We start from the raw sequence: 230,686 nt of genomic DNA on the forward strand, positions 1-230,686 counted from the left end.
ACCCTCCAGCAGATCGCCGAGCTCACCGCCGCCGGCTGCGACATCGTCCGGGTCGCCTGCCCCACGGACAAGGACGCCGAGGCGCTGCCGATCATCGCCAAGAAGTCCCAGATCCCGGTGATCGCGGACATCCACTTCCAGCCCAAGTACGTCTTCGCCGCCATCGAGGCGGGCTGCGGCGGCGTCCGGGTCAACCCGGGCAACATCCGCAAGTTCGACGACAAGGTCAAGGAGATCGCCCGCGCGGCCTCCGACGCCGGGGTCTCGCTGCGGATCGGCGTCAACGCCGGGTCGCTGGACCCGCGGCTGCTGCAGAAGCACGGCAAGGCCACCGCCGAGGCGCTGGTGGAGTCCGCGGTGTGGGAGGCCTCGCTGTTCGAGGAGCACGACTTCCACGACTTCAAGATTTCCGTCAAGCACCACGACCCAGTGGTGATGGTGCAGGCCTACCAGCAGCTCGCCGCCCGCGGGGACTGGCCGCTGCACCTGGGCGTGACCGAGGCCGGCCCCGCCTTCCAGGGCACCGTCAAGTCCGCGACCGCCTTCGGGGCGCTGCTGTCCCAGGGCATCGGGGACACCATCCGGGTCTCCCTCTCCGCCCCGCCGGTGGAGGAGGTCAAGGTCGGCAACCAGATCCTGGAGTCGCTGAACTTGCGCCCGCGCAAGCTCGAGATCGTCTCCTGCCCCTCCTGCGGGCGGGCCCAGGTGGACGTCTACGAGCTGGCCGACTCCGTCACCGCCGGCCTGGAGGGCCTCACCGTCCCGCTCCGGGTGGCGGTCATGGGCTGCGTCGTCAACGGCCCGGGGGAGGCCCGCGAGGCGGACCTCGGGGTGGCGTCCGGCAACGGCAAGGGCCAGATCTTCGTCCGCGGCGAGGTGATCAAGACCGTCCCGGAGGAGCAGATCGTCGAGACGCTGATCGCCGAGGCCAACCGGCTGGCCGGGGAGATGGGCCTTCCCGACGGCGACGCCGCCCGGGCCGGTGCCTCACCGGTCGTCACGGTCGGCTGAGCGAGCGTGGCGCTGTGGCGCCGGCAGGACCCGGCGGTGCGCAGCCTCGGCGGCGCGGACCGGGCGGCCGCCCTGGAGCTGTGCCGGCGTGACCCGGTCGGCGCGGTGCTCGCCGCCGTCCAGGTCGAGGCCCTCGGCCAGCCCGCCCCGCCCGGCACGGCCCTGCTCGGGGTGGTCGACGGCGACCGGCTCGACGCGCTGTGCTGGGCCGGGTCCAATCTCGTGCCCGTCGGGGTGCGCGGGGCCGCGGCGGACGTGCTGGCCGAGCACCTGCTCCGGCGCAGCCGCCGGTGCTCCTCCATCGTCGGCCCCGCCGACCAGGTGCTGGAGCTGTGGGACCTGCTCGCCGCCACCTGGAGCCGGCCCCGGGAGGTCCGCGCCGACCAGCCCTCGATGGTCCTCGACGGCGACCCGGCGGTGCCCGCCGACCCCGAGGTCCGGCTCGGCGCCCCCGCGGACCTGCCGCACGTGCTGCCGGCCTCGGTGGCCATGTTCACCGAGGAGGTGGGCTACGACCCGACGGTGACCGGCGGGGCGTACGCGGCGCGGGTGGCCGAGCTCCTCGCCGCCGGGCGCACCTACCTGCGGGTGGAGACCGCCGCGGACGGCACCCCCGAGGTGGTCTTCAAGGCCGACGTCGGCGCGCTCGCCGTCGGCGTGGCCCAGGTGCAGGGCGTGTGGGTGCATCCCGAGCGGCGTGGGGCCGGGCTCGGCGCGGCCGGCATGGCGGCCGTGGTCGCCGACGTCCGGCGCCGGCTCGCCCCCACGGTCTCCCTCTACGTCAACCGCTACAACACCCCCGCGCTCGCGGCGTACCGCCGGGTGGGGTTCCGCGAGGTCGGCAGCTACGCCACCGTGCTGTTCTGACGCCGGGCCGGGCCGGTGGCCGCTCGACGCCGCCCGGGCCGGGCCGCCGTCGCCGGCACGGAGCAAGCCCGGCCGCCTCGCCGGCACGGAACGAGCCCCGGCCGCCGTCGCCGGCACGGAACAAGCCCGGCCGCCGTCGCCGGTGCGGGCCGGCCGTGCCAGGGTGGCCGCATGGTGATCGAGGTGCGTCCGGCGACGGTGTTCGCGGACGTGCGCACGATGGTCGGGCCCAAGCGGCCGGACGCGAACGTCTGCTGGTGCCTGAGCTACCGCCTGCCGGCGAAGGAGAACCGCGAGCTGAGCGGGCCCGCGCGGGCCGAGCGCGTCCGGGAGCTGGTGGCGCAGGACCCGCCGCCCGGCGTGCTCGCCTACGACGGCGAGGAGGTCGTCGGCTGGGCGGCGGTGCACCCGCGCGCCGGCACGAGCTTCGCCCGGAACCGCAGGATCCCCCGGGTCGGGGACGTCGAGCCGTGGTCGGTGTGGTGCATCCGGGTACGGCCCGGGCACCGCAGCACGGGGATCTCGCACCACCTGCTCGACGGCGCCGTCGCCTTCGCCCGGGCGAACGGTGCGCTCGCCGTCGAGGGGTACCCGGTCGACAACCAGGGCCAGAAGGTCGACCTGACGATGGCCTACGTCGGGACCCGGCGGCTGTTCGAGCGGGCCGGGTTCACCAAGGCGGCCGACACCCAGTCCGTGCTGAACGGCTTCCCGCGCGTGCTGATGTGGCGCGACCTGCGCTGAGCGGGCGCACGCCGCGAGCGGCGGCTCAGCGCAGCAGCCTGGACATCCGCCGGTCGGCCAGGACCTTCCCCTCGGTCTGGCAGGTCGGGCAGTACTGCAGGGCCGAGTCGGCGAAGGACACCTCCCGCACCGTGTCCCCGCACACCGGGCACGGCTGCCCGGTGCGCCCGTGCACGCGCATGCCGCGCCGCTTGGCGTCCTTGAGATCCGCGGCCGGGCGGCCGGCCGCCGCCGCCACGGCGGCCCGGAGCACCTCGCCGATGGCCGTGTGCAGCCGCGCCGAGGCGTCGTCATCGAAGGTGCGGGTGAGGGCGAACGGGCTCATCCGGGCGGCGTGCAGGATCTCGTCGGAGTAGGCGTTGCCGATGCCGGCGATCACCGACTGGTCCCGCAGCAGCCCCTTGACCTGCTGGTTCCGGGCCGCCAGCAGCGCCCGCAGCCGCTCCAGGGTCAGGTCGGCCGGCTCGACGCCGAGCGTCGCCACCGCCGGAACGTCCGCCGGCCGGGCCACCACGTGGACGGCGAGGCGCTTGCGCGTCCCGGCCTCGGTGAGGTCGAAGCCGGCGCCGTCGTCCAGCCGGACCCGCAGGGCGATCGGGGAGCGGCCGGGCCGCAGGGCGGTGGCGGGGACGGCGTCGTACCACCGCAGCCAGCCGGCCTTGGCCAGGTGGACGAGCAGGTGCAGCTCTGCCGGCTCGGGCTCGTCGTCGCCGGGCGGCCCAGGCTCGTCGCCGGCCGGCCCAGGCTCGTCGCCGGCCGCCGCCCCGCCGGCTGGCTGCCCGGGCCCGGTCACCAGGTCGAGCCACTTGCCGTGCCGGGCCACGTCCGTCACCCGCCGCCCGGCCAGCGCGGTGGGCGCGGGGGAGAAGGTCTTCAGCGCGCTGACCGCGCCGACCTCCACGGCGCTGACGGCACGCCCCACGGCCCGCTCGCGCAGGAACTGGGCGAGCCCCTCGACCTCCGGCATCTCGGGCACGGGTCCATCCTGGCGCACCTCCCGGCACCGGCGCACCCACCGGGGCGGGGGTACCGGCGGGGCGGCCACTAGGCTGATCGCCGTGCTGCTGAAGATGTCGTCCCTGTTCGTGCGGACCCTCCGGGAGGACCCCGCCGAGGCCGAGGTCGCCTCCCACCGGCTCCTGGTCCGCGCCGGGTACATCCGCCGCGCCGCCCCGGGGATCTACACCTGGCTGCCGCTCGGGCTGAAGGTGCTGGCCAAGGTCGAGCGGATCGTCCGCGAGGAGATGGACGCCATCGGCGCGCAGGAGGTCCACTTCCCCGCGCTGCTGCCCAAGGAGCCCTACGAGGCCACCGGACGGTGGACGGAGTACGGGCCCAACATCTTCCGGCTGCGGGACCGCAAGGACGCCGAGTACCTCCTCGCCCCGACCCACGAGGAGATGTTCACCCTGCTGGTCAAGGACCTGTACTCCTCCTACAAGGACCTCCCGCTCGCCCTGTACCAGGTCCAGACCAAGTACCGGGACGAGGCCCGCCCCCGGGCCGGGCTGCTGCGCGGCCGGGAGTTCATCATGAAGGACGCCTACTCCTTCGACGTCGACGACGCCGGCCTGGAGCGCTCCTACGGCCTGCAGCGGCAGGCCTACCAGCGCATCTTCGAGCGGCTCGGGCTGGAGTACGTCATCGTCAGGGCGATGAGCGGGGCCATGGGCGGGTCCATGAGCGAGGAGTTCCTGCACCCCACCCCGGTCGGGGAGGACACCTTCGTCCGCTCCCCGGGCGGGTACGCCGCCAACGTCGAGGCCGTCGCCACCCCGGTGCCCGAGGCCGTCGACGCCGCCGGCCTGCCCCCGGCCGAGGTGCTCGACACCCCCGGCTCGACGACGATCGAGACCCTCGTCGCCCAGGCCAACCGGCTCCACCCCCGGCCGGACCGGCCGTGGACCGCCGCGGACACCCTGAAGAACGTCGTGCTCGCGCTCACCCACCCCGACGGCGCCCGGGAGATCGTCGTCGTCGGCCTCCCCGGGGACCGGGAGGTGGACCTCAAGCGGCTCCAGGCCGCCGTCGAGCCGGCCGAGGTCGAGCCCGCCACCGAGGCCGACCTGGCCGCCCGGCCCGAGCTGGTCAAGGGGTACATCGGCCCCGCCGTGCTCGGCCCGAACGGCGCCGCCCGGACCTACGACGACGACGGCCGGCTCACCGGCGGGGCGGTGCGCTACCTGCTGGACCCGCGCGTTGTGCCCGGCACCGCCTGGGTGACCGGCGCCGACGCGGAGGGCAAGCACGTCTTCGGCCTGGTCGCGGGCCGGGACTTCACCGCCGACGGCACCATCGAGGCCGCCGAGGTCCGCGCCGGCGACCCGGCCCCGGACGGCTCCGGCCCGCTGGAGCTCGCCCGCGGCATCGAGCTCGGCCACATCTTCGCCCTCGGCCGCAAGTACGCGAGCGCGCTGGACCTGAAGGTCCTGGACGCGGGCGGCAAGGCCGTCGTCGTCACCATGGGCTCCTACGGCTTCGGGGTCACCCGCGCGCTCGCGGCCCTGGCCGAGGCCAACCACGACGAGCGCGGCCTGGTCTGGCCGGTGCAGGTCGCCCCCGCGCACGTCCACGTCCTGGCCACCGGCAAGGACCCGGAGGTCTTCGCCACCGCCGAGCGGCTGGCCGGCGAGCTCGAGGCGGCCGGGCTGGAGGTCCTCTACGACGACCGGCCCAAGGTCTCCGCGGGGGTGAAGTTCGCCGACGCCGAGCTGCTGGGCGTCCCGCTGGCGGTGGTCGTCGGGCGGGGGCTGGCCGACGGGGTGGTCGAGGTGCGCCGGCGCGGCACCGGCGAGCGGGAGGAGCTCCCCCCGGCGCAGGCGGTCACCCGGCTGCGCGCCCTGGTCGCCGAGGCCCTGGGCCGGGAGCCGGCGGGCGCGCCGGCCTGAGCCACGCCACGCCGCCGGCGCGGGCCAGGCCGACCGCCGGCGGGTGCTGTTGGTCGGCGCTTCGATCGCGCTCCTGGGTACGACGACCGTCGCGGCCGCCGCTCACGGCAGGCTCGGCCGGTGCAGCTCTAGCCCGAGCTCCATGAAGACGCTGTTGGGGTCAGGCGTGTAGTCGGCGAACGGTCCGACCTCGTGAAATCCCGTCCTCGCGTAGAGGCGGCGGGCGGGGGCGAAGTAGTCCTGGGTTCCCGTCTCCAGCAGGAGGCGGTCGTACCCGCGTGCCATCGCCTCACCGACCGCGTGGCGCAGGAGCCGTGCGGCCACACCGGTGTTGCGCGCCGTGGTGACGGTGCGCATCGACTTCAGCTCGCCTGCACCTGCCGCGAGGTGCTTGAGCGCGGCGATGCCGAGAAGCATGTCCGCCTTGTCGCGGGCGGCCCAGAGGGTGATGCCGGGATGCGCCAGCTCGGTCAGCGCCAGAGCGTGAACACTCTCGGCGGGTGACGTGGCGTGCATGTCCCGAAGGTGCTCCTCGATGAGCCGGCGTACGTCGTCGTCGTACACGTCAGCCCGCTCCACGCGGACCGCGGGTCCCGCCGAGGGTCCCAGCCGCAACGATGCGAGGAAGGCGTTCAGCTCGGCCCTCCCCGAGTCCCACGCGCCCAGGCCGTTCGCGGCGTTGACGTGCCCAACCGCGCCCGCCTCGACGAACGCCGCACCCCACCGCTGAGCGAGGGTTCTTGCCTCCTCGAGCCCAACGAACGGGGCGTCGGATGGTGCGACCACGGTGACCGGGACCGGCAGCGCCGCGCGAGCAGGATGGAACGAGCGGGCTTGGGGCGGGAAGTCGGGTCCGCTGCGGTCCGGCGGCGCGACAAGGAAAGCCCCCACCGCCGCATCCCGGCCCCTGTTGGCGAGCCAGGCACTCACCGCGAGGCACCCGAGGCTGTGCGCGACCACGAACGTGTCCGCGCCCACCTGGCGATCGAGCGCGTCGAACCAGTCCGCCTGCTCGGGCGCGTCCCACGAGCGCGGCCGGAGGCGGCCGGCCGCAGAGCCCAGCTCGCGCTCCCGCACGCTCTGCCAGTGACCGTCATCAGACCCGCCGAGGCCAGGCACCATCAGGACTCGCATACGCTCCCTCGCCACCGATCTTGCCGCCGGGATGAGCTAGGCCACGCCGGGCAGCGCCGGGAGCGACCCGCCCCAGGCCCGGACCTGGGCCGCCGCGTCCTCGGCGGCCGCGACCAGCGCCGGGCGCTCCTCCGCGCCGACCAGGGTGAGGCTGAACACCCAGTGCTCCACCAGGCGCCGCTCGGCGCCCGCGGCCGCCGCCGCGAGCGGGTCCAGGCCGGTGCCCTCCGGCGGGGCGTCGAGCGCGTAGGCGGGCAGCCGGTCGTCGGGCGCGCCGGCGGCGAGCGCGGCGTCGACCAGGGCCTGCAGCTGCGCCACCCGGGCGATGGCGCGCTCGCGATCCGCCCCGCCGGTGCGGGCGGCCATCGTCTCCAGCGCGTACCGGGCCTGGTCCAGCACCCGCACGGTGGGGCCGTCGGCGCCGCGGCGCCGCAGCGCCTCCACGGTCAGCGGCTCCCCGGCCGGCACGCCCCCGGCCTCCGTGCCGAGCGCCGCCGCCAGGTCCACCGCGTCGTCCTGACGGGCGAGGGCGACGGCGGCCAGCACGGCGGCGACGTCGTCCCCGCCCACGCTCAGCGCTGCCTCCCGGGCCGTCTCGGCGCCGTCGAGGAGGAGGGTGAGCACGTCCGACGGCATGGGGTCGGCCACCGGCGGGGCGGTCCGCACCGGGGGAGTGGCCACCCCCTCGGGCGCCCCGTCCGGCCAGGCCACCCACACCCCGCCGAGCGCGGCCTCCTGCGCCCGGGCGTCGTCGGCGATCTCGAGCAGGGCCGCAGCCGGTGCGTCGTCGGCGCCGGCCGCGCCGGGGTTCTCGTCGGCCGCGCCGGCCTCGTCGGCGGCGCCGGTCGCCCCGTCGGCGCCGTCGGCACCCCGTGCCGCTGAAGAACGGCGAGGGGCGGCCAGGGTCGCCGCGGCTAGCGCCGCCTCCTGGCGCACCTGCTCGGCGGCGTCCGGGGTGGGCGGCTCGGGCGGCGGGGTGTCCAGCCGCACCCCGCACCCGGCGGTGGCGGCGACCAGCACGGCCGCGACCGCTGCCCGCCGGGGACGGGCACCGGCGCGGCGGGACCCGGGACGGGCGCCCGGGCGACGGGAGGCTGCCGGAGCCGGTCGGTCACGCACCGTGCGATCCTGCCACGGCCCGGGACCGCCGCCGGGCCGCCCCGCCGCCACCCCCGGCCCGGATGGGTAGGGTGGGAGGCTGTCCCGACCCCGCAAGGAGACCCACCGATGAGCCCCGCCCGTCCCCACGAGGCCCAGGGCCGGCTGCGCGCCGCCCTGGCCCCGGTCGTCGACGCCGCGGGCCTCCTGCTCGAGGACGTCACGGTCGCCCGCGCCGGGCGCCGCACCGTCGTCCGCGCCGTCGTGGACCTGCCCGACGGCCCCGGCGGCGTGGGCTCGGACCAGCTCAGCGAGGTCTCCAGGGAGGTCTCCCGGGTGCTGGACGACGTCGACGCCGTCGCCGGCAGCTACACCCTGGAGGTGACCACCCCCGGCACCGACCGCCCGCTGACCGAGCCGCGGCACTACCGCCGCGCCGTCGGCCGGCTGGTCACCCTCACCACGACCGACGGGCGCACCGTCACCGGCCGGCTGACCCAGACCGACGCCGGTGCTGACGCCCCCGCCGGCGCCGGCACCGAGACCGCCAGCGGCGGCGTCGTCCTCGACGTCGACGGCGCGGCGGACCGGCTGCCCTACGCCCAGCTCGCCGGCGGCCGGGTCCAGGTCGAGCTCCAGCGCCCCGAGCAGGCCTGAGGAGGACCGATGGACATCGACATGACAGCGCTGCGGCTCATCGAGAGCGAGCGCGGGATCAGCCTCGACGTCCTCGTCGAGGCCATCGAGGAGGCGCTGCTGCTGGCCTACCAGCGCACACCCGGCGCGATGCCGCAGGCCCGGGTCGAGCTCGACCGGCGCACCGGCCGGGTGACGGTGCTGGCCACCGAGCTCGACGAGGAGGGCAACGCCGTCGGCGAGTTCGACGACACCCCCTCCGGCTTCGGCCGCATCGCCACCGCCACCGCCCGCTCGGTCATCGTCCAGCGCCTGCGCAGCGCCGAGGACGAGCAGGTGATGGGCACCCTGCGCGACAAGACCGGCGAGCTGGTCTCCGGCGTCGTGCAGCAGGGCCGGGACCCGCGCACCGTGCTGGTCGACATCGGTGACGTCGAGGCGGTGCTGCCCGCGCACGAGCAGGTGCCCACCGAGCGCTACGTGCACGGGGACCGGCTGCGCTGCTACGTCCTGGACGTCGCCCGCGGCCCGAAGGGCCCCTCGGTCACCCTCTCGCGCACCCACCCCAACCTCGTCCGCAAGCTCTTCGCGCTGGAGGTGCCCGAGGTCGCCGACGGGTCGGTTGAGATCACCGCGCTGGCCCGCGAGGCCGGCCACCGCACCAAGATGGCGGTGCGGGCCACCGTGCCCGGGCTGAACGCCAAGGGCGCGTGCATCGGCCCGATGGGCCAGCGGGTCCGGGCGGTCATGGCCGAGCTGGGCGGGGAGAAGATCGACATCGTCGACCACTCCGACGACCCGGCCACCTTCGTCGCCAACGCCCTCTCCCCGGCCCGGGTGAGCAGCGTGGAGGTCGTCGACCCGGTCGCCAAGGCCGCGCGCGTCGTCGTCCCGGACTTCCAGCTCTCCCTCGCGATCGGCAAGGAGGGGCAGAACGCCCGGCTGGCCGCCCGGCTGACCGGCTGGCGCATCGACATCCACCCCGACATCGAGGACGCCGCGGTGGGCACGTCGGCCGTGCCGACGGCGGCCGGTGCCGCCCCGCGCGGCCAGCGCCTGGCCGCCGCAGACCAGGTCCCCGCGTCATCCACGTCACAGGAGGACGACGACGCGGACCGACGGGGGTAGAATTGTCTGTGGGCCAAGCCCGCCAGTCCATGACTCCACGCAGCGACACACCCACGCCCCCCGCTGGGCCGGTGCGGACCTGCACGGGCTGCCGCGGCCGGGCCCCGAGGTCCGAGCTGGTCCGTCTCGTCCTGGATGCCGCCACGCAGCGCGTGGTGGTCGACCCAGGCCGGTCGGCACCGGGTCGAGGCGCCTGGCTCCACCCGAGCCCGGACTGCCTGAACCTCGCCCTCCGACGCCGAGCGATCGGCCGGGCGCTGCGCGCAGCAGGCCCGGTGGACACCGACGCCGTGATGGCCTGGTTCGACTCCCACCACCCGGCGGACGCCCGACGCGTCCCCGGGCAGACACCGACGAAGAAGGCGGGTTCGAAGCCGATGGGCACCCGATGAGTACCCAGCGATGAGCTGCCAGCACTAAGAGCGGTCCACCCTGTCCCGGGGCGGGCCGAGACAGGAGAGTTGTGGCAAAGGTCCGCGTCCATGAGCTCGCGAAGGAGCTCGGCGTCGACAGCAAGACGGTGCTCGCGAAGCTGCGCGAGCAGGGAGAGTTCGTGAAGTCGGCGTCGTCGACGATCGAGGCCCCCGTCATCCGTCGGCTGCGTGAAGCATTCCCGGCCACGCCGGCCGGGGACAGTCCGGACGGGGCGACCCCCAACGGGGCCCCGACCAAGAAGGCCGCCCGAGCGGCCGCACCCAAGCCTGCCCCGGCACGGCCGGCCGAGGCCGCTGCCGCGGCCCCGGTGGCCCCCGCCGAGGCCCCCGCTCCCGCCGCGCCGCCGGCGCCGGCGCCCCAGACGCCGCCGGCCACCCCGGCCACCGGTATCCCCACCCCGCAGGCCCCGGCCCCGCAGGCCCCGGCCCCCCAGGCGCCGGTCACCCCGGCCGCACCCGCCCCGCAGGCACCCCAGGCCCCGGCCGCGCGCCAGGCCGACCGGCCCGCCGCCGAGGCCCCGCGCCCAGGCGCCCCCCGTCCCGGCGGCACCGCCCCGCGCCCCGGCGCACCGCGCCCGGGCAACAACCCGTTCGCCCCGTCCCAGGGCATGCCCCGGTCCGGCGGCTCCGGCGGTCCGCGCCCGGGCGGCCCGCGCCCGGGGAACAACCCGTTCGCGACCTCCCAGGGCATGCCCCGGCCCGGCGGGACCGGCGGTCCCCGTCCCGGTGCCCCGCGCCCCGGCGGCCCGCGCCCCGCGGCGCCCCGTCCCGGCGGCCCGCGCCCGAACCCCGGCATGATGCCGGGCACCACCTCCGTCGGCCGTCCCGGTGCACCCACCCGCGGCGGCGGTCGCGGCCGTCCCGGCGGCGCCCCCGGCGGGGGCGGCGGGTTCGGCGGTCGTCCCGGTGGCGGCCCCGGCGGCGGTCCCGGCTTCGGCGGCCGTCCCGGCGGCGGTGGCCGCGGCGGCCGGGGCGGCACCCAGGGCGCCTTCGGGCGCGCCGGTGGCCGGCCGGTCCGCGGGCGGAAGTCCAAGCGCGCCAAGCGCCAGGAGTTCGAGCAGCAGTCCGCGCCGTCGCTCGGCGGTGTCCAGGTCCCCCGCGGCGACGGCAGCACCGTCGTGCGGATCCGCGCCGGGGCCTCCCTGGCCGACTTCGCGGACCGCATCGACGCCAACCCGGCGTCGCTGGTGACCGTCCTGTTCCACCTGGGCGAGATGGCCACCGCGACGCAGTCGCTGGACGAGGACACCTTCAAGGCCCTCGGCGCCGAGCTCGGGTACGTCGTGGAGATCGTGTCCCCGGAGGACGAGGACCGCGAGCTCCTGGGGAGCTTCGACATCGACCTCGCGGCGGAGGAGGCGGGGGAGTCCGACGAGGACCTCCTGCCCCGCCCGCCGGTGGTCACCGTCATGGGTCACGTCGACCACGGCAAGACCCGGCTCCTCGACGCCATCCGGTCCACCGACGTGGTGGCCAGCGAGGCGGGCGGCATCACCCAGCACATCGGCGCCTACCAGGTCCGCACGGACCTGGACGGCACCGAGCGGGCGATCACCTTCCTCGACACCCCCGGTCACGAGGCCTTCACGGCCATGCGCGCCCGGGGCGCGGAGGTCACCGACATCGCGATCCTGGTGGTCGCCGCCGACGACGGCGTCATGCCGCAGACGGTGGAGGCGCTCAACCACGCCCAGGCGGCCGGGGTGCCGATCGTCGTCGCCGTGAACAAGGTCGACGTCGAGGGCGCGAACCCGGCCAAGATCCGCCAGCAGCTGACCGAGTACAACCTGGTGGCCGAGGAGTACGGCGGCGACACCATGTTCGTCGACGTCTCGGCCAAGCAGCGGACCGGGATCGACGACCTCCTCGAGGCCGTCCTGCTCACCGCCGACGCGGCGCTGGACCTGCGGGCCAACCCCAACAAGGACGCCCGCGGCGTCGCGATCGAGGCCAACCTCGACCGTGGCCGCGGGGCCGTGGCCACCGTGCTGGTCCAGTCCGGGACGCTGCGGGTCGGCGACGCGATCGTCGCCGGCACCGCCCACGGCCGGGTCCGGGCCATGTTCGACGAGCACGGCAGCACGGTCCCCGAGGCCGGTCCGGCCCGGCCGGTGCAGGTCCTGGGGCTGCAGTCGGTGCCCCGCGCCGGGGACAGCTTCCTGGTCGCCCCCGACGACCGCACCGCCCGGCAGATCGCCGACAAGCGGGCAGCCGCCGAGCGGGCCGCCACCCTGGCCAAGCGCCGCAAGCGCGTCAGCCTGGAGGACTTCACCAAGGCCCTGGAGGAGGGGAAGGTCGAGACCCTCAACCTCATCCTCAAGGGCGACGTGTCCGGCGCCGTGGAGGCGCTGGAGGACGCCCTGCTCAAGATCGACGTGGGTGAGCAGGTCCAGCTGCGGATCATCCACCGCGGGGTGGGTGCCATCACGCAGAACGACGTCAACCTGGCCACCGTGGACAACGCGGTGATCATCGGCTTCAACGTCCGGCCCGCCGAGCGGGTCGCCGAGCTGGCCGACCGCGAGGGCGTGGACCTGAAGTTCTACTCGGTCATCTACGACGCCATCAACGACGTCGAGGACGCGCTCCGGGGCATGCTCAAGCCGGAGTTCGAGGAGGTCCAGCTCGGCTCCGCCGAGATCCGGCAGGTCTTCCGGTCCTCCAAGTTCGGCAACATCGCCGGGTCGATCGTCCGCTCGGGGACTATCCGCCGCGGCAGCGCCGCGCGGGTCATCCGCGACGGCGTCGTGGTGGGCGACAGGCTCACCATCGCCTCGCTGCGCCGGGAGAAGGATGACGTCACGGAGGTCCGCGAGGGCTTCGAGTGCGGCATCGGGCTCGGCGCGCGCGACATCCAGGAGGGTGACGTCATCGAGACGTTCGAGATGCGCGAGAAGCCGCGCGCCTGACCCGACCACGGGTCCGGTCCTACCCTGGACCGGGCCGGGCCGCGACGGCCCCGCACGCCTGCCGGCGCTGCGGGGCCGCCGCGGTTCCCACCAGACGAGGAGACCCCCATGGCCGACGCCCCGCGCGCCCGCAGGCTCGCCGAGCGCATCCAGCAGATCGTCGCCCAGATGCTCGACACCCGGGTCAAGGACCCGCGCCTGGGCTTCGTGACCGTCACCGACGTCAAGGTGACCGGTGACCTGCAGAACGCCACCGTCTTCTACACCGTCCTCGGCTCGGAGGAGGACCGCGCGGGCACGGCGGCGGCCCTGGCCTCCGCCAAGGGCCTGATCCGCTCCGAGGTGGGCCGGCAGACCGGGGTCCGGCTGACCCCGACGCTGGAGTTCGTCCCCGACGCCGTCCCCGAGACGGCCGCGAGCATCGAGGAGGCGCTGCGGGCGGCCCGGGAGCGGGACGCCGAGCTCGCCCGGCAGGCCGCCCGGGCGAGCTACGCCGGCGACGCCGACCCCTACCGTCACCGGGAGGAGGACGCCGCGGACGGCGGCCCCGACGCCCCCGCGGACGGCGGCCCGGCCGGCACGGGGCCCGCCGACGGCGGCCGGGTCGGCACGGAGCCCGGCGACGGCGCTCCGGCCCCCCTCGGGGAGGCCGTCCCCGCCCACGGCGACCCCACCGCCACGTCGCCCGCCCCCCGGTCCGCCGAGGCGTGAGTGCCCCGGCGCCCCGCCCGCCCCGGCCCTCCCGGGACGGGGACCTCCCCCGGGGCGCGACGACCGCCGCGGACGGCCTGCTCGTCGTCGACAAGCCCGCCGGCCTGAGCAGCCACGACGTGGTCGCCCGCGTCCGGCGCCTGGCCGCGACGAAGAAGGTCGGGCACGCCGGCACGCTGGACCCGATGGCCACCGGCGTGCTCGTGCTCGGGATCGGCCGGGCCACCCGGCTGCTCACCTACCTGGTGGGGGCGGACAAGGAGTACACGGCCACCGTCCGCCTGGGTCAGGCCACCAGCACCGACGACGCCGCGGGCGAGGTCACGGCCGCCGTCGGCGCCCACCGGATCCTCGGCGGCGCCGGCCGGGTGGACACCGGCGCCCTCGAGCGCGCCCTGGCCGCGCTCCGCGGGCCCATCGCGCAGGTGCCCAGCGCGGTCTCGGCCATCAAGGTCGACGGCCGCCGCGCCTACGCCCGCGCGCGGCAGGGGGAGGAGGTGGTCCTGCCGGCCCGGCCGGTCACCGTCCACCGCCTCGAGCGCACCGCGCCGCCCCGCCCGGCGGTGGCCGACGGCGTCCCCGTCGTCGACCTGGACATCTGGGTCGCCTGCTCCTCGGGGACGTACGTCCGGGCCCTGGCCCGGGACCTCGGGCGGGCCCTGGGCACCGGCGGGCACCTGACCGCGCTGCGGCGCACCCGGGTGGGCCCGTTCACGCTCGCCGGGGCGCGCACCCTGCCCGAACTGGCCGCCGCCGTCGCCGCCGACGCCGCCAGCCCCGCCCCCAGGGGCCTGGCCGTCATGGACCTTACGACGGCGGCCCGCGCCTGCTTCCCGGTCCGCCAGCTGACCGAGGCGGAGACCCGGGCGGTGCGGGTGGGCCAGTCCCTCCGTACCGGCTCGCCCGCCGCGGAACCGCCGTCCGGTCCTGGCCCCGGCGCTTCGCCCGGCGCCGACGAGGCTGGCACCGTCCCCGACGGGTCGACCACCGTCCCCGACGGGTCGACCACCGTCCCCGACGCGCCGACCACCGTCCCGCCCGGGCCGACCGCCGCGCCGCCCCGGCCGACCGAGCAGGTCACGGCCGCCCTCGCCCCGGACGGCCACGTCGTCGCCCTGCTCGCCCGCCGGGCCGACGGAGCCCGGCCGGTCCTCGTCCTGGACCCGGCATAGAGTGACAGCACAGTGGCCGCCGACGGGTGGGCCACCACGGACGGAAGGACCACGATGACCGACACGAGCACGGCCGGCACGGCCACGAGCAGCACGACGCCGACCAGCACCGCCAGCACCGCCAGCACAGGCGGCTGCGGCTGCGGGGGCGAGTGCGTCTGCGGGGGCCACGGCCACCGGCACACGGGCGCCGCGGCTCCGCAGGACGTCTCCGGCGGCCGCCGCGAGCTCGGTCTCACGTCGGCCCGACCGGGAGCGGGAACCCGACCCGCCGCGCCCGCCACTCAGGACGCTCACGCCGGCGGCGGCTGCTCCTGCGGGCGGCACTGACCCACGGCCGCACCGGCCGCCGGCGCCGGTAGCCGGGACCGACCAGCACCGCCCCGACGCCGGCGCCGGCCGCCTGGACGGACCAAGCGCCGTCCCCGCGCCGGCACCGGCCGACCGGGACCTCCCCGCCAGGGGATATACAGTCGTCGCCGGCGGAGCGAACGAGGAGGACCTGGGTGCAGGTGTGGGACGGGGCCGCGCAGGTCCCCGCGGACCTCGGCACGACCGTCGCCACCCTCGGCGTCTTCGACGGGGTGCACCGGGGCCACCAGCACGTGCTCGGCATCACCGTCGCCGAGGCGGAGGCGCGGGACCTGACCTCGGTGGCGATTACGTTCCACCCCCACCCCGCCCACGTCCACCGGCCCGCGCAGGAGCTGCCGCTGATCAGCTCCCTGCCCGACCGGCTCGAGCGGCTCGCGGGGACCGGCCTGGACGCGGTGCTCGTGGTGGCCTACACCCACGACTTCGCCCAGGCCACCGCCGAGGAGTTCGTCCGCCGCTACCTCCTCGAGATCCTCCACGCCCGCATCGTGGTGATCGGGGAGGACGCGCGGTTCGGCCGGGGCAACACCGGGGACGCCGCCACGATGACCGAGCTCGGCCGCCGGCTCGGCTTCGAGGTCCGCGTCGTGCCCGACCGAGCCGACCCGGCCACCGGCCGGCGCTGGTCCTCCACCTGGGTCCGCCAGCTGCTCGCCGGCGGTGACGTCGCCGCTGCCGCCCACGTGCTGGGCCGGCCGCACCGGGTGCGCGGCCTCGTCGTCCACGGCGCCAAGCGTGGCCGGGCCCTGGGCTACCCCACCGCCAACCTGCACGCCGCCGACGCCGGGGTCGTCCCGGCCGACGGCGTCTACGCGGGCTGGCTGCTCCGCCCCAGCCACCCGCCGGACGCCGGCGCCCCGGCCCGGCTGCCCGCCGCGATCTCGGTGGGCACCAACCCCACCTTCGACGGGACCGAGCGCACCGTCGAGGCGTACGTGCTGGGCCGCACCGACCTGGACCTCTACGACGAGGAGGTCGTCGTAGAGCTGGTCGAACGGCTGCGGCCGATGATCGGCTTCGCCGACGTCACCGCGCTCCTGGACCAGATGGCCGACGACGTCGCGCGCGCCGCCGACCTGCTCGGCGTCCCGGCCCCGGCCCGCCCCGACGTCTACGCCCCGGAGAGCGGCTGATCCGTGGCCCGGAACGGGCCGGCCTCGGGCCGCGGGTCTGGTGGGCTGACGCGGGCCCGGTGACGGGACGCGGGCCGGCGGGGGGAGGCGGGCTCCCGGACACCCGGCGTGACGTGGGCCGCTCGCGGCCCCTCCCGCCCGGCTGATACCCTGGCGGAGCCGTCATGCCGGCCACGGATGTGTCATGCCCGGGTGGACCTGCCCCGGAGCTCCGTGCAACGACCGAAACTGGAGAACCTATGGCCCTCGCTGCCGACGTCAAGCAGTCCATCATCAACGAGTACGCCACCCACGAGGGCGACACCGGTTCGCCGGAGGTCCAGATCGCGCTGCTGAGCCAGCGGATCAAGGACCTCACCGAGCACTTCAAGACCCACAAGCACGACCACCACTCCCGTCGCGGGCTGATGCTCCTCATCGGCCAGCGCCGCCGCCTGCTCGCCTACGTGGCCGACCAGGACGTCGAGCGCTACCGCAGCCTCATCGCCCGCCTCGGCCTGCGCCGCTGACCCGCCGGGCCGCCCGGTCCGGGCCGGCAGCGCAGTGCTCGCACCGCCGCGCCGGTCCGCCCCGGGAGCGGCCCGGATGGTCTCGGGCCCTGTGCCCGGCCGCCCGGCACCGGTCCTCGCTGCCGGCTGAGCCGGTCCGGCGCAGGACCGGAGCGGTCCGACCGGACCGGCGCCGACCGAAGCGGCCCGCACCGGACGGCGCCAGCCGCACCCGGGCCTCCCGCCCAGACCGGCGCCGGGCCCACCGGGCCGCCGGCCCCCTCCCCGGGGCCGCCGCCGGCCCCGCACCGCACCGCACCGCACAACTCCATACCAACCCCTGCCGCACCGGTCCTGGACGGACGGTCCTCGGTGGTGGTCCCCGGACCGGCAGGTCCGTGGGCCTCGATCGATGACCACCCGTGAGGCCGGGCGGCCGCACCGGAAGGAGGGCACCCTCATGGAGGGTCCCGAGATCACGTTCGCCGAGGCCGTCATCGACAACGGCAAGCACGGCACCCGCACCGTCCGCTTCGAGACCGGACGCCTGGCACGCCAGGCCGCCGGCTCCGCCGTCGCCTACCTCGACGAGGAGACGATGGTGCTGTCGGCCACCACCGTCGGCAAGCACCCCAAGGACCAGTTCGACTTCTTCCCGCTGACCGTCGACGTCGAGGAGCGGCAGTACGCCGCCGGGAAGATCCCCGGCTCGTTCTTCCGCCGCGAGGGCCGCCCCTCAACCGAGGCGATCCTGGCCTGCCGTCTCATCGACCGCCCGCTGCGCCCGACCTTCGCCAAGGGGCTGCGCAACGAGGTCCAGATCGTCGAGACGGTCCTGGCCATCCACCCCGAGGACGCCTACGACGTCCTCGCCATCAACGCCGCCTCGATGTCCACCCAGATCTCCGGGCTGCCCTTCTCCGGGCCGATCGGCGCCACCCGCGTCGCCCTGGTGGACGACCAGTGGGTCGCCTTCCCCCGGCACAGCGAGGTCGAGCAGGCCGTCTTCGCGATGGTCGTGGCCGGCCGGGTGGTCGGCGACGACGTCGCGATCATGATGGTCGAGGCCGAGGCCACCGACAACGCCTGGACCCTGATCAAGGACCACGGCGCCACCGCCCCCACCGAGGAGGTCGTCGCCGCGGGCCTGGAGGCCGCCAAGCCGTTCATCCGGGCGCTGTGCGAGGCGCAGGCCGACCTGGCCGCCCGGACCGCCAAGCCCACCGCCGAGTTCCCCCGCTTCCTGGACTACGAGGACGACGCCTACGCCGCCGTCGCCGAGCAGGTCTCCGACGACCTCGGTCAGGCCATCACCATCCCCGGCAAGCAGGACCGGGAGAGCCGCCAGGAGGAGATTCGGGCCGCCATGCTCGAGACCCTCGCCCCGCGGTTCGCCGGCCGGGAGAAGGAGCTCTCCGCCGCGTTCCGGGCGGTGACCAAGCGCCTGGTGCGCCAGCGCGTCCTCACCGAGGGCGTCCGGATGGACGGGCGCGGCCTGAAGGACATCCGCACCCTCTCCGCCGAGGTCGAGGTGCTGCCCCGGGTGCACGGCTCCGCGCTGTTCGAGCGCGGCGAGACCCAGATCCTCGGCGTGACCACGCTGAACATGCTCCGGATGGAGCAGCAGCTGGACACCCTGAGCCCGGTCACCCGCAAGCGGTACATGCACAACTACAACTTCCCGCCCTACTCCACCGGCGAGACCGGCCGGGTGGGCTCGCCCAAGCGCCGCGAGATCGGCCACGGGGCCCTCGCCGAGCGGGCCCTGGTGCCCGTGTTGCCCGCCCGCGAGGAGTTCCCCTACGCCATCCGGCAGGTCTCCGAGGCCCTCGGCTCCAACGGGTCGACCTCCATGGGCTCGGTCTGCGCCTCCACCCTGTCCCTGCTCAACGCCGGGGTGCCGCTGCGCGCGCCGGTGGCCGGCATCGCCATGGGCCTGATGTCCGACACGGTGGACGGGGACACCCGGTACGCCGCGCTGACCGACATCCTGGGCGCCGAGGACGCCTTCGGCGACATGGACTTCAAGGTCGCCGGCACCCGGGAGTTCGTCACCGCCATCCAGCTCGACACCAAGCTCGACGGCATCCCCGCCTCGGTGCTGGCCGCCGCTCTGACCCAGGCCCGGGACGCCCGCCTGTACATCCTCGACGTCATGCACGAGGCGATCGACGTCCCCGACGAGATGGCCCCGACCGCCCCCCGGGTGATCACCGTCAAGGTGCCGGTGGACAAGATCGGGGAGGTCATCGGCCCCAAGGGCAAGATGATCAACCAGATCCAGGAGGACACCGGCGCGGACATCTCCATCGAGGACGACGGCACGGTCTACATCGGCGCCGTCGACGGGCCCTCCGCCGACGCCGCCCGGCAGGCCGTCAACGCCATCGCCAACCCGCAGATGCCCGAGGTGGGCGAGCGGTTCGTCGGCACCGTGGTCAAGACCACGTCCTTCGGGGCCTTCGTCTCCCTGACCCCGGGCAAGGACGGGCTGCTGCACATCTCCCAGATCCGCCGCCTGGTCGGCGGCCGGCGGGTGGAGAACGTCGAGGACGTCCTCTCCGTCGGGCAGAAGGTCCAGGTCGAGCTGGCCGAGATCGACCCGCGCGGCAAGCTCTCCCTGCACGCCGTCGTCGACGACGAGGGGGAGGCCGGCGACGGCGAGCCCGCCCGGGACGCCCAGCCCGACGGCGGCCGGCCCCGGTCCGAGGACGGCCAGCCCGACGGCGGCCAGCGGGACGGCGGGGCCCGCGACGGCGGCCGGCGCCGCGAGCGGACCCGCACCCGCCGGCACGAGGGCGAGGACCAGTCGGCCGTCCAGGGCGCCGACGCCTGAGGATGCCCCAGCCGCTGACCCTCGGCCCGGCCGGCGCGCCGGGCACGGAGACCCGCACCGAGCAGGACGGCAGCGTCATCCGGCGCTCCGTCCTGCCCGGCGGGATCCGGGTGCTGACCGAGGAGATGCCCGGCCAGCGCTCCACCGCCGTCGGCGCGTGGGTGGCCGTCGGCTCGCGGGACGAGACCGACGGCCACCACGGCTCGACCCACTTCCTCGAGCACCTGCTGTTCAAGGGCACCGCCCGCCGCTCCGCGCTGGACATCGCCGAGGCGTTCGACGCCGTCGGCGGGGAGGCCAACGCGGCCACCGGCAAGGAGCACACCTGCTACTACGCCCGGGTGCTCGACGCCGACCTGCCGATGGCCGTGGACGTCATCACCGACATGGTCACCTCCTCCGTGCTCGACCCCGCCGAGCTGGAGACCGAGCGCGGGGTCATCCTCGAAGAGCTCGCCATGAACGAGGACGACCCCACCGACGTCGCCCATGAGCGCTTCACCACCGCCGTGCTCGGCGACCACCCCCTCGGCCGGCCCATCGGCGGCACCCCCGACACGATCCGGGCGGTGCCCCGGGACGCGGTGCTCGAGCACTACCGGTCCACCTACACACCCCGCGAGCTCGTCGTCACCGCCGCGGGCAGCGTCGACCACGACGCGCTGTGCGCCCAGGTGCTCGCCGCCGTGCGGGCCGGCGGCTGGCACCTCGACCCGGCCGCCGTCCCGGCCGAGCGGCGCCTCGGCGCCGTCGACGCCCACCGCCGCGGGGTGATGCCCGGCTCGGGCGCCGTCGTGCTGCCCGGGCCGGAGTCCGCGCTGCTGCCCGAGCGGGGCACGACGACGACCGTCCGGCGCCCCACCGAGCAGGCCAACGTCCTGCTCGGCGGGCGCGGCATCCCCGCCGGGGACGAGCGCCGCTACGTCCTCTCGGTGCTGACCACCGTCCTCGGCGGCGGGATGAGCTCACGGCTGTTCCAGGAGGTGCGGGAGAAGCGCGGCCTGGCCTACTCCACCTACGCCTTCGCCTCCTCCTACGCCGAGGCCGGCACCTTCGGGCTGTACGCCGGCTGCGCGCCCGGAAACGCCGCCGAGGTCACCCGGCTGCTGGCCGCGGAGTGGGACCGGCTCGCCACGGACGGCATCACCGACGTCGAGCTCGCCCGCGGCGTGGGCCAGCTGCGCGGGAACCTGGTGCTGGGTCTGGAGGACAACGGCTCGCGGATGTCCCGGCTGGGCCGGGCGGAGATCGTGCACGGCGAGCTGACCAGCCTGGACGAGATGATCGAGCGGGTCTCCGCGGTGACCGCCGAGCAGGTCCGCGACCTCGCCGCCGAGCTGGCCGCCCAGCCCCGCTCGCTGGTCCTGGTCGGCCCGTTCGAGGACGACGCCGCCGCCGGCCTGCTCGCGAGCTGACCGGCCGGCCGCGGCGCATCGCCGGGCCCCAGTCAGCGCTCCGCGCCGCTGGACCCCGGTCAGCGCTCCGCGCCGCTGGGCCCCGGTCAGCGCCCCGGCCGCCGGCCCGGTCACGCCCCGTGCCGCCGGGCCCCGCTCAGCGCAGCAGCCCGGCCAGCCACTCCTCGACGGCGGCCGCGACCCCGGCCGTGTCCTGCCGCAGGCTGTGGTCCCCGGCCAGCACCACCACCGCCCGGCCCGGCGCGTCCGGCGGCCGGCCGAACGGGTCCCGCGCGCCCTGCACCACCAGCGTGGGCACGGTGACGGCGTCGAGCTCGGGCAGCCGGCTGGGCCGGTCGGCCCGGCCCGGCGGCTGGAGGGGGAAGGCCAGGCAGAGCACGCTGGCCGCGCCGACCGCCGCCGCGGTGCGGCAGGCGACCCGCGCCCCGGAGGACCGGCCGCCCACGAGGAGCGGCAGGCCGGCCGGCAGCAGGGCGCGCAGGTGCGCCGCCACGGCCGTCCAGGCGGCGTCGAGCTGGCGCGCCGGCGCCGGCGCGCGCCGGCCGGCCACCCGGTAGGGCTGCTCGACCAGGGCCACCGCGCAGCCGCTGGCCAGCGCCGCGGCGGACGCCGCGGCCAGGTCCGGCGCCTGCACCCCGCCCCCGGCCCCGTGCCCGAGCACCAGCAGGCCACGGGGCCGCGCGGGCCGGGCCAGGTGCACCCGCGCCGGCCCGTGTGCGGTCGCCACCTCCATCGGCGGGGCGTCGGCGGCGGCACGGGTCATCCGCCGATTGTCCTGCATCCGGCCCCGCCTCCCGCCCCGGCCGGGCACCGACGTACCCTCGCCGCCATGGAGCCCGCCGCCACCGACCCCGCCACCGACCGCCTCGCCGTCGCCGTCGTGGGCGCCCACGGCCGGATGGGCAGCACCGTCTGCGCCGCCGTCGAGCAGGCCGCCGACCTCGAGCTCGTCGCCCGGGTGGGGGCCGAGGACGACGTCGCCACCGTCGCCGCGACCGGGGCGCGGGTGGCCGTGGACTTCACCGTCCCGGCCGTCACCGAGACCAACGTGCACGCGCTGGTTGACGCCGGCCTGCACGTCGTCGTCGGCACCACCGGGTGGACCGCGGCCGCCCTGACCCGGGTGCGCGAGCACCTCGCCGAGGTCAACGCCGCCCGCCCCGACCCGCTCGGCGTGCTCGTGGCGCCGAACTTCGCCCTCTCCGCGGTCCTGGCGATGCGCTTCGCCGCCCAGGCCGCCCGGTTCTTCGACTCGGCGGAGGTCGTCGAGCTGCACCACCCGGGCAAGGTCGACGCCCCCTCCGGGACGGCGGTGGCCACCGCCCAGCACATCGCCGCGGCCCGGCAGGACGCCGGCCGCGGCCCGGTCCCGGACGCCACCCACACCCAGCTCGACGGCGCCCGCGGGGCGGTCGTCGACGGGGTGCACGTCCATGCCGTGCGGCTGCAGGGGCTGGTCGCCCACGAGGAGATCCTCTTCGGCAATCCCGGGGAGCAGTTGACCATCCGCACCGATTCCTTCGACCGGGTCAGCTTCATGCCCGGGGTGCTGCTGGCGGTGCGGCGGGTGCCCGACCGGCCCGGCCTGACCGTCGGCCTGGACCAGGTCCTCGACCTCTGACGGCGGCACCCGCCCGCCGGGCGTGTCTTGCGAGTGCCAGGCCCCGCCCCGGCACCTCGCCGGGCTCGGTCACGACGAGCTGCTCACGGCGTCACGAGGCCCGGCCGTGAACCATCGCCCGGCGGGTCAGAGGTGGGCGAACCAGCAGACCTCGACGACCTCGCCGCCCGCGACGTCGACGACCCGGCGCACCCCGGCGGGCGCGAACCCGGCCTGGGCGAGGAAGCGGCTCCGGGACTCGTCGCCCTGCACCGCCCACGCCTGCACCCGGGTGACGCCCTGCTCGCGGAGCAGGTCGGCGCAGGCGGCGAGCAGGCGGGAGCCGTGGCCGCGGCGGCCGTGCGCGGCCGGGACCTCGAGGGCGAGGATCTCCCCGACGGCGCCCGCGGACGTCGGCTCTTCGGCCTCGGCCTGGCCGCGGTCAGCCCCGGCCTGGCCGCGCCCAGCGTCGGCCTGGCCCTGCCCGTCCTCGGCCCGGCCGTCGGCCTCTGGCGTCCCGCGGTCGGCCCTGGCTGGCTCGGCCGGCCGCTCCACCGGGTCGAGCTCGGGCGGTGCCGGCGCGACCTCCACCTCCTCCTCGGCGGGAGCGATGGCGGCGAAGCCGACCACCTCGGCGCCGGCGAGCGCGGTCAGGACCCGGTACCCGGGCCCGGGCGGGTCGGTGATCGCCTGTCCCCAGGCCGCGGCCAGCACGGCCGGGTCGAGCGCGGACCGGACGGTGGCCGGCAGCTCGGTGCCCAGCCCGGCCGCGAGGCTGGCCCGCATCGTGCGGGCGTGCACGTCCCCCAGGGCGGCGGCGTCCTCCGGCAGGGCCGGGCGCACGGAGACGTCGGCGGCCGGCCGGTGGGCGTCGTCGGCGTGGGCGTGCCCGGCATGGGCGCCGGGGGGCTCGTCGGGGACCGGCTCGCCGGCCAGCAGCCGGCCCAGGACGTCGTCGGCCGGCAGGTCCCGGGCGCCGTCGGCCGTCGGGTCCTGGTCGGGGGTCACCCAGCCAGGCTAGCGGGGCCACCGGGTGGGACGGGCCGGCGGCGGAGCGCTGGGCGCGGGCGGCGGGGGCGGCGGGGGCGACGGGGCGCGGTGCGGCGGGGCGCGGTGCGGCGGGGCGTGATGCCGGCACGGTGCGGCGAGGCGCGGTGCGGTGGGACGCGGTGCGGCGCTACGGTCGGGTCATGAGCGCGCCCGACCCACGCCTGCCCTCTCGGACCTTCGGCTCGGTGTCGGTCGCGATGGTCACCCCGTTCCGGGCGGACGGCTCGGTGGACATCGACGCCGCGGTGGCGGTCGCGGCCGGCCTGGTCGAGGACGGGTGCGACGCGCTCGTCCTCAACGGCACCACCGGGGAGTCCCCGACCACCCACCAGCCCGAGAAGGACGACCTGGTCCGCGCCGTCGTCGGCGCGGTGGGGGAGCGGGCGATGATCATCGCCGGCGCCGGCTCCAACGACACCGCCCACGCCGTCCGGATCGCCCAGGGCGCGCAGCACTCCGGCGCGGCCGGCCTGCTCGTGGTCTCCCCGTACTACAACCGCCCCTCCCAGGAGGGCGTCTACCAGCACATCCGCGCGGTGGCCGACGCCACCGACCTGCCCGTCATGGTCTACGACATCCCCGGCCGGACCGGCGTCGCCGTCGGCGACGAGTGCCTGGACCGGCTCGCCGCCCACCCGCGCATCCTCGCGGTGAAGGACGCGACGGGGGACGTGCCCGCCGGGTTCGAGCGGATGGCCCGCACCGGGCTGGAGTTCTACTCCGGCGACGACGGCCTCAACTTCGACTGGCTCGCGCACGGCGCCTCGGGGGTGGTGTCCGTGGTGGGGCACGTCGCGGCCGGCGCCTACGCCGAGATGGTCCGGGAGGTCGACGCCGGGGACCTGCCCGGCGCCCGCGACGTCGCCGCCCGGCTGCGCCCGCTGGTGGCCGGGCTGATGGGCGGCGGGCAGGGGGCCGTCATGGCCAAGCACGCCCTGCACCTCCTCGGCCGCATCCCGTCCCCGGCCGTGCGGCTGCCGCTGGTGCCGGCGACGGCGGCCGAGGTCGACGCGCTCGCGGACCTGCTGCGGGCGGAGGGCCTGCTGGCGGCCTAGCGACCCGGGGCGCGGGCGTCCGCCGACCGGACGTGCGCCCGCTCCCGGGCGGGCGGGACGGTGGGCCCGTGCGGGGACGCCAGGGCTATCCCCGCCAGCCCGCGCAGGTGGCGGGCGAGACACGGCGCACGGCCGGACGCACGGCCGGCCCCCGCCGTCGGGCTGGCAAGATGTCTCCGTGAGTCATCCCCACCCTGACCTGACGACGCCCGGCCCGATCCCGCAGAACGGCCTGCGGGTGGTCCCGCTCGGCGGGCTCGGCGAGGTCGGTCGCAACATGACCGTCTTCGAGCACGCCGGCCGGCTCCTCATCGTCGACTGCGGCGTCCTGTTCCCCGAGGACCACCAGCCCGGCGTCGACCTCATCCTCCCCGACTTCGACTACCTCACCGGCCGGCTGCAGGACGTCGAGGCCGTCGTCCTGACCCACGGCCACGAGGACCACATCGGCGCCGTGCCCTACCTGCTGCGGCTGCGGCCCGACATCCCCATCCTCGGCTCCCAGCTCACCCTCGCCTTCGTCGAGGCCAAGCTCAAGGAGCACCGGCTCAACCCCGTCACCCGGGTGGTCCGCGAGGGCCAGACCGCGCAGGTCGGCCCGTTCGGGCTGGAGTTCGTGGCCGTTAACCACTCCATCCCCGACGCCCTCGCCGTGATGATCCGCACCCCGGCCGGCAACGTGCTGCACACCGGCGACTTCAAGATGGACCAGCTCCCGCTGGACCACCGCATCACCGACCTGCGCGCCTTCGCCCGCCTCGGCGAGGAGGGTGTGGACCTGTTCCTGGTCGACTCCACCAACGCCGAGGTGCCCGGCTTCACCGCCCCCGAGCGGGACATCGGCCCGGTCCTGGACTCGGTGTTCGCCCAGGCCACCGGCAAGATCGTGGTGGCCTCCTTCGCCTCCCACGTCCACCGCGTCCAGCAGGTGCTCGACGCCGCCGCGCTGCACGAGCGCAAGGTCGCCCTCGTCGGACGGTCGATGGTGCGGAACATGGGCCTCGCCGCCGACCTCGGCTACCTCCGGGTGCCCCCGGGCACCCTGGTGGACGTCCGGCAGGTCGACGACCTGCCGCCGTCGGAGACCGTGCTGATGGCCACCGGCTCCCAGGGCGAGCCGATGGCGGCGCTGAGCCGCATCGCCAACCGGGACCACCGGGTCTCCGTCGGCCCGGGCGACACGGTGATCTTCGCCTCCTCCCTCATCCCCGGCAACGAGAACTCCGTCTACCGGGTGATCAACGGGCTGATGCGGCTCGGCGCCAAGGTGGTCCACCAGGGCAACGCCCGGGTGCACGTCTCCGGGCATGCCAGCGCCGGGGAGCTGCTCTACTGCTACAACGTCGTCCGGCCCCGCAACGTCATGCCGGTGCACGGCGAGGTGCGCCACCTGGTCGCCAACGGCGCCCTGGCGGTGGCCACCGGCGTGCCGGCCGAGCGGGTGGTGCTCGCCGAGGACGGCGTCGTCGTCGACCTGGTCGGCGGCCGGGCCCGGATCGCCGGCGCGGTGCCCTGCGGGTACGTCTACGTCGACGGCTCCTCGGTCGGGGAGATCACCGACGCCGAGCTGAAGGACCGCCGGATCCTGGGCGAGGAGGGCTTCATCTCCATCTTCGCCGTGGTGGACAGCGCCACCGGGAAGGTGATCACCGGCCCGCACATCCAGGCCCGCGGCATGGCCGAGGACGACTCGGTCTTCGACGCGATCCTGCCCGAGGTGACGTCCGCGCTGACCGAGGTGGTCGGCCGCGGCAACGCCGACACCCACCAGATGCAGCAGGCCATGCGCCGCGTCGTGGGCCGGTGGACGGCCAAGCGGCTGCGGCGCAGCCCGATGATCATCCCTACGGTCATCGAGGCCTGACCCAGGCGCCGCCGAGTTCGGCGGCGAGGAACGAGCGCCGCCGAGGCCGGGTCGCGGACGGCCGGCCGTCAGGCGCGCGGCCCGAGCCTCGGCTCGCCGCGCAGCGCAGCGACGTAGGCCCGGGCCCGCTCCTCGGGCGAGCCGGGCAGCAGCCCGGCGAGCTCGAGGCTGACGAGGCCGTGCGCCAGGGCCCACAGCCGCACCGCCACCGCGTCGGCCTCGCCGCCCTCGGCGGCCGTTGCCCGGACGACAGCGTCGCGCAGCACCGCGAAGGTCGGCGCGGCGACGCCCCGGCGCGGGTCGTCCCGGGCACCCGCCCCGGCCCGGCCGCCGGCCGGGGCGAACATCACCCGGTAGAAGTGCGGGTTCTCGACGGCGTTGGCCCGGTAGGCCACCCCCAGGGCGAGCAGGTCGGCCCACGGGTCGTCCGAGCGCGGCGCGGCGTCGAGGTAGGCGGCGAACCGCCGGAACCCCTCCTCGACGACGGCCTCGACGAGGGCCTCCCGCCCGCCGAACAGCGTGTAGACGGCGGCCGTCGTCGTGCCCGCGGCCGTCGCCACCGACCGCAGCGACAGCGCCGCCGGCCCACCCGCCGCCAGCGCGGCGGACGCCGCCTCTAGGAGCCGGACGCGCAGCGCGTCGTCGTGGGTGCGGGGACGGGGCACCTCCGCATCGTAGGGCCTTGCCACGAGTTCTGTGACGCTGTTAGATAACAGTGTCACAAAACAGGCTCCGTCCTCTCACCCCTGGAGGCCCGCCGTGCTCGAGCTCTCCGAAGCGGCGACCTCGACGGCAGGCGCCGCCGTCCTCGCCGGCACCGCGGTCACCAGCGGCGGCTACTTCCTCACCCGGGTCGTGCGCGGGGAGGTTGCGGTCACCGCCTTCCAGATGTCCTTCTACCGGGCCGGGCACGCGCACGCGGGCGTCCTGATCGTCCTCGGGCTGGTCTGCCTGCTGCTGACCGAGGCGACCGCCCTGGCCGGGGCCTGGCAGTGGCTGGCCCGCACCGGCGTGCTCGTCGCGGCGATCCTCATGCCGGCCGGCTTCTTCCTGTCGGCGACCGGCCGGGAGCGCACCCGGCCGAACCGGCTCGTGGTGCTCCTGTGGCTCGGTGCCGCGTTCCTGATCGCCGGGCTCGCCACCCTCGGCGTCGGCCTGCTGACGGCCTAACCGCCGGGTTGCCGGCTCCCCGGGAGCCGGAAGGCCCGGGCTGGGGGCGGCCGAGCGGGGACGGTCCGCGCCGGACGACGGCCGCGCGCCGCCGGGGCAGATCGGGCCGCGGGCGCTACGGTGGGGACACCATGGCTACCCGTACGACTTCCCCCGGACGGTCGGCCTCGACGGCACGTGGCGCCACCGCCCGCGGCTCCCGCGGCGGACCCCCGCGTGGTGGCGGGCGCCCACCTGCTCAGCCGCGCCCCAGGCGCCGGGCGCTGCCGGTGCGCCTGGCCCGCGGCCTGTGGCTGGGCGCCGCGCACGTCGTCGGCGGCACGGCCCGCAGCGTCGGCTCCGGCGCCCGGGGCCTCGACCCCGCGCTGCGCCGCGACGGGCTGGCCTTCCTCCTCCTCGCCCTCGCCGTCGTCGTCGCGCTGCGCGAGTGGTTCGGCCTGTCCGGCGCCGCCGGCGACGTCATCCACCACGTCTCGGCCGGCGGCGTCGGCGTGCTCGGCGTGCTGCTCCCGCTGGTCCTGGTCGCCCTGGCGGTCCGGCTCATGCGCCACCCCGAGCGGACGCAGACCAACGCGCGTGTCACCGTCGGGCTGGTCGGCCTGGCCGCCGCGGTCTGCGGCCTGGTCCACCTCGCCGCCGGGACCCCCGACCCGCGCGTCAGCCTCGCGGCGGTGGAGGCCGCCGGCGGCCTGCTCGGCTGGCTCGTCGGCACCCCGCTGGCCGTCCTGCTCTCCCCCTGGGGGGCGGTCCCCCTCCTGGTCCTGCTCGGTGTCTTCGCCGTGCTCGTGCTCACCGCGACGCCGGTCGCGGCCGTGCCGGCCCGGCTGCGCGCGGCAGGGGCGTGGCTCCTCGGCCGGCCGCCGGCCGCCGCGGAGGACGGTGCCGAGGCGCCCACCGAGGTCGTGGCCGCCGACGGCGCCCACCGTCCCCCGCCGCCGCGCCGGCGCCGCCGCACGCCGCGCGCCACCGGCGCGACCGCCGTCGTCCCCGGCGAGTACGCCGCGGACGAGGCCTTCGCCTCCCCGCACGAGCGGGCGGCCGCCGAGGCTGGCGCCGCGACCGGCGGACCGGCCGGGGCGGGCGGGACCGGCCCGGCCGACGGCGCGGCGTCCGACGGCGGCCCGGGCGACGGCCCTGCCGGGCTCCGCGCGGGCGCGGCCGACGGCCACGGGCCGGCCGACGGCCCCGCCGGCGCCGACCTCGCCGCGCCGCCCACCCAGCCGCTGCCGGCCCGCGCCGAGCAGCTCGAGCTCGCGCCGGACGTCATCTACACCCTCCCCGCCGACGACGTGCTCATCAAGGGCGCCCCGCACAAGGTCCGCTCGGCCGTCAACGACCGCGTCGTCGACGCCCTCACCCAGGTCCTCACCGAGTTCGCGGTGGACGCCAAGGTCACCGGCTTCTCCCGGGGCCCGACGGTGACCCGTTACGAGCTCGAGCTCGGCCCGGGGGTGAAGGTCGAGCGGATCACCGCGCTGAGCAAGAACATCGCCTACGCCGTCGCCAGCGCCGACGTGCGGATCCTCTCGCCCATTCCGGGCAAGTCCGCGATCGGGGTGGAGATCCCCAACGCCGACCGGGAGACCGTGGCCCTGGGCGACGTGCTGCGCTCCGCCGTCGCCCGCCGCACCGAGCACCCGCTGGTGGTGGGCGTGGGCAAGGACGTCGAGGGCGGCTACGTCGTGGCCAACCTCGCGCGGATGCCGCACCTGCTGGTGGCCGGCGCCACCGGAGCGGGCAAGTCCAGCTTCGTCAACTCCATGATCACCTCGATCATGATGCGGGCCACCCCCGAGGAGGTCCGGATGATCCTGGTGGACCCCAAGCGGGTGGAGCTGACCATCTACCAGGGCATCCCGCACCTGATCACGCCCATCATCACCAGCCCCAAGAAGGCCGCCGAGGCCCTGGAGTGGGTGGTGCGGGAGATGGACGCCCGCTACGACGACCTGTCCACCTTCGGCTTCAAGCACATCGACGACTTCAACGCCGCCGTGCGGTCCGGGAAGGTCAAGCCGCTGCCCGGCAGCGAGCGGACCCTGGCGCCCTACCCCTACCTGCTGGTCATCGTCGACGAGCTCGCCGACCTGATGATGGTCGCCCCCCGTGACGTCGAGGCCTCCATCCAGCGCATCACCCAGCTCGCCCGCGCCGCCGGCATCCACCTCGTGCTCGCCACCCAGCGGCCCTCGGTGGACGTGGTCACCGGCCTGATCAAGGCGAACGTGCCCTCCCGGCTGGCGTTCGCGACGTCGTCCCTGGCCGATTCCCGGGTCGTGCTGGACCAGCCCGGCGCGGAGAAGCTTATCGGCCAGGGCGACGCCCTCTTCCTGCCGATGGGCTCGGCCAAGCCGATGCGCGTGCAGGGCGCCTGGGTCACCGAGTCCGAGATCCACGCCGTCGTCGACCACGTCAAGGCCCAGCTCCAGCCCACCTACCGCGAGGACGTCACCGCCCCGACCGCCAAGAAGCAGATCGACGAGGACATCGGGGACGACCTCGACCTGCTGCTGCAGGCCGCCGAGCTCGTCGTGACCACCCAGTTCGGCTCCACCTCGATGCTCCAGCGCAAGCTCCGGGTCGGCTTCGCCAAGGCCGGCCGGCTGATGGACCTGCTGGAGTCCCGCGAGATCGTCGGCCCCTCGGAGGGGTCCAAGGCCCGCGACGTCCTCGTCCAGCCCGACGACCTGCCCGCCACCCTGGCCGTGCTCCGCGGCGAGGACCCGCCGGCCGGCGACGGCGACGGCCCCTACGACGTCGAGCAGGAGCCCGCCGAGGTCCGGCCCCCCGCGGCCGACCCCTACGCCGACGGCGTCGCCGGGCACCTGCCGGCGGTCGCCGAGGAGGCCGAGGACGACGACGAGGACGCCTGGCACCTCACCGGTCGCTGACCGGGACGCTCGGGGGACGCCGCCGGTATCACCCGCCGGTGGCCGCCGGCATCACCCAGGCGGGGAGACCGCCAGTGCCGGCGACCGCATCACCCGCCGGCGCGCGGGACCGGCACCGGCTCCGGACCGGTGGGTTCGGGCGCCGTCGTCCGCTCGGGGGTGCCCATCACCTCCGCGACCCGCGCCGCCCGGGCGGCGAGCGTCTCCTCGTCCAGGGTCAGCGGCGCCGGTCGGGGTCCGGCGAGGAGCTCGTGGAGCGGGTAGACCCGCAGCCCCCCGGCGCGGTCGACGGTCACGGCGGTCCAGCCCGCCTCGCTGACCCGGGCCGGGCCGTCGGCCGGGACGACGACGGTGGCGGTGGTCATGGTGCCCGTCGCGGTCTCCATCGTGCAGCACTCCGCGTCCTGGTTGGACAGGAAGTTCCCCATCGACCACGCCACCCACATGCCTTCCCCGCCGGGCCCGCCCGGCAGCTCCTCGACGGGCTGGGGGACGTGGGAGTGGTTGCCGAGGACGAGGTCCACCTGCCCGGACGCGGCGAGCCGGTCGGCGATGGCCGTCTGCTCCGCGGTCGGGGCGTGGACGTACTCGGTGCCCCAGTGCAGGCTCGCGACCACCAGGTCCGCACCGGCCGCGCGCGCCGCGCGGGCCTGGTCGACCAGGGCCGCCGGGTCGGTGCTGACCGCCCAGGGTGCCGACGGCGGCGCCGGGCCCCCGTTGATCAGCGTCGTCGCCGCGAGGTGCGCGACGACGACGCTCCGCCCGCCCCGCTCCAGCGTGTACAGCTGCGGCGCGGCCGCCTCCGCGGGCGACCGGGCCGTCCCGACGTGCCCCAGGCCCGCGGCGTCCAGCACGTCGAGGGTGTGCGTCACGCCGGCCAGCCCCCGGTCCAGGGCGTGGTTGGTCGCGGTGGTGCACCCGTCCCAGCCGAGGTCGGCCAGGCCGGTGACCAACTCGGCCGGCGCCCCGAAGCTGGGGTAGGCGGTGACCGGCTCCCCGGGCGGGGCGAGCGGGGCCTCCAGCGAGCACAGCGCCAGGTCGGCCCCGCCGCTCCACTCAGCGGTGCCGGCCATCAGCGGGGCGAAGTCGTAGGAGCCGTCCGGCCGGGCGGCGGCGCCGTTCACGGCGCCGTGCGGGAGGACGTCGCCGGCGGACAGGATCGTCAGCTCCACCGGTCCGTCGTCGCCGGGCGGTGCCGGGGTGGGCGGGTCGGTCTCCGGGCGGTCGGTCGGCGCCGACGGCGGCTGCCCGCCGGCGCCCCCGGGCTCCGCCGGGCCGCAGCCCAGTGCCGTGCCGCCCGCTGCCAGGAGCGCGAGCGCCGCGACGGTGCGGCGGCCGGCCGGGAAGTGGCCGTCCCGGCGTCGGGGCCGGCTGGTGGCTGCCATGCCCGGAGGGTAGACGGTCGGACGGGCCGGGCCTGCGGGACGGCGGGCCGCGGCGGGAGCCGGCCGCCCGGTGAACGCCGTCGGCGGGAGCCGCGCCCGCACGCGCCCGCGGGAGCTTTTCGCCGTACGCGCCTGCCCCGCGGGAGCCTCCCGCCGTGCGCGCCCGGCCCGGCGGGCGGTGCATCGCCGGGGCCGCACCAGGGCCCCGGCCGTAAGGTGACCCTGTGACGCCCGACCCCGCCGCGACGCCGGCCACCGGCCGGCCCGCCGTGCCCCTGTGGAACATCGCCAACGCCCTGACGATGGTCCGCATCGTGCTCGTGCCGGTCTTCGTCGTCCTCTTCCTCCAGGACACCGACACCGCCCGGCTGTGGGCAGCGGTGGTCTTCGCCGTCGCCGCCGCCACCGACAAGCTCGACGGCTACCTCGCCCGCAGCCGGGGGCTGGTCACCGACTTCGGCAAGCTGGCCGACCCGGTGGCCGACAAGGCGCTCGTCATCGCCGCCCTCCTCGTCCTGTCCGCGGCCGGGCTGCTGTGGTGGTGGGTGACGGTGGTCATCATCGTCCGCGAGCTGGCCATCACCGCGCTGCGGTCCTACCTCCGGCGCCGCGGCTACGTCATGGCCGCCAGCCGCGGCGGCAAGCTCAAGACCTCCCTCCAGGTCCTCTTCATCCTCCTGCTGCTGGTCCCGTGGTCCGGGTTCGTCCCCAGCGGGGTGGCCGACGCCATCTCGGCGGTGGCGCTCGTCGTCGTGCTCCTCGCGCTCGCGGTCACCGTCCTGACCGCCGCGGACTACGCCGCCAAGGCCGCCCGGATCGTCCGCGCCCAGCAGGCCGACGGCGCCGGCCCGCGGCGTGGCCCCGGCGGCCGGGCCCGATGAGCCCGGACCGGTGACCCGGCCGTCCGCGGTGACTCCCGCCCCGTCCGGCCGCCCCGCCCCGTCCGGCCGCCCCGCCGCGGTCCGGCCGGCCCGACCGGGCCGTCCCGCCGGCGGGGACCTCGCCGGCCGGCTGCTCGCCCGGCTCCGCGCCGACGGCGCCACCCTGGCCGTGGCGGAGTCCCTCACCGGCGGGCAGCTGTGCGCCGCGCTGGTGGCCGTGCCCGGCGCCTCCGCCGTCCTGCGCGGGGCCGTCGTCGCCTACGCCACCGACGTCAAGGCGGACGTCCTGGGGGTCGACGCCGGCCTGCTGGCCCGGCACGGCCCGGTCCACCCCGAGGTCGCGGCCCAGCTCGCCGACGGCGTCGCCCGCCTCCTCGGCGCCAGCCACGCGCTCGCCACGACCGGGGTGGCCGGCCCCGGCCCGGCCGACGGCCAGCCCGCCGGCACCGTGCACGTGGCCGCCCGCGGCCCGGGCGCCCACCGCACCCGCAGCCTCCGGCTGGCCGGCACCCGCCCGGCCGTCCGGTCCGCCGCCACCGCCGCCGCGCTGGCGCTCCTGGGCGCCCTGCTCGGGGAACAGGCCGGGCCGGCGCGGCGTTGACCTCACTGACGGCCCCGACCCCATGGGGCCACGACCGCCCCGGTCCCCGGGGCCACCGACGAGGCGAGGACCACCATCGCGTACCAGTACCGCGGCACGCCTGCCGCACGTGAACGCACCCTGCGGCCCGTGGGCGGCCAGCACACCCGTCCCGGCCGTCCCGACAACCGTTCCAGCCGTCCCGACACCCGTCCCAGCCACACCCCCGCCCGCGCGGCAGGGTACGGTGGTAAGGCATCGTCCAGAAGCGCAGCGTCCAGCCGGTCAGGGGAGGAGGGCACCGAGATGATCCTGCTTCGCCGCGAGCTCGGCGACGTGCTCCGTGACGCTCGTCAGCGTCAGGGTCGCACGCTGCGCGAGGTGTCCTCCGCGGCCCGGGTGTCCCTGGGCTACCTCAGCGAGGTCGAGCGCGGGCAGAAGGAGGCCTCCTCCGAGCTGCTCGCCGCCATCTGCGAGGCCCTGAACGTCCCGCTCAGCTTCGTCCTGCGGGCCGCCTCGGACCGCATCGCCGTCGCCGAGGGCGTGCTCGTCCCCGACACCGTCCCGGACGACCTGGTGCGCCGCGAGCGTGCCCTGGCCGAGGTCAGCTGACCGCGTTCCACCCTGCCACCACGAGGCCCGGACCGTACGGTCCGGGCCTCGTTCCGTCTCCCGGGGCGTCACCGGGTCAGCGGCGCCGGCTCCTGCCCGGGGCGTCAGGGTCCGGACGCACCCGTTCTCGCCGGGGCCGTCGCGGTCCGGACTTACCCGCTCTCGCAGGGGCCGTCACGGTTCCGGCCGCGCCGGTCTCCCCGGCCGCTGACAGGCGGGGCAGTAGAAGACCTGCCGCGGCCGGGGTGGTCCGGTCGTCCCGCGGACGACCGGGGTGCCGCACCGCGGGCACGGCCGGCGCTCCCGGCCGTGCACCTGACTCGTCCGCCGCAGGTCCCCGGTCGCCGTCGGCGTGCGGGCCGCCACCGAGCGGAGCATGAGGCGGCGGGCGGTGCGCAGCAGGTCCGCCGCCTGCCCGCCGAGCTCCCCGGCGGGCGTCCAGGGCCAGAGCCGGTGCGCCCAGAGCGTCTCGGCGGTGTAGATGGTGCCCAGCCCCGCCACCACCCGCTGGTCCAGCAGCGCCTCGGCGACCGGCCGGGCCCCCTGGCCGCGGAGCCGCTCGGCGGCGGCGTCGGCGTCGAAGCCGGGGGCGAGCACGTCCGGGCCGAGGTGGCCGAGGAGCCGGTCCTCCTCGCTGGTCCGGACCAGGTCCATGAGCCCCAGGTCGATCCCGAGGCAGGTCCACGCCGGCGTCGCGAGGACCGCCCGGACCTGCGGGGACCGGTCGGCCCGGCACCGCCCGGCGGGCGCGAGGTCACCGGTGCGCAGCACCTGCCAGCGGCCCTCCATCCGCAGGTGGGTGTGCAGGGTGCGGCCGTCGGTGAGCCGGGTCAGCAGGTGCTTGCCGTGGGTCCCGTGCCCGCGCACGCCGACCCCGGCCAGGTCCGTGCCGCCGAGGTCGGGCCAGCGCAGCTCGCCGCGGACCAGGCGCTGGCCGGCCAGGGCCGCGTCCAGCCGGCGGGCCACCCGCAGCACGATGTCCCCCTCAGGCACCGGCCGGCTCCGGGCGCCGGGCCTGCCGCCAGGCCGGCAGGTACAGCGGCGCGCCGAGGGCGAGGACGACGGCGGCGAGCGCCATCGCGACCGGGACCGAGGCGCCGTCGGCCACCGCCGTCAGGACGACCAGCCCGAGCGAGCCGGCCGGCTGGCTGACCATCGAGTTCAGCGACAGCACGGTCGCCCGCTGCCCGGCCCCAACCTGCCGGTGCAGCAGCGTCATGTGCGCCGGGTTCGCCGCCCCGTGCACCACGTAGCACGCCAGGTAGGCGGTCACCACACCCACCACCCCGCCGAGCAGCCCGATGCCCAGCACGGTCACCCCCTGCACGACCCGCAGCAGCGCGGCGGCCGGGGCCAGCCCCAGCCGGCGGCCCAGCCAGGGCAGCACCGTCGCCCCGGCCGCCGACGCCAGCCAGGCCGCCGAGCTCGCCGGGCCGGTGACCGCCGCGGCGGCCTGCGCCCCGTCGAGGACCTCGGCGAGCCGGACCGGGGTGAGGCTCTCGAAGGCGACCATCCCGAAGCCCCAGGTGAGCTCGACCGCGACCAGGGCGAGCAGCACCCGGTTGTGCCGCAGCAGCTTCACGCCGTCCAGGACCGCCCGGGGCGTCTGGCCGGCCGAGCGCCACACGGCCCGCAGCCCGGTGCTCGGCGGGGTCTCGGTCATGAGCGCAACGATGCCGACCAGGCCGAGCACCTGCAGGGCGAGGGCGGCCGCCACCGGCGCGGCGAGCGCGTCCACCGCTGGGAGCGGGTCCAGCGCGACGGCCCCGCCGCCGGCCAGCGCCCCGGCGGCGATGGCGACGCCGAGCACGACGCCCTGCAGGCTCAGCCCCTTCTCGATCGGTGCCGCCGGGTCGGCCGCGTGCACGGCGTCGACGTACCAGGCCTCCAGCGGGCCGCTGTCCAGCGCGCGGTGCACCCCCTTCAGCACCCCGACGGCGGCGAAGCCGGCGACGGTGTCGGCGGTGAGCAGGAGCGCGCAGGCGCCGGTGCCCACCGCGGCCGCCAGGAGCAGGACCCGGCGCCGGCCGACGGAGTCCGCCAGGCCGCCGGTCGGCAGCTCGAGGAGCAGGACGACGACGCCCTGCAGCGAGGCCGTCAGGCCGACCTCGGTCAGGCTCAGCCCGCGGTCCAGCGGCAGCAGGACCATGACCGGGATGAGCAGGCCGACCGGCAGCCAGCGCAGCGCGGTCAGGACGAGGAACCGGCGGGTCGCCGCGGCGGCGGTCACGGCGCGCCGCCGGCGGTGTCGGGATAGGTGTGCAGGTAGACGAAGACCCGCCGGGCGCCGGGGGCAGCGGGGTCCTCGGCGCGGTACCGCTCGACCAGGGCGACGACCTCGGCCTGCAGGGCGGCCAGCCGGTCCGGGGGCAGGGTCACCGCGAGGTCGGACACGCCGGCCACGTCCCGCCACGGCAGCGGCCACTCGTGCGCGACGGCGTGCCAGGCGGCGGCCCGCTCGGTGAACTGCCGGAAGTACTCGTCCTTCAGCCACTCGGTGGCGGCCTCGGCGTCGGGGTCCCCGGCGACGTCGGTGAGGTGGAAGGAGTGCATCTCGTGCACCGCGCGCCACCACCGCTCCCGCCCGGTGCCGCCGCCGGTCTCCACCACCAGCCCGACGGCGGCGAGCTGGCGCAGGTGGTAGCTCGTCGCCCCGGTGTTGGTGCCCAGCCGCCGGGCCAGCGCCGTCGCCGTCGCCGGCCCGTCCAGCCGCAGCGCGCCGAGCAGCCGGGTGCGCAGCGGGTGGGCGAGCACCCGCAGGGCCTTGGCGTCCAGCCGGGTCCGGGCGAGGGCGTGGCTGGCGGCGGTGTCGCCGCCGCCGGCCGGGGCGGTGGGCTCGGCCGGCGTCCCGCCCGCGCTCGTGCGCCCGGCGGGTCCGGCGGGGGTGTCGTCGGGGACGGCCATGGCATGCACAGTAGTTGTGCACAGAAGTTGTGTAAAGAGTCTGCCGGGGGACCAGGTTGCGGCCGCCGGGCCAGTCAGGTCGTCAGGTCTCCTGGTCGTGGTCGCCGCGGACCCAGGCGATGTGCCGGTCGGCGGACCGGCGGACGGCGGCGCGGGCGCCGGCCGGGACGGTGCCGCCGAAGTTGCCGTAGAGCCGGTCGAAGGCGAGCGCCGTCACGGCGCCGGCCACCCGGTCCACCACGGCGGCGGAGAGCGGGATCTTGTTGGGGTAGCTGCGCATGAAGCCCACGGTCGCCCGGTCCGGGTTGGGCGCCACGGTGTCCCCGGAGAGCAGCACCCCGCGCCCGTCCGCCCCGGCCGGCCACAGGGCGACGGCGCTGCCCGGGAAGTGCCCGCCGACCTGGTGCAGGGTGACGCCGGGCAGCGGACGGGCCACCGTGGCCCAGGTCCGCACGGCCCGGTCCGGGCGGGCGAGCCACCCGGCGTCGGCCTCGTTGACGAGGACCTCCGCCCCGCCCAGCGCGCGGCTCCACTCCACCTGCACGCCAAACATGTGTGGGTGGCTCACCGCGACCGCGACAACCGGGCCGAGCGCGGTCACCGCCGCCACGACGTCGTCGTCGAGGTAGCCGGTGGGGTCCCACAGCAGGTTCCCGGCCGGGGTGCGCACGAGCAGGGCCTGCTGCCCGATGCCGACCTCGGGGGCGACGGTGATCCCGAACAGGTCCGGCTCGAGCTCGTGCACCTCGGCCCGGTGCCCGCCGGCCAGCTCGGCCAGGGTGGTCCACGCCTGGCCCGACGCCGGCACCCACTGGCGCTCGTCGGCGCAGATGCGGCATACCTCCGGGGGCTCCGAAGTGTCCGCGTGCTCGACGGCGCAGGTGCGGCAGATCCAGACGGTCATGGGGCGATGCTGCCACGGGCGCCGACCGGCGCGGCGCGCAGCCGCAGCCCGCGCGGCGTCGGTCCGAAGCCGGCCGCCCGCAGCACCCCGCCGAGCGGGTCGGCACTGTCCAGCGCCGGGGCACCGTCGATCCGGCGCACCGTCAACGGCCCGAGCGCCCCGCTGGCGGCCACCGTGGCCAGCGCCGCGGCCGCCGGGGCGAGCAGGGACTCGGCCCGGGTGAAGGACAGCAGCGTCCGGCCGCCCCGCTCCACGTACAGCACCAGGGCGCCGTCGACCAGGACGACGACGGCGCCGGCCTTGCGGCCGGGCCGGTGGCCCTCCCCGGCCACTGCGGGCGGCCAGCCCAGGGCCGCCCCATAGGCGTTGGCCGGGTCGGTCGCCGCCAGCAGGTCCACCCGGGGACCGCCGGGGGAGTGGGGGGCCGCACCGGGGGCGGGGTAGCGGGCGCCGCCGGGCCCGGCGGGTCCGGGTGACGGCCCGGCCCCGTCGGGCCAGCCGTCCGGGCTCCACGTCCCGTCGTCCAGGTCGGCACTGCCGCCGGCCGGGCCGGCCGCACCGATCTCGGCGCCGTCGTCAACCGGCCCCCGGGCGCTCAGCGCCGCCGCGTCCGCCCGCAGCCGGTCGACCACCTCGGGGAGGGCGAACTGGGCCCCGCCGAGGCCCTCGACCAGGTACCCGCGGCGGACCTGGCCGGACTCCTCCAGCCGGCGCAGCACCTGGTAGGCGGCCCCGAACCCGCCGGGCAGGTCCTCCAGCCCGGCGGCGCCGCGGACCAGCACCCCGTGCCGCTCGAGCAGGGCCGCCGTCGCCGCCGTCACCCGCTGCGTCCGGGCTTCGGTGTCGGCGGCCAGCGCCGCGGCCGCCGCCGGGTCCAGGCCGGGGCGGACGAGGGACCACCGGCCCACGGCCGCGGGCAGGTTCACCGCGGCACGCGGCCGGGCCCCGGCGAGGGCCGGCCGGGACAGGGCGGCCCGGCGCAGCCCGGCGCCGGGGCGGGTGGAGCGCGGCCGCGCCGCCGCGGGGCGGGTGGCGTGGGTGGGCCGCCCCCCGCCCAGGCGGGCCCGGACCGGGGCGAGGGTGTCGTTGGTGACCCAGCCGGCCCAGACCAGGTCCCACAGCGCCTGCAGCACCTGCTCGACGTCGGCCGGCCCGGCGGGGGCGTCACCGGCATCGCCCGGGGCGGGGGGCGTGCCGCCCCCAACATCCCCCGGGCCGCCGTCGGGCACGAGCTCGCGGAAGAACCGGCCGCCGCCGGCCAGCGCGCCGAGCAGGTGGCGGTGCAGCCCGGAGCGCACCGCGGCGGCGTCGGGCAGCGGGGCCAGCTCGGCCACCGCGTCGGCCGGCAGCAGGGTGAGGACCCCGTCCACCCCGGGCAGGGCGCCGCCGCCGACCCAGACCACCTCCCCCGAGCTGGTGAGCTCGTCGAGCAGCCCCGGCTGGTACCCGGCCACCCGGGCCGGCAGCAGCAGCGACTCCAGCGCGGAGGCGGGCACGAGCGCGCCGGCGAGCTGGTCCACCACGGTGAGCACCCCGTCCGGGCCGCGCAGGTCCGGCCGGGCGCCCACAGGGGCGACGTGCTGCCAGCGCGGGGTGAAGACCCCGAGGGTGCGGGCCGGGACCGGCTCGACCTCCCGGCGCAGGTGCGCCAGGGACCGGCGCCGGACCCGGCGCAGCACCTCGGCGTCGCAGAGCTGGGGGCCGCCGTCGTCCGGGGTGAGCCGGCCCTGGACCAGCGCCCCGGCGTGGACCAGCGCGGCCAGCACCGCCTGCACCGCGCCGGGCGCCAGCCCGAACCGGGCGGCGACGTCGGCCGGGCGGAACGGGCCGTGCGTGCGGGCGTGCCGGCGGACCAGGTCGGCCAGCGGGTCGGGCACCGGCGCCAGGACGGCCTCGGGCAGCCCGACCGGCAGGGCGGTGCCCAGGGCGTCGCGCAGCCGGGCGGCGTCCTCCACCACCGCCCACTGCTCCGTCCCGGCCACCCGGACCGCCATCACCCGGCGCTGGGCGGCGAGGTCCGCCAGCCAGCTGCCCACCGCTGCCGGGTCGCTCGCCCGCGCGGCCAGGTCGGCCGCCGGCAGCGGGCCGAGCCGGCGGACCAGGTCGACCAGACCCTCGGCGTCCCGGGCGCGGCTGGCGGGGGTACGCAGCCCCACCTCCTCGGCCACCTCGGCGACGGCGGCCGGGTCCAGCAGGTCGGCCAGGTCCCCCAGGTCGGTGCCGACGAGCTCGGCGAGCATCGCCGGGTCCAGGGTCAGGGCGGCGGCGCGCCGCTCGGCCAGCGGGGCGTCGCCGTCGTAGAGGAACTGGGCGACGTACCCCATCAGCAGGGAGCGGGCGAACGGCGACGGCGCCTGGGTGGCGACCTCCACCACCGCCACCTCCCGGGCGGCCACCCGGCGCATGAGGTCGGTCAGGGCCGGGACGTCGAAGTCGTCCTGCAGGCACTCGCGCACCGCCTCCAGCACGATCGGGAAGTCCTGGTGCTGGGCGGCGACGCCGAGGAGCTGGGCGGCCCGGTGGCGCTGCTGCCACAGCGGCTGGCGCCGGTCCGGGCGCCGCCGGGGCAGCAGCAGCGCCCGGGCCGCCGCCTCCCGGAACCGGGCCGCGAAGTGCGCGGACCCGGTCAGGGCCGCGGCGACGGCGCCGGTCACGTCCCCGGGGTCCAGGAGCAGGTCGGCGGCCTCGACCGGCGCCCCCTCGGTGTCGGTGCCGGGCAGCCGCAGCACGATGCCGTCGTCGCTCGGGGCGGCGTTGACGTCCATCCCGGTGGCCTCGCCCAGCCGGGCGGCGAGGACCATCGCCCACGGGGCGTGCACCCGGGCGCCGTAGGGGGAGTGCAGGACGAGGCGCCAGTCGCCCAGCTCGTCCCGGAAGCGCTCCACCACCAGGGTGTTGTCGTCCGGGAGGTAGCCGGTGGCGGCGCGCTGCTCGGTGAGGTAGGCGACGGCGTTGTCGGTGGCCCAGCCGTCCAGCCCGGCGCCGGCCAGGCGGGCCGCGGCGCCGCCGTCGTCCAGATGCGCGGCGAGCTCGCGGGTGGTGGCGCCCAGCGCCCGGCCCAGCTCGGCGGGCCGGCCGGGGCTGTCCCCCTTCCAGAACGGCAGCCGCCCGGGCTGGCCCGGGGCGGGGGAGACGAGCACCCGGTCCGGGGTGATCTCCTCGATCCGCCAGGTGCTGGTGCCCAGGGTGAAGGTGTCCCCGACCCGGGACTCGTAGACCATCTCCTCGTCCAGCTCCCCGACCCGCCGGCCGGCGCCGCGGGCCCCGGCGGTGACCGCGGCGTCCTCGCCGCCCGCGAGGTAGACCCCGTACAGCCCCCGGTCCGGGATGGTGCCGCCGGAGGTCACCGCCAGGCGCAGCGCGCCGGGCCGGGCGCGCAGGGTCCCGGCGCCCCGGTCCCACACGATCCGCGGGCGCAGCTCGGCGAAGTCCTCGCTCGGGTAGCGCCCGGCGAGCATGTCCAGCACGGCGGTCAGCGACCGCTCGCCCAGCCCGGCGAACGGCGTCGCCCGGCGGACCAGCGCGGCCAGGTCCGCCACCGCCAGGTCCTCCATCGCGAGCATCGCGACGACCTGCTGGGCCAGGACGTCCAGCGGGTTGGCCGGGACCCGGACCTCCTCGATCAGCCCGGCGCGGGAGCGCTCGGCGGTGACCGTGGCCGGCAGCAGCTCCCCGCGGTAGGTCGGCAGCACCACCCCGTGCGAGCGGGCGCCCACCTGGTGCCCGGCACGGCCGACCCGCTGCAGCGTCGAGGCCACCGACGGCGGCGCCCCGACCTGGACCACGAGGTCGACGGCGCCCATGTCGATCCCCAGCTCGAGGGAGGAGGTGGCGACGACGGCCCGCAGCTGCCCGCTCTTGAGGGCGGACTCGGTGCGCACCCGCTCCTCCCGGCTCATCGAGCCGTGGTGGGCGCGGGCGACCGCCTCGGCGGGCAGCGCGGTGCCGGACTGCCCGGGGGCCTGCGCCGGCCACGCCGCGCCGTCGTCGAGGACGGCGACGGCGCCGCCCTGCCGGGCCGCGAAGGCCTCGTTGATCCGGGCGGTCAGCCGCTCGGCGGCGCGCCGGGAGTTGGTGAAGACCAGGGTGGAGCGGTGCGCGGCGAGCAGGTCGACCACCCGCTCGGTCACGTGCGGCCACACCGACGGGCCGCGCTGGTCCGGCGGCGCCCCGGCGGCGTCGCCGGACAGGTCGGGGCTGGCCGCGAGGTCCGGCCCGGCGGCGCCGTCCGGCCCGGCACCGGCACCGTCTCCGGCGCCGTCCGCTCCGACGCCGTCCGGCCCGGCGCCGTTTGCCCCGGCGTCGTCGGCGGGCAGGTCCGGCCCGGCCGCCGGGCCCCGGCGCGGCAGCGGGGTGGCGGCCGGGTCGGTCAGGTCCGCCACCGGGACGACGACGTCGATCGCGAGGTCCTTGGCCGCCGCCGGCTCCACCACCCGGACCGGCCGGCCGCCGTCGGCAACCGGCCGCTGCCCGGCGAGGTAGGACGCCACCGCCGGCACCGGCCGGACGGTGGCGGACAGCCCGACCCGCTGGGCCGGGGCGGGCAGCAGGGCGTCGAGCCGCTCGAGGGACAGGGCGAGGTGCGCCCCGCGCTTGGTGCCGGCCAGGGCGTGGATCTCGTCGACGATGACGGTGCCCACCCCGCGCAGGCCGGCCCGGGCGGCCGAGGTGAGGACGAGGTAGAGGGACTCGGGGGTGGTGATCAGGATGTCCGGCGGGTGCGCGGCCAGCCGGCGCCGCTCGCTCGCCGGGGTGTCCCCGGTGCGCACCCCCACTCGCAGGCCGGGCACCGGCGTGCCGAGCCGGTCCGCGGCGCGGGTGATGCCCACGAGCGGGGAGCGGAGGTTGCGCTCGACGTCCGCGGCGAGGGCCTTGAGCGGGGAGACGTAGAGCACCCGGCACCGCTCGGCGTCCGGCGGCAGCGGGGCGGTGAGCATCTGGTCCACGGCCCACAGGAACGCCGCGAGGGTCTTGCCCGACCCGGTCGGGGCGACGACCAGGGCGTGCTCGCCGGAGGCGATCGCGTCCCACGCGCCCTCCTGGGCCGGCGTCGGCGCGGCGAAGGCGCCGGCGAACCACGCGCGGGTGGGCTCGGAGAACTGCACCCGGCCATTGTGCCGCCGGGGACCGACGCGCCGCGGCCGGCCGACGGCGGGCTGCGCGGGGCCGACGGAGCGGGGCTGGCCGCGGGGAGCACGGGCCCCGCCGCGGCCGCCTGGGTGGCACGCTGGTGGGGTGAAGCACTCGGAGTTCTGGCGGGTCGTGGAGGAGACGTTCGGCCCCGGCTACGGCAGGTCCCTCGCCGAGGACCTCGTGCTGCCCGGCGTCGGCGGCCGGAGCGCGACGGCCGCGCTGGACGCCGGGGTGCCGCCGCGGCAGGTGTGGGACGCCCTGTGCGACGAGATGGACCTCGACGAGCAGGTCCGGTGGCGCTACCGGCAGGACCCCAAGGACCGGCGGCGCAGGTAGGGCACAGGTAGCACGAGGCCTGCCGGGCCGGCGCCGGGGTCCCGCGCCGCCGCCGGATCGGGTCGGTGGCGACGGCGGCCCCGGGCGCCGGCGTGTCGGCCCGGCCGTCGAACGTCCGTTCCCGTAGGCTCATCCACAGGCGACGACGGCGCCGGGGTGTCCACCGCCCCGGCCCCGGATGTCAGTGGTCGGGCATAGCGTCGCCAGCAGGTAGCCGTCCGGGGAGGGCGGGCCCTGCCGAAGACCAGCCCTGACCGAAGGGCCGCCCCCCGCGGCCCCCTGCCGAGAGGTGAGAGACATGTCCGCTCCCGTAGCCGACCGCAGCAAGGCCCTGGAGGCCGCGCTCAGCCAGATCGACCGCCAGTTCGGCAAGGGCTCGATCATGCGCCTGGGGGACGACACCCGGCCCAAGGTCCAGGTCATCCCCACCGGGTCCGTCGCGCTCGACGTCGCGCTTGGCATCGGCGGGCTGCCCCGCGGCCGGGTCATCGAGGTCTACGGCCCGGAGTCCTCGGGCAAGACGACGGTGGCCCTGCACGCCGTCGCCAACGCCCAGCGGGCCGGCGGCATCGCCGGGTTCATCGACGCCGAACACGCGCTGGACCCCGAGTACGCCAAGAAGCTCGGGGTGGACACCGACAACCTGCTCGTCTCCCAGCCCGACACCGGCGAGCAGGCCCTGGAGATCGCGGACATGCTGATCCGCTCCGGGGCGCTGGACATCATCGTCATCGACTCCGTCGCCGCGCTCGTGCCCAAGGCCGAGATCGAGGGGGAGATGGGCGACTCCCACGTGGGCCTGCAGGCGCGCCTGATGTCCCAGGCGCTGCGCAAGATCACCGGCGCCCTGTCCGCCTCGGGCACCACGGCGATCTTCATCAACCAGCTGCGCGAGAAGATCGGGGTGTTCTTCGGCTCCCCGGAGACCACCACCGGCGGCAAGGCGCTGAAGTTCTACGCCTCGGTGCGCCTGGACGTGCGCCGCATCGAGACCCTCAAGGAGGGCTCGGAGCCGGTGGGCAACCGCACCCGGGTCAAGGTGGTCAAGAACAAGATGGCCCCGCCGTTCAAGCAGGCCGAGTTCGACATCCTCTACGGCCAGGGCATCTCCCGGGAGGGCGGGCTCATCGACCTCGGGGTCGAGCACGGCCTGGTGCGCAAGTCCGGCGCCTGGTTCACCTACGGCGGGGACCAGCTCGGGCAGGGCAAGGAGAACGCCCGCCGGTTCCTGCGGGACAACCCCGAGCTCGCCGAGGAGATCGAGACCCGGATCCTCGCCACGATGGGCATCGGCCCGGCCGCCGCGGAGGCGGCCGAGGAGGCCGGCGGGCCGGCGGTGCCCGACGGCGAGGTCCCGGTCGAGTTCTGATGGCGGGCCCGCGCGGGGGCCGGCGCCGCCTGCCCGCCCCGGAGCCGCCCGCCGACGGCGCGGCGGCCCACGACGCCGAGCCCGACGCCGAGCAGGTCGCCCGGACCATCGCCCTGCGCCAGCTCACCGCGGCCCCCCGCAGCCGGGCCCAGCTGGCCGAGGCGATGGCCCGCCGGGACGTCCCGGCGGACGTCGCCACCCGGGTGCTCGACCGGTTCACCGAGGTCGGGCTGGTCGACGACGCCGCCTACGCCGAGATGCTCGTGCGCACCCGGCACGCCGAGCGCGGCCTGGCCCGCCGTGCCCTGGCCGAGGAGCTGCGCCGCCGGGGCATCGACCCCGAGGTGGCCGAGGGCGCCCTGGCGCAGGTCGGCGAGGACGACGAGCTCGCCGCCGCCCGCCGCCTGGCAGAGAAGAAGGCCCGGGCCACCCGCGGGCTGGACGTCCAGGTCCGCCGCCGCCGGCTCGCCGGCGCCCTCGGCCGCAAGGGGTTCGGCGCCGGGGTGGCGATGCGGGTGGTCGAGGAGGTCCTGGCCGCCGAGGCGGCCGACGCGGACGACAGCGCGGCGGACCCGGCGGGGTGAGCCGCCGGCGCGGCCGGTAGCGGGCGGCGGTCGAGCCGCCGGAGAGGGGTAGCGGCCGGCGGCGGGGCCGGGGCGGCCCGGCCGGCGCCTGAGCGGGGGCGGCCGGCGGCCGAGCCGCCCGGGCTCAGTCGCCCTCGACCATCAGGCCCGGGTCGGCCGGCAGGGCCTGGCCGGCGGTGCGCTTGTCCAGCCGCCGCGCCACCCGCTCCGCCGCCCAGGTGAGCGTGTAGTTGATGAGGATGAACACCACCGCCGCCACGATGAGCGCCGGGACGTAGTTCGCGAACGTCGAGCCGACCAGCCGGGCCGAGCGGAGCAGCTCGCTGTAGGTGATGATCGAGCCGAGCGCGGTGTCCTTCAGGATGACCACGAGCTGGCTGATCATCGAGGGCATCATCGCGATGAGGGCCTGGGGCACCTCGACCAGCCGCAGGCTCTGGCCCGGCGTCAGGCCGACGGCGAGGGCGGCCTCCCGCTGCCCGCGCGGCAGGTTCTGCACCCCGGACCGCACCAGCTCGGCGATGACCGAGCCGTTGTACAGCGTCAGCCCGACGACCACGCCGAGGAACGGGGCCTGGCCGGTGGGCACCGCGTCGGTGTAGGCGAAGAACATCCAGAAGAAGATCATCATGATCAGCACCGGCACGGCGCGGAAGAACTCCACGACCACGGTGCTCACCGCCCGGACCGGCGCCAGCCCGGACAGCCGGCCGATGCCGAAGACGAGGCCGAAGACGTTCGCGGCGACGATCGCCACCGCGGCCGCCCGTAGGGTGTTCCACAGGCCGACGAGCAGGTAGTCCACCCACACCGAGCTGGTCAGGAAGACGTCCCACTTGGCCGCGGTGAGCTGGCCCTTGCCGGCCAGCCCCCAGACGACCCAGCCGAGCACGCCGAGCACGACGAGCGCGCCGAGGACGTTGACGACGGCGATCCGCCGGCGGGTGCGCGGGCCGGGGGCGTCGAACAGTGGCGAGCTCATCGGGCGACCCCCAGCCGGCGGGACAGGAACGTGGCGAGCAGCCCGATCGGCAGCACGATGACCACCCAGCCGAGGGCGATCACCAGGAAGATGACGATCCGCAGGTCCGGGCGGAGCTCGAGCATGGTGAGCATCACCCCGGCGGCCTGGGTCACCCCCGCCGCCTGCGCCACGGTGGAGTTCTTGGCCAGCGCGATGAGGGTGTTGCCGAGGGGGGCGATGGCCCCGCGGAGCGCCTGCGGCAGGATGACCAGCCGCATGGACTGGCCGAAGCCCAGGCCGAGCGCGCGGGCCGCCTCCACCTGGCCGGCCGGGACGGTGTTGACGCCCGAGCGCAGCGCCTCGCAGACGAACGCGGCGGTGTAGACCGACAGGCCCAGCACCGCGAGGCGAAAGCTGTTCGCGGTGATGAAGCCGCCGGGCGCGTCCCGCCCGGCGAGGACGACGCCGAGCTGGCCCCACAGCCCGAGCGAGCAGGCCAGGATAATCAGGGTCAGCGGGGTGTTCCGGACGACGTTGACGTAGGCCGCGCCGGCCCACTGCAGGCTCGGTGCGGGGGAGACCCGCATGATCGCCAGCACGGTGCCGATGAGGAACGCGAACACTGCCGAGTACAGCGTCAGGCGGATGTTGACGATGAACGCACCCAGCACGTCGAAGCTGCCGAGCAGCTCGGCGACGTCACCGACGATGCCTCCCATCGGGCCTCCTGGGTCTGGTCCGGCCGACCGCCGCGGGCGGGCGGTCTGCTAGGTCGCCGTCGCGACGGCGGGCGGTCTGGTCAGGCGCCTACGCCGGGCGGCGCGGCCGCACGGACGACGGCGGTGGGCCGGCCGGGTCGGGCCGGTCCACCGCCGTCACGGCTGGGCGGGCGGTCAGGCGCAGGGCTCGACCTCGGGCGGGTTGAGGTCGGCGTTCCACTCGAAGGTGTCCCCGACGTTCTCGGTGAGCAGCTGCTCCCAGGTCCCGTCGTCGATCATCTCGGTGATGGCGGTGTTGACGTCCTCGCAGATGTCGTTGTCCGGCGGCAGGCCGACGCCGTAGTTCTCCTCGGAGAACGGGTTGCCGACCACCTTGAACTGGCCCTCGTACTCGGGCTGGGCGGCGTAGCCGGCGAGGATGACGTCGTCGGTGGTGACCGCGTCGACGGTGCCGGCGCTGAGCAGCTCCACGCACTCGGAGTAGGTCTGGGCCGGGTAGAGCTCGACGCCCTCGGAGTACTCGTCGCGGATCCGCTCGGCCGACGTCGAGCCCTCCACCGAGCACAGCACCTTCCCGTCCAGGGTGTCCGGGCCGGTGATGTCCGTGTTGTCCTGGGCGACCAGCAGGTCCTGGCCGGCGACGAAGTACGGCCCGGCGAACGCCACCTGCTCCTTGCGCTCGTCGGTGATGGAGTAGGTGGCGACGATCATGTCCACCGAGCCGTTCTCCAGCAGCGTCTCGCGCTGGGAGGAGACCGATTCCACGAACTCCACGTCCTCCTCGGCGTACCCGAGCTTCTCCGCGACGTACCGGGCGACGTCGACGTCGAACCCGGTGTACTCCGAGCCCTCCTGCAGGCCCAGGCCGGGCTGGTCGAACTTGATCCCGACGGTCAGGCCGCCCTCGGCGCCCCCGCCGCCGCCCGCCTCGGTGGTCTCGGTGCCGCCGCCGTCGTCCTCGCCGCCGTCGCTCCCGCCGGGCTCGCCGGCCGAGCAGGCGGCCAGCGCCAGGGCGGCGGCCAGGGTCAGGCTTGCACCGGCTGTGCGCATGCCTCGCATGTGTCTCCTTCGGTCGGTCCCCAGCGGGGATCAGTGGCTGAGCAGCTTGGACAGGAAGTCCTTGGCCCGGTCGGACCGGGGGTTGGTGAAGAACTCGTCGGGCGTGGCAGCCTCGACGATCTGGCCGGCGTCCATGAAGATCACCCGGTCGCCGGCCTTGCGCGCGAAGCCCATCTCGTGGGTGACGACCACCATCGTCATCCCGTCCCGGGCCAGGGCGGTCATGACGTCGAGGACCTCGTTGATCATCTCTGGGTCCAGCGCCGAGGTCGGCTCGTCGAAGAGCATGACCTTGGGCTGCATGGCCAGCGCCCGGGCGATGGCGACGCGCTGCTGCTGGCCGCCGGAGAGCTGGGCGGGGTGCTTGGTGGCCTGGTTCGCCACGCCGACCCGCTCCAGCAGCGCCATCGCGCGCTCCCTCGCCTCGGCCGGCTTGACGCCCTTGGCCTTGATCGGGCCGAGGGTGACGTTGTCCAGGATCGTCTTGTGCGCGAAGAGGTTGAAGGACTGGAACACCATCCCGACGTCGGCCCGCAGCCGCGCCAGCTCCTTGCCCTCCGCGGGCAGGTCCTGCCCGTCGATGGTGATCCGGCCGGAGTCGATCGGCTCCAGCCGGTTGATCGCCCGGCACAGGGTGGACTTGCCCGAGCCGGACGGGCCGATCACGACGACGACCTCGCCCCGGCGCACGGTGAGGTTGATGTCCTTGAGCACGTGCAGGTCGCCGAAGTGCTTGTTGACGTCGGCGAGGACGACGAGGTCGCCCCGCTCGTCGGCGCGCTGCCGTGTGGCGGCGCCCACATCGGGTGAGGTCATGGGGGTCAACATAGCCGCACCGTGTTTCCGGCAGGGAACCCGGGCAGGTAACAGTGTGGACACGGCCGACGGCGGGACCCTGGCCGGCGGCCCGGCGCCGCGGGGCCCGGGCGCCGGCGCCTACACTGCTGACCTCATGAGCGCACCCGCCACCGCGCCCGCCGGCGCCGCGGTCGCCGCCGCGGTCGGCGCGGTTGGCCCCGCCCAGAGCGGCGGGCCCGCACCCACCGCCGACCCCGCCGGAACCGCGCACCCTGCCGGTGCCCCGCCCCGCACCTATCTGGTCCGCACCCTCGGCTGCCAGATGAACGTCCACGACTCCGAGCGGCTCGCCGGCCTGCTGCAGGCCCGCGGGTACGTCCCGGTCGCCGACATCCCGGAAGCGGCCGCCCGGGCGACGGACGCCGGCGACGGCGGGGCCGACGTCGTCGTCCTCAACACCTGCTCCGTGCGCGAGAACGCGGCCACCCGGCTGTTCGGCAACCTCGGCCAGCTCGCCGCCGTCAAGCGCTCCCGGCCCGGCATGCAGATCGCCGTCGGCGGGTGCCTGGCCCAGCAGATGCGCGAGGGGATCGTCGCCCAGGCGCCGTGGGTCGACGTCGTGCTCGGCACCCACAACCTCGACGTGCTGCCGGCGCTGCTCGAGCGGGCCCGGCACAACGCCGAGGCGCAGGTGGAGATCGAGGAGTCGCTGAAGGTCTTCCCCTCCACCCTGCCCAGCCGCCGCGAGTCCGCCTACGCCGCGTTCGTGTCCATCTCGGTGGGCTGCAACAACACCTGCACCTTCTGCATCGTCCCGCACCTGCGCGGCAAGGAGCGGGACCGCCGGCCGGGGGACGTGCTCGCCGAGGTCGAGGCGGTGGTCGCGCAGGGCGCCGTCGAGGTGACCCTGCTCGGGCAGAACGTCAACAGCTACGGCGTGGGCTTCGGCGACCGGGGCGCGTTCGCCAAGCTGCTGCGCGCGTGCGGGCGGGTCGAGGGCCTGGAGCGGGTCCGGTTCACCTCTCCGCACCCGGCGGCCTTCACCGACGACGTCATCGCGGCCATGGCCGAGACCCCGACCGTCATGCCGTCCCTGCACATGCCGCTGCAGTCCGGCTCCGACGCCGTGCTGCGGGCCATGCGCCGGTCCTACCGGTCGGCCCGCTTCCTCGGCATCCTGGAGCGGGTGCGCGCGGCCATCCCGGACGCCGCGATCACCACCGACATCATCGTCGGCTTCCCCGGCGAGACCGAGGCCGACTTCCAGGACACCCTCGACGTCGTCGCCGCCAGCCGGTTCGCCTCCGCCTTCACCTTCCAGTACTCCCCGCGCCCGGGCACCCCGGCCGCGGACCGCACCGACCAGGTCCCTGCCGAGGTGGTCGCCGAGCGCTACCAGCGCCTGGTCGCGCTCCAGCAGCGGATCTCCACCGAGGAGAACGAGCGGCTGGTCGGCAGCACCGTGGAGGTGCTGGTGGCCCAGGACGGCCGCAAGGACGAGGCCACCCGCCGGATCACCGGCCGGGCGGCCGACAACCGGCTGGTGCACGTGGCCCTGCCGCCGGGGCTCGCCGACGGCGACCGGCCCCGACCCGGGGACATGGTCACCGCGACCGTCACCCGCGGCGCGCCGCACCACCTCGTCGCCGACTCCGCGCTGACCGGCGGGACGTTCGCCGTGCGGCGCACCCGGGCGGGGGACGCGTGGGCGGGCCACGGCGACGCCGACGGCGGTGGGCACGGCCACGGCGCGGCGGCCGCTGCCGGCCCGGTCAGCCTCGGGCTGCCGACCGTGCGCCGCTGACCGGTCCGCCGGTCGAGCCGGCGCCGGCCGGAACCGCACCCTGCGGCGTCGCGTCACCCTTCAGCGGTGGCCACCGGCGCCCCGTCCGGACGCCGCCGCCTCACTCCGCCGTCGGCTCGACCGGCACCGAGCGGTCGAGGGCCTGGAAGAACTGCACGCCGGCGGCCAGCCCGCCCTCGATGAGCTCGAGCAGCTGCCGGTCGGTCGCGCCGGCCCCGACGTCGGTCAGCACCTCCGTGCGCACCCCGATCCCGTCCCCGGACGGCACGGTGAAGACGGTGGGCCAGACCTTGTCCCGGTTCCAGTCGTTGACCGCCTGGGCCAGTGCGCCGGCCATCGCGGCCGGCAGGGTCCGCCCCCAGGACCCGCGCACGGACAAGAACTCCGTCGCCGGGCCGGTCAGCCGGACCTGAAACCGGAAGCCCTCCCACAGCCCGGTCACCGAGCCGTCCGCCTCGCTGCGGACGTGGTAGCCGCGGGCCCGCACCACCGCCGCGACCCGGTCGGCCGTCAGCGGGGTGGCCCGCTCCACCGGCGTCGGCAGCGGGTGGCTCGGGGCCGGGGCGGGCCGGGTGGTCACCGGCCGGCCGAAGAGCGCCCGCCACCAGCTCACGGGGTCTCCTCGGGCGGCAGACCCGCCGGGTCGGGGTAGGCCGCCTCCAAGTCCCGCACCACCCGCATGCCCTGCCCGACCCCGCGGCGCAGCAGGGCGCTGAGCTGGTGGTCGCTGACGCCGGTGCCGAGTGGGGTGGAGGCCTCGGCGACGACACTGAGCCGGCCGTCGTCGAGGACGCGGACGTAGCACTTGGGCCCGATGAACTCCCGGTTCCACCGGTCCAGCAGCCCGAGGACCTCGCCCAGCCGCTCCAGCGCCAGGCGGCGGTGCCAGGAGGTGCGGACCTGCAGCACCGTCTCCTCCTCGCCGAGGAGGTAGATGTGGAAGACCGACTGCGCCCACAGCAGGCCGAGGTTGCCGGCGGCGTCCCGGAACAGCGGGTAGCCGAGCGCGGTGAGCGTCTCCGCCACCCGGGTGCGGGTCAGCGGCACGACGACGTCCCGGGTGTCCAGGCCGGTCGGGCCGGTCCGGGCCCGGCCCTCCTCGAACCCTGCGGCCGCCATGGCACGAGGGTAGTCCGGGGCGACGGCGTCCGGTGCGGTGCGGCGGAGGCCGAGCGGGCCGCTGGCGCTTGTCCACAGGTGTCGCCGAACCTCTGGTGCGAGCGGCGGTCGGATACTACCGTCGCCGCATGACCGTGGGGGGCAGGCGACGGGGCACCGTCGCGGCAGCGTGCACCGCGCTGGTCCTGGGAGCAATGCTTGGCTGCTCCCGGGAGCCTGCCGCTGCCCCGGCGCCGACACAGACGAGCAGCTCGCAGACGTCGGCAGCCACGGAGTCGCCGGGTCCGGAACCGACGGAGCCGACGGTCACCCCGCCCGAGGTGGAGAAGCCGGAGCGACCCGAGGCGATGGAGCGCGACGACCTCGAGGGCGCAAAGGCGGCCGCGGAGTACGTGCTCCGCCTCTACCCGTACGTGTACGCCAGCGGAGACATCACCGAGTGGAACGCGATGTCAAAGGATGGTTGCAAGTTCTGCAAGAGCGTGGCAGATAATGTCACAAAACTTCACCAGGAGGGTGGGTACTCGACCGGTTCTGAGGTCGTCATTGAGTCGATCGAGGGACGCCCTCCGTATGGTGGGCACGACTACTTCGAGATCCTAATCCAAGGTACCGCGACACCATCGAAGCGGATGAATCCAGACGGGTCAACGCTGGATGAGTTCGAGGGAGGCCGAGCACTGTTCTACATTGCGGTCACTCGTGTCAATGACTCGTGGCTCATCCACGGAGTGGCCACGGAGCCGGTCGATGGGTAAGGGCACCTTTCGCCAGCGCCGTAGGCTTACAGCTGTCGCGATCGCAACGATCGCCTGGGTGGCCGGCCCACTAACTGTTGCAGCAACTGCGGCCCCCGGACCTCCTGACCAGGTTGGACCGCACGTGGAGCACGAATCTGAGGCGGAGGACGATTCGATCATTGTCGAGGGGTACGCGTCAAACAACGGGCCTCCTTCCGCAGAGTCAGTACGAAACCGAGAGCAGCCTCGGGTCGTCGGTCGAGGGGAGGTCAAATCAACTGGGTCGGGCAGTGGCCCACGTTCAAGCGGTGGTGGCGGCAATGGCGACGGCAACGGCGATGGTGGGGGTGGTGGGGACTGCTACGAGTATGTCCCGCTGCCCTCGGGGGACAAGCGGGTGGATTTCTCCCGGTGCGGTGGTGAGCAGGCGGGGCAACGGACGGTGATCAGCCCCACGGCGCCGGCCCCGCCCGGTGCGCCGGCCCCCGCCGCGCCAGGCGCGCCGGCGGCCCCGGCCCCGGCCCCGCCAGCGCCGCCACCGGTCGTGGTCACCGCGCAGGACCTCCAGCGCCTGCCGATCGCCCCGGGCACGGTTTCGGTCCAGCCGGACCGGGGCTGGGTGCTGGTCAACATCGACACCATCGTCTTCACCGATGCGGCCCCGCAGGTGCTGGACACGGTCGTGCTGGGCACCCCGGTGCGGGTCGGGGTCAGCCCGGTGGACTACACCTGGGACTTCGGCGACGCCAGCGCCCCGGTGACCACCACCGTGCCCGGGGCGCCGTACCCGAACCACACGGTGGCGCACACCTACACCCGGGCGGCGGAGGGGGTGAGCGTGGGCCTGACGGTCCGGTGGAGCGGGCAGTTCGAGGTGAACGGCTCGGGGGTCTGGCAGCCGGTCCAGGGGACCGCCGTGACCTCCGCCGTCTCCGCGCCGTTCGACGTGCGCACGGTCACCGTCAGCCTCACCAACGGCAGCCTCCCCGACCACTGACGCAATGGAGGGCGCTGCACGGGGACGGACCAGCCACCGCCGGGCCCGCCACCGGTGCTCGCGGGCGCCGGCGAGGGCACGAGGGGATCGCGGGCGTAGGCGTTTGCACGAGCGGCCAGCAGACGCCCCACCCCGGCCGGCGCCCGGGCCAGCAGCCCGTGCCCGGGTAGGTTGGCCGCCGTGGAGGAGCCCCCGCTGATCGCCATCGTCGGCGTGACGGCCTCGGGCAAGTCCGACCTCGCCCTCGACCTGGCCGAAGCGCTCGGCGGACCCGGCGCGGTGGAGATCGTCAACGCCGACGCCATGCAGCTCTACCGCGGCATGGACATCGGCACCGCGAAGGTGCCAGCGGACCAGCGCCGCGGTGTCGCCCACCACCAGCTCGACGTCCTGCACGTGCGGCAGGAGGCGTCCGTGGCGGCCTACCAGGCCCACGCCCGCGCCGACATCGCCGCGATCCGGGCCCGCGGCCGCCTGCCCGTCCTGGTCGGCGGCTCCGGGCTGTATGTCCGGGCGGTCCTGGACCAGCTGGAGTTCCCCGGCACGGACCCGGCGGTGCGGGCCGGCCTGGAGGTGCGGGCCGCCGAGGAGGGACCCGACGCGCTGCACGTGGCGCTCGCCGAGCTGGACCCGCCGGCCGCCGCCGCCATCGACCCGCGCAACACCCGCCGGCTGGTCCGCGCCCTGGAGGTCATCACCCTGACCGGGCGACCGTTCTCCGCCCGCCTGCCCGAGCACGTCTACGCCCTGCCCGCGGTGCAGCTCGCCGTCGATGTGCCGCGCCTCGACCTCGACGGACGCATCGCCGCCCGGGCGGCGTGGATGATGGCCGGCGGGCTGCTGGAGGAGACCGCGCGGCTCCTTGATGAGGGCCTGGCCGAGAGCCCGACGGCGGCCCGCGCGGTCGGCTACGCCCAGGCCATGGACGTCCTGGCCGGCCGGTCCACCCCGGCCGAGGCGGTCGACGCCGTCGCCCTGGCCACCCGCCAGCTCGCCCGCCGGCAGGAGAAGTGGTTCCGGCGCGACCCGCGGATCCGTTGGCTACCGAGGGGAGACCCGGACACGGTGCTGGCCGCCGCGCTGCGTACCCTGGGACGATGACCTCCCCGTTCGGTGCCCTGGCCGGCCGCGGCCTCACCACCGGGCACGGCACGGAGAACGACTTCCTGCTCGTCCCCGACCCCGACGGCGAGCTCGACCTGACCGCCGCGGAGGTCGCCGCCGCCTGCGACCGGCACGCCGGTGTCGGCGCGGACGGCCTCATCCGCGTCGTGCGGACGGCAGCCCTGACTGGTGCGGACCAGGCTGCGTCCGCCCCCGCCGACCCAGCCGCGCCGGCCCCCGTGGACCCGGCCGGGGCCGCGCCCGCCCCTGCGGACGCCCCCGCCCCCGCCGCCGTGGCCGGTGCCGAGTGGTTCATGGACTACCGCAATGCCGACGGCTCGGTGGCGGAGATGTGCGGCAACGGCATTCGGGTGTTCGTGCACTACCTGCGCGAGCAGGGGCTGGTCGACCTCCCGCCGGGGGCGAGCATCGCCGTCGGCACCCGCGGCGGGATCCGCCAGGTGGCCTTCGACGGCGAGCGGTACACGGTGGCGATGGGCCGGTGGGCGATGCCCGGCGGGCTCGCCGCCGTCCAGGCCGGCTACGACGTGATCGTCCAGGTGCCCGGGCTGCCCGGCCCCCGGGCGGGGTTGCGGGTGACGCTGCCCAACCCGCACACCGTGGTGGCGCTGCCGGACGAGGCGGCGCTCGCGGCGGCCGACCTCACCGGCGCCGTGGCGTACGACCCTGTCCCGCCGGCGGGGACCAACCTCGAGCTCGTCGTCCCGCTCGGCGACGACGACGCCGGGCTGGGCACCGTCCGCATGCGCGTCCTGGAGCGGGGGGTGGGGGAGACCCGGTCCTGCGGGACGGGCACCTGCGCCGCCGCGCTGGCCGTGCGCGCCTGGGGCGGCCCGGGGGCGCCGGACACCTGGCGCGTCCTCGTCCCCGGCGGGGAGGTCCTGGTCCACGTCGACGGCGACCAGGTCACCCTCACCGGCCCGGCCGTGCTCACCGCTGACGTGACCCTGCGCTGACGGCGCCCCCCGATCCTCCCGGAGCGCGCCCCACCGCCCCTCGACCGCCTTACCCACGCCCGACCCTCACCCCTCGACCCTTGACCCCCCGACCACCCGCCCGCGTCCCCCACGGAGGCCCCAGGTGCCGAAGAAGAAGCGCAAGGCCCGCCAGCCCACCCCGACCGGGGCGCAGGTGCGCCCCCTGCGCCCGCACACGGGCCCCGGCGGCCTGGACGGGCTGCTGGCGGAGTTCGACACCTGGTCCCAGCGGCTCGGCCTGGCCATGCCCGACACGGTCGACCTCGTCCGGATCGCCGTCGAGCTCAAGCGCGACCGGCTGGACCGGCCGGACCCGACCCGGTGGAGCCGGCAGGACCTGACCGTGGTGCTCACCGAGCTCTTCCCCGCGCACGTGCTCATCGGCCCGGACAAGCAGCACCAGCTCGCCCCCGCCCTCGCGCTGTACCTCGCCTTCCTGGGTGCCACCGGCCGCTGGCCGGCCGACGCCGAGCCGCTCGACGACATCGCTGCCCTGGTCGAGGAGCTCAGCTACCAGGTGCCCGTCGCCTACGGAACCGGCCCCCGCTCGACCACCGCCAACATCGTCCGGTACGCCATCGAGCAGGGCGTCGACATCAGCGACCGGGACGCGCTCGCCGCGTTCATGACCGCCTTCGTCGACCTGCCCGACGCCCACCGGGCGGCGATCGCCGACGGCGCGGGTCCCGCCGCACCCCGGGCGTCCGGCGATCTGCTCGGTGCTGGTCCGGGGGCTTGGGCCGAGGACGACGACGGGTCCAGCCTGCTCGCGCCGTTCTGGCCGGCCGCGCTCGGCCCGGCGCCCGACCTGGAGGTTCTCACCGGCTACGAGCTGCCGGACCCGGAGGCCGCCGCGTGGCTCCGGGCCGCCCCGCTGTGGGGCCGGGCCCGCGCCCTGCTCGACTGGCTCGGCGAGGGCCGGCCGGTTACCGCCAGCGGGGCCCTGCGCCGGGCCGAGACCGCCGCCGTCATCGGGCTGCTCGGGCTGCCCGGGCCGTCGCGCCCCGCGTCGATGTGGGACTCGGCACCGCTGGCCCTGCTGTGGGCCGGGCTCGCCCAGGCCGGCATGATCGCCATCGCCCGCACCCGCGCCTACCCCCGGCGGGCGCTGCCGGGCCCGGACTCATCCGCGCGGGAGGTCGTCGTCACCGGCACCGAGATCTACAGCGGCGCGCTGTGGGCCTTCCTGTTCGAGTGGCACCGGGGCCGCTACGCCCAGGTCCCGGGGCTCACCGTCGGGCTGCTGCTCGCCGCCGCACGGTCGGGAGGACTGGCCGTGCCGGCCGACACGCTCGCGGCGCCCGCGGACATCCCCGGCTTCCCGCCGGGCCGCGATCTCACCCCCGCCCTGGCCGCGGATCTCGACACGCTCACCCACCTGGGGCTGCTCCGCCGCAGCCCGGCCGGGGCGTACGTCCTGCCTCGGGCGCTCACCCCGGTCGTCCCGGTCGCCCTGGCCATGCTGGCGGAGGACGATGACGACGAGGACTTCGACCCCGTCTGATGCGCTACCGCGGACGTGCCCCCGCCGCGGCCGATGCGCCGCCCCGCCGGCCCGCCGCTACTGCCCGGGCCGCACCGTGAGCACCCGGAAGCCCTTCGCGCTGGCCGCGCGGGCGACGTCCATGCCCAGCTCCTCGGCCAGCCAGCGGTGCAGGGAGTCGGCGCCGAGGTTGCGCTGGACGACCAGCTGCGCCCGCCCGGTCGGGGCGAGCAGCCCGAGCCAGCGGCGCAGCAGCTCGTGCAGCGCGGCCTTGCCGATCCGCACCGGCGGGTTGGACCAGATCTCGGCCAGCCGCACCCCCGCCGTCGTGAGGTGCTCCAGCGCCGCATCGGCCGCCGTCGCCCGCACCCCGGTCAGGCCGAGCGCGGCCGCGTTGCGCGCCGTCAGGTCCACCGCTCGGGCGTTGCTGTCCACCGCCCACACCGTCGCCGCGGGGGAGGCCTGCGCCATGGCCAGGGCGATCGGCCCCCAGCCGCAGCCGACGTCGGCGAGGTCACCGGCCGGCGGCGGGTCCTCGACGGCGTCGAGCAGCACCCGGGTCCCGAGGTCCAGGCGCCCGGCGGAGAACACCCCGGACGCGGTCTGCACCCGCACCGGCCGCCCGCGCAGCACCACGTCCACCGGCCGCAGCTGAGCGGGGGAGGCGGGCTGGGCGGAGAAGTAGTGGTCCGGCTCGGGCACGCCGGCCAACCTATCCGCCAGCGCCGGCCACCGCCCGCACCGGCCACCCTGCCGGCCGCACCGGCCGGCCTGGCCACCGGAGCCGGCCACCCTGCCCACCGGCGTCGGCGGGCCTTGTCCGCCGACGGCGGAGCCTGGGGAAAACCCTCGCCCGTCACGCCCCGCCGTGGGACCCTGGAGGGGTGGCGCGGCAAGGGCGCCACCGCCGTGAAAGGACACCATGACCACCAGCCGCCCCGACCCCCGCACCCCGGAGCATCCAGGCGCGCAGGCGGCGGCGGAGGATGTCGTCGCCCGCATCCTGGCCCGTGCCGGCAACGTCCGGTCCACCGCCGGCACCGCCCTGCAGGACGAGGCCGACGCCGACGACGGGGACCTCGGCTACGACGGCGAGCAGCTCGACCGCGAGGAGCGCGCCGCGCTCCGCCGGGTCGGCGGGCTGTCCACCGAGCTCGAGGACGTCAGCGAGGTCGAGTACCGCCAGCTCCGGCTCGAGCGGGTCGTCCTGGTCGGGCTGTGGTCGACCGGGACCGCGGAGTCCGCCGAGGTCTCCCTGCGCGAGCTCGCCGCGCTGGCCGAGACCGCCGGCTCGGAGGTCCTCGACGGGCTCCTCCAGCGCCGCGCCGCCCCCGACCCGGGCACCTACCTCGGCTCGGGCAAGGCCGCCGAGCTGGCCGAGCTGGTCCGGGCCGCCGGCGCGGACACGGTCATCGTCGACGGCGAGCTCAGCCCCTCCCAGCGCCGCGGTCTGGAGGACATCGTCCAGGTCAAGGTGATCGACCGCACCGCCCTCATCCTGGACATCTTCGCCCAGCACGCGAAGTCCCGGGAGGGCAAGGCCCAGGTCGAGCTCGCCCAGCTGGAGTACCTGCTGCCGCGCCTGCGCGGCTGGGGCGAGTCGATGTCCCGGCAGGCCGGCGGCCGGGTCGCCGGCGGCGCGGGCATCGGCTCCCGCGGCCCGGGCGAGACGAAGATCGAGCTCGACCGGCGCCGCATCCGCACCCGGATGGCCCGGCTGCGCCGCCAGATCAAGGAGATGGCGCCGGCCCGCTCGACCAAGCGCGGCGCCCGCCGCCGCGGCCGGGTCCCCGCCGTCGCCATCGTCGGCTACACCAACGCCGGGAAGTCCTCGCTGCTCAACCGGCTCACCGGGGCCGGCGTGCTGGTGCAGAACCAGCTCTTCGCCACCCTCGACCCCACCGTCCGCCGGGCCACCACCCCCGACGGGCGCGCGTACACCCTGACCGACACCGTCGGCTTCGTCCGGTCCCTGCCCACCGAGCTCGTCGAGGCCTTCCGCTCCACCCTGGAGGAGGTCGCCGACGCGGACCTGCTGCTGCACGTCGTCGACGCCGCCCATCCCGACCCCGAGGGCCAGGTCCGCACCGTGCGCAGGGTCGTCGCGGACGTCGGCGCCGGGGACGTGCCCGAGCTGGTCGTGCTGAACAAGGCCGACCTCGCCGCCCCGGAGGACCTCGCCGCGCTGCGCACCCGCTACCCCGGCGCGGTGGCCGTCTCCGCCCGCACCGGGCAGGGCCTGGCGGAGCTCACGGAGCGGATCGCCGCCCTGCTGCCCCGGCCGGCCGAGGAGGTCGACGTCGTGGTGCCCTACGGCCGCGGCGACCTGGTCTCCCGCGCCCACACCGAGGGCGAGGTGCTCGCCGAAGACTACGCCGAGGTCGGCACCCAGCTCCGCGCCCGGGTCGAGCCCGCGCTCGCCGCCGAGCTCCGCGCGGCCGGCGCCCCGCCGGCCCGGCCCGCGCCGGCGAGGTGACCGCCGGGCACGTGACCGGCCCGCCGGCTGATCGGCAGGTGGCCGACGGCGGGGCGCCCGGTGCGGCGGGGCCGAGCGACGGCGGGCCCGCGGACGAGGCGGCCGACGGCGAGGCCGACGTGGCCGGCCTGCTCGACGCCGCGGTCGCCCGGGTCGGCGGCGAGCGCCGCGACGGGCAGCACCGGATGGCCGGGGCGGTGACCCAGGCCCTGCGGGCGCACGAGCGGCTCCTGGTCCAGGCCGGCACCGGCACCGGGAAGTCCCTGGCCTACCTCGTCCCCGTCCTGACCCACGTCGCGATGACCGAGGAGCGGGCCGTGGTGTCCACCGCGACCCTGGCCCTCCAGCGCCAGATCCTGAGCCACGACGCCCCGCTGGTGGCCGACGTGGTCGCGGCCCGCACCGGCCGCCGGCCCGACGTCGCCCTGCTGAAGGGCTGGCACAACTACCTGTGCCGGCACAAGCTGGCCGGCGGGTACCCGGCGGAGGATGAGCCGGGGCTGTTCGCGGCCGCCGCGGTGACCCGCGCGGACCCCGGTGCGCCGCCCGCCGCGGGCGCCGACGGCGCCGCCGAAGGTGCGGCGCCCGGCCCGGGTACCGACGCCGCCGCCGAAGGTGCGCCGCCTCGCCCGGGCGGCGCCGCCGGTCTCGGCCCGGCCGGCCCCGGCACCCGGTTGGGCGAGCAGGTCGCTCGCCTGCGCGCGTGGGCCGAGGAGACGGTCACCGGCGACCGGGACTACCTCGACCCCGGGGTGAGCGACCGGGCCTGGCGGCAGGTGTCGGTGACCAAGATGGAGTGCCTGGGCACCGCCTGCCCGCTGCTGGCCGAGTGCTTCCCCGAGGCGGCGCGGCAGGCCGCCCGGGCCGCCGACGTCGTCATCACCAACCACGCCATGCTCGGCATCGCGGCCGCCGGCTCCGGCGGCGTGCTGCCCGAGCACGACCTCCTGGTGGTCGACGAGGCCCACGAGCTGCCCGAGCGGGTCACCGCGCAGGCCACCGTCGACCTCAGCGCCGCCGCCGTCGAGCGCACCGCCCGCCTCGCCCGGCGCCACGGCGGCGGCGCCGTCCCCGCCCTGGACACCGCGGCATCGGCGCTGCGCGCGGCGCTGGAGCAGGTCCCGGACGGCCGGCTGGCCACCGGCCTGCCGTCCGCGCTGCACGACGCCGTGGTCCTGCTCGGCGCCGGCGCCCGGGAGGCCCTCGGCGGGCTGAGCCCGCGGGCCGAGTCGGCGGAGGCCGGCGGCCGCGCGATGGCCCGCTCCGCCCTGGTCAGCCTGGTGGAGATCGTCGACCGGCTGCTCGGCGACGGCGTCGCCCGGCACCGGGACGTGCTGTGGTGCGAACGGCCCCGCGGCACCGAGCCGCCCCGGCTGCGGGTGGCCCCGCTCGACGTCGCCGGCCCGATCGCCGAGGACCTGCTCGCCGACCGCGCCGCCGTCCTCACCTCGGCCACCCTCGCCCTCGGCGGGACCTTCGAGCCGATGGCCCGCACCCTCGGGCTGGCGCTGACGGGCCGCTACCGCAGCCTCGACGTCGGCTCCCCGTTCGACTACCGGCGCCAGGGCATCCTCTACGTGGCCCGGCACCTGCCCCCGCCGGGCCGGGACGGCCCCAGCGAGCAGGCCCTGGCCGAGCTGGTCGAGCTGGTGCGGGCCGCCGGCGGGGCGACCCTGGGGCTGTTCTCCTCCCGCCGGGGCGCCGAGGCCGCCGCCGCCCGGCTGCGCGCCGCCGTCGGCACGCCGGTGCTGTGCCAGGGCGAGGACCAGCTCCCCACCCTCGTGCGCCGCTTCTCCGCCGACGAGGCCACCTCCCTGATGGGCACGCTGTCCCTGTGGCAGGGCGTGGACGTGCCCGGCCCGACCTGCCGCCTGGTGGTCATCGACCGCATCCCCTTCCCGCGGCCGGACGACCCGGTCAAGCAGGCCCGGTCCGACGTCGTCCGGCGGGCCGGCGGCAACGCCTTCATGTCCGTCGCCGCCACGCACGCCGCGCTGCTGCTCGCCCAGGGGACGGGCCGGCTGGTCCGCTCGGCCGGGGACCGGGGCGTCGTCGCCGTCCTCGACCCGCGCCTGGCCACCGCCCGGTACGGCACCTTCCTCACCCGCTCGCTGCCGCCGCTGTGGCGCACCGACGACGGCAACCTCGCCCGGGCGGCGCTCCGGCGGCTCAGCGGGCAGGCCGAGGCGGACCGAGACGGCCGCGGGTAGCCGGCCGGGGCTGAGCGGACCGAGCAGGCGGGACGAGCCGGCGGCCCGGCCCGGCCGGGCGCGCCGCGGCTGAGCGGGCCGGGCCGAGCCGGCGGTCCAGCCGCGCAGGCGGTCCGGCCGCGCCGGCGGCGCCGGCCGAGCCAGCGGGAGCGAGCGGCCCGGCCCGGGCGAGCGGCGCCGTCGGCGGCACGGCCTGCCACGGCACGACGGTGGGGGAGCCCTAGGCTGGGGCGGGACCACGCCGAGAGGAGACGTCATGGACCAGGCCGGTGGCCGGAACGAGCTGCTGGGGGAGGGCCGCCTCCCGGAGCGGCGCTCCACCAAGGTCGCGATCGTCGGGGCGGGGGCGGTCGGCTCCACCCTCGCCTACGCGTGCCTGCTGCGCGGCGCCGCCCGCGAGGTGGTCCTCTACGACCTGAACAAGGCCAAGGTCCAGGCCGAGGCGATGGACATCGCGCACGGCATCCAGTTCACCCCGATGGGCACCGTCGCGGGCTCGGACGAGGTGGATATCTGCGCCGGCGCCGACGTCGTCGTGATCACCGCCGGCGCCAAGCAGCACCCCGGCCAGTCCCGGCTCGACCTCGCCGGCGCCACCATCGACATCATGCACCGGCTCGTGCCGAGCCTGGTCGACGTGGCCCCGGACGCCGTCTACGTCATGGTCGCCAACCCGGTCGACGTCGTCACCTACGCCAGCCTGAAGATCTCCGGCCTGCCCGACAACCAGTTCTTCGGCTCCGGCACCGTGCTGGACACCAGCCGGCTGCGCTACCTCGTCGCCCAGGAGTGCGGCGTCGCCGTGCAGAACGTGCACGCCTACGTGGCCGGGGAGCACGGGGACAGCGAGCTGCCGCTGTGGAGCTCGGCGATGATCGGGGCGGTCCCGCTGCTCCAGTGGGGCCCCACGGTGTCCGGCCGGCTGCTCGACGAGGGGGTCCGGGCGCGGATCGCGGAGGAGGTCGTGCGCTCGGCGTACCAGATCATCGAGGGCAAGGGCGCGACCAACTACGCCATCAGCCTCGCCACCGTCCGCATCATCGAGGCGGTGCTCCGCAACGAGCAGCGGGTGCTCTCGGTCTCCTCGCTGCTGGAGGACTACCTGGAGATCTCCGACGTGTGCCTGTCGGTGCCCACCGTCGTCGGCCAGCAGGGGGTGGGCCGCCGGCTCGTCCCGGTGGTCACCGAGCGGGAGCGCGGCGACCTGCTGCGCAGCGCCGAGTCGATCCGCGCGGTGGCCCGCCAGTTCGGGTTCTGACGCCCGGGCGCCGGCCGGTGCCGGCCGGTGCCGTCCGGCCGCCGCGCACCGGCTGACCGCCGTCAGAGGCTGCGCAGCACCGTCACGACCCGGCCGAGGATCTGCGCCTCGTCCCCCGGGATCGGCTCGAAGGACGGGTTCTGCGGGAGCAGCCAGACGTGGCCGTCCCGGCGCTGGAAGGTCTTGACCGTGGCCTCGCCGTCGATCATCGCGGCGACCACCTCACCGTTCTCCGCCACCGGCTGACGGCGGACCACCACCCAGTCGCCGTCGCAGATCGCGGCGTCGATCATCGACTCCCCGACCACGCGCAGGAGGAACAGCTCGCCGTCGCCGACCAGCTGGCGCGGCAGCGGGAAGACGTCCTCGACCGCCTGCTCGGCCAGGATCGGGCCGCCCGCCGCGATGCGGCCGACGACGGGCACCAGGGTCGGCGCCGGCGCGCGGAGCCCCTCCCCGTCCAGCGGCACCACCTCGGCGAGGGAGGCGCGGTCCTCGACCACCTCCATCGCCCGGGGCCGGTGCGGGTCGCGCCGCACGTACCCCTTGCGCTCGAGCGCCCCGAGCTGGTGCTTGACCGAGGACGGGCTGGTCAGCCCGACCGCGGCGCCGATCTCACGCATGGTGGGCGGGTAGCCGCGCTCGCGCACCCCCGCCCGGATGACGTCCAGGATCAGCCGCTGCCGGTCCGTGAGGGACGGCAGGCGGGGGGTGGTGCCCTCGTTGGTGGTCACAGCGGCGGTCCTTCCTGGTCCTGGCGGCGCCGCCGGCCGGCGCCGATGTCAGTGGTCGGTGATGGGCTGACACCACCAGCGTAGAAGGGACCGGGCCAGATGGGAAACATCTGTTCGACGGCGTGTCGACAGCCGCGCACGGTGCCGCTACTGTTGCGAACAGCAGTTCGACATACACCAGTTCTACCGAGCTTCAGGAGGCAACCATGAGTGCCCTGCTCGCCCCGCCGCCGGCCACCGCCCGCACCACCGTGCCGTCCCGTCGCCGGGGCAGCGGCCGGGCGGCGCCCACCGGGCGGCCGCGGCTGCAGCTCGTCGGCCCGGGCTTCGTGCCGCAGCCCGCGCTACCCGCCGTCGCCCCGGCCCCGGCCCGCCCGGCCCCGCTCACCCTCACCCGCCGGGGCCGGCGGGTGGCCGCCACCCTGGTCCTGCTCCTCGCCGCGGCCGCCGCCGCGGCCCTGGGCACCTGGGCGGGCCTCGCGGTCCGGGAGGCTCCCGCCGGACCGGTGAGCAGCGTCACCGTCGAGCCGGGCCAGACGCTCTGGGCGCTCGCCGCCGCCACCGCCGACCCCGGGGAGGACGTGCGCGACGTCCTCGCCGGCATCACCGACCTGAACCAGCTGGACTCCGACGTCCTCCGCGCCGGCCAGGTCCTGCTCGTCCCGGCGGGCTGAGCCATGGCCGCCGCCACCGCCAGTTGCGCCGCGATCGGCCCGCGACCTACGGTTCCTGCGGCGTCCGCACCGGCCTGGACGGGCGCCGCCGCGGCGCGGCCCGGCGCGCCGCCGCCGGACCGCCGGGGCCCAGGGAGGGTTGACGAGGTGCACTGCCCGTTCTGCCGGCACGCCGACTCCCGGGTCATCGACTCGCGCACGGCCGAGGACGGCACGTCGATCCGTCGGCGCCGGCAGTGCCCGAACTGCGGGCGCCGGTTCACCACCCTGGAGACCTCCAGCCTCACCGTGGTGAAGCGGTCCGGGGCCACCGAGCCGTTCAGCCGGGACAAGGTGATCGCCGGGGTCCGCAAGGCCTGCCAGGGCCGGCCCGTCTCCGACGACGACCTCGCCCTCCTCGCCCAGCAGGTGGAGGAGACGGTGCGGGCCAGCGGCGCCGCCCAGATCGAGGCCCACGAGATCGGGCTGGCCATCATCGGCCCGCTGCGGCGCCTGGACGAGGTGGCCTACCTCCGCTTCGCCAGCGTCTACTCCGCGTTCAGCTCCCTGGACGACTTCGAGGCGGCGATCCGCACGCTGCGGGCCGAGCACGCCGAGCGCGCCGCGGCCGGGGAGGTGCGTGACGGCGAGGGGCAGCAGTCGGTCGACGGCGCGGGGCCGGCCCGGCCGGACGGCGCCGCGGACGCTCTGCAGCCGGGCGCGGACGCGGTGCAGCCGGACGCGGATGCGGCGCAGCCGGACGCAGACCGGGATGCCACGCCGACGGGCGCCGGCGCCCCGCAGCCCGGCGCGGGCGCCGGACCGGCCACGTCCGCTACCCTGGCCCCAGCCGCGGCGCCCGAGGAGGCCCCGGCCCACTGACCGCCGTCGGCGGTGGCGGAGGGGAAGCCGCCACCGCCGACGGCTTCCACGTCCGTGGGGGCCGGCTCCCCGGGACCGGTGAGCCCTGCGGCCGGTCAGCCTTCCGACCGGCGAGCCCCCGCGGGCGGCCGGGCCCCCGCGGCCGGCCGCAAGACCCGCGGCTCAGAGGTCGGAGGAGCGCGGCCCCCAGATGTTGACCCCGGCCTCGATCGCGTGCTCGTCGATCGCGGCGAGCTCCTCGGGGCTGAAGTCCAGGTTGTCCAGCGCCGCGACCGAGTCCTCGAGCTGGGCCACGCTTGAAGCGCCCACGAGGGCGGTGGTCACACGCGGGTCGCGCAGCACCCAGGCGATCGCCATCTGCGCCAGCGTCTGGCCCCGCCGCTGGGCGATCTCGTCCAGGGCGCGCACCCGCTCCAGGACCTCCGGGGCGAGGAACTCCTGCCGGAAGGAGCCCCCGCGCGCGGCCCGGGAGCCCTCCGGCACGCCGCGGAGGTACTTGTTCGTCAGCAGGCCCTGGGCGAGGGGGGAGAAGACGACCGTGCCCGTGCCGGACTCGCCCAGGACGTCCAGGACGCTGGGGGAGCCCTCCTCGATCCAGCGGTTCACCATCGAGTAGGACGGCTGGTGGACGAGGATGTCCAGGCCGATCTCGGCGGCGATGTCCAGCGCCTCCCGGGTCCGCTCGGCCGAGTAGGAGGAGATGCCGGCGTACAGCGCCCGCCCGGAGTCCACCGCTGACTTCAGCGCCCCGAGGGTCTCGCGCAGCGGCGTCGTCGCGTCGTAGCGGTGGGAGTAGAAGATGTCGACGTAGTCGACCCCGAGCCGGGCGAGGGACTGGTCCAGGGAGGCGAGCAGGTACTTGCGCGAGCCGCCTTCGCCGTACGGGCCGGGCCACATGTCGTACCCGGCCTTGGTGGAGATGACGAGCTCGTCGCGCAGGCCGGCGAGGTCGGTGGCGAGCAGCTGGCCGAAGTTGCGCTCGGCCGAGCCCGGCGGCGGGCCGTAGTTGTTGGCCAGGTCGATGTGGGTGATGCCCAGGTCGACCGCCCGCAGGACGATGTCGCGCTGGCGGGCCAGCGGGACGTCGTCGCCGAAGTTCTGCCACAGGCCCAGGGCGACGGCCGGCAGGTCCAGGCCGCTGCGCCCGCAGCGGCGGTAGGTCATGGAGTCGTAGCGATCAGGTGCGGGAAGGTGCATGCCCTGACCGTAGCGCCCGCCGGGCCCGGGTCACTCCGGCCGTCTGGCCCAGGGCCCGGTCACTGCCCGTCGTCGGGCCGCTGCATCACCCGCAGCCGGATCGTGTCCTCCAGCCCGGCCACGGCCGCCACGGCCTCGCGCGGCAGCTCGGAGCCGATGTCGGTGACGGCGTAGCCGATCTCCCCGACGGTGCCCAGGATCTGGCCGTCGATGTTGGCGCCGTGCTCGGCGAAGGTCTGGTTGACCAGGGCCAGCACGCCGGGGGTGTTGCGGTGCACCAGGGTGACCCGGTAGCGCGCCGCCGGGGAGGGCTCCAGGCTGAGGCGGGGGAGGTTGACGGAGAGGTCGGTGACGCCGGTCCGGGCGTACCGGGCGAGCTTGCCGGCGACGAAGTGGCCGATGTTCTCCTGCGCCTCCTGCGTCGAGCCGCCCACGTGCGGGGTGAGGATGACGTTGGGCAGGCCGCGCAGGACGGACTCGAACGCGTCGCCGTTCTTGCGGGGCTCCTCGGGGAAGACGTCGACGGCGGCGCCGGAGATGGACCCGTCCAGGACGTGCGCGCGCAGCGCGTCGTAGTCCACCAGGAAGCCGCGGGAGAGGTTCAGGAAGCTCGCCCCGTGCTTCATCTGGTCGAACTGCTCGGCGCCGAACATCCCGGCGTTGCCCGGCCGGCCGTCCACGTGCAGGGTGACGACGTCGGCGACGGCGAGCACCTCACTGAGCGAGCCCATCCGCTGGGCGTTGCCCAGGGCCAGCTTCTCCGCAGTGTCGTAGAACACCACCCGCATGCCCAGCGCCTCGGCGACGACGGAGAGCTGGGTGCCGATGTTGCCGTACCCGACGATGCCCAGCGTGCGGCCCCGCACCTCGTGCGAGCCGGCGGCCGACTTGTCCCACACGCCGGCGTGCAGGGCCTTGTCCCGGACCGTGAGCCGGCGGGTGAGCGCGATGATCTCCGCGACCGCGAGCTCGACCACGGAGCGGGTGTTGGAGAACGGGGCGTTGAAGACGGCGATCCCGCGCCGGGCGGCGGCGCGCAGGTCGATCTGGTTGGTGCCGATGCAGAACGCCCCGACGGCGAGCAGGTCGGGCCGGGCGGCGAGGACCTGCTCGGTTACCTGGGTGCCGGACCTGATCCCGAGCAGGTCCACCCCGTCGAGGGCGTCGATCAGGTCCTCCTCCGCCAGGGCGGCGGGGTGGCGGACCACCTCGTAGCCGGCGGCGGCGAGGATCGGGTCGGCGTCGGGGTGGGGGTTCTCCAGGAGCAGTGCCGTTGCCACGCCCTCATGGTCCGCCGTCTCGCGATGCGGGAGCAAACCCGTCCGCGTTCCGGACGAGCGTTCCGCGGCGGCGCCAGTCAGGTCAGCCACGGGTCGAGGAGCTCGACGCCGGTGCCCTCGAAGTCCTTCGTGTTTCGGGTGGCCAAGCGGGCCCGGTGGGACCGCGTGATCGCTGCGATCTGCGCGTCGAGTGCGTCGATGGGGCGACCGACGCGCTCCCGTGCTGCGGCGATCACGCCGTAGAGCCGTGCAGCCGCATTGTCGAACGGCAGCACCTGACGCGGAAAGGCGTCCAAGATCTCCTCGGCGGTCTCTTGCAGCCGACTGGTGCGCCGACCCGCCGGCAGGCGCGCGAGGCCATACCGGATCTCGGCGACGGTGATCGCCGTCGTCGCCACGACGTCGCGCCGCTGCTGCCGGAGCCAGGAGGTGACCGCCGGAGACGGCGACGGCCGCATCAGTTCCGACACGACGTTCGTGTCGACGATGATCATTCGGCGAAGCCGGCGGCCCGGGCCGGAGTCGATCGTGCAGGGATGGCGAGGTCAACGCCGCCGAGGTCACTGAAGCGGTCGAGCAGGGTGGTGAAGAGATCGGCGTCGGGCTCCGGCTCGCGCACCGCGGCAGTCAGGATGTGGCGGATCTCGGCCTCCATCGACCGGCCGTTGCGGGCCGCGCGCACGCGCAGCCGCTCACGCACGTCGTCATCCAGGTCACGGACGCTGATGGCCGCCATGCCCCACCTCCCTCCTGCTAGCGACGCTAGCACTCGCTGGTCCCGAGGCGGACCGGCGTGCGGATCAGCGCTCGGTGCTTCGGACTCCGCCGTCAGCGGGCCGGCGAGGCCACCCTGGCACCTCCGGCGCTCCGCGGCTACGCCCCCGCCGGCACCTCGGGCATCCCGGCCGGCAGCGGCGCGGCGTGCACGACGTGCAGCCGCCGGGTGGGCCGGGTCATCGCGACGTACAGGTCGCCCGGGCCGCCCGAGAGGATCTCGGCCGGCTCCAGCAGGACCACCGTGTCGAACTCCAGGCCCTTGACGCCCACCGCGTCGAGCACCACCAGGCGCGCGCCCAGCGGGTCGTCGTCGGCGCCGGCGAGGGCCGCGCGCAGCGCCGGGTCCGCGGCCAGGTCCGCGGCCACCCCCGCGGCAGCCCCGGCCGGCACGACGACCGCCGCCCGGCCCAGCCCGGCGCCGTCGGTCTGGTCCAGCCGGGCGAGCTCGTCGGCCACCACGGCGGCGGTGACGGCCGGCAGGGTCGCCGGGGTCGCCCGGGTGGTCGCCAGCGCATCCGGCAGGTCCCGGGCGGACCGGACGGGGTAGGCGGGCGGGGACCCGGCGGCGGCGAGCACCGCCGTCGCGGCGGCCATGACCGTGGCCGGGGTGCGGTAGCTGATGGTCAGCACGGCCTCGCGGACGTGCTCGCGCCCGGCGTCCCCGAGCACGCCCGCCCAGGACCGGGCCGGCACCCGCCCGCTGCGCTGGGCCAGGTCGCCCACCACCGTCATCGACCGGGACGGGCACCGGCGCAGCAGGGCCCGCCACGCCATCGGCGAGAGCTCCTGCGCCTCGTCGACGACGACGTGCCCGTAGGTCCAGGTGCGGTCCGCGGCCGCCCGCTCGGCGGTGCTCAGCACCGGCCCGGTCGCGGCGAACCGCTCGGCGAGCATCTGCGCGTCCACCAGGCCCCCGCCCAGGCCCTGGGCGGCGATCGCCTCCTGGGCGTAGCGCACCTCCTCGGCGGCCTGCTGGCGCTGCGCGGCCCGGGCCCGGGCGCTCTCGGCCTGCTCGTGCGGGCCGAGCAGCTCGGCCAGCTCGTCCAGCAGCGGCACGTCGGCCACCGTCCACGGCGCGCCTGGCTCCCGGTGCAGCAGCGCCCGGTCCGCGGCGGGCAGCCGCGGGGCGTACCGGGCCAGCAGGTCCGGCCGGGCGTAGAGCCGCTCGAGCAGGCCGTGCGCGGTGGTCGGCATCCAGCACAGGTTCACCGCCACCCGCACGTCCCGGGCGCTGCGCACGTCCTCGTAGAGGTAGGGCCGCTCCTCCGGGTCGTCCACGCCCCGCGCGGCGGCGTACTCCCGGACCAGGACGTCCAGCACCGCCCGGGCGAACGTCTCCCGGGCCTGGTTGTGCGGCTGGCCGGTGCGCCGGGCCCGGGTCATCGCCGCCCGCACGTCCTCCGGGCGCAGGTGGATCGTGGTGCCCTCGACGTCGAGCTCGCGGGCCTCGGCCGGCACCCGCTGCAGGCCGCGCACCGCCCGGGCGAGGACGTCGGCGAGCTCGACCCGGCCCTTGACCGCGGCGACCTCCGGGGCCTCCGTGCCGGTCGCCGTCGTCCCGGGCAGCAGGTCCGCCATGGTGGTGGCGACGACGTCGGTCTCGCCGAGCGAGGGCAGGACCTGCTCGATGTAGGACAGGAACACCCGGGAGGGGCCGACGAGCAGCACCCCCGAGCGCTCCAGCCGCTCCCGGTGGGCGTAGAGGAGGTAGGCGGCCCGGTGCAGCGCGACGGCGGTCTTGCCCGTCCCCGGCCCGCCCTGGACCACCAGGATGCCGGCGAGGTCGGACCGGATCACGGCGTCCTGCTCGCCCTGGATGGTGGCGACGATGTCGCTCATCCGGCCCTCCCGGGCGGCGGACATGGCGGCGAAGAGCGCGCCCTCCCCGGTCAGCCCGGAGGCGGTGGCCTCGTCGAGGTGGTCGGCGTCGAGCAGCTCGTCCTCCACGCCGAGGACCGTGCGGGCCCGGGTCAGCAGGTGGCGCCGGCGCACCACGTCGCCCGGGTGGGCGGCGGTGGCCTGGTAGAACGGCCGGGCCGACGGCGCCCGCCAGTCCACCAGCAGCTGGTCCCGGGCGGCGTCGGACAGCCCGATCCGGCCCACGTACCGCGGCTCGCTCGCCCCGCGCAGGTCCAGCCGGCCGAAGACCAGCCGGTTCTCCACGTGGTCCAGCCGGGCGACGGCGTCGGCGTAGTGGGCGGCGAAGGCGTCCCGCTCCGAGCGGTTCTGCGGGGAGCCGGACGGGCCGGTGCGGCGCACCTCGGCCAGCCGGGCGCGGTAGGCCTCGCGCAGCTCGTCGAGGCGGGCGTAGACGACGTCGACGTAGCCCTGCTCCTCGGCGGCCGCCTGGCGGGCCGCCGGCGTGCCGGACTGGTCGGCCTGCGTCTGCTGCAACGCGTGCTCCTGGGGGTGAGACGGGGTGCCGAGCGGCACGGCCTACCATTATCTGCCACGACGGCGGCGCGTGCAGGCGGCGCGGACGGCGCGGGCGGCGCGCGTGCCGGGGGGCGGCGGGGGCACGCGAGGCCGGCGCGTCGCCCGCGCGCCAAGGCGCCGGCCGCGGAATGCTGGGCCCGGCAGGGACGTTGTCCCCGGCAGAGACCTGAGAAGGAAGGAGCGTGCCCATGCGCGACCCTCTGTTCACCCTGAGCCCCGGCGCGCAGGACGCCGCGCCGGTCCCCGTGCTCGTCCACGCGCTGCGCGGCGGGCTGGACGCCGGCAACGCCGGCGCGCTGGCGGCCCAGCACCTGCTGGAGTCCCTGCCCGCCGAGCGGGTGGCGACCTTCGACAGCGACGCGCTGGTGGACTACCGCTCCCGGCGCCCGCCGCTGACCTTCGCGGACGGGCAGTTCAGCGACTACGAGGACCCGGTCATCGCCCTGGACCTGCTCCGTGACGACGAGGGCAACCCCCTGCTGCTGCTGCACGGGCCCGAGCCGGACCTGCGCTGGGACGGCTTCGTCGACGCCGTCACCACCCTCGTGGAGACCCTGGGCGTGCAGCGCACCATCGGCGTGCACGGGATCCCGATGGCCGTCCCGCACACCCGGCCCACCACCGTCACCGCCCACGCCACCCGCGCCGGGCTGGTGCGCAACGCCGCGCAGATGCTCGGCACCATCCAGGTCCCCGGGTCCGTCGCCGGCCTGCTGGAGCTGCGGCTGGGCCGGGCCGGGCACGACGCCGTCGGCTTCTCCGCCAACGTCCCGCACTACCTGGCCCAGTCCGAGTACCCGCAGGCCGCCGCCGAGCTCGTCCGCCAGGTCGCCCGCAACGCCGACCTGGCCCTGCCGGTCGGGGAGCTCGAGGCCGCCGCGGCCGACGTCGCCCAGCAGATCGCGACGCAGGTCGCCGCCTCGGCCGAGGTGGGCGCCGTCGTCAGCGCCCTCGAGCGGCAGTACGACGCCTACGTCGCCTCCGCCGCCCAGCCCGGGCAGACCACCCTGCTGGCCGACCCCGGCTCCCTGCCGACCGGGGACCAGATCGGCGCCGAGCTCGAGGCGTTCCTCGCCGAGCAGGCCGGCGGGGACGAGCCCCGTCCCGGCCAGCCCGGGCCGGACCAGCACCGCACGGACCAGGCCGGGGCGGACCAGCCCGGCACGGACCAGGCCGGGGCGGACCAGCCCGGCACGGACCAGGCCGACGGCGACGGCGGGCGCTGACCCGACCGAAACCGCCTGACCGCCGCGAGCGCGCCGCCCCTGCGGGCGGCGCGCTCTCGCCTGTGCACCGCCCCCCGCGGGCGGCGCGCTCTCGCCTGTGCACCGCCCCCCGCGGGCGGCACGCTCGCCTCGGTCCGAGCAGCACCCAGAGCGCCGAGACGCCCGACGGCGGCCGGCCCGCCCGGGGCACAATGGCCGGCGTGTCGCCCCTCCTCGCCCCCGCACCGCGGGGCCGGGCGGCGGCGGTGTGGGGTGCGGCGCTGGCGGCCTACGTCGTCGCCGTCACCGGCCGCACCTCCTTCGGCGTGGCCGGGCTGCAGGCCGCGGACCGGTTCCAGGTCGGCGCCTCCAGCCTCGCCCTCTTCGTCGTCGTCCAGCTCGCCGTCTACGCCGCCGCGCAGCTGCCGGTGGGCATCCTCCTGGACCGCTTCGGCAGCCGGCGGCTGCTCGCCGTCGGCGCCGCGGTCCTCGCCGCCGGCCAGCTCATCCTGGCCCTCGCCGACACCCTGCCCCTCGCCCTGGTCGCCCGGGTGCTCGTCGGCACCGGGGACGCCACCGCGTTCGTCTCGGTGCTCCGGCTCGTCCCGGCCTGGTTCCCCGCCCGACGGGTGCCGCTGCTGACCCAGCTCACCGGCATCATCGGGCAGACCGGGCAGATCGTCTCCGCCGTGCCCTTCCTCGCCCTCCTCCTCGGCGCCGGCTGGACGCCGGCCTTCCTCTCCCTCGCCGCGGTCGGGGTCCTTGTCGGCCTGCTCGTGGTCATCGTCGTCCGCGACCGGCCCACCCCGCTGGCCAAGCCGGCGCCGCGGGACAGGGTCCAGCCGGTCCCGTCCGGCGGGGAGCCGGTCGCCGCGCCGGTGCCCACCCCCGAGGGCGTCCGGGCCGGGCTGCGCGCCGTGCTGGCCGAGCCCGGCGCCTGGCTCGGCTTCTGCACGCACTTCGTCTGCCTGTTCCCGACGAACACGTTCATGCTGCTGTGGGGCGTGCCGTTCCTCACCGCCGGGCAGGGCGTCAGCCCGGCCACGGCCAGCGGCCTGCTCTCCACCGCCGCCGTCGCCGGCATCGTCACCGGCCCGCTCTTCGGCGAGCTCGCCGCCCGCCACCCGCTGCGCCGGTCCTGGCTGGTCATCGGCTCGGTCGCCGTCGTCATCCTGATGTGGGCCCTCGTGCTCCTCCCCGCCACCCCGCGCCCGACCTGGCAGCTCGTCGGCCTCGTCCTGGCCCTGACCCTGTCCTCGACGGCGTCCAACGTCGGCTTCGACTTCGCCCGCACCTCCGTCCCGCCCGCCCGGCTCGGCACCGCCACCGGCTTCGTCAACGTGGGCGGGTTCGCGGCCTCCCTGCTGGCCATCTACCTGGTCGGGCTCGTGCTCGACCTGCGCGCCGGGGGCGCCGGGTACACCCTCGACGACTTCCGCGCCGCCCTGGCCACCCAGGCCCTGCTGTGGGCGGTGGGCCTGCTCGGCGTGCTGCTCTCGCGGCGGGCCGCCCGCCGGCAGCTGGCCCGCCGCGGCGTCGTCGTCCCGGCGCTGCGGGACGTCCTGGCCCGCCGGCGGGCCGAGGGCCGCGGCTGACGCCGGGCCGGGTGAGCGGGGGGCGGTGGCGAGCGTCGGCCGCCCGGGCCGGCGACGCGCGGCCGGCGCGCCGACCGTCGGCGAGAAGCTGCGGGGGCGAGGCCGGGCGGGCACGGCCCGGCCGCCGTCGGGAGAGTGCTAGCCGGCACGCCCCGGATCTGTCATGCTGGGGCCGTTGCATCTGCGTTTCCCTGACGTGCGGGACCGGCTCGACCGGCTCCACCGGTGCCCCCCGGTGCCTGGGCAAGGAAGTGGGACGAAGGAAGTGCGGCACGACCCGGGTCGGCACCAGTCCGGCCCACCGACGTCCCGGAAGGACACAGCAAGATGGCACAGGGAACCGTGAAGTGGTTCAACGCCGAGAAGGGCTACGGCTTCATCGAGCAGGACGGTGGCAACGCCCCCGACGTGTTCGTGCACTACTCGGCGATCGCTACCCAGGGCTACCGGAGCCTGGAGGACGCCCAGCGCGTGGAGTTCGAGATCACCCAGGGCCCCAAAGGCCCGCAGGCGGAGAACGTCCACCCGCTCTGAGCTGAGCAACCCCAGTCACGCCAGGGGCCCGCACCGGTTCGGTGCGGGCCCTTCGTGCTGCCCGGCCGGCGCCGGCGGGGCGCGGCGCGCGGCGACGGCGGCGCTCAGGCCGGGGCGGCGTCGTCGGCCGGGTCCAGCAGCACCGGCGTCGTGCCGCAGAAGGCCGCCAGCGCCTCCCCGTGCAGCGCCCGCGCCGGCAGCGGCAGCGCGCGCAGGTCCCGCTCGACCCGGCCCATCGGCAACGGGGCCGACGACGCCGCCAGCACCACGTTGCCGAACCGGCGCCCGCGCAGCACCGCCGGCTCGGCGATGACCGCGACGTCGGCGAAGACCGCCGCCAGCGTGGCCGCCTCCGCCCGCGCCTGGCGCAGCGGCGGCTCGTCGGTGAGGTTGACCAGGTACAGCCCGTCCGGGGCGAGCACCCGGCGCACCTGCTCCGCCGCGGCCAGGGTCCGCACGTGCGGGGGGACCTCGGCGTGGTCGAAGACGTCCCGCACCACCACGTCCCACGCCCCCTCGGCCAGCGTGGCGACCACCGCGCGGGCGTCCCCGACCCGGATCCGCAGCCGGGGCGCGCGGGGCAGGTCGAACCACTCCCGCACCAGGGCGGCCAGCCGCTCGTCCAGCTCGACGGCGAGCTGGGTGGACCCGGGCCGCCGGGCCGCCCAGGCCCGCGCCAGCGCGCAGCCGGCCGCCCCCAGGTGCACCGCGCGGACCGGGCCGGCCGGCCGGGCCGCGTCCAGGACCACGCTCATCTGCTGCATGTACTCGAACTCCAGGTGCGCCGGGTCGGCCAGGTCCAGGTGCGAGCTCTCCATGCCGTCCAGGAACAGGGTCACCCGGTGCGGCTCCCCGGGCTCCCGGCGCAGGCGGGCCACCCCGAGCGACGTCGGCACCGGGGACCGGGGCAGCGCGGCGGCGGTGCCGGCGGCGGCGGCGGGGCGGGCGGGTCGGTGGCGCGGACGATCGGGCACCCCGCCACGTTAGCCTTGCCGGGAGGAGGTGGCGCCGATGAGCCGCGGCCCGCGCAGCGCGACCGCCCGCCGGTCCTGGGGCGAGGACGACACCGGCTGCACCGTGCTGCACGTGGACATGGACGCCTTCTTCGCCTCCGTCGAGCTCCTCGACCACCCCGAGCTGCGCGGCCGCCCGCTCATCGTCGGCGGGGAGCACCGCGGCGTCGTCGCCGCGGCCAGCTACGAGGCCCGCGCCTTCGGGGTGCACTCCGCCATGCCCACCGCCCGGGCCCGGGCGCTGTGCCCGCAGGCGGTCGTGCTGCCCGGCCGGCACCACCGGTACGCCGAGGTCTCCCGGCAGGTGATGGCTGTCCTGGCCGAGGTGACGCCGGTGCTGGAGCAGGTCAGCGTGGACGAGGCCTTCCTCGACGTCGCCGGCGCGGTCCGCCGGATGGGGCCGCCGGTGACGATCGCGCGGTGGATCCGCGCCCAGGTGCGCGAGCGCACCGGCGTGCCGGCGTCGGTCGGGGTGGCCACCACCAAGCACGTGGCCAAGCTGGCCTCCACCCACGCCAAGCCCGACGGGCTGCTGCTCGTCCCCGCCGCGCAGACCGTGCCGTTCCTGCACTCCCTGCCGGTAGGGGCGCTGTGGGGGGTGGGGGAGAAGACCCGCGAGGTGCTCGAGCGCCGCGGTTGGGACACGGTGGCGGACATCGCCGCCACCCCGCTGCCGGTCCTGCACCGGGCCGTCGGGGTCGCCGCCGGCCAGCGGCTGCACGAGCTCGCCTGGGGCATCGACCCCCGCCCGGTCCGGCCCGGCCGGGCGGAGAAGTCGGTCGGCACGGAGACCACCTTCGCCGTCGACGTCATCGACCGCGCCGCCCTGGAGACGGTCCTGCTGGACCAGGCCCACCAGTGCGCCGCCCGGCTCCGCCAGGGCGGGCTGCGCGCCGGCGGGGTGGCGATCAAGGTCCGCCGGCCCGACTTCACCACCCTCACCCGGTCCCGGGCCCTGCCCGCCCCCACCGACCTCGCCCACGACCTGCACGTCGCGGCCCGGGCGCTGCTCGCGGCGGTGGAGATCCCGGCCGCCGGCGTCCGGCTCCTCGGGCTGCGGGCCGAGCGGCTCGTCGGCGCCGACGACGGCGTCCAAGCCACCCTCGACGAGGACCCGCACCGCGCCCGCGCGGAGCGGGCGATGGACGGGGTCCGGGCCCGGTTCGGGCCCCAGCTGCTGCGCCCGGCCTCGCTCCTGGGTGCCGGCCGGACCGACCCCGTCGGCGGCCGCCGGCCGGGCCCTGCACAGTGGCCCGCCCCGGCTTCCGAACCCGCCTCTCCCGACCTATCCTGAGGGGTATCCGTCGACGCCCGACGACGGGACGACTGACCCCACGCCGTCGGCGCCGGATGACGGGGACGACGGGACGGGACGACTGGAGGACGCCATGCCTCTCTCCGAGTACGAGCAGCGCATGCTCCAGCAGATGGAGCAGCAGCTCCGGTCCGACGACCCGAAGCTCGCCGACACCCTGGCCGAGCGCCCCCGCACCGACGTCCGCCGCCTCAGTCTCGGCGCGCTGCTCTTCCTGCTCGGGCTCGCCGGGCTCGTCGGCGGGGTGGCCACCGGGTGGGTCTGGCTCGGTGTGCTCGGGTTCGTCGTGATGCTCGGCGGCGTGCTGCTCGCCATCTCCGGCCCCCGCGGCTCCAGCCGCCGGGCCGGCGGCGTCCGGCGCCCCGGCGGCCCGGGCACGACCTCCAGGGGCAGCTTCATGCAGCGCCAGGAAGACCGGTGGGACCGGCGTAACGAGGACCGCGGCCGGTAGCCCGGTCGCCGGGACGCCGCCGAGCGGGCGGCGCCCCGAGCACGTGAGCCCGCGGCCGGTGCCGCGGGCTCTTGCGGCGGTCCGGTAGTTCCTCTGCGTCAGGCGGCCGACGGCGGCCGCCCCGGGTGGTCACGTCGGATGAGTGGCCCTCGCCCCGCGGCGCCGTGACCGACGGCGACGCTCACCTCGGCAGCGCGGCTCGACGGCGGCCCTTCGTGGCACCGCTGCCGACGGCGACCCCTCGCCTCGGTGGCACGGCTGCGGGCGCTGGCCTCGCCTCGGGGCACCGCTGCCGGCGGACGCTCGCCGCCGCACCCATCGTCGGGCTGCCGCACCGGTCGCCCCGCCGCCCGGTGCGACGCACCAGTCGCCGATATCCGCCGCACCGGGAGTCGCCGCCAGCGTCGCCTACCCGCCCCCACTTCCCTCCACCGGTGCTCCCGGCCCGCCGGTGGCCCCCGCCGGTCGTCGCCCACGCGGCGCCGAAACTTGCGGCGCGACGCCGGCGCCGCTCCGGTTTCCCGTCCACCTGGCCCCAGACACGCCCGCCGACGCGCCGCGGCCGCTCAATCTTCCTCCACTCCTCTCCCGGCCCCTGACCTGCGCCGACGCCGGCCTGGCGGTCACCACGCCGGCTCATGAGCGTTGACCGGGGAGGGAAGTGGAGTAATGTGGGGTGTGCTGGTGGAGCCGAGGCGGAAGGGGGTGCGTCCCAGGTGTTCCTCGGCACGCACGCCCCCCGGCTCGACGACAAGGGCCGCCTGATCCTGCCGGCCAAGTTCCGCGAGGAGCTGGCCGGCGGTGTCGTGCTCACCCGGGGCCAGGAGCGCTGCCTCTACGCCTTCCCGATGCGGGAGTTCGAGGAGATGCACACCCGGCTCCGTCAGGCCCCGGTCACCAGCAAGCAGGCCCGGGACTACCTGCGCGTGTTCCTCTCCGGCGCCGCCGACGAGGTCCCGGACAAGCAGGGGCGGATCACCATCCCTGGCCCGCTGCGCCAGTACGCCGGTCTGGACCGCGACCTCGCGGTCATCGGCGCCGGCACCCGGATCGAGATCTGGGACGCCGGGGCCTGGGACCGGTACCTGACCGCGCAGGAGGAGGCCTTCGCCGAGACCGCCGAGGAGGTGATCCCCGGACTGTTCTGACCGGCACCGGTCCGACGCCCGCCCGGCCCCCGGCCACCACGACCACCACGACCACCGTGACCAGCACGACCCGGACCACCAGCACCCGCACCGCCAGCCCCCGCACCACCAAGCACCACAGCACCAGCAGCCACGACCCCCGCACGACGAGGTCTCTCACCGCGACTCTGACGCACTTCCCCGGCGCCAGAGCAGGCGGAGGGAGTCCTGGTCGGGCGGTGGAGGGCCCCCGACCAGCTACCCCGCACGCACCCGCTGCCAGACACCGCCGCCAGGGCGCCAGGAGGACCCGCATGAGCCAGGACCCGGCCGCGCTGCACCTGCCGGTGCTCGTGGAGCGGTGCCTGGACCTGCTCGCCCCCGCCGTGGACCGGCCCGGCGCCGTCCTGGTGGACGCCACCCTCGGCCTCGGCGGCCACACCGAGGGCGCGCTGCGGCGCTTCCCCGGGCTGCGCGTGGTCGGGATCGACCGCGACCCCCACGCCGTCGCCCTGGCCACCGACCGGCTCGCGCCGTTCGGCGAGCGGTTCACCGCCGTGCGCACCACCTACGACCACGTCGACGACGTCGCCGCCGAGCACGGCACGGACGGTCAGGTCCAGGGCGTCCTGATGGACCTGGGCGTCTCCTCGCTCCAGCTGGACGACGCCGGGCGCGGGTTCGCCTACGCGCAGGACGCGCCGCTGGACATGCGGATGGACCCCACCACCGGGCGCTCCGCCGCCCAGCTCCTCGCCGAGGCGCCCGAGGCCGAGCTGCGCCGCATCCTGCACCTCTACGGCGAGGAGCGCTTCGCCGGCCGCATCGCCGCCGCCGTCGTCCGCCGCCGCGAGCGGGCCCCGCTCACCCGCACCACCGAGCTGGTCGACCTGATCCGCGGCGCCATCCCCGCCGCGGCCCGGCGCACCGGCGGCCACCCGGCGAAGCGGACCTTCCAGGCCCTGCGCATCGCGGTCAACGGCGAGCTGGAGGTCCTCGACCGGGCCCTGCCGCGCGCGGTGGAGGCGCTCGCCGTCGGCGGCCGGATCGTCGTGGAGTCCTACCACTCCCTGGAGGACCGGGCGGTCAAGGCCGCCCTCGCCCGCGGCGCGACGTCCTCCGCGCCGCCGGACCTGCCGGTCGAGCCGGAGACCCACCGGCCCTACCTCCGGCTGCTCACCCGCGGGGCGGAGGAGGCCGACGAGGCCGAGCTCGCCCGCAACCCCCGCGCCGCGTCGGTGCGCCTGCGGGCCGCCGAGCGGCTCCGCCCGACCCCCGCCCACCTGGCCCCCGCCCGCCCGAGGAGGAACGCATGAGTGCCGCCGCCGCCCCGGCCCGCGCCCCACGCCCAACCACCCACCAGCCCACGACGGCGGCGGGGGCCCGCCCGGCCCCCGGCGCCCGCCCCGGCGGCGGGTGGCGCCCCCGGCTGGCCGTGGTGCCCAACCCGGCCCCGTCCCGCGGCGTCGTGCCCTACCTGCTGCTGTGCGCGGCGGTCCTGGCCGCCGCGCTGCTCGGGGCGCTGCTGCTCAACACCCAGATGGCCGCCACCGCCTACGAGATCCACGACCAGCAGGTCGCGCTGAACCGGCTGGAGGAGGCCGAGGCCTCGCTGGTGGCCCAGGTGGAGGAGGCCGGCTCGCCCGCCGCCCTGGAGCGGCGCGCCGAGGAGCTCGGCATGGTCCCCGCCGAGACGGTCCGCCATCTCCGCCTCGCCGACGGCACCATCCTCGGCGGTGAGGCCGAGTGAGCCCCCGCGCCGCGCGGCTGCGCCACCGGGTCCCGCTCGTCCTGGTCCTGACCGTCCTGCTCGTCTTCGGCGGCCGGCTGGTCTACGTCCAGGCGGTCCAGGGCGCCGACCTCGCCGCGGCCGCCCGCGAGGACCGCACCCGGACCAGCACCATCCGCGCCCCCCGGGGGGACATCGTCGACGCCGACGGGGAGATCCTCGCCACCTCGGTGGAGCGGTTCAACGTCGGGGTGAACCAGCGCCTGGTGCGCCAGTACGAGGCCAAGGACGACGACGGCGAGGTCACCGGCACCGGCCCCGCCGCGGCCGCCGAGGCCCTCGCCCCGGTGCTCGGCAAGGACAAGGCCGAGCTCGGCGCCGCGATGGTCGGGGACTCCACCTTCGTCTACCTCGCCAAGGGCCTGACCCCCGAGCAGTGGCGCAAGGTCGACGCCCTGGGCATCCCCGGCATCGAGCCGGAGGAGACCACCGCCCGGGTCTACCCCAACGGCACCACCGCCGGGAACGTCATCGGCTTCGTCGGCCGCGACGGCGAGGGCCTGGCCGGCCTGGAGCTGAGCTACCAGGACCAGCTCACCGGCACCGACGGCAGCCTGACCGTGGAGATCGGCGCCACCGGCCAGGTCATCCCCACCGGCCGGCACGAGGAGGTGCCCGCCGAGGCCGGGCAGACCGTGCACACCACCCTGGACCGGGACCTGCAGCACGTCGCCCAGCGCAGCATCGACCAGGCCGTGGCCGACCACGGGGCCGAGTGGGGCGCCGTCGTCGTCGAGGAGATCGGCACCGGCCGGATCCTGGCCCTGGCCGACTCCGCCACCGTCGACCCCGGCAAGTACCAGGAGGCCGACCCCGAGGACCGCGGCTCGCGCGCCGTCTCCACCCCCTACGAGCCCGGCTCCACCGGCAAGCTGCCGACCTTCGCCGCCGCCCTGGAGGAGGGGACCGCCGACCCCGGCACGGTCTTCACCGTCCCGGACACCCTGACCATGCCCAACGGGCAGACCTTCCACGACAACAGCCCGCACGCCACCCACGTCCTGACCACCACCGGCGCGCTGCAGATGTCCTCCAACACCGCCACCGTCCAGATCGGGGACACCGTCTCCGACCGCACCCGCTACGACCTCATGCGCCGCTTCGGGTTCGGGCAGCGCACCGGCATCGAGCTGCCCGGGGAGAGCACCGGGGTGCTGCGCGAGCCGGACGGGTGGGACCCGCGCACCCGGTACACCACCATGTTCGGCCAGGGCATGTCGGTCACCCTGCTGCAGAACACCTCCATGGTCGCCACCCTGGGCAACGGCGGGGTCCGGGTGGACCCGCGCATCGTCGAGGGCACCACCGACGGCACGGGCACCTTCACCGAGACCGAGACCACCCCCGGGGAGCAGGTGCTCAGCCCGGAGACCGCCGGCACCATGCTGGCCATGATGGAGTCCGTCGTGGCCGACGGCGGCACCGGCACCCGCGGCGCCGTGCCCGGCTACCGGGTGGCCGCCAAGACCGGCACCGCCGAGATCCCCGACGCCGCCGGCGGGCTGAGCAACCGGCTCGGGTCCTACGTCGGCGTCGCCCCGGCCGAGGACCCCCGGGTCGCCGTCGGGGTGGTGGTCTACCGCGGCGCCGGCACCTCCTACGGCGGCACCGTCGCCGCCCCCACCTTCAGCGAGGTGATGGGCGCGGCGCTGCGCGACCTCGGCGTGCCGCCCAGCTCCGAGCCGGCCCCGCACCTGCCGCTGGCGCCGGGGGAGGGATGAGGACCCTCGCCCCGGGGGACAATGACCGGGTGACCGCACCCCGGCTCCGCCCGGCCACGCCCCCCCGGCGGCGCCTGGGCGACCTCGCCGACGCCTTCGCCCTGACCGCCACCACCCCCGGCCCGTGGCGCGCCGTGACCGTCGCCGGCGTCGCCGCCGACCACCGCACCGTGGCGCCCGGGGCCCTGTTCGCCGGGCACGCCGGCGGGCACGTCCACGGCGCCGCCTTCGCCGCGGAGGCGGTGGCCCGCGGCGCGGCCGCCGTGCTCACCGACCCCGCCGGCGCCGACCGGCTGGCCGGGGAGCCCCTCGGCGTGCCGGTGCTGCTCGCCCCGGACGTCCCGGCGATCCTCGGCGCCCTGGCGGCCGAGCTCTACGGCCACCCCGGCACCGCGCTGCGGACCTTCGCCGTCACCGGCACCAACGGCAAGACCACCACCACCTACATGCTCGACCACGCCCTGCGGGCGCTGGGCCGGCGCACCGGCCTGGTCGGCACCGTCGAGCTGCGGGTGGGCGCGCAGGTCGCGCCGGCCACCCTCACCACCCCCCAGCCCGCCGACCTGCAGGCAATGCTCGCGGCCATGGTGGAGGCCGGCGTGCAGGACGTCGTCCTGGAGGTCTCCTCCCACGCCCTCGCCCTGGGCCGGGTCGAGCCCCTGGTCGCCGACGTCGCCGGGTTCACCAACCTGACCCAGGACCACCTCGACTTCCACGCCGACCTGGAGGACTACTTCGCCGCCAAGGCGAGCCTGTTCACCCCCGCCCGGTCCCGCGCCGGGGTCACCCTCGTCGACGACGCCTGGGGCGCGCGGCTGGCCGCGCGCGGCGCCACCGGCGTCTCGCTCACCGGCGCCCCGGCCCCCTGGCAGGTCACCGACCGCGCCGCGGCCGGCCCCGGGACCGCCTTCACCCTCCGCGGCCCCGGCGGCACCGCCCTGCGCACCAGCACCGCGCTGCCCGGGGAGTTCAACGTCGCCAACGCCGCGCTGGCCGCCGTGATGCTGCTCACCGCCGGCGTGCCGGCGGCCGACCTCACCGCCGCCCTGGACGGCGCCGGCGGGCTCAGCCCCCGGGTGCCCGGCCGGATGGAGCTGCTCGCCGACCGGCCCCGGGTGGTGGTGGACTTCGCGCACAACCCGGACGCCCTGGCCAAGGCCCTGACCGCGCTGCGCCCGACCACCGCCGGCCGGCTGCACGTCCTCGTCGGCGCCGCCGGGGAGCGGGACCGCGGCAAGCGCCCGGCGATGGGCCGGCTCGCCGCCGAGCTCGCCGACACCGTGGTGATCACCGACGACGACCCGCACGACGAGCCCGCCGCCCAGATCCGCGCCGAGGTCCGCGCCGGCGCCGAGACGGTGAGCGGCGCCACCGTCGTCGAGGTTGCCGACCGGGCCCAGGCCATCCGTACCGTTGTCCGCGGCGCCGCCGCCACCGACACCGTGCTGGTGGCCGGCCGCGGGCACGAGACCGTCCAGGAGGTCGGCGGCGTCGCGCACCACCTGGACGACCGGGAGGAGGTGCGCGCCGCCCTGGCGGAGCGCACCGGAGGACACCGATGATCACCATGCCCCTGGCCGAGGTCGCCGCCGTCACCGGCGGGCACCTGGCCGGCCCCGACGCGGGCGCCGTCGTCGACGGCGACGTCGTCGCCGACTCCCGGGCCGCCGGGCCGGGCAGCCTGTTCGCCGCCTTCGCCGGCGCCCGCGCCGACGGGCACGACCACGTCCCCGCCGCGCTGGCCGCCGGGGCCGCCGGCGCCCTGGTCAGCGCACCGGGGGCGGTCCTGGCCGCCGGCGCCGAGCCGGGCCGGCTCGTCGTCGTCCCGGACGTCGCCGCCGCCCTCGGCGCCCTGGCCCGGCACGTCCTGGCCGCGCTGCGCGCCGCCCGGCCCACCGACCCGCCGCGGGTGGTCGCGGTGACCGGCTCGGTCGGCAAGACCACCACCAAGGACCTGCTCGCCCGCCTGCTCGCCCCGCTCGGCCCGCTGATCGCCCCGCCCGGGTCCTTCAACAACGAGATCGGGCTGCCGCTCACCGTGCTCCGGGCCGACCATGCCACCACCACCCTGGTGCTGGAGATGGGCGCCGACCACGTCGGCAACCTGGCCTACCTGACCTCGGTCGCCCCGCCCGACGTCGCCGTCGTCCTGGTCGTCGGGCGGGCGCACCTGGGGGAGTTCGGCGGCATCGAGAACGTCGCCCGGGCCAAGGGCGAGCTGGTGAGCGGGCTGCTGCCCGGCGGGACCGCCGTGCTCAACGCCGACGACCCGCGGGTGGCCGTGATGGGAGCGCTCGCCCCCGCCCGGGTGGTCACCTTCGGCCGCGGCGAGCGCCCGGCCGACGTGCGCGCCACCGGGGTCCGGCTGGACGACGCCGGGCACCCCACCTTCACCCTGACCGCCCCGGCCGGCAGCGCCGAGGTCACCCTCGCCCTGGTCGGGGAGCACCACGTCACCAACGCCCTGGCCGCCGCCGCGGCGGCGCTCGACCTCGGCGTCCGGCTGCCCGCGGTGGCCGCCGCCCTCGCCGGCGCCGGCCCGGCCAGCCCGCACCGGATGGCGGTGACCGACCGGGACGACGGCGTGCGGGTGGTGGACGACGCCTACAACGCCAACCCCGACTCCGTGCGCGCCGCGCTGGCCGCGCTGACCACCCTCGGCGCCGGGCGGCGGCGGGTCGCCGTGCTCGGCGAGATGCTCGAGCTCGGCGACGCCGCGGACGCCGAGCACCGGGCCGCCGGTGCCGCGGCGGCCCGGGCCGCCGACGTCGTCCTCGCCGTCGCCGCCGCCCCGCTGGCCGCCGGCGCCCGCGCGGCCGCCGCGCACGGCACCGAGGTGCGCGAGGCCGGCGACGTCGACGACGCCGCCGACCAGCTGGCCGGGCTCCTGCGGGCCGGGGACGTCGTCCTGGTCAAGGGCTCCAACGGCACCGGCCTGTGGCGGCTCGCCGACCGGCTCACCGCCCCCCGGCCGGCGGTGCCCCGGTGATCGCCGTCCTCATCTCCGCCGCGGTGGCCCTGGTGCTGGCGATGGCCGGCACCCCGCTGCTCATCAAGGTCCTCGTCGCCAAGAACTACGGCCAGTTCATCCGCCAGGACGGCCCGACCGCGCACTACACCAAGCGCGGCACGCCCACCATGGGCGGGGTCATCATCATCGCCGCCACGGTGGCCGGCTACGCCGTCGCGAACCTGGCCACCGGCCGGCTGCCGAAGGCCTCCGGCCTGCTGCTGCTCTTCCTCATGGTCGGGCTCGGCGTGATCGGCTTCCTCGACGACTACATCAAGATCTCCCGCCAGCGCTCCCTCGGCCTGGACCCCAAGGGCAAGATCGTCGGGCAGGCGGCGGTCGGGATCACCTTCGCGGTGCTGGCCCTGCAGTTCCCCAACGAGAACTTCCGCACCCCGGCCTCCACCCAGGTCTCGGTCATCCGGGATACCCCGCTGGACCTGGCCTGGCTAGGCGCCGGGGTGGGCCTGGTGCTGTTCGTGGTCTGGGCGAACTTCCTCATCACCGCCTGGTCCAACGCCGTCAACCTCACCGACGGGCTGGACGGGCTGGCCAGCGGCGCCTCGATCTTCGTCTTCGGGGCCTACGCCACCATCACCAGCTGGCAGCTGAACCAGTCCTGCCAGTTCCTCTCAGCCCCGGGCCCGGGCTGCTACGAGGTCCGCGACCCCCGCGACCTGGCCATCATCAGCGCCGCCATCGTCGGCGCCTGCCTGGGGTTCCTGTGGTGGAACACCTCCCCGGCCCAGATCTTCATGGGGGACACCGGCTCCCTCGCCCTCGGCGGGGCGCTGGCCGGGCTGTCGATCCTCACCCGCACCGAGGTCCTCGCCGCGGTCCTCGGCGGGCTGTTCGTCATCATCGTGCTCTCCGACGTCATCCAGATCGGGTTCTTCAAGGCCACCGGCCGCCGGGTCTTCCGGATGGCCCCGCTGCACCACCACTTCGAGCTCAAGGGCTGGGGCGAGGTGACCATCGTCGTGCGGTTCTGGATCATCGGCGCGCTGTTCGCAGCCGCCGGGCTGGGCCTGTTCTACGCCGAGTGGGTGGCCAGCCAGTGACCGCCGACCCCGCCGGCACGCCGCCCACCGGTCCGGCCGGCCCCGCCGACGGCGCCCGGCCCGCCGACGGCGCCCGGCCTGCCGACGGCGCCCGGCCTGCCGACCCCGCCGACGGCGCCCCGCCCACCGACCTGGCCGGCGCCCGGGTCGCCGTCGTCGGCCTGGGCGCCTCCGGCCGGGCCGCGCTGGCCGCCTGGCCCCCACCGGCGCCCGCCTGCACGGCTACGACGCCGCCGCGGACGCCGTCGACGCCGCCCGGGACAGCGCCGAGGTGCCGGCCGGGGCCGCGCTGCGCGCCGTGGCCGACCCCGCCGCGCTGGCCGAGCAGGTGCTGGCCGACCGGCCCGACGTGCTCGTCGTCTCCCCGGGGCTGCCCGCCGTCGGCCCGCTGCACCGCCGCGCCGCCGCCGCCGGGCTGCCGGTGTGGAGCGAGGTCGAGCTCGCCTGGCGGCTGCAGGCCCCCCGGCCGGGCGGCGGCCGGGCCCCCTGGCTCACCCTCACCGGCACCAACGGCAAGACGACGACGGTCGGCATGCTCGCCGCCATCCTCACCGCGGCGGGGGAGCGGGCCGAGGCGGTCGGCAACGTCGGCACCCCGATCGTCACCGTCGCCACCCGCCGCGGCCCCGACGCCCCGGACGTGCTGGCGGTGGAGCTGTCCAGCTTCCAGCTGCACGCCACCGAGACCGTCAGCCCGCAGGCGGCGGCGTGCCTGAACGTCGCCCCCGACCACCTGGACTGGCACGGCTCCTACGAGGCGTACTGGCGGGCCAAGGCCAAGGTCTACGAGCGCGCCGCGGTGGCCTGCGTGTACAACGCCGCCGACCCCCTCACCCGGACCATGGTCGAGGAGGCCGAGGTCCGCCCGGGCGCCCGGGCGGTCGGGTTCACCCTGGGCGTGCCGGCCGTCGGGGAGGTCGGGGTGGTGGAGGACTACCTCGTCGACCGCGCCTTCACCCCGGACAGGTACACCCACGCCGCCGAGCTCGGCACGCTGGCCGACCTCGCCCACCTCGCCCCCGCCGGCGGGCAGGTACCCGGCCACGTGGTGGCCGACGCGCTCGCCGCGGCCGCGCTGGCCCGGGCGCACGGGGTGCCCCCGGCGGCCGTGCGGGACGGGCTGCGGGCCTACCGCGGGGGGCACCACCGGATCGAGCGGGTGGCCGTGGTGGACCAGGTGGCCTACGTGGACGACTCCAAGGCCACCAACGCCCACGCCGCCGCCGCCGCCCTGGCCGGGCAGCGGCCCGGCTCGGTGGTCTGGGTCGCCGGCGGGCTGGCCAAGGGGGCGACCTTCGACGACCTCGTCATCGCCCGCGCGGACCGGCTCCGCGCGGTGGTGCTCATCGGCACCGACCGGGAGCCGCTCCGGGGGGCGCTGGCGCGACACGCCCCGCAGGTGCCCGTGATCGAGGTCGTCCCCGGCGAGGATGGGGACGTGATGCCCCGTGCCGTCGCCGAGGCCGCCCGGCTCGCCCGGGCGGGCGACACCGTGCTGCTGGCGCCGGCCTGCGCGTCGATGGACCAGTTCACCAGCTACGCCGAGCGGGGGGCGGAGTTCGCGCGCGCGGTCCGCGCGCTGGCGGGGAGGAGCGGGCAGTGACGATGACCGACGGCGCCCGCCGCGCCGACCGGGCCCGGCGGCCGGCTCCCGCCCGGGGGCAGGCGCGCGGCCGGCGGCAGGCGCGCGGCCGGCCGCCCCGGCCGCCGGCCCGGCCACGACCGCCCGCGGCGCCGGGCGGGCCACGACCGCCCGCGGCGCCGGGCGGGCCACGGCTGCCCGGACCGGGCGGGCCACGGCTGCCCCGGCCACCGCCCGGGCCACGTCCGCGCCCGCCGGCCGGCGCACGGCCGCCGCCCCGGACGGGGCCGCCGCCCCGGCCCGTGCCGCACGCACCCGGACCACCGCCGGCCGGCTTGGCCGCGGCGGCACGGCCACCCGCGCGCCGCGCCGCACCGGCCGCCGTCGTCCGGGCGACGGCGGCGCACCAGAGATCGCGGCGCTCAGCTACTACCTGGTGGCCGGCGCCGCGCTGCTGCTGCTCACCATCGGCGTCGTCATGGTGCTCTCGGCCTCCACCATCGACTCCATCCGCGCCAACGACGGCAACCCCTACGCCGAGTTCCTCGGCCAGGCGAAGTTCGTCCTGCTCGGGCTGCCGCTCGCGGTGGTCGCCTCCCGGGTGCCGGTGGCCTGGTACAAACGGCTGGCCTGGCCGGCGTTCGGCGCCGGGCTGGCCCTGCAGCTGCTCATCTTCTCCCCCCTCGCGCTGGGCAAGAACGGCAACGTCAACTGGATCTACCTGCCCGGGCTGGGCCAGTCCGTCCAGCCCTCGGAGTTCCTCAAGCTGGGCCTGGCGTTGTGGCTCGGGCTCGTCCTGGCGCGCAAGGGCCCGCTGCTCGGCGACTGGCGCCACGCCCTCGTCCCGGTCGGCGGCGCCGGCCTGGCCGTGCTGCTCGTCCTCGCCGGGCACGACATGGGCACCGTGCTCATCATCCTGGCCCTGTCGGTCGGGGCCTTCTTCGTCGCCGGCCTGCCGCTGCGCTGGTTCGCCGCCGGTGGGGTGCTGGGCGTCGCGGCCGCGGCCTTCCTGGTGATCGGCTCGCAGAGCCGCAGCGCCCGGGTGCTGTCCTTCCTCGGCGCCGCCGAGGACGACCCCACCGGGGTCGGCTTCCAGACCCGGCACGGCCTGTGGGGCCTGGGCACGGGCGGCGTCTCCGGGGTGGGCCTGGGCGCCTCCCGGGAGAAGTGGTCCTACCTGCCCGAGGCCCAGAACGACTTCATCTTCGCGATCATCGGCGAGGAGCTCGGCCTGGTCGGCACCCTGGTGGTGCTCGCCCTGTTCGCCGTGCTCGCCGTCGGCATGTTCCGCATCGTCCGGCGCCACCGGGACCCGTTCGTCCAGATCACCACCGCCGCGATCGCCACCTGGATCCTCGCCCAGGCGCTGGTGAACATCGGCGTCGTGATCGGGGTGCTGCCGGTCATCGGCGTGCCCCTGCCGCTGGTCTCGGCCGGCGGGTCGGCGATGATCTCCACCCTGGTGGCCATCGGGGTGCTGCTCGCCTTCGCCCGCGCCGAGCCCGGCGCCGCGCAGGCGCTGGCCACCCGCACCGGTGTGGTCCGCCGCTCCCTGGCCGTGCTGGGCCGGCGCCGTGGCTGAGCGGCCGTCCGGCCCCGCGCCGGGCGCCGCCCGCACCGGCCCCGCAGCGGTTGCCGCCCGCACCGGCCCTGCAGCGGGTGCCGCCCGCACCGGCCCTGCAGCGGGTGCCGACGGCGGCCGGCCGCTGCGGGTGCTGCTCGCCGGCGGCGGCACCGCCGGGCACGTCAACCCGCTGCTGGCCACCGCCGCCGCCCTCGCCGCCCGGCCCGGCGGCGCCGAGCTCACCGCCCTGGGCACCGCCGACGGGCTGGAGCACACCCTCGTACCGGCCGCCGGCTACCCGCTGCGGACCGTGCCGCGCGTCCCGCTGCCGCGCCGACCCACCCCGGACCTGCTCCGGCTGCCCGGCCGGCTGCGCACCGCCGTCCGCGCCGCCGAGGCGGCCCTGGCCGAGACCGGCGCGACGGTCGTCGTCGGCTTCGGCGGCTACGTCGCCACCCCCGCCTACCTCGCCGCCCGCCGCCGCGGCGTGCCGGTGGTGATCCACGAGCAGAACGCCCGCCCCGGCCTGGCCAACCGGCTCGGCGCCCGGTGGGCGGCCGCCGTCGCCGTCACCTTCCCCGGCACGCCGCTGCGCGCCGCCCGCGGCCGCACCGAGGTGACCGGGCTGCCGCTGCGCCCGGCCGTCGCCGCGCTCGCCGCCGCGCGGGCCGGCGCAGCCGGAGCCGCCCCGCCCTCCGCCGTCCCGACCGACGACGACGCATCCGCCGCGGCCGCGGCCGCCACGGCCGCCGTCGTCCCGCCCGCTACCGACGACGCCGCCACCGACCCCGCCGCCGACCTCCGCGCCCGCGCCGCCCGCGAGCTCGGCCTGGACCCCGGCCGGCCCACCCTCGTCGTCACCGGTGGGTCCCTCGGCGCCCAGCGGCTCAACACGGCGGTCCCGCCCGCCGCCGGTGACCTCCTCGCCGCCGGCGCGCAGGTGCTCCACCTGACCGGCCGGGGCAAGGACGGGCCGGTCCGCGCCGCGCTCGCCGGGGTGCCCGGCGCCGCCGAGCGCTACCACGTGCGGGACTACCTCGGCCGGATGGAGCTCGCCTACGCCGTCGCCGACCTGGTCCTGTGCCGGGCCGGGGCGGGCACCGTCAGCGAGCTCGCCGCCCTCGGCCTGCCCGCGGTGTACGTCCCGCTGCCGGTGGGCAACGGCGAGCAGCGCCGCAACGCCGCCGACGTCGTCCGCGCCGGCGGGGGCCTGCTGGTCGACGACGCCGCGCTGGACCCGGCCTGGGTCCGCGGGCACGTCGTGCCGCTGCTGGCCGACCCGGCCCGCCTCGCCGCCATGGGCGCCGCCGCGGCCGGCGCCGGCCCGCGCGACGGCGCCGCCCGGCTGGCCGCGCTGGTCGCCGACGTCGCGCACGCCGCCGCGCACGGGGGCGGGCGTGGCTGAGCGGTACCACCTGATCGGGGTGGGCGGGGCCGGCATGTCCGCGCTCGCCGAGCTCCTCCGCGCCCGCGGCCACGACGTCTCCGGCTCCGACCAGCGCGACTCCGCCGCGCTGGCCCGGCTCCGGGACCTGGGGGTGCGGGTCTACCTCGGCCACGACCCCGCGCAGGTGCCCGCCACCGGCTCGGTGGTCGTCTCCACCGCGGTGCGCCCGGACAACCCCGAACTGGTCCGCGCCCACGAGCTCGGCCGGCCGGTGCTGCACCGGTCGGTGGCCCTGGCCCGCGCGGCCGCCGGGCAGGACTTCGTGGCCGTCGCCGGCGCCCACGGCAAGACCACCACCTCGGCGATGCTCGCCGTCGCGCTGCGCGCGGCCGGGCAGGACCCGTCCTACGCCATCGGCGGCACGGTCCTGGCCCTGGGCACCGGGGCCCACCTGGGCACCGGCCGGGCCTTCGTGGCCGAGGCCGACGAGTCCGACGGTTCCTTCCTCGCCTACCGCCCCCGGGTCGCGGTGGTCACCAACGTCGAGCCGGACCACCTGGACCACTACGGCTCCGCGGCCGCGCTCGCCCGTGCCTTCGAGGACTTCGCCGGCCGGGTGGTGCCCGGCGGGCTGCTCGTGGCCGGCGCGGACGACCCCGGCGCGCTGGCCCTGGCCCGGCACGCGGCCGCCGCCGGCACCCGGGTGCGCACCTACGGCACCGGACCGGCCCCGGCCGACCTGCCCCACCTGGCCGTCCGCGACGTCGTCCTCACCGGCGCCGGCGCCACCGCCCGCCTGGGCCCGGACGGCGTGCCGCTGGCGCTGCGGGTCGGCGGGGAGCACATGGTCCGCAACGCGGCCGCCGCCTGGTGTGCCGGGGTCGAGCTCGGCGTCGCCCCGGCGGCGATGGCGACGGCGCTGGGCAGCTTCACCGGCACCGGCCGGCGGTTCGAGACCCGCGGCACGGCCGCCGGGGTGCGGGTGGTGGACGACTACGCCCACCACCCGACCGAGATCGCCGCCACGCTGGCCGCCGCGCGGCTGGTCGCCGGGCCCGGGCGGGTGCTGGTGCTGTTCCAGCCGCACCTGTACTCCCGGACCCAGGCCTTCGCCGCCGAGTTCGCCGCCGCGCTGAGCGCCGCCGACGCCGCGGTGGTCACCGACGTCTACGCCGCCCGCGAGGACCCGGTGCCCGGGGTGGACGGCTCCCTCGTCACCGCCGCGATGGAGCCCGGCCGGGGCCGGTACGTGGCCGACAAGGTGGCCGCCGCCCGGGCCGTGGCCGACGACGCCCGGCCCGGTGACCTGGTGCTCACCGTCGGCGCCGGCGACGTCACCGAGCTCGGCGCCGTGATCCTGGACCGGCTCCGGGAGCGGGCATGAGGCCGCCGGTCACCCCGCGCCGGCCCCGCCGCGGCGCTGCCGAGCCTGCCCGGCCGGGCGTGGGCGGGACCGGCGGGACCGGGGACCCGGCGCGCGGTGGTGCCGGCCGGGCGCGGTCGCACGCCGAGAGGTCCGGCGCCGAGACGTCCGGGGCCACCGCCGCCGACCGCGGGGGCAGGCGCGGGGCCACGCCCCGCTCGGCGACCGCCGGCACGGCTCCGACCGACCGCCGCGCCCCCGCTGGCGGCGGCGCCGCCCCGGCGAGCCGCGCCGCTAGCGCCAGCGGCGGCGCCAGCAAGGTCCGTGGCCGCGGCGCCTCGGCGGCGCCGGCGCGAGCCAGCACCGACGTCGTCCCGGTGCACCGCCCGGCGGCGCCGCTCGCCGCACCCCGCACCCCCACCGCGGGCGAGGTCCCGGTGGTCAGCACCGGGCTCGCCGCCCGGGCGGCCGAGCGCGAGGCCGCAGCCCGGCACCTTCGGCGCCGCCGGATCCTCCTCGCCCTCGCCGGCCTCGCCGCCGTCGCGGCGCTGGCCTGGGTGCTGCTGCTGTCCCCGCTGCTCGCCGTCCGCCCCGACCAGGTCGAGGTGACCGGCGCGGCGGGGCCGGTCGACCCGGCCGACGTGCACGCCGTCGCCGAGCCGGCCGTCGGGGTCCCCCTGCTGCGGGTGGACACCGGCGCGCTCGCCGACCAGGTGGCGAGCATCACCGGGGTGAAGGAGGCCCGGGTGGCCCGGTCCTGGCCGAACGGGCTCACGGTCGCCGTCGTCTCCCGGATACCCGTGGCAGCCGTCCAGTCCGACGGCGGGTGGGTGCTCGTCGACGGCGACGGCGTCCAGGTCGCCGAGTCCGCCGAGCAGCCGGCCGACCTGCCGGTGGTGTCCGTGCCGCTGACCTCCAGCGAGGAGACCGCGCCGGCCGTCACCGCGGTGCTCAAGGTCCTCGACGTCCTGCCGGCCGAGCTGCTCGCCGACGTCGCCGAGGCAGGCGCGACGTCCGCCGACCAGGTTGTGCTGACCCTCCAGGACGGCGCAACGGTGCGGTGGGGGAGCGCGGAGGAGGGGGAGTTCAAGGCCGCCGTGCTCCAGGTGCTCCGGCAGGAGCCGGCCAAGGTCTACGACGTCTCCATCCCGCGCAGCCCGACGACGTCGCAAGGGACGAGCGGTGTGCCCAATGCCTCCGCTGGGAACTGATGCGGGCTGCGCACGTGGGCCAGGCGGGAGCTTCGTCACCTGCCCCGCGGCGGTAGCGAGCTCGACGCGGTACGTCAGGACGCTACGTCGCGCAGCACCTCGTCGAGAATGACCCGTTCGCCGTCGGCTGCCGCCTTCGCCTCACGCTAGGCGGCCACGTCCCGGCGCATCTCGAACTCTTCGAGGGCTTCGACGTCGCCGACGCTCACGACCACCGCGACCAGCTTGCCGTTACGAGTCACGCCGATGCGCTCGCCCGCGTACATGGTGCGCCCCAGCACGTCCGAGAGCCGGTCGCGTAACTCCCGAGTCGTAACCGTGCTCGTCACCGTGTCCACGAGGGAAACCGTAGGCCGTCGGGCGACCGTGGTACACCCATGCGCCACGGTCTGCTGCTCGTGCTGACGGTGGAGGCAGCCGGACGCCGGGCCTCGTGGTCGGTGGCCCGCCTCGGCCGGGCTCGCCCGGTCGCCGCCGACACGACGCGCGCGACACACCGGCGGCGGTCGTTGCCCCGGGGTGGGCTGCCCACCTAGCGTCACGGGTGGCAGGAAATGACATAAGTCTAGCCCTCAAGTAGAGACTTAGGGTTGGGCCCGCAGGACGACGAGAGGGACCGACGTGGCGGCACCGCAGAACTACCTGGCGGTCATCAAGGTGATTGGCATCGGCGGTGGCGGCGTGAACGCCGTCAACCGCATGATCGAGGTCGGGTTGAAGGGCGTGGAGTTCATCGCCATCAACACCGACGCCCAGGCCCTGCTCATGAGCGACGCGGACGTCAAGCTCGACGTCGGCCGCGAGCTCACCCGCGGACTGGGCGCGGGCGCGGACCCCGAGGTGGGCAAGAAGGCCGCCGAGGACCACGCCGAGGAGATCGAGGAGGTCCTGCGCGGGGCCGACATGGTCTTCGTCACCGCCGGCGAGGGCGGCGGCACCGGGACCGGCGGCGCCCCGGTGGTGGCCCGGATCGCCCGCTCGCTCGGGGCGCTGACCATCGGCGTGGTCACCCGGCCCTTCACCTTCGAGGGCCGGCGCCGCGGGGTGCAGGCCGAGTCCGGCATCGACGCGCTGCGCAGCGAGGTCGACACCCTCATCGTGATCCCCAACGACCGCCTGCTGTCGATCAGCGACCGCGGGGTGTCGGTCCTGGACGCCTTCAAGTCCGCCGACCAGGTGCTCCTCTCCGGCGTCCAGGGCATCACCGACCTGATCACCACCCCGGGCCTGATCAACCTGGACTTCGCGGACGTGAAGTCCGTCATGCAGGGCGCCGGCAGCGCGCTGATGGGGATCGGCTCCGCCCGGGGGGAGGACCGGGCGGTCCAGGCCTCCGAGCTGGCCATCTCCTCCCCGCTGCTCGAGGCGAGCATCGACGGCGCCCACGGGGTGCTGCTGTCCATCCAGGGTGGTTCCGACCTCGGCCTGTTCGAGATCCACGAGGCCGCCCGGCTGGTCCAGGAGGCCGCGCACCCGGAGGCGAACATCATCTTCGGCGCGGTCATCGACGACGCCCTCGGCGACGAGGTGCGCGTGACGGTCATCGCGGCCGGCTTCGACGAGGGCACCGGCCCGTCCGGGGCGGAGAGCCGGATGCGCGGCCGGCCGGTGGGCCAGGTCGCTGCCCGGCCCGAGCCGGTGCAGCCGGCGGCCGAGCCGGGCGACGCCGGCTCGCACCGGGCCCCGCTGCCCACCCCGGGCGCCTCGGCACCCTCGCCGGCCCGGGCGCCCGAGCCCGCGCCGGTCGGCGCCGGCGCGCAGCAGGTCCCGGCCTTCCTCGGGGAGAACGGGCAGGCGCCGCAGCGGTCGCTGGAGGTGCCCCGGGTCTTCGACGAGGAGCCGGTGCGGCCCCGACGCGAGGACGACCTCGACATCCCCGACTTCCTCAAGTGAGCCGGGCCGCCGCCGCCTACCCGTCGGCGCGTCCGCGCCGGTGAGTGCGGCCGGGGCGGCGGGCGCCGCACCGGGAGGCACGGCGGACGACCCCGCCGGCAGGGGCGGGCGGCCGAGCGTTCCGGTGCCCGTCCCGCTGCTGCCCGTTGACCTCGGCCCCGGCGTCCGTGCCTGGTACACCACCTCCGCGGGCGGCGTGTCGAGCGGGCCGTACGCGCCGCTCGCCGGCCAGCACGACGGCCACAACCTTCGCCAGCACGACGGCGGCCTCAACCTCGGCGACCACGTCGGGGACGACCCGGCGGCGGTCGCCGCGAACCGGGCCCGGCTCGACCGGGCCGTCGGCGCGCCGGTGGCCTGGATGCGCCAGGTGCACGGCGCCGTCGTGCAGGCGCTCGCCCCCGGCACGCCGCTGCGGGAGTGCGACGCGCTGGTCGCCGTCGCCGTCGCCGGCCCGGCGCCGGTCGCCGTCGGCGTGCTGGTGGCGGACTGCGTGCCGGTCCTGCTCGCCGCGCCCGACGGCGCCCTGGTCTCCGCGGTGCACGTGGGCCGGGCGGGCCTGGTGCGCGGCGTGCTCCAGGCGGCGCTGCGCGCCCTGGACGAGCGTGGCGCGCCGCCGGCGGTGGTGCGCGCCGCCGTCGGGCCGAGCATCTGCGGCCGCTGCTACGAGGTCCCGGCCGCGCTGGCCGCCCAGGTCGCCGGCCAGGTCCCGGCGGCCGCCGCCCGCACCTCCTGGGGCACCCCCGCCCTGGACCTGCCCGCCGGGGTGCTCGCCGTCCTCGCCGCGGCCGGTGTCCGGGAGGTAGCGCACGTGGCGGCGTGCACCCGGGAGGACGCCCGGTTCTACTCCTACCGTCGGGCCGGCGGCGGCCGTACCGGCCGCTTCGCCGGCGTCGTCCTGCCGGCCTGATCCCCGGCGACGCCGGCCCGGCCCAGCCGACCCACACCCCGCGGACGTCGGCCCGGCCCAGCCGACCCCCCTCCGCCAACGCCGGCCCGCCCGGCCCACCCCGCCGACGCCCGCACGGCCGGCCCACCCCGCCGACGCCGGCCCGCCCGGCCCGGCCCGCCCGCGCGACACGCCGCCGCCCTGCCCGCCACGGCCCCCGCCTGTGGACTAGCGTCTGAGATGCACGAGCGTGGTTCTCCGCGCGCGACAGCACCACACGAGGAGCAGCCATGGCCGGGACGATGCGCAAGATGATGGAGTACCTCTCCCTCGCCGAGCCCCAGGAGGAGCTCTACGACGACGAGGCCGACGGGGCGCTCGAGGAGCCGCCGGCCGAGGAGCACGGCGACCGGCGCGACCGCCCGGAGCGGCACGAGCGGCACGCCGAGGTCACCCCGATCTCGCGCGCCGCCGCCCTGCGTCAGGAGGAGGCCGCCGTGGGAGAGGACCTGCGCCGCATCGTCACCGTCCACCCCAGCACCTACAACGAGGCCCGGGTCATCGGCGAGGCGTTCCGCGACGGCACCCCGGTGATCATGAACCTCACCGGCATGAGCGAGGCCGACGCCAAGCGGATGGTCGACTTCGCCGCTGGGCTCGTCTTCGGCCTGCACGGGGTCATCGAGCGGGTGACCAACCGGGTGTTCCTGCTCTCCCCGGCCACCGTGGAGGTGGCCAGCGACCGCGACGAGGCCGAGCGCGTCGGCCGCTTCTTCAACCAGAGCTGACGCGTGGCCCTGCTCTTCCAGCTCGTCGACCTGCTCCTGCTCCTGTACCTGCTCGTCCTCCTCGTGCGGCTGGTGCTGGACTGGGTGCAGGTCTTCGCCCGGTCCTGGCGGCCCACCGGCGTGGTGCTGGTGCTGGCCAACGTCGTGTACGGGCTGACCGACCCGCCGCTGCGGTTCCTCCGGCGGTTCATCCCGCCGCTACGGCTGGGCCCGGTCCAGCTGGACCTGGGCTTCCTGGTCCTCTTCCTCGCGGTGTCCTTCGGCCGCACCCTCGTGCGGTATCTCGCGTTTCTCGCGCTTGGCTGAGGCGGCTAAGGTCAGCCCAGGCACCCCGCGCTGGCGGTCCGCTACGGTTGAGGCCGTGAGTTGCGGTACCGACAGCGCTCATGACCGAACGACACGACACTGAGGTGACGACCATGGCGCTGCTCACGGCAGACGACGTCCTCAACAAGAAGTTCCAGCCCACCAAGTTCCGTGAGGGCTACGACCAGGACGAGGTCGACGACTTCCTCGACGAGGTGGTCAACACGCTGCGGGTGGTGCAGGGAGAGAACGAAGAGCTCAAGGCCAAGCTGGCCGCCGCGGAGCGGCGCGTCGCCGAGCTCACCCGCGACGGGGTCCAGCCCGACGGCGAGGAGGCCGCCGCGCCGGCGGAGGAGCGGGCCGAGGAGGCCCAGCCCGCCGAGGAGGCGCCGGCCCAGATCACCGAGACCCAGCCGGCGCCCGCCCAGGCCGCCCCCGCCCAGGCCGCCCCGGCCCAGCCCACCGCGCAGCAGCCGCCGGCGGGGAACGAGCCCGAGTCCGCCACCGGCATGCTCGCCCTGGCCCAGCGCCTGCACGACGAGTACGTGCGCAACGGCAAGGAGGAGGGCGAGCGGATCATCACCGAGGCGCAGGCCGAGGCCACGCGGATCGTCAAGGAGGCGGAGGACCAGCACAACCGCACCCTGACCCAGCTCGAGCAGCAGCGCTCGCTCCTGGAGCGGCGCATCGACGAGCTGCGCACCTTCGAGCGGGACTACCGCACCCGGCTGAAGAGCTACCTGGAGTCCCTCCTGCAGAACGTCGAGGGCGGCCGTCCGCAGGTCGAGGCCGTCTGAGCCTCCCGCCCGCACCGCTCGCGGCGGCGGCCCCCGACGGGGGTCGCCACCGTCGGCGTCTCGGCCGGGAGTATCGCGCCGCTGCCACCGCTGCCGCCGAGCTTGGACCGGGGCTTCCGACGGCGTCCGGCCCGACGGCGTGGCCGGCCGCCCCTGGCACGTGCCTGCCCAGGAGACCAGCCGTGGGAGACTGGCCGGCGATGGACACCCCACCCGCGCCCGGCGCCGCCGACAGACCGCCGGCCGACCGGGCCGGCGACGCGGCACCGGCCCACCCGGGCGGCGCGGCTCCGGCCCGCCCGGACGGTCCGGCTCCGGTGCGCGAGGCCGAGGCCGACCATCAGGCGCCCCCGGCCGCTCCGACCCCCGCCCGCCGGCGCCGCCTCCTGCTGCTGCTGCTCGCCCTGGCCGGCGCCGTCGCCGTCGTGGACCAGCTGACGAAGCACCTGGCCGAGGCGCGGCTGGAGCCGGGGGAGATCGTCCCCGTCCTGGGCGACCTGCTCGGCCTGCAGCTCATCTACAACTCCGGCGCCGCCTTCTCCCTCGCCACCGGGATGACGTGGGTGTTCACCCTGCTGTCGGCGGTGGTGGCCGTGGTCGTCGTCCGCTACGGCCGCCGGCTGGGCTCGGCCGGCTGGGCCGTCGCGCTCGGCCTGCTGCTCGGCGGTTGCCTGGGCAACCTCTACGACCGGCTCTTCCGCGAGCCCGGCTTCCCGGAGGGCCACGTCGTCGACTTCATCAGCTACGGCGGCCTCTTCGTCGGCAACGTCGCCGACATCGCCATCGTCGCCGCCGCGGCGCTCGTGGCGGTCCTGGCGCTGCGCGGCCGCGAGCTCGACGGCACCCGCGCCGGCACAGAACAACGCGACCGCAACCGCGCCCCCACCGCCCCGGAGCGCCCGGCCGATGCCTGAGGTCCGGGCCCTGCCGGTGCCCGACGGGCTGGTCGGGGAACGGGTCGACGCCGGCCTCGCCCGGCTCCTCGGGCTCTCCCGCACCCGCGCCGCGGAGCTGGCCGGCGCCGGGCACGTCACCCTCGACGGGCAGCCGCTGGCCAAGTCGGACCGGCTCACCGCCGACGGCTGGCTCGAGGTCACCCTGCCCGACGCGCCCGCCGCCCCCGCGCCGGCGCCGGTGGCCGGCATGGCCGTGCGGTACGAGGACGCGGACGTCGTCGTCGTCGACAAGCCCGTCGGGGTGGCCGCCCACCCCAGCCCCGGCTGGGACGGGCCGACCGTGGTCGGCGCGCTGGCCGCCGCCGGGCACCGGGTCGCCACCTCCGGCGCCGCCGAGCGGCAGGGCGTGGTGCACCGCCTCGACGTGGGCACCTCCGGCCTGATGGTCGTGGCCAAGTCCGAGGCCGCCTACACCGTGCTCAAGCGGGCGTTCAAGGAGCGCACCGTCGAGAAGGTCTACCACGCGCTGGTCCAGGGCCACCCCGACCCCACCAGCGGCACCATCGAGGCGCCCATCGGCCGGCACCCCACCGCCCCGTACAAGATGGCCGTCACCGCCGCCGGCAAGGACGCCGTCACGCACTACGCCACGCTCGAGGCGATGGCCGGGGCGTCCCTGCTGGAGGTGCACCTGGAGACCGGGCGGACCCACCAGATCCGGGTGCACCTGGCCGCCGTGCGCCACCCGTGCGTGGGCGACATCACCTATGGCGCCGACCCCCGCCTGGCCGAGCGGCTCGGCCTGACCCGGCAGTGGCTGCACGCCGTCCGGCTCGGGTTCCAGCACCCGGTCACCGGCCGGTGGGTCGAGGTGCGCAGCGACTACCCGGCGGACCTCGCCCAGGCCCTGGAGCGGATGCGGGCGGGGGACCGGTGAGCCGCGCTGTCCCGGCCCACGGGGTGGACGACGGCGCCGCGCGGGCCCTGGCGGACGACGGCGCCACGCGGGCCTTGGCGGATGACGGCGCCCGGAGCCACGGAGCGGACGACGGGGCCGCTGCCACCGCCGTCGGGGACCGGACCGGCGAGGTGCTCGACGGCGGAGGGCCGGGCGGGGTCGACGTCGTCCGGGTCACCTCCCGGGCCCAGCTCGAGCAGTGCTGGGAGGTCCGCACCGAGGTCTTCGTGGTCGAGCAGCACGTGCCCCTCGCCGAGGAGATCGACGACCTCGACACCGCCGCCACCACCACCCATGTGCTCGCCGTCGAGCGGACCACCGGCCGGGCCCTGGGCACCGGCCGGCTGCTGAGCGACCCGGCCCACGCCGGCGAGGTGCACCTGGGCCGGCTCGCGGTGCGCGCCGCGGCCCGCCGCACCGGCCTCGGCGCGCGGCTGGTCGTCGCCATCGAGGCCCTGGCCCTGGCCGGGCACGCCGAGCCGGCGGGGGCGGCGCTGGAGGTGACCGTGGTGCTGTCCGCGCAGGAGTCGGCGATGGGGTTCTACCGGCGGCTCGGCTACGAGGTGGTCGACGGCGAGCGCTACCTCGACGCGGGGATCTGGCACCAGGACATGCGCCGCCGGGTCCGCGCCTGACGCCCCCGGAACACCCGGGCCGGACCATGGCGCTCCGTCCGGCGGCCCTGAGGGTGTCCGATTCGGCGAACCGGCCGCAGTCGTTTCGCGTCGTCCGCGTAGCCCGCATCCACCCCGCGCCCGACGCGCCCGACACCCTGGGGGCCGCCTCCCGGACCCGGCCCGCGGTCGACCTAGACTGACGCCCATGCCACCTGGAGGACCCGAAGACTTCGTCCACCTCCACGTCCACACCGAGTACTCGATGCTCGACGGCGCCGCCAAGCTCGACCCGCTCTTCGCCGAGGTGAACCGGATCGGCCAGCGGGCGATCGCGATGACCGACCACGGCTACATGTTCGGCGCCTACGACTTCTGGTCCAGGGCGCGGGCGGCCGGGGTCAAGCCGATCATCGGCGTCGAGGCGTACCTCACCCCGGGCACGGCCCGGGCGGACAAGACCCGGGTGCGGTGGGGCGAGGACTCCCAGGCCGAGGACGACGTCTCGGCCCGCGGCTCCTACACCCACATGACGCTGCTCGCGCGCAGCACCGCCGGCATGCACAACCTCTTCCGGATGGCCTCCCTCGCCTCCCTGGACGGGCAGATGGGCAAGGCCCCCCGGATGGACCGCGAGCTGCTCACCACCTACGGCGAGGGGCTGATCGCCACCACCGGGTGCCCCTCCGGGGAGGTCCAGACCCGGCTGCGGCTGGGCCAGTACGACGAGGCCGTCCGCGCCGCCGGGGAGCTGCAGGAGATCTTCGGCCGGGAGAACTACTACGTCGAGCTGATGAACCACGGCCTGGACCTGGAGACCCGGGTGACCGGGGACCTGCTGCGCCTGGCCCGCCACCTCGGCGCCCCGCTGCTGGCCACCAACGACTCCCACTACGTCAAGGCCGAGGACGCCACCACCCACGACGCGCTGCTGTGCATCAACTCCGGCTCCACCCTGGCCGACCCGGACCGGTTCGCCTTCACCGGGGACACCTACTACGTGCGCACCGCCGCCGAGATGCGCGACCTGTTCCGGGACCTGCCCGAGGCCTGCGACAACACCCTGCTCGTCGCCGAGCAGTGCGACGTGGACTTCCGCACCACCGACCAGGGCGCCAACTACATGCCCCGCTTCGACGTCCCGCCCGGGGAGGACGAGCACTCCTGGTTCGTCAAGGAGGTCGAGCGCGGCCTGCACTACCGCTTCCCCGGCGGCGTGCCGGACCACGTGCGCAAGCAGGCCGAGTACGAGGTCGGCGTCATCACCCAGATGGGCTTCCCCGGCTACTTCCTCGTCGTCGCCGACTTCATCAACTGGGCCAAGTCCCGCGGCATCCGGGTGGGCCCGGGCCGCGGCTCCGGCGCCGGGTCGATGGTGGCCTACGCGATGCGCATCACCGACCTCAACCCGCTGGCCCACGGGCTGATCTTCGAGCGGTTCCTCAACCCGGACCGGGTCTCCATGCCGGACTTCGACGTCGACTTCGACGAGCGCCGGCGCGGGGAGGTCATCGACTACGTCACCCGCAAGTACGGCGACGACCGGGTCGCCCAGGTGGTCACCTACGGCACCATCAAGGCCAAGCAGGCCCTGAAGGACTCCTCCCGGGTGCTCGGCTACCCCTTCGCCATGGGCGAGCGGCTGAGCAAGGCCATGCCGCCCGCCGTCGGCGGCAAGGACATCACCCTGGCCGGCATCTTCGACCCCGCCGACAAGCGCTACGCCGAGGCGGAGGAGTTCCGCCAGCTCCACGCCGGCGACCCCGAGGCGCAGAAGGTCGTCACCACCGCCCGCGGGCTGGAGGGCATCAAGCGGCAGTGGGGCGTGCACGCGTGCGCGGTCATCATGTCCTCCGACCCGCTGGTCGACATCATCCCGATCATGCGGCGCCCGCAGGACGGGGCGATCATCACCCAGTTCGACTACCCGACCTGCGAGCGGCTCGGGCTGCTGAAGATGGACTTCCTCGGCCTGCGCAACCTCACCGTCATCGACGACGCGCTGAAGAACCTGGTCGTCAACGGCAAGGAGCCGGTGGACCTGGAGCGGCTCACCCTGGACGACCCCAGGGCGTACGAGCTGCTCGGCCGCGGGGACACCCTGGGGGTCTTCCAGCTCGACGGCGCCGGCATGCGCACGCTGCTGCGGCTCATGCGGCCGGACAACTTCGAGGACATCTCCGCCGTCCAGGCGCTGTACCGGCCCGGCCCGATGGGGGCGAACTCCCACACCAACTACGCGCTGCGGAAGAACGGCCAGCAGCGGATCGAGCCGATCCACCCCGAGCTCGAGGAGCCGCTCAAGGAGATCCTCGGCACCACCTACGGCCTGATCGTCTACCAGGAGCAGGTCATGGCGATCGCGCAGAAGGTCGCCGGGTTCACGCTCGGCCAGGCCGACCTGCTGCGCCGGGCGATGGGCAAGAAGAAGAAGGCGGAGCTGGACAAGCAGTACGCCGCCTTCGAGGCCGGGATGCGCGAGCGGGGCTACTCCGCGGCGGCCGTGAAGACCCTGTGGGACATCCTGGTCCCGTTCTCCGACTACGCCTTCAACAAGGCGCACTCGGCGGCGTACGGCGTGGTGTCCTACTGGACGGCGTACCTCAAGGCCAACTACCCGACCGAGTACATGGCCGCCCTGCTGACCTCCACCCAGGACAACAAGGACCGGCTCGGCCTGTACCTCGGCGAGTGCCGCCACATGGGCATCACCGTGCTGCCGCCGGACGTGAACACCTCCGCGGCGGACTTCACCCCGGTGGGCCAGGACATCCGGTTCGGCCTGGCCGCGATCCGCAACGTCGGGGCACACGTGGTCCGGGCCATCATCGAGACCCGGGAGCAGAAGGGGGAGTTCACCTCCTTCACCGACTTCCTGGACAAGGTCCCGGCCGTCGTGTGCAACAAGCGCACGGTGGAGTCCCTGATCAAGGCCGGCGCGTTCGACTCCCTCGGGCACACCCGCCGGGCGCTGCTCGCCCGCCACGAGGAGGCCATCGACGCCGTCGTGGACGTCAAGCGGAACGAGGCGGTGGGCCAGTTCGACCTCTTCGCCGGCCTGGGCTCCGCCGACGGCGCCCCCTCCTTCACCGTGGAGGTCCCGGCCCTGCCCGAGTGGGACAAGAAGCAGAAGCTCACCTTCGAGCGGCAGATGCTCGGCCTGTACGTCTCCGACCACCCCCTCGCCGGGCTGGAGCACGTGCTCCAGCGCGCCGCGGACACCCAGATCGCCGCGCTGCTCGGGGACGAGGCCCGCCCGGACGGGGCGAGCGTGCACGTCGCCGGGCTGGTGACGTCCCTGCAGCGGAAGATGACCAAGAACGGCAACCCGTGGGCGATCGCCACCGTGGAGGACCTGACCGGGTCCATCGAGGTGCTGTTCTTCCCGCAGACCTTCGCCACCGTCTCCACGGCCCTGGTCGAGGACACCATCATCACCGTCCGGGGCCGGCTCAACCGCCGCGACGACGTCCCCGCCATCGCCGCCCAGGAGATGACCCTGCCGGACGTCTCCGACGCCGCCGGCGGGCCGGTGAGCCTGACCATGCACGAGACGCGGTGCACCGGCCCGGTGGTGGAGCAGCTGCGCTCGGTGCTCAGCAACCACCCCGGCACCTCCGAGGTCCGGTTGCGGCTGACCCGGGGCAACAAGGCCCAGGTGGTCCAGCTGGCCGACCGGTACCGGGTGGAGCCCAGCTCGGCGCTCTTCGGCGACCTCAAGGCCCTGCTCGGGCCGAGCTGCCTGGTGCACTGACGGGGGTCCCTCACGACGGCGACGGCGCCAAACGCGCTGGGCATGGCGCGAGCGGGCCGTGTCCTCGGTCCGCCCCGGCGAGGCGGGGCCTGCTACCTCGATAGAGCGGCCGCGGCGACGACGTGCCTGACCCCTCGCCGCCTGGTCGGAAGCCGTCCATGGATGCCTCGCTACTCCTGTCCCTCGCAGCCGTCCTCCTCGGCCTGATCGGCTCGTGGGCGGCAGTCCCTACCGCACCGCGCATCATCTGGCGCAGGCTCGGGCAGTGGTTGCGAACAAGGGTGTTGCCCAAGCGCACGCAGTACCTGACCGTCGCCGATCCCCTGATACTAAGGCGGTCGTAAGTAGGTCGACTCCGGCGGCCTTTTCTGCCATAATGGTTCTATGCGCGACAACGACGGCCGGAAGCTGGACCACGCCACCTTGGAGCAGATGCGGTTCCGCGCGGTGGACGCGGTAGAGGCCGGGGCCCACCCGGAAGATGTCGCGAAGATGCTGGGGATGCACGCGAAAACGGTGTACGGGTGGTTGGCCAGAGCGCGTGAGGGTGGCCGGGATGCGTTGAAGGCCAAACCGGTCCCGGGTCGGCCACCAAAGCTGGACGGAAGCCAGCTGCGCCGGCTTTACACACTGATCGTCGGGACCAACCCGCGCCAGCTCCAGTTCGACTTCGAGCTGTGGACCCGGGCGATGGTGCGTGAGGTGATCCGGCGCGAGTTCGGGGTGCACCTGTCGGAGGTGTCCGTGGGCCGGTTGCTCAGGAAGCTCGGCCTGTCGCCCCAGCGCCCGCTGTGGCGGGCCTGGCAGGCCGACCCCGAGGCGGTGGAGCGGTGGAAGGCGGAGGAGTTCCCCGCGATCCGGGCGGCGGCCAAGGCCGAGGGCGCGACGGTGTACTTCGCGGACGAGGCCGGCATCCGCTCGGACTACCACGCCGGGACCACCTGGGCCCCGGTCGGGCGCACCCCGGTGGTCAAGGCCACCGGGGCCCGGCACTCCCTGAACATGATCTCCGCGCTCACCCCCGCCGGAAAGCTGCGGTTCGCCACCTACACCGGCTCCTTCACCGCCGACCAGTTCATCAGCTTCTGCAAGAAGCTGCTCGCCGACACCGGCCGCGACGGCGGCGGCGGGGTGTACCTGGTCGTCGACGGTCACTCCACCCACAAGGCCAAGAAGGTCAAGGAGTTCATCGCCTCCACCGACGGCCGGCTGAAGGTGTTCATCCTGCCCGCCTACTCACCACAGCTCAACCCCGACGAGTGGGTCTGGAAGAACGTCAAGCACGACCGCGTCGGGCGCACCGCCCCACGCACCGCCGAGGAGTTCAAGAGCAACGTCATCGCCGCGCTCCACCGCCTCCAGAAACTACCGCACCTGGTACGCGGGTTCTTCGCCGATCCAGATCTCCGCTACATCACCGCATAACGGACCGGAGTCGACTTACTTACGTTCTCCTTAGTAGTGGAGTTTCGCCCGGGCGGCCCCGCGTCGATCTGCGAAGAGCCCAACCCCTCGACGATGGAGGAGCAGGTGGACTACCTCTGGCGAGAGCGGTGGGAGATCCGTGACCGCATCCGTCAGCTGGAGGACAAGGCGTACGCGCTAGGGCAGCAGATTGGCCAGGTTGATCAGGCAATGGAAGCCAACATCGACGCCCTGCGCCAGCATCTGCATGGCGAGATGGCCGACGACGTCCGAGTGAACGCGCTCGCCCTGCCCGCCCTCGCACTCGCCCTGGTCATTGACAGCGTCGCGTCATGGATCGTGCTCAACCCCGTCGCCGTGTGGGGCACCCTCGCGCTCGCCGTGGTCGTGCTGATACCGACTCTGCACATGGCGGTGACTAGGTTCAGGCGAAGCAAGTGAGTGGGTCTCGGGAGAAGTTGGTCAGATCAACCTCTGGCGGAGGATCTTCTCGTCACCGTCGACAGTCAGTTCCGCCAACGCGCCGTTGACGAGCGCCAGGTGCGGGGGCACGTGGCCGCAGTCGACATCGACCACAACAGGGACGTCGACGCCATCGAGGGCGCTACGGACGGCGTCAAGCTGGGTGAAGCCGTAGCCGTCGGGAGCCCGGGTCCGTCCGACAAGGACGGCGTTGGCGTGGTCGAACCAGCCGGCCAGCCGCATTCGCCACAGATGCCGCGCGACGTCGGTGGCCACGTCGCCGGAGGCCTCCAGGTAGAGAATGACGCCCTCCGGTGCATAGTCCTCGACGAAGCTCGGCAGGTCACCGTAGGGGGTGCCAGCGAGAATCGACACTGTCTCGATGCAGCCGCCGATGAGGCGTCCGGTGACGTTGAGCTGCTCGTGCGGGTCGAGGAGCTTCCATGTCCCGGGCGTGTCGAGAGTGAATTCGGTGACGGTGGGGTCGTCCTGCCAGCGGTCGAAGCCGTCAGCGCGGTGGTACGTCGACGGCCCTTGGGCGAATCCCTCCCCGGGAGGTAGCGAGACGACGTCGATCCACGACCGGAGCGGCTCGGGCACGCGGTACGGCGTCTCCAGCAGGTTCTGCCCGTGGACCGTGGCGGTACCGGTCAGCGTGGTCAGCGGCAGCAGGAGCGTGGAGATGTCGGAGTAGCCCACCACCCAGGTGGGGTCGGCAGCGCGGACGGCCGCCCAGTCCACATGCGGCAGCACCTCGACCGCCAGCTCGCCGCCCCACGGCGGCACAACGGCGCGGATGCCGGGGTCTGTAAGCATGGCGGTCAGCTCCGCCCCTCGGTCTCGTGCCAGGGCGCTGACCACACCCTCACCGTCGATGCAGCCGCCGACGACGACGTCGAACCCTCTGTCGCGCAGGTGCTGGACGGAGAAGTTCAGGCGGGGCCGCAGGTCGGCCGGCACCCCGCTCGAGGGCGACGTGATGCCTATGCAGTCACCAGGGCGCAAAGCGGCGGGATAACGGAGCGTCATGGCCTCATCCTGTCGGACTAGCTCGCCGAGCGTCCGACAACAGGATTGGGCTGAGGCGAGCACCTCCGCGCCGGCGCCCGTGCCTGAGGTACCTCAGTCCCGGGCGCCCGGGGCAGAACTGGGCAGATGCCCGATGTCCGCGCGGGCCCCGCGGAGCAGGCTCGTCTGCATGAGCACTACCGATCCCACCACCGTCCTGCTCTTCCACGGCTACCGCGAGCAGGAGCTCGCCGCGCGGGCCACGGAGCTGCGCGACCTCGCGGAGCTGCGCCACCGCGCGGAGCTCCAGGCCCCGGGGCGGCAGGCCCGCCGGCGCGCCCGCTCCCTCCTCCGCGGCTGGTTCACCGCCTCTCCTCGACAGGACGCGCGCGTGGCACGATGACAGGCGTGCGCCCCCGCCCCGACGTCCCGGTCGTGGGCCGCTCCGCCCCGCTCGCCGAGCTGGCCGCGACCTGGCACGACGCCGTCGCGACCGGCGGGCGCGTCATGCTCGTCGCCGGCGAGGCCGGCATGGGCAAGACGACGCTCGTCGGCGCCTTCGCCGACTCCCTGGGCGACGGCGCCGACGTCGTGACCGGCCAGTGCGTCGCGTTCGCCGGCGAGGGCATGCCGTACGCGGCGGTCGTCCAGGTCCTGCGGGAGGTCATCCGGCTGCACGGCGTGGACGACGTCCTCGGGTGGGCGGGGGTCGGCGGCTCCTCGCTCGGCGCCGTGCTGCCCGAGCTGGGGCCCGACCCGGGCGCCGCCGACACCCAGCAGCTGCGGCTGTACGAGGCGATCACCCTCGTCCTCGAGGGCGCGGCGCGGCGCCGGCCCCTCCTCGTCGTCATCGAGGACCTGCACTGGGGCGACCCCGCCACCTGGCACCTGCTGCGCTTCCTCAGCGGGGCGGTCACCGACGCCCCGCTGATGATCCTGGCCACCTACCGAGACGACGAGCTGCACCGGCGGCACCCGCTGCGCCCGGTCCTCGCCGAGCTGGCGCGCCAGCGCCGCGTCGGCCGGCTCGACCTGGGCCCGCTCGACCCCGACGCGGTGGCCGACCTCGTCACCGCAATCGCCGGACGGTCCACCGCGCGGGCGGTCACCGCGGCGATCGTCCGCCGCGGCGACGGCGTGCCGTACCTCGTCGCCGAGCTCGCGCGCTCCGCCGCCGAGGGCGTGGCCATGCCGGGTACCCTGCGTGACGCGCTGCTGGCCCGGGTGCGCGGGCTGAGCGAGGGGACCCAGGGCGTCCTGCGCCTCGCCTCGGCGGCCGGCACCCAGTTCGAGCACGAGCTCCTCGCCGAGGTCGCCGACGTGCCCGCGGCGGAGCTCGACGTCGCGCTGCGCGAGGCGGTCGACGCCGTCATCCTGGTCCCGGACGAGACCGGCTACCGGTTCCGGCACGCCCTGCTCCACGAGGTCGTCCACGACGAGCTGCTGCCCGGCGAGCAGGCGCGGATCCACGGCCGCCTCGCAGACGTCGTCGCGGAGCGTCCCGAGCTCTCCGGCGCCCGCGGTCACGACCTCGTCCACCACCTCTTCGCCGCCCACCGGTTCGAGGATGCGTTCGCCGCCGCCCTGCAGCGCGCCACCGACCGGGCCACGCCGCACCACGAGGCGCTCGCCCTCTACACGCGCGCCCTCGAGGTCTGGGACCTCGTCGGGGAGCCCGCCAAGGTCTGGGGCAGCCACGCCGACATCCTCCAGGGCGCGGCCGCCACCGCGGTCTGGGCGGGGCAGCCGGATCGTGCCCTCACCCTCATCGATGCGGCGCTGCACGAGACCGGGCCGGGCCAGGATCCCGAGGCCCGCGCCCGTCGCCTCGTCATCAAGGCTCAGGCCCTCAGCGCGCTGGTGCGGCCCGGCGCCCTCGAGGCGCTCGAGGAGGCGGTCGCGCTCACCTCCGCCGAGCGTCCCACCGCCGTGCGCGCCAAGACCCTGGAGTTCCACGCGGCCCAGCTCATGCTCATCGGTCGGTACGCCGAGGCGCGGGACGTCGCCGACGAGGCAATCGCCGTCGCGACGGCGATCGAGGCGCCCGCCTACCGGGGCAGCGCGCGGACCACCCGTGCCATCGCGGTCTGCGCGCTCGGCGATGAGGAGCGCGGCCTGGCCGAGATGCAGGCCGCCCGCGCCGACTCCGAGGTGCGACCCCGCACGGCGCTGCGCCTGTGGATCAACTGGTCGGACCAGCTCACGCTCGCGGGGCGGTTCGCCGAGGCGCGGGACGCGGCGCTGGCCGGGGTGGAGCAGGCCCGGGCGAAGGGCCTCGAGCGCTCCCACGGCACCATGCTCCTCGGCAACGCGGCGGAGCCGATGCTCGCCCTGGGCGAGCTCGCCGAGGCCTCCCGGCTGGTCGCTCGCGGCCTCGAGCTGAGTCCGCCGCACAACCACCTCCTCCAGCTGCGCGGGCTGCAGGCCTGGATCGCCGTCTGGGAGGACCGGGCGGCCGAGGCCGAGGAGATCCTCGTCGAGTTCTGCCCGACCATCGAGGGCCGCACGGAGCAGGTCCAGTTCGAGATCGCGCTGTCGATGGTCGACGCCTGGCTGCGCCTGCTCAGCCCTGAGCCGGACCCCGAGCGGGCTTGGCGCACCACGCAGCGGATCCTGCGCAGCCCCGGCCGGCAGTCACCCGCCCGGCTGTGGCAGACCGCCTACCTGTCGGCGGCCGCCTGGCGGGCCCGGGCCGGCCGGACAGCTGCCGAGCGCGACCTCCTGAGCGCGCAGACCGCCGCCATCCCGGCCGCCCTCGTCGCGCCGACGTGGCGGCCGCTGGTGGCGGCCGAGCTCACCGACGACGCGACCACGTGGCGAGCGGCGCTCGACGACCCCGCCGTGGCGGCCGGGCCTGCCCAGCTCCGGCCCCTCGCGGCGATCCGGCTCGCCGAGAGCCTCTTGCGCGACGGCGACCGCGCCGCGGCGGCGGAGCTGCTCGCGGAGGCGGCCGGGAGTGCTGGGCGGATGGGCTTCCGGGTCTTCGTCCGGCGGGCCGAGGACGTGCTGGACCGTGCCGGCCTGGCCGGGCCGCGCCGTCGCTCGAGCGACCCCACCGAGCTGACCGCGCGGGAGCGCGAGGTCCTCGCTCGCCTCGCCGAGGGTCGCTCCAACGGCGAGATCGCCGCGGAGCTGTTCATCAGCACGAAGACGGCGAGCGTCCACGTCTCCAACATCCTCGCCAAGCTCCAGGTCTCCACGCGGGGCGAGGCGGCGGCGCTGGCGCACACCCGGCCTGAGCTGCTCCGCCGCGCCAACCGCCGGCAATCGAGCCTCAGCTCTGTCGGCCGGAACGGGCAGAGCTAGGGCGTCAGAGTCAGTCAGGGAGCACGAAGATTCCGTCGGGGGAGGCGAAGGGCAGGGCGCCGCTCGGGTTCTGGTACACGGACACCGACCAGGGCGAGTCGTGATGCGGCGTGAGGTGCCAGTCCGCGAAGCGGTGCCGGAGAACCAGGCTGGCGTCCTGCGTGGCCCGGTCAAGATCGTTGATGGTGACTCCGCCGCTCGCCGTGGTGGTGGTGCCGACGACGAGGACCCCTCCCGGCCGGAGCATGGACGCGACTCGGGTCGCGAGGTCCTCCGCTGACCCGGAGGGCAGGAAGGCCACGACGTTGCCGAGGAGCGTCACCGCGTCGTAGGTGGCCGGGAGCCGGTGTGCCGACAACCATGGTTCAGTGAGGTCCGCGGCGCTGCCCCGTCGATACCAGACGCCCTCAAAGTTCTCGAGTGCAACGGTCAGGACCGATCGGTCGGGGTCGATACCGAACGCACGGTGGCCGGCCGCGCGCAGGTGCGCCACTGTGCTGCCGGTCCCGCAGCCGACATCCAGGATCGTGCTGGCTCTGGGCAGCAGCATGTCGATGAAGCGCGCTTCCGTCCCGAGGTCTACGCCCTCGCGAATTAGGCGTCGGAACTTCTCCGCATAGCGTCCCCACACGACGTGCCACGCTACGTGAGAGAGGTGACGGTCATAGGATGTTCACCCGTCCATGTTGACTCTGCTTGGGCCGGCGCGATATGACCGGCGGTGTTCGATACCGATAACAGACGTGGCCGCGGTACTTGCTTTACGAGATGGCTCTCGTTCTGTCAGGAGCGCTCGCCGTGGACGGCTCCGACACCAGCCTGCTCCCGTCCGGGACCTCCCTCTGGTGCGCTCCCACACGGTCCCCGGGACGGCTTGAACGGGCGCGGACCTGGACTCAGCGGCGATTGGTCAGCGTGACTCCGAGGACGGCGAACGCAAGCGTGCTTGCGGCCGAGCAGGACACTTCGTCGGAGTGGAGCCCGAAGAGGACGGCGAAGGGTCGGTAGGCACCGTGGTACCGGCATATTGATTGGGTGGTGTAAGAGTGGGTGGTGGGTGCCGTGCGTGGCCGTTGCACGGTACCTAGCCCACTCGGGCGGAGAGCGGGCCGGCGGGTAGGTCCACGGTGACAACCGCGCCGCGGTCGAGCTGACGGCCCCGCCGGGTCTCGACCTCCCCGTCCACGCTCACCTCGCCGCCCGCCACCAGCTCGCGGGCCTGCGCGCCGGACTCCGCCAGGTTCGCGAGCTTGAGGAACTGGCCCAGCCGGATGGTGCCCTGGGTGGGCACGGTGGGGACGTCGTCGGCGCGCATGCCCCGATGGTGCCAGGCGAGACGGCCCGGGAGGGTGCGGCGCCGCGGACCTAGACTCGGCGCCGTGCTCAAGCGGATCGACCTGCGCGGACAGACCCTCAGCCCGGTGCAGCTCGCGGCCACCCTGCCGCGCGCCGCGCTCGACGTCGAGAGCGCGCTCGAGCAGATCCGGCCCGTCCTCGCCGACGTGCGCGAGCGGGGCGCTGCCGCGCTGCGCGACCTCGGCGGCCGGTTCGACGGCGTCCGCCCCGAGCACCTGCGCGTCCCCGCCGAGGCGCTGGCCGACGCCCTCGACCGGCTGAACCCGGAGGTGCGCGCGGCCCTGGAGATCGCGATCGCCCACAACCGGGCCGGGCACGCCGCCCAGCTGCCCCGTGAGAGGAGCACCGAGATCACCGGCGGCGGGGTGGTGCACCAGCGGTGGGTCCCCGTGCGCCGGGTGGGCCTGTACGTGCCGGGCGGGCTCGCCGTGTACCCCTCGAGCGTGGTGATGAACGTCGTGGCCGCACAGGTCGCCGGCGTCGAGCAGCTCGCGGTGGCCTCCCCGCCGCAGCGGGAGCTTGGCGGGCTGCCCCACCCGGTCATCCTCGCCGCGTGCGCCCTGCTCGGCGTCGCGGAGATCTACGCCGTCGGCGGGGCCCAGGCCGTGGCGATGTTCGCCTACGGGGCGCACGTCGAGAACGAGACCGACCGGGCCGACGCCGCCGCGGCCGGGGGCACCGGCGACGTCCTGTGCGAGCCGGTCGACGTCGTCACCGGGCCGGGCAACGTCTACGTCGCCGCCGCCAAGCGGGCCGTCATGGGCACCGTGGGCATCGACGCCGAGGCGGGCACCACCGAGATCGCCGTGCTGGCCGACGCCACCGCGGACCCGGTGCACGTGGCCGTGGACCTCATGTCGCAGGCCGAGCACGACCCGGCCGCGGCCTCCGTGCTCATCACCGACTCCGCCGAGCTGGCCGACGCCGTCGACGCCGAGATCGCCGCCCGCGTGCCGACGACGAAGCACGCCGAGCGGATGCGCACCGCCCTGACCGGCCCGCAGTCCGGGACCGTCCTGGTCACCGACCTCAACCAGGCGGTCGCCGTCGCCGACGCCTACGGCGCCGAGCACCTCGAGGTCCAGACGGCGGACGCCGCCGCCGTCGCCGACCGGATCCGCAACGCCGGCGCCATCTTCGTCGGCCCGTACTCCCCGGTCCCGCTCGGGGACTACCTCGCCGGCTCCAACCACGTCCTGCCCACCGGCGGGACCGCGCGGTTCGCCAGCGGGCTCAACGTCACAGCCTTCATCAGGTCCGTCCAGGTCATCGAGTACGACGAGGCGGCCCTGAAGTCCCTGGCCGACCCGCTGCGGGCGCTCGCCACGTCCGAGGACCTGCCGGCCCACGCCGAGGCGGTCGACGCGCGGTTCCAGTGATGGTCCAGTGATGGTCCGCCGGATCCCCCGGAGGCTGGCCCGGACGCCCGTCGCGGTGTTCCGGGCCGGGTTCGGCTGGGTCTTCGGCGGCGTCTTCGTCATGGTCGAGCACCGCGGCCGCCGGAGCGGGCATTTGCGGTACGTCGTCCTGGAGTCGCTCGACGCCGACGCGACGTCGGTCCTCGTGGCAGCCGGGTACGGCCGGCGCGCGCAGTGGTTCCGCAACATCGAGGCCGACCCGCGCGTGCGGGTCTGGCGCGGCATGACCGCCGGCCGGCGGGCGATCGCGCAGATCCTGCCCGCGGAGCAGGTCGCCGACTACCTCACCCGCTACCGCGACGCGCACCCGCTGCGCGCCCGGTTCCTCGCCCCGGTGCTCGGCCTGGGCGACCTCGTGGGTGCCGAGGCTGGGCCGGAGGTCGGGGAGCGGCTGCCGCTCGTGCGGCTGACGTACGTGCCGCGCGCCTGAGCCGGCACGTCCCGGACGACGGCGGCCGGTCCCACGGCCCGGGCCGGGACGGCGGGTGTCAGACCAGGTCCGCCAGCGCCGCGTCGGCCTCGGCGAGGGCCGCCCGGTCGTAGGTCGAGGTCGAGGCGAGCACCTCCGCGGCGCCGGTGCGGGCGACGAGGTCGCCGAGCTCGGCGCGGACCTGCCCGGCCGTGCCGTGCGCGGCGAGGTCCAGCTGCCGCTCGACCGCGCGTCGCTGCCGGTCGGTGAGCCGGTCGGGCGGCTCGGCTCGCAGCGGCCCGAACGCCCCCGTGGTGCGGGACTCCGCCGTCGCCCACGCCTCGGGCAGCAGCAGGTCGCGGGCGCGCTCGGCGGTCGCGGCCACCATGACGTCCAGGCTGATGACCACGTACGGCTCCGGCTGCGCGGTCGTGGGCCGGAAGCGGGCCCGGTAGTCGGCCAGCGCGGCGAGGTCCCCGCGCAGGGCCGGGCCGCCGACGACGACGGGCAGCCCCAGCTCCGCGGCCACGGCCAGCCCGGCCCCGGTGGCCAGGACGAACAGGGGCGGCCGGGGCGTCCCGCTGGGCTGGGCGGTCACGGGGCCCCGGTCGTCGAGGAGGTCGCGCAGCGCGGCGAGGTCCCGGCCGAACCGGTCGGGCGGGTAGCTGCTCACGCCGAGCGCCGCGCGCACCGGCGCGGTAAACCCCAGCGAGCGGCCGATACCGAGGTCGATCCGGCCCGGGTGCAGGGCGGCGAGCATCCGCGCCTGCTCCGCGACGACCAGCGGACGGTGGTTGGGCAGCATCACCCCGCCCGACCCGACCCGGATCCGACTGGTGCGGGCCGCGACGGCGGCCATCAGCACGGGCGGGCTGCCGCTGGCGATACCGGGCACTGCATGGTGCTCGGCCACCCAGAACCGGTGCAGCCCGAGCGCCTCGGCCCGCTGCGCGCGCTCCACAGTCGCCCGGAGCGCCGCCGCAGGTTCCTCTCCGGCCCGGGTGCGGGACCGGTCGAGGAGGGAGATGCGCACCGTCATCGGGCCACTCACCGCTGCGCCAGGACGAACGGGTAGACCGACGCCGCCCCGGCCTGCCGGAGCAGCCGGGCGGCCACGGCCAGCGTCCAGCCGGAGTCGGTGAAGTCGTCTACCAGCACCACCGTCCGGCCGGGCAGGCCGGCCAGGGCGGCCTCGCCGAGCTCGAGCCGCAGCCGGCGGTGCACCGCGGCCAGCCGCTGGGCGGAGTTGACGTCGTGCCGGCGGGGCGGGAGCTGCGGGTCCGGCGCGACGGCGCCCACGACGGGGACGCCGAGGATGGTGCCCACCCCCTGGGCCAGGTGGCGCACGAGCCGCGGCCGGGTGGCGGAGCCGACGGCGACGACGCCGTCGACCTGCCCGCCGCCGGCGCCGATCTCCCGGGCCCAGTCGGTGAGCACCTCCTGGACCGGGCGGCGCAGCGCCATCGGGAGCAGCCCGTCCGCGCCGTGGACCGCCTCCGCGCCGGGGCCCTGGGCGGCCCGCCGCTGTGCAGCGTCCGGCGGGGCCGGTTCCGGCGGCGACGGTTCCGCGATCGGGTCGTGCTTGCCCGGGCCAGAGCCGGGTCCGGGGTCGGGGGCCGCGCCGCGGGCCGGCTCGAAGAGGGCGCGCAGCGGCACCGACCAGCCCAGGCCGTCCAGCCGGCCGACCGCGCGGCCCTCCTCGGCCCGCTCGTCCTCGGTGATCTTCCCGCGCAGCGGCACGCCGAGGGCGTCCATGCCGGTGGGCCACTGCCGCCGCGCGGCCACCGCCACACCCGGCCGGTCGAGCGCGGCCCGGGCCCGGGCGAGGGCGGCGGCGTCCACGCCGGCGTCCAGGGCGAGCCCGCCGCACAGGTCGCACCGCCCGCACCGCCAGCCCGGCGTGAGCTCGGGGTCGTCGAGCTGGTCGCGCAGGTAGGCCATCCGGCAGGCCCCCGTGGGCAGCCGGGCGTAGGCCAGCATCGCGCGCTGCTCCGCCTCCCGGGCCGCCGCGACCCGGGCGTACCGCTCGCCGTCGTAGGTCCACGGCGCCCCGGTCGCCTCCCACCCGCCGCGGACCCGCCGGACCGCGCCGTCGACGTCGAGGACCTTGAGCATCGTCTCCAGCCGGTTGCGGCGCAGGTCCACCTGGGTCTCCAGCCGGGCGGTGGACAGCGGGCCGCCGTCGGCGAGCGCGGCGAGCGTGGCCCGCACGGCCGCCTCGCCCGGGAAGGCGAGGGAGCCGAAGTAGGCCCAGATGTCCTGGTCCTCCCGGCCGGGCAGGAGCACGACGTCGGCCCGGTCCACCGCCCGCCCGGCCCGGCCGACCTGCTGGTAGTAGGCGATCGGCGAGGAGGGCGCGCCGAGGTGGATGACGAAGGCCAGGTCGGGCTTGTCGAAGCCCATGCCGAGCGCGGAGGTGGCGACCAGCGCCTTGACCCGGTTCTCCTTCAGGTCGGCCTCGAGCTGCTCACGCTCGGCCGGGTCGCTCTGCCCGGTGTAGGCGCGGACCTCGTGGCCCGCGGCGCGCAGCTGCTCGGCGACCTCCTGCGCCGCGGCGACGGTGAGGGTGTAGACGATCCCGGAGCCGGCGTACCGGCCGAGCTGCTCGCCCAGCCAGGCGACCCGGCTCGGCTGGTCGGGCAGGCCCAGCACCGCCAGGTGCAGCGAGGGCCGGTCCAGGGACCCGCGCAGCACGAGCACCTCGCTGCCGGACTGGCCGACGCCGAGCTGCTCGGCGACGTCGGCGCTCACCCGGGCGTTCGCCGTCGCCGTCGTGGCCAGCACCGGGATGCCGGGCGGCAGCTCCCCGAGCAGGGTGCGGATCCGGCGGTAGTCCGGGCGGAAGTCGTGGCCCCAGTCCGAGATGCAGTGCGCCTCGTCCACCACCACCAGGCCCGCCGTCGCGGCCAGCCGGGGGAGGACCTCGTCCCGGAAGGCGGGGTTGTTCAGCCGCTCGGGCGAGCAGAGCAGGACGTCGACGGCGCCGGCCGCGATCGCGGCGTGGATCTCCTCCCACTCGGTTACGTTCGCCGAGTTGATCGTCACCGCGCGGATGCCGGCCCGTCCGGCGGCGGCCACCTGGTCCCGCATGAGCGCCAGCAGCGGGGAGATGATCACCGTCGGGCCGGCCGGCGGCCGGCCGGCCCCGCCCTCGCGCAGCAGCGCGGTGGCGACGAAGTAGACGGCCGACTTCCCCCAGCCGGTGCGCTCGACGACGAGGGCCCGGCGCCGGCCGGCGACCAGGGCCTCGACGGCGGTCCACTGGTCCTCCCGCAGGACGGCGTCGTCGCGGCCCACCAGGGCGCGCAGCGCCGCCTCGGCCCGGTCCCGCAGGGCGGCTTGCTGCTGCTCGTCCGGGGTGGCTTGCTGCTGCTGCTCGTCGGTCCGGCTCACGCCACGCTCCTCGTCGCTCCGCTGGTGCTGCCCTGGTGCTCGGTCGAGCCTGCCGCACGTCGCCCACATCTGCCCACGGCCGGCGGCGCCTGTGGACGGTCCTGATGACGCGAGCGGCGCTGTCGGCCCTGGCGCGCGGAGCCCGCGCGGCACCACGTCTGACCCGGCCCGGCCGTGGCACCCTTGGCGCCGAGTCGCTTTCCGGACGATGGGGCACGGGCATGACGATCACCTGGGACGCCGCCGCCTACGAGCAGTTCGCCGAAGCCCGGGCGCGGCCGGTGACGGACCTGCTCGCCCGCGTCCGGGCCGAGGAACCCGCCCTCGTGGTCGACCTCGGCTGCGGCACCGGCGGGTCCACCCGTCCGCTCGCCGAGCGCTGGCCGAGGGCCCGGGTCGTCGGCGTGGACTCCTCGCCGCAGATGCTCGAGCGGGCCCGCCGGGCCGACGGCGAGAGCCGGGTGGAGTGGGTCGAGGCCGACATCACCGACTGGGAGCCGCCCGGCCGGCCGGACGTCGTCGTCAGCAACGCCGTCCTGCAGTGGGTGCCCGGCCACCTCGACCTGATCCCGCGCTGGGTCGACGCCCTGGCGCCCGGCGGCTGGTTCGGGCTGCACGTGCCCGGCAACGCCGACGCGCCCAACCACACGATTCTGCGCGACCTGGTCGCCGAGCTCCCCGAGGGGCCGGAGCTGACGGTCCGGCTGCTCGGCGGCCGCGTCCCTGGGGACCCCGTCGACTACGCGGCGGCGCTGCACGCGGCCGGCTGCGACATCGACGCCTGGGAGACCACCTACCTGCACCTCCTCGACCCCGCCGGGGAGCTGGCGCACCCCGTGCTCGAGTGGATGCGCGGCACCGGCCTGCGGCCGGTCCTCGGCCGGCTGCCCGCCGAGCGGGAGGCAGAGCTGCTGGCGCGCTACGCGACCGCGCTGGCCGCCGCCTACCCCCGCACCCCGATGGGGGTCCCGCTGCCCTTCCGCCGGGTCTTCGCCGTCGGCCACCGGCGCGGCTGAGGCCGGGGCCACCGGTGCCACTGACCCCGGTGTGGGCAGCCGGCACCGGACTCCTTGCGCACAGGAGGGCCGGGGTCACCGGCGCCGCCGGAGGACGCGGTGGCCCGTGTCACGGAACGTGATCCCCCGGCGGCCGGCGGGGGCGGGAGCGGCGGCGCCTAGACTTCCGGTGTGGCCACCCCCGCCCAGACCCCCGTCGCGGCCGTCCGCCTGCCGCTGCGCCCCGACCTGGCAGGCCTGACGCCCTACGGCGCCCCCCAGCTCGACGTCCCGGTGCTGCTCAACGTCAACGAGAACCCCTACCCGCCTTCCGAGGCCGTCGTCGCGGACATCACCGCCGCCGTCGCCGACGCCGCCCGCGGCCTCAACCGCTACCCGGACCGCGACTTCCCCCGGCTGCGCAGCGAGCTGGCCGAGTACCTGCAGGTGGAGTCCGGGGTGTCCCTGGCCCCCGAGCAGGTCTGGGCCGCCAACGGCTCCAACGAGGTCATGCTCCACCTGCTCCAGGCGTTCGGCGGGCCCGGGCGCACGGTGCTGTCCTTCGCGCCCACCTACTCGATGTACCCCGAGTACGCCCGGGACACCCTCACCGGCTGGGTCGCCGGCCGCCGGGAGCCGGACTTCACCGTCGACGTCGACCACGCCCGGGAGCAGATCGCCGCCCACCGGCCGGCCGTGATCCTGCTGGCCAGCCCGAACAACCCCACCGGCACCGCGCTGCCGCTGCAGACGGTGGAGGCGATCTGCGCCGCCGCGGCCACCGGCGGGCCGGCCGCCGAGGACGGCGCGGCCACGGCCGCCGTCGTGGTGGTGGACGAGGCCTACGGCGAGTTCCGCCGCGCCGGCACCCCCAGCGCGCTGGCCCTGCTGGACCGCCACCCGCACCTCGCCGTCGCCCGGACCATGTCCAAGGCCTTCGGGATGGCCGGGCTGCGGCTGGGCTACCTGGCCGCCGCGCCGGCGCTGGTGGACCACCTGCGCGTGGTCCGCCTGCCCTACCACCTCTCCGCCCTCACCCAGGCCGCCGCGCTGGCCGCCCTGAGCCACCGGGACGAGCTCATGGCGCAGGTGGCGTCGCTGCGCGCGGAGCGGGACGCCCTGGTGACCTGGCTGCGCGAGCACGGCCTGCGGGTCGCCGACTCCGACGCCAACTTCGTCCTGTTCGGCGTGTTCGACGACCGGCGGGCGGTGTGGGATGGTCTGCTCGCGCGCGGGGTCCTCATCCGTGAGGTGGGTCCCGAGGGATGGCTGCGGGTGTCGGTCGGCACCCCGGCGGAGACGGCCGCCTTCCGGGCGGCCCTGGAGGAGGTGCTCTGCTGGTGACGCTGCAGGCAGCGGGCGGGCGGACCGCCCGGGTCACGCGCAAGACCGCCGAGTCCGACGTGCTGGTCGAGCTCGACCTGGACGGCACCGGCCGCACCGACGTCGCCACCACCGTCCCGTTCTACGACCACATGCTCACCGCGCTGGGCAAGCACTCCCTGATCGACCTGACCGTGCAGGCCACCGGCGACACCGACGTCGACGTGCACCACACCGTGGAGGACGTCGCCATCTGCCTGGGGCAGGCGCTGCGGCAGGCGCTGGGGGACAAGCGCGGCATCTCCCGGTTCGGCGACGCCCTCGTCCCGCTGGACGAGGCCCTCGCCCAGGCGGTGGTGGACGTCTCCGGCCGGCCCTACCTGGTCCACTCTGGGGAGCCGGCGGGGCAGGAGTACCACCTCATCGGCGGGCACTTCACCGGCTCCCTGACCCGGCACGTGCTCGAGTCCCTCGCCCACCACGCCGCCATCTGCCTGCACGTGCGGGTGCTGGCCGGCCGCGACCCGCACCACATCGTCGAGGCCCAGTTCAAGGCGCTGGCCCGGGCGCTGCGCGCCGCGGTGGCGCCGGACCCGCGGGTCGAGGGCGTGCCCTCCACCAAGGGGGCGCTGTGAGCGGCGGGCCCGGGCTGCCGGGCGGGCCCGAGGAGCCCGGCCCCGCCGACCGCCCGGACGACGCCCCGCTGACCGAGGCCGACGTCGAGCGGATGCTCCAGGCCCTGGACGGGGACGCCGGCGCCGCGCCCGCCCCGGCGGCGGACGCCCCGGACGCGCCCGGCCGGCTCGCCCTCGTGCTCACCCCGGTCGCCTCCGCCCCCGCCCTGGCCGGCCTGTGCGCCATGTCCGGCATCGACGTCGGGGTGCTGCCGAGCGCCTCGGGCGCCGTCGCCACCCTGGAGGTCCCCGCCCCGGCGGCCGCCGCGGACTGGGACGTCAGCGAGCTGCTCGGCGGGGACGAGGGCGGCTTCCCGCCGCAGGCCGAGGAGCTCGCGGCCACCCTGTCCCGGCTGGCCCGGGCCGGGGTCGTCCTCGTCGTCGCCGACCTGGCCACCGACGTCGGCATCGAGTCCGGCCTGTCCGGGCACGTCAGCGCCCGCCGCTACGTCGCCGGCGAGCCGGCCGGCGACGTGCCCGCCGGCCTCCTCGTCGCCAGCGCCGACCAGGTGGTGGAGGACCTCATCCTGGGCCGGACCCGGCCCGCCGACGTGCGCGGCTTCCAGCGCGCGGCCGACCTGCCCCGGTGGAAGGCCGCGCGGATGTTCGGCCGCGGCCTGCGCCGCCGCAAGCCGTGACGGCCGGCCGCCGTCGCCGCGCGGTACCGGGGGAGGGGCCGTGACCCGCGTCGTCGTCCTCGACTACGGCTCGGGCAACGTCCGCTCCGCCGTCCGCGCCCTGGAGCGCGTCGGCGCCGACGTCGCGCTCACCGCCGACCCCCGCGCCGTCGACGCCGCCGACGGGCTGGTGGTGCCCGGCGTCGGTGCCTTCGCCGCCGTCATGGACCAGCTCCGGGCGGTGGGCGGGGACGCCCTGGTCGAGCGGCGCCTCGCCGCCGGCCGCCCGGTCCTCGGCATCTGCGTGGGCATGCAGGTCATGTTCAGCACCGGCCAGGAGCACGGCACCCAGACCCCGGGCCTGGCCCGCTGGCCCGGCGACGTCGTCCGGCTCCCCGCCCCCGTCGTGCCGCACATGGGCTGGTCGCCGGTGCGGGCGCCGGCCGGCAGCGTGCTGTTCGCCGGCCTCGCCGACGAACGGTTCTACTTCGTCCACTCCTACGGCGTCCTCACCGACCCCGCCGGCGGCGCCGCTCGTGCCGCCGACGGCGACCGAGCCCCGGCCGACGGCGGCCGCGAGGCCGGTGCCCTCGCCGACGGTGACCGTGCCCCGGCCGACCGCGCCCCGGCGGACGGCGGCCGCCCCACCGAGGCCACCGCCCCCCTGGCCACCTGGGCCGAGCACGGCGCCCCGTTCGTCGCGGCCGTGGAGGACGGCCCGCTCGCTGCCACCCAGTTCCACCCCGAGAAGTCCGGCGACGCCGGCGCCCAGCTGCTGCACAACTGGCTGACCAGCCTGTGACCGGAGGACCGATGACCACCCCCCGCCTGACGCTGCTGCCGGCCGTCGACGTCGTGGGCGGCCAGGCCGTGCGCCTGTTCCAGGGCGCGGCCGGCACCGCGACCACCTACGGCAGCCCGGCCGACGCCGCCCGCGCCTTCGTCGGCGAGGGCGCCGAGTGGATCCACCTCGTCGACCTCGACGCCGCCTTCGGCCGCGGGTCCAACCACGAGCTGCTGGCCGGCATCGTCGCCGACCTCGACGTCGACGTCGAGCTCTCCGGCGGCATCCGCGACGACGAGAGCCTCGCCCGCGCCCTGGGCACCGGCGCCGCCCGGGTCAACCTCGGCACCGCCGCGCTGGAGGACCCGGCGTGGACCGCCCGGGCCATCGCCCGCCACGGCGAGCGGATCGCCGTCGGCCTGGACGTGCGCGGCACCACCCTGGCCGCCCGCGGCTGGACCCGGGAGGGCGGGGACCTGTGGGAGGTCCTGGCCCGGCTCGACGCCGACGGCTGCGCGCGGTACGTGCTGACCGACGTCACCAAGGACGGCACCCTGCGCGGACCCAACGTCGACCTGCTCCAGGAGGTCTGCGCGCGCACCGACGCCCCCGTCGTCGCCTCCGGCGGGGTCGCGAACCTCGGCGACATCCAGGCGCTGCGCGAGCTCACCGGCATCGGCGTGGAGGGCGTCATCGTCGGCAAGGCGCTGTACTCCGGCGCGTTCACCCTCGCCGAGGCCCTCGACGTGGCCGGGCGGCCGTGACCGCCACCGACTCCGCCGGGCAGCCGTGGGCCGGCCGTACCCTGCGCGCCAACCCCTTCGCCGGGGACGACGGCGCCTGCCAGCCCGCCATGGCCGCGGCGCTGGCGCTGGCCGAGCCCGAGCGGCTGCCCGCCGTCGTCGAGGCGCTGCGCACCACCCGGGTCCTGGTCCCGGTCCTCGCCCACGAGCACCCCGGCACCGACGACGGCGGCCGGGTCCGCGAGCACGACCCGCACCGGTTCCGGAGCGGGGACCGGTCCGGGGACGCGATGGCCTCGGCCGCCCTGGTGTCCGTCCGCACCCCGGACGGCCGCAGCGCGGTGCCGGTCTTCTCCTCGGTGCCCGCCCTGCAGCGCTGGGACGACGGCGCCCGGCCGGTGCCCGTGGAGGGCACGCGGGCCGCGCTCGCCGCGGTCGGGGAGTCCGACTCCCTCCTCGTCCTGGACCCCGGGGACCCCGCACCGGTCCTCGTCCCGCGCCCGGCCGTCTGGGCCGTCGCGAAGCAGCAGCCGTGGACCCCGTCCTGGGCCGACCCCGACCTGCCCGGGGTGGTGGCCGCCGCGCTGCGCGGGGTGACCGAGCTGGTGGGCGTCCGGCTCGAGCGCGGCACCGGCGCCGAGCTGCGCGTGGTCCTCGCCGTCCGCGCCGCGGTGACCCGGCCGGCCGCGCAGGCGGCCGTGGCGCGGGCCAGCCAGGCCCTCGCCGCCGACCCGGTGGTGCGCGAGCGGGTGGACTCCGTGGAGATCGTGCCCGCCGCCGTCGCCGGCGGCTGACCCACGCCGCCGCCGGCCGCGCCGCCGTCGGGACGCCGCCGCCGGCCCGATGGTGGTATCCTTGAGGATTGACCGGCCTGGTTTGTGGCTGCCCGCAGCGGCGAGCCGGGTGCGCAAGTGGAGATCCTCCCACCCGGGTCGCGTCCCACCCTCGGGCTGGACGTGGCCGGGTCCTGGTCGACGAGGGGCTGCCCCTCGTCCGTACCCGTACGGCGGCACCGCCGTCCCGGGTCGACCGCCGAGGCCTCCTACGTGCGCTCGCACGACGGAGGCCTCTCTTCGTTCCCGCGGCCGGTCCCCCGAAGACAGAGAGACGAAGGAGCACAGCATCAGCGAGCCTCGCATCAACGACCGGATCCGCGTCCCCGAGGTCCGGCTTGTCGGACCCGGCGGGGAGCAGGTCGGCGTCGTCCGCGTCGAGGACGCCCTGCGGCTGGCGCAGGAGGCCGACCTCGACCTGGTCGAGGTGGCGCCGGACGCCCGTCCGCCGGTCGCCAAGCTCATGGACTACGGCAAGTACAAGTACGAGTCGGCCATGAAGGCGCGGGACGCCCGACGCAACCAGACCAACACGGTCCTGAAGGAGATCCGGTTCCGGCTCAAGATCGACGCGCACGACTACGCCACGAAGAAGGGTCACGTCGAGCGCTTCCTCAAGGGCGGGGACAAGGTCAAGGTCATGATCATGTTCCGCGGCCGCGAGCAGTCGCGCCCCGAGATGGGCATGCGGCTGCTGCAGCGCCTGGCCGAGGACGTGGCCGACCTCGGCTCGGTGGAGTCCGCCCCGCGCCTGGACGGGCGCAACATGACCATGGTCATCGGCCCGCACCGCAAGAAGTCCGAGGCCAAGAGCGAGCAGCGCCGCAAGCGCGAGGAGCGCACCGCCCACCGCGGTGACGGCGACGCCGCCCCCGCGCCGGCCACGCCCGCCCAGGCCGCACCCGAGCAGGCGGCACCCGCGCAGGCCGCGCCTGCGCAGGCGGCTCCCGCTCGGCCCGCGGCGCCTGCGCAGGCGGCTCCGGCTCGGCCCGCGGCGCCTGCGCAGGCGGCGCCTGCTCGGCCCGCAAGGCGACGATGGCGGACGGGCTGCCGCAGGGGCCCGGGGTGTACCCCCGGCCGGCGCCTGACCCACCGACCACCAGACGTCCTGGCCCCCACGGGCCAGGGCAGGACAGGCTGCGCCCGCCGCGGGCGCAGGTACACCGAGGGACGAACATGCCGAAGAACAAGACGCACTCCGGTGCGAAGAAGCGCTTCCGGACCACCGGCAGCGGCAAGCTGATGCGGGAGCAGGCCAACCGCCGCCACCTGTTCGAGCACAAGTCCAGCCGGCGCACCCGCCGCCTCGCCATGGACCAGACCGTGGCGTCGGCGGACACGAAGAAGATTAAGAAGCTGCTCGGCAAGTAAGCCGCCCCGAACCAGAAGGAGAACGACGTGGCACGCGTCAAGCGGGCGGTCAACGCCCAGAAGAAGCGCCGCACTACCCTCGAGCGCGCCAGCGGCTACCGCGGCCAGCGCTCCCGCCTGTACCGCAAGGCGAAGGAGCAGGTCACTCACTCGATGACCTACGCCTACCGCGACCGGCGCGCCCGCAAGGGTGATTTCCGCCGGCTGTGGATCCAGCGGATCAACGCCGCGGTGCGGGCCGAGGGCATGACCTACAACCGCTTTATCCAGGGCCTGAAGGCCGCCGGGGTGGAGGTCGACCGCCGCATGCTCGCCGAGCTGGCCGTGAGCGACCCCGCGGCCTTCGCCGCGCTGGTCACCACCGCCCGGGAGGCCCTGCCGGCGGACGTCAACGCCCCGGCCGCCTGAGCGCGCCACGCACCGGGGCCGGTCACCGGCCGGCCCCAGCGAGCGAGATGACCGAGCGCCCGGACACCCCCCAGCTGACCAACCCCCGCGCCGAGCGGGTGCGGAAGGTCCGGGGGCTGTCCGGGCGCTCGGCGCGCCAGCGGCACCGGCTGTTCCTCGTCGAGGGGCCCCAGGCCGTCCGTGAGCTCCTCCGGCACGCCCCGGACCAGGTCCGCGACCTCTACCTCACCCCCGCCGCCGCCGACCGCCACCGCGAGATCCCCGACGCCGCCCGGGCCGCCCGCCGCCACGTCCACCTCGGCACCGCCGACGTGCTCGCCGCGATGAGCCCGGACGCCCAGGGCGTCCTCGCCGTCGCCCACCTCCCCGCCCCGGTGACCCTGGCGGAGCTGCCCGCCCCACGGCTCGTCGCCGTGCTGGCCCAGGTCAGCGACCCGGGCAACGCCGGCACCGTCATCCGGGCCGCGGACGCCGCCGGCGCCGACGCCGTGGTCCTCACCGCCGGCAGCGTCGAGCCGACCAACCCCAAGGTGGTGCGCGCCACCGCCGGCTCCCTGTTCCACCTGCCCGTGGTCACCGGCGTGGACCTCGCCACGGCCGCGTCCCAGCTCCGCGCGGCCGGCCTCACCCTCCTCGCCGCCGACGCCGGCGGGGAGTGGGACCTCGACGAGCTCGCCGACCGGGCCGCCGCCCGCGCGGCCGGCTACCCGCCGCAGGTGCCCGGGGAGCTGGCCGCCACGGCCGCGCTCGCCCCGGACCTCACCGCCCCCACCGGGTGGGTCTTCGGCAACGAGGCCCACGGCCTGGCCGACGCCGAGCGCGACCTGGCCGACGCCGTCGTCGCCGTCCCCCTGCACGGCCGCGCGGAGTCCCTGAACCTGGCCGCCGCGGCCACCGTCTGCCTGTACGCCTCGGCCCGGGCCCAGCGGCGGGCGGGCTGAGTGCCCGCGCCGCTGACGGCCACCCCGGCCGACCTCACCGCCCTGCTCGCCCGCATCGCCGACCTGCGCGGCGGCCCGGGCACCCCCGGCCGCGCCCTCGTCGGGATCGCCGGCGCCCCCGGCGCGGGGAAGTCCACCCTGGCGGCGGTCCTGGCCACCGCGCTGGCGGCGACCGGCACCACCTGCACGGTCGTCGGCATGGACGGCTTCCACCTCGCCCAGGCCGAGCTCGTCCGGCTGGGCCGCGCGGCCCGCAAGGGCGCCCCGGACACGTTCGACGCCGAGGGGTACGTCGCGCTGCTGCGCCGGGTCCGGGCCCAGCGGCCCGGCGACCCGGTGGTCTACGCCCCGCGGTTCGACCGGGACCTGGAGGAGCCGGTCGGCTCGGCGGTCCCGGTGCCCGCCGACGCCGCGGTGGTCCTCACCGAGGGCAACTACCTCCTGCTCGACGCCGAGCCCTGGCGGCGCGTGCCGGACCTGCTCGACGAGACCTGGTTCGTCGCCGCTGACGACGGCGACCGGCGGGCCCGGCTGCTCGCCCGCCACCTCGCCCACGGCAAGGAACTGGCCGCCGCCCGGGCGTTCGCGCTCGGCTCCGACCAGCGCAACGCCGACCTCGTGGCCGCCACCGCCGACCGGGCCGACGTCGTCGTCCGCTGGGCCTGACCGCGCCCGCGCGGCGGCCGCGCGCGTCCTCGGGACGTGGCGGTGCATCCTGTGTAGTCGTTGAAGCGCTTTCCCGGGCCCGGGAAAGCGCTTCAACGACTACACAGGATGCGGGGCGCCGGGTGGGCTGGTCCTGACTGGATGCGGAGCGCCGGGTGGGCTGGTCCCGACTGGATGCGGGTCGCCCGGTCGACTGGTCCTGACCGGGCCTGGTCTGCGCGGGCGCGGCGGTCCTACCCTGGGCGGGACGTCGCCGAGCCGCGGCGGCGCACCGGCACGGCGAGGTGGTGGCGATGAGCGGTCGCGTGGTGCACTTCGAGATCCCGTTCGACGACGGCGAGCGCGCCCGCGCCTTCTACCGCGCGGCGTTCGGCTGGGACATCCAGGAGATGCCCGAGCTCGGCTACACCTCGGTCCGGACCGGCCCGGCCAACGAGGACGGGTTCCCGGCCGAGCCGGGGTACATCGGCGGCGGCATGATGGCCCGGGAGGCCTCGCTCCCGGCGCCGGTCGTCACCGTCGACACCGACGACATGGACGACGCCCTGGCAAGGGTCGTCGAGCTCGGCGGCGAGGTGGTCATCGGCCGCACCGCCGTCGCGGACATGGGCTACGCCGCCTACTTCCGGGACACCGAGGGCAACGTCATGGGCCTCTGGCAGGACGCCCCGAGCGGCTGACGGCGGACCGGTTCGGCCGCCCGCCGACCTGCTCCGACCGGCCGCCGAGCGGCCGGGACCGGCCACGGACCTGGTCAGCCGGCCGCCGTCCCGCACGACCGGCCGCCGACCGGCTGACCGCGCAACCCCAGCGCCGGGCGACCCAGGCCGGACGGCCTTTACGGCACGCCCTCCTAGCGTTATATGGTTAGGCAATGCTTACCTCACCGGTGCGCCCGGCGGCCGGCGACGTCGTCGTCAAGGACGACCGCCCCGCCTACCGGCCGTTCCCGGCACGCGTGGCCCGGCTGCGCCCGCTCAGCCCGCACTTCGTCCGGGTGACGTTCGCCGGCGAGGAGCTGCGGTGGTTCGGCACCGACCGGCTGGACCAGCGGGTCAAGCTCGTCCTCCCCGGCCCCGACGGCCGGCCGTGCGACGTCGGCGCCGACGACCCCGAGGTGCTCCGGGCGGGCACCTGGTACGCCCGCTGGCGGGCGCTGCCGGCGGCGGAGCGCACCCCCTTCCGCACCTACACCGTCCGGGACGTGCGGCCCGAGGCCGGCGAGGTCGACGTCGACCTGGTCCGCCACGACCACCACGACGACGACGCCGGCCCCGCCGCCCGCTGGCTCGCCGCCGCCCGGCCCGGGGACCCGGTGCTCCTCGTCGGCCCGGACGCCCGCTCCGCGGAGTCCGCGACCGGCATCGACTGGGCGCCGGGCACCGCCACCGAGCTCCTGCTCGCCGGCGACGAGACGGCGGTGCCGGCGATCTGCTCGATCCTGGAGACCCTGCCCCCCGGGCGCCGGGCCCGGGCCTTCGCCGAGGTGCCGGACGCCGCGGACATCCTGCCGGTGGACCTGCCGGCCAACGCCCAGCTCACCTGGCTGCCGCGCGGGGACGCCCCGCACGGCCACCACCTGGTGCCCGCCGTGCAGGAGTGGATCGGCGCCAACGCCACCGTGGTCGACGGCGCCCGCGCCGGCGCCGTCCAGCCGCTGCAGGACGTCGACGTCGACGCCGAGCTCCTCTGGGACTCCCCGGTCGTCCAGGTGCTGCCGGTGGACACCTGCGGGCGCGGCGGGGAGCGCTGCGGCAGCGACTTCTACGCCTGGTTCGCCGGCGAGGCCGGCACCATCAAGACCCTGCGCCGGATCCTGGTCACCGACACCGGGGTGTGCCGCCGCCGGGTCGCGTTCATGGGGTACTGGCGGCGCGGGCGCGCCGAGGCGCAGTGACGCGCGCCCGCCGATGACCGCCACCCTCACCCCGGCCCCGCCCGTGCGGCCGGCCGCCCGGCCGAGCCGGCGCGGCCTCGGCCTGCTCGCCGTCGCCGTCGTCCTGGCGGTCGTCGTGCTGGCCTCCCTCGCCCTCGGCGCCCGGGACATTGCCCCCGCCGACGTGGTCCGCGCCCTCCTCGCCCCCGTGCCCGGCGACGCCGACCACGCGGTGGTGCGCGACCAGCGCGTCCCGCGCACCGCCGTCGGGCTGGTGGCCGGCGCCGCCCTCGGGCTGGCCGGCACCCTCATGCAGGGCATCACCCGCAACCCGCTGGCCGACCCCGGCCTGCTCGGGGTCAACGCCGGCTCCGCCCTCTTCGTGGTCCTCGCGATCACCCTGCTGGGCGTGACCAGCCCGGCCGGCTTCGTCTGGTTCGCGCTGGCCGGCGCGGCGCTGGCCGCCGCCCTGGTCTACGGCATCGGGTCGATCGGCCGGGAGGGCGCCACCCCGGTCAAGCTGGCCCTGGCCGGCACGGCGCTGACCGCCGGGGCCACCTCGCTCATCACCCTCGTGCTGATCACCGACGAGGGCACCCTCAGCGTCTACCGCCGCTGGTCGGTGGGCTCCCTCGCCGGCCGCGGCACCGACCAGCTGCTGGCGCTGGCGCCCTTCCTCCTGCTCGGCGCCCTCCTCGCCCTGGCCACCGGGCGGACCCTGAACCTGCTCGCGATGGGCGACGACGTCGCCCGGGGCCTGGGGCAGAACCTGCCGCTGGCCCGGGCGGCCGCCGCCACTGCGATCGTCCTGCTCGCCGGGTCGGCGACGGCGCTGGCCGGGCCGGTGGTCTTCGTCGGCCTGGTCGTCCCGCACCTCGCCCGGCCGGTCACCGGCCCGGACTACCGCTGGATCCTGCCCTACGCCCTCCTCCTCGGGCCGGTCGTGCTGGTCGCCGCCGACGTCCTCGGCCGCCTGGTGGTCCGGCCCGGGGAGCTCGAGGCCGGGATCGTCGTCGCCGTCGTCGGGGCGCCGGCCCTGATCGCGATCGTCCGGCGGACCAAGCTGGCCGGGCTGTGATGACCACCACCACCACCGCCCCCGCCCCCGCCCGCGGGGCCGCCCCCGCGCCGGCCCGGCCCGCCGCGGTGCGGACCCGGGCCGTCACCGCCGTCCTTCTGGTCGTGGTCCTGGTGCTGGCGGTGGCCACCCTCACCGTCGGCACCGGCCGGTCCGCCGCCGAGCTGGGCCGGGTGCTGGCCGGGCAGGGCGAGGCCGCCGACGCGTTCGTCCTGCTGCGGCTGCGGCTGCCCCGGCTGCTCCTCGCGGTGGGCGTCGGGGTCGCCCTCGCCCTCGCCGGCGCGCTCTTCCAGACCGTCCTGCACAACCCGCTAGCCAGCCCGGACATCCTCGGGATCAGCGGCGGCGCCTCGCTCGCCGCCGCGACGGCGATCCTGCTCGGCGGCCTGTCCGGGGCCGCCGTCTCCCTCGCCGCCCTCGGCGGGGCGGTGCTGGCCGCCGCCGCGATCTACCTGCTCGCCTGGCGCTCCGGGGTCAGCGGGTACCGCTTCGTCCTCGTCGGCGTGGGCGTCGCGTTCCTCGTCAACGCCGGCATCGGCTACCTGATCACCCGCGCGGACGTCAACGACGTCCCCTCCGCCCTGGTCTGGATGGTCGGCAGCCTGGGCACCCCGGCCTGGCGGGAGGTCCTCGTCCTGGCCGTGGCGCTCGCGGTGCTGGTCCCGCTGGTGGCGCTGCTGGCCCCGGCCCTGCGGGCGCTCGAGCTCGGCGACGACACCGCCGGCGGCCTCGGCGTGCCGGTGGAGCGCACCCGGCTGACCGTGCTCGGCGTCGCCGTCGCCCTCGCCGCGGCGGCCACCGCCGTCGCCGGGCCGGTCGCCTTCGTCGCGTTCGTCTCGGCGCCCCTCGCCCGGCGGCTGGTTCCGACGGCGGGGCTCGCCCTGGTCCCCAGCGCCCTGGTCGGCACGGCGCTGGTGCTCGGCGCCGACCTCGCCGGGCAGCACCTGCTCGGCCTGAAGGTGCCGGTCGGGATCGTCACCGGCGTCATCGGCGCCCCGTACCTGCTGTGGCTGCTGGCCACCACCAACCGAGAGGGGCGGGGCGCATGAGCGACCGCACGAGCGACCGGCCGCCGGACGGGCGCCAGAGCGGACGGCCGGACCAGCGGGCGGGCCGGCACCCGGGCCACGAGCTGCGGGCCGAGCGGCTGAGCCTGGCCTACGACGGCGACCTCGTGGTCCGCGACCTCGACCTGGACCTGCCCGCCGGCCGGGTCACCGCCGTCGTCGGCGCCAACGGCTGCGGGAAGTCCACCCTGCTGCGCGGCCTGGCCCGGCTGCTCCGCCCCCGCGGCGGCGCCGTCCTGCTCGACGGGCGCCCGGTCCACACCCTGCCCGCCAAGGAGGTCGCCCGGACCATCGGGATCCTGCCGCAGAGCGCCACCGCCCCGGACGGGATCACCGTGGCCGACCTCGTCGGCCGGGGCCGCTACCCCCACCAGGGCTGGTTCCGGCAGTGGACCGCCGCCGACGACGACGCGGTCCGCTCGGCGCTGGCCGCCACCGGGACCGCGGACCTGGCGGCCCGGCGCGTCGAGGAGCTCTCCGGCGGGCAGCGCCAGCGGGTGTGGCTGGCGATGGCCCTCGCCCAGGACCCCGACGTGCTGCTCCTGGACGAGCCGACCACCTTCCTCGACGTCACCCACCAGGTGGACGTCCTGGACCTGCTGCACGAGCAGAACCGGGACCGCGGCACCACGGTGGTCATGGTGCTGCACGACCTCAACCTCGCCGCCCGGTACGCCGACCAGCTGGTCGTCATGGCCGCCGGGCAGGTCGTCACCGCCGGGCCGCCGTCGGCGGTGCTGACCACCGACCTGCTGCGGGACGCGTTCGGGCTCGCCGCCGAGATCCTCCCCGACCCGGTGTGCGGATCGCCGATGGTCGTGCCGATCGGCCGGTTCCACGGCCGGGCACCCGCCCCCGCCGGGGCCGTGCCCTGACCGCCGGCCCTGACCGCCGGCCCCGCCCGACCGACATCCGTCGCTGACCGTCGGCCCCGCCCGCCCGACCGACATCCGTCATCAACCAACCCAGGAGCTCCTGTGACCTTCCCCCGCCCCGCCGCGGCCGCGACCGCGGCCGCCGCCGTCCTCGCGCTCGCCGCCTGCGCCGGCTCGCCCGCGTCGCCCGACGAGGAGACCGACCCGGCCGGCACCGACTTCGCCCCGGTGACCATCGAGCACGCCTTCGGCAGCACCGAGATCAACGACCAGCCCCAGGACGTCGTCACCCTCGGCTGGGGGAGCGCGGAGGCGGCGATCGCCCTCGACGTCGTCCCGGTGGGCATCGAGGCCCAGACCTACGCCGCTGACGAGAACGGGCAGCTGCCCTGGGTGACCGAGGCGCTGAGCACCGCCGACGCCGAGCCGACCATGATCTCCGCGACGGTGGACGAGCCCGCCTACGAGGAGATCAGCGCGCTGGAGCCGGACCTCATCCTCGCCCCGTACTCCGGCCTGACCGCCGAGCAGTACGAGGTCCTCAGCGAGATCGCGCCCACCGTCGCCTACCCGGAGGAGCCGTGGACGACGCCGTGGCGGGAGGTGATCACGACCGTGGGCACCGCGCTGGGCAAGGCGGACGAGGCCGACCGCCTGGTCACCGACCTGGACACCGAGATCAGCGAGGCGGCCGACGCCCACCCCGAGCTCGCCGGCAAGACCGTCGCCGCGGTCTGGGACGTCGGGGGCACGTTCTGGGTGTACAAGCCGGCCGACGCCCGGGTGGACTTCCTGCTCGACCTGGGCCTGGAGAGCGCCCCGGCCGTCGAGGAGCTCGCCACCGACGAGGAGACCTTCACCTACTCGCTGAGCTATGAGGAGACCGACCGCCTGGTCTCCGACGTCCTCGTGGTGTACGCCTCCACCGAGGAGGAGGTCGAGACCTTCCGCGGCCAGTCCTACGCCCAGGCCATCCCCGCCGTGCAGCGCGACGCCGTCGCCGCCGTCGTCGGCGACGAGCTGATCGCCGCCATGTCCCCGCCCACCGCGCTGTCCGTGTCCTGGGGGCTGGACCGGTACGTCGAGCTGCTCGCCGGGGCGGCTGCCGCCGAGTAGCGGGCGCCACCCGGGCGGCCCCGGCGCCCGCGCCGCCGGCGGCGACGCCGGCGCCGGCTTCCCCGGGCTGCCCGCGCCGACTAACGCCGGCTTCCCCGGGCTGCCCGCGCCACCGGCGCCGGTGCTACCGTCGCCCGGGGTCGGCCCGCCACCACCGGGGCGGCCAGCGGTGCCCACCGCCGCGGCGGGCCCTTGACCGGGCCGGGCGCCCGGGTCATCCTCGGTCCGTGAGCGTCGTCGCTGTGCCGGAGCTGTCCCGCTGGGTCGGCGACGTGCGCGGCCACGGACGCGGGCTGCGGGTGACGACGCACGCGGAGGCCGGGCTGGTCGTGCTGAGCGCGTGGCGCGGGGACCGGTGCGCGGCAACCGTCCGGCTCCTGCCCGCGCAGGCCGCCGCGCTCGTCGCCGGGCTGACCGAGGGCCTCGCCGCGCTCCAGCCGGAGGTCGCCGGACGCCGGCCCGAGCTTCCGTTCCGGCCCGAGCCTGCCGAACGCCGGCCGCTCCGCACCCGCTGACGTGCGGCTCTTCCTCGCTCTCCCGCTGCCCCCGGCCGTCGCGGACCACCTCGATCTGGCCCTGGGCGCCCTCACCGCCGCGCGCCCGGCCCGCGGCGGCGGTCCCGGCCCGCTGCGGTGGGTCGAGCCAGACCAGCGGCACATCACCCTGCTCTTCCTCGGCGAGGTCCCCGGCGGGGCGGTGCCCGAGCTCAGCGCCGACCTCGGCCGGGTGCTGGCCGCCGCGGCGCCCGCCCGCCTGCAGCTGCGCGGCGCCGGCACCTTCTCCCGACGCACCCTGTGGGTGGGCGTGCACCAGGTGGCCGAGGACGACGACGGTGCCCAGCCCGACGGCGGCGCCCGGGCCGACGGCGGTGGCCGGGCCGACGGCGGTGCCCGACCCGACGGCGAGACGCTCCCGGCGCTGATGAGCGCGCTGGAGGACGTGGCCGAGCAGCACACCACCATCGCCCGGCGCAACCGCCACCGCGCCCACGTCACCCTCGCCCGGGCCCGCGACCGGCGCGCCGACGAGGCCGACCTCGCCGCCCTGGCCCACGCACTGTCCGTCTACGCCGGGCCGTCCTGGCGCGCCGAGGCGGCCTACCTCTACTCCTCCGAGCTCGGCGCCGGCAAGGGCGGCACCCCCGTGCACGAGGTCGTGGAGACCTTCTCCCTCGGCCCGGCCGACGACGGCTGACTGCCGCCGCTCGGGCGGCCACCGACGGGCGGCGCACCGCCTGAGCGGAGCCAGAAGCAACCTGCGTGGGCCGGTGCTCTCGCACCGGCACCGCCGGTTGCGCGTGGCTCGGACGCGAGCGGACGATTGGGCTGTGCAGACCATCAGCGCGAGCACCGCACGCCGGACCCTTCCGGCCCAGCTCGACCGGGTGGAGGCGGGCGAGGAGGTCGCGATCACGCGGCACGGCCGCGTCGTCGCCGTGCTCGTGCGCCCGGACGCGCTCGGGGCGCGCCGCGCCGCCGAGGCGTGGGGCCAGGCCAACCGGATCGCTGTCCGGCTCGCGACTGCTCGCCGCGAACCCCTGCGGCACCCGGTGCTCGGCCCCGAGCGGGCCGAGGAGCTGGTCGAGGCCGTCCGCGCCGACCGGTCGGCACGGTGAGCGGGCGGACCGTGTCGACGCCGATGTCCTGAGTCTCTGGTCTGGCCGAGGGCCATCCGACGGGCGCGGGGGTCGCTGAGCCGAGGGGGCGCTCGATCACGCTCGCCGACGCGCAAAAGACGGCAGGATGGATCGACCAGACGCCACCGGAGGGACGATAACGAGCGCGACCGATCTGTACCGCCGCTGGATCGCAGAGCTGTGGAACGGTCCGAGCGATGCTGAGCTCCTGGTCGAGGCCGCCCGGCGGCTGCTCACGGAGGACTTCGTCGGCCACTGGCCCCGGCAGGAGGTCCGGGGCCGAACGAGCCCGGCGCGCTGATCGCGCAGACCAAGGCCATGGTCGCCGACCTCTCGTTCCACATCGAGGTGCAGCCGTTCGCGGCCGACGGACTCGTCGCCGCCCGCTGGACCGGGCGCGGAACGACGACCGACGGCACCGAGTCCGGGTTCTTCGGCAACGACATCCTCACGGTCAGGGCGGACCGCCTCGCCGAGTACCGGGTCGCCTCCGGTGAGAGGTAGGCGGCACCAACGACACGGCCACACGGCTTGCTGCCCCTGCGGGTGGTCGCCGCCGCCTTGGCCGCCGCCCGGCAGCGCCGAGCGGGGCTGCCGCCACCCGCTGTGGCACCATGGGGCCCATGCGCAGCGCGACCCTCGTCGGTGGGAGCCGATTTACCGGGCCCGTCCGGGTCCTGGTCGGCTGAGCGCTGCCGCGGAACCAACCTGCCCGGACGGGCGCGGAAGACCCAGCGACCGCGACGCCGCGTCTGCGCGCCGCCCCCGACCCGCCCGGAAGGCACCGCATGTCCACGCCCACCCCGCCGCCCCGCCGCGACCCGGCCACCGACGACCCGTCGTCCGCCGGAGCACCCTCGCCCGCCGGCGCCCCCGCCTCCGCCATCGACCCCCTGGACGAGGCAGCCGTCGGCGCCGTCGTCGAGGCCGCGCTGGCCGCCGTCGCCGCCGCCGGCTCCCTGGCGGACCTCAAGGCCGCCCGCCTCGCCCACACCGGGGACCGCAGCCCGCTCGCCCTGGCGAACCGGGCCATCGGGGCCCTGCCCGGTGCGGACAAGGCCCGCGCCGGCCGGCTCGTCGGCCAGGCCCGCGGCCGGGTGAGCCGCGCCGTCGCCGACCGGCAGGCCGAGCTCGAGGCCGAGCGCGACGCCCGGGTCCTGCGCGAGGAGGCCGTCGACGTCACCCTGCCCACCGACCGCGCCCCGCGCGGCGCCCGCCACCCGCTGCAGACCCTGCAGGAGGAGATCGCCGACTTCTTCGTCGCGATGGGCTGGGAGATCGCCGAGGGCCCCGAGGTCGAGCACGAGTGGTTCAACTTCGACGCGCTCAACTTCGGCCCGGACCACCCGGCCCGGCAGATGCAGGACACCTTCTACGTCGCCCCGCCCACCGACGTCGACGGCAACCCGGTGGACGGGCTGGTGCTGCGCACCCACACCTCCCCGGTGCAGGCCCGCGAGCTCCTCGCCCGGGACCTGCCGGTCTACCTCGCCTGCCCGGGCAAGGTCTTCCGCACCGACGCCCTGGACGCCACCCACACCCCGGTCTTCCACCAGGTCGAGGGCCTGGCGGTGGACAAGGGGCTGACCATGGCGCACCTGAAGGGGGTGCTGGACCACTTCGCCAGGGCCATGTTCGGCCCCGGCAGCCGCACCCGGCTGCGGCCGAGCTTCTTCCCCTTCACCGAGCCCAGCGCCGAGATGGACCTGTGGTTCCCGCAGAAGAAGGGCGGCCCGGGCTGGATCGAGTGGGGCGGCTGCGGCATGGTCAACCCCGCGGTCCTGGTCGCCAACGGCGTCGACCCCGACGTGTACACCGGCTTCGCCTTCGGCATGGGCGTGGACCGCACGCTCATGCTGCGCCACGGCATCGCCGACATGCACGACATCGTCGAGGGCGACGTCCGCTTCTCCCAGCAGTTCGGCACCACCGGAAGGGGCCGCTGACATGCCCTACGTCCCCCTCGGCTGGCTCGCCGAGCACGTCGCCGTCCCGCCCGGGACCACCGCCGCCCAGCTCGCCGCCAACCTCGTCCGCGTCGGGCTGGAGGAGGAGCGCATCGTCCCGCCCGCCGTCACCGGCCCGCTCGTCGTCGGCCAGGTGCTCACCGCCGTCGCCGAGGAGCACAGCAACGGCAAGACGATCCGCTACTGCCGGGTCGACGTCGGCCCCGAGCACAACCGCCCCCCGGGCACCGGCAAGGAGCCCGCCGAGGTGCCCAGCCGCGGCATCGTCTGCGGCGCGGACAACTTCGCCCCCGGCGACCACGTCGTCGTCGCGCTGCCCGGCAGCGTGCTGCCCGGCCCGTTCCCGATCACCGCCCGCCGCACCTACGGGCACGTCTCGGACGGGATGATCTGCTCCGCCCGCGAGCTCGGCCTGGGCGAGGACCACAGCGGCATCATCGTCCTCGAGCAGCTCCTCGGCCCCGGCGCCGTGCCCGCGCCGGGCACCGACGCCGTCGCCCTCCTCGGCCTGGGGGAGGAGGTCCTGGAGATCAACGTCACCCCGGACCGCGGGTACTGCTTCGCGATGCGCGGGGTGGCCCGGGAGTACTCCCACGCCACCGGCGCGGCCTTCACCGACCCCGGCCTGCCGGAGAACCTGCCCGCCCCGCCGCCCGCCGCCACCGCCGGCGGGTTCGCCGTCGCCGTCGACGACGACGCCGCCCCCGTGGGCTGCGACCGGTTCGTCACCCGGATTGTCCGCGGCCTGGACCCGACCGCCCGCACCCCCCGCTGGATGGCCCAGCGCCTCACCCAGGCCGGCATGCGGCCGATCTCCCTGGCCGTGGACGTGACCAACTACGTCATGCTCGACCTCGGCCAGCCCCTGCACGCCTACGACCTGGCCACCCTCGCCGCGCCGGTCGTGGTCCGCCGCGCCGCCGCCGGGGAGCGGCTGACCACCCTGGACGACGTCGACCGGGCGCTGGACCCGGCGGACCTGCTGATCACCGACTCGCCCGACGGCGCCCGCGGCGCCCGGGTCCTCGGCCTCGCCGGGGTGATGGGCGGGGCGGGGACCGAGGTCTCCGCGGGGACCACCGACGTCCTGGTCGAGGCGGCGCACTTCGACCCCGTCTCGGTCGCCCGCACCGCCCGCCGGCACCGGCTGCCCACCGAGGCCGCCAAGCGGTTCGAGCGCGGCGTGGACCCCCGGCTGCCGGCCGTCGCCGCCCAGCGGGTGGTCGACCTGCTCGTCGAGCACGGCGGCGGCACGGCCGACCCGGGCGTCACCGACCTGGACGCCACCACCGACCCGGCCCCGGTCACCCTCGACCCGGCGCTGCCCGGGCGGCTGGTCGGGGTGGACTACCCCCGCGCACAGGTCCTGGACCTGCTCCGGCAGGTCGGGTGCACCGAGTTGCCGGCCGGCGCCGGGCCCGCGGCCGGCGGGCCGCCCGACGGCGGCCTGGCCGCCGTCGGCCTCGGCGAGGGCGACCGGGCCGACGACGCCGCCGCCACCGTCCGGCTCCGCCCGCCCAGCTGGCGCCCGGACCTGACCGGCCCGGCGGACCTGGCCGAGGAGGTCGCCCGCCTCGCCGGCTACGACCAGATCCCCGCCGTGCTGCCCGCCGCCCCGGCCGGCCGGGGCCTGACCCCCGAGCAGCGCGGCCGCCGGGACGTGGCCCGGGCGCTGGCCGAGCACGGGCTCACCGAGGTGCTCTCCTACCCCTTCGTCGGCGACGTGCACGACCGCCTCGGCCTGCCCGCCGAGGACCCGCGGCGCGCGGTGCTGCGCCTGGTCAACCCGCTCGCCGAGGACGCCGGGGCGCTGCGCACCTCGGTGCTCGACACCCTGCTGGAGACCGCCCGGCGCAACACCGGCCGGGGCACCACCGACCTCGCCGTCTTCGAGATCGGCCTGGTCACCCGCCCCGCCGGGCTCCGCGCCGCGGCCGCCCCCGGGGTGGACCGGCGGCCCACCGACGCCGAGCTGGCCGCGCTGCACGCCGCCGTCCCGGCCCAGCCGCGGCACCTCGCCGGGGTGCTGGCCGGCCAGCGCGTCCCGGCCGGGGTGTGGGGCCCGGGCCGGGCCGCGGACTGGGCCGACGCCGTCGACGCCGTGCGCACCGCTGCCGCCGCCGCCGGCACCGAGGTCCGGGTGCGCCGCGGCGACCTCGCCCCGTGGCACCCGGGCCGGTGCGCGGAGGTCCTCGGCCCGGCCGGGCAGGTCCTCGGCCACGCCGGGGAGCTCCACCCCAAGGTCACCGCCGCCCTGGAGCTGCCGCCGCGCACGGTCGCCTTCGAGGTGGACCTCGACGCCCTGCTCGCCGCCGCCCCCGCCGAGCCGGTGCAGGTCGCGCCGGTCTCGACCTTCCCGCTGGCCAAGGAGGACGTGGCCCTGGTCGTCGACGACGGCGTCCCGGCCGCCGATGTCGAGGCGGCGGTGCGCGCCGGCGCCGGGGACCTGGCCGAGGAGGTCCACCTCTTCGACGTCTACACCGGCGACCAGCTGCCCGCCGGGAAGAAGTCCCTGGCCTTCGCCCTCCGGCTGCGCGCCGGGGACCGGACGCTGACCGCCGCGGAGACCGCCGAGGTGCGGGCCCGGGTCGTCCAGGTCGCCGGCGAGCGGGTCGGGGCGGTGCTGCGGGGCTGACCGCCGGGGGCGGGGCGGGAGCGGGACGAAGGGGACAAAGGTCCCGCCCGCCCCCGGCGCCCGATGGTCACAGTGGGGGCATGCGCATCCTCGTCGTCATCGCCTCCAAGCACCAGGCCACCGCCGAGGTCGGGGACGTCATCGTGGAAGAGCTACGCGCGGCCGGGCACCAGGCCCGCCGGGTCACGCCCGGGGAGGTGCGCTCCCTCGACGGGGTCGACGCGGTGGTCCTCGGCTCCGCCGTCTACATGACCCAGTGGATGGAGTCCATGCGCGACCTGGTCGCCCGGCGGGCCGCCGAGCTCCGGGCCCGGCCGCTGTGGGCGTTCTCCGTGGGCCTGGCCGGCGTGCCCGCCGGCGAGGTGCAGGACCCGGCCCGGGCCGCCGGGGTGGTGCGCCAGCTCGACCCGCTGGGGTACGTGACCTTCAAGGGCCGCCTCGACCCGTCGGCGCTCGGCCTGCGCGAGCGGTCGGTGGCCCGGATGGGAAGCGCCGCGGAGGGCGACTACCGCGAGTGGGACAAGATCCGGGCATGGGCGCGGGGCATCGCCGCCGAGCTCGCCGAGCACGCCGGCGACGGCCAGCCGGCCAGCGCCGAGCCCGCGCCCGACGGTGCCGCACCCGACGGTGACGCCGCGGCCGCCGGTGACGCCGAGCCCGCCGCGGCCGGCCGGGACCCCGGCGCCGCTCCCGCCCCGTCTGCCGGCGGATGACGGTCCTCGTCGGGCGATGACGGTCAGGGGATGAGCAGCACCTTGCCGGTGGTGCCCCGGCCCTCGAGCGCCTCGTGCGCCGCGCGGGCCCCGGCCAGCGGGAAGTGGGCTCCCACCCGCACGCGCAGCGACCCGTCCGCGGCGGCGGCGAAAACCTCCTCGGCCCGCCACAGCAGCTCAGACCGCTCGGCGGTGTAGTCGCCCAGCTTCGGCCGGGTGACGAACAGCGAGCCGGCCTGGTTGAGCCGCTGCAGGTCGAACGGGGGCACCTGGCCGCTGGCCCCGCCGAACAGCACGAGCATGCCGCGGCGGCGCACCGAGGCCAGCGAGGCGTCGAAGGTGGCCTTGCCCACGCCGTCGTACGCCACGTCCACCCCGGTCCCGTCGGTCAGGTCCCGGACCAGGCGGGGGAGCTCGGCGGTGAGGTCGTCGAGCTCGGTGTACCGGATCACCTCGGCCGCCCCGGCCTCGCGGGCCAGGGCCTCCTTCTCCGCCGAGCCGACCAGGCCGACCACCCGCGCCCCGCGGGCGACGGCGAGCTGGGTGAGCAGCAGGCCCACCCCGCCGGCCGCGGCGGTGAGCAGCACCGTCTGACCAGTCCGCACCGGGAACGTGGAGGTCACCAGGTAGTGCGCGGTCATCCCCTGCAGCGGCAGCGCCGCGGCGGTGTGCAGGTCTAGGCCGGCCGGCACCGGCAGCGCCACCTCGGCCGGGACCAGCACCTGCTCGGCGTAGGAGCCGGGTGCGGCGGCCCAGGCCACCGCGTCCCCGACGGCGAAGCCGGTGACGCCCTCGCCCACCGCGGTCACCGTCCCGGCCCCCTCCGAGCCGGGGACGTGCGGGAAGTCCATCGCGTAGACGCCGCTGCGCTGGTAGGTGTCGATGAAGTTCACCCCGGCGGCGGCGACCTGGACGGCCAAGTCCCCCGGGCCCGGCTCGGGGTCGGGCAGGTCGACGGCGGACAGGACCTCGGGGCCACCGGCGCGGGTGGCGTGGACGGCGCGCATGGCCCCAGGATGCTCGGCCGGCCGTCGTCCGCAAGCTCGGCCGGGCGTCGTCCGCAAGCGCGCCGGGCGTAGTCCGCAGGGTGGGACGACCCGGCGTGTCATGCAGCATGCCGTATGGTTATGCAAGTGACGTTCTCAGCTGCCGTGGCCGGGGCCTCCGGCTACGCCGGCGGCGAGGTGCTGCGCCTCCTCCTCGGCCACCCCGAGGTCGAGATCGGTGCGCTGACCGCGCACGCCAGCGCCGGCCAGCCCCTGTCCGCCCACCACCCGCACCTGCTGCCGCTCGCGGACCGCGTCCTGCAGCCCACCGCGGCGGAGGTCCTGGCCGGCCACGACGTCGTCGTCCTCGCCCTGCCGCACGGCGCCTCCGGCGAGCTCGCCGCCGCGCTGGACGCCGCCGGCTCCACCGCCCTGGTGCTGGACTGCGGCGCCGACCACCGGCTGACCGACCCAGCCGCCTGGGCCCAGTTCTACGGCGGCGAGCACGCCGGGGCCTGGCCCTACGGCCTGCCCGAGCTGGTCCGCGCCGGCACCGCCGGCCGCCAGCGCGCGGAGCTCCGCGGCGCCCGCCGGGTCGCGGTGCCCGGGTGCAACGTCACCGCCGTCACCCTCGCCCTGCAGCCCGGCGTCGCCGCCGGCGTCGTCGACCCGGCCGACGTCGTCGCGGTCCTCGCCGTCGGCTACTCCGGCGCCGGCCGGGCCGCCAAGGCGCACCTGCTCGCCGCCGAGGGGATCGGCGCGCTCGCCCCGTACGCCGTCGGCGGCGGCCACCGGCACGTGCCGGAGATCGAGCAGAACCTGCGCGCCGCCGGCGCCGCCGACGTGCGGATGTCCTTCACCCCGGTGCTCGCCCCGGTCGCCCGCGGCATCCTCGCCACCGTCACCGCCCCGCTGGCCGGCGCCGCCACCCCGGCCGACGTGCGCGCCGCCTGGGCCGAGCACTACGCCGACGAGCCGTTCGTGCACCTGCTGCCCGCGGGCACCTGGCCGACCACCGCGATGGTCACCGGCGCCAACACCGCGGCCGTGCAGGTGACCGTGGACGAGCGGGCCGGCCGGGTGGTGGCCGTCTGCGCGCTGGACAACCTCGGCAAGGGCACCGCCGGCGCCGCCGTGCAGGCGATGAACCTCGCCCTCGGCCTGCCGGAGACCACCGGCCTGACCACCGCGGGGGTGGCCCCGTGAGCGTGACCGCCCCGGCCGGCTTCCGCGCCGCCGGCGTCACCGCCGGGCTCAAGCCCTCCGGCCGCCCCGACCTCGCCCTGGTCGTCAACGACGGCCCCGAGCACGTCGCCGCCGGCGTCTTCACCACCAACCGGGTCACCGCCGCCCCGGTGCGGTGGTCCCGGGCCGCGGTCGGCGACGGCGTGGCCCGCGCCGTCGTGCTGAACTCCGGCGGCGCCAACGCCTGCACCGGCCCGGCCGGCTTCGCCGACACCCACCGCACCGCCGAGCACGCCGCCGCGGCGCTCGACGTCTCCGCCGGGGACGTCCTGGTCTGCTCCACCGGCCTGATCGGGGAGCGGCTGGACCTGCCCGCCCTGCTCGGCGGGGTCGACGCAGCCGCCGCCGCGCTGTCCGCCGACGGCGGCCCGGCCGCCGCCACCGCGATCATGACCACCGACACCGTCAGCAAGCAGACCCACGTCACCGGCCCCGGGGGCGCCTGGTCGGTCGGCGGGATGGCCAAGGGCGCCGGCATGCTCGCCCCCGGCCTGGCCACCCTGCTGTGCGTGCTGACCACCGACGCCGTGGTGGACGCCGCCACCGCCGACGCCGCCCTGCGCGCGGCCACCGCCGTCACCCTCGACCGGGTGGACTCCGACGGGTGCATGTCCACCAACGACACCGTCCTGCTGCTCGCCTCCGGCGCCACGGGCGTGCCGGCCGGCCGGGCCGAGCTGACCGCGGCCCTCACCGCCGCCTGCGCGGACCTGGCCCGACAGCTCCTCGCCGACGCCGAGGGCGCCAGCCACGACGTCGCCGTCACCGTCCGCGGCGCCACCAGCGAGCCGGCCGCCGTCGCCGTCGCCCGGGCGGTGACCCGGTCCAACCTGGTCAAGACGGCCGTCTTCGGCAACGACCCCAACTGGGGCCGGATCCTGGCCGCCGTCGGCACGGTGCCGGTCGGCGTCGCCCCGTTCGACGCCGACGACGTCGACGTCGCCATCAACGGGGTGCAGGTGTGCCGCGGCGGAGCGGTGGGGGAGGACCGCGCCCTGGTCGACCTCGCCGCCGCCCGCGAGGTGCGCATCGACGTCGACCTGCACGCCGGCCCGGCCGCAGCCACCGTCTGGACCAACGACCTCACCCACGACTACGTCCACGAGAACAGCGCGTACGCGACATGACCGAGGCAGACCTGACCACCCCCGCCGCCCTCGCGGGCCAGGCCGGCCCGAAGTCCGACGGCCGGGACGGCCGCGCGGGCCCGGACGGTGCCGGCACCGCCGACCCGGCCGGCATCGCCGACCTGTACCCGCGGGCCAAGGCCGAGGTGCTGATCCAGGCCCTGCCCTGGCTGCGCCGCTTCGCCGGCGCCCGGGTGGTGATCAAGTACGGCGGGCACGCGATGGTGGCCGACCACCTCCGGGCCAGCTTCGCCGCCGACGTCCTCTTCCTCCACCAGGTCGGGCTGCGCCCCGTCGTCGTGCACGGCGGCGGCCCGCAGATCTCGGCGATGCTGGACCGGGTGGGCCTGGGCACCGAGTTCCGCGGCGGGCTGCGGGTGACCACCCCGGACGTGATGGACGTGGTGCGGATGGTGCTGACCGGCAAGGTCCAGCGCGAGCTGGTCAGCCTGCTCAACGCCGACGTCGCCCACGCCGTGGGCCTGTCCGGGGAGGACGGGCGGCTGCTGCGGGCCCGGCGCCGCCCGGCCACGGTCGCCGGGGAGCACGTCGACGTCGGCCGGGTCGGCGACGTCGTCGAGGTCGACCCCCAGGCGGTGGAGGACCTGCTCGCCGCCGGCCGGATCCCGGTGGTGTCCACCGTGGCCCTCGACATGGACGAGCCCAGCCAGGTCCTCAATGTCAACGCGGACACCGCCGCCGCCGCGCTCGCCGTCGCGCTCGGGGCGACCAAGCTGGTCATCCTCACCGACGTGGAGGGCCTCTACGCCGCCTGGCCGGACCGCTCCTCCCTGCTCAGCACCGTCACCGCCGGCCAGCTCCGCGGCCTGTTGCCCCAGCTGGTGACCGGGATGGTCCCGAAGATGGAGGCCTGCCTGCGGGCCGTCGACGGCGGGGTGCCCCAGGCGCACGTCATCGACGGGCGGCAGGAGCACTCGATGCTGCTGGAGATCTTCACCGACGCCGGGGTAGGCACCCTGGTCGAGCCGGACGGGGCGCCGTGAGCGGGCCGGGCACCGTGAGCGGCCCGGGCTGGGCCGAGCGGTACGGCGCGGCGCTGATGAACACCTTCGGCCCGCCCCAGCGGGTCCTCGTCCGCGGCGCGGGCAGCCACGTCTGGGACGCCGACGGCCGGCGCTACCTCGACCTGCTCGGCGGCCTCGCCGTCAACGCCCTGGGCCACGCCCACCCCGCCGTCGTGCGGGCCGTCACCGACCAGCTGCAGACGCTGGGACACGTGTCCAACTTCTTCGCCACCCCCGCCCAGGTCACCCTCGCCGAGCAGCTGCTGCGCATCGTCACCCCCGGCGGCGCGCCGGCCGGCTCGCGGGTGTTCCTGGCCAACTCCGGCACCGAGGCCAACGAGGCCGCCGTCAAGCTGATCCGCCGGCACGGCGGCCCGGCCCGGCGCCGGGTCCTCGCCCTCGAGGGCGCCTTCCACGGCCGGACCCTGGGCGCGCTCGCCCTGACCCACAAGGCCGCCTACCGCGAGCCGTTCGAGCCGCTGCCCGGGGAGGTGGATTTCCTCCCGTTCGGGGACGTCGCCGCGCTGCGCGAGGCGCTGGACGAGGATGTCGCCGCGCTCGTCGTCGAGCCGATCCAGGGCGAGGCAGGTGTGCGGGTCCTGCCGCCGGGGTACCTGCCGGCCGCCCGCGAGCTCACCCGCGCCGCCGGCGCGCTGCTCGTGCTGGACGAGGTGCAGTCCGGGATGGGCCGCACCGGCACCTGGATGGCCCACCACCTGCCCCACCTCGGCGGCGGGGTGGTCCCCGACGTCGTCACCCTCGCCAAGGGGCTCGGCGGCGGGCTGCCGGTGGGCGCCGTCGTCGCCCTCGGCGCGGACATCGCCACCCTGCTCGGCCCCGGCCAGCACGGCACCACCTTCGGCGGCAACCCGGTCGTCGCCGCCGCGGCGCTCGCGGTGGTCGCGGCGCTCGACGACGGCCTGCTCGGCCACGTCACCGAGGTCGGGGACCTGCTGCGGCACAAGCTCGCCGGCCTCGGCCACCACGGCGTGGCCGAGGTGCGCGGGGAGGGGCTGCTCCTCGCCGTCGGGCTGACCGCACCGGTGGCCCAGGCGGCGGCCGGGCACCTGCTGGAGGCCGGGTTCATCGTCAACCCGGTCCGCCCCGACGCCCTGCGCCTGGCCCCGCCGCTCGTCCTGACCGCCGCCGAGGCGACCAGCTTCGTCGACGCCCTGCCCGCCGCGCTCGACGCCGCCCTGGCCGACGCCGGGGGGCAGGGATGACCGACACCGAGACCGGCGGGGTCGCCGCCACCCGGGCCGGGCGGCACGCCGTCATCGAGCAGATCCTCACCGCCGGCCCGGTGCGCTCGCAGACCGAGCTGCGGGCGGCCCTCGCCGCCCGCGGGATCCGCACCACCCAGGCCACCCTGTCCCGGGACCTGGAGGAGCTGGGCGCCACCAAGGTCCGCGGGCCCGGCGGGCAGGTCTACGCCCTCCCCGGGGAGGGCGCCGGCGGCGTGGCCCGCGCCGCCGAGGCCGAGGAGGACACCCAGATCGCCGCCCGGCTGCAGCGCTGGTGCGCCGAGGTCCTCCTCACCGCCGACACCGCCTTCCACCAGGTGGTGCTGCGCACCCCGCCCGGCGCGGCCCAGCTGCTCGCCTCCGCCATCGACCACTCGGTGCTCCCGCACGTCCTGGGCTGCATCGCCGGGGACGACACCGTGCTGGTGATCACCCGCTCCACCGAGGCCGCCGAGTCCCTCGCCCGCCGCCTGCTGGCGCTGGCCGGCCGCAGCCGGCAGGCCGACGGCGGCCCCCGCCCCACGGCCGACCCCGCCGGCGGCCCCCGCCCCACGTCCGACCCCGCCGGGGACCGCCCGGCGGACCCGCCCCGCACAGGAGAGACCCCCGATGACTGACACCCCCACCGCCGTCGCCCCCGTCCCCGCCGGCTCCGGCCGCGCCGACCGGGTCGTGCTGGCCTACTCCGGCGGGCTGGACACCTCCGTGGCGATCGGCTGGATCGGCGAGCGCACCGGCGCCGAGGTGATCGCCGTCGCCGTCGACGTCGGCCAGGGCGGGGAGGACCTGGAGGTCATCCGCCAGCGGGCGCTGGACTGCGGCGCCGTGGAGGCCTACGTCGCCGACGCTAGGGAGGAGTTCGCCACCGAGTACTGCATGCCGGCGCTGCGCGCCAACGCCCTGTACATGGACGCCTACCCGCTGGTCTCGGCGCTGTCCCGCCCGGTCATCGTCAAGCACCTGGTCCGCGCCGCCCGCCAGTTCGGCGCGACCACGGTCGCCCACGGCTGCACCGGCAAGGGCAACGACCAGGTCCGCTTCGAGGTCGGCATCACCTCCCTCGCCCCCGACCTGCGCTGCCTCGCCCCGGTCCGGGACCTGGCGCTGACCCGCGACGTCGCCATCGACTACGCCAACAAGCACGCCCTGCCGATCGAGACGACCAAGCACAACCCGTTCTCCATCGACCAGAACGTCTGGGGCCGCGCCATCGAGACCGGGTTCCTGGAGGACATCTGGAACGGCCCGACCAAGGACGTCTACGCCTACACCGACGACCCCACCTACCCGCCGCTGCCCGACGAGGTCGTGCTCACCTTCGACCGCGGCGTCCCGGTCGCCGTCGACGGCCGCGCCGTCACCCCGCTCGGCGCCGTGCAGGAGATGAACCGCCGCGCCGGCGCGCAGGGGATCGGCCGGATCGACGTCGTCGAGGACCGGCTGGTCGGGATCAAGTCCCGGGAGGTCTACGAGGCCCCGGGGGCGATGGCGCTGATCGCCGCGCACAAGGAGCTGGAGAACGTCACGATCGAGCGGGAGCAGGCCCGGTTCAAGCGGACCGTGGGGCAGCGGTGGACCGAGCTGGTCTACGACGGCCAGTGGTTCTCCCCGCTCAAGCGCTCCCTGGACGCGTTCCTGGCGGACACCCAGCGCTACGTCTCCGGGGACATCCGGATGGTCCTGCACGGCGGCCGCGCCACCGTCACCGGCCGGCGCAGCGAGCAGAGCCTGTACGACTTCGACCTGGCCACCTACGACACCGGCGACGCCTACGACCAGTCCCAGGCCAAGGGCTTCATCGAGGTCTACGGGATGACCTCCAAGCTGGCCGCGGCCCGCGACGTCACCTTCGGCAACCAGGTGGACATCGGCGCGGTCCCGGCCGTGGAGGGCTGAGGCCGGGGCCGACGGCGGCCGGCCCCCGCCGGGGCGGGCGACGTCGGTCGCACGGCTGGGCCGACGGCGGCCGGCGCGGCCGGGACCCCACGTCGGCGTCGCGGCCGGGCCGCCGTCGTGCGCCGCCCCCGGCTCAGGCCAGGGTGGCGACGAGCACCGCCTTGATGGTGTGCATCCGGTTCTCCGCCTGGTCGAAGATCACCTCGGCGTGCGCCTCGAACACCTCGTCGGTGACCTCCAGGGCGTCCATCCCGGTCTGCGCGTGGACCTCCCGGCCCACCGCGGTGCCCAGGTCGTGGTAGGCGGGCAGGCAGTGCAGGAGCTTCGCGGCCGGGTTCCCGGTGGCCGCCATCAGGCCGGCGTTGACCTGGTAGTCGCGCAGCAGCGCGATCCGCTCGGCCCAGACCGCCGGCGGCTCGCCCATGGAGACCCAGACGTCGGTGTAGACGAAGTCCGCGCCGGCCACGCCGGCGGCGACGTCGTCGGTCACGGCCAGCCGGGCCCCGGTCCGGGCGGCGACCTGGCGGGCCGCGGCCACGACGTCGGCGGCGGGCTGCAGCGGGACCGGGGCGACCACCCGCACGTCCAGGCCGAGCAGGGCGCCGGCGACCAGCACCGAGCGGGCGGTGTTGTTCCGGCCGTCCCCGACGTAGGCCAGCACCAGCTCGGCGTCGGCCTTGCGGCGCCCGTCGACGACGGGCGCGTGCTCCCGCATGGTGAGGTGGTCGGCGAGCATCTGGGTGGGGTGCCAGTCGTCGGTCAGCCCGTTCAGCACCGGCACCCCGGCGTGCGCGGCGAGGGTCTCGACGTCGGCCTGCGCCTCGCCGCGGAACTCGATGGCGTCGTACATCCGGCCGAGCACCCGGGCGGTGTCCTTGACCGACTCCTTGTGCCCGAGCTGGGAGGCGGTGGGGTCCAGGAAGGTCACGTGCGCGCCCTGGTCGTAGGCGGCGACCTCGAACGCGGCCCGGGTGCGGGTGGAGGTCTTGGCGAAGACCAGCGCGATGTTCTTGCCCCGCAGCCGCTGCGTCTCGGTGCCGGCCCGCTTGGCGGCCTTGAGCTCGGCGGCGAGGTCGAGCAGGCCGGTCCACTCCGCCGGGGCGAGGTCGAGCTCCTTGAGGAAGCTGCGTCCGTGCAGGCCTGTCATCCCTCACCCTTCGTCGTGCCGGCGGTCTGCCGGCGTCCACCGTCTGCCGTCCGGCGTCCGTCCACCGGCTGTCCGTCCCCCGGCCGTCCCGGCTCCGCCGGCCGGCCGGCAGCCGGGTCGGACCGGCCGGTCTAGCCGTCGTCCCGCAGGGTAGGGCAGGTCAGGCACCGCGGGCCGCCCCGTCCGCGGCCGAGCTCGGCGCCCGGCATGGTGCGCACCTCCACCCCGTTCTCCCGCAGGTAGGCGTTGGAGGTGACGTTGCGGTCGTAGGTGATGACGACGCCGGGCGCCACCGCGAGCGCGTTGCACCCGTCGTCCCACTGCTCCCGGGCGGCCGAGCGGGCGTCCTGCTCCGGGGTGAGCACCCGCAGCCCGTCGACGCCGATCGCCTCGGCGAGCGCGGCGTGCATCCGCTCCGGCGGGTGGTCGGCGATGCGCAGCCCGCCGGACCCGTCCGGGGTGATGGTGTAGGAGGGCAGCTGGCCCAGCCCGGCGTAGGTGATCAGGCTGCGCCGGTCCACCATCGTCATCACCGTGTCCAGGTGCATGGCCGACCGGGCCCGCGGCATCGCCAGGGCCAGCACCCGGTCCGCGGCGCCGGCCGCGAACATCCGGGTGGCCAGCCGCTCCACCCCCTGCGGGGTGGAGCGCTCGCTCATCCCGACGACGACGGCGCCGCCCCCCGCGACCAGGACGTCACCGCCCTCCACGGTCGCCTCGCCGTCGGACAGCCCGTCGGACCAGCGGGGGACCGCCAGGCCGGCGAACCGGGGGTGCCAGCGGTAGATCGCCTCGTAGTTGACGGTTTCGCGGACCCGGGCCGGCTTGCGCATGGACCCGACGGCGACGCCGTCGTAGACCCAGGCCGAGGCGTCCCGGGTGAAGATGTGGTTGGTCAGCGGCCAGATCACCAGGTCGTCGAGGCCGAGGGTGTGCAGCACGACGGAGTCGGGCACCGGGCCCTGCTCGACCAGCTCGCGCTTGGTCAGGCCGCCGACCGCCAGGGTGGTCAGGGCCGCGGCGTCCAGGCCGGCGGCCATGGCGCGCAGGGCCGGGGTGGCGGCCGGGCCCAGGACGCGCTCGTCGAGCAGGTGGTCCAGGACGAAGTCCCGGGCCGCGGGCACGGCGAGGGTCTCGGTGAGCAGGTCGGTGAGCTGGAGGACCTCGGCGCCGGCGTCGGTGAGCAGCTCGACGAGGACGTCGTGCTCCTCCTGCGCCCGACCGACCCATAGCAGGTCGTCGAAGAGGAGGTCCTTCATGTTCTGCGGGGTCAGCCGCAGCAGCTCCAGCCCGGGCCGGTGCACGATCACCTGCCGCAGCGGGCCTACCTCCGAGCCCACGTAGGGCCGTCCCGGCTCCGTCATCGTCGTCCTCCTCGCGCTCGCCCCCGGACCGGCGCCCACGGTCTCACGGCCGCCCCGCCGGTGCGTACCGGCGCGCCCGGCGGGGGCCGGGCCAGGACGGGTTCGCGCGCCCCGCCCTGCGTACCGGGGCGCCCGGCGGGGGCCGGGCCAGGACGGGTTCGCGCGCCCCGCCGCGCGGGCGGCAAGATCGGTGCCATGGTCACCAGCGAACCCGCCCCGGCCGGCGACGGTCCCGCCCCCGACGACGGCCCCGCCCGCGACGACGCTCGCGCCACGACCGACGGCCCCACCCCCGACGCCGCCGCCACGACCGACGGCCCCGGCCCGGACGCCGGCAGCGCGACCGGCGGTCCCACCGCCGACGCCGGCGCCACGACGGACGGCCCCGGCCCCGACGCCGGCAGCGCGACCGGCGGTCCCACCGCCGACGCCGGTTCCCCCGGTCGCGCCGGCGCCGTCAGCCTGTGGGGCGGCCGGTTCGCCAGCGGGCCGGCCGACGCCCTGGCGGCCCTGAGCCGCTCCACCCACGTCGACTGGCGCCTCGCGCGCTACGACATCGCCGGCTCCCGGGCGCACAGCCGCGCCCTGCACGCCGCCGGGCTGCTCGACGACGACGAGCTGGCCCGGATGCTCGACGCCCTCGACCGGCTCGACGCCGACGTGGCCGCCGGGACGTTCGCCCCCGGGCCGGCCGACGAGGACGTCCACACCGCCCTCGAGCGCGGCCTGCTCGAGCGGGCCGGGGACCACCTGGGCGGCAAGCTGCGCGCCGGCCGGTCCCGCAACGACCAGATCGCCACCCTGATCCGCCTCTACCTGCGCGACGCCGCCCGCCGGGTGGCCGCCGGCGTCCTCGACGTCGTCGACGCCCTCGTCGGCCAGGCCGCCGCCCACCCCACGGCGGTGATGCCCGGGCGCACCCACCTCCAGCACGCCCAGCCGGTGCTCCTCGCCCACCACCTGCTCGCCCACGCCTGGCCGCTGCTGCGCGACGTCCGCCGGCTGGCGGACTGGGACGCGCGCGCCGCGGTGTCCCCCTACGGCTCCGGCGCCCTGGCCGGGTCCTCCCTGGGCCTGGACCCGGACGCCGTCGCCGCGGACCTCGGCTTCGCCGCGCCGGTGGAGAACTCCATCGACGGCACCGCCAGCCGGGACGTCGTCGCCGAGCTCTCCTTCGTCCTCGCCATGACCGGGGTCGACCTGTCCCGGCTGAGCGAGGAGATCGTGCTGTGGGCGACCCAGGAGTTCGGGTTCGTCCGCCTCGACGACGCCTTCGCCACCGGGTCCTCGATCATGCCGCAGAAGAAGAACCCCGACGTCGCCGAGCTCGCCCGGGGCAAGGCCGGCCGGCTGATCGGGGACCTCGCCGGCCTGCTCGCCACCCTCAAGGGTCTGCCGCTGGCCTACAACCGGGACCTGCAGGAGGACAAGGAGCCCGTCTTCGACGGCGTGGACACCCTCGAGCTGCTGCTGCCCGCGGTCGCCGGGATGGTGGCCACCCTCACCTTCGACGTCGACCGGATGGCCGCCCTGGCCCCCCAGGGCTTCTCCCTGGCCACCGACGTCGCCGAGTGGCTGGTGCGCCGGGGGGTGCCGTTCCGGGTGGCGCACGAGGTCGCCGGGGCGTGCGTGCGGGTCTGCGAGGAGCAGGGCAAGGAGCTGGCGGACCTGACCGACGCCGAGCTGGCCGCCATCAGCCCGGACCTGACCCCCCAGGTCCGGGAGGTGCTCACGGTCACCGGCTCCGTCGCCGCCCGGGACGGCCGCGGGGGCACCGCGCCGGTGCGGGTGGCCGAGCAGCGGGCCCGGGCCGCGGAGCTGTCCGCCCGGCTGCGGGGCTGGGCGACGGCGCCCCCCGGGCCCGCCGATGCCGGCAGCGCCGGCGAGCCGGTCGGGCGCGCGGTGGTGCGCGAGCCTGCGCGCCGACCCCGGGGTGGGCGGGGTGTCTGGCGTTAGCGTGCCCGGCGCCAGCGCCGACGGGTCGGCCGGGGCGCGCACGGGCGCGGGGGCCGAGGCGGAGCCCGGTGACGGCGCGGGGACGGACGGCGCGGGGACGGACGGCGCGGGGACGCCCGCGCCGGGGCAGCCGTGGTCGGCGCTGCTCGCCCGGCCGGCCCTGGAGGTGGCTCCGGCGCTCCTCGGGGCGGTCCTCACCGTCCGCGGCACGCCCGGCGAGGCCGGCAGCGGCGGGGCCGGCGTCGCAGTCCGCCTGACCGAGGTCGAGGCCTACAGCGGCACCGCCGACCCCGGCTCGCACGCCTACCGCGGCCGGACGGCCCGCACCGCCCCGATGTTCGGCCCCGCCGGGCACCTGTACGTCTACTTCACCTACGGCATGCACTGGTGCGCCAACCTCGTCTGCGGCCCGGCCGGGACGGCGTCCGCGGTGCTGCTGCGCGCCGCGGAGGTCGTCGCCGGCCACGACCTCGCCCGCCACCGCCGGCCCGCCGCCCGCACCGACCGCGACCTGGCCCGCGGCCCGGCCCGCCTGGCGCAGGCGCTGGGCCTCACCGGCGCCGACAGCGGTCTGCCGCTGCAGGTGGGCGGGCGGGCCGAGCTCGCGCTCGCCCCGGCCCCCGGCCCCGCGCAGGTCTCGACCGGCCCGCGCGTCGGCGTCGCTGGGCCCGGCGGTGATGCCACCGACTACCCCTGGCGGTTCTGGCTCACCGGCGAGCCGACCGTCTCCGCCTACCGCCCCGGCACGGCCCGCCGCCGTCGTCCGGGCTGAGGCAGCCGGCGGTGCCCGGCCCGGCCGGTCGTCGTCGGCGGCACCGCCTGCGGGCGGACGGCTGCCGGACCAGGCCCGCCCGCACGGCACACTGGTACCGGCGTCCGGGAGCGGGCACCTGCACAGGAAGGCAAGAGAAGCGTGACCGACATCATCGATGAGCTCCAGTGGCGTGGCCTGGTCGCCCAGACCACCGACGAGGCCGCGCTGCGCGCTGCGCTCGCGGCCGGGCCCGTCACGCTCTACTGCGGCTTCGACCCGACCGCGCCGAGCCTGCACATCGGGAACCTCGTGCAGGTCCTGACCGTCCGCCGGCTGCAGGACGCCGGGCACCGCCCGCTCGCGCTGGTCGGCGGTGCCACCGGCCTGATCGGGGACCCGAAGATGGCGGGGGAGCGCACCCTCAACGCGCCGGACGTCGTCGCGGGCTGGGTCGAGCGCATCCGCCGCCAGATCGAGCCGCTGCTGCGGTTCGACGGGCCGTCCGCCGCCCGGATGGTCAACAACCTCGACTGGACCGCGCCCCTGTCGGCCATCGACTTCCTGCGCGACATCGGCAAGCACTACCGGCTCGGCACGATGCTCGCCAAGGACACCGTCGCCCGGCGCCTCCACAGCGAGCAGGGCATCAGCTTCACCGAGTTCAGCTACCAGATCCTGCAGGGGATGGACTACCTCGAGCTGCACCGCCGGCACGGGGTGACGCTGCAGACCGGGGGCAACGACCAGTGGGGCAACCTGCTGTCCGGCGTCGAGCTGATCCGCAAGGTCGAGGGCACGGAGGTGCACGCCCTGACCACGCCGCTGATCACCAAGGCGGACGGCACCAAGTTCGGCAAGACGGAGTCCGGGACGGTCTGGCTCGACCCGGAGATGACCAGCCCGTACGCCTTCTACCAGTTCTGGCTCAACACCGACGACGCCGACGTGGTGCGCTACCTCAAGGTGTTCACCTTCCGCAGCCGGGCCGAGACCGAGGACCTGGCGACGGCGGTGCGCGAGCGGCCGCAGGCGCGCCAGGCGCAGCGGGCGCTGGCGGCGGACGTCACGACCCTCGTGCACGGGGCGGCCGCCGCCGAGCGGGTCCAGCGCGCCTCCCGGGCGCTGTTCGGCGGGGAGGACCTGCGCGCGCTGGACGGGCAGACCCTCCGCGACGCCGTCGCCGAGCTCCCCCGCGGCCAGGTCCGGCTCGGCGAAGCCACCATGGTGGACCTGCTCCTGGCCAGCGGGCTGGAACGAGGCCGCTCCGCAGCCCGGCGCACGATCGCCAGCGGCGGCGCGTACGTCAACAACGCCAAGGTCCAGGACGAGGACCGGCTGCTCGAGCCGGGCGACCTGCTGAACGGGGGCGTCGTCCTCGTCCGCAAGGGCCGCCGCTCGCTGGCCGTGGTGGACGCCGACGGCGCGGCCTGAGACCACCGCTGCCGCCCCGGCCGCGGCCGTCGGCCGGGCGCCTGCGGGCGACGCCACCGCGCAACCGGGCGACGCACCGCGCAACCGGGTGACGGCCACCGCGGGACGCCGGCCGGGCGGCAGCGGCACCAGCACCGGCACGCACCAGCACCGGCACCGGCCCCGAGGACGCCCGGGCCGGCCCGCTGTGCGGCACGTCTCAGCCGGCCCCACGCCCGCCCAGGCCCCTGCGCACCACTCCTCGCACGGTAGAACCGCAGGTCACGGCGCTGCTCGGACCCTCGGCGGCGCCGGGCGGCCCGGGTTGACGACCCTGCCCCGCCCACGTAATGTTCCTCTTGCTGCGCGGCACGGGAGGCACGGACACCACGAGGTGGCCGGTCCCGCGAGCAGCTCCCAGACAGCCTGCCGGACCCGGTGACACGATCACCGGCGAACGGACGACCGTCGGGACGGCCACCAGGCCCCGCGACGAGCGGGTTGCCGACGGCGGGCCGAGCAGGTAGAGTACAACGTCGCCCCGGTCGGGTTGCCACCTAGTGGTGGGGCCCCATGGTGTGTGTCTGTTTCTTGAGAACTCAACAGCGTGCCAAGTTTTTGATGCCATGTGATCGTCGTGCGTGGCTGCTGGTCCTTCGCCGTTCGTGGTGGGGGGTGGTGGTCGGGTGCGGGGGTCGAAGTTTTTGTTCTTGGTTGGTGCCTGCCTCGGTGCCCCTGGTTTCGGGGTGGGTGCTTGCTTGGATTGTTTTCTTCGTATCGATGGTTGTGGCCGCCCGGCTGGGTGGTCGCGAACGTTGGGTTTTTAACGGAGAGTTTGATCCTGGCTCAGGACGAACGCTGGCGGCGTGCTTAACACATGCAAGTCGAACGATGATGGTCCAGCTTGCTGGGCCTGATTAGTGGCGAACGGGTGAGTAACACGTGAGCAACCTGCCCCTGACTTCGGGATAACCTCGGGAAACCGGGGCTAATACCGGATATGAGGCCGCCTCGCATGGGGTGGTCTGGAAAGACTGTGTCGGTTGGGGATGGGCTCGCGGCCTATCAGCTTGTTGGTGGGGTGATGGCCTACCAAGGCGACGACGGGTAGCCGGCCTGAGAGGGTGACCGGCCACACTGGGACTGAGACACGGCCCAGACTCCTACGGGAGGCAGCAGTGGGGAATATTGCACAATGGGCGCAAGCCTGATGCAGCGACGCCGCGTGAGGGATGACGGCCTTCGGGTTGTAAACCTCTTTCAGCAGGGAAGAAGCCTCCGGGTGACGGTACCTGCAGAAGAAGCGCCGGCTAACTACGTGCCAGCAGCCGCGGTAATACGTAGGGCGCAAGCGTTGTCCGGAATTATTGGGCGTAAAGAGCTCGTAGGCGGTCTGTCGCGTCTGCTGTGAAAACGCGGGGCTCAACCCCGCGCCTGCAGTGGGTACGGGCAGGCTCGAGTGCGGTAGGGGAGACTGGAATTCCTGGTGTAGCGGTGGAATGCGCAGATATCAGGAGGAACACCGATGGCGAAGGCAGGTCTCTGGGCCGTTACTGACGCTGAGGAGCGAAAGCATGGGGAGCGAACAGGATTAGATACCCTGGTAGTCCATGCCGTAAACGTTGGGCACTAGGTGTGGGGCCCATTCCACGGGTTCCGCGCCGCAGCTAACGCATTAAGTGCCCCGCCTGGGGAGTACGGCCGCAAGGCTAAAACTCAAAGGAATTGACGGGGGCCCGCACAAGCGGCGGAGCATGCGGATTAATTCGATGCAACGCGAAGAACCTTACCAAGGCTTGACATACACCGGAAACGCCCAGAGATGGGTGCCCCGCAAGGTCGGTGTACAGGTGGTGCATGGTTGTCGTCAGCTCGTGTCGTGAGATGTTGGGTTAAGTCCCGCAACGAGCGCAACCCTTGTCCTGTGTTGCCAGCGGGTTATGCCGGGGACTCATGGGAGACTGCCGGGGTCAACTCGGAGGAAGGTGGGGATGACGTCAAATCATCATGCCCCTTATGTCTTGGGCTTCACGCATGCTACAATGGCCGGTACAAAGGGCTGCTAAGCCGTGAGGTGGAGCGAATCCCAAAAAGCCGGTCTCAGTTCGGATTGGGGTCTGCAACTCGACCCCATGAAGTCGGAGTCGCTAGTAATCGCAGATCAGCAACGCTGCGGTGAATACGTTCTCGGGCCTTGTACACACCGCCCGTCACGTCATGAAAGTCGGTAACACCCGAAGCCGGTGGCCCAACCCCTTGTGGGGGGGAGCCGTCGAAGGTGGGACTGGCGATTGGGACGAAGTCGTAACAAGGTAGCCGTACCGGAAGGTGCGGCTGGATCACCTCCTTTCTAAGGAGCACTGTCGCCGCGCCCCCCTTGGGGGTGTGGTGGTGGCCCCTGGCGCACGGCGAGTGTCCGTGCGGGGGGTTGCTCAGCTGGGTGGAACGTCGAGGGCTTGTGCACGCTGTTGGGTCCTGAGGGAGCAGGCCCGCCACCATCCGTCCCGCCGCGTGCGGGGCGGGTGTGGGGGGGTTGGTTCGCTCGAGAGGGCCGCCCGGGCCGGGCCCCACCGACTGTGGTGGGGCGTGGGCTGGTGTCGGTGGGTAGCTTGAGAACTGTACAGTGGACGCGAGCATCTTGTAGTTTTTTTGTTGTAGTGCTTGTGGTCAAGTTTTTAAGAGCATACGGTGGATGCCTTGGCACCAGGAGCCGAAGAAGGACGTCGTAGCCTGCGATAAGCCTCGGGGAGCTGGCAAACGAGCTGTGATCCGAGGGTGTCCGAATGGGGGAACCCGGCCGCAGTCATGTGCGGTCGCCCGCGCCTGAATATATAGGGCGTGCGGCGGGAACGCGGGGAAGTGAAACATCTCAGTACCCGCAGGAGAAGATATTCCGTGAGTAGTGGCGAGCGAAAGCGGATGAGGCTAAACCGTGGGTGTGTGACAGCCGGCAGGCGTTGCACCCGCGGGGTCGTGGGACCTGCTTGCCGCCTCTGCCGGGGCGGTGCGGAGTGAGCAAGCCGTGGTGTAGCCGAACGGTCTGGGAAGGCCGGGCGTAGCGGGTGAGACCCCCGTAGGCGAAACACCGCGGCCTCCGTGCAGGGATCCCGAGTAGCACGGGGCCCGTGAAATCCCGTGCGAATCTGCCAAGACCACTTGGTAAGCCTAAATACTCCCTGGTGACCGATAGCGGACAAGTACCGTGAGGGAAAGGTGAAAAGTACCCCGGGAGGGGAGTGAAAGAGTACCTGAAACCGTGTGCTTACAACCCGTCGGAGCCTCCTTGGTGGGGGTGACGGCGTGCCTTTTGAAGAATGAGCCTGCGAGTTAGCGGTGCGTGGCGAGGTTAACCCGTCGTGGGGGAGCCGTAGCGAAAGCGAGTCCGAACAGGGCGACACAGTCGCGTGCTCTAGACCCGAAGCGGAGTGATCTACCCATGGGCAGGTTGAAGCGCGGGTAAGACCGCGTGGAGGACCGCACCCACTTAGGTTGAAAACTGAGGGGATGACCTGTGGGTAGGGGTGAAAGGCCAATCAAACTCCGTGATAGCTGGTTCTCCCCGAAATGCATTTAGGTGCAGCGTCGTGTGCTGCTTGCCGGAGGTAGAGCTACTGGATGGCCGATGGGCCCTACCAGGTTACTGACGTCAACCAAACTCCGAATGCCGGTAAGTGTGAGCACGGCAGTGAGACGGCGGGGGATAAGCTTCGTCGTCGAGAGGGAAACAGCCCAGACCACCGGCTAAGGCCCCCAAGCGTGTGCTAAGTGGGAAAGGATGTGGAGTTGCACAGACAACCAGGAGGTTGGCTTAGAAGCAGCCACCCTTGAAAGAGTGCGTAATAGCTCACTGGTCAAGTGATTCTGCGCCGACAATTTAGCGGGGCTCAAGCACACCGCCGAAGCCGTGGCACCTGCGCATGACCCCAGCCACGCGGCACTGCTGCGTGGTTCAGGGGCGCGGGTGGGTAGGGGAGCGTCGTGCGGGAGGCGAAGCCGCGGGGTGACCCAGCGGTGGATCCCGCACGAGTGAGAATGCAGGCATGAGTAGCGAAAGACGGGTGAGAAACCCGTCCGCCGATTGACCAAGGGTTCCAGGGCCAGGCTAATCCGCCCTGGGTAAGTCGGGACCTAAGGCGAGGCCGACAGGCGTAGTCGATGGACAACGGGTTGATATTCCCGTACCGGCGAAGGACCGACCATACCGAGCCCGGTGATGCTGACCACCCGAACCCGCTCGTCTTCCTTCGGGGAGGTGGGTGGGGGAGCGTGGGACCCGATCCGGCAGTAGGTAAGCGTGTTAACAGGGGTGACGCAGACAGGTAGCCACCGCGTGCTTAGTGGCAACGCACGTCCAAGGATGCAGGGCGGGGTGCAGGCAAATCCGCACCCCACGAGCCTGAGGTCCGAGGGTGACCCCGTAGGGGGGAAGCAGGGTGATCCTATGCTGCCAAGAAAAGCCTCGACGCGAGGGACTAGCCGCCCGTACCCTAAACCGACCCAGGTGGTCAGGTAGAGTATACCGAGGCGATCGAGAGAATCGTGGTCAAGGAACTCGGCAAAATGCCCCCGTAACTTCGGGAGAAGGGGGGCCCGCGGGGTGAGGCCACATTGCTGGCTGGCTCTTGCGGGCCGCAGAGACCAGAGAGAAGCGACTGTTTACTAAAAACACAGGTCCGTGCGAAGTCGCAAGACGATGTATACGGACTGACGCCTGCCCGGTGCTGGAAGGTTAAGAGGACGGGTCAGCCACGCGAGTGGCGAAGCTCAGAATTTAAGCCCCAGTAAACGGCGGTGGTAACTATAACCATCCTAAGGTAGCGAAATTCCTTGTCGGGTAAGTTCCGACCTGCACGAATGGCGTAACGACTTCTCTGCTGTCTCGACCACGAGCTCGGCGAAATTGCACTACGAGTAAAGATGCTCGTTTCGCGCAGCAGGACGGAAAGACCCCGGGACCTTTACTATAGCTTGGTATTGGTGTTCGGTGCGGCTTGTGTAGGATAGGTGGGAGACTGTGAAGCGGCCACGCCAGTGGTCGTGGAGTCGCCGTTGAAATACCACTCTGGTCGTACTGCACATCTAACCTCGGTCCGTGATCCGGACCAGGGACAGTGCCTGGTGGGTAGTTTAACTGGGGCGGTTGCCTCCTAAAACGTAACGGAGGCGCTCAAAGGTTCCCTCAGCCTGGTTGGCAATCAGGTGGCGAGTGCAAGTGCACAAGGGAGCTTGACTGCGAGACTGACAGGTCGAGCAGGGACGAAAGTCGGAACTAGTGATCCGGCGGTGGCTTGTGGAAGCGCCGTCGCTCAACGGATAAAAGGTACCCCGGGGATAACAGGCTGATCTTGCCCAAGAGTCCATATCGACGGCATGGTTTGGCACCTCGATGTCGGCTCGTCGCATCCTGGGGCTGGAGCTGGTCCCAAGGGTTGGGCTGTTCGCCCATTAAAGCGGTACGCGAGCTGGGTTTAGAACGTCGTGAGACAGTTCGGTCCCTATCCGCTGCGCGCGCAGGAAACTTGAGAAGGCCTGTCCCTAGTACGAGAGGACCGGGACGGACGAACCTCTGGTGTGCCAGTTGTTCCGCCAGGAGCACGGCTGGTTGGCTACGTTCGGGAGGGATAACCGCTGAAAGCATCTAAGCGGGAAGCCTGCTTCAAGATGAGGTTTCCGCCACCCTTGTGGTGGGAAGGCCCCCAGCAGACTACTGGGTTGATAGGCCGGACGTGGAAGCGGGGCAACCCGTGAAGCTGACCGGTACTAATTGGCCGACAACTTAACCACGAACCAGCACCACAACGTTGGCTGCTGGGTGCGAGCGTCCACTGTACGGTTCCCGAGATACCCACCCCCGCCGGTGGTTGATATCTCCATAGAGTTACGGCGGTCATAGCGAGGGGGAAACGCCCGGTCCCATTCCGAACCCGGAAGCTAAGCCCCTCAGCGCCGATGGTACTGCACGGGCGACCGTGTGGGAGAGTAGGACACCGCCGAACACCCATTGATCGAGGAGGCCGCAACCCACGTTGCGGCCTCCTCGGCATTTATGCTGGTGCTTACGGCGCTGCCGACCCAGGCGCTACCACCCCTGATCTTGGAGAATCTGCCCAGCCATGGCGAACGACGACGAGGACCTTCCCCGCAACCGACGCGGACCTGACCGCCCTCGCCGCGGCCCTGGCACCGAAGGGGCCCCTGGCCGCGCGAGCGACCGGGCCTCCGATGCCCGGCGCGCAGGCGGGTGGCGCGACGGGGCCGGCGCCCAGCGCGGCGCCGACCGAGCAAACGGACCGTCCAAGGGAGCTGGACGCCGCCGGGCGGGTGATGAGCGCGGCAGGCCCGGGCGCGCCGGAGGCACGGCTGCGGAGCGGCGCCCGGGTCGCCAGGACGACGACCGTGCAGCCCGTCGCTACGGCGACCGCAACGGGTTCGGTGGACGCCCCGACCGGAGCGTGGGGCGCGCGGGATACGCCGATGACCGGCGCCAGGGTGGAGGCTTCCGGGGCGAGGGCCCGGGCTACCGGCGCGAGGACCGGCGGTACGGCGCGCCGGCCCGGGGCGACGACGGGGGCTACGGGCGCGACGACCGCCGGCGAGGGACACCTGGCCGGGGCGATGGTGGGAGCGACGATCGTGGCCGCCGCACCACCGAGGATCGGCGCGACCGGCGCAGCGACGGCGCCGGGCGTCGCGACGGGGGCCGTTACCGACCGGGCGGTGATGAGCGGCGCGGCAACGACCCTGGCGGTCGACGTGATGACCGGCGGCAGGGCGAGGGCCGGCGACCGGACCGCCCGCGGCACGGCGCCGACGGCGCGGACCGGACCGGCGGCAGCCGGCCGGCCTGGCGCGATCGCGACGACCGGCGCCGCGGCGGCGACGGCTACCGCAGCGGTGGCGGCTACCGCGACGGTGACCGCTACCGCGGCGACGACGGCTACCGCGGCGGGCGGGAGGGCTACGCCGCCGGCCCGCGCCGTGGGCCCGGGGATTCCCCGGGTGAGCGGGGCTACCGGCGCCCCGAGGAGCGAGACGCTGACCGGGGCGACGGACGCGGCCCGCGGCGCGGTGACGGTCCCTATCGTGACCGCCGGCCGGAGCGCGGCCCCCGGGACGAGGGCAACCGCTACCGCGGCGACGACGGGCCCGGGTACCGCCGTCGCGAGGCCGACCGGTCCGGCCGTGAGGGGTGGCAGCCCGCGGCCCGCCGCCCAGACCGGGGCCAGCGGGACGACGGCGAGCGCCGCCGCACGACCGGCGGCTACCGCCCGTCCGGCACGTACCGGCCCAACGGCCGGCCGCCCCGGGAGGACCGGCCCCGGCCGCGCGACGAGCGTCCGGCCGAGCCCGCGCTGCCCGATGACGTCACCCCGCAGATGCTCGACCGCGGCGCGCGGGCCCCGCTGCGCACGCTCAGCAAGACGAACGCGGACACCGTCGCCCGGCACCTGGTGATGGCCGGCCGGCTGCTGGACACCGACCCGGAGACCTCGTACGCGCACGCCCAGGCGGCCATGCGGCGGGCCGGACGGGTAGACGTCGTCCGCGAGGCCCTGGCCGTGACCGCCTACGCCACCGGCCGGTACGCGGAGGCGCTCCGCGAGCTCCGCACGGTGCGCCGGCTGTCCGGGATCGACGCCCACCGGGCGATGGAGGCCGACTGCGAGCGGGGCCTCGGCCGCCCGGAGCGGGCCCTGGCCATCGTGGCGGGGACCGACCCGACCACGCTGACCGAGGAGGACCGGGTGGAGCTGGCGATCGTGGCCAGCGGCGCCCGCGCCGACCTCGGCGAGCCGGAGGCCGGTCTGCTGGCGCTGGACGCCGTCCCGGTCGACCCGGTGCGGTCCCCGGACCTCGCGGCCCGCCTGGCCCGGGTGCGGGCCGACCGGCTCACCGAGCTCGGCCGGTCGGACGAGGCCGCCGAGCTCCTCCGCGAGCTGGGTCCAGACACCGAGCCCGAGGAGGCGGTGGTCGTGGTCGACCTGGCCGAGGAGCTCGTCGACCCGACGGACGAGCCCGCCAGCGACCCGACGGACGAGACCGTTGACGAGCCGGCGGACGAGGCCGCCGACGACCGGGCGGACGAGGCCGCCGACGACCGGGCAAACGACGGCGCCGAAGCGCCGGACGAGGCCGCCCCCGGTCGCATGGACGACGGCGAGCCGACCGTAGCTTCCGGGGCGGCGGTGGACGACGGCGAGCAGGCCGCAGCGCCCGGGCCGGCGGGGGACGACGGCGAGCCGACGGTAGCCCCCGGGCCGGCGGGGGACGACGGCGGGGCCGTCGCAGCCCCGGCTCCGAGCATGGGCCGGGCCACCGTCTCCAGCCCCGCACCGGCGCAGGAAGACCCCGCCGGGGCTCAGCCCGTCCCGCCCGAGCCCGAGGAGCAGGAGCGATGACCACCCAGCCCCGCACCGGCACCGCGCCGGCGGCAGTGGCGCCGACGCTGCTCGGCACCGCCGAGCCGCTCGCCACCGCCTACGACCTCGCCCTGATGGACCTCGACGGGGTGTGCTACCGCGGCGCCGAGCCGGTGGAGCACGCCGACGAGGGCGTCGCCGCGGCGCGGACGCTCGGCATGCGCACCGTCTTCGTGACCAACAACGCCAACCGGCCCCCGGCCACCGTGGCCGACCAGCTCACCGGCCTGGGCATCCCCACCCGCGCCGAGGAGGTCATGACCTCCTCCCAGGCCGCCGCCGCGGTGCTGGCCGAGACGCTGCCCGCCGGCACCCTCGTGCTCGCCGTCGGCGGCGCCGGCCTGCGCGAGGCGCTGACCGAGGCCGGGTTCCGGATCACCGCCTCCGCCGCGGACCGGCCGGCCGCCGTCGTCCAGGGCTTCGCACCCGAGGTGGGCTGGGCGCAGCTGACCGAGGCGGCGTACGCGATCGGCGCCGGCGCCCGGTACGTCGCCACCAACCTCGACGCCACGCTGCCCACCGAACGGGGCATGGCCGTGGGCAACGGGTCCCTGGTGGCCGCCGTCGTCAGCGCCACCGGGGTCCGCCCGGTCTCGGCCGGCAAGCCCCAGCCGGAGATCTTCCGCCAGGCCGCCGCCCGCGGCGCCGGCACGCGGCCGCTGGCCGTGGGGGACCGGCTGGACACCGACCTCGCCGGCGCCCGGGCCGCCGGGATCCCCGGGCTGCACGTCCTCACCGGGGTCAGCGACGCCCGCGACGTCCTGCTCGCCGCCCCCGCCGAGCGGCCCAGCTACCTCGCCGTGGACCTGCGCGGCCTCGCCGAGCCCCACCCGGCGCCCGTCCCGGCCGGCGGGGGCTGGTGGTCCTGCGGGGCCGCCGCGGCCCGCGTCGCCGACCCACCGCACCTCGCGCTGCGGCTCGGCACGGCCGTGACCGAGCTCGAGCCGGAGACGCCCGTGACGGTGTCGCTGGACGCCTGGCGCTGCCTCACCGCCGCCGCCTGGGCGGCCGCCGACGCCGGTACCCCGATGGCCCGTCAACAGGTGCCCGCGCTCGAGGTGGTAGCCCCGCGATAGCCTGGCGCGGTGGCCGAGACGCACCTGAGCCCCACCCCCGCGGACCTCCCGGCCGCGCGCCCGGACCAAGGCCTGGACGCGGACCTGGCCCGGCTCGACGACCTCGACCACCTGCCGCTCGCCGAGCACGTCGCCGTCTTCGACGCCATCCACGCCCGCCTCTCGGCCCGGCTGGCCGGCGCCGAGCGCTGATGGCCCGCCGGCTGCGCGTCGACACCGAGCTGGTCCGCCGCGGGCTGGCCCGGTCCCGCCAGCACGCCGCCGAGCTCCTCGACGGCGGGCAGGTCCGCCTCGACGGCGCCGTCGTCACCAAGCCCGCCCGGCAGGTCAACCCCGCCCAGGCGCTCGTCGTGGACACCACCGCCGACGCCGGGTACGTCTCCCGCGGCGCGCACAAGCTGGCCGGCGCCCTGGACGCCCTCGGCCCGCGCGCGCCGGTGGTCGCCGGCCGCCGGGCCCTGGACGCCGGCGCCTCCACCGGCGGGTTCACCGACGTCCTCCTGCGCCGGGGCGCCGCGCACGTCCTCGCCGTCGACGTCGGCTACGGCCAGCTCGCCTGGGCGCTGCGCACCGACCCGCGGGTGCGGGTCCTGGACCGCACCAACGTGCGCGACCTGACCCGCGAGCTGGTGGGCCCGCCGCCCGACCTGGTCGTGGGCGACCTGTCCTTCATCTCCCTCACCGTGGTGCTGCCCGCGCTCGCCGGGGTCGCCGCCCCGGACGCCGACCTGCTGCTGATGGTCAAGCCGCAGTTCGAGGTCGGCAAGGACCGCCTGGGCAAGGGCGGGGTGGTGCGCGACCCGGCCCTGCACGCCGAGGCCGTGCTGGCCGTCGCCGGCGCCGCCGCCGAGCAGGGCCTGGACACCTGGGCGGTCGTGCCCAGCCCGTTGCCGGGCCCGGCCGGGAACGTGGAGTACTTCCTCGCCCTGCGCCGCGACCACCCGGCCGCGCTCGCCGGACCGGACCTGGTGGCCGCGGCGGCCGAGGCGGTCCGCACCGGGCCCGCGGGCAGCGCGGGTGCCGTCGCCGCCGACGGCGTCCCCGCCGTCCCTGCCGACGGCGCCCCCGCCGGTCCTGCCGACGGCGCCACCGGCGGCATCCCCGCCGCCCCCGCCACCGGCGCCCCGGCCGCCCCCGCACCCATCTCCCCCACCTCCGCCCGGGAGCCCCGGTGAGCCGCCGCGTCCTCCTCGTCACCCACGAGGGCCGACCGGCGGCCGTCCGCGCCGCCGACCACGTCAGCGAGCACCTGCACCAGGCCGGGATCGAGACGGTCCGCGACGCCGCGATCACCGCCACCGCCGCCGACCACGCCGAGCTCGTCGTCGTCCTCGGCGGGGACGGCACCATCCTGCGGGCGGCCGAGGTGGCCCGGGCCCACCACGTGCCGATGCTCGGCGTGAACCTCGGGCACGTCGGCTTCCTCGCCGAGGCCGAGCCGGAGGCCCTGCCGGACGTCGTCGCCCGCGTCGTGGCCCGGGACTACGCCGTGGAGGAACGGATGACCCTGGACGTCACCGTCACCGCCCCGGACGGGTCAGTGAGCCGCGGCTGGGCGCTGAACGAGGCGGCCGTGGAGAAGGGCCCGCGGGCCCGGATGGTCGAGGCCACCATCGGCGTGGACGGCCGGGGCCTGTCCACCTTCGGCTGCGACGGCATCGTGCTGGCCACCCCCACCGGCTCCACCGCCTACGCCTTCTCCGCCGGCGGGCCGGTGGTCTGGCCCGACGTCGAGGCGCTCCTCCTCGTGCCGGTCGCCGCGCACGCCCTGTTCACCCGGCCGCTGGTGGTCGACCCCCGCTCGGTGCTGGAGGTGGAGGTCCTGCCCTACGCCGAGGACCAGGCCACCGTCTGGTGCGACGGGCACCGGGTCCTCGACGCCCCGCCGGGCTCCCGGATCGCGGTGCGCCGCGGCGCCGAGCCGGTGCGCCTCGCCCGGCTCACCGCGGCACCGTTCTCCGGGCGGCTGGTCGCCAAGTTCCACCTGCCGGTCCAGGGCTGGCGCAGCCGCCGGGAGCAGCCGTGATCGAGCAGCTCCGGATCGAGGGCCTCGGCGTCATCGCCGCCGCCGAGCTCGACCTGGACCCCGCGCTGACCGTCATCACCGGGGAGACCGGCGCCGGCAAGACCATGGTGCTGACCAGCCTGGCCCTGCTGCTCGGCGGCAAGGCCGAGCCGGTCCTGGTCCGGGCCGGGGCGGACCGGGCGGTGGTGGAGGGCACCTTCCTCGTCCCGCCGGACGGGGAGGTCGCCGCCCGGGCCGCCGAGGCCGGCGCGGACCTGGACGACGGCGCCCTGCTCGTCGCGCGCACCGTGCCGGCGGCCGGCCGGTCCCGGGCCCACCTGGGTGGGCGCACCGTCCCGCAGGCGGTCCTGGCCGAGATCGGCGAGCGGCTGGTGACCGTGCACGGGCAGTCCCAGCAGCTCCGGCTCCGGGCCCCGGCCCAGCAGCGGGCGGCCCTGGACGCCGTCGGCGGCCCCGAGCACGCCGCGCTGGTGGCCGGCTACCGGCAGGCCTACGCCGAGCTGCTCGCCGCCCGCGCCGAGCTCGACGAGTGGCGGCGCGGCGCGGCCGCCCGCGCCGAGGAGGTCGCCCGGCTGCGCGCGGACCTGGACCTCCTCGACGCCCTGGACCCCCAGCCGGGGGAGGACCACGCGCTGCGCGAGGAGTCCCTGCGGCTGGAGCACGTGGCCGAGCTGCGCGAGGCCGCCGGCCGGGCCCACCAGGCCCTCACCGGCGCCGAGGACGTCCCCGGCCCGGCGGACGCCACCGCCCTGGTCGGGGAGGCGCGGCAGAGCCTGGACCGGGCCGCCGGGCACGACCCGGCGCTGGCCGCGCTCGCCCAGCGGCTCACCGAGGCCGCCTACCTCCTCACCGACGTCGCCACCGACCTGGCCTCCTACCTCACCGGCCTGGACGACGACCCGGCCCGCCTGGCGCAGGTGCACGAGCGCCGCGCCGCGCTGGCCGACCTGGTCCGCCGGCACGGGCCGGACGTCGACGCCGCCCTGGCCTGGGCCGCCACCGCCCGGGACCGGCTGGCCTACCTGGACGGCCCCACGGACACCGGCGCCCGGCTGAGCGCCCGGCTGGCCACCGCGACCGAGGCCGCCACCGCCGCGGCCGCCGCGCTGACCGCCGCCCGGCAGCGGGCCGCCGGCCGGCTGGCCGCCGCCGTCGACGCCGAGAACGCCGGCCTGGCGATGCGCGGCGCCCACCTCACCGCCCGCCTCCGGCCGCTGCCCGAGCCCGGCCCGCACGGCGCCGAGGACGTCGAGCCTGCTGCTCGCCGCCCACCCCGGCGCCCCGGCCCGCCCGCTGGGCCAGGGCGCCTCCGGCGGGGAGCCTCTCCCGGGTGATGCTCGCCATCGAGGTCGCCCTCGCCGGCGCGGGCGGCGGCGCGCCGGTGCCCACCTTCGTCTTCGACGAGGTCGACGCCGGGGTCGGCGGGCGGGCCGCCGTCGAGGTCGGCCGGCGCCTGGCCCGGCTGGCCCGCGGCGCCCAGGTCGTCGTCGTCACCCACCTCGCCCAGGTGGCCGCGTTCGCCGACCGGCACCTCGTGGTGACCAAGCGCACACCCGGGGACGGCCCGGTCACCGCCACCGACGTCACCGCCGTCAGCGGCGAGGACCGGGTGCGGGAGCCTGGCCCGGATGCTCTCCGGGCAGGAGGACTCCCCGGCCGCCCTCCGGCACGCCGCTGAGCCTCCTCGAGCAGTCGGCCGTGCAACCATGACCCGGTGAGCCCTCGTTTCCGTCGTGCGCCAGCCGCGCCCGCGGTCGGCGCCACCGGACCGGCCCGGGTGGACGCCCGCACCAAGAACCTGACCAAGCGGCTGCGGCCGGGCGACGTCGCCGTCATCGACCACGAGGACCTCGACCGCGTCTCCGCCGAGGCGCTGGTCGCCTGCCGGCCCGCGGCGGTCCTCAACGCCGCCCGGTCCACCTCCGGGCGCTACCCCAACCTCGGCCCCGGCATCCTGGTCGAGGCCGGCGTCCCGCTGGTGGACGACCTCGGCCCCGCCGTGATGGCCGTCCCGGAGGGGCAGCCGCTCACCGTCGACGGCGGCCAGGTCCGCTCCGGGGAGACCCTGGTCGCCGAGGGCGCCGCGCAGGACGCCGCGAGCGTGGAGGCCGCGATGGCCGCCGCCCGCGAGGGCCTGTCGGTGCGCCTGGAGGCGTTCGCCGCCAACACGATGGACTACGTCCAGCGCGAGCGGGACCTCCTCCTCGACGGCGTCGGGGTGCCCAAGGTCCGCACCAAGTTCGAGGGCCGGCACGTCCTGGTGGTGGTGCGCGGGTACCACTACAAGGAGGACCTGGCGATGCTGCGGTCCTACATCCGGGAGTACCGCCCGCTGCTCGTCGGGGTCGACGGCGGCGCCGACGCGATCCTGGAGGCCGGCTGGACCCCGGACATGATCGTCGGGGACATGGACTCCGTCTCGGACAAGGCGCTCACCTCCGGCGCGGAGGTCGTCGTGCACGCCTACCGGGACGGCCGGGCCCCGGGGCGGGAACGGGTGGAGAAGCTCGGCGTCCCGCACGTCGTCTTCCCCGCCACCGGCACCAGCGAGGACGTGGCCATGCTGCTGGCCGACGACTCCGGCGCCGAGTTCATCGTCGCCGTCGGCACCCACGACACCCTCATCGAGTTCCTCGACAAGGGCCGCTCCGGGATGGCCTCGACCTTCCTCACCCGGCTGCGGGTGGGCAGCAAGCTCATCGACGCCAAGGGGTCTCCCGGCTGTACCGCGCCCGCATCTCCACCTGGCGCCTGGTGCTGCTGGCCCTGGCCGGGCTGCTCGCCCTCGTCGTCGCGCTCGCCGCCACCAACGTGGGGCAGACCCTCTTCGGGCTGTCCGGGGCCTGGTGGGACGACGTCGTGAACGTCTTCCGGTCGCTCCTCGGGCTCGCGCCCTCCTCGCCGACCGCCTAAAGAGAAACTGAAACTGGACAGCGCATGATCGACTTCCGTTACCACCTCGTCTCCCTCATCGCGGTGTTCCTCGCCCTGGCGGTGGGCATCGTGCTGGGCGCCGGCCCGCTGCGGGACACCATCGGCGACACCCTCACCGGCCAGGTGCAGGACCTGCGCGCGGACCGGGAGCGGCTGCGCGGGGAGCTCGAGGCCACCGGCCTGGAGGTCGCCGAGCGGACCGCCTACCTGGAGGAGTCGGCGCCGGTGCTGCTGGACGGGGCGCTGACCGGCCAGCGGGTGGCCCTGGTCACCCTGCCCGGCACCGACGGGGAGGACGTGGAGACCGTCCGGGAGCGGCTGTCCCAGGCCGGCGCCCAGGCTCGTCGCCGAGGTCGCCGTCACCGACGCCTGGGCCGACCCGGAGACCGCCTCCTTCCGGCAGACCTTCGCCACCCAGCTCCTCGGCTACCTCGACCCGGCCCCGGCCGCGGACGCCGGCACGGAGAGCATCTTCGGGTACGCCCTGGCGCAGGCGCTGACCGGCGCCGGTGCCGACGGCGCCCCCAGCGACGCGGCCACCACCCTGCTGGACCTGCTCACCTCCACCGACGACCCGCTGGTCACGGTGACCACCGAGCCCTCCGCGGCCGCCCACGGCACGCTCCTGGTGGGCCCGCGGCCGGCCGAGGAGCCGGACGCGGCGGAGGAGGAGACGGCCGAGGCCGACGCCGAGGCCGCGGTGCTCGCGGCGCAGGTGCGCCTCGCCGAGGCCCTGGCCCGGACCACCGGGTCCGCCACCGTCGGGGCCGCCGCCAGCGACCGGGACCTGGTCACCGCCGTCCGGGCCGACGACGCGGCCGGCGGCAGCGTGACCACGGTGGACTCGGTCGGCGAGGCCACCGCCGGCATCTCCGCCCCGCTCGCCCTCGCCGTCGCCCTCTCCGGCGGCCACGACGCCTTCGGGTTCGCCACCGGGGCGGAGGTGGCGGTGCCGCCCCGGGTCGAGCTCGACCGGCCCGAGGAGCCGACGGCGGAGCCCGCGGACCCCGCCGCGGAGGCCGCCACGGCGGAGGCCGGCCCGACGGACGCCGCCGGCGACGGCGCGGGCAGCGCCGACCAGGCCGCCACCGAGGCCGGGGGCGAGGAGGCCGACCCCGTCGACGAGGCGGCATGAGCCGCCCCCGCGACGTCCTCGCCCCGGCCCTCGCCGGTGCCGGGGCCACCGCCCTGGCCGGCGCCGCGCTGGCGGCCCGGCCGCCGCTCGGCCGGGCCCGGTGGGAGCGGACCAACTACGCCGGCCGGCAGGTCTCCTTGCTCGGCGGGGCCGCCGCGGCGGCCGGCACGGTGCTCGGCGCCCTGGCCACCGCGGCCCTGAGCGCCGGGCAGGGCGGCGGCCGCCCGGACCGCCCCCCGGCCGGGCCCGGGCCGGCAGACGTGCCCCGGGTGGCCACCGCCGCCGCCCTCGCCGCCGCCGCCAGCGGGGCGCTCGGGCTGCTGGACGACCTCACCGAAGACCCCGCCGGCGCCGCCAAGGGCCTGCGCGGCCACCTCGGCGCCCTCGCCCGCGGGCAGGTCACCACCGGCGCGCTGAAGCTGGTCGGCATCGGCGCCGCGTCGCTGGCCGCGGCCGCCGTCGTCACCCCGGCGACGACGCCCGGCCGGGCCGCCGTGACGACGCCCGCCCGGGCCGGTGCGGTGCTGGCCGGCGGCGCCCTGGTCGCCGGCACCGCCAACCTGCACAACCTCTTCGACCTGCGCCCCGGCCGCACCCTGAAGGTCGCCACCGCCCTGAGCGTCCCGCTCGCCCTGGCCCGGCCCGGGTCGGCCCCGTCCGCCGTCGCCGCGACCGCGGCCGGCGTCGCCGCCGCCGCGCTGCCCGCCGACCTCGCCGAGCGGACCATGCTCGGCGACACCGGCGCCAACGCCGTCGGGACCCTGGTCGGCGTCGCGCTGGCCGCCCACCCCTCCGCCGCGCTGCGCGGCGCCGCGCTGACCGGCGTCGTCGCGCTGACCCTGCTGAGCGAGCGGGTGAGCTTCTCCCGGGTGATCGACGCCGTCCCGGCGCTGCGGGCCGCGGACCGGCTCGGCCGGCGGCGCTGACCGCCGTGGCCACCCGCCGCGCGCTCGGCGGCGTCCTCGGCGCCGCGGGGCTCATCGCCGTCCTCACCCTGGCCTCCCGCGCGGTGGGGTTCGTCCGCTGGCTGGTGCAGTCCTGGACCCTGGGCGCCACCAGCGCCGGCACGGCCTACGAGACCGCCAACACCATCCCCAACGTGCTGTTCGAGGTGGCCGCCGGCGGGGCGCTGGCCGGCGCCGTCGTCCCGCTGCTCGCCGTGCCGCTGGCCCGGCACCTGCGCGCCGAGGCGAGCCGGACCGCCTCGGCGCTGCTCGGCTGGACGCTGCTCGTCCTGCTCCCGCTCGCCGCCCTGGTGGCGCTGCTCGCCGGGCCGGTCGCCGGGCTGCTCCTGCCCGCCGGCGCCGACCCCGCCCAGCGCGCCCTGGCCGAGACGTTCCTGCGGGTCTTCGCCCTGCAGGTCCCGCTCTACGGCGTCGGGGTGGTCCTCTCCGGGGTCCTCCAGGCCCACCAGCGGTTCCTCTGGCCGGCCCTGGCGCCGTTGCTCTCCTCGGTGGTCGTGATCGGCGCCTACGTGGCGTTCGGCGTGCTCGCCGCGGGCCGGCAGGACGACCCGGCGGCGCTGCCCGGCGCCGCCGTCGCCTGGCTCGCCTGGGGCACCACCGCCGGGGTCGCCGCGATGAGCCTGTGCCAGCTGGTCCCGGCGCTGCGCACCGGCACCGCCCTGCGCCCCGCGCTGCGCTTCCCGCCCGGGGTGGCGCGCCGGGCCGGGCGGCTGGCTGCCGCCGGGCTGGGCGCCCTGCTCGCCCAGCAGGTCAGCGTCCTGGTGGTGCTCTACCTGGCCAACACCTACGGCGGGACGGGCACCATCAACGTCTACCGCTACGCCCAGGCGGTGTACTTCCTGCCCTACGCCGTCCTCGCCGTGCCGCTGTCCACCGCCGTCTTCCCGCGGCTGTCCGAGCGGGCCGGCACCGGGGACCGGCCGGGCTTCGCGGCCATGGCCGCCGGCTCCACCCGCCTGGTGGTCGCCGCCGCGCTCCTCGGCGGGGCGCTGCTGGTCGCCGTCGCCCCGGCCGCCACCGCCGTGTTCTCGCTGCGGGCCGACATGGCCGGGATGACCGCCGCCATCACCTGGTTCGCGCCCGGCGTCGTGGGGTACGCCCTGGTCTTCCACCTCACCCGGGCGCTGTACGCCGTCGACCAGGGCCGCGCCGCGGTGCTGGCGACGGCGACCGGGTGGGCGGCCGTCTCCCTCGCCTCCTGGGCCGGCGCGCAGGCCCTGGCCGGCGACGGCGCGGACGGCCCGGCCACCCTGGTCGCCCTGGCGGTGGGCTCGAGCGTGGGCATGACGGTGGCCGGGATCCTGCTCCTGGCCGCCCTGCGCCGGGCCGCCGGGGCCGGGGTGCTCGCCGGGCTGGCCCGCACCCTGGCCGTCGCCGGGGCCGGCGCGGTCCTCGGCGCCGCCGCCGGCCGGTGGGTGGTGGGCGCCGTCCTCGGCGCCGCCGGCACCGGGCTGGGCGGGGCGGTCCTCGCGGCCGTGCCCGGCGCCGTCGTCACCGCCGCGGCGGTGGCCCTGGCGGTGGCCGCCGCGGACCGGACCACTCTGCGGGTCCGAGGCTGGGCGACCGAGGACGGCGGCGGCGCGGGGGAGGGGCGGCCCGGCCCGGCGACCGAGAGGGACGGCCCGTCCGACAGGGGCGCACCGGCGGAGGCACGGCCCGGTCTGCCCGCCGCGGACGACGCCCGGGTGGGACGGCGGCCCGGCCCGCCGGGCGAGGGGGACGCCGCCGCCCGGCGGCCAGGCCCGGCCGGCGAGGACGGGGATACCACCCGCCGCTGAGCCATACTGGGGGACCACCGAGGAGACGAGGCAGGCATGCGGGTGCTGCAGCTGACCGGGTCCAGCGCCGGGGGCGTTGCCCGGCACGTGCGGGAGGTCAGCGTCCTGCTCGCCGCCGGTGACCGGCGGCTCGGGACCCTGCCCGCGCCCGGGCAGCGCGCCGACCGGGTCGTCCTCGCCGGCCCGGCCGACGTCCTCGCCCCGCTGGCCGAGGAGTCCGGGCCCGGGACCCACCAGGTGCGGACCGCCGTGGTGGACCTGGCCGACCGGCCCCGCCCGGCCGACGCCCGAGCCCTCGCCCGCACCCGGTCGCTGGCCCGCCGGGCCGACGTCGTCCACGCCCACGGCCTGCGCGCCGGCGCGCTCGCCGCGGCCGCCCTGGCCACCCTGCCCCGCCGCCCGCGGCTGGTGGTCACCCTGCACAACCTGCCGGTCGGCGGCCCCCGGGTCCGGGCGGTCGCGGCCGTCCTCGAGCGGGTGGTGGCCCGCCGGGCCGACGCCGTCCTGGCGGTCAGCGGGGACATCGCGGACCGGCTGCGGCGCCTGGGCGCCCGCCGGGTGGAGCGGGCGCTGGTCCCCGCACCGCGCCGCCCGGCCACGACCGACCCGGCCGCGGCCCGGCGCGGCCTGGGCGCGCAGGACGGGGAGCGGCTGGTCCTCACCGTCGCCCGGCTCGCCCCGCAGAAGGGCCTGGACCTGCTGGCCGCCACCGCCCGGCTGCTCGCCGACGGGCCCGCACCGGGCCGGCACGCCGCCGCCGCGCCGCCCTGGCGGTGGGTGGTGGTCGGCGACGGGCCGCTGCGGGACCGGACCGCGGCGGCGGTGGCCGGGCTCCCGGTGCACCTGGCCGGCCGCCGCGAGGACGTCCCGGACCTCCTCGCCGCCGCCGACGTCGTGGTCTCCACCGCCGCCTGGGAGGGCCAGCCGCTCTGGCTCCAGGAGGCCCTGGCCCTGGGGGCGCCGGTCGTCGCCACCGACGTCGGCGGCACCCGGGAGGTCACCGGCGACGCCGCCGTCCTGGTCCCGGGCGGGGAGCCGGCGGCGCTGGCCGAGGCGGTCCGGACGGTCCTCGCCGACGGCGCCCGCCGGGCCGCGCTGGCCGCGGCCGCCCGCGCCCGCGCCGCCGAGCTGCCCACCGGTGCCGACGTCCTGGCCCAGCTGCGCCGGGTCTACGCGGCCTGAGCGGGGCGCCGCCGCGGCTACGCCGCCGGCGGAGCTGGTTCCCGCCGGCGGAGCCCGGATGCTAGCCTCGAAGTCCGTGGTCAACCATCCCGCCCGGCTGCCCGGGAACCAGGCCAGCACCCCCCGCCAGATCTTCGTCACCGGCGGTGTCGCGTCCTCCCTCGGCAAGGGGCTGACGGCCTCCAGCCTCGGCCACCTGCTCCGCGCCCGCGGCCTGCGGGTGGTCATGCAGAAGCTCGACCCGTACCTCAACGTCGACCCCGGGACGATGAACCCGTTCCAGCACGGCGAGGTCTTCGTCACCGACGACGGCACCGAGACCGACCTGGACATCGGCCACTACGAGCGGTTCCTCGACGTCGAGCTCTCCGGCAAGGCCAACGCCACCACCGGGCAGGTCTACTCCACCGTCATCGCCAAGGAGCGCCGCGGGGAGTACCTCGGGGACACCGTCCAGGTCATTCCGCACATCACCGACGAGATCAAGGCCCGGATGCGGGCCCAGGCCACCCCCGCGGACGGGGAGGAGCCGCCGGACGTCATCATCTCCGAGATCGGCGGCACGGTCGGGGACATCGAGTCCCTGCCCTTCCTCGAGGCCGCCCGCCAGGTCCGTCAGGACATCGGCCGGGAGAACGTCTTCTTCCTGCACGTCTCCCTGGTGCCCTACCTGGCCGCCAGCGGGGAGCTGAAGACCAAGCCCACCCAGCACTCGGTCGCCGAGCTGCGGTCCATCGGCATCCAGCCCGACGCCGTCGTCTGCCGCAGCGACCGCGACCTGCCCGAGGGCGTGAAGAACAAGATCGCCCTCATGTGCGACGTCGACCGCGAGGCCGTCGTCACCTGCCCCGACGCCCCGAGCATCTACGAGATCCCCGCCGTCCTGCACCGCGAGGGCCTGGACGCCTACGTCGTGCGCCGCCTCGCGCTGAGCTTCCGGGACGTGAACTGGACCGTCTGGGACCGGCTGCTCGAGCGGGTGCGCCACCCGCGCGACACCGTCGAGGTGGCCCTGGTCGGCAAGTACATCGACCTGCCCGACGCCTACCTCTCGGTCATCGAGGCCCTGCGCGCCGGCGGGTTCCACCACCGCGCCGAGGTCAAGATCCGCTGGGTCGCCGCCGACACCTGCGAGACCCCCGACGGTGCCCGCCGCTCCCTCGCCGACGTCGACGCCGTCCTGGTCCCCGGCGGGTTCGGCGTCCGCGGCATCGAGGGCAAGCTCGGCGCGCTGCGGCACGCCCGCGAGCAGGAGATCCCCACCCTGGGCATCTGCCTGGGCCTGCAGTGCATGGTCATCGAGGCCGCCCGCAACCTCCTCGGGCTGGAGCGCGCCAGCTCCACCGAGTTCGACCCGGCCACCCCCGACCCGGTGGTGGCCACCATGGAGGAGCAGCTCGCCATCGTCGGCGGCGAGGGCGACCTGGGCGGCACCATGCGGCTGGGCCGGTACGAGGCGGTCCTCGAGCCCGGCTCGCTGGCCGCCGAGGTCTACGGCAGCGAGCACGTCAGCGAGCGGCACCGGCACCGCTACGAGGTCAACAACGCCTACCGCGACGCCCTCGACGCCGCCGGGCTGAAGATCTCCGGCCGGTCCCCGGACTCCGCGCTGGTGGAGTTCGTCGAGCTCGACCGCAGCATGCACCCCTACTACGTCGCCACCCAGGCGCACCCGGAGTTCAAGTCCCGGCCCACCCGCGCCCACCCGCTCTTCGCCGGGCTGGTCGGGGCCGCGCTGGCCCGGCAGCGCGCCACCCGGCTGCTCGAGGTGGACGAGCCGGTGCCCGACGAGCAGGAGCCCGAGCCGCACACCGCCGTCAGCCTGCCGGCCGGCCAGACCTCGTGACCGCCGACGGCGTCGCCGACACCAAGGACCCCTCCCGCCCGGTCCTGGCCCACACCCTGCTGCACCCCGGCCGGGTCTTCGACCTCGTCACCGAGGACGTCCGGCTGGGCACCGACGACGAGGCGCCGGTGACCCGGGAGTACCTCGACCACCCCGGCGCGGTCGCCGTCGTCGCCCTGCGCGGCGACCCCGGCGCCGAGGAGGTGCTCCTGCTGCGGCAGTACCGCCACCCCGTCCGCGCCCTGCTCTGGGAGGTCCCCGCCGGGCTGCTGGACCAGCCGGGGGAGGACCCGCTCGACGCCGCCCGCCGCGAGCTGCGCGAGGAGGCCGACCTGACCGCCGGGCGGTGGGACGTCCTGGTCGACTACTTCACCAGCCCCGGCGGGTCGGACGAGTCCCTGCGGGTCTACCTCGCCCGCGACCTCGCCGAGGTGCCGACGGCGGACCGGTACGCCCGGGTCGACGAGGAGCGGGACATGGCCGCCGCGTGGCTGGACCTGACGGAGGCGGTCACCGCCGTGCACGCCGGCCGGCTGCACAACCCCTCGGCCGTCGTCGGGATCCTCGCCGCGGCCAGCGCCCGGGACCGGGGCTGGGCCCCGCTGCGGCCGGTGCAGGCCCCCTGGCTGCGCTGAGCCTCTACTCTCTCACCAGGGTCTCGAGCTTCCTCGGCAGCAGCCGGACGTCCGCGGCGCTGCGCCGGCGCTGCGCCGGAGCCTCGCCGACCGGCGCGTGAGGAGGCACCGCCGCGAGTTCGCTGTCCGCACGCCTCGCCGCCGTCGTCGACGCCCTGCCGCTGCACCCGGGGATCCGGGTGCTGGAGATCGGCGGGGCGCCGGGCGCCGCGGCGAGGGCGGTCGCGCGACGCATCGGGACCGGCCACATCCTGGTCATCGACCGGTCCGCGGCGGGGGTCGCGCAGGTCGAGCGGAACGCGGCCGACGAGATCGCCTCCGGCCGGCTCAGCGTGCGGCACGTCGCCGCGGAGGACTTCGCGCTGCTGCCGTCCGAGGAACCGTTCGACCTGGCGTTCGCGATCCGGGTCGGCGCGCTCGACGGACGGCACCCGGAGGCGGGGCCTGCCGCGAGCCGACGCATCGCCGCCGCGCTCACCCCTCGGGGCCGGCTCTTCGCCGACGGTGGCGACCCGCTGCGGGAGATCGACCTGCGCCGCCCCTGAGGCTCCACGCCCACGCCCACGCCCTCCGGCCCGGCGCCCGGGCGCGTCGGCGCCCGCGCGACGGCGTCCTCGTCGGCTGGACGCGGCTCGTTCGCTGCCGGGACCTCGGTGGCCGCGCTAGACGCCGGCCGCCGCCGGGGCCGGGGCGTCCGCGCGGGCGTACAGCGCCCCGCAGGCGAACGTCGCGGCGGTGACCAGCAGCGCGGCGCCGAGCATGTGCAGGCCCACCAGCACCTCGGGCAGGCCGGTGAAGTACTGGACGTAGCCGATCACGCCCTCCACCGCGGTGACCGCGACCAGCGCCCACCAGGCCCGCCGGACGCCGCCCGGCACCCGGCGCCGGTGCAGCACCACCAGCCCGGCCACGACCACGAGCACGAACAGCCACACCGCCGACGCGTGCGCCCTGGTGACGACCAGCGGGTCGAGCGCGTAGCGGAAGCCCTGGTCCTCGTCCCCGGAGTGCGGGCCGGTGCCGGTCACCACGGTGCCGAGGGCGACGACGACGGCGGCCGCGGCGGCCAGCAGCCACGGCAGGGCCCGCGCGGGGCCGGTCAGCAGCGGGACGGCCGGCCCGTCGCCGGCGCGGAGCCGCACCAGCAGGTACGCCGAGACGGCGACCAGCGCGAGGGAGATGAGCATGTGCGACCCGACGATCGCCGGGTGCAGGTCGTACCAGACGGTGATGCCGCCGATGACCGCCTGCAGCGCGATGCCCGCCAGCACGAACCACGCCAGGCGGCGCACGCCTGGCGGCCGGGACGCCGTCGGCTCACGCCGGTAGAGCGCCCAGAGCAGGGCGACGGCGACGACGCTGAGCACCCCGGTCATCGTCCGGTTGCCGAACTCGATGAACGGGTGGATCGTCGTCGCCTCGTGCAGCACCGGGGTGAACGAGCCCGGCTCGCACATCGGCCAGGTGGAGCAGCCCAGGCCGGACCCGGTCAGCCGGACCGCGCCGCCGGTGACGACGATGGCGACCTGCGCGAGGAGGTTGGCCACGGCCAGCCCCCAGGTGAGCCGGTCCACCCGGCCGCCCGTCGGGCGGCCGGGGCGGGCCGGGCCGCCGGGTCCGGCAGTCCCGGCGGGGGTGCCGCGCCCGGCAGTCCCGGTGCGGCGGCGGGGGTCGGTCGCGGTGCTCACCGCACCAGGGTACGGGGGCACCGGTCCGCCGCGGCGGCGCCCCGGCCCGGCCGCCGGCCGCGGCTCAGTCCCACCGGAACAGCCGCGCCGCCAGCCAGCCGGCCACCACCGTCCAGACCAGCAGGACGGCGACCGCGCCGAGGTCGAGCCGGCCGGTCACGGCCAGGGTGCGCAGGCCCTCGCCGAGCGCGCCGGAGGGCAGGAAGGAGGCGACGGCGGCGACCGGAGCCGGCAGGGCGGCCAGCGGGAGGAGCAGGCCGCCGCCGCCGGCCAGCAGGATCCACAGCAGGTTCGCGACGGCGAGCACCGCCTCGGCCCGGAGCGTCCCGCCGAGCAGCATCGCCAGGGCCACGAAGGCCGCCGTGCCGAGCAGCACCAGCACCGCCCCGCCCGCCGCGGCACCGACGGCGAGCCCGCCGGCCGGCCGCCAGCCGAGGGCCGCGGCGACGGCCAGGAGCACGAGGACCTGGACCACCACCACGCACAGCACCGCGCCGAGCCGCCCGGCCAGCAGGCCGCGCGGGCCCAGCGGGGTGGTGGCGAGCATCCGCAGCACCCCCCACCGGCGGTCGAAGGCGAGGGCGATCGCCTGGGAGGTGAGCTGGGCGGCGACCGCCAGCGCCAGGGCGCTCGCCACCGCGGCCGCCGGCCGGGGCTCCGGCAGCGGCACCACCTCGGTGCGCAGCAGCACCACCAGGGCGAGCACCGGGAGCACGAGGGTGAGCAGCAGCTGCTCCCCGTTGCGGAGCACGGCGGCGGTCTCGAACCGGGTCTGGGCCAGCACCCGCCGGGCCGCGCCCGCGGCCCCGCCGCGGACCGTCCCGGGGCCGCCCGCCCCGCGGCCGCCCGCCCCGCGGCCGCCCGTACCAGTGCCGCCCGTCCCGGGGCCGCCCGTACCGGGGGCGGGGTTGCCGGGGCCGAGGGTGCCGCCGGGCCGGCCGACGTCGGCCGTCATGGCTGCTCCTCGGGGCGCAGCGGGCGCCCGGTCAGGTCCAGGAAGGCGTCCTCCAGGGTGCGGCGGTGGACGGCCACGGTCGCCGCCGGGCGGCCGGCGGCGGCCAGCGCGGTCGCCACGGCGGCGAGCGCGCCGGCGTCGGCCGCGCCGGTCACCGTCACCCACGCGCCGGCCGCCTGCACGGCCAGCCGCGGGTCACCGGCCAGGGCCGGGACCAGGGCGGCGGCGACCGCCGCCACGGTGTCGGGCGGGGCCGGCGTCACCCGCAGCTCGGCCGGCCCGGTGAGCTCGGCGGGGCTGCCCTCGGCCACGACCCGGCCGGCGTCGATGACGACCACGTGGTCGGCCAGCTCCTCCGCCTCGGCCATCAGGTGGGTGGTCAGCACGACCGAGGTGCCGCCGGCCCGCAGCTCGCGCAGCAGGTCCCACACGACCAGGCGGGCCTGCGGGTCCAGCCCGGCGGACGGCTCGTCGAGGAAGACCAGCTCGGGCCGCCCGACGACGGCGGCCGCCAGCGCCAGCCGCTGGCGCTGCCCGCCGGAGAGCCGGCGCACCGCGGTCCGCGCGACCTCCTCCAGCCCCAGCCGCGCGAGCAGCGCCGCCGGGTCCCCCGGGTCGGCGTGCAGCCGGGCGACGTGGGCGAGCACGGCGCCAGCGCGCGGGGCCAGCGGCAGCCCGCCGTCCTGCAGCATGACCCCGACCCGGGCCCGGAGCGCGGCGTCGGCCCGCCGCGCGGACCGGTCCACGCCGAGGACCTCGACGGTGCCGCCGTCCGGGCGCCGCAGCCCCTCGCAGCACTCGATGGTCGTCGTCTTGCCGGCGCCGTTCGGGCCGAGCACGGCGGTGACGGCGCCCGGGGCCGCGGTCAGGCTCAGCCCCCGGACCACCTCCCGGCCGCCGTAGGACTTGCGCAGGTCGCGCACGGCCAGCGCCGGCACCGGCGCAGCGGTCGCGGTGGCCGGCCGCGGGCGGGGGTCGGTGCCGACCGGCGCGCGCGGGTCGGCCTCGGGGACGGGCACCGCACCAGCGTAGGTCGCCTCGCGCACGCGGTCGCCCGGGTGGCGGCCGGCGCGACCGGGGCGCAGACCCGGCCCGCACCGGCGTGGCACCGGTCACACCGGCCGGGGTGAGGCTCGCCTTCCTTGCACCCCGCCATTTAAGGAAGGACAATGTTTCCTATTGGTCGGCCACCCCGGCCGTGCCCCACGACACCGGCGAGGAGGTCTGCCCATGCCCGCTCCGGACAGCCTCGTCGACGGCGAGGTGACCACGCGCGAGCGGGTCCTCGAGCTCGTCGTCGAGCAGGGCCCGGTGAGCGCCGCCACCCTCGCCCAGGTGCTGGAGCTGACCCCGGCCGCGGTGCGGCGGCACATCGCCCACCTGCAGGACCACGGGCAGATCGTCGTGCACGCCCCCGCCGGACCGGGCCTGCGCCGCCGGGGCCGGCCCGCCCGCCACTACGTCGCCACCGACGCCGGCCGGGCGGTCCTCCGGGACGCCTACTCCGACCTGGCCACCCAGGCCCTGCAGTTCCTCGCCGACGCCGCCGGGCCGGACGCGCTCGACGCCTTCGCCCGCGCCCGCGTCGGGGAGCTGGAGAAGCGGTACGCCGCGCTGCTGGCCGGCGTCGGGCCGGACCGCTCCGCCCGGGTCCGGGCCCTGGCCGAGGCGCTCACCGCCGACGGCTACGCCGCCACCACCCGCACGATCGGCAGCCAGGGCATCGCCCTGCAGCTGTGCCAGGGGAACTGCCCGGTGCAGGACGTGGCCGAGCGGTTCCCCCAGCTGTGCGAGGCGGAGACCAGCGCGTTCTCCCGGCTGCTCGGCGTGCACGTCCAGCGCCTCGCTACCCTGGCCGGCGGCGGGCACGTGTGCACCACCCACGTCCCGCTCGCCGTGCCGGCCGTCCCGACCCGGGCGGCCCCGGGCGCCCCGCCCGGGCGCGCGGCCCCGTCCACCCGGGCGGCCCCCGCCGCCCCGGCGGCCGCCGGGCCCACCCGCCCGGCGGCGGCGGGCACCGGCCCGCCCGGCCCCGACCGCCCCGCCCCCACCCACCGGACCGCCCCCGACCGCACGACCGCGCCGACCCCCGGCGCCACGGAAGGAAACCGATGACATCTACCCAGCAGGAGGCCATGGCGCCCGGCGCGCCCATGACCCAGGACGAGACCATCGCCTCGATCGGCAACTACCGGTTCGGCTGGCACGACGCCGACGACGCCGGGGCGATGGCCCGCCGCGGCCTGGACGCCGAGGTGGTCCGCAACATCTCCGCGCTGAAGGACGAGCCGGAGTGGATGACCAAGCGCCGCCTCAAGGCGCTGAGCCTCTTCGAGAAGAAGCCCATGCCGGGCTGGGGCGCGGACCTGTCGGACATCGACTTCGACAACATCAAGTACTTCGTGCGCTCCACCGAGAAGCAGGCCACCAGCTGGGAGGAGCTGCCCGAGGACATCAAGAACACCTACGACCGGCTGGGCATCCCGGAGGCCGAGAAGCAGCGCCTGGTCGCCGGGGTCGCCGCGCAGTACGAGTCCGAGGTGGTCTACCACCAGATCCGGGAGGACCTGGAGGCCCAGGGCGTCATCTTCCTCGACACCGACACCGGCCTGAAGGAGCACCCGGAGATCTTCGAGGAGTACTTCGGCTCGGTCATCCCGGCCGGGGACAACAAGTTCGCCTCGCTGAACACCGCGGTGTGGTCCGGCGGCTCCTTCGTCTACGTCCCCAAGGGCGTCCACGTGGAGATCCCGCTGCAGGCCTACTTCCGGATCAACACGGAGAACATGGGCCAGTTCGAGCGGACCCTGATCATCGCCGACGAGGGCTCCTACGTGCACTACGTCGAGGGCTGCACGGCGCCGATCTACAAGACCGACTCCCTGCACTCCGCCGTCGTGGAGATCATCGTCAAGAAGGACGCCCGGGTCCGGTACACGACCATCCAGAACTGGTCCAACAACGTGTACAACCTGGTCACCAAGCGGGCCACCGTCGAGGCCGGCGGCACCATGGAGTGGATCGACGGCAACATCGGCTCCAAGGTGACGATGAAGTACCCGGCGGTCTACCTCATGGGCGAGCACGCCAAGGGCGAGACGCTCTCCATCGCGTTCGCCGGGGAGGGCCAGCACCAGGACACCGGCTCCAAGATGGTGCACCTGGCCCCGCACACCTCCTCCTCGATCGTCTCCAAGTCGGTCGCCCGGGGCGGGGGCCGGGCCTCCTACCGGGGCCTGGTGCAGGTCCTCGAGGGCGCCGCGCAGAGCAAGTCCAACGTGCTGTGCGACGCGCTGCTGGTGGACCAGGTCTCCCGCTCGGACACCTACCCCTACGTGGACGTCCGGGTCGACGACGTCGAGATGGGCCACGAGGCCACCGTGTCCAAGGTGAGCGAGGACCAGCTCTTCTACCTCATGTCCCGCGGCATGCCGGAGACCGAGGCGATGGCGATGATCGTGCGCGGTTTCGTCGAGCCCATCGCGCGCGAGCTCCCGATGGAGTACGCCCTCGAGCTGAACCGCCTGATCGAGCTGCAGATGGAAGGGGCCGTCGGCTGATGACCGCCACCACCGAGAACCTGTCCACCGACCACTCCCGCGCCACCGCCGACGGCGCCCACGCCCACGGCGCCGGGACCCACCCGGAGAGCTCGCGCGGCGACCGGCGCAGCTCCTTCGCCCTCGCCGACTTCCCCGTGCCCACCGGCCGGGAGGAGGACTGGCGCTTCTCCCCGGTGGACCGCTTCCAGCGGATCTTCGCCAGCGGGCTGACCGGCGCCGGCCCCACCGTGACGGTGCAGAAGGACGACGCCGTGCGGGTGGAGCGGGTCGGCCGGGACGACCCGCGCCTGGGCGTGGCCGGCGCCCCCGGGGACCGGGCGGCCGCGGCCGCCTGGGAGTCCTTCGGCGAGGCCACCGTGGTGACCGTGCCCCGCGGGCACGCCGGCGGGCGGCACACCTACCTGGCCGTCCACGGCGACGAGGCCACCGCCGCGGCGCCCGCCGCCCAGCACCTCCTCGTCGTCGCCGAGGAGCTCTCCGAGTCCCTCGTCGTCCTGGACCACTCCGGCACCGCCGAGGTGGCCCAGACCGTGGAGGTCGACGTCCGTGACGGCGCCCACCTCACCCTGGTCAGCGTCCAGGACTGGGCGGCCGGGACGGTGCACCTGGCCGCCCACCGGGTCCGGCTGGGCCGGGACGCCCACCTCAAGCACATCGTCGTCACCCTCGGCGGGGACGCGGTGCGGGTCACCACCGACGCCGCGTTCACCGCCCCCGGCGCCGACGTGGAGCTGCTCGGGCTGTACTTCACCGACGCCGGCCAGCACCAGGAGCACCGCCTCTTCGTCGACCACGCGGTGGAGTCCTGCCGGTCCCGGGCCACCTACAAGGGCGCCCTGCAGGGCACCGACGCGCACGCGGTGTGGGTCGGGGACGTCCTGATCCGCAAGGAGGCCGAGGGCACCGACACCTACGAGCTCAACCGCAACCTGGTGCTGACCGAGGGCGCTCGGGCCGACTCGGTGCCGAACCTGGAGATCGAGACAGGGGAGATCGAGGGCGCCGGGCACGCCTCGGCCACCGGCCGGTTCGACGACGAGCAGCTGTTCTACCTGCGCTCGCGCGGCATCCCCGAGGCCGACGCCCGCCGGCTCGTCGTGCGCGGCTTCTTCGCCGAGCTCATCGCCCAGATCGGCGTCCCGCTCGTCCAGGACCGGCTGATGGCCGCGATCGAGGAGGAGCTGGACCGGACCATGGCGGCCGCCGGATGACCGCCCAGCACGCCTGCGACCTGACCGACCTCGATCCCGGGGAGGCGCTGCGCCTGGAGCTCGACGGGCCCGACGGCGCCCCGCTGCCGGTCGCCGTCGTCCGGGACGAGGAGGGGGACTACCACGCCATCTCCGACGTCTGCTCGCACGGGCAGGTCAGCCTGTCCGACGGCGAGGTGGAGGGCCGGACCATCGAGTGCTGGCTGCACGGGTCCACCTTCGACCTCGCCACCGGCCGGCCGCTCAGCCTGCCGGCCACCCAGCCCGTGCCGGTCTACCCGGTGACCCTCGACGGCGACCACGTGCTGGTCGACGTCGACGTCACGGCCGCCGTCGGCTGAGACCCGTCGGCCGTCGGCTGAGAGCCGGCCGCCGTCGACCGACCGCCGCCGGCCGCCTGGCCGGACCGGCCGCCGTCGCGAAGCCCGGCCGCCGTCGCCAACCCCGTTCCGCACCGAAGAGTCCGCACCGAAGAGAAGGACCCGCATGTCCACCCTTGAGATCAAGAACCTGCACGTCTCCGTCGAGACCAACGACGGCCCCAAGCCCATCCTCCGCGGCGCCGACCTGACCCTGGCCTCGGGGGAGATCCACGCCATCATGGGCCCCAACGGCTCGGGCAAGTCCACCCTCGCCTACTCCATCGCCGGGCACCCCAAGTACACCGTCACCGACGGGCAGGTCCTCCTCGACGGGGAGGACGTCCTGGGCATGACCGTGGACGAGCGCGCCCGCGCCGGCCTCTTCCTCGCCATGCAGTACCCGGTGGAGGTCCCCGGGGTGACGGTGTCGAACTTCCTGCGCACCGCCAAGACCGCGATCACCGGCGAGGCGCCCGCGCTGCGGAAGTGGGTCGGGGACGTCAAGGACGCCATGACCAAGCTGCGGATGGACCCCGAGTTCGCCCAGCGGGACGTCAACCACGGCTTCTCCGGCGGGGAGAAGAAGCGCCACGAGATCCTCCAGCTCGAGCTCCTCCAGCCCAAGTTCGCCATCCTGGACGAGACCGACTCCGGGCTCGACGTCGACGCGCTGCGGGTCGTCTCCGAGGGCGTCAACCGGGTCCACGGGCAGACCGGCCTGGGCGTCATGCTGATCACCCACTACACCCGGATCCTGCAGTACATCCACCCCGACCACGTCCACGTCTTCGTCGACGGCCGGGTCGCCGAGCAGGGCGGCCCCGAGCTCGCCGAGCGGCTCGAGGCCGAGGGCTACGACCGGTACCTCACCACCACCGTCTGAGAGGCCCGCATGACCACTGCCGCACCCGACCAGCTCCGCGCCGGCCCCGCCGCCCTGACCGCGGCGGAGCTGGCGGCGGTGCGCGCGGACTTCCCGCTGCTGGACCGGACCGTCCGTGACGGCCGCCCGCTGGTCTACCTGGACACCGCCGCCACCAGCCAGAAGCCCACCTGCGTGCTGGACGCGGAGCAGGACTTCTACACCCGGCACAACGCCGCCGTGCACCGCGGCGCGCACCAGCTCGCCGAGGAGGCCACCGAGTCCTTCGAGGCCGCCCGGGCCACCGTCGCCGCCTTCGTCGGCGCCGACCCCGGGGAGATCGTCTGGACCAAGAACGCCACCGAGGGCATCAACCTGGTGGCCTACGCCCTGTCCAACGCCACCCTGGGGCGCGGCGGGTCGGCGGCGCGCGAGCGCTTCGGCCTCGGCCCCGGGGACGAGGTGGTGGTCACCGAGGCCGAGCACCACGCCAACCTGGTGCCCTGGCAGGAGCTGTGCGCCCGGACCGGGGCCACCCTGCGCTGGATCGGGCTGACCGAGGAGGGCCGGCTCGACCCGGGCACCTACGACGTCATCACCGAGCGCACCAAGGTGGTGGCGCTGACCCACGCCTCCAACGTCACCGGCGCGGTCAGCCCGGTGGCCGACGTCGTGGCCCGGGCCCGCGCCGCCGGCGCCCTGGTGGTGCTGGACGCCTGCCAGTCCGTCCCGCACCTGCCGGTGGACCTGCGCGCCCTGGACGTGGACTTCGCGGTCTTCTCCGGGCACAAGATGCTCGGGCCGACCGGCGTCGGGGTGCTCTACGGCCGGGCCGACCTGCTCGCCGCCCTGCCCCCGGTCCTGACCGGCGGGTCCATGGTCGAGGTGGTCACCATGGAGTCCACCACCTACGCCGCCCCGCCCGCCCGGTTCGAGGCCGGCACCCAGATGGTCGCCCAGGCGGTGGGGCTGGCCGCCGCCGCGGACTACCTCACCGAGCTCGGCCGGGACGCCGTCGCCGGCCACGAGGCGGCGCTGACCCGGCTGCTGCTCGACGGCGTCGCCTCCGTCCCCGGCGTGCGGGTCCTCGGCCCCACCGACCCGGCCGACCGGCTCGCCGTCGTCGCCTTCGCGGTGGACGGGGTGCACCCGCACGACGTCGGCCAGGTCCTCGACGACGCCGGCATCGCGGTGCGGGTCGGGCACCACTGCGCCCAGCCGGTGCACCGCCGCCTGGGCGTGACGGCCTCCGCCCGCGCCTCGGCCGGGGTGTACACCACCGCCGCGGAGGTCGAGGCGTTCGTCGACCAGCTCGGCCGGGTCCGCCGCTTCTTCGGGGTGGACCATGGCTGACGCGATGGCCCAGCTCTACCAGCAGGTCATCCTCGACCACGCCCGCGAGCGGCACGGCGCGGGCCGGCTGGAGCGCTACGACGGGGAGTCCTTCCAGGTCAACCCCACCTGCGGGGACCAGGTGACCCTGCAGGTGGAGATGGACCACTCCGCCGGGGTGCCGCGGATCGCCCGGGTGGGCTGGGACGGGCACGGCTGCTCCATCTCCCAGGCGTCGCTGTCCGTCCTCACCGACCTCGTCACCGGCCAGGACGTCGCCACCGCCGACCGGCTCAGCGAGACCTTCCGCGAGCTCATGCACCACCGCGGCGCCGAGCTGGCCCCGGCGGAGCAGGAGTCGCTGGAGGACGCCGGCGCCTTCGTCGGCGTCGCCCGCTACCCGGCCCGGATCAAGTGCGCGCTGCTAGGCTGGATGGCCCTGCGGGACGCGCTCGCGCACGCCCTGACGGCCGACCCGGCGCCCGGCACGACCGGTCCGGATACCGACAAGACCGGCCCGACGGCCGACAAGGCCGGGCCGGCTCGCCAGTCCGACGGCCGACCCGGTACCGCCGCCTGACAGCCCGCCCGGTGCCGCGGCCCTCCGCCCCGGCACCGGCCCCCCTTTCGAAGGAGAGACCCATGAGCGAGACCCTCAACCCCTCGCCGACCACCGCCGCCGACGTCGAGGAGGCGATGCGCGACGTCATCGACCCCGAGCTCGGCATCAACGTCGTCGACCTCGGGCTGGTCTACGGGATCACCGTGGACCAGAACAACGAGGCGGTCATCGACATGACGCTGACCTCCGCCGCGTGCCCGCTCACCGACGTCATCGAGGACCAGGCCGCCGTCGCGCTCGAGGGCCTGGTGGCCGGGGTGCGGATCAACTGGGTCTGGATGCCGCCGTGGGGCTTCGAGAAGATCACCCCGATCGGCCGCGAGCAGCTCCGGGCGCTCGGCTTCAACGTCTGACCGGCAGGGCCGGCGCGGCCGGCGCGGCCGGCGCCTGACCGGGCGGGGCTGGCGTGGCCGGCGTCGGAACGGGGCGCGGCCGGCGCGGCCGTTCCGCCCCACCCGGCCGGTCCCGGGACCGGCCCGCGCGGGCTACGGCTGGTCGACCGCGAAGGTGTCGCAGGCCGCCACCGAGCCCTGCTCGTACCCGGCGGCGAACCACCGCATGCGCTGCTCCGCCGACCCGTGAGTCCACGTCTCGGGGGTGACCTGCTGCCCGGCGCCGGCCTGGATCCGGTCGTCGCCCACCGCCGCGGCGGCGTCGAGCGCGTCCTGCACCTCGGCCCGGGTGGGCTCGACCAGCAGTGGCCGCCCGGTCTGCGGGTCCGGCGTGCTCGCGGCCGCGGCGACCCACAGCCCGGCGTAGCAGTCCGCCTGCAGCTCCAGCCGCACCCCGCCCGACGCCGGCCCGGTGCCCTGCCGGTCGACGCTCGCCATGGTGCCGAGCAGGTTCTGGACGTGGTGGCCGTACTCGTGCGCCACGACGTACTCCTGCGCCAGCGGCGCGTTCTCGGCGCCCAGCTGGCTCTGCAGCTGGTCGAAGAAGCCGGTGTCGAGGTAGACGGTCTGGTCCGGCGGGCAGTAGAACGGGCCGACGGCGGCGGTAGCGCCGCCGCAGCCGGTGGCCACCTGCTCGGTGAAGAGCTGCAGCGCCGGCGCGGTGTACGCCACCTGGGCCTGCTCGGGCAGGGCCGCGCCCCACACGTCGTTCAGGCTCGCGGCGGTCAGCACCATCCGGCAGTCGACAGAGGTGTCGGCCTCCTCCGCAGTGCAGGTGCCCAGGTCCTCGGTGTCCGGCGCGACCGGCTGGCCCCCGGCGACCCCGGACAGGTCCACCCCGGTGAACAGGTACACGACCAGGGCCACCAGCCCCAGGCCACCACCGACCGCGGCCCCGCCCCGCCGCCGCGAGCGGCGCACCCCCTCCCGGCCGGCGTCGGCGCTCGTCCCCCTGGTGAAGCTCATCGTCCTCCTCCTGCGCCGGCGGCCGACGGCGGCCGGGTGCCAGCGTAGGGCGGGCCACCGCGCCGCGCTCCCCGGGCTCCTGGAGCCTGGCCCGGGCAGGTCCGGTGTTCCGCCCGTCGGCGCCTCGGCCGTGCTGCTCCGCGCCCGCCTCGGCCCAGCCGTCGCCGACCACGGGACGGCGCCCGTCCCGTGGCGCTTCCCGGACCGATTGGCGACACTTGTCGCCAAGTCGGACCCCCATCAGAGATGCTGCGGGAAGGGAGCGACGACATGGTTCAGGCAAGACAGCTCCGCACGATCGAGACGGCCATCCCGGCGCGCATGGACCGCCTGCCGTGGTCCAGCTGGCACTGGATGGTGGTCGTCGGCCTGGGCACCGTGTGGATCCTCGACGGGCTGGCCGTCACCATCGTGGGCGCCCTCGGTGGCCGGCTCACGGAACAGGGCAGCGGGCTCGAGCTCACCGCCACCCAGATCGGTGCCACCGGGTCCGCCTACATCGTGGGCGCGTGCCTCGGGGCGCTGTACTTCGGGCGGCTCGCCGACCGGCTCGGCCGCAAGAAGCTGTTCATGATCACGCTCGCGGTGTTCCTCGTCGGGAGCGTGCTCACCGCCTTCTCGATGAACTTCTGGTGGTTCATCGCCATGCGGTTCGTCACCGGCGCCGGCGTGGGCGGGGAGTACTCCGCGATCCACTCCGCCGTCGACGAGCTCATCCCCGCCCGGGTCCGCGGCGCCGTGGACCTCATCATCGGCGGCTCGTACTGGATCGGCACCATCCTGGGGTCGCTGGCATCCGTCCTCCTGCTCAACCCCGAGTGGTTCCCCCTCAACATCGGCTGGCGGTTGGCCTTCGGGCTCGCCTTCGTCATGGGGTTCGCCATCCTGCTCGTGCGCCGGCACGTGCCGGAGAGCCCCCGCTGGCTGTTCCTCCACGGGTACGAGGGCGAGGCCGAGCGTGTGACCGCGGAGATCGAGCGCCAGGTGGTGGAGTCCACCGGGCAGGAGCTCATCCCGCCCCGGCGGACCATCCGCATCAAGCAGCGCCCGCCCATGGGCATCGGCGAGATCGCCGGCGTCGTGTTCCGGATGTACCCGAAGCGCACGTTCGTCTCCCTCGCCCTGTTCACCGGCCAGGCGTTCCTCTACAACGCGATCTTCTTCACCTACGCGCTCGTGCTGACCGAGATCTACGGCGTCGCCGCCTCGAACGTCGGCTGGTACCTCATCCCGTTCGCCGTGGGGAACTTCCTCGGCCCGTTGCTGCTCGGGCGGTTCTTCGACACGATCGGCCGCAAGCCGATGATCGCGGGCACCTACATCCTCTCCGGCGTCCTGCTCGTGATCACCGGCGTCCTGTTCCAGAACGGCACCCTCGACGCGATGACCCAGACTGTCGCGTGGTGCATCATCTTCTTCTTCGCCTCCGCCGGGGCCAGCGCCGCGTACCTGACGGTCTCCGAGATCTTCCCGATGGAGACCCGCGCGATGGCCATCGCGTTCTTCTACGCCACCGGCACCATCGTCGGTGGCTTCGGCGGCCCGCTGCTGTTCGGTGCGCTCATCCAGAGCGGTGAGCCTAGCCAGATCTTCATCGGCTACGTCGTGGGCGCCGCCGTGATGATCCTCGGCGGCATCATCCAGGCGACCATGGGCGTCGAGGCCGCCCAGCGGGACCTGGAGGACATCGCGCCGCCGCTGTCGGCCACCGAGGAAGAGCTCAGCGAGCCGGGCGAGGAGGCCGACCCGTACACGCTCGGCCGGGGCCAGGCGCGCGGCGAGGCGCACACCGAGCCGGGCACCGACCCGACCGAGACCCCGCGGCACCGGACACCTGGAGGTGAATGATGAGCCCGGCATACTCGCCCTTCCTCGGGACCTCGTCGGAGGACGCGGACGAGAACGAGTGGTGGCTCAGGCGCGAGATCAACCTGATCCAGAACCTCCTAAAGGAGGAAGGGGAGCAGGACCAGAAGTACATCGGGGACAAGCTCGGCCAGAAGTACTGGGGGCCCATGCGGTTCCGCCACGCGCTCAAGGCCGGCGTGCAGCGCGGGGCGTTCCGCAAGGTCGGGCGCAACAGGTACGCCCTCTGAACCCTCGCGCGCCGAGTCCCCGGCAGCGGCGGGCGTCCCGACGGTGCCCGCCGCCGCCCGGTGCGCGCCGCACATGGTTACCGGTGCCGCGGGTCAGGCCTGCCCGCGCGCCGTGCCCGCGTGCTCTGCCCGCGTGCTCTGCCCGCGCGCCGTGCCCGCGTGCTCTGCCCGCGCGCCCTGCTGCCCGGCGCCTGGCTCCGCTGGTCCGCCGGCGCCCCCGTACGGCGGTGTGACGAAATAGAGCTATGGCCGGGCGAGGGGCGGCCGTAAACTGGAGCCTGCGCCGTCGCGCCCGCCCCCACCACCCTGCCGAGGTACACCCCTGTGATCACCGCCCACGACGTCTCCCTGCGCATCGGGGCCCGTGAGCTGCTCCACGGGGCCAGCTTCCGCATCGACGCCGGGATGCGGATCGGCCTGGTCGGCCGCAACGGCGCCGGCAAGACCACCCTGACCAAGCTCCTCGCCGGCGAGGACGGGACCTCCGACGTCGTCCAGCACACCGGCCAGATCACCCGCACCGGCGAGATCGGCTACCTGCCGCAGGACCCGCGCACCGGCGACCTGGACCAGCTGGCCCGGGACCGGGTCCTCTCCGCCCGCGGCATCGACACCCTGCAGCGCCGCATTCGCAAGGCCGAGGAGCAGATGGCCACCGCCACCGGCGCCAAGCAGGCCAAGGCGATGGACAAGTACGTCCGCCTCGACGCCGAGTTCACCGCCTCCGGCGGCTGGGCCGCCCAGGCCGAGGCCGCCCGCATCACCGCCGCGCTCGGCCTGCCCGGCCGGGTCCTCGACCAGCCCCTGCACACCCTCTCCGGCGGCCAGCGCCGGCGGGTCGAGCTCGCTCGGATCCTCTTCGCCGGGGCCGGCACCCTGCTGCTGGACGAGCCGACCAACCACCTCGACCACGACTCGATCCTCTGGCTGCGCGACTACCTCAAGACCTACCCGGGCGGCTTCGTCGTCATCAGCCACGACGTCGAGCTGCTGCGCGAGACCGTCACCCACGTGTGGCACCTCGACGCCAACCGTGCGGTGCTCGACGTGTACAGCATGGGCTGGGACGCCTACCTCAAGCAGCGCGAGGCTGACGAGCAGCGGCGCCGGCGGGAGCGGGCCAACGCCGAGAAGAAGGCCGGGCAGCTGATGGCCCAGGCGGACAAGATGCGCGCCAAGGCCACCAAGGCCGTGGCCGCGCAGAACATGGCCCGCCGTGCCGAGCGGATGCTCTCCGGCCTGGAGGAGACCCGCCGCGTCGACAAGGTCGCCCACCTGCGCTTCCCCGACCCCGCGCCGTGCGGGAAGACCCCGCTCATGGCCGAGGGGCTGAGCAAGTCCTATGGGTCGCTCGAGGTCTTCACCGGCGTGGACCTGGCCATCGACCGCGGGTCCCGGGTGGTCATCCTCGGCCTCAACGGCGCGGGCAAGACGACGCTGCTGCGCATCCTCGGCGGCGTGGAGCAGCCGGACACCGGCGCGGTGATCCCCGGCCACGGGCTCAAGGTCGGCTACTACGCCCAGGAGCACGAGACCCTCGACCTGGACCGCACGGTTGTGGAGAACCTCCGCTCGGCCGCCCCGGACCTGGACGACACCGGGGTGCGCAGCGTCCTCGGCTCCTTCCTGTTCTCCGGGGAGGACGCCGACAAGCCCGCGCACGTCCTCTCCGGCGGGGAGAAGACCCGCCTGGCGCTGGCCGTCCTCGTGGTCTCCTCCGCCAACGTCCTGCTCCTGGACGAGCCGACGAACAACCTCGACCCGGCCAGCCGGGCGGAGATCCTCGCCGCGCTGCGCTCGTTCGCCGGCGCCGTCGTCCTGGTCACCCACGACGAGGGGGCGGTCGACGCCCTGCAGCCCGAGCGGGTCCTCCTCCTGCCCGAGGCGGACGAGGACCTGTGGCGCGAGGACTACCTCGAGCTGGTCACGCTCGCCTGACCCGGCAGGGCCGGCGGGTCCGGGCGGCCGGGTGGGTCCTCCGGCGCCGGGCCGGGCGGCGCGCCGTCGACGGCGGCCCGGCGCCGCGCGTCGCCAGCCTCGCCGTCGACGGCGGCCGGCCGCCGCCCGCCGTCGTCCCCGGTCCCGCCGGCCGTCCCGGGCCGCTGACCGCTCCCGCCTGCCCCGCCGCCGGCGTCGAGCTGGGCGTCGACCAGGGCGTCCTCCTCCGCCTCGGCGCTGCCCCGGGCCCGCGGCGCCGGGCCCCCCGCCTCCTCCGCCGCCTCCCGGCGGGCCAGCACCACCAGCGCGCCGACCGCGGCCACCGCGAAGAACCACCACTGCAGCGCGTAGGAGAAGTTCATCCCATAGTTGAACGAGGGCCGGCCGTACCCGCCCAGCCCGTCGGTGCCCGGCTGGCCCCCGGCCGCCACCACGTGCCCGTCCAGCACCGGCGCGCCGTCGAGGTCGGCCGACGGGCTCACCGCCGCGGCGCCGGCGAGCACCTGCCCGGGCTCGAGGGTGTACACCTGCCCCGGCGGCGGGTCCCGGTCGAAGGGCTCCTCGGCCACCCGCAGCCGCCCGGTGAGCGTGACCTCCCCGGCCGGCGCGGGCGGCAGCTCGGCGCGGTCGGCCTCGGCGGCCTCGGCCGGCAGCCAGCCGCGGTCGACGACGACGAGCACCGGGCCGCCGTCGGCGTCGGCCAGGAACGGGGTGACCACGTGCACCGCCGGGTTCCCCCCGACGGGGCGGTTGCGCAGCAGCACGGTGGCGTCGGGCAGGTACCGGCCGGTCAGCGCCACCTGCTGCCACTCCTGCGCGGCGGTGACCGGCCCGGTGGGGGAGGGCAGCGCCGCCGCCAGCGGGCGGGCGGGCGCGTCGTAGACGGCCTCGACCTGCCGGGCGCTGGCGGAGCGGTCCTCGTAGCGGTGCCACTGCCAGCGGCCGAGGAAGACGCAGGCGACAGCGACGGCGAGCAGGACGGCCACCAGCCCCAGCCACCGGCGGGTGCACAGGAAGGCGTAGCGGCCGGCCGCGGGCGGTGCGCTCACCCGTGCGTCTCGTCGAGGTCGGCCACGCCGATGACGTCCCGCCGGAAGGACCGGGCGGCGAGGAAGTCGGCGAGGTGCTGGCGGTGCTCGGGGCAGGCCAGCCAGACCTTGCGCCGGTCCGCGGTGTGCAGCCGCGGGTTGTTCCACAGCAGCGCGTGCACGGCGGGGTTCGGGCAGCCCTTGGCGCTGCAGCGCAGGTCGGCGGGGGCGGGATCCAGGGCCACGTCCAGGCTCACCTGAGGTACTCCGTCTTCGGGTCGTAGGGCAGCTGGCGCTCGGGCGGGAGGGCGGCGGCCGTCGCGCCGTCGTGCAGCGCGGGGGCCCCGGTGGGGCGCTCGCGGCCGGCGTTGGCCACCAGCACGGCCAGGGCCGGCAGGATGAGTGCCCCGGCCACGCAGACCCACTTCCAGGCCCCCGGCACCACGATGATCAGCAGGAAGCAGCCGGTGCGGATGCCCATGGACACCAGGTAGCGGACCATCCGGTCGTGGACGTCCTCGGACAGCGCCCGCTGGACCGAGGTGATCGCATACACCTGCGACCCGCGGCCCCGCCGTGCCCTCATCGCTCCAGGCTACGCCGGGCCTGCCGTCCCAGGCCTGTCCAGGCACCTGCGGAAGGTAACTGCTCAGCTGGTCTGTGGGGGTAGGGCGTGGCGGCTTGGCCTGCGGCGATGGGTGGGCACGGTGGGTGTTGGCCGGCATCCATTCCGGTGCTGGTGGCCGTGTCTTCCCCCTGGGCGGTCGTGATGGGGAGTCATTCGGCGTCCGAGCGCTCGTTTGCGCGCCGAGGTCGCTCGGCTGCGCGCGCAGCTGGCCGAGCGGGACCTGCTGATCGCGGCGCTGAGCGAGAAGATCGCCGAGCTGGAAGGCCGGATCGGTCAGAATCCGCGGAACAGCCATCGCCCTCCTGATCCGCGTCATCGAGAACACCACCGGGGACACCTGGCGCAACACCCGCCCCGAGCTCGACCGCCTCCACCTGGTCACCCTGGCCACCCCCGAGGGCAAGGTCGCCCAGCGCACCACCCTCACCCCCGGCCAGAAGACTATCTTCAAGACCCTCGACCTGACCGAACCACGCCGGTTCTACGACTTCACCACCCCCAGCACCAACGCCCGCTAGACCAGGGCGGCCCCCCGGGGCAGCCGAGCGTGTAGTAACACGCCCCACCCACGCCCCAGCGCCACCTTTCCGCACCACCACGCCAAAAACCGCCAACCCGTGTGCTCACCACCTGCGGAAGGCCGGCCAGAACGCGTCACTAAGCCGCCGCCTCAGGCCGATTCCGCGCCACGGCCCTCCCGCCTAACTGAGTGGCATTGGCCCCCGGCGGTCTGCGCGGGCCTCAAAGCTCGGCGAGGTCGGTTGAAGCGCCGAGCGTTTCGATGAGTGGGTAGACGGTCGAGTCCCGGGGGAAGCGAGTCAGGAGCGTCGTTGAGCCGGAGATCAGTCCCTGCGTCGCTTCGTCAACCCGATCGTGGACGCCTCTGAGAGCGCTATTTACGTGATTGAACAGCGAGAGCACGGCGGGCACGTAAACGTATTCCAGGTCGTCGTCGACGTGAAAGTTCACCGCTGGCTATCGAAGATTGACATCCGAGTGAACGGGCCACGCCCTGCTCTCCCGCCCAGACCAGAGTCTTGGCGTCCGCCCCGACGATGTACTCGACCTTTGCGGACTGAAGCACATCCTCCTCAACCACGATGTCTCCAAGGATGGTGTCTGCGGTACGGCTGCCGGCGAGGGACTTGAAAATCCGCGAGTAGCCGGTCTTGCCCGTGCGGTTCTCTCCAAGCTGGATCGCCATCCCGGCGTGTGGCTCGATGACCGAGCCAGGAACGATCGCGTTGACGCCGGTCACATCCGAGAAACTTTGTGACGACCAGCGGTAGTTCGGCATCGTCCTCTGTGGTGACCACCGCAAGCTCGGGTTCCTTGTCCAAGGCGCCGCTCGTCGAGGCCCTTCTCCTGGCGAAAGAGGGCATACACCGCATCGAGATCACCATCCGACAGCGCGAGGCCGGTGCTGAGTACATGCCAAACCACCGACCGCACCCACTCGTCCTGCTGATTCGCCCATGCCGCGAGCACCTCCCGCGGCTCGGGTGCGCTTGCGCCATTCGGGGAATCCACAGTCCCCGGATCCTCCGCTTCCGCCCCAGTGCTCACTCGTCGAGCGCCTTCACTAGGGCGTCCTGGGCGTCGCTGTAGAAGATGAAGGAGACCTTCGTGGCGACCTCGTCGCTGACGTCCAGGAGTTGACGGCGTGCGGACACTGGCAGCAGAAGGCCCGTCGCGCCCTTCTCCATCGCGTGCTCGGCGAGCTGCGCGGCGTTGAGCACAGTCTCGACGCCACCGCCGAGCGAGAGGTTGCCGACGGCGATCAGACCACCGCGGACCGATCGCTGGAGCATCGCCGAGGCAAGCGCAAGAAGGATCGGGAGGCCGAGGCCGGCGCCGGTCCTGGCAGCGTCAAGCGCGCGGACCTGGGCGGTGAGGTTGTGTTCCCGCGGGTCGCGGTCGCCGACGAGCTGCCGCGCCTGGGCGATGAGGTTCTGATCGGCGACCTTGAAGCTCTCGCGAAGTGCGGCGGGCGCGGCCTGGTTGAGTAGCCCTCGCGCACCCGAGCCCGGTGTGTCGGCCGCCTCGATCCGGTAGAGCCCCGGCCCGACGTCGCCGCTACCTTCGGAGATCGCCCACACTTGGCCCGGGGGCAGCGGGTCGAGGCCGATCGAGTCAGGGCTCGCCAACTCAGGGGTGGACACGAACTGCTCGACGCCCTCACCGAGGCGGTAGCCGAACTGCGTGTTGCGGAACTCGGCTGCGCCGATACGGCGCTGCTGTTCCTTGACGCGACGGCGGCACTCCAGGGCGATGCGCACCGCCCATTCGAGGTCCTCGTCGGAGATCGCGGCTTCGGCGTCGGGATACAGGAGCTTGAGCAGGCCATCGACCGTCTTGTTGACGGCCGACAGGTCTCGGCCCGACAATGCGTCGGAGTAGTTGACCCGCCCCTGGATCGACGCGAGGCGCGACTGGTCACGAAGGCGCGACCAGCACTCGGAGAGGAAGTCGCTGACGAGTCCGAAGTGGTGCGTGAAGTACGTCGGGTTGAGCTTCGGGACGTCCCAGCCGGGCAGGTAGGCATGGATGCGATCCATGAACGCGGTGTCGTCGCGCATCTCTGGCGGCAGGGGCGAGAGCAAATGTCCGATGCGCTGCTGGTGGGCGACGTCGACGTCGAAGTTGCCGACGAGCACGATCGAGCCGTCGGCGCGGATGGATTCACGGCCGCGGGAGAACTCGCCCGACTCCATGTAGCCCTTCATGATGTTGACGCCGTCTTTCTGGTCGAAAGAGACGCCCGAGACTTCGTCGAAGCACACGACGTCGTACTGGGCGACGAGGCCGCGCTGGCCGGTGGCGTTATTGACGAACATCCGGGCGACGGTCGCCTTGCCTCCCGAGATCAGGTGAGCGTACGGCGACACCTGCTGAAACAGGTGCGACTTACCGGTTCCGCGCGGTCCCAGTTCGACCATGTTGAAGTTCCGCTGCACGAACGGGACCATGCGAAGCAGCAGGACGTCCTGTTCGCGCTCGCTGAGCTGTCCGGGCTCGAAGCCCACCGACCGAAGCAGGAGATGCTTCCACTGTTCGGTCGTGAACCGTGAGCGGCCTTCGGCAAGACGCGAGAGCGAGTCGCGGGTCGACAACTGGATGGGGCGAAGCGAGCCGATAGCGAAGGGCTTGCCGTTGTTTTCCTCGGCGATCGCGGCGTCGTAGAACAGGTCGACCTCGGCATAGAAGCCGCCAGTGAGCATCCGCTCGTTATCGCGGACGACGCCGTCGTCGATTCGCACGTCGCGAAGCCCGAGGCTGGGCAGTTCGGCGACGTAGGCGTTCGACTTCGCGTCGAGGCGGGCCTTGACGAGGTCGATGAGCTTGATGGTCATGCGCTCGCGGGCACGCGACTTGAACAGTTCCTCCTCGCCGGCCCGCACGGTGCGGTCGGCGAGGAGGCGTCGCACGACCTGGAGCCCCTCATCGATCTCCTCGGGATCGGTCGTGGCGCAGTAACGGCCGATCAGGAACTCGCCCACATACGTTGGGACGGGATATGCGCCCTTGAACTGCTGGGCGAGATCCTTGCGGACGACGTACCCCTCGAACGCCGAGGCTGCGGTCTCGTCGATCTCGTCGATCATGATCGCCTCGGTCATTCCGTACCTCCCACCGTGGTTTGCGTTTGGGTGAGAACCCCGCCCTTCGAGTCGAGAAGCACAACCCAGGCGGTCGCCCCAGCAGGGGCTTGCTCCTCATTGACGAGCACCTTGACCTCGCCAGGCTCTGTGGGCGGTTTGGAGCCACCGACGGCGCTCGACGCGTCGGCAGGTCGGAGCCGAATCTCGGCGAGGACCTCGGCCTCGGTGGGCCCGTAGTCGATGCGGCATCGCTGCCCGGTCCACCGGACGGCCTCGATCTGAACGGGGGCCACCAGGGTGTCACCGCGCGTCACTGTGACAACGGGGATCACGCACTCCTGGAGGCTCAGCCCACCGTGCTCGTACAGACGACCCGCCTCGAATGCCGCGGCCCCTGGTGCACTCACCATGTCGACCGACGAGTTCCACGTCCAGGGCAGGACCGGGAAGTCGGGGTGCGCCGCGGCAGCCTTCAGCCGGGCCACCCGGGGCTTGCGGGCCGCGTCACCCTCGGTGACCTGCAACGGCAGCGTCACCTTCTGCGCTGCCAGTCCGGGCAGGAGGAACCCGTGATCGGTGACGATAACGACGTTCCGCCAGCCTGCGTCGATGAGCCCGCGCACGCGTTCGGCGACGAGGTCGAGCTGCTGGTCGACAAGGTCAGCGAGAGCATGCCCATGGGAGTGCCCGAGTGAGTCGATCGAGTTCGTTTGCGTCCACGCCTTGCCGGTCGGATCTCCGACCTCGGCGGCGTCCCACTCCAGGAACTGAACGTTCGCGCTTGTGAGTGCCGAGCGCAGGACCGCGCCCTTGAGGGAGCGGCCTTGATCGTCAGCCGCATCGAATGCCGCGCCACCACCCGCGGTGATCGCGATGGGAGCGACCGCCGGCTGCCCGGTCGGCGTGACGCTGGGGAATGCGGCCAGCCGCGTCTCGACGGCGGCGACGAGCGGCGACAACCGCCGAGCCATGCGTGTGGCAAGGTCGAAGCGCAGCGCGTCGACATAGACGACGGCGGTTCCCGCGTCGATGTCGAGGCCCGTTACGCCGGGGTAGCCCGCTGCCGCGGCCCTCTGGAATGCTCGCGCTGACTCGTCGACCCACGAGTCGTAGAGCGCGCCGAGCGCCGATGCGACTGCGACCCGGTCTTGTGCGGTTTTGGCTGACGCGATAGCCCGCAGAGCGAGGTCGTCGACCATGTGGCCTTCATCGCCGTACCAAGTGACCTGGTCCTTGAGGTCTGAGGCCAACGGCGCGGTAGCAACGCGATCGGCCAGTTCGGCCAGGTGCCCGACGGCCCGCGCGAGCGGCGCCTGTCCGAGTGCGGCCCAGACGTTGTCTTCCCGCGCCGAGTGTGCTACGGCGAGTTCCACGATGCGTCCGCGCGGGTCTTGATAGGTCGCGAGCCCACCAAGCGCAGTCCGCAACGCCTCTTCCTGGTCGCGATTCCACGAGGGCCAGGAGTCAGGGTGCGGGTCCGTGTCTCCGAAGAGCGGCACGACAGAGGGACGCGCCTGGTCGAGAAGGCTCGGGATGTTCGGGTAACGCGCGGGGTTCTCGGCGAACCGCTGCCAGACCGCGTTCCACTCCCCGGCGCGGCTTCCGAGCTTGCTGGCCGCGGTGAGCGGGCCGTCCTTGTCGGGGCTGAAGCCGTAGGTGTCCTTGCAGGACGCGACGAGTGCCTTCCACCGCACTCCGGTGAGCGAGGCTCGCGCGGCCTCGGGATCGTCCATCCAGTTGAGGAGGGTGCGGACGTGGTCGTCGAGGACGAGGTGCCGCAGCCGGGAAGAGTCGAGCCGACCCCTGCGTTTGAGGTCGTCGACGTCTTCGAGTAAGAGCTTGTCGAGCACTTCTCCAAGGGCCGCCTTCGTTGCGGCGTCCCCCGCGAGGTCGAGCCCGGCACCCTGCTTGGATGCGAGGAACGAGTGCGGCGCCCACAGTGTCTGTCCGAGCGCGGACGGCCACCAGTTGGAGCGAACCGCGATCTCGGCGAGGGGCGCAAGCGAGTCGTCAAGTGCGGACGCCTCGGCGACGGAACCTCGGCTGACGCCGGGCAGGTAGATCACCCACGGGTTGCGCTCATCCCGCGGTGCGAGGTGGGCCGGGAGTTCGGCTGACTCGGGGGCCGCGAGCACGGCTCGGAGCCAGACCGTCGGTCCTTGCGCGGCCTCGGGGTCGTACTCGCCGAGGATGAGGATGGGCACCGCCTCCTGGAGGCTGCGGATCACCGGCTCCCAGGCGCGGTCAGGGTCGGCCCACAGGACGGCCGCAGGGGCAGAGCTTGCCCCTGCGTTGAAATTGGCGGCGTCCCGAAGAGCCTTGGCAACGACGGCGCCGACGAGCGTCATCCGGCAGCCTCCGCCTCGCGCCGGGCCGCTCGGCGCTCTTCGAGCGTCGGGTGCAGATCGTTGTGCCGCTCCGATCGATCAGGGTTCGTGCCGGGGTCCTTACGCCAGTGGAGGCCGACTTTCGAGCGGAGCACGCCGGCAGTCACAAATGGTCGAATGTTGAGGCGCACGCCGTCATCGACATCGGGCTCCCACCCGATGGGCTGTTGCGCCATCTGCTTCCACCGAACGTAGATGTCGTATGGTGGTGCCCCTTCGAGGATGAGCTTGAGCCTGCGCTGGAGCTCCTCCGCTGCTGCCAGGCGAGCATCAGCGCCTGCCCGTTCCGCGCGCGCCTCGTGCTTCTGCCGGTCAATCCAGGCACCGAGGGACGTGAAGGCCAACTTCTCCAGCGTGCGCCGGTTGAGCTTGTGATAGTTGACGATCGCTGAGAATCCGTCCTTGCGACCGTCCCAGACGTGCCAAAGGAAAGGCCGCCTGTCGAAAACCTTCACATGCTGTGCGAAGAACGAGTCGCGGAGCCAGTCCTCCAGCCGCCCGTTCTTACCACCGGCCCCGACCACCAATCGTCTCTCAGTGGCACTCGACCACTCCTCGCCGTACGCAACGGCAAAGAGTTCTCGGAGTCGCGTAGCAAGGTCAGGCTCGGCTGGCAGCGACTGAAGCGACGCGATGCCGTCACTGTCAGCGAACAGATCCAGACCGTCGGCGGGCTGATCGGGCCAGCGATACCCGAGCAGGCGCGCCACAGCCACCTGCAACGGATGATCGGAGATCGGGATTTCTCCCTTAAACAGCCACTGGTAGGGAGCAGTAGTCCGAACGTCCCCTAGAGCAGCGGGCGCCGGAGTAGAAACAACCAGTTTATCCCAGGCGTCCTTGTCGACGCGCACAGCGGCGATCGTCCCGCCGGTCACGCTGGGACCTGAGTCAATCTCATCGATCCACTCGCTTAAGCTGGGGTCCGAGAAGAGGGCCCAGAGTGCACCCAGGTGAGCGGGATCGCGCGGTATGAATCCAACTGAGTTATCCGCATAGATCTCGCCCTCGTATCGTGTCACCGGGTTGGCGCCGACGCGCGAGACGAGGACGCCTTGCTTCCCCCAAAATGACTGGCCGCGCAGCCACGACCGCACACCCTTCTCTCCGAGACGATCAACGAGAAACTGCATAAATGCGCCGGCCCCATCGTCCCACTTCAGAACCGTTGAACGACCGGTCGTCGCGCCTGTTGCTTCTGGCGAACGCAGGTAATTCTCCCATCCCGACGGATTGCTTCCGGACGCAACCTCCCAGAACTTGCGTGTAAAGCGCTCGTTGTCGCCAGTTTGAACACCCATCGAGAACTCAGCGATCTCTCCGATCGTGAGCGAACTCTCGCTCTCGGAGAAAGAGATCCTTTGTCCTCGGCTTGCGAGCGCGTCAATGGCGGCTACGCGTCCAAGCTTCGCAGTCCGGAGAGCGTAGGCCTTGTCAGCGGCAGACCGGTGGAGCAATGTATCTAGCGTCGCGAACTCACGCGACCCCGGGGCGGTGACGAGCAGGATCGGCTGAACGACCTGCCCCGAGATGCCCGGAAATGCTCCGTCGCCAAGTCGAGCAACCAGGCGAATTCGACACCTCTCCAACAACCTCACCCTAAGCGAGCGCATGCCGGACTGTGATGTGAGCGACTGCGGCAGCACACACGCTACGGAACGCGCACTCCTCTCAAGCCGATCCAAAAACGTGATGGCTAGGTCCCCGGACGCATCCGCGTGATGAAGTTTCACATACGCAGCAAGGCCGTCGTCTTCGCGCCCCTTTCCGAGCCAGGGAGGATTCGTAACCGCAAGCGTGAACTCCCGAGCGAGTAGCCTCGCGGCCTCAACCACATCACCAGCGGTCAACCCAAGAACAGTGCGCTCTCCGCTCTCGAAAGCGAGAGCGCTCGCGAGCAGTTCCCTCAACTGATCTTCGGAGACGCTGATCGCCATGTCCGTACCGAAGAGTGCCATCCCCTCAACCCCAGCGCGCGGGTCGATCAGCGACCCAAGCGTGTCGGCGTTGCGGAACAGCGTGTGGAGGCGAGCCATTGCCTTGCGCAGCTCGGCGTCTTCACCGGCGAGGTCTTCCCACTCTGCGCGGCCGCCTCGTACGGGTATGCCGGAGCATGCGATCTGGGGCGCAGGAAGGTCTCGGAATCCACCCTGCTTCCACGCTTCGAGTGCGACGTTGAACGTGGCAATCTGTGTGCAGCGCGGGTCGAGCTCGAGACCGTGCAGGTTCTCGCGGAGCACCGCGTCCTGCGCGTCGGCCGGCGTGAGGCCCTCCTCTTCCGCGCGCATGCGCCAAAGCATTCCGAACATCGCGACGAGGAAGTGACCGGATCCGCAGCACGGGTCGACAACAGTGACCTCGGCAGCGGTCGCCGGCCACTCATCAAAGGCGCCGGCGGCTGGGGTGCCGTCGTCGAGCCTGCGCAAGTACTCCCACCCGTCGATGAGGGGCGAGTCAGGATGGCAGGCGGCCCACCATGCTCCGAGGGAGCTCTCCAGAAGGAACCGCACCATGTAGTTCTCTGTGAACAACTGCGTGACGGGCGAAAGGTCGGCACCGCCGATCTTGACGCCGGAGTCGTTAACCCTCTTCTTCTCTGCCGTCTGCCAGAACTGGTAGACCCAGCCGAGCGCGTCCTCCGTCGTGAACACCTCGGCCGGAATCTCCAGCAGGAGGCGCTCCAGCGCGTTGCGGTGTTCGGCTGCGAACCGGACTTGGACCGCAGGGTCGTTGAGGCGGAACACGCCAGGCAGGATCTCCGACGCGAACCGCGCGGCAACGGCCCACGCGTCGGGCTCGTCAAGGTCGGATGCGAGATCGCCGCAGTCCTCCAGGGACAACGGGATGTCGCGGTACTCCGGATGCCGAAGGAGACCGTTGACTTCCAGGAAGCGGGCGAACAGCAAGCGATGCCACTGCTCGTAGGCCACGTCGTGGATCAAGTTGGTGAGCAGCGCACCCGCACGTGCGGTGTCATCGCCGAGCTGCCGCGCTTTGTCGCGCAACTCGAGGCGGAGCTTGTTCTGCTCGTCGCTCAGGTAGCCCGGACGGCTCGGCTCGCTGACCGCGAGTGCGCGTAGGGCGTCCTCGGCCGCTCGCTGTGCCGCCTCGCGGGCGCGTTGCGTCTGCGTATCGAGGAAGCGCCGTTGGTCAGAGTTCAGGACGGTGTTCGTTGCCGTAGTCACGGTTAGCCCTTCACCACAACGCTGTCGTTGCCGGTTAGCGCGTCGAGGAGTTGCGTGCGCAGATCTCCGATGTACTGCTCGATCTCGTCCGGGCTGCTCAAGCTCGCCGTCGATACCCTCACCGCGGCGGTCTTGGCAGCAGGGGTCGTGAGCCGGAGAGCCGCCTCAAGTGCGCGTGAGGCGCGCTGCGGGATGGCATCGAGTTCAGCGGTCCACCCCTGGAGCGGTCGGGCCTGCGCAGCCGCCAGCACGGCGGAAGGATCGGCCAGGTTTGGCTCGGGCTCCGCTGCGAGGTGGTGTTCCGTGAGGAGTGCCTCGCGCTGCACCTCGTCGAGAGCCTTCCACGACGGCTGCTGTTCGAGGCTCTCGACAGCTTTCGCGCGGGCGTCGCGCAACGCTGCCGCCGCTTCGTGGATCGCATCGCGAAGTGCGTCGGCCAGGTCCTTGACGATCGGTGCGACGGGGTCGGAGTCGGCGAGGAGATCGCGGCTCGCGGCCAGCGCGTCGAGACGGTCTCGGGCGACCGACGCGGTGTCCAGCCCCGCGGCAGACGTCGCAAGCGAGCGCGCCAATTCGAGCGAAGGCGTCCGGCTCTTGCGTCGACGCTCAAGATCCCCGAGCCGGTCGTTGAAGCTCGTGAGGGCGTTGCTCGCGGCTAGGAGGGCGTGCACGCGGTCGTTGCCCGACGCACTGATGATCACCTGGATGTTGCCCGGCACGGTGATGTCCGGGAGCGGAGCGGGCCCGCTCACGTCCTTCGCACGATCAACGAGCGACTTGACGGCCTGTTCTACGGCCGAGACGAGTCCATCGTTGTCGGTCGGGAACCCGAGATTGCTCAGCACCTGCCGTGCCTGGATCTTCTCGGCGGACTTGAGGACCGTTACCTCGCGGCGGAGCTGCACATTGCCTAGGCGAGTCTGCTTGAGCACGTCGGCCGTAGTCGCGTCGCTCCCGTTGAGCATCGCTCGGATTATCCCGGTGTCGAGGAGCACCCCGAGGGCCGCGATGAGCGCATCCCGAGGCCAGCCGAGAGGCTTCGAAATGACGGCCTTCTCAACGTCGCTTGCAGACCTGCCAGCCGGGCCGATGTGGCTGAGAACCTCCTTGATGACGCGGTGCTGCTCGGGGTCGGCGTCGTGCTGGACGGCCTTGAGCGCATCCGCCGCCGATCCGCTCCTCACCCGTGCGATCACCTGCGCCCACCGATTGTCGTCAGCCTCGGCAAACCGCGGGAACAGGCGGGTCGCGGCATCCTGTGCACCGGCCTCGATGCGCTCGCGCAGGCTGAGCCCGCTCGGTGCCGCGCCGCCGCCGAGGAGCACGTTTGCCTTGGAGATCACGTCGCGGACGTGTGTGTTCACCTGGTCCGTTGCGCGGTTGAGACGGGTCTGCATCGCGCTTCGGGCCTGCTTGCCCTCGTCGTCCTGCGGGATGCCCTGCTGGTCGATCACTCGCTGCGCGGCGACCTTGTTGCGGACCGCTGCCGCAAACGCCGGGGCCTGGAGGCGGGGAAGGTGAACGAGGACGATCGGCGAGTCGACACCGAGGCTACGGGCGGCCTCGTCAAACTGCTTCGCGGTGATCCCCTCGTCCCACTCCGAGCGGAGCCACACCGGGATCGCCTCGGAGTCCGGCGGAAGCGAGGCGTCGGCATGCAGTGCAAGTTTGCGCGACTCCTTGGCGCGGCCCTGCTGGATTGTCGCGGGTAGAGCCCGGCTAATCTCGGCGAGGAGCAGCGCGTCGCGCTCGGTGCTCACCTCGCTGTCGGTCACCTGCGCGTGGTGCCTGCGGAAGGCCTCATCCCACTCGCGGCCTGCCCTGGTTTGGAGGCGGAACTCCTCCCCGTCCTGCTGGAGAACGCCCTCCTCGGCGAGTGCTTCCAGCACGGCGGGTACTTGCTGCCGAAGCCGGTCGCCGTCGTGGCGAGATCCTCGACGAGCAGATCGACGAGATGGTCCGCCGTCGCACGCACGCCGATGTCGCCGTGGCCCGACGTCGGGAGCAGACTGATGAGGTGGACCAGGCCGAGGATGCGGCCGCGCAGGGCGTCCTTCTGCCCCTGCTCGTGGATCAGTGTCTGCGTCTCCTTGAGGAGCAGCCCCGCGCCGTTCAGATCTTCGTTCTTTTGGGAGTAGAGGAAGTCGGCACCGACAACGGTGCCTACGGCCTCGGGTGCGACCTTGCGGTTTGCCTCGTGCACGATGCGGAGCTGGGAGCGCAGCTGACCGGCGCGGCCGGCGTCGGCCTGGCGGAGCACGCTCTCCCAGAATCGGCGACGCACCGGGAGCAGTGGGTAGTCCTCGGCGAGGTCCCTGTCATCGGCCGTGGTGTGCTGAATCTTGGTGCCGATGAGCTGCCGGGAGATCTGGCCCGCGACCGATGACAACGTGCTGTTGAGACCGGGCTTCTTCGCGGGCTCCTTGCTGAGTAGCACGCGACGGACGACGGCGTCGACGTCCTGGTTTTTGAGGACGACCTTGACGGTGAAGCGATCCTGGATCTTCTGGAGCGTCGAATCGGCCGTGAGCTCCTGTTGACCGGTGGCAACGAGCAGCACCCGGCCGTCGAGTTCCCGAGACACCGACTCCACGAGGTTCTGCACCTCCATGGCGCGGCCGCCGTCGCCGCTGATGTACTGCTGCACCTCGTCGAGGACGATCAGCGACGGCGGAACCTGGCCGCCGCCGACGTACTCAAGAATCTTCTTGAGCAGCGCGATCGTCTCGTCCGTGGAGAACGACCGCGTGTCCGGCGGAAACTGGCCGCGAAGCGCGGCACGCACTTCCTTGGCCGATGCGGCGAACTCCGGGTCCGAAGCGAGGATGGCGTTCGCGAGCAGCGTGCTGAGGTTGTACTCGCCCAACTCCTCGATGACGTCGCCGCCGTTGGCAGTGACGTGGTCGCGGACAGCATCGAGGTCCCCCTTGCCCGCGAGCCACAGGGCAACTTGGGCGGGCGCGACGCGAGTGGGTAGCCCCGCCGCTCCGAGCACGATCGAGAGGAACACGGAGTTGAGGGTGTCGCCGCTACGGTCAAGCGCTCCTGCGGCGGCCCACGGGGCGGCACCATCGCGGCGGCCGAGCGTGGTCAGTTCCGTCAGCTGATCCTGGATGCCCTGCGGGATGTTCGTGAGGCCGCGCGCTGTAGCGGCGTTCGGAAACTTCGTGTCGGCCCACAGGTGCTGAAGCACGCGGACCAGGTGAGACTTACCGCTCCCGTAGAAGCCCGAGACCCAGACCGCGGGCTGCGTCGTCCGGTTCCGGTGCCCGGTGTAGGAGTCGAGGATGCGGTGGAGGCCGTGCTCGTACTCGCCCTCGCAGACGAAGCTCTCCAGTTCGTACTTGAGCACGTCCCACTGGTTGGAGTCCTCGGGACGGTCGACGTTGGTCACACCGTCGTTCGGAATCTCGAAACTCAGCGGGGGCCGGACGAAAAGGTCGTTGTTGGTCGTCACGCGAGGTCCTTCTGCGGGTCGATGACACGGGCGCGGTAGTTGAACCCGTCCCGTGCGTCGAGCAAGCGGAATGAGTGAGTCTCCGGGTCGTGGAGCCCGGGGAAGAGCACGAGGAGGCGGCCGGTCACAGCGGAGTCGACGGACTTGATCACGCTCGACGCTCGAAGGAACGGGAAGATCGAGCCGATGCCGACGAGCGCCACGACGGCGCTCGCGGGTGCCGCTTCGAGGGACTCGCGAATGCGGGCGACCAGAGTCTTCTCAAACTGGTCAAGGATCGACGGTGTCAGGTCGCTCGGCTCCTCGTAGAACGCCTCCGCATGCCGGTGCGACGACAGCCAACTCCCGAAGTCGTCGGTGACATCGAGGACGACCCACGCACGGCCCGCCTGCGTTGTCGCCAGCTCCATGCTCGGCAGCGCGTGCCGGATCTGGCGTTCGAGGTCGGGCGGGTAAACGAGCATCCAGACTCGTTCCCCGCCGGAGACGTTTTCATTCCATCTCAAGGACAACTCGGCCTTGTAGGCATCGACGAGGTCAGAGACGCGGCTCATGCGGCACCGCCGAGACCCGGAAAGGACACGTCAACCACGTTACCCGCGACGAGCAGGTCGAGAAGACCTTGGGTGTGCGCGTCGCGCAGCGCCTCCAAGGTGCGGCCAGGAGCGATCCCGAGGATCTGCGACCACGGGTTGTCGAGGACGCCGAGCCCGCGCCCGCCGGCCAAGTGCCCCAGGTAGGCCGCGTAGGCGATGGCTGGCGGGCGGGCCTCCACGTCAAGGCGCACCTTCTTGGCGCGACCCGCAAGGTGACCGGTCTGGGTCCAGCAGGCTCCGGTGTTGCGGCCCGTCTTCCCGAGCGTCGACTCCGACATCTCGGTGCTGAACTGTGTGCCGACGGCAGCGGTGAGATCTGCCGACGTCACGCTCCACCCTGGGGGGAGGTCCGCAATCGCGGAAAACGAGGCGCGGAGCACCTCGTCACGGGTGACGGCCAGCAGCCCCGCAAGCAGCGGGCGCGACGAGGGGTCGATCTCCCAGAAGTGCCGCAACGCCGTGAACTCGGGGCGGCCCGGGTCCAACAAGTACAGCTCGCGCAAGTGGCGAAACGAACGCTGCCGACCGGCCTGCGTCGGACGGCCGAGGACGTTGCCCTCGACGACCGCCTCGCGGTACCGCTCGGCGGGCGCATCCGACGGCACCTCGCGCAGAAGCTCAACCAGGTGGGGTATGCCGATCGTGTGGCTGGTTGTCGTCCGCAACGTGCCGAGGGCAAAGTCGCCCCCAGTGGCATCGGAACTCGTCATCTCTCGGTGCTCTCCCCAGTCAGGCGGGTGTGAAGCAGACCGCTGTGACATCCGCGCCACTCTCAACTACGTGCAGTTCAAACGGTAGCGGACGGCACCCACATAGTCAGGCTGGACGCCACGGGGCGAGCGGTGGTCGTCGCCACCGGTGCTACCCTACCGGAGGTCTCTCGGTGACAATAGATCATGGACCGCGCGCATGCCACGGGCGCGGCTCCTCGCGAGCCAGCGAGTACGGGCCGACCGCCGTGGTCACCGGGGAGTACTGACGGCTGGTGCCTGCCGTCTCATTCCCGAGCGTCAAGCTGCTGCTCATCCGCGACGGCGCGACCATCATCAACGACGACACCAACGACATCCGCGCCGAGGTGGGCGACGTCGTCGTGCTCCGCTCCAACACCATGGCGAGCGGCACCCCCGACGACCGGGTGACCATCTCGACGATCTACGGCGAGACCGAGCACATGTTCCAGCACTGGTGTAGTCGGCCACGCCACCATCGACGCCCCCACCGCGGGGCCCCTCCGGCTGCCGTCCGTGTAGGAGCTCCCGTCGTACGTCAGAGTCGTGCCGTCCCATCTGGTCCGCGGGCGCTGGAAGATGGGCAGCCACCGCTGGTCGAGGTCGTCGACGACGATCACGGATGAGTCGGTGCAGGACACTCGTGAGGCTTCCGTCATCGTCCTGCCTCTGCGCGGGTGGTGCATCCAGCATCGCACGAGAGCCGGCGCGCCCGGCGGGCCGGGCAGCGCACCACGTGCCGCTGCCGCCGTCTTCAACCGTCAACCAGCGGGTCGGCGCCGGCCGGGGCGGCGTCGTCCGGCGGCGGAGCTCTCGGCTCCTAACCGGTGTTGACGTCGGAGCTCGCGGGCGGTAGCCGATCCTGGACCCGACTCCCTACGTCCCGCCAGCGTGTGCGTCGCGAGGATGCCGGCCGACGAACGACAAAGGCCCGCTGGGGTGCGTCGCGGTTGGCACGGTGGTCCTCGGGAGCGACTGCTGTGACGGTCTCGGTGTCGGTTCCCAGAGGTGGCGCTGGACCGGCTGGCATGGTTCTCCTACCCCCGGGACGACTCGCCGACGTAGGCCACAGGGTCGCCCTCGACGAGCCCGCTTCCTCCCTGAGCCGTGCCGCCTCCGCCGTCGATGTCCAAGGCGCATGCCGTGAGGATTGCGACGGTCGCCGCCGCGCATACGCAAGCGAAGGCAGCCCGACTCGTGCTGTGCCATGGTCGCCTGGACAAGGACAGCCCGCGCAGGAGGCAGGAGGAAGACCGCGATGCGGACCACGAGGACAGCCGGTGGTTGACCAGCCCGCCGCACCGGTGGCGAGCCGGGAGGCGCTGCGGGCCGACTGCGGCTCCTGCTTCGCCCTGTGCTGCGTCGCGCTGTCGTTCGCCCGGTCGGCGGACTTCGCGATCACCAAACCGGCCGGCGACCCGTGCCCGAACCTCGCCGCCGACGACAGCTGCACGATCCACGCCAGACTGCGCCCGAGCGGGTTCAAGGGCTGCACGGTCTTCGACTGCTTCGGCGCCGGCCAGAAGGTGTCGCGCCAGACGTTCGACGGGGTGAGCTGGCGCGCCGACCCGGAGACGCGGGCGCAGATGTTCGCGGTCTTCCCGGTCGTGCGTCAGCTGCACGAGGTGCTCTGGTTCCTGAACGAAGCCCGGATCGCGACCGGGGAAGCCGACCCCCTGGTGATCGAGCTCGCCGCGGCGACCACGCGGGTCGAGGCGCTCACCCTCGCGCCGGCCGCCGAGATCCTCGACATCGACGTCGACGCCGTCCGCGGCGACGTGCGCCCGCTCCTCCTCGCGGCGAGCGAACGCGTGCGCTCCCGCTACGCCCGGCAGCGGGGCACCCGTGGCGCCGGGCAGGACACCGCAGGGCCCGCCAGGCCCGGCCGGAAGGGACAGCCGCGCACGGCCGACGCAGGATCCGTCCCCAGGGTCGGCCCGGGAGCCGACCTGATCGGCGCCAGGCTCCGCCGCCTCGACCTGCGCGGCGCCGACTTGCGCGGCGCCTACCTCATCGGCGCGGACCTCAGCGGGAGCGACCTGCGCGGGGCGGACGTCCTGGGCGCCGACCTGCGCGACGCCGAGGTCACCGGCGCCGACCTGTCCGAGGCGCTGTACCTGACCCAGACCCAGGTGAACGCCGTGCGGGGGAACGCCGCGACCAGGCTGCCGCCGGGGCTCGACCGACCCACGCACTGGTCCTGAGCCGGGGGCGCGGCCGGACCGCGCACTGGGCCTGAGCCGGTGGTGCGGCCGGCCGTCACGCCGCAGCGCGGGCGGCAGGCCGGACGGCGCCTCCACCTGAGCGACGACCGCCACGCCCGCGGTGCCGCCCCCGCCCGCGGTGCCGTTTCCGCCCGCCCCGCCGCCGTCGCCCCGCCGTCGGCCGGTCCGTTACCGTGGGCCCGCACCGAGCAGAGGAGATCCATGAGCGAGCCTGGGCGCAGCGTCCTGGTCACCGGCGCGAGCCGCGGCATCGGCCGCGCCATCGCCGAGCGGTTCGTGGCCGCGGGGGACCGGGTCGCCACCCTGGCCCGCTCCGGCGACGTGCCGGACGGCGTGCGCGGCGTCGTCGCCGACGTGCGCGACACCGCCGCCGTCGACGCCGGGTTCACCGAGATCGAGGCCGCGCACGGGCCGGTGGAGGTCGTCGTCGCCAACGCCGGCGTGGCCCGCGACCAGCTCCTCATGCGGATGAGCGACGAGGACTTCACCGACGTCCTGGAGACCAACCTCGCCGGCGCCTTCCGGGTGGCCCGCCGGGCCAGCAAGGGCATGATCCGGCTGCGCCGCGGGCGGATCATCTTCCTGTCCTCCGTGGTCGCCATGTACGGCAGCCCCGGCCAGGCCAACTACGCCGCCGCCAAGGCCGGCCTGGTCGGCATGGCCCGGTCCATCACTCGTGAGCTGGGCGGGCGGGGGATCACCGCCAACGTCGTGGCGCCGGGCTTCATCGACACCGCCATGACCGCCGCGCTGCCGGAGAAGACCCAGCAGCAGTACCTCGGCGCCATCCCGGCCGGCCGCTTCGGCGCTGTCGAGGACGTCGCCGCCGCGGTGGAGTTCCTCGCCGGGCCGGGCGCCGCCTACGTCTCCGGCGCCGTCCTCCCGGTCGACGGCGGCCTCGGCATGGGCCACTGACGACGCAGCCGGCCGCCGGCCCGGTGGGTTCAGAGGCGGCCCGGCGGCGGGCCCGCCGCGGCAACGGACGGGCCGCCCGCCGTCGGCAGGCCAAGATGGACCAGCGAGCCCGGCACCCGCGCGGCGCCAGGACACCAGCGAGCCCGGCGCGGTGCGCCGGGAGAAGGAGAGGAACGCCATGGGACTGCTCGAGGGGAAGACCCTCCTCGTCACCGGGGTGCTGAAGGACAACTCCATCGCCTTCCACGTGGCCCGGCTGGCGCAGGAGCAGGGCGCCACCGTCGTGCTGACCTCCTTCGGCCGGCAGCTGCGGCTGACCGAGGTCACCGCCCGCCGGCTGCCCAGCCCGGCGCCCGTGGTCCAGCTCGACGTGACGAACGAGGAGGACCTCGCCGCGCTCGGCGACCGGGTCCGGGAGCACGCCGACCGCCTCGACGCCGTCGTGCACTCCATCGCGTTCGCGCCCCAGTCCGTCATGGGCGGGAACTTCCTCCACGGGGCCTGGCCGGACGTCGCCACCGCGCTGGAGGTCTCCGCCTACTCGCTGAAGTCCCTGGCGGTGGCCGCCCGGCCGCTCCTGGGCCGGGGCTCGGCGGTGGTCGGGATGACCTTCGACGGGTCCGTCGCCTGGCCGGTCTACGACTGGATGGGCGTGGCCAAGGCCGCCTTCGAGGCCACCGCCCGCTACCTGGCCCGGGACCTGGGCCCGGACGGCATCCGGGTCAACCTCGTCTCGGCCGGCCCGATCCGGACCACCGCCGCCACCTCCATCCCCGGCTTCGAGCAGATGGAGAGCGTCTGGGACGAGCGCGCCCCGCTGGGCTGGGACGTCGCCGACGCCGAGCCGGCCGCCCGCTCGGTGGTGGCCCTCTGCTCGGACTGGTTCCCCGCCACCACCGCCGAGATCGTGCACGTCGACGGCGGCGTGCACGCCATGGGGCAGTGACGGCCGGCGACGCCGGGACCGCCGGCAGCGCCGGGACCGCCGGCAGCGCCGGGACCGCAGCAGGCGGCGCCGGTCGCACGCTCGTCCTGGTGCGGCACGCCAAGGCCGAGCCGGCGGGCGACCTCGGCGACGAGCGACGCCCGCTCGCCGCGGTCGGGCGCACCCAGGCCAGCGCCCTCGGCCCGGCCCTGGCCGCCCGCCTGGGCGAGGTGGATGCCGCGCTCGTCTCCCCGGCCCTGCGGGCCACCGAGACCTTCCGGCTGCTGGCGCGAGGCCTGACCGTGCACCAGCACCAGACCCGCGAGGACCTCTACGACGCCGGCCCACGCCAGGTCCTCCGGGCCGTGCAGGAGCTGGACGACGGCGTCCGGAGCGCGCTCGTCGTCGGGCACGAGCCGGCCATCTCCCACCTGGCCACCCTGCTGCACGACGCCCGGGACGACCTGGGCGCGCAGGTCGCCCTGGGGGTCTCCACCGCCACCGCCTGCGTGCTCGAGGTGCCGGTGCCCTGGCGCGAGCTCGACCGGTCGACCGCGCACCTGACCGAGCTGGTCCGCTCCCCGCACTGAGGTCCGGCTGCGGCGCGGGGCACGCCGGGCGTCCGGCGTCCGGCGCTTTCCGTGGCTGGCCGACGGCCGGAGTCCTGGCCGTCACCCGTCGGCTCCGGGGCGTTCGCTGCTGCCCGCCGGTCCCGCAGCCCCGCTTCCCCTCACGGCCGTGGCGGAGGACAATCGTGACCGGGGCCACATCGGGGACCGAGGGAAGGAGCAGACCATGTGCTACGACCGCTACACCGAGAGCCTCTGGCGGGAGCGGTCCCGCCGCACCGAGCAGGAGCAGTCCCGCCCCACCGCCAAGGAGCCGGAGGTCCCGGCTGCGCCCGAGGCGCCGGCGCCCGAGGCGGAGGTCAGCGAGGTCCGCGAGCTGGCGCCCACGCGCTGACCCGCGCTGAACGACGGCGGCCGGCCCCGTGGGGCCGGCCGTCGCACTGTGCGTCACCGGCCCGGTGGGCCGGCTCGCGGTCGCACCGCGTCGTCGAGAGCGAACTGGCCCACCGCCGTCGAACGGCGCCCAGACCTACCGCTGCCGACCTCGTCCGTGTGGTACTTGTGGCGGTATCCGAGCACCGGATACCCGCCACAAGTACCGCACGGACGTCCGGCTTCCTTACCAGACCGGCTGCGCCGCGCTGCTCACGTGCCCCGGCCGCCGAGCCACGTCGCCGACTGCGCGCTCACCGGCCGAGCAGCCCCAGCACGGCGTCCAGCCGCGGGAAGGTCACGGCGGCGTCGGCCTGCTCCTGGACCACCGGCTTCGCGCAGTACGCCACCCCCAGGCGGGCCGCCCGGAGCATGTCGAGGTCGTTCGCGCCGTCGCCGACGGCAACCACCCGGTCCAGGCCCACCCCGTCCTCGGCCGCCCAGGCCCGCAGGTGCTGTTCCTTCGCGGCCCGGTCCACCACCGGGCCGGTGGTCCGGCCGGTGAGGCGGCCGTCGCTGACCTCCAGGGTGTTGGCCACCCAGTGGTCCAGCCCGAGCTCGGCGGCCAGCGGCCCGACCACCTCCCCGAACCCGCCGGACACCACGCCCACCCGCCCGCCGGCGGCGTGCACGGCGGCCACGAGCTCCCGCGCGCCGGGCGACAGGGTCACCGCCGCTCGCACGGCGCCGAGGACGCCGGCGTCCAGCCCGGCGAGCGTGCCGACCCGCGCCCGCAAGCTGGCGGCGAAGTCGAGCTCGCCGCGCATCGCCCGCTCGGTCACCGCGGCGACCTCGGCCCGGGTCCCGGCGTGCTCGGCGAGGAGCTCGATGACCTCGGCAGTGATGAGCGTGGAGTCGACGTCGAGGACGACCAGGCCGGGGCCCCGGGCGGCGAGGTCGCCGCTCGTCACCGCCGCGTCGACGCCCAGCGCCGTCGCGGGCCCGCGCAGCTCGGCACCGGCGGCGTCGGCGGTCGCGCCCGGGCGCAGCCGCCCGGCGAGGGCGACCGCGAACCAGCCGCCGCGGGAGGTGTCGGTCGCGGTGACGCCGTCGGCCACCCGCTCGAGCACCGCCGTCGCGTGGGCGAGGAGGGCGGCGGGTACCGGGCGGGGGGAGACCAGGCCGGCGCGGACGGTCGGCGGGGCGGGCAGGCTCACCCGGCGCAGGCTACGGGCCTTGCCCGGTCGGCGTCGGGCCGTCCGCACCGGGGCCGGCCCGGGGCCAGCCCAGCGTCCGGCCGTCCGCACCGCTGCCCGCCCGGGCCGCCCGGGCCCCGCCGGGCTGCCCGGGCGCCGTGCGCTGTCAGCGCTCGACCACCGTGCCCTTCGGCACCACGGTGATCCCGGCCGGGGTCACGGTGAACCCGCGCTCGCGGTCCCGGTCGTGGTCCAGGCCGACCTGCGCGCCCTCCTGCACCCGGACGTTCTTGTCCAGGATGGCCCGGGACACCGTGGCGTTGCGGCCCACGTCCACGCCGTCGAACACCACCGAGTCGCGCACCGAGGACCAGGAGTTGATCCGTGTGCCGGGGGACAGGACCGAGCCCACCACCTCCCCGCCGGAGATGATCACCCCGGGGGAGATGAGCGAGTCCAGCGCGTGCCCCAGCCGCTCGCGGTGCCCGTAGACGAACTTCGCCGGCGGCAGGCCCACGTACCCGGTGTACAGCGGCCACAGCTCGTTGTAGAGGTTGAACACCGGGAACACCGAGATGAGGTCCTGGTTGGCGTCGTAGAAGGCGTCCACCGTGCCGACGTCGCGCCAGTAGTTCCGGTCCCGGTCGGTCGCGCCGGGCACCTCGTTGAAGGTGAAGTCGTACAGGCCGGCGGCGCCGTCGGCCACGAACCGCGGCACGATCGACCCGCCCATGTCGTGCTTGGAGGTCTCGTCCTGGGCGTCGGCGGTGACCACGTCCACCAGCGCGTCGGCGTCCATGACGTAGTTGCCCATCGACGCGAGCACCTCGTTGGGGGAGTCGGCCAGCCCGACGGCGTCCGTGGGCTTCTCCAGGAACGCGCCGACCTTGTCCGGGTTCGCCGGGTCCGCCTGGATGACGCCGAACTGGTCGGCCAGCGCGAGGGGCTGGCGGATGCCCGCGACGGTGAGCGGGAACCCGGCGTCGAGGTGCTGGGCCACCATCTGGGAGAGGTCCATCCGGTAGATGTTGTCCGCGCCGACGATGACGACGATGTCCGGCCGCTCGTCGTCGATGAGGTTGAGCGACTGGTAGATCGCGTCCGCCGAGCCGAGGAACCAGTGCTTGCCGACCCGCTGCTGCGCCGGGACGGGGGTGACGTAGTTGCCCAGCAGGGTCGACATGCGCCACGTCTTGGAGATGTGCCGGTCCAGGCTGTGCGACTTGTACTGGGTGAGCACCACGACCTTGAGGTAGCCCGAGTTCGCCAGGTTCGACAGGGCGAAGTCGATCAGCCGGTAGATCCCGCCGAACGGCACGGCGGGCTTGGCCCGCTCGGCGGTTAGCGGCATGAGCCGCTTGCCCTCGCCGCCGGCCAGGACGATCGCGAGCACGCGTGGCAACGTCGTCATGGGCCGACCCTAGTGCTGGCCCGCCGGCCTCGCCGGGGGATCGCCGCCGACGGCGGCCGGTACCGGTGGTGGGCGGGCGTCAAGGCGCGTGGGTGGGCGCCGGGGGGCGAGCCCGGACGTGGGTGGGGGCCACCGGGCGGGCCCGGACACCCGAAGGGCCGGCGCCCGGCAGGCCCGGCGCCCGGTGGTCCCGGGCACCGGGCGGTGGGCGCATGCCGGTGCTCCCGGGCATGCTTGGCGCACGCCCGCGCGCCGGCGCGGCACTGACGAAGGGCTGCCATGAGGGTCGACCTGCTCACCCGCGAGTACCCCCCGCACGTCTACGGCGGGGCGGGTGTCCACGTCACCGAGCTCGCCCGGGTGCTGCGCCGGCACGTCGACGTGCGGGTGCACGCCTTCGACGGCCCGCGCCCGGCAGCCGGCACGGACGGCACCGACGACGGCGGCGGCGGGCTGGTGCCGGTCACGGGGTACCAGGAGCCGGCCGAGCTGGCCGGCGCCAACGCGGCGCTGCGGACCTTCGGTGTAGACCTGCTGATGGCGGCGGACCTGGCCGGGACGGACCTGGTCCACTCGCACACCTGGTACGCCAACCTTGCCGGCACCCTGGGCAGCCTGCTCAACGACGTCCCGCACGTCCTGTCCGCCCACTCCCTGGAGCCGCTGCGGCCGTGGAAGGCCGAGCAGCTCGGCGGCGGGTACGCCCTGTCCGGCTGGGCCGAGCGGACCGCCTACGAGCAGGCCGCCGCGGTCATCGCCGTCTCGGCCGGCATGCGGGCGGACATCCTGCGCTGCTACCCGGTGGATCCGGCGAAGGTGCACGTGGTCCACAACGGCATCGACCTGGCCGGCTGGCGCCGCCCGGCCGGCGACGCCGAGGAGGCGGCCGCCGCGGCCACCCTGGCCCGGCTCGGCATCGACCCCACCCGGCCCACCGTCGTCTTCGTCGGCCGGATCACCCGGCAGAAGGGCCTGCCGCACCTGCTCCGGGCGGCCGAGCGGCTGCCCGCCGAGGTCCAGCTGGTGCTGTGCGCCGGCGCCCCCGACACCCCCGAGATCGCCGCCGAGGTCGGCGGGCTGGTCGAGGCGCTGCAGGAGCGCCGCGACGGCGTGGTCTGGGTGGAGGAGATGCTCCCGCGGCCCGAGCTCGTGGCCGTCCTGTCCGCCGCCACCGTCTTCGTCTGCCCCTCGGTGTACGAGCCGCTGGGCATCGTCAACCTCGAGGCCATGGCCGTTGGGCTGCCCGTCGTCGGCTCGGCCACCGGGGGAATCCCGGAGGTCATCGACGACGGCGTCACCGGCGTCCTGGTCCCGCTGGAGCAGGTGACCGACGGGACCGGCACCCCGGTGGACCCGGCGGCCTTCGAGCGCGACCTCGCCGCCGCGCTCACCGCCGTCGTGACCGACCCCGCCCGCGCCGCCGCGATGGGCCGGGCCGCCCGCCGCCGGGTGGAGGAGCACTTCTCCTGGGCGGCGATCGCCGAGCGCACGCTGGCCGTGTACCGGTCCGTCCTGCGCTGACCCGCCCGGCTCCCGGGCGGCGAGCCGTGCGCCCGGTGGGTGACCTACCCGGCCGCGCGGGTGGCGCTCGCCGCGCACAGCGCGCGCCGGGCGGCCCGCTCCACGTGCGCGAGGGCGGCGCCGCGGAGCGCTGCCTGCCCGGCCGAGACGGCACCGCCGTCGTCGTCCGTCGCGAGCGCGACGATGGCGAGCAGCCGGGCCGCCCGCTCGAGCACGTCGACCCGGGCCGGCTCCAGCCCCGGGGGCAGCAGCCGGTCCGGCACCGTCGCCAGGGACAGGTCCAGCAGGTCCTCGGCCAGGTCCGGGCGGTCCCGGGCGACGTCGAGGTCCTCCAGCGTCTCCACCGCGTCGGACAGGGCGAGCTGGATGTCCCGGCGGGCCTGGGACAGCGGGGGCAGCGCGGCCAGCAGCAGGCTGGGCGCCGGCACGTGCGCGGCCAGGTCCGCCGTCACCGTCCAGGTGACCATCTCCCCGCGCTCGACGGCGCTGCCGTACTCCTCCCGGACGGGCACCAGCAGGGTGCACACCTCCGCGCCGGTCTCGCCCCGGCGCCGCACCAGCACCCCCTCGCCGGCCTCGAGCGCCTCCGCGGACCGGCCGGCCGGCAGCCCCATCGGGTCACCCGCCCGCGGCAGGACCGCGGCCACCTCCGTCGGCGCGCCGAGCTCGCCGAGGAGCCCGGGCAGGGGGATGGGCGTCCCCACGATGCCGGCCCGGACCAGGTGCGGGACGTCGTCGCCGACGACGGCCCGGGCGGCCCGGCGGGCGCTCGCGCCGTCGGCCACGGTGGGCAGCCACAGCGCCAGCACGACCGAGGCGGGGAGGGTGAGGATGGCAGGGCCGGCCATGGCGCAACGGTAGTCCGCGGGCCCGGGGGGGACCGGGCGGGTCGGCAGGTCGACCCCGGCGTCCGGTGGCCGCAGGACCCGGTCGCCCGGTGGCCGCAGGACCCGGTCGCCCGGTGGCGGCGGGTCGTCGCCGGTGCTCGCCGGTGGCCGCGCGCCGGTGTTCTAGGGTCGGGGCATGGGTGATGTGCTCGAGCTGACCGACGTGACCGTCCGCCGCGGGGGCACGACGATCCTGGACGACGTCAGCTGGTCGGTGGACGAGGGCGAGCGCTGGGTGGTGCTCGGGCCGAACGGTGCCGGCAAGACGACCGTCATGCAGCTGGTCGCCGGCCGGATGCACCCCACCTCCGGCACGGTGGACATCATCGGCGAGCGGCTGGGGCAGGTCGACGTCGCCGAGCTGCGGCCCGTTGTCGGCCTCGCCTCCGCCGCCCTGGACCAGCGGCTGCCCGCCGGCGAGCGGGTGACCGACGTCGTCCTCACCGCCTCCTACGGCATGACCGGGCGGTGGCGGGAGCGGTACGACGACGTCGACCGCGAGCGGGCCCAGGCGCTGCTCGACGTCTTCGGCGTCGGTGCCCTAGCGGACCGCGCCTACGGCACGCTGTCCTCCGGGGAGCGCAAGCGGGTCCAGATCGCCCGGGCCCTGATGCCCGACCCCGAGATCCTCCTTCTCGACGAGCCCGCCGCCGGGCTGGACCTGGCCGGGCGCGAGGAGCTGCTGGGCGCGCTCGCCGAGCTCGCCGGCGACGCCCGGTCCCCCGTCCTCGTCCTGGTCACCCACCACGTGGAGGAGATCCCGCCCGGGTTCACCCACGCGCTGCTGCTGCGCGAGGGCCGGACGGTGGCCAGCGGCCCGCTCGAGGAGGTCCTCACCCCCCAGCACCTCTCGACAGCCTTCGGGCTGGAGCTGGAGGTCGAGCGGCACCGCGACCGGTACAGCGCGCGGGCCGCCGCCCCGGCGACCCGCTGACCGCGCGGCGGACGCTCGGCGCCAGGACCAGCCGTCGCCGCCCGCCGCGCCCCGGCGGCGCCCTGACCTGCCCGTAAACCCGCTGGGTCTCCCATAGGATGCCCAGTGACAGCGCGGACCGCCACGACGGCCGGCGCGCGGGAAGGCGGCATGAGCTGGCTGTGGTGGCTCGGCGGGGCACTGGTGCTCGGCGTCGTCGAGATGCTCACCGTCGACCTCATCTTCCTCATGTTCGCCGGTGGCGCGGTGGCCGCGATGCTGGCCGCCCTGCTCGGCGGCCCGCTCTGGGTCCAGATCCTCGTCTTCGCCCTCGTCTCCGTCGTCCTGCTCCTGGGCGTGCGGCCGTACGCCCGCCGCGCCCTGGAGCGCTCCCTCCCCACGACCACCACGAACGTCGCCGCCCACGTCGGGCGGGAGGCGGTGGTCCTGATGGACGTCACCGACCGCGCCGGCCGGGTCAAGCTCGCCGGGGAGGTGTGGACGGCCCGCGCCGCCCGGCCCGGTCTCGTCCTGCCGGTGGGCGCGAGCGTCGTCGTCGTCCGGATCGACGGCGCCCAGGCCGTCGTCGACGTCCCGGCAACATGACCGCCCGACCGCGCCGGCCGCCGTCGGACCCGTCCGCGGGCCCGGCCGCCCGGCCGAGGAGCGCCGCCCGAACCCGAGCCACGCCCGCCCCACCCCACGGGAGGAACCGATGACCGACAACCTGGGCAGCATCGTGCTGCTCATCGTCCTGGTGCTGGTGGCGATCTTCGTCATCGTCGCGATCGCCCGCGCGGTGCGGATCGTGCCGCAGGCCGTCGCCCTCATCGTCGAACGGCTCGGCAAGTACCAGACGACGATGGACGCCGGCCTGCACTTCCTCATCCCGTTCGTGGACCGGGTCCGCTCCACGGTGGACCTGCGCGAGCAGGTGGTGTCCTTCCCGCCGCAGCCGGTGATCACCTCCGACAACCTCGTGGTTAGCATCGACACGGTCATCTACTTCCAGGTCACCGACCCCAAGTCGGCGACGTACGAGATCGCTAACTTCATCACCGGCATCGAGCAGCTCACGGTGACCACGCTGCGCAACGTCATCGGCTCGATGGACCTGGAGCAGACGCTGACCAGCCGGGACCAGATCAACGGCCAGCTCCGCGGGGTGCTGGACGAGGCCACCGGCCGGTGGGGGATCCGGGTCAACCGGGTCGAGCTCAAGGCCATCGACCCGCCCGCCTCGGTGCAGGGCTCGATGGAGCAGCAGATGCGCGCCGAGCGGGACCGCCGCGCCGCGATCCTCACCGCCGAGGGTGTCAAGCAGTCCCAGATCCTCACCGCCGAGGGCGAGAAGCAGGCCGCGATCCTGCGCGCCGAGGGCCAGGCCCAGGCTGCGATCCTGCAGGCCCAGGGCGAGTCCCGGGCCATCCTGCAGGTCTTCGACGCGATCCACCGGGGCAAGCCCGACCCCCGGCTGCTCGCCTACCAGTACCTGCAGATGCTGCCTGAGCTCGCCAACGGCACCGCCTCGAAGCTGTGGGTGGTGCCCACCGAGTTCACCGCGGCGCTGGGCAGCATCGCGAAGGGCTTCGGCAGCCCGGACGGGGTCCGTGACGACGGCGGCGGCGACGGCGAGCACCCCACCGTCGACTTCGGCGACTACGGCTCCGGGGTGTCCAGGGAGCTCGGCGAGACCACCCTGCAGGACCCGGACGAGGCGCTGGCGCAGGCCCGGGGCGAGGCCGCGCGGGCGACCTCGGAGGCGAACGTCGCCGGGGAGGCCTCCGGGCGGCCGTTCTCCTCCACGGCCGCTCGCGGTCAGGAGCCCGCCGAGGGGGGCGCCACCCGCGCCGAGCGCCGCGCGGCGGCCGACCGCGCCGCGCAGGCCCTCGAGGCCGGCCGGGCGCGGGCCCGGGAGCAGGCCCAGCGGCAGGCCGCCGAGCTCAGCGAGCAGACCGGCGAGGCCGGGCAGGGCGACGGCGCCGGGGACACCAGCCGGTTCGCCCCGCCGGAGCAGCGGCCCGACGGTGAACCGCCGCAGCGATAAACGACCGGCAGCGGGCCGCCGAGCGCACGCCTGCAGGCCACACCCCTGCCCGCCCGGGGATACACCCCTGCCCGCCAGACAGCTGACCCGGTGGCCGTCCCGGCCGCCGGGTTAGTGCTTGCTCGGGCGAGCAGTTGCGATATATCGTTAGCGCATGCGAGATATCAAGCGAAACCATGATGATGGTGCTGAGCGCTGGGGCGACCGGGGTCACGGCCGCTCCGGTGGGGGACCCTGGGGTGGCCCTGGCCCCGGCCCCGGACACGGTGCGGGTCCCGGCGGACACTGGGGTGCCCCTGGCTCGGGGCACGGCGGTCCCGGAGGGCCCTGGGGCGGCCCTGGTCCCGGCGCCGGCCACGGCGGAGGTCCGGGCGGACCCCCGAACAGCGGCCACGGCGGAGGTCCCGCGGGACCGGCGCGCAGCGGCCGCGCGGGCGGTCCCGGCGGGCCCCCGCACCGAGGACGGCGCGGCGGCAGGGGTGGGCGTCGACCGCGCGGCGACGTCCGGAACGCCGTCCTGCTCCTGCTTGCCGAAGAGCCGATGCACGGCTACCAGCTCATGCAGGCGATCGCCGAGCGGAGCGGCGGCCGGTGGCGGCCGAGCCCCGGCGTGGTCTACCCGACGCTCTCCCAGCTCGAGGACGAGGGCGCAATCACCCTGACCACGGCGGAGGGCGGCCGGCGCATGGCAGTCCTGACCGAGGAGGGCCGAGCGCTCGCCGAGCGGGTGGGCGGCAGCTGGGCCGACGTCTTCGAGGCCGACGACGACGGCGACGGCGTGGACCTGCGCCTGGAGATGATGCAGCTCCACGAGGCCGTCCGCGTGGTGGGCCGAACCGGTACGAGCGCCCAGCGGCACGAGGTGGCCCGGCTGGTCGCCGACGCCCGCCGCCGGGTCTACCTGGTGCTGGCCGGCGACCCGCCCGCGCCCGAGCCGGAGGCCGGCACCGGTGACGGGCCAGGTGGTCAACCGGCTGCCCCCGACGCCAGCTGACCGGCACCGGCCAACGGGCGGGCCGTCATCCGCACCCGTCGGGCCGCCACCGCCGTCGGGCCCGCACCGAGAACGACAAAACGGTTGCTCCCAGCAACCACTTTGCCAGTCTCGACGCGCCATGGCGCGGCCACCGCCGTCGGGCCCGCACCGAGAACGACATAACGGTTGCTCCCAGCAACCACTTTGTCGGTCTCGACGCACGTGGCGCCGCCGCACCGCACCGCCGCACCGCACCGCCGCACCGGCGCACCGCACCGCGGCGCCGCCACCCGCGATCGACCCGACGGGCCGCGCGCGGAGGTCGGCGCGGAGCGGCCGCCCGGCCGGTGACAAACGGCTCGCGGCCGCCGGCGCCGCACGGCGCATAATGGACTCTTCCCCTCCCGACCCCGCACCCGGGCCCGCACCCGGTCGACCCACCACACCGAGGCCAGATGCTGCTGCACGTTCTCCGGCGCTTCCTGCGCTCCTACCGGCGCGACTTCGGCATCGTCGTCGTCCTGCAGGTGATCCAGACCCTCGCGGCCCTGTGGCTGCCCACCCTCAACGCCGACATCATCAACAACGGCGTGGTGCAGGGGGACACCGGCTACATCCTGCGCATCGGCGGCGTCATGCTCGCCGTCTCCGCGGTGCAGGTCCTCTGCGCCGTCGGCGCGGTGTACGTCGGCGCCCGGACCGCGATGGCCGTCGGCCGGGACATGCGCACGGCGGTGTTCGACCGGGTCCAGCGCTTCGGGTCCGCCGAGATGGGCCGGTTCGGCGCGCCGTCGCTGATCACCCGAACCACCAACGACGTCCAGCAGGTCCAGCTGGTGCTGCTGATGACCTTCGTCATCATCATCATGGCGCCGATCATGATGGTCGGCGGGGTGGTCATGGCCCTGCAGCAGGACGTGCCCCTCTCGGCGCTGCTGCTCGTGGTCGTTCCCCTGCTGGCGGCCGTCATGGGGCTCGCCGCGCTGCGGCTGCGGCCGCTGTTCCGGCAGATGCAGGAGCGGCTGGACCGGATCAACCTCGTGCTGCGCGAGCAGATCCAGGGCGTGCGGGTGATCCGCTCCTTTAACCGCCAGGGCACCGAGCGGGACCGCTTCGCCGTCGCCAACGACGAGCTGATGACCACCGCGCTGGGCGTGGGCCGCCTGATGGCCGTGCTGTTCCCGGCGGTGCAGCTCATCATCAGCGCCTCCTCGGTCGCGGTCGTCTGGTTCGGGGCCGGCCGGATCGACGGCGGCGGGATGGAGGTCGGCGCCCTGATCGCCTTCCTCAACTACCTCATGCAGATCCTCATGGCCGTCCTGATGGCGGTCATGATGTTCATGCTGGTGCCGCGCGCCGAGGTCAGCGCCGAGCGGATCGACGCCGTGCTGCGCACCACGCCCGTCATCGCCAGCCCCGCCCGCCCCACCCGGCTGCCGGAGCGCCGCCGCCCGCTGCCGGTGGAGCTGGCCGGGGCGACCTTCGGCTACCCGGGCGCCGACGCCCCGGTGCTGGCCGGGGTCGACCTGCGGCTGACGCCCGGCACCACGACGGCGGTCATCGGCTCCACCGGCGCCGGCAAGACCACCCTGGTCAACCTGGTGCCCCGGCTGCTCGACGTCACCGCCGGCGCCGTCCGGCTCGGCGGGGTCGACGTGCGCGACCTGGACCTGGCCGAGCTGCGCGCGCGGGTCGCCCTGGTGCCGCAGAAGGCCTACCTCTTCTCCGGCACGGTGGCCGACACCCTCCGGCTGGGCCGGCCCGAGGCCACCGACGCCGAGCTGTGGCGGGCGCTGGAGGTGGCCCAGGCCCGTGACTTCGTCGAGGAGATGCCGGCCGGTCTGGACTCCCCGGTGGAGCAGGGCGGGGCCAACTTCTCCGGCGGCCAGCGCCAGCGGCTGGCCATCGCCCGGGCCCTGGTCCGCCCGGCGGACGTGTACCTCTTCGACGACTCGTTCTCCGCGCTGGACTACGCCACCGACGCCCGGCTGCGCGCCGCCCTGCCGGCGGCGACCGGCGGGGCGAGCATCCTCGTCGTCGGCCAGCGGGTGGCCAGCATCCGCGGCGCGGACCAGATCCTCGTCCTGGACGACGGCCACCCGGTCGGCCTGGGCACCCACGCCGAGCTGATGGCCAGCTGCCCCACCTACCAGGAGATCGTCTTGTCCCAGCTCAGCGCGGCGGAGGCGGCATGAGCGGCCCCGCACCGGCCGGCGTCGCCAAGCCGACGGCGTTCCGGGCCTCCCTGGCCCGGCTGCTGCGCACGCTGCGGCCCGAGCGGGTCCGCCTGGTCGCCGTCGTGGTCCTCGGTGCCGTCTCGGTCGCCCTGCAGGTGCTCGGCCCGAAGCTGCTCGGGGACGCCACCAACATCGTCTTCAACGGCGTCGTCGGCCAGATGCTGCCGCCGGGCACCAGCCAGGAGCAGGCGGTGCAGGGGCTCCGCGCCGCCGGGCAGGACCAGGTCGCCGAGATGGTCTCCGGGATGGACCTGGTGCCCGGGCAGGGCATCGACTTCGACGCCCTGGGCCGCACGGTGCTGCTGGTCCTGGCGGTGTACGCGGTCGCGGCCGTGCTGCTGTGGCTCCAGGGGTACCTGCTCGCCGGCATCGTCCAGCGCACCGGGTACCGGCTCCGCGCGGACGTCCAGGGCAAGGTGGACCGGCTCTCCCTGGGGTACCTGGACGGGCAGCCGCACGGCGACGTCCTCTCCCGGGTGACCAACGACATCGACAACGTCACCCAGTCCCTGCAGCAGACCCTCTCCCAGGTCATCACCTCCGTGCTCACCGTGGTCGGGGTGCTGGTGATGATGCTCTACCTGTCCTGGCAGCTCGCGCTCATCGCCCTGGTCACCGTGCCCGTCTCGGCGGTCATGACGCTGCGGATCGCCCGTCGGGCCCAGCCGGAGTTCACCGCCCAGTGGCGCTCCACCGGCGACCTCGGCGGGCAGGTCGAGGAGGCGTTTACCGGGCACGAGGTGCTCACCGCCTTCGGCGCCGAGGACCGGTTCCGCACCGCCTTCGCCGGGGAGAACGAGCGCCTGTACCGGTCCAGCTTCCGGGCCCAGTTCATCTCCGGGACCATCCAGCCGGCGATGGCGTTCGTCTCCAACCTCAACTACGTCCTGGTCGCCGTCGTCGGCGGGCTGCGGGTGGCCTCCGGCGCGCTCACCCTCGGCGAGGTCCAGGCGTTCATCCAGTACTCGCGCCAGTTCAGCCAGCCGCTGGGCCAGCTCGCCTCGATGACCAACCTGGTCCAGTCCGGGGTGGCGTCGGCCGAGCGGGTCTTCGAGCTCCTCGACGCCGAGGAGGACGTGCCCGACCCGGTGCCCGGGCGGGAGCCGCAGGACCCGCGCGGGGAGGTCGTCTTCGCCGACGTCAGCTTCCGGTACGACCCGGGCACCGAGCTGATCGAGCACCTGGACCTGCGGGCCGAGCCGGGCCAGACGGTGGCGATCGTCGGGCCCACCGGCGCCGGCAAGACCACCCTGGTCAACCTGCTGATGCGGTTCTACGAGATCGGCGGCGGCCGGATCCTGCTCGACGGCGTCGACACCCGGGAGATGACCCGCGCCCAGCTCCGCGCCCGGGTGGGGATGGTGCTGCAGGACACCTGGCTCTTCCACGGCACCATCGCCGAGAACATCGCCTTCGGCCGGGCCGGCGCCACCGCGGAGGAGGTCCGCGAGGCCGCCCGGGTGGCCGGCGTCGACCGGTTCGTCCACTCCCTGCCGCGGGGGTACGAGACGGTGATCGACGACGAGGGCGGCGGGGTCTCGGCGGGGGAGAAGCAGCTGATCACCATCGCCCGCGCCTTCCTCGCCGACCCGCAGATCCTCGTCCTGGACGAGGCCACCTCCTCGGTGGACACCCGCACCGAGCTGCTCGTCCAGCAGGCCATGGCCGGGCTGCGGCAGGGCCGGACCAGCTTCGTCATCGCCCACCGGCTCTCCACCATCCGGGACGCGGACCTCATCGTGGTGATGGAGCACGGCCGGATCGTCGAGCAGGGCACCCACGAGGGCCTGCTGGCCGACGGCGGGGCGTACGCCGCGCTGTACCAGGCCCAGTTCGCCGCCCCGGCGGTGGAGCAGGTCTGACCCAGGCGGCCCGGCTCAGTGCCGGGCCGCCGGCGGGCGGCCCGGCGTCGGCCCGGCGGCAGTGCCGGGTCGCCGGCGGGCGGCGACGTCGGGCCGGGCCTGCCGCCGACCGGGTCACGGCGATGCCCCGGCCCGGTGCGATACGGCTCCCGGCGGACGGTGGGAGGATGACGGGCCGTGCCCCTGATCCGCGTCACCGACCCCGCCGACCCCCGGCTCGCCGATTACACCAGCCTCACCGACGTCGCGCTGCGCGCCCGGGACGAGCCGGCCCGCGGCCTGTACATGGCCGAGTCCTCCAAGGTGATCGCCCGGGCGGTGGCGGCCGGGCACCGGCCGCGGTCCTTCCTCATGGCGCCGCGGTGGCTGGCGGACATGGCCCCGGTCATCGCCGCCGCCCCCGGCACCGGCGGGCACGACGACGGCGGGGAGGTCCCCGTCTACGTCGCCGAGGAGCCGGTGCTCCGGGCGGTCACCGGCTTCCACCTGCACCGCGGGGCGCTGGCCGCGATGCACCGGCCGCCCCTGCCGGCGGTGGCCGACGTCCTCGCCGGCGCCCGGGACGGAGGCGGGGCACGCCGGGTCGTGGTCCTAGAGGACGTGGTGGACCACACCAACGTGGGTGCGGCGTTCCGTAGCGGTGCCGCCCTCGGGGTCGACGCCGTGCTGGTCACCCCCCGGTCCGCCGACCCCCTCTACCGGCGCAGCGTGCGGGTGTCGATGGGCACCGTCTTCCAGGTGCCGTGGACCCGGTTCGGGCACTGGCCGGCCGGTCCGCCGGCCGGTGCCAGCGACGGCATCGACCTGCTGCACGGCCTGGGCTACACGGTGGCGGCGCTCGCGCTGGACGAGCGCTCGGGCAGCCTCGACGAGCTCGCGGCCAGCCCGCCGGAGCGGCTGGCGATGGTGTTCGGCACCGAGGGCGACGGGCTCAAGCGGCAGACCGTCGCCCGGTGCGACCTGACCGTCCGGATCCCGATGGCCGGCGGGGTGGACTCGCTCAACGTCGCGGCGGCGGTTGCCGTGGCCGCGTGGGCCACCCGGGCGTAGGGCACCGGCAGGGATCGGCCGCGGACGCGTGCCGCCGTCTGTGAACGTTAGCTCCGCGACGAGCAGCGACACGGACTCACGCGACCTGGATCCGCTGGTCGCCGGCCACGTACTCGGCGGCCAGTCCTCCGCCGACGGCCTCGAGGTAGCTGCGGATGGTGCCGATCTTGGCGTTGTCGAGGTCACCGTGCTCGATCTTGGAGACCTGCCGCTGCCCGACGCCGATGCGCTCGGCCAGCTGGGCCTGCGTCAGGCCCGCCTGCTCGCGCAGCTCGCGCAGCCGGTAGCCGCGGACCTCGGCGAGCATCCGCTCCTTGTGCGCCTCGATCTGCGCCCGACTCTCGGGATCCACGGGGTGCTTAGCGAGGTACTCCTCATAGCTCAGAGCCATCTCGATCACTCTCCTCTCAACGGGCGCAGACGGTCGTCGAACAGGTCGTCGGCACCCCTCGATGGTTCGACGTCCACCCTCCCCATGCCGCCAGCGAGGCCCTGCACGGTCTACCGGCCAGCCGGCGGCCGGGCGCCGTGAGGTTCGGGAGGTGGTCGACCTCGCTTCGGTCCATGTCCTCGCCGGTACGCGCCGGTCACCGCCGTGCCGGCCCTGGCGGGACTCGCTACCGGCGGCGGCTCGCGCACCTGCCGGGGAGGGAGTTTGCTGGAACGACCGGAAGGAGAAGCCCATGACGTGGACAAGCGAGGAACTCGACGCGATCGGTGCGGCGGAGGAGCTGCGGATCAGCCCTGCGGGGACCGGCCCGGGCACGGGCGTGCCGATCTGGGTCGTCCGGGTGGGCGACGCGCTGTACGTGCGGTCGTGGAAGGGCCCGGCGGGGAAGTGGTACCGCCGCGCCGTCGCCGAGGGCACGGCCAGGATCAGCGCGGCATCCATCGAGCGCGAGGTCCGGCTCGTCCGGGACACCGAGGACGACGACGTCGTCGACGAGGCGTACCGCACCAAGTACGCCCGGTACGGCGACGACTACTTGCAGCCGATGGTCAACCCACCGGCCCGCGACACCACGCTGCGCCTCGACGCGGCCTGAGGAGAGGACCACGATGCGTGGAGTAGTGCTGCACGGCCCCGGGGACGCGCGGGTGGAGGAGCGGCCGGACCCGCAGATCGTCGAGCCCACGGACGCGGTCATCCGGGTGTCCGCGGCCTGTGTCTGCGGGTCGGACCTGTGGCCCTACCGCGGGGTGGAGGACGTCCACGACGCCCCCATGGGCCACGAGTACGTCGGGGTGGTGGAGGAGGTCGGCGCCGAGGTGCGCACCGTCAAGCCCGGCGACTTCGTCGTCGGCTCGTTCTGGGCCTCGGACAACACCTGCGAGATCTGCCGGGCCGGGTACCAGTCCTACTGCATCCACCGGGTACTGATGGGCACCATCGGCACGCAGGCCGAGCGCGCCCGCATCCCGCTGGCCGACGGCACCCTGGTCGCGACCCCCGGGATGCCGGACCCCGACCTGATCCCCTCGCTCCTGGCCGCCTCGGACGTCCTGGGCACCGGCTGGTTCGCCGCCGTCGCGGCCGAGGCCGGCCCGGGCAAGACCGTCGCGGTGGTCGGCGACGGCGCCGTCGGGCTGCTCGCCGTCCTGGCCGCCCGGCGGCTCGGCGCCGAGCGGGTCCTGGCGTTCAGCCGGCACCCCGAGCGGCAGGCCCTGGCCCGGGAATTCGGCGCGACCGACATCCTCACCGAGCGCGGGGAGGAGGGCGTGGCCCGGGTCAAGGACCTCACCGGCGGGCTGGGCGCGCACAGCGTGGTCGAGGCGGTCGGCACGCAGCAGTCGATGCTGCAGGCCATCGGCGCCACCCGCCCCGGCGGGCACGTCGGGTTCGTCGGCGTCGCGCACGGCGTGAGCATCCCCGGCGCGACGCTGTTCGGCGCCGGGATCCACCTGCACGGCGGCGCCGCCCCGGTGCGCCGCTTCCTGCCCGAGTTGGTGCGGCTGATCTGGGACCGCGAGATCGACCCCGGCCGGGTCTTCGACCTGACCCTGCCGCTGGAGCGGGCCGCCGAGGGGTACCGGGCCATGGACGAGCGCCGCGCCACCAAGGTGCTCCTCACCCCCTGACCGGCCGTGGCGTCGAGCGCCGGGCCCGCGCCGACCCCGGGCGGACGGCGCCAAGACCGCGGACGGCTCAGCCGTCGTCGGGCGCACCGCCGATGACCGGCTGCGGAGGGTCGGGGACGCCGTCGTCGTTCATGTCGGCCGCGCGCGCCCGCCGGCTGTCCCACCGGAGCAGGACGGCGGCCGCGGCCGCCGACAGCGTGGTGCCCGCGAGCACGGCGATCTTGGCGCCCGCCGCCGTGCTCTCGTCCGTGAACGACAGCTCCGCGATGAGCAGCGACACGGTGAAGCCGATGCCCGCCAGCAGCCCGACGGGGAGCAGGTCCCGGAGACCGATGCCGTCGGGCAGCCGCAGGCGCGCGGACCGGGTCGCCAGCGCGACCACGCCCAGGATCCCGGTCACCTTGCCCACCACGAGGCCGAGCACGACCGCCGGCACGACGGCCTGGGCCAGCGGCGAGCCGTCCCCGGGGCCGCCGACCAGCGTCACCCCGGCGGAGAAGAACGCGAACAGCGGCAGGGCGACGACCGCCGACCAGGGCCGCACGGCCTGCTCGTACCGGTGCGCCCGGTCCGCCGCCTCACCGCGGACCGGCCGGGCCGGCACGGCGAGGCCCAGCAGGACACCGGCGATGGTGGCGTGCACCCCGGACGCGTGCATCAGCCCCCACGCGACCAGCGCCAGCGGCGCCAGCAGCACCGGGTGGGCGCAGGAGGACCTGACGAGGACCGCGAACACCGCGACGGCGACCAGGGCGAGCGCCAGCGCCCCGACCGCGACGTCGTCGGTGTAGAAGACGGCGATGACGACGATGGCGAGCAGGTCGTCCACCACGGCCAGCGTGAGCAGGAACGTGCGGATCGCCACCGGCAGCCCGCGGCCGAAGATCGCCAGCACGGCGAGCGCGAACGCGATGTCGGTGGCGGTGGGGATCGCCCACCCGCTGAGCGCGCCGGTGTCGCCGGCGGCGACCACGACGGCGGTGTAGAGGGCCGCGGGGACGAGCATGCCGCCGACCGCCGCGAGCACCGGGACGGCCGCGCGGCGCGGGTCGCGCAGCGAGCCGACGACGATCTCGCGCTTGAGCTCGAGGCCGACGGTGAAGAAGAAGACGGCGAGCAGCCCGTCGGCCGCCCAGTGGGCCAGGTCGAGGTCGAGGTGCCACGCGGCCGGCCCGACGACGGTGTGCGCGACGGCGTCGTACGCGGCCCGCCACGGCGAGTTCGCCCAGAGCAGGGCGAGGGCGGCGGCCGCGATCAGCAGCGCACCCCCGGTGGTCTCGCGGGAGGCCCAGCGGCGGACGGCGGAGGGTGCGGGTGTGCGTGCCATGCGGGTGCTCCTGGGGCGACGGCGGAGGCCCTCGACGGGGCACCGACGAGGACGCCGACCAGACTTCCCGGCACACCGGGCATCCACTGTACGTGGGGCCGCCGGGGAGCGCCCGGCCCGTCCGTCTCCCGGACCTGCCGGGCGCCCCAGCCCGCAGGTCCTGAACCCGTCTCAGCCCCGCAGGTCTCGCCGGCGCACGGCCGCCGCCGCGAACGCGGACAGCGCGACCGCCACCCCGGTCAGCGCCACGAGCGGCAGCGGCTCTAGGGCCGCCGCCGGGACCGCCGGCACCAGGGCGAACGGCGCCACGTCGAGCACCGCCGGGGGCAGGTCGAGCACCGGCCCGTACAGCCCGACGAGGATCGCGGCGACGAGCAGCAGCCAGCCCGGCCACGCGGGCAGGCCGGCGCCGTGCAGGAGCGCCGCCAGCGCGGCGAACCCGGCCACCACCGGCAGGTACGCCAGCGCGGCGAGCGTCAGGTCGGCCACGATGGCGCCGCCCGCGGTGCCCGCCGCGCCCAGCCCGAGGCCGAGCCCGGACGCCAGGAGCAGCATGGTGGCGCCCAGCAGGGCCACCGCGAGCTGGCTGCCCGCCCACGCCGGCCGCCCGACCGCCCCGGCGAGCACGACGGCGGCCCGGCCGTCCGCCTCCTCCCGGCGCAGGCGGTTGACCGTGACCGTGGCGAACACGGCCACCGCCATCGACAAGAACCCGAGGAACGCCGACAGGGTCGCCGTCACGACGTCGCCGCCGCCCGCCGCCCCGAACACCTCGGCGAGCTGCGGCTGCTCCCTGAAGCTCTCGACGATGCCGCCGGTCAGCGACCCGGTCAGCGCGGCGAAGCCGAACAGGCCGACGCCCCAGCCGACCAGGCTCGCGCGCTCGAGCCGGAGCGCCAGGCCGAGCGGGGCGCGCAGCCACCCGGCGGCGTGGGCGGCGCCCCGGCGGTCCGGGAGGAGGCCGGCGCCGACGTCCCGCCGGCCGGACAGCACGAACGCGGCGGTCACCAGCACCGCGGCGGCCGCCACCGGCAGCAGCAGCGGCCACCACCGCAGGTCGACGAAGGCGCGGGTCTGCTGCGCCCACCCGATCGGGGACGCCCAGGACAGCGCGGTGCCGCCCACCTGCTGCGCGTCACCCACCCCGCGCAGGACGAAGGCGAGCGCCAACAGCGCCCCCGCCGCGCCGGTCGCCGCCCGCGCACCGGTGGTGAGCTGCGCGGTCACGGCCGCCACGGCGGCGAACACCAGCCCGACCGCGGCGACACCCGCGGCGACCGCCAGGCTGTCCGCGGGCGGGAGATCGTTGGCCACGAGGGCCACAGCGAGGCCGACGGCGACCGCCGCGTTGGTCACGACCGCGTCCACCAGCGCTGCGACGAGCGGCGCCTGCCGGCCGACGGCGCCGGCCCGGACCAGGTCGGTCCGACCGACCTCCTCCTCGGCGCGGGTGTGCCGCACCACGAGGAAGACCGACATCAGGGCCGCGGCGACCGCCAGCAGGCCGAGCATCTCGTTG

Annotated in this window: 192 protein-coding genes, 3 rRNA genes and 8 pseudogenes (2 of these 203 only partly in view); 147 read left to right on the plus strand and 56 right to left on the minus strand. The window is 75.4% G+C overall.

Features of this window, described 5'->3' with window-relative positions; translation table 11 throughout:
• The 3 genes from ispG to MF406_RS06710 all read left to right on the plus strand — a co-directional run.
• Positions 1-1,011: the 3' portion of a flavodoxin-dependent (E)-4-hydroxy-3-methylbut-2-enyl-diphosphate synthase gene (gene ispG, locus MF406_RS06700; protein WP_242897711.1), read on the plus strand. 144 nt of this gene lie to the left of the window's left edge; only the last 1,011 of its 1,155 coding nucleotides appear in the window; its start codon lies beyond the left edge, outside the window; its stop codon occupies positions 1,009-1,011.
• 6 nt (positions 1,012-1,017) lie between these two features.
• Positions 1,018-1,878 (plus strand): DUF4081 domain-containing GNAT family N-acetyltransferase, encoded by an 861-nt coding sequence (locus MF406_RS06705; protein ID WP_242897178.1) that lies wholly within the window; start codon positions 1,018-1,020, stop codon positions 1,876-1,878.
• 171 nt (positions 1,879-2,049) lie between these two features.
• The gene (locus tag MF406_RS06710; protein ID WP_242897179.1) at positions 2,050-2,622 is read left to right on the plus strand and encodes a GNAT family N-acetyltransferase; all 573 of its coding nucleotides are present in this window, start codon (positions 2,050-2,052) and stop codon (positions 2,620-2,622) included.
• 25 nt (positions 2,623-2,647) lie between these two features.
• Here MF406_RS06710 and MF406_RS06715 read toward each other — a convergent pair whose 3' ends face one another.
• Positions 2,648-3,598: a DNA-formamidopyrimidine glycosylase family protein gene (locus tag MF406_RS06715; protein WP_242897180.1), complete on the minus strand. Its 951-nt coding sequence runs from the start codon at positions 3,596-3,598 to the stop codon at positions 2,648-2,650.
• An 82-nt stretch (positions 3,599-3,680) separates the two neighbouring features.
• Between MF406_RS06715 and MF406_RS06720 the strand changes: the two genes are divergently transcribed.
• Complete coding sequence (locus MF406_RS06720; RefSeq protein ID WP_242897181.1) at positions 3,681-5,510, plus strand: proline--tRNA ligase; 1,830 nt, start codon at positions 3,681-3,683, stop codon at positions 5,508-5,510.
• A 102-nt stretch (positions 5,511-5,612) separates the two neighbouring features.
• Here MF406_RS06720 and MF406_RS19065 read toward each other — a convergent pair whose 3' ends face one another.
• Together MF406_RS19065 and MF406_RS06735 are read right to left on the minus strand one after the other, a co-directional pair.
• The gene (locus tag MF406_RS19065) at positions 5,613-6,632 is read right to left on the minus strand and encodes a GNAT family N-acetyltransferase (RefSeq protein ID WP_371744621.1); all 1,020 of its coding nucleotides are present in this window, start codon (positions 6,630-6,632) and stop codon (positions 5,613-5,615) included.
• A 48-nt stretch (positions 6,633-6,680) separates the two neighbouring features.
• The gene (locus MF406_RS06735; protein WP_242897182.1) at positions 6,681-7,664 is read right to left on the minus strand and encodes a hypothetical protein; all 984 of its coding nucleotides are present in this window, start codon (positions 7,662-7,664) and stop codon (positions 6,681-6,683) included.
• 207 nt (positions 7,665-7,871) lie between these two features.
• Between MF406_RS06735 and rimP the strand changes: the two genes are divergently transcribed.
• From rimP to MF406_RS06785, 10 genes and pseudogenes are all read left to right on the plus strand, one after another.
• Complete coding sequence (gene rimP / locus MF406_RS06740; protein WP_242897183.1) at positions 7,872-8,399, plus strand: ribosome maturation factor RimP; 528 nt, start codon at positions 7,872-7,874, stop codon at positions 8,397-8,399.
• Between the two features lie 9 nt (positions 8,400-8,408).
• A complete protein-coding gene (gene nusA, locus MF406_RS06745) occupies positions 8,409-9,506 on the plus strand; it encodes a transcription termination factor NusA (RefSeq protein WP_242897184.1) in 1,098 nt (365 codons plus the stop codon).
• Between the two features lie 29 nt (positions 9,507-9,535).
• Positions 9,536-9,721 (plus strand): annotated as a pseudogene (locus MF406_RS06750) (YlxR family protein); the annotation flags it as partial.
• 248 nt (positions 9,722-9,969) lie between these two features.
• Complete coding sequence (infB, locus tag MF406_RS06755; RefSeq protein ID WP_242897185.1) at positions 9,970-12,849, plus strand: translation initiation factor IF-2; 2,880 nt, start codon at positions 9,970-9,972, stop codon at positions 12,847-12,849.
• A gap of 108 nt (positions 12,850-12,957) precedes the next feature.
• A pseudogene (rbfA, locus tag MF406_RS06760) lies at positions 12,958-13,389 on the plus strand (30S ribosome-binding factor RbfA); the annotation flags it as partial.
• Positions 13,390-13,556: 167 nt separating this feature from the next.
• A complete protein-coding gene (truB, locus tag MF406_RS06765) occupies positions 13,557-14,732 on the plus strand; it encodes a tRNA pseudouridine(55) synthase TruB (protein WP_371744622.1) in 1,176 nt (391 codons plus the stop codon).
• 506 nt (positions 14,733-15,238) lie between these two features.
• A complete protein-coding gene (locus MF406_RS06770) occupies positions 15,239-16,240 on the plus strand; it encodes a bifunctional riboflavin kinase/FAD synthetase (protein ID WP_242897186.1) in 1,002 nt (333 codons plus the stop codon).
• Between the two features lie 239 nt (positions 16,241-16,479).
• Entirely contained in the window at positions 16,480-16,749 is a 270-nt protein-coding gene (gene rpsO, locus MF406_RS06775) for a 30S ribosomal protein S15 (RefSeq protein ID WP_242897187.1), read from the plus strand.
• A 439-nt stretch (positions 16,750-17,188) separates the two neighbouring features.
• A complete protein-coding gene (locus MF406_RS06780; protein WP_242897714.1) occupies positions 17,189-19,564 on the plus strand; it encodes a polyribonucleotide nucleotidyltransferase in 2,376 nt (791 codons plus the stop codon).
• 2 nt (positions 19,565-19,566) lie between these two features.
• Complete coding sequence (locus MF406_RS06785; protein ID WP_242897188.1) at positions 19,567-20,979, plus strand: pitrilysin family protein; 1,413 nt, start codon at positions 19,567-19,569, stop codon at positions 20,977-20,979.
• A gap of 136 nt (positions 20,980-21,115) precedes the next feature.
• On the opposite strand, the gene MF406_RS06790 is transcribed toward MF406_RS06785, so the two are convergent.
• Positions 21,116-21,742 (minus strand): alpha/beta family hydrolase, encoded by a 627-nt coding sequence (locus MF406_RS06790; protein ID WP_242897189.1) that lies wholly within the window; start codon positions 21,740-21,742, stop codon positions 21,116-21,118.
• A gap of 66 nt (positions 21,743-21,808) precedes the next feature.
• Between MF406_RS06790 and dapB the strand changes: the two genes are divergently transcribed.
• The gene (dapB, locus tag MF406_RS06795; RefSeq protein WP_242897190.1) at positions 21,809-22,600 is read left to right on the plus strand and encodes a 4-hydroxy-tetrahydrodipicolinate reductase; all 792 of its coding nucleotides are present in this window, start codon (positions 21,809-21,811) and stop codon (positions 22,598-22,600) included.
• 126 nt (positions 22,601-22,726) lie between these two features.
• Here dapB and MF406_RS06800 read toward each other — a convergent pair whose 3' ends face one another.
• A complete protein-coding gene (locus MF406_RS06800) occupies positions 22,727-23,587 on the minus strand; it encodes a GNAT family N-acetyltransferase (RefSeq protein WP_242897191.1) in 861 nt (286 codons plus the stop codon).
• Between the two features lie 182 nt (positions 23,588-23,769).
• Between MF406_RS06800 and dapA the strand changes: the two genes are divergently transcribed.
• Together dapA and MF406_RS06810 are read left to right on the plus strand one after the other, a co-directional pair.
• Positions 23,770-24,684 carry a 4-hydroxy-tetrahydrodipicolinate synthase gene (gene dapA, locus MF406_RS06805; RefSeq protein WP_242897192.1) on the plus strand — a complete coding sequence of 305 codons (915 nt, stop codon included), beginning with the start codon at positions 23,770-23,772 and terminating at the stop codon, positions 24,682-24,684.
• Positions 24,685-24,862: 178 nt separating this feature from the next.
• Entirely contained in the window at positions 24,863-26,548 is a 1,686-nt protein-coding gene (locus MF406_RS06810) for a ribonuclease J (RefSeq protein WP_242897193.1), read from the plus strand.
• A 68-nt stretch (positions 26,549-26,616) separates the two neighbouring features.
• Here the strand turns inward: MF406_RS06810 and MF406_RS06815 are convergent, their stop codons facing one another.
• The gene (locus MF406_RS06815; protein WP_242897194.1) at positions 26,617-27,213 is read right to left on the minus strand and encodes a TetR-like C-terminal domain-containing protein; all 597 of its coding nucleotides are present in this window, start codon (positions 27,211-27,213) and stop codon (positions 26,617-26,619) included.
• 94 nt (positions 27,214-27,307) lie between these two features.
• On the opposite strand from MF406_RS06815, the gene MF406_RS06820 reads away from it, so the two are divergent.
• The gene (locus MF406_RS06820; RefSeq protein ID WP_242897195.1) at positions 27,308-27,718 is read left to right on the plus strand and encodes a hypothetical protein; all 411 of its coding nucleotides are present in this window, start codon (positions 27,308-27,310) and stop codon (positions 27,716-27,718) included.
• Between the two features lie 131 nt (positions 27,719-27,849).
• The gene (locus MF406_RS06825; RefSeq protein WP_242897196.1) at positions 27,850-30,609 is read left to right on the plus strand and encodes a DNA translocase FtsK; all 2,760 of its coding nucleotides are present in this window, start codon (positions 27,850-27,852) and stop codon (positions 30,607-30,609) included.
• A gap of 89 nt (positions 30,610-30,698) precedes the next feature.
• On the opposite strand, the gene MF406_RS06830 is transcribed toward MF406_RS06825, so the two are convergent.
• Positions 30,699-31,994 (minus strand): CapA family protein, encoded by a 1,296-nt coding sequence (locus MF406_RS06830; protein WP_242897197.1) that lies wholly within the window; start codon positions 31,992-31,994, stop codon positions 30,699-30,701.
• A gap of 224 nt (positions 31,995-32,218) precedes the next feature.
• Between MF406_RS06830 and pgsA the strand changes: the two genes are divergently transcribed.
• From pgsA to MF406_RS06845, 3 genes are all read left to right on the plus strand, one after another.
• On the plus strand, positions 32,219-32,875 hold the full coding sequence (pgsA, locus tag MF406_RS06835; protein WP_242897198.1) for a CDP-diacylglycerol--glycerol-3-phosphate 3-phosphatidyltransferase: 657 nt from the start codon (positions 32,219-32,221) through the stop codon (positions 32,873-32,875).
• 130 nt (positions 32,876-33,005) lie between these two features.
• On the plus strand, positions 33,006-33,476 hold the full coding sequence (locus MF406_RS06840) for a CinA family protein (protein WP_242897715.1): 471 nt from the start codon (positions 33,006-33,008) through the stop codon (positions 33,474-33,476).
• A 285-nt stretch (positions 33,477-33,761) separates the two neighbouring features.
• Positions 33,762-34,067: a helix-turn-helix domain-containing protein gene (locus MF406_RS06845; RefSeq protein WP_242897199.1), complete on the plus strand. Its 306-nt coding sequence runs from the start codon at positions 33,762-33,764 to the stop codon at positions 34,065-34,067.
• A 174-nt stretch (positions 34,068-34,241) separates the two neighbouring features.
• On the opposite strand, the gene MF406_RS06850 is transcribed toward MF406_RS06845, so the two are convergent.
• From MF406_RS06850 to MF406_RS06870, 5 genes are all read right to left on the minus strand, one after another.
• The gene (locus tag MF406_RS06850; protein WP_242897200.1) at positions 34,242-35,060 is read right to left on the minus strand and encodes an Fpg/Nei family DNA glycosylase; all 819 of its coding nucleotides are present in this window, start codon (positions 35,058-35,060) and stop codon (positions 34,242-34,244) included.
• Entirely contained in the window at positions 35,053-36,297 is a 1,245-nt protein-coding gene (locus tag MF406_RS06855; RefSeq protein ID WP_242897201.1) for an MFS transporter, read from the minus strand. Before MF406_RS06855 ends, MF406_RS06850 begins: the two co-directional genes overlap by 8 nt.
• A complete protein-coding gene (locus MF406_RS06860; protein ID WP_242897202.1) occupies positions 36,294-36,971 on the minus strand; it encodes a helix-turn-helix domain-containing protein in 678 nt (225 codons plus the stop codon). The genes MF406_RS06855 and MF406_RS06860 overlap by 4 nt, the downstream gene beginning before the upstream one ends.
• Positions 36,972-37,053: 82 nt before the next feature.
• A complete protein-coding gene (locus tag MF406_RS06865) occupies positions 37,054-37,875 on the minus strand; it encodes a hydrolase (RefSeq protein ID WP_242897203.1) in 822 nt (273 codons plus the stop codon).
• Complete coding sequence (locus MF406_RS06870; RefSeq protein WP_242897204.1) at positions 37,872-42,980, minus strand: DEAD/DEAH box helicase; 5,109 nt, start codon at positions 42,978-42,980, stop codon at positions 37,872-37,874. The genes MF406_RS06865 and MF406_RS06870 overlap by 4 nt, the downstream gene beginning before the upstream one ends.
• A gap of 130 nt (positions 42,981-43,110) precedes the next feature.
• Here MF406_RS06870 and MF406_RS06875 point away from each other — a divergent pair, with 130 nt between their 5' ends.
• The 3 genes from MF406_RS06875 to MF406_RS06885 all read left to right on the plus strand — a co-directional run bounded on the left by MF406_RS06875 (position 43,111) and on the right by MF406_RS06885 (position 45,297).
• The gene (locus MF406_RS06875; RefSeq protein ID WP_242897205.1) at positions 43,111-43,344 is read left to right on the plus strand and encodes a DUF3046 domain-containing protein; all 234 of its coding nucleotides are present in this window, start codon (positions 43,111-43,113) and stop codon (positions 43,342-43,344) included.
• Positions 43,345-43,642: 298 nt separating this feature from the next.
• Complete coding sequence (gene recA / locus MF406_RS06880) at positions 43,643-44,713, plus strand: recombinase RecA (RefSeq protein ID WP_242897206.1); 1,071 nt, start codon at positions 43,643-43,645, stop codon at positions 44,711-44,713.
• The gene (locus tag MF406_RS06885; protein ID WP_242897207.1) at positions 44,713-45,297 is read left to right on the plus strand and encodes a regulatory protein RecX; all 585 of its coding nucleotides are present in this window, start codon (positions 44,713-44,715) and stop codon (positions 45,295-45,297) included. Before recA ends, MF406_RS06885 begins: the two co-directional genes overlap by 1 nt.
• Before the next feature lie 124 nt (positions 45,298-45,421).
• Here the strand turns inward: MF406_RS06885 and MF406_RS06890 are convergent, their stop codons facing one another.
• The 4 genes from MF406_RS06890 to MF406_RS06905 form a co-directional block, all read right to left on the minus strand.
• Positions 45,422-46,279 carry an amino acid ABC transporter permease gene (locus tag MF406_RS06890; protein ID WP_242897208.1) on the minus strand — a complete coding sequence of 286 codons (858 nt, stop codon included), beginning with the start codon at positions 46,277-46,279 and terminating at the stop codon, positions 45,422-45,424.
• On the minus strand, positions 46,276-46,980 hold the full coding sequence (locus MF406_RS06895; protein WP_242897209.1) for an amino acid ABC transporter permease: 705 nt from the start codon (positions 46,978-46,980) through the stop codon (positions 46,276-46,278). The genes MF406_RS06890 and MF406_RS06895 overlap by 4 nt, the downstream gene beginning before the upstream one ends.
• A 174-nt stretch (positions 46,981-47,154) precedes the next feature.
• Complete coding sequence (locus MF406_RS06900) at positions 47,155-48,039, minus strand: glutamate ABC transporter substrate-binding protein (RefSeq protein ID WP_242897210.1); 885 nt, start codon at positions 48,037-48,039, stop codon at positions 47,155-47,157.
• A gap of 30 nt (positions 48,040-48,069) precedes the next feature.
• Positions 48,070-48,855: an amino acid ABC transporter ATP-binding protein gene (locus MF406_RS06905; protein WP_242897211.1), complete on the minus strand. Its 786-nt coding sequence runs from the start codon at positions 48,853-48,855 to the stop codon at positions 48,070-48,072.
• 136 nt (positions 48,856-48,991) lie between these two features.
• Between MF406_RS06905 and miaB the strand changes: the two genes are divergently transcribed.
• Positions 48,992-50,641: a tRNA (N6-isopentenyl adenosine(37)-C2)-methylthiotransferase MiaB gene (gene miaB, locus MF406_RS06910; protein WP_242897212.1), complete on the plus strand. Its 1,650-nt coding sequence runs from the start codon at positions 48,992-48,994 to the stop codon at positions 50,639-50,641.
• A gap of 100 nt (positions 50,642-50,741) precedes the next feature.
• Here miaB and MF406_RS06915 read toward each other — a convergent pair whose 3' ends face one another.
• Together MF406_RS06915 and MF406_RS06920 are read right to left on the minus strand one after the other, a co-directional pair.
• Entirely contained in the window at positions 50,742-51,254 is a 513-nt protein-coding gene (locus MF406_RS06915; protein WP_242897213.1) for a YbjN domain-containing protein, read from the minus strand.
• The gene (locus tag MF406_RS06920) at positions 51,251-51,760 is read right to left on the minus strand and encodes a YbjN domain-containing protein (RefSeq protein WP_242897214.1); all 510 of its coding nucleotides are present in this window, start codon (positions 51,758-51,760) and stop codon (positions 51,251-51,253) included. Before MF406_RS06920 ends, MF406_RS06915 begins: the two co-directional genes overlap by 4 nt.
• A gap of 320 nt (positions 51,761-52,080) precedes the next feature.
• Between MF406_RS06920 and MF406_RS06925 the strand changes: the two genes are divergently transcribed.
• The 5 genes from MF406_RS06925 to MF406_RS06945 all read left to right on the plus strand — a co-directional run bounded on the left by MF406_RS06925 (position 52,081) and on the right by MF406_RS06945 (position 57,103).
• Positions 52,081-52,518, plus strand: a complete 438-nt coding sequence (locus MF406_RS06925; RefSeq protein ID WP_242897215.1) for a DUF6318 family protein — start codon at positions 52,081-52,083, stop codon at positions 52,516-52,518.
• A gap of 526 nt (positions 52,519-53,044) precedes the next feature.
• Positions 53,045-53,497 carry a hypothetical protein gene (locus MF406_RS06930; RefSeq protein WP_242897216.1) on the plus strand — a complete coding sequence of 151 codons (453 nt, stop codon included), beginning with the start codon at positions 53,045-53,047 and terminating at the stop codon, positions 53,495-53,497.
• A gap of 171 nt (positions 53,498-53,668) precedes the next feature.
• Positions 53,669-54,598: a tRNA (adenosine(37)-N6)-dimethylallyltransferase MiaA gene (gene miaA, locus MF406_RS06935; protein WP_242897217.1), complete on the plus strand. Its 930-nt coding sequence runs from the start codon at positions 53,669-53,671 to the stop codon at positions 54,596-54,598.
• A complete protein-coding gene (gene dapF / locus MF406_RS06940) occupies positions 54,595-55,578 on the plus strand; it encodes a diaminopimelate epimerase (protein WP_242897218.1) in 984 nt (327 codons plus the stop codon). Before miaA ends, dapF begins: the two co-directional genes overlap by 4 nt.
• 124 nt (positions 55,579-55,702) lie before the next feature.
• Entirely contained in the window at positions 55,703-57,103 is a 1,401-nt protein-coding gene (locus tag MF406_RS06945; protein ID WP_242897219.1) for a hypothetical protein, read from the plus strand.
• Between the two features lie 57 nt (positions 57,104-57,160).
• Here MF406_RS06945 and MF406_RS06950 read toward each other — a convergent pair whose 3' ends face one another.
• Positions 57,161-57,784, minus strand: coding sequence for a class I SAM-dependent methyltransferase (locus MF406_RS06950; protein ID WP_242897220.1), 624 nt, complete (start codon positions 57,782-57,784; stop codon positions 57,161-57,163).
• 220 nt (positions 57,785-58,004) lie between these two features.
• On the opposite strand from MF406_RS06950, the gene hflX reads away from it, so the two are divergent.
• The 3 genes from hflX (at position 58,005) to MF406_RS06965 (ending at position 63,026) form a co-directional block, all read left to right on the plus strand.
• Entirely contained in the window at positions 58,005-59,558 is a 1,554-nt protein-coding gene (gene hflX, locus MF406_RS06955) for a GTPase HflX (RefSeq protein ID WP_242897221.1), read from the plus strand.
• Positions 59,559-59,569: 11 nt separating this feature from the next.
• Positions 59,570-61,768 (plus strand): ATP-dependent DNA helicase, encoded by a 2,199-nt coding sequence (locus MF406_RS06960; RefSeq protein WP_371744623.1) that lies wholly within the window; start codon positions 59,570-59,572, stop codon positions 61,766-61,768.
• Between the two features lie 256 nt (positions 61,769-62,024).
• Positions 62,025-63,026 carry an L-lactate dehydrogenase gene (locus tag MF406_RS06965; RefSeq protein WP_242897222.1) on the plus strand — a complete coding sequence of 334 codons (1,002 nt, stop codon included), beginning with the start codon at positions 62,025-62,027 and terminating at the stop codon, positions 63,024-63,026.
• A 62-nt stretch (positions 63,027-63,088) separates the two neighbouring features.
• On the opposite strand, the gene lexA is transcribed toward MF406_RS06965, so the two are convergent.
• A complete protein-coding gene (gene lexA / locus MF406_RS06970) occupies positions 63,089-63,760 on the minus strand; it encodes a transcriptional repressor LexA (RefSeq protein ID WP_242897223.1) in 672 nt (223 codons plus the stop codon).
• 206 nt (positions 63,761-63,966) lie between these two features.
• Here lexA and MF406_RS06975 point away from each other — a divergent pair, with 206 nt between their 5' ends.
• Both MF406_RS06975 and nrdR read left to right on the plus strand, forming a co-directional pair.
• A complete protein-coding gene (locus MF406_RS06975) occupies positions 63,967-64,434 on the plus strand; it encodes a LysM peptidoglycan-binding domain-containing protein (RefSeq protein ID WP_242897224.1) in 468 nt (155 codons plus the stop codon).
• Positions 64,435-64,581: 147 nt separating this feature from the next.
• Positions 64,582-65,049, plus strand: a pseudogene (gene nrdR / locus MF406_RS06980) (transcriptional regulator NrdR); the annotation flags it as partial.
• A gap of 408 nt (positions 65,050-65,457) precedes the next feature.
• On the opposite strand, the gene mgrA reads toward nrdR, so the two are convergent.
• The 5 genes from mgrA to MF406_RS07005 all read right to left on the minus strand — a co-directional run bounded on the left by mgrA (position 65,458) and on the right by MF406_RS07005 (position 70,943).
• A complete protein-coding gene (gene mgrA, locus MF406_RS06985; protein ID WP_242897225.1) occupies positions 65,458-66,492 on the minus strand; it encodes an L-glyceraldehyde 3-phosphate reductase in 1,035 nt (344 codons plus the stop codon).
• 59 nt (positions 66,493-66,551) lie between these two features.
• The gene (gene serA, locus MF406_RS06990; RefSeq protein ID WP_242897226.1) at positions 66,552-67,772 is read right to left on the minus strand and encodes a phosphoglycerate dehydrogenase; all 1,221 of its coding nucleotides are present in this window, start codon (positions 67,770-67,772) and stop codon (positions 66,552-66,554) included.
• 77 nt (positions 67,773-67,849) lie between these two features.
• The gene (locus tag MF406_RS06995) at positions 67,850-68,266 is read right to left on the minus strand and encodes a type II toxin-antitoxin system VapC family toxin (protein WP_242897227.1); all 417 of its coding nucleotides are present in this window, start codon (positions 68,264-68,266) and stop codon (positions 67,850-67,852) included.
• Positions 68,263-68,508 carry an Arc family DNA-binding protein gene (locus tag MF406_RS07000; RefSeq protein ID WP_242897228.1) on the minus strand — a complete coding sequence of 82 codons (246 nt, stop codon included), beginning with the start codon at positions 68,506-68,508 and terminating at the stop codon, positions 68,263-68,265. The genes MF406_RS06995 and MF406_RS07000 overlap by 4 nt, the downstream gene beginning before the upstream one ends.
• 137 nt (positions 68,509-68,645) lie before the next feature.
• Positions 68,646-70,943, minus strand: coding sequence for an AAA family ATPase (locus MF406_RS07005; protein ID WP_242897229.1), 2,298 nt, complete (start codon positions 70,941-70,943; stop codon positions 68,646-68,648).
• 230 nt (positions 70,944-71,173) lie between these two features.
• On the opposite strand from MF406_RS07005, the gene MF406_RS07010 reads away from it, so the two are divergent.
• From MF406_RS07010 to MF406_RS07020, 3 genes are all read left to right on the plus strand, one after another.
• The gene (locus tag MF406_RS07010; protein WP_242897230.1) at positions 71,174-72,211 is read left to right on the plus strand and encodes a proteasome assembly chaperone family protein; all 1,038 of its coding nucleotides are present in this window, start codon (positions 71,174-71,176) and stop codon (positions 72,209-72,211) included.
• A gap of 200 nt (positions 72,212-72,411) precedes the next feature.
• Positions 72,412-73,785 carry a nitrate/nitrite transporter gene (locus MF406_RS07015; protein WP_242897231.1) on the plus strand — a complete coding sequence of 458 codons (1,374 nt, stop codon included), beginning with the start codon at positions 72,412-72,414 and terminating at the stop codon, positions 73,783-73,785.
• Between the two features lie 327 nt (positions 73,786-74,112).
• On the plus strand, positions 74,113-74,319 hold the full coding sequence (locus MF406_RS07020) for a cold-shock protein (RefSeq protein WP_242897232.1): 207 nt from the start codon (positions 74,113-74,115) through the stop codon (positions 74,317-74,319).
• A gap of 104 nt (positions 74,320-74,423) precedes the next feature.
• On the opposite strand, the gene MF406_RS07025 is transcribed toward MF406_RS07020, so the two are convergent.
• Positions 74,424-75,293 carry a spermidine synthase gene (locus MF406_RS07025; RefSeq protein ID WP_242897233.1) on the minus strand — a complete coding sequence of 290 codons (870 nt, stop codon included), beginning with the start codon at positions 75,291-75,293 and terminating at the stop codon, positions 74,424-74,426.
• 37 nt (positions 75,294-75,330) lie between these two features.
• Here MF406_RS07025 and dinB point away from each other — a divergent pair, with 37 nt between their 5' ends.
• The 14 genes from dinB (at position 75,331) to MF406_RS07095 (ending at position 92,913) form a co-directional block, all read left to right on the plus strand.
• Positions 75,331-76,626: a DNA polymerase IV gene (gene dinB, locus MF406_RS07030; RefSeq protein WP_242897234.1), complete on the plus strand. Its 1,296-nt coding sequence runs from the start codon at positions 75,331-75,333 to the stop codon at positions 76,624-76,626.
• A 94-nt stretch (positions 76,627-76,720) separates the two neighbouring features.
• Positions 76,721-77,098 (plus strand): DUF3040 domain-containing protein, encoded by a 378-nt coding sequence (locus MF406_RS07035; RefSeq protein ID WP_242897235.1) that lies wholly within the window; start codon positions 76,721-76,723, stop codon positions 77,096-77,098.
• Between the two features lie 716 nt (positions 77,099-77,814).
• Positions 77,815-78,246, plus strand: coding sequence for a division/cell wall cluster transcriptional repressor MraZ (gene mraZ / locus MF406_RS07040; RefSeq protein ID WP_242897236.1), 432 nt, complete (start codon positions 77,815-77,817; stop codon positions 78,244-78,246).
• A gap of 293 nt (positions 78,247-78,539) precedes the next feature.
• The gene (gene rsmH, locus MF406_RS07045) at positions 78,540-79,541 is read left to right on the plus strand and encodes a 16S rRNA (cytosine(1402)-N(4))-methyltransferase RsmH (protein WP_242897237.1); all 1,002 of its coding nucleotides are present in this window, start codon (positions 78,540-78,542) and stop codon (positions 79,539-79,541) included.
• Complete coding sequence (locus MF406_RS07050; RefSeq protein WP_242897238.1) at positions 79,538-79,975, plus strand: hypothetical protein; 438 nt, start codon at positions 79,538-79,540, stop codon at positions 79,973-79,975. The genes rsmH and MF406_RS07050 overlap by 4 nt, the downstream gene beginning before the upstream one ends.
• The gene (locus MF406_RS07055) at positions 79,972-81,735 is read left to right on the plus strand and encodes a penicillin-binding protein 2 (RefSeq protein WP_242897239.1); all 1,764 of its coding nucleotides are present in this window, start codon (positions 79,972-79,974) and stop codon (positions 81,733-81,735) included. The genes MF406_RS07050 and MF406_RS07055 overlap by 4 nt, the downstream gene beginning before the upstream one ends.
• A gap of 29 nt (positions 81,736-81,764) precedes the next feature.
• Complete coding sequence (locus MF406_RS07060; RefSeq protein ID WP_242897240.1) at positions 81,765-83,297, plus strand: UDP-N-acetylmuramoyl-L-alanyl-D-glutamate--2,6-diaminopimelate ligase; 1,533 nt, start codon at positions 81,765-81,767, stop codon at positions 83,295-83,297.
• Positions 83,294-84,724 carry a UDP-N-acetylmuramoyl-tripeptide--D-alanyl-D-alanine ligase gene (gene murF, locus MF406_RS07065; RefSeq protein ID WP_242897241.1) on the plus strand — a complete coding sequence of 477 codons (1,431 nt, stop codon included), beginning with the start codon at positions 83,294-83,296 and terminating at the stop codon, positions 84,722-84,724. The genes MF406_RS07060 and murF overlap by 4 nt, the downstream gene beginning before the upstream one ends.
• On the plus strand, positions 84,721-85,806 hold the full coding sequence (mraY, locus tag MF406_RS07070) for a phospho-N-acetylmuramoyl-pentapeptide-transferase (RefSeq protein WP_242897242.1): 1,086 nt from the start codon (positions 84,721-84,723) through the stop codon (positions 85,804-85,806). Before murF ends, mraY begins: the two co-directional genes overlap by 4 nt.
• Positions 85,807-86,077: 271 nt before the next feature.
• Entirely contained in the window at positions 86,078-87,409 is a 1,332-nt protein-coding gene (gene murD, locus MF406_RS07075; protein ID WP_371744624.1) for a UDP-N-acetylmuramoyl-L-alanine--D-glutamate ligase, read from the plus strand.
• A 415-nt stretch (positions 87,410-87,824) separates the two neighbouring features.
• The gene (locus MF406_RS07080) at positions 87,825-88,970 is read left to right on the plus strand and encodes an FtsW/RodA/SpoVE family cell cycle protein (RefSeq protein WP_242897243.1); all 1,146 of its coding nucleotides are present in this window, start codon (positions 87,825-87,827) and stop codon (positions 88,968-88,970) included.
• Between the two features lie 124 nt (positions 88,971-89,094).
• Positions 89,095-90,357, plus strand: coding sequence for an undecaprenyldiphospho-muramoylpentapeptide beta-N-acetylglucosaminyltransferase (murG, locus tag MF406_RS07085; RefSeq protein ID WP_242897717.1), 1,263 nt, complete (start codon positions 89,095-89,097; stop codon positions 90,355-90,357).
• Positions 90,350-91,723 carry a UDP-N-acetylmuramate--L-alanine ligase gene (gene murC, locus MF406_RS07090; protein ID WP_242897244.1) on the plus strand — a complete coding sequence of 458 codons (1,374 nt, stop codon included), beginning with the start codon at positions 90,350-90,352 and terminating at the stop codon, positions 91,721-91,723. Before murG ends, murC begins: the two co-directional genes overlap by 8 nt.
• Entirely contained in the window at positions 91,720-92,913 is a 1,194-nt protein-coding gene (locus MF406_RS07095; protein WP_242897245.1) for a cell division protein FtsQ/DivIB, read from the plus strand. The genes murC and MF406_RS07095 overlap by 4 nt, the downstream gene beginning before the upstream one ends.
• 146 nt (positions 92,914-93,059) lie before the next feature.
• Here MF406_RS07095 and MF406_RS07100 read toward each other — a convergent pair whose 3' ends face one another.
• Complete coding sequence (locus MF406_RS07100) at positions 93,060-93,251, minus strand: type II toxin-antitoxin system prevent-host-death family antitoxin (protein WP_242897246.1); 192 nt, start codon at positions 93,249-93,251, stop codon at positions 93,060-93,062.
• 283 nt (positions 93,252-93,534) lie between these two features.
• Here MF406_RS07100 and ftsZ point away from each other — a divergent pair, with 283 nt between their 5' ends.
• The 11 genes from ftsZ to MF406_RS07160 all read left to right on the plus strand — a co-directional run bounded on the left by ftsZ (position 93,535) and on the right by MF406_RS07160 (position 105,674).
• Positions 93,535-94,806: a cell division protein FtsZ gene (gene ftsZ, locus MF406_RS07105; RefSeq protein ID WP_242897247.1), complete on the plus strand. Its 1,272-nt coding sequence runs from the start codon at positions 93,535-93,537 to the stop codon at positions 94,804-94,806.
• A 124-nt stretch (positions 94,807-94,930) separates the two neighbouring features.
• On the plus strand, positions 94,931-95,716 hold the full coding sequence (locus MF406_RS07110; protein WP_242897248.1) for a polyphenol oxidase family protein: 786 nt from the start codon (positions 94,931-94,933) through the stop codon (positions 95,714-95,716).
• Positions 95,717-95,985: 269 nt separating this feature from the next.
• Positions 95,986-96,483: a cell division protein SepF gene (locus tag MF406_RS07120; RefSeq protein WP_242897249.1), complete on the plus strand. Its 498-nt coding sequence runs from the start codon at positions 95,986-95,988 to the stop codon at positions 96,481-96,483.
• 3 nt (positions 96,484-96,486) lie between these two features.
• Entirely contained in the window at positions 96,487-96,789 is a 303-nt protein-coding gene (locus MF406_RS07125) for a YggT family protein (protein ID WP_242897250.1), read from the plus strand.
• Positions 96,790-96,902: 113 nt separating this feature from the next.
• Entirely contained in the window at positions 96,903-97,586 is a 684-nt protein-coding gene (locus tag MF406_RS07130; RefSeq protein ID WP_242897251.1) for a DivIVA domain-containing protein, read from the plus strand.
• Positions 97,587-97,786: 200 nt separating this feature from the next.
• Positions 97,787-98,500 carry a signal peptidase II gene (locus tag MF406_RS07135; protein WP_242897252.1) on the plus strand — a complete coding sequence of 238 codons (714 nt, stop codon included), beginning with the start codon at positions 97,787-97,789 and terminating at the stop codon, positions 98,498-98,500.
• Positions 98,493-99,419 (plus strand): RluA family pseudouridine synthase, encoded by a 927-nt coding sequence (locus MF406_RS07140; RefSeq protein WP_242897253.1) that lies wholly within the window; start codon positions 98,493-98,495, stop codon positions 99,417-99,419. The genes MF406_RS07135 and MF406_RS07140 overlap by 8 nt, the downstream gene beginning before the upstream one ends.
• The gene (locus MF406_RS07145) at positions 99,416-100,075 is read left to right on the plus strand and encodes a GNAT family N-acetyltransferase (RefSeq protein ID WP_242897254.1); all 660 of its coding nucleotides are present in this window, start codon (positions 99,416-99,418) and stop codon (positions 100,073-100,075) included. The genes MF406_RS07140 and MF406_RS07145 overlap by 4 nt, the downstream gene beginning before the upstream one ends.
• Positions 100,076-100,262: 187 nt before the next feature.
• Positions 100,263-103,808 (plus strand): DNA polymerase III subunit alpha, encoded by a 3,546-nt coding sequence (gene dnaE / locus MF406_RS07150; protein ID WP_242897255.1) that lies wholly within the window; start codon positions 100,263-100,265, stop codon positions 103,806-103,808.
• Between the two features lie 384 nt (positions 103,809-104,192).
• Entirely contained in the window at positions 104,193-105,233 is a 1,041-nt protein-coding gene (locus MF406_RS07155) for an IS630 family transposase (RefSeq protein WP_242892089.1), read from the plus strand.
• A gap of 105 nt (positions 105,234-105,338) precedes the next feature.
• Positions 105,339-105,674 carry a hypothetical protein gene (locus MF406_RS07160; RefSeq protein WP_242897256.1) on the plus strand — a complete coding sequence of 112 codons (336 nt, stop codon included), beginning with the start codon at positions 105,339-105,341 and terminating at the stop codon, positions 105,672-105,674.
• 21 nt (positions 105,675-105,695) lie between these two features.
• Here MF406_RS07160 and MF406_RS07165 read toward each other — a convergent pair whose 3' ends face one another.
• Positions 105,696-106,787 carry a S66 peptidase family protein gene (locus MF406_RS07165; protein WP_242897257.1) on the minus strand — a complete coding sequence of 364 codons (1,092 nt, stop codon included), beginning with the start codon at positions 106,785-106,787 and terminating at the stop codon, positions 105,696-105,698.
• A 106-nt stretch (positions 106,788-106,893) separates the two neighbouring features.
• On the opposite strand from MF406_RS07165, the gene MF406_RS07170 reads away from it, so the two are divergent.
• Both MF406_RS07170 and MF406_RS18875 read left to right on the plus strand, forming a co-directional pair.
• A complete protein-coding gene (locus MF406_RS07170; protein ID WP_242897258.1) occupies positions 106,894-107,106 on the plus strand; it encodes a hypothetical protein in 213 nt (70 codons plus the stop codon).
• Positions 107,107-107,111: 5 nt separating this feature from the next.
• Positions 107,112-110,009 (plus strand): AAA family ATPase, encoded by a 2,898-nt coding sequence (locus MF406_RS18875; protein ID WP_305852995.1) that lies wholly within the window; start codon positions 107,112-107,114, stop codon positions 110,007-110,009.
• Between the two features lie 10 nt (positions 110,010-110,019).
• On the opposite strand, the gene MF406_RS07185 is transcribed toward MF406_RS18875, so the two are convergent.
• Entirely contained in the window at positions 110,020-110,640 is a 621-nt protein-coding gene (locus MF406_RS07185) for a bifunctional 2-polyprenyl-6-hydroxyphenol methylase/3-demethylubiquinol 3-O-methyltransferase UbiG (protein ID WP_242897259.1), read from the minus strand.
• A gap of 453 nt (positions 110,641-111,093) precedes the next feature.
• On the minus strand, positions 111,094-111,324 hold the full coding sequence (locus MF406_RS07190) for an RNA-binding S4 domain-containing protein (RefSeq protein WP_242897260.1): 231 nt from the start codon (positions 111,322-111,324) through the stop codon (positions 111,094-111,096).
• Between the two features lie 64 nt (positions 111,325-111,388).
• Between MF406_RS07190 and hisD the strand changes: the two genes are divergently transcribed.
• Together hisD and MF406_RS07200 are read left to right on the plus strand one after the other, a co-directional pair.
• Positions 111,389-112,744 carry a histidinol dehydrogenase gene (hisD, locus tag MF406_RS07195; protein WP_242897261.1) on the plus strand — a complete coding sequence of 452 codons (1,356 nt, stop codon included), beginning with the start codon at positions 111,389-111,391 and terminating at the stop codon, positions 112,742-112,744.
• Between the two features lie 10 nt (positions 112,745-112,754).
• Positions 112,755-113,213, plus strand: a complete 459-nt coding sequence (locus tag MF406_RS07200; protein WP_242897262.1) for a nitroreductase family deazaflavin-dependent oxidoreductase — start codon at positions 112,755-112,757, stop codon at positions 113,211-113,213.
• Between the two features lie 58 nt (positions 113,214-113,271).
• Here the strand turns inward: MF406_RS07200 and MF406_RS07205 are convergent, their stop codons facing one another.
• Together MF406_RS07205 and MF406_RS07210 are read right to left on the minus strand one after the other, a co-directional pair.
• The gene (locus MF406_RS07205) at positions 113,272-114,231 is read right to left on the minus strand and encodes an MsnO8 family LLM class oxidoreductase (RefSeq protein WP_371744626.1); all 960 of its coding nucleotides are present in this window, start codon (positions 114,229-114,231) and stop codon (positions 113,272-113,274) included.
• An 8-nt stretch (positions 114,232-114,239) separates the two neighbouring features.
• Complete coding sequence (locus tag MF406_RS07210) at positions 114,240-116,654, minus strand: RecQ family ATP-dependent DNA helicase (RefSeq protein WP_371744627.1); 2,415 nt, start codon at positions 116,652-116,654, stop codon at positions 114,240-114,242.
• 152 nt (positions 116,655-116,806) lie between these two features.
• On the opposite strand from MF406_RS07210, the gene MF406_RS07215 reads away from it, so the two are divergent.
• The 25 genes from MF406_RS07215 to MF406_RS07335 all read left to right on the plus strand — a co-directional run bounded on the left by MF406_RS07215 (position 116,807) and on the right by MF406_RS07335 (position 138,903).
• The gene (locus MF406_RS07215) at positions 116,807-117,601 is read left to right on the plus strand and encodes a methyltransferase domain-containing protein (RefSeq protein WP_242897264.1); all 795 of its coding nucleotides are present in this window, start codon (positions 116,807-116,809) and stop codon (positions 117,599-117,601) included.
• Positions 117,602-117,772: 171 nt separating this feature from the next.
• Positions 117,773-118,924 carry a histidinol-phosphate transaminase gene (locus MF406_RS07220; protein WP_242897265.1) on the plus strand — a complete coding sequence of 384 codons (1,152 nt, stop codon included), beginning with the start codon at positions 117,773-117,775 and terminating at the stop codon, positions 118,922-118,924.
• A complete protein-coding gene (gene hisB, locus MF406_RS07225) occupies positions 118,921-119,538 on the plus strand; it encodes an imidazoleglycerol-phosphate dehydratase HisB (RefSeq protein WP_242897266.1) in 618 nt (205 codons plus the stop codon). Before MF406_RS07220 ends, hisB begins: the two co-directional genes overlap by 4 nt.
• Positions 119,535-120,215 carry a hypothetical protein gene (locus MF406_RS07230; RefSeq protein ID WP_242897267.1) on the plus strand — a complete coding sequence of 227 codons (681 nt, stop codon included), beginning with the start codon at positions 119,535-119,537 and terminating at the stop codon, positions 120,213-120,215. Before hisB ends, MF406_RS07230 begins: the two co-directional genes overlap by 4 nt.
• 40 nt (positions 120,216-120,255) lie before the next feature.
• The gene (gene hisH, locus MF406_RS07235; RefSeq protein ID WP_242897268.1) at positions 120,256-120,996 is read left to right on the plus strand and encodes an imidazole glycerol phosphate synthase subunit HisH; all 741 of its coding nucleotides are present in this window, start codon (positions 120,256-120,258) and stop codon (positions 120,994-120,996) included.
• Between the two features lie 11 nt (positions 120,997-121,007).
• Positions 121,008-121,742, plus strand: coding sequence for a bifunctional 1-(5-phosphoribosyl)-5-((5-phosphoribosylamino)methylideneamino)imidazole-4-carboxamide isomerase/phosphoribosylanthranilate isomerase PriA (gene priA, locus MF406_RS07240; RefSeq protein WP_242897269.1), 735 nt, complete (start codon positions 121,008-121,010; stop codon positions 121,740-121,742).
• Positions 121,739-122,515 (plus strand): SseB family protein, encoded by a 777-nt coding sequence (locus MF406_RS07245; protein ID WP_242897270.1) that lies wholly within the window; start codon positions 121,739-121,741, stop codon positions 122,513-122,515. The genes priA and MF406_RS07245 overlap by 4 nt, the downstream gene beginning before the upstream one ends.
• A gap of 49 nt (positions 122,516-122,564) precedes the next feature.
• Positions 122,565-123,797 carry a translation initiation factor IF-3 gene (gene infC, locus MF406_RS07250; RefSeq protein ID WP_371744628.1) on the plus strand — a complete coding sequence of 411 codons (1,233 nt, stop codon included), beginning with the start codon at positions 122,565-122,567 and terminating at the stop codon, positions 123,795-123,797.
• Entirely contained in the window at positions 123,731-123,925 is a 195-nt protein-coding gene (gene rpmI / locus MF406_RS07255; protein WP_242897271.1) for a 50S ribosomal protein L35, read from the plus strand. The genes infC and rpmI overlap by 67 nt, the downstream gene beginning before the upstream one ends.
• A gap of 27 nt (positions 123,926-123,952) precedes the next feature.
• The gene (gene rplT / locus MF406_RS07260; RefSeq protein ID WP_242897272.1) at positions 123,953-124,333 is read left to right on the plus strand and encodes a 50S ribosomal protein L20; all 381 of its coding nucleotides are present in this window, start codon (positions 123,953-123,955) and stop codon (positions 124,331-124,333) included.
• A gap of 47 nt (positions 124,334-124,380) precedes the next feature.
• The gene (locus tag MF406_RS07265; protein WP_242897273.1) at positions 124,381-125,274 is read left to right on the plus strand and encodes an RNA methyltransferase; all 894 of its coding nucleotides are present in this window, start codon (positions 124,381-124,383) and stop codon (positions 125,272-125,274) included.
• Positions 125,275-125,940, plus strand: coding sequence for a nucleoside/nucleotide kinase family protein (locus MF406_RS07270; RefSeq protein WP_242897275.1), 666 nt, complete (start codon positions 125,275-125,277; stop codon positions 125,938-125,940).
• A gap of 293 nt (positions 125,941-126,233) precedes the next feature.
• Positions 126,234-126,620: a VOC family protein gene (locus MF406_RS07275; RefSeq protein ID WP_242897277.1), complete on the plus strand. Its 387-nt coding sequence runs from the start codon at positions 126,234-126,236 to the stop codon at positions 126,618-126,620.
• A 194-nt stretch (positions 126,621-126,814) separates the two neighbouring features.
• Entirely contained in the window at positions 126,815-127,837 is a 1,023-nt protein-coding gene (locus MF406_RS07280) for a siderophore-interacting protein (RefSeq protein WP_242897279.1), read from the plus strand.
• A gap of 13 nt (positions 127,838-127,850) precedes the next feature.
• A complete protein-coding gene (locus MF406_RS07285) occupies positions 127,851-128,894 on the plus strand; it encodes an iron ABC transporter permease (RefSeq protein ID WP_242897281.1) in 1,044 nt (347 codons plus the stop codon).
• Positions 128,894-129,943: an iron chelate uptake ABC transporter family permease subunit gene (locus MF406_RS07290; protein ID WP_256463942.1), complete on the plus strand. Its 1,050-nt coding sequence runs from the start codon at positions 128,894-128,896 to the stop codon at positions 129,941-129,943. Before MF406_RS07285 ends, MF406_RS07290 begins: the two co-directional genes overlap by 1 nt.
• Positions 129,940-130,836: an ABC transporter ATP-binding protein gene (locus MF406_RS07295; RefSeq protein ID WP_242897282.1), complete on the plus strand. Its 897-nt coding sequence runs from the start codon at positions 129,940-129,942 to the stop codon at positions 130,834-130,836. Before MF406_RS07290 ends, MF406_RS07295 begins: the two co-directional genes overlap by 4 nt.
• A gap of 102 nt (positions 130,837-130,938) precedes the next feature.
• Positions 130,939-131,952, plus strand: coding sequence for an iron-siderophore ABC transporter substrate-binding protein (locus MF406_RS07300; protein ID WP_242897284.1), 1,014 nt, complete (start codon positions 130,939-130,941; stop codon positions 131,950-131,952).
• A 227-nt stretch (positions 131,953-132,179) separates the two neighbouring features.
• Positions 132,180-132,467, plus strand: coding sequence for a hypothetical protein (locus MF406_RS07305; RefSeq protein ID WP_242897285.1), 288 nt, complete (start codon positions 132,180-132,182; stop codon positions 132,465-132,467).
• A 1-nt stretch (position 132,468) separates the two neighbouring features.
• Positions 132,469-133,146, plus strand: a complete 678-nt coding sequence (locus MF406_RS07310) for a 2'-5' RNA ligase family protein (protein ID WP_242897287.1) — start codon at positions 132,469-132,471, stop codon at positions 133,144-133,146.
• A 133-nt stretch (positions 133,147-133,279) separates the two neighbouring features.
• Complete coding sequence (locus MF406_RS07315) at positions 133,280-133,567, plus strand: type II toxin-antitoxin system Phd/YefM family antitoxin (RefSeq protein WP_242897288.1); 288 nt, start codon at positions 133,280-133,282, stop codon at positions 133,565-133,567.
• A gap of 339 nt (positions 133,568-133,906) precedes the next feature.
• A complete protein-coding gene (locus tag MF406_RS07320; protein ID WP_242897290.1) occupies positions 133,907-134,092 on the plus strand; it encodes a hypothetical protein in 186 nt (61 codons plus the stop codon).
• Between the two features lie 284 nt (positions 134,093-134,376).
• Positions 134,377-135,534 (plus strand): phenylalanine--tRNA ligase subunit alpha, encoded by a 1,158-nt coding sequence (gene pheS, locus MF406_RS07325; protein ID WP_242897291.1) that lies wholly within the window; start codon positions 134,377-134,379, stop codon positions 135,532-135,534.
• A gap of 1 nt (position 135,535) precedes the next feature.
• Positions 135,536-138,190, plus strand: a complete 2,655-nt coding sequence (locus MF406_RS07330) for a phenylalanine--tRNA ligase subunit beta (protein WP_242897293.1) — start codon at positions 135,536-135,538, stop codon at positions 138,188-138,190.
• A gap of 80 nt (positions 138,191-138,270) precedes the next feature.
• Entirely contained in the window at positions 138,271-138,903 is a 633-nt protein-coding gene (locus tag MF406_RS07335) for a flavodoxin domain-containing protein (protein WP_242897295.1), read from the plus strand.
• Positions 138,904-138,926: 23 nt separating this feature from the next.
• Here MF406_RS07335 and MF406_RS07340 read toward each other — a convergent pair whose 3' ends face one another.
• Positions 138,927-139,910, minus strand: coding sequence for a quinone oxidoreductase (locus MF406_RS07340; protein WP_242897296.1), 984 nt, complete (start codon positions 139,908-139,910; stop codon positions 138,927-138,929).
• Positions 139,911-140,030: 120 nt separating this feature from the next.
• Between MF406_RS07340 and argC the strand changes: the two genes are divergently transcribed.
• The 6 genes from argC to MF406_RS07370 are packed head-to-tail and all read left to right on the plus strand — an operon-like array spanning position 140,031 to position 146,426.
• Positions 140,031-141,095, plus strand: a complete 1,065-nt coding sequence (gene argC / locus MF406_RS07345) for an N-acetyl-gamma-glutamyl-phosphate reductase (RefSeq protein WP_242897721.1) — start codon at positions 140,031-140,033, stop codon at positions 141,093-141,095.
• Positions 141,092-142,261: a bifunctional glutamate N-acetyltransferase/amino-acid acetyltransferase ArgJ gene (argJ, locus tag MF406_RS07350; protein WP_242897299.1), complete on the plus strand. Its 1,170-nt coding sequence runs from the start codon at positions 141,092-141,094 to the stop codon at positions 142,259-142,261. The genes argC and argJ overlap by 4 nt, the downstream gene beginning before the upstream one ends.
• Positions 142,258-143,265, plus strand: coding sequence for an acetylglutamate kinase (gene argB / locus MF406_RS07355; RefSeq protein ID WP_242897300.1), 1,008 nt, complete (start codon positions 142,258-142,260; stop codon positions 143,263-143,265). Before argJ ends, argB begins: the two co-directional genes overlap by 4 nt.
• Positions 143,262-144,509, plus strand: a complete 1,248-nt coding sequence (locus MF406_RS07360) for an acetylornithine transaminase (RefSeq protein WP_256463943.1) — start codon at positions 143,262-143,264, stop codon at positions 144,507-144,509. The genes argB and MF406_RS07360 overlap by 4 nt, the downstream gene beginning before the upstream one ends.
• Positions 144,506-145,147, plus strand: a complete 642-nt coding sequence (locus tag MF406_RS07365; RefSeq protein WP_242897302.1) for an arginine repressor — start codon at positions 144,506-144,508, stop codon at positions 145,145-145,147. The genes MF406_RS07360 and MF406_RS07365 overlap by 4 nt, the downstream gene beginning before the upstream one ends.
• Positions 145,140-146,426 (plus strand): argininosuccinate synthase, encoded by a 1,287-nt coding sequence (locus tag MF406_RS07370; RefSeq protein WP_242897304.1) that lies wholly within the window; start codon positions 145,140-145,142, stop codon positions 146,424-146,426. Before MF406_RS07365 ends, MF406_RS07370 begins: the two co-directional genes overlap by 8 nt.
• Positions 146,427-146,559: 133 nt before the next feature.
• Here MF406_RS07370 and argF read toward each other — a convergent pair whose 3' ends face one another.
• Together argF and MF406_RS07380 are read right to left on the minus strand one after the other, a co-directional pair.
• Positions 146,560-147,573: an ornithine carbamoyltransferase gene (gene argF, locus MF406_RS07375; protein ID WP_242897306.1), complete on the minus strand. Its 1,014-nt coding sequence runs from the start codon at positions 147,571-147,573 to the stop codon at positions 146,560-146,562.
• A gap of 131 nt (positions 147,574-147,704) precedes the next feature.
• Positions 147,705-148,937 carry an arginine deiminase gene (locus MF406_RS07380; RefSeq protein WP_242897723.1) on the minus strand — a complete coding sequence of 411 codons (1,233 nt, stop codon included), beginning with the start codon at positions 148,935-148,937 and terminating at the stop codon, positions 147,705-147,707.
• Between the two features lie 195 nt (positions 148,938-149,132).
• Between MF406_RS07380 and argH the strand changes: the two genes are divergently transcribed.
• From argH to MF406_RS07480, 21 genes and pseudogenes are all read left to right on the plus strand, one after another.
• Positions 149,133-150,893: an argininosuccinate lyase gene (argH, locus tag MF406_RS07385; protein WP_242897308.1), complete on the plus strand. Its 1,761-nt coding sequence runs from the start codon at positions 149,133-149,135 to the stop codon at positions 150,891-150,893.
• A 142-nt stretch (positions 150,894-151,035) separates the two neighbouring features.
• Entirely contained in the window at positions 151,036-151,665 is a 630-nt protein-coding gene (locus MF406_RS07390) for a DNA-3-methyladenine glycosylase (protein WP_242897724.1), read from the plus strand.
• 141 nt (positions 151,666-151,806) lie between these two features.
• Positions 151,807-153,078: a tyrosine--tRNA ligase gene (gene tyrS / locus MF406_RS07395; protein WP_242897310.1), complete on the plus strand. Its 1,272-nt coding sequence runs from the start codon at positions 151,807-151,809 to the stop codon at positions 153,076-153,078.
• An 802-nt stretch (positions 153,079-153,880) separates the two neighbouring features.
• Positions 153,881-155,407 (plus strand): 16S ribosomal RNA (locus tag MF406_RS07400).
• 315 nt (positions 155,408-155,722) lie between these two features.
• Positions 155,723-158,841: ribosomal RNA gene (locus tag MF406_RS07405) — 23S ribosomal RNA — on the plus strand.
• 95 nt (positions 158,842-158,936) lie between these two features.
• Positions 158,937-159,053, plus strand: a 5S ribosomal RNA gene (gene rrf / locus MF406_RS07410).
• Together the 16S, 23S and 5S rRNA genes form the textbook arrangement of a ribosomal RNA operon.
• A 456-nt stretch (positions 159,054-159,509) precedes the next feature.
• Positions 159,510-161,456 carry a primosomal protein gene (locus MF406_RS07415; protein ID WP_242897311.1) on the plus strand — a complete coding sequence of 649 codons (1,947 nt, stop codon included), beginning with the start codon at positions 159,510-159,512 and terminating at the stop codon, positions 161,454-161,456.
• Positions 161,453-162,553, plus strand: coding sequence for an HAD-IIA family hydrolase (locus MF406_RS07420; RefSeq protein WP_242897313.1), 1,101 nt, complete (start codon positions 161,453-161,455; stop codon positions 162,551-162,553). The genes MF406_RS07415 and MF406_RS07420 overlap by 4 nt, the downstream gene beginning before the upstream one ends.
• A 9-nt stretch (positions 162,554-162,562) precedes the next feature.
• Entirely contained in the window at positions 162,563-162,745 is a 183-nt protein-coding gene (locus tag MF406_RS07425; protein ID WP_242897315.1) for a hypothetical protein, read from the plus strand.
• The gene (locus tag MF406_RS07430; protein WP_242897317.1) at positions 162,745-163,728 is read left to right on the plus strand and encodes a TlyA family RNA methyltransferase; all 984 of its coding nucleotides are present in this window, start codon (positions 162,745-162,747) and stop codon (positions 163,726-163,728) included. Before MF406_RS07425 ends, MF406_RS07430 begins: the two co-directional genes overlap by 1 nt.
• Positions 163,725-164,579: an NAD kinase gene (locus MF406_RS07435; RefSeq protein WP_242897318.1), complete on the plus strand. Its 855-nt coding sequence runs from the start codon at positions 163,725-163,727 to the stop codon at positions 164,577-164,579. The genes MF406_RS07430 and MF406_RS07435 overlap by 4 nt, the downstream gene beginning before the upstream one ends.
• Positions 164,576-166,297, plus strand: a pseudogene (gene recN / locus MF406_RS07440) (DNA repair protein RecN). Before MF406_RS07435 ends, recN begins: the two are co-directional and overlap by 4 nt.
• Positions 166,294-167,492: pseudogene (steA, locus tag MF406_RS07445) on the plus strand (putative cytokinetic ring protein SteA). Before recN ends, steA begins: the two co-directional pseudogenes overlap by 4 nt.
• Before the next feature lie 24 nt (positions 167,493-167,516).
• A pseudogene (locus MF406_RS19070) lies at positions 167,517-167,843 on the plus strand (copper transporter); the annotation flags it as partial.
• A 25-nt stretch (positions 167,844-167,868) separates the two neighbouring features.
• Positions 167,869-168,648, plus strand: a pseudogene (locus MF406_RS07450) (copper transporter); the annotation flags it as partial.
• Complete coding sequence (locus tag MF406_RS07455; RefSeq protein WP_242897319.1) at positions 168,645-169,574, plus strand: hypothetical protein; 930 nt, start codon at positions 168,645-168,647, stop codon at positions 169,572-169,574. The pseudogene MF406_RS07450 and the gene MF406_RS07455, both read left to right, overlap by 4 nt.
• A 5-nt stretch (positions 169,575-169,579) precedes the next feature.
• Positions 169,580-171,391 (plus strand): murein biosynthesis integral membrane protein MurJ, encoded by a 1,812-nt coding sequence (gene murJ / locus MF406_RS07460; protein WP_242897320.1) that lies wholly within the window; start codon positions 169,580-169,582, stop codon positions 171,389-171,391.
• 36 nt (positions 171,392-171,427) lie between these two features.
• Positions 171,428-172,573, plus strand: a complete 1,146-nt coding sequence (locus tag MF406_RS07465) for a glycosyltransferase (RefSeq protein ID WP_242897321.1) — start codon at positions 171,428-171,430, stop codon at positions 172,571-172,573.
• Between the two features lie 58 nt (positions 172,574-172,631).
• On the plus strand, positions 172,632-174,419 hold the full coding sequence (locus MF406_RS07470) for a CTP synthase (protein WP_242897323.1): 1,788 nt from the start codon (positions 172,632-172,634) through the stop codon (positions 174,417-174,419).
• Positions 174,416-175,054 (plus strand): NUDIX hydrolase, encoded by a 639-nt coding sequence (locus tag MF406_RS07475; protein ID WP_242897325.1) that lies wholly within the window; start codon positions 174,416-174,418, stop codon positions 175,052-175,054. Before MF406_RS07470 ends, MF406_RS07475 begins: the two co-directional genes overlap by 4 nt.
• Positions 175,055-175,233: 179 nt before the next feature.
• Positions 175,234-175,599 (plus strand): methyltransferase domain-containing protein, encoded by a 366-nt coding sequence (locus MF406_RS07480; protein ID WP_242897326.1) that lies wholly within the window; start codon positions 175,234-175,236, stop codon positions 175,597-175,599.
• 117 nt (positions 175,600-175,716) lie between these two features.
• Here the strand turns inward: MF406_RS07480 and MF406_RS07485 are convergent, their stop codons facing one another.
• From MF406_RS07485 to MF406_RS07495, 3 genes are all read right to left on the minus strand, one after another.
• On the minus strand, positions 175,717-176,742 hold the full coding sequence (locus tag MF406_RS07485) for a heme A synthase (RefSeq protein WP_242897328.1): 1,026 nt from the start codon (positions 176,740-176,742) through the stop codon (positions 175,717-175,719).
• A gap of 64 nt (positions 176,743-176,806) precedes the next feature.
• Complete coding sequence (locus MF406_RS07490; protein ID WP_242897329.1) at positions 176,807-177,697, minus strand: ABC transporter permease; 891 nt, start codon at positions 177,695-177,697, stop codon at positions 176,807-176,809.
• Positions 177,694-178,716, minus strand: coding sequence for an ABC transporter ATP-binding protein (locus MF406_RS07495; protein ID WP_371744630.1), 1,023 nt, complete (start codon positions 178,714-178,716; stop codon positions 177,694-177,696). The genes MF406_RS07490 and MF406_RS07495 overlap by 4 nt, the downstream gene beginning before the upstream one ends.
• Before the next feature lie 211 nt (positions 178,717-178,927).
• Between MF406_RS07495 and MF406_RS07500 the strand changes: the two genes are divergently transcribed.
• From MF406_RS07500 to MF406_RS07535, 8 genes and pseudogenes are all read left to right on the plus strand, one after another.
• Complete coding sequence (locus MF406_RS07500) at positions 178,928-179,812, plus strand: metalloregulator ArsR/SmtB family transcription factor (protein ID WP_242897330.1); 885 nt, start codon at positions 178,928-178,930, stop codon at positions 179,810-179,812.
• A gap of 113 nt (positions 179,813-179,925) precedes the next feature.
• The gene (sufB, locus tag MF406_RS07505) at positions 179,926-181,257 is read left to right on the plus strand and encodes a Fe-S cluster assembly protein SufB (protein WP_371744656.1); all 1,332 of its coding nucleotides are present in this window, start codon (positions 179,926-179,928) and stop codon (positions 181,255-181,257) included.
• Positions 181,257-182,471: a Fe-S cluster assembly protein SufD gene (sufD, locus tag MF406_RS07510; protein ID WP_242897333.1), complete on the plus strand. Its 1,215-nt coding sequence runs from the start codon at positions 181,257-181,259 to the stop codon at positions 182,469-182,471. The genes sufB and sufD overlap by 1 nt, the downstream gene beginning before the upstream one ends.
• Complete coding sequence (locus tag MF406_RS07515; protein ID WP_242897335.1) at positions 182,468-182,812, plus strand: non-heme iron oxygenase ferredoxin subunit; 345 nt, start codon at positions 182,468-182,470, stop codon at positions 182,810-182,812. The genes sufD and MF406_RS07515 overlap by 4 nt, the downstream gene beginning before the upstream one ends.
• 145 nt (positions 182,813-182,957) lie before the next feature.
• The gene (gene sufC, locus MF406_RS07520; protein ID WP_242897336.1) at positions 182,958-183,716 is read left to right on the plus strand and encodes a Fe-S cluster assembly ATPase SufC; all 759 of its coding nucleotides are present in this window, start codon (positions 182,958-182,960) and stop codon (positions 183,714-183,716) included.
• A 9-nt stretch (positions 183,717-183,725) separates the two neighbouring features.
• On the plus strand, positions 183,726-185,048 hold the full coding sequence (locus MF406_RS07525; RefSeq protein WP_242897338.1) for a SufS family cysteine desulfurase: 1,323 nt from the start codon (positions 183,726-183,728) through the stop codon (positions 185,046-185,048).
• A pseudogene (sufU, locus tag MF406_RS07530) lies at positions 185,041-185,484 on the plus strand (Fe-S cluster assembly sulfur transfer protein SufU); the annotation flags it as partial. The gene MF406_RS07525 and the pseudogene sufU, both read left to right, overlap by 8 nt.
• Before the next feature lie 185 nt (positions 185,485-185,669).
• Positions 185,670-186,002 carry a metal-sulfur cluster assembly factor gene (locus tag MF406_RS07535; protein ID WP_242897340.1) on the plus strand — a complete coding sequence of 111 codons (333 nt, stop codon included), beginning with the start codon at positions 185,670-185,672 and terminating at the stop codon, positions 186,000-186,002.
• A gap of 132 nt (positions 186,003-186,134) precedes the next feature.
• Here MF406_RS07535 and MF406_RS07540 read toward each other — a convergent pair whose 3' ends face one another.
• A complete protein-coding gene (locus tag MF406_RS07540; RefSeq protein ID WP_242897341.1) occupies positions 186,135-187,007 on the minus strand; it encodes a neutral zinc metallopeptidase in 873 nt (290 codons plus the stop codon).
• A 270-nt stretch (positions 187,008-187,277) separates the two neighbouring features.
• Here MF406_RS07540 and MF406_RS07545 point away from each other — a divergent pair, with 270 nt between their 5' ends.
• The 3 genes from MF406_RS07545 to MF406_RS07555 all read left to right on the plus strand — a co-directional run bounded on the left by MF406_RS07545 (position 187,278) and on the right by MF406_RS07555 (position 191,041).
• The gene (locus tag MF406_RS07545) at positions 187,278-188,855 is read left to right on the plus strand and encodes an MFS transporter (protein WP_242897343.1); all 1,578 of its coding nucleotides are present in this window, start codon (positions 187,278-187,280) and stop codon (positions 188,853-188,855) included.
• Positions 188,855-189,103, plus strand: a complete 249-nt coding sequence (locus MF406_RS07550) for a hypothetical protein (RefSeq protein ID WP_242897345.1) — start codon at positions 188,855-188,857, stop codon at positions 189,101-189,103. The genes MF406_RS07545 and MF406_RS07550 overlap by 1 nt, the downstream gene beginning before the upstream one ends.
• Before the next feature lie 324 nt (positions 189,104-189,427).
• Positions 189,428-191,041: an ABC-F family ATP-binding cassette domain-containing protein gene (locus MF406_RS07555; protein ID WP_242897346.1), complete on the plus strand. Its 1,614-nt coding sequence runs from the start codon at positions 189,428-189,430 to the stop codon at positions 191,039-191,041.
• On the opposite strand, the gene MF406_RS07560 is transcribed toward MF406_RS07555, so the two are convergent.
• The 11 genes from MF406_RS07560 to MF406_RS07610 all read right to left on the minus strand — a co-directional run bounded on the left by MF406_RS07560 (position 191,014) and on the right by MF406_RS07610 (position 206,634).
• The gene (locus MF406_RS07560; protein WP_242897348.1) at positions 191,014-192,090 is read right to left on the minus strand and encodes an SURF1 family protein; all 1,077 of its coding nucleotides are present in this window, start codon (positions 192,088-192,090) and stop codon (positions 191,014-191,016) included. The two genes, MF406_RS07555 and MF406_RS07560, sit on opposite strands and share 28 nt — an antisense overlap.
• Positions 192,087-192,326: a hypothetical protein gene (locus tag MF406_RS07565; protein WP_242897350.1), complete on the minus strand. Its 240-nt coding sequence runs from the start codon at positions 192,324-192,326 to the stop codon at positions 192,087-192,089. Before MF406_RS07565 ends, MF406_RS07560 begins: the two co-directional genes overlap by 4 nt.
• The gene (locus MF406_RS07570; RefSeq protein ID WP_242897351.1) at positions 192,323-192,655 is read right to left on the minus strand and encodes a DUF3099 domain-containing protein; all 333 of its coding nucleotides are present in this window, start codon (positions 192,653-192,655) and stop codon (positions 192,323-192,325) included. The genes MF406_RS07565 and MF406_RS07570 overlap by 4 nt, the downstream gene beginning before the upstream one ends.
• Positions 192,656-193,589: 934 nt before the next feature.
• A complete protein-coding gene (locus tag MF406_RS07575) occupies positions 193,590-193,994 on the minus strand; it encodes a hypothetical protein (protein ID WP_242897352.1) in 405 nt (134 codons plus the stop codon).
• Positions 193,995-194,259: 265 nt separating this feature from the next.
• Positions 194,260-196,317: a protease Lon-related BREX system protein BrxL gene (gene brxL, locus MF406_RS07580; RefSeq protein ID WP_242897353.1), complete on the minus strand. Its 2,058-nt coding sequence runs from the start codon at positions 196,315-196,317 to the stop codon at positions 194,260-194,262.
• Positions 196,314-198,647, minus strand: a complete 2,334-nt coding sequence (gene pglZ, locus MF406_RS07585; RefSeq protein WP_242897355.1) for a BREX-1 system phosphatase PglZ type B — start codon at positions 198,645-198,647, stop codon at positions 196,314-196,316. The genes brxL and pglZ overlap by 4 nt, the downstream gene beginning before the upstream one ends.
• On the minus strand, positions 198,644-201,871 hold the full coding sequence (locus MF406_RS07590; RefSeq protein WP_242897356.1) for a BREX-1 system adenine-specific DNA-methyltransferase PglX: 3,228 nt from the start codon (positions 201,869-201,871) through the stop codon (positions 198,644-198,646). Before MF406_RS07590 ends, pglZ begins: the two co-directional genes overlap by 4 nt.
• A 2-nt stretch (positions 201,872-201,873) precedes the next feature.
• The gene (locus tag MF406_RS07595; protein ID WP_242897357.1) at positions 201,874-203,646 is read right to left on the minus strand and encodes a hypothetical protein; all 1,773 of its coding nucleotides are present in this window, start codon (positions 203,644-203,646) and stop codon (positions 201,874-201,876) included.
• Entirely contained in the window at positions 203,643-205,328 is a 1,686-nt protein-coding gene (locus tag MF406_RS07600) for a hypothetical protein (RefSeq protein WP_242897362.1), read from the minus strand. Before MF406_RS07600 ends, MF406_RS07595 begins: the two co-directional genes overlap by 4 nt.
• A complete protein-coding gene (locus tag MF406_RS07605) occupies positions 205,325-205,882 on the minus strand; it encodes a BREX protein BrxB domain-containing protein (protein ID WP_242897363.1) in 558 nt (185 codons plus the stop codon). Before MF406_RS07605 ends, MF406_RS07600 begins: the two co-directional genes overlap by 4 nt.
• A complete protein-coding gene (locus MF406_RS07610) occupies positions 205,879-206,634 on the minus strand; it encodes a hypothetical protein (protein ID WP_242897369.1) in 756 nt (251 codons plus the stop codon). Before MF406_RS07610 ends, MF406_RS07605 begins: the two co-directional genes overlap by 4 nt.
• A gap of 275 nt (positions 206,635-206,909) precedes the next feature.
• On the opposite strand from MF406_RS07610, the gene MF406_RS07615 reads away from it, so the two are divergent.
• The 6 genes from MF406_RS07615 (at position 206,910) to MF406_RS07640 (ending at position 211,683) form a co-directional block, all read left to right on the plus strand.
• Positions 206,910-207,281, plus strand: a complete 372-nt coding sequence (locus MF406_RS07615; protein WP_242897370.1) for a hypothetical protein — start codon at positions 206,910-206,912, stop codon at positions 207,279-207,281.
• A gap of 654 nt (positions 207,282-207,935) precedes the next feature.
• Positions 207,936-208,859, plus strand: coding sequence for a pentapeptide repeat-containing protein (locus MF406_RS07620; RefSeq protein ID WP_242897372.1), 924 nt, complete (start codon positions 207,936-207,938; stop codon positions 208,857-208,859).
• Between the two features lie 222 nt (positions 208,860-209,081).
• Positions 209,082-209,795: a 3-oxoacyl-ACP reductase FabG gene (fabG, locus tag MF406_RS07625; RefSeq protein ID WP_242897374.1), complete on the plus strand. Its 714-nt coding sequence runs from the start codon at positions 209,082-209,084 to the stop codon at positions 209,793-209,795.
• Between the two features lie 178 nt (positions 209,796-209,973).
• Entirely contained in the window at positions 209,974-210,741 is a 768-nt protein-coding gene (gene fabI, locus MF406_RS07630; protein WP_242897375.1) for an enoyl-ACP reductase FabI, read from the plus strand.
• Positions 210,738-211,310: a histidine phosphatase family protein gene (locus MF406_RS07635; RefSeq protein WP_242897376.1), complete on the plus strand. Its 573-nt coding sequence runs from the start codon at positions 210,738-210,740 to the stop codon at positions 211,308-211,310. The genes fabI and MF406_RS07635 overlap by 4 nt, the downstream gene beginning before the upstream one ends.
• A 205-nt stretch (positions 211,311-211,515) precedes the next feature.
• Positions 211,516-211,683, plus strand: coding sequence for a hypothetical protein (locus MF406_RS07640; protein ID WP_242897377.1), 168 nt, complete (start codon positions 211,516-211,518; stop codon positions 211,681-211,683).
• A 292-nt stretch (positions 211,684-211,975) separates the two neighbouring features.
• On the opposite strand, the gene serB is transcribed toward MF406_RS07640, so the two are convergent.
• Positions 211,976-212,878: a phosphoserine phosphatase SerB gene (serB, locus tag MF406_RS07645; protein ID WP_242897379.1), complete on the minus strand. Its 903-nt coding sequence runs from the start codon at positions 212,876-212,878 to the stop codon at positions 211,976-211,978.
• Between the two features lie 145 nt (positions 212,879-213,023).
• The gene (locus MF406_RS07650) at positions 213,024-214,268 is read right to left on the minus strand and encodes a glucose-1-phosphate adenylyltransferase (protein WP_242897381.1); all 1,245 of its coding nucleotides are present in this window, start codon (positions 214,266-214,268) and stop codon (positions 213,024-213,026) included.
• 279 nt (positions 214,269-214,547) lie between these two features.
• Here MF406_RS07650 and glgA point away from each other — a divergent pair, with 279 nt between their 5' ends.
• Complete coding sequence (gene glgA / locus MF406_RS07655; protein WP_242897382.1) at positions 214,548-215,789, plus strand: glycogen synthase; 1,242 nt, start codon at positions 214,548-214,550, stop codon at positions 215,787-215,789.
• 44 nt (positions 215,790-215,833) lie between these two features.
• Here the strand turns inward: glgA and MF406_RS07660 are convergent, their stop codons facing one another.
• Complete coding sequence (locus tag MF406_RS07660; RefSeq protein ID WP_242897384.1) at positions 215,834-216,637, minus strand: hypothetical protein; 804 nt, start codon at positions 216,635-216,637, stop codon at positions 215,834-215,836.
• 175 nt (positions 216,638-216,812) lie between these two features.
• Between MF406_RS07660 and MF406_RS07665 the strand changes: the two genes are divergently transcribed.
• The 7 genes from MF406_RS07665 to MF406_RS07695 all read left to right on the plus strand — a co-directional run bounded on the left by MF406_RS07665 (position 216,813) and on the right by MF406_RS07695 (position 225,761).
• A complete protein-coding gene (locus tag MF406_RS07665; RefSeq protein WP_242897386.1) occupies positions 216,813-217,610 on the plus strand; it encodes an ABC transporter ATP-binding protein in 798 nt (265 codons plus the stop codon).
• Between the two features lie 150 nt (positions 217,611-217,760).
• The gene (locus MF406_RS07670) at positions 217,761-218,195 is read left to right on the plus strand and encodes an NfeD family protein (protein ID WP_242897390.1); all 435 of its coding nucleotides are present in this window, start codon (positions 217,761-217,763) and stop codon (positions 218,193-218,195) included.
• A 109-nt stretch (positions 218,196-218,304) separates the two neighbouring features.
• Positions 218,305-219,636: an SPFH domain-containing protein gene (locus tag MF406_RS07675; protein ID WP_242897391.1), complete on the plus strand. Its 1,332-nt coding sequence runs from the start codon at positions 218,305-218,307 to the stop codon at positions 219,634-219,636.
• Between the two features lie 154 nt (positions 219,637-219,790).
• The gene (locus MF406_RS18710; RefSeq protein WP_256463944.1) at positions 219,791-220,630 is read left to right on the plus strand and encodes a PadR family transcriptional regulator; all 840 of its coding nucleotides are present in this window, start codon (positions 219,791-219,793) and stop codon (positions 220,628-220,630) included.
• Between the two features lie 437 nt (positions 220,631-221,067).
• Complete coding sequence (locus MF406_RS07685; protein ID WP_242897395.1) at positions 221,068-222,807, plus strand: ABC transporter ATP-binding protein; 1,740 nt, start codon at positions 221,068-221,070, stop codon at positions 222,805-222,807.
• A complete protein-coding gene (locus MF406_RS07690; RefSeq protein WP_242897396.1) occupies positions 222,804-224,711 on the plus strand; it encodes an ABC transporter ATP-binding protein in 1,908 nt (635 codons plus the stop codon). The genes MF406_RS07685 and MF406_RS07690 overlap by 4 nt, the downstream gene beginning before the upstream one ends.
• 177 nt (positions 224,712-224,888) lie before the next feature.
• Positions 224,889-225,761: an RNA methyltransferase gene (locus MF406_RS07695; RefSeq protein WP_242897397.1), complete on the plus strand. Its 873-nt coding sequence runs from the start codon at positions 224,889-224,891 to the stop codon at positions 225,759-225,761.
• 76 nt (positions 225,762-225,837) lie between these two features.
• Here MF406_RS07695 and MF406_RS07700 read toward each other — a convergent pair whose 3' ends face one another.
• Positions 225,838-226,152: a helix-turn-helix transcriptional regulator gene (locus MF406_RS07700; RefSeq protein ID WP_242897399.1), complete on the minus strand. Its 315-nt coding sequence runs from the start codon at positions 226,150-226,152 to the stop codon at positions 225,838-225,840.
• Between the two features lie 292 nt (positions 226,153-226,444).
• On the opposite strand from MF406_RS07700, the gene MF406_RS07705 reads away from it, so the two are divergent.
• Positions 226,445-226,807: a DUF2255 family protein gene (locus tag MF406_RS07705; RefSeq protein ID WP_242897401.1), complete on the plus strand. Its 363-nt coding sequence runs from the start codon at positions 226,445-226,447 to the stop codon at positions 226,805-226,807.
• A 13-nt stretch (positions 226,808-226,820) separates the two neighbouring features.
• A complete protein-coding gene (locus tag MF406_RS07710; protein ID WP_242897407.1) occupies positions 226,821-227,840 on the plus strand; it encodes a zinc-dependent alcohol dehydrogenase family protein in 1,020 nt (339 codons plus the stop codon).
• A 67-nt stretch (positions 227,841-227,907) separates the two neighbouring features.
• On the opposite strand, the gene nhaA is transcribed toward MF406_RS07710, so the two are convergent.
• Both nhaA and MF406_RS07720 read right to left on the minus strand, forming a co-directional pair.
• Positions 227,908-229,167 (minus strand): Na+/H+ antiporter NhaA, encoded by a 1,260-nt coding sequence (gene nhaA / locus MF406_RS07715; protein WP_242897409.1) that lies wholly within the window; start codon positions 229,165-229,167, stop codon positions 227,908-227,910.
• A gap of 171 nt (positions 229,168-229,338) precedes the next feature.
• Positions 229,339-230,686: the 3' portion of an ABC transporter permease gene (locus tag MF406_RS07720; protein ID WP_242897411.1), read on the minus strand. 296 nt of this gene lie beyond the right edge of the window; 1,348 of the gene's 1,644 nt are visible here — the last part of the coding sequence; its start codon lies beyond the right edge, outside the window; the stop codon is at positions 229,339-229,341.

It is taken from the genome of Georgenia sp. TF02-10 (assembly GCF_022759505.1).
Classification (GTDB): domain Bacteria; phylum Actinomycetota; class Actinomycetes; order Actinomycetales; family Actinomycetaceae; genus TF02-10.

Coding starts and splice junctions, on each gene's coding strand:
- MF406_RS06710 (WP_242897179.1), top strand. CDS start 2,050: ATGGTGATCGAGGTGCGTCCGGCGACGGTGTTCGCGGACGTGCGCACG.
- MF406_RS19065 (WP_371744621.1), bottom strand. CDS start 6,632: ATGGTGCCTGGCCTCGGCGGGTCTGATGACGGTCACTGGCAGAGCGTG.
- rimP (WP_242897183.1), top strand. CDS start 7,872: ATGAGCCCCGCCCGTCCCCACGAGGCCCAGGGCCGGCTGCGCGCCGCC.
- nusA (WP_242897184.1), top strand. CDS start 8,409: ATGGACATCGACATGACAGCGCTGCGGCTCATCGAGAGCGAGCGCGGG.
- rpsO (WP_242897187.1), top strand. CDS start 16,480: ATGGCCCTCGCTGCCGACGTCAAGCAGTCCATCATCAACGAGTACGCC.
- MF406_RS06780 (WP_242897714.1), top strand. CDS start 17,189: ATGGAGGGTCCCGAGATCACGTTCGCCGAGGCCGTCATCGACAACGGC.
- MF406_RS06785 (WP_242897188.1), top strand. CDS start 19,567: ATGCCCCAGCCGCTGACCCTCGGCCCGGCCGGCGCGCCGGGCACGGAG.
- MF406_RS06790 (WP_242897189.1), bottom strand. CDS start 21,742: ATGACCCGTGCCGCCGCCGACGCCCCGCCGATGGAGGTGGCGACCGCA.
- dapB (WP_242897190.1), top strand. CDS start 21,809: ATGGAGCCCGCCGCCACCGACCCCGCCACCGACCGCCTCGCCGTCGCC.
- dapA (WP_242897192.1), top strand. CDS start 23,770: ATGAGCGCGCCCGACCCACGCCTGCCCTCTCGGACCTTCGGCTCGGTG.
- MF406_RS06825 (WP_242897196.1), top strand. CDS start 27,850: ATGGCTACCCGTACGACTTCCCCCGGACGGTCGGCCTCGACGGCACGT.
- MF406_RS06830 (WP_242897197.1), bottom strand. CDS start 31,994: ATGGCAGCCACCAGCCGGCCCCGACGCCGGGACGGCCACTTCCCGGCC.
- MF406_RS06845 (WP_242897199.1), top strand. CDS start 33,762: ATGATCCTGCTTCGCCGCGAGCTCGGCGACGTGCTCCGTGACGCTCGT.
- MF406_RS06860 (WP_242897202.1), bottom strand. CDS start 36,971: ATGGCCGTCCCCGACGACACCCCCGCCGGACCCGCCGGGCGCACGAGC.
- MF406_RS06865 (WP_242897203.1), bottom strand. CDS start 37,875: ATGACCGTCTGGATCTGCCGCACCTGCGCCGTCGAGCACGCGGACACT.
- recA (WP_242897206.1), top strand. CDS start 43,643: ATGTCCGCTCCCGTAGCCGACCGCAGCAAGGCCCTGGAGGCCGCGCTC.
- MF406_RS06885 (WP_242897207.1), top strand. CDS start 44,713: ATGGCGGGCCCGCGCGGGGGCCGGCGCCGCCTGCCCGCCCCGGAGCCG.
- MF406_RS06890 (WP_242897208.1), bottom strand. CDS start 46,279: ATGAGCTCGCCACTGTTCGACGCCCCCGGCCCGCGCACCCGCCGGCGG.
- MF406_RS06895 (WP_242897209.1), bottom strand. CDS start 46,980: ATGGGAGGCATCGTCGGTGACGTCGCCGAGCTGCTCGGCAGCTTCGAC.
- MF406_RS06900 (WP_242897210.1), bottom strand. CDS start 48,039: ATGCGAGGCATGCGCACAGCCGGTGCAAGCCTGACCCTGGCCGCCGCC.
- MF406_RS06905 (WP_242897211.1), bottom strand. CDS start 48,855: ATGACCTCACCCGATGTGGGCGCCGCCACACGGCAGCGCGCCGACGAG.
- miaB (WP_242897212.1), top strand. CDS start 48,992: ATGAGCGCACCCGCCACCGCGCCCGCCGGCGCCGCGGTCGCCGCCGCG.
- MF406_RS06920 (WP_242897214.1), bottom strand. CDS start 51,760: ATGGCGGCCGCAGGGTTCGAGGAGGGCCGGGCCCGGACCGGCCCGACC.
- dapF (WP_242897218.1), top strand. CDS start 54,595: ATGACCTCCCCGTTCGGTGCCCTGGCCGGCCGCGGCCTCACCACCGGG.
- hflX (WP_242897221.1), top strand. CDS start 58,005: ATGACCACCAGCCGCCCCGACCCCCGCACCCCGGAGCATCCAGGCGCG.
- MF406_RS06965 (WP_242897222.1), top strand. CDS start 62,025: ATGGACCAGGCCGGTGGCCGGAACGAGCTGCTGGGGGAGGGCCGCCTC.
- MF406_RS06975 (WP_242897224.1), top strand. CDS start 63,967: ATGAGTGCCCTGCTCGCCCCGCCGCCGGCCACCGCCCGCACCACCGTG.
- mgrA (WP_242897225.1), bottom strand. CDS start 66,492: ATGCACCTTCCCGCACCTGATCGCTACGACTCCATGACCTACCGCCGC.
- MF406_RS06995 (WP_242897227.1), bottom strand. CDS start 68,266: ATGATCATCGTCGACACGAACGTCGTGTCGGAACTGATGCGGCCGTCG.
- MF406_RS07000 (WP_242897228.1), bottom strand. CDS start 68,508: ATGGCGGCCATCAGCGTCCGTGACCTGGATGACGACGTGCGTGAGCGG.
- MF406_RS07010 (WP_242897230.1), top strand. CDS start 71,174: ATGCGCGACCCTCTGTTCACCCTGAGCCCCGGCGCGCAGGACGCCGCG.
- MF406_RS07020 (WP_242897232.1), top strand. CDS start 74,113: ATGGCACAGGGAACCGTGAAGTGGTTCAACGCCGAGAAGGGCTACGGC.
- dinB (WP_242897234.1), top strand. CDS start 75,331: ATGAGCCGCGGCCCGCGCAGCGCGACCGCCCGCCGGTCCTGGGGCGAG.
- MF406_RS07035 (WP_242897235.1), top strand. CDS start 76,721: ATGCCTCTCTCCGAGTACGAGCAGCGCATGCTCCAGCAGATGGAGCAG.
- rsmH (WP_242897237.1), top strand. CDS start 78,540: ATGAGCCAGGACCCGGCCGCGCTGCACCTGCCGGTGCTCGTGGAGCGG.
- MF406_RS07050 (WP_242897238.1), top strand. CDS start 79,538: ATGAGTGCCGCCGCCGCCCCGGCCCGCGCCCCACGCCCAACCACCCAC.
- murF (WP_242897241.1), top strand. CDS start 83,294: ATGATCACCATGCCCCTGGCCGAGGTCGCCGCCGTCACCGGCGGGCAC.
- MF406_RS07095 (WP_242897245.1), top strand. CDS start 91,720: ATGAGGCCGCCGGTCACCCCGCGCCGGCCCCGCCGCGGCGCTGCCGAG.
- MF406_RS07120 (WP_242897249.1), top strand. CDS start 95,986: ATGGCCGGGACGATGCGCAAGATGATGGAGTACCTCTCCCTCGCCGAG.
- MF406_RS07130 (WP_242897251.1), top strand. CDS start 96,903: ATGGCGCTGCTCACGGCAGACGACGTCCTCAACAAGAAGTTCCAGCCC.
- MF406_RS07135 (WP_242897252.1), top strand. CDS start 97,787: ATGGACACCCCACCCGCGCCCGGCGCCGCCGACAGACCGCCGGCCGAC.
- MF406_RS07140 (WP_242897253.1), top strand. CDS start 98,493: ATGCCTGAGGTCCGGGCCCTGCCGGTGCCCGACGGGCTGGTCGGGGAA.
- dnaE (WP_242897255.1), top strand. CDS start 100,263: ATGCCACCTGGAGGACCCGAAGACTTCGTCCACCTCCACGTCCACACC.
- MF406_RS07155 (WP_242892089.1), top strand. CDS start 104,193: ATGCGCGACAACGACGGCCGGAAGCTGGACCACGCCACCTTGGAGCAG.
- MF406_RS07170 (WP_242897258.1), top strand. CDS start 106,894: ATGAGCACTACCGATCCCACCACCGTCCTGCTCTTCCACGGCTACCGC.
- MF406_RS07190 (WP_242897260.1), bottom strand. CDS start 111,324: ATGCGCGCCGACGACGTCCCCACCGTGCCCACCCAGGGCACCATCCGG.
- MF406_RS07200 (WP_242897262.1), top strand. CDS start 112,755: ATGGTCCGCCGGATCCCCCGGAGGCTGGCCCGGACGCCCGTCGCGGTG.
- MF406_RS07205 (WP_371744626.1), bottom strand. CDS start 114,231: ATGACGGTGCGCATCTCCCTCCTCGACCGGTCCCGCACCCGGGCCGGA.
- MF406_RS07210 (WP_371744627.1), bottom strand. CDS start 116,654: ATGTGGGCGACGTGCGGCAGGCTCGACCGAGCACCAGGGCAGCACCAG.
- MF406_RS07215 (WP_242897264.1), top strand. CDS start 116,807: ATGACGATCACCTGGGACGCCGCCGCCTACGAGCAGTTCGCCGAAGCC.
- priA (WP_242897269.1), top strand. CDS start 121,008: ATGACCACCCCCCGCCTGACGCTGCTGCCGGCCGTCGACGTCGTGGGC.
- infC (WP_371744628.1), top strand. CDS start 122,565: ATGGTGGTATCCTTGAGGATTGACCGGCCTGGTTTGTGGCTGCCCGCA.
- rpmI (WP_242897271.1), top strand. CDS start 123,731: ATGCCGAAGAACAAGACGCACTCCGGTGCGAAGAAGCGCTTCCGGACC.
- MF406_RS07265 (WP_242897273.1), top strand. CDS start 124,381: ATGACCGAGCGCCCGGACACCCCCCAGCTGACCAACCCCCGCGCCGAG.
- MF406_RS07275 (WP_242897277.1), top strand. CDS start 126,234: ATGAGCGGTCGCGTGGTGCACTTCGAGATCCCGTTCGACGACGGCGAG.
- MF406_RS07280 (WP_242897279.1), top strand. CDS start 126,815: ATGCTTACCTCACCGGTGCGCCCGGCGGCCGGCGACGTCGTCGTCAAG.
- MF406_RS07285 (WP_242897281.1), top strand. CDS start 127,851: ATGACCGCCACCCTCACCCCGGCCCCGCCCGTGCGGCCGGCCGCCCGG.
- MF406_RS07290 (WP_256463942.1), top strand. CDS start 128,894: ATGACCACCACCACCACCGCCCCCGCCCCCGCCCGCGGGGCCGCCCCC.
- MF406_RS07295 (WP_242897282.1), top strand. CDS start 129,940: ATGAGCGACCGCACGAGCGACCGGCCGCCGGACGGGCGCCAGAGCGGA.
- MF406_RS07320 (WP_242897290.1), top strand. CDS start 133,907: ATGGTCGCCGACCTCTCGTTCCACATCGAGGTGCAGCCGTTCGCGGCC.
- pheS (WP_242897291.1), top strand. CDS start 134,377: ATGTCCACGCCCACCCCGCCGCCCCGCCGCGACCCGGCCACCGACGAC.
- MF406_RS07330 (WP_242897293.1), top strand. CDS start 135,536: ATGCCCTACGTCCCCCTCGGCTGGCTCGCCGAGCACGTCGCCGTCCCG.
- MF406_RS07335 (WP_242897295.1), top strand. CDS start 138,271: ATGCGCATCCTCGTCGTCATCGCCTCCAAGCACCAGGCCACCGCCGAG.
- MF406_RS07340 (WP_242897296.1), bottom strand. CDS start 139,910: ATGCGCGCCGTCCACGCCACCCGCGCCGGTGGCCCCGAGGTCCTGTCC.
- argC (WP_242897721.1), top strand. CDS start 140,031: ATGCAAGTGACGTTCTCAGCTGCCGTGGCCGGGGCCTCCGGCTACGCC.
- argB (WP_242897300.1), top strand. CDS start 142,258: ATGACCGAGGCAGACCTGACCACCCCCGCCGCCCTCGCGGGCCAGGCC.
- MF406_RS07365 (WP_242897302.1), top strand. CDS start 144,506: ATGACCGACACCGAGACCGGCGGGGTCGCCGCCACCCGGGCCGGGCGG.
- MF406_RS07370 (WP_242897304.1), top strand. CDS start 145,140: ATGACTGACACCCCCACCGCCGTCGCCCCCGTCCCCGCCGGCTCCGGC.
- argF (WP_242897306.1), bottom strand. CDS start 147,573: ATGACAGGCCTGCACGGACGCAGCTTCCTCAAGGAGCTCGACCTCGCC.
- MF406_RS07380 (WP_242897723.1), bottom strand. CDS start 148,937: ATGACGGAGCCGGGACGGCCCTACGTGGGCTCGGAGGTAGGCCCGCTG.
- argH (WP_242897308.1), top strand. CDS start 149,133: ATGGTCACCAGCGAACCCGCCCCGGCCGGCGACGGTCCCGCCCCCGAC.
- MF406_RS07420 (WP_242897313.1), top strand. CDS start 161,453: ATGACCACCCAGCCCCGCACCGGCACCGCGCCGGCGGCAGTGGCGCCG.
- MF406_RS07430 (WP_242897317.1), top strand. CDS start 162,745: ATGGCCCGCCGGCTGCGCGTCGACACCGAGCTGGTCCGCCGCGGGCTG.
- MF406_RS07455 (WP_242897319.1), top strand. CDS start 168,645: ATGAGCCGCCCCCGCGACGTCCTCGCCCCGGCCCTCGCCGGTGCCGGG.
- MF406_RS07465 (WP_242897321.1), top strand. CDS start 171,428: ATGCGGGTGCTGCAGCTGACCGGGTCCAGCGCCGGGGGCGTTGCCCGG.
- MF406_RS07470 (WP_242897323.1), top strand. CDS start 172,632: ATGCTAGCCTCGAAGTCCGTGGTCAACCATCCCGCCCGGCTGCCCGGG.
- MF406_RS07490 (WP_242897329.1), bottom strand. CDS start 177,697: ATGACGGCCGACGTCGGCCGGCCCGGCGGCACCCTCGGCCCCGGCAAC.
- MF406_RS07500 (WP_242897330.1), top strand. CDS start 178,928: ATGCCCGCTCCGGACAGCCTCGTCGACGGCGAGGTGACCACGCGCGAG.
- sufB (WP_371744656.1), top strand. CDS start 179,926: ATGGCCCGCCGCGGCCTGGACGCCGAGGTGGTCCGCAACATCTCCGCG.
- sufD (WP_242897333.1), top strand. CDS start 181,257: ATGACCGCCACCACCGAGAACCTGTCCACCGACCACTCCCGCGCCACC.
- MF406_RS07515 (WP_242897335.1), top strand. CDS start 182,468: ATGACCGCCCAGCACGCCTGCGACCTGACCGACCTCGATCCCGGGGAG.
- sufC (WP_242897336.1), top strand. CDS start 182,958: ATGTCCACCCTTGAGATCAAGAACCTGCACGTCTCCGTCGAGACCAAC.
- MF406_RS07525 (WP_242897338.1), top strand. CDS start 183,726: ATGACCACTGCCGCACCCGACCAGCTCCGCGCCGGCCCCGCCGCCCTG.
- MF406_RS07535 (WP_242897340.1), top strand. CDS start 185,670: ATGAGCGAGACCCTCAACCCCTCGCCGACCACCGCCGCCGACGTCGAG.
- MF406_RS07540 (WP_242897341.1), bottom strand. CDS start 187,007: ATGAGCTTCACCAGGGGGACGAGCGCCGACGCCGGCCGGGAGGGGGTG.
- MF406_RS07545 (WP_242897343.1), top strand. CDS start 187,278: ATGGTTCAGGCAAGACAGCTCCGCACGATCGAGACGGCCATCCCGGCG.
- MF406_RS07550 (WP_242897345.1), top strand. CDS start 188,855: ATGAGCCCGGCATACTCGCCCTTCCTCGGGACCTCGTCGGAGGACGCG.
- MF406_RS07570 (WP_242897351.1), bottom strand. CDS start 192,655: ATGAGGGCACGGCGGGGCCGCGGGTCGCAGGTGTATGCGATCACCTCG.
- MF406_RS07575 (WP_242897352.1), bottom strand. CDS start 193,994: ATGCCGAACTACCGCTGGTCGTCACAAAGTTTCTCGGATGTGACCGGC.
- brxL (WP_242897353.1), bottom strand. CDS start 196,317: ATGACCGAGGCGATCATGATCGACGAGATCGACGAGACCGCAGCCTCG.
- pglZ (WP_242897355.1), bottom strand. CDS start 198,647: ATGACGCTCGTCGGCGCCGTCGTTGCCAAGGCTCTTCGGGACGCCGCC.
- MF406_RS07605 (WP_242897363.1), bottom strand. CDS start 205,882: ATGAGCCGCGTCTCTGACCTCGTCGATGCCTACAAGGCCGAGTTGTCC.
- MF406_RS07610 (WP_242897369.1), bottom strand. CDS start 206,634: ATGACGAGTTCCGATGCCACTGGGGGCGACTTTGCCCTCGGCACGTTG.
- fabG (WP_242897374.1), top strand. CDS start 209,082: ATGAGCGAGCCTGGGCGCAGCGTCCTGGTCACCGGCGCGAGCCGCGGC.
- fabI (WP_242897375.1), top strand. CDS start 209,974: ATGGGACTGCTCGAGGGGAAGACCCTCCTCGTCACCGGGGTGCTGAAG.
- MF406_RS07640 (WP_242897377.1), top strand. CDS start 211,516: ATGTGCTACGACCGCTACACCGAGAGCCTCTGGCGGGAGCGGTCCCGC.
- MF406_RS07650 (WP_242897381.1), bottom strand. CDS start 214,268: ATGACGACGTTGCCACGCGTGCTCGCGATCGTCCTGGCCGGCGGCGAG.
- glgA (WP_242897382.1), top strand. CDS start 214,548: ATGAGGGTCGACCTGCTCACCCGCGAGTACCCCCCGCACGTCTACGGC.
- MF406_RS07660 (WP_242897384.1), bottom strand. CDS start 216,637: ATGGCCGGCCCTGCCATCCTCACCCTCCCCGCCTCGGTCGTGCTGGCG.
- MF406_RS07665 (WP_242897386.1), top strand. CDS start 216,813: ATGGGTGATGTGCTCGAGCTGACCGACGTGACCGTCCGCCGCGGGGGC.
- MF406_RS07670 (WP_242897390.1), top strand. CDS start 217,761: ATGAGCTGGCTGTGGTGGCTCGGCGGGGCACTGGTGCTCGGCGTCGTC.
- MF406_RS07675 (WP_242897391.1), top strand. CDS start 218,305: ATGACCGACAACCTGGGCAGCATCGTGCTGCTCATCGTCCTGGTGCTG.
- MF406_RS18710 (WP_256463944.1), top strand. CDS start 219,791: ATGCGAGATATCAAGCGAAACCATGATGATGGTGCTGAGCGCTGGGGC.
- MF406_RS07685 (WP_242897395.1), top strand. CDS start 221,068: ATGCTGCTGCACGTTCTCCGGCGCTTCCTGCGCTCCTACCGGCGCGAC.
- MF406_RS07690 (WP_242897396.1), top strand. CDS start 222,804: ATGAGCGGCCCCGCACCGGCCGGCGTCGCCAAGCCGACGGCGTTCCGG.
- MF406_RS07700 (WP_242897399.1), bottom strand. CDS start 226,152: ATGGCTCTGAGCTATGAGGAGTACCTCGCTAAGCACCCCGTGGATCCC.
- MF406_RS07705 (WP_242897401.1), top strand. CDS start 226,445: ATGACGTGGACAAGCGAGGAACTCGACGCGATCGGTGCGGCGGAGGAG.
- MF406_RS07710 (WP_242897407.1), top strand. CDS start 226,821: ATGCGTGGAGTAGTGCTGCACGGCCCCGGGGACGCGCGGGTGGAGGAG.
- nhaA (WP_242897409.1), bottom strand. CDS start 229,167: ATGGCACGCACACCCGCACCCTCCGCCGTCCGCCGCTGGGCCTCCCGC.